We start from the raw sequence: 213463 nt of genomic DNA, 5'->3' as shown, positions 1-213463 counted from the left end.
GGGCCTTCGACGCCGAGGCCAGCGCCCGCAAGTCGTCGGCGTCGAGCCGTTCCACGGAGCCGGCGGGGAGCGCGCCGCGCGGAGGCGGGCCGGGCGGCGCGGCAGCGGCCGGCGGGGGAGGGGGCGATCCCGGAGGGGACCCGGCGAGGACGGCGTCCAGTTGTCGCCGAGCCTGGTCGGCAGCGGTGCGCGCGGCCGGGTCCTTCGTCAGGAGGCCGCGCAGGACCGGCTCGAGAGGGCCCGCCCGGAGCATCGGCGCGGGATGCTCGGAGACGACGGACATCATCGTCGCCATGGCCTCGCCCCGGGCGAACGGCGGCCGTCCCTCGACCGCTGCGTAGAGTGTGGCCCCCAGCGACCACAGGTCGACCTCGGGGCGCGGCTCCTCCCCGTTGACCCGCTCGGGCGCCATGTAGGACGGCGAGCCGATGAGCGCGCCGTTGGTCGTCAGGCTGGAGTCGCCGGTCGTGGTGGCGATCCCGAAGTCGGTGAGGCAGGCGTGGCCGTTCTTGCCCACCAGGACGTTCGCCGGCTTCACGTCGCGATGGACGATGCCGGCGTGGTGTGCCGCCTCCAGGGCGGCGAGGACGTCGAGCCCGATGCGGGCGACGGCGGCGGGTGCGAGGGGCCCCTGCTCCTCGAGGATCTCCTGCAGGCTGCGGGCGGACACGTGCTCCATCACCAGCCAGGGCTTGCCGCCCTCCTCGACCACGTCGTACACCGTGGTGACGCACGGGTGGTCCAGCCGGGCGGCGGCGCGGGCCTCGCGCATCGTCCGCTCGCGGAGGATCGTGCGCTCCTCGTCGGTCACGTCGACGGAGAAGGTGATCTCCTTGAGCGCGACCTCGCGCTCGAGCACGCGGTCGGTCGCGAGCCAGACGGTGCCCATCCCGCCGCGGCCGATGACCTCCGAGAGCGCATAGCGGCCGGCGACGATACGGGTCCGCGGCCCGGTGTCAGCACTCATGATCGGCACCTACCCGCAGGTCGGGGTCAGGATTCGTCCGCAGGGCCCTCGTCCTCGCTCTGGGCCTCCAGTTCGGCCGCCTGCCCGGGAGTCTCCTGCTCGAGGGCGATGTCGCGCGGCTGGGGTGTTTCGGGCTCGGGCGTGGTCATGACCCCGAGCCTGCCGTACCGCGGGGTCATCCGCCGGGCCGGACGACGCCTGTCTCGTAGGCCAGCATCACCGCCTGGGCGCGGTCGCGGAGGTCCAGCTTGGTGAGCACGCCCGTCAGGTGGGTCTTGACGGTCGACTCCCCGAGGTAGAGGCGGGCGGCGATCTCGCTGTTGGACAGCCCGCCGGCCACCAGGACGAGCACCTCGCGCTCGCGAGGCGTCAGCGCCCGTAGACGGTCGTCGGCGCGGGGGACCGGCCGGCGGGCGAACTCCTCGATCAGCCGCCGGGTCACCGAGGGGGCCAGCAGCGCATCACCGGCCGCGACGACGCGCAGGGCATGGACGAGTTCCTCGGGCGGTGCGTCCTTGAGCAGGAATCCGCTCGCCCCGGCCCGCAGGGCATCGAACACGTACTCGTCGAGGTCGAACGTGGTGAGCACGACCACCCGCGTGGCCGGCAGAGCCGCGACCAGCCGGGCGGTGGCGGCGAGCCCGTCGAGACGCGGCATCCGGATGTCCATCAGCACGACGTCCGGGCGGAACCGGTGTGCCGCCTGGAGGGCCTCGAGTCCGTCGGCCGCCTCGGCCACGACGTCGACGTCGGGTTCGGACTCCAGCAGCTTCCGGAAGCCGGCGCGGACCAGCGTCTGGTCGTCGGCCAGCAGCACCCGGAGCGTCACCGGACCACCCCGGCGTAGGGCAGCCGGGCGCGCAGCCGGAACTCCCCGTCCGGCTCCGGGCCGGCCTCCAGCGTCCCGCCGTGCAGGTCGACCCGTTCGCGCAGCCCGACGAGTCCGTGCCCGGGGGTGTCCGGCGCGCCGTGGTCGCGTGCGGGGTTGACCACCTCCACCACGAGCGCATCCGGGCAGTAGGAGAGCCGGAGTTCGGCCGGGCCCGGGCTGCCGTGCTTGCGGACGTTGGTCAGCGCCTCCTGGACGATCCGGTAGACGGACAGGTCCAGGGCCGCGGGCAGCGCGGCGGGCCGGCCCCGGACCTCCAGCCGTACGTCGAGCCCGCCGCTGCGGGCGGCGCCGAGCAGCCCGTCGAGCTCGCGCAGCGACGGCTGTGGGGAGCGGTCGCCGGCGCCGTCCTCCTTGCGCAGGACGCCGAGCATCCGGCGCAGTTCGACCAGCGCCTCCCGCCCGGTGGTCTCGATGTCGTGCAGCACGCCTCGGGTGGCGCTGCCCGAGGGAAGGGTGCGCGCCTCGGCCGCGGCCTGGACCACCATCACGGTCACCGCATGGGTGACGACGTCGTGCAGCTCGCGGGCGATGCGGGTCCGCTCGGTGACGGCTGCCCGCCGGGCCTCCTCCTCGCGCCCGGCCTCGGACCGGGCCGCCCGCTCCGCGGCCGCCGCGGCCTGCTGCTGCCGCAGACCGACCACCCGGCCGACGGCGAACGTCAGCGCGAACACGACCCAGGACGGGAGGACGTTGCTCCACGGTCGCCCGTCCAGCAGGGCCGGGACGTCGGTGGAGACGAGGAAGGCCGCGAGCCCGGCGCCGACCCCCCACGCCGTCCGGCTCCTCGGGACGGCGGCGGCGCTGAACGTGGACAACCACAGGGCGACCGCCGGGACGAACGGCGGCTGGGGCTGGTCGCCGTAGAGGAGGAGCAGCCACAGCCAGGTGCTCCCCAGGACGACGGCGAACACCGCCACCGGGCGGCGCGTCCGCCAGGCGACGGGCACGCAGACCGGCACGAGGAACAGCGCGTCCACCCATGGCGGGGCGACGAAGCCGGACTCGGCCGACGGCAGTGCCCACACCGCGTACTGCCCCGCCCCGAGGAGAGCGGCGGCGAGCAGCGGGTCGACGATGCGTCGCACCTGCGGCCAGGTGGCCATGCGGGCACCGTAGGGCGAAGTGGGCGCGCAGACCTCCCCCTCGGGTACGAGCCGGACCGGCCCGATCCCGTCCTGCAGGGGGAGGAGGACCAGCGCGCAGGGGGAAGTGCCCGCCTGCGACCCCGACCTAGCGTTCCGCCGTCTCCGCGGCCCCGGACGTCGCGGGCGGATCAGGGAGTCGCCATGACCGGTTCAAGGATCGCCGCGCCACTGCTCGGCGGCGGCGGTGTCGTGCTGTTGGTGGTGGGCAACGAGCTGACGAAGGTCGGCGGGGACTCGCCGTCGCTGCATGCACCGGCGGCGGAGTACGCGACCGCCATCGGATCGTCGGGCCTCGTCGTCGTCGGGGTGTACGGGGTCGTCGCCGCGTGGCTGGCACTGGGTGCGTTCTTCTCCGTCGTCGGGGAGCGGCTGCGCGAGCGGCCGGACGGCGGCCGGCCGGCGCGGCTGGTCGCCGCCGGCGGTGCGCTCGCGGCCGCGGTCGGCATCTCCGGGGCGGCGCCGCTGCTGGCGGCGACGGTGATGGTCGGCGACGGCGGCCTGTCACCGGAGACGGCGAAGTCGCTGCTGCTGCTCAACGGCGCCGTCTTCGTGCTGGGGTGGCTGGTCGTCTCCGTGCCGCTCGGGGTCGCGGCGGCGGCGGGCCGGCGGCTGGGCGTCCTCGGCCGGGGCACGGGGCGGGTGGGGACCGTCGTCGCCGTCGCTCTGGCGGCCGGTTCCCTCGCCGTGTGGTTCGCCGAAGGAGCGCTGCTCGTCTGGCTGGTCGCCCTGATCTGGATCGTCGTCGCGAGCGTCTCGGTGTCCCGCCGCGCGGGGCGGCCGGCGATCCTGACCACCGTCGGATGTCTGTGACCGGTGTGACTCGCGACCCGGTACGGACAGGCCGGCCCGGCCTGTCCGTACCGATGTCTCGTCGAGGCCGACCTAACCTGCCCGGGTGCGCCACGCCTTCCAGGTCGACCTGCGCGGCATCATCGACCTGCTCTCCTCACATCTGTACAGCTCACCCGACGTCTACATCAGGGAGCTGATCCAGAACTCGGTCGACGCCCTCACCGCCCGGGGCAGCGTGGCGGAGGTCGGGGCGGTCGTGGTGGAGTGCCACGACTCGCAGGGCCGCCCGATCCTGTCGGTGGACGACGACGGGGTCGGACTGACCGTCGACGAGGTCCACGAACTCCTGGCGACCATCGGGTCCTCGTCCAAGCGGGACACCCTGCTGGAGCCACGCGCCGACTACCTCGGCCGCTTCGGGATCGGGCTCCTGTCCTGCTTCCTGGTCAGCGACGAGATCCGCGTGGTCACCCGGTCCGCCCGCGGTGGCCCGGGCGTCTCGTGGCGGGGTCGCAGCGACGGCACGTACGAACTGCGCGAGCTCGCCGACGGCGAGGGCCGCGACCGGCCCGGGACGACGGTGTGGCTCGACGCGCGCGCCGGCTTCGAGGACCACCTGGCGCCGGACACCGTTCGCGCGCTCATCCACCGCTACGCGGGACGGCTCGCGCAACCGATCGTGCTCCGCTCCGGCGGCCGCGACGAGGTCATCGGTGGCGGTCCGCTGCCGTGGGTCGGTCGCGACGCGGCGGACGTCCTCGAGTGGGCTCAGGACGAACTCGGCGAGCAGTTCCTGGACGCCGTCCCGCTGGACCTGCCGGCCGCGGGCCTCACCGGCGTGGCTCTGGTGCTGCCCGACAGCCCCAGCCCGGCGGCTCGGCAGCGGCACCGCGTGTACCTCAAGAGGATGCTGCTGTCGGACACCGTCGACGGCCTGCTGCCGGACTGGGCGTTCTTCGTCCGGGTCGTCGTTGACACCAGCGCTCTGCAACCGCTGGCCTCGCGCGAGGGGCTCTACGAGGACGCGACCCTGGCCGCGGTCCGCGACGGGCTCGGTGCCGCCCTGCGGACCTGGCTGACCGGGCTGGCCGACCGTGATCCGGTGCGGCTGCAGGCGCTGGTCCGGGTGCACGCCCTCGCACTGAAGGCGCTCGCCGTGCACGACGACGAGTTGCTTCGGCTGTTCGCGCCGTGGCTGCCGGTGGAGACCAGCCTCGGCCGGATGACTCTCAGCGAGGTCATCCGCCGGGGTCCGGTCCGGTACGCGGCGACCAAGGAGGACTTCAGTCAGATGGTGCAGGTGGCCACGGCCGAGGGGATGTGCCTGGTCAACGCCGGCTACACCTACGACGAGGAGCTGGTGCACCGGATCGCCGACGTGCTGCCCGGCGTCGACGTCGAACGGGTGGAACCGGAGGACCTGGCGGCGGTGCTGCGTCCCGTGCCGGCCGGGGACGAGGCGACGGTCGCCGCACTGCTCCGCCGGTGCGAGCCGATCCTGTCTCCCTTCGGTTGCACCGTCGAGGTGCGCGACTTCAACCCGTCGTCCCTGCCGTGCCTGTACACCGCCGGGGACGGCGCACGCTTCGCCCGGGAGGTCGGCGAGACGGCCCAGGTCGCCGGATCCTTCTGGGGGCCGGTGCTGAGCCGGGTCGAGGCCGCGTCCCGGGACCGCCGCGAGGCCGCCCTCGTCCTCAACTGGCGGCATCCGGTCGTCAACCGGCTGGCCGGACCCGTGCCGGACAGCGCACTGCGGACCGCGCTCGAGGTCCTGTACCTGCAGGCCCTCCTGCTCGGTCGTCACCCGCTCCGGGGCCGGGAGACGGCCCTGCTCTCCGGCGCCCTCGGGCGTCTCGTCGAAGGGAGCCTCGGTGGCTCGCAGTAGGTCGGTCCAGTCACTGCTGAGCGAAGGCTGGGACATGCCGCCGGGGTTCGCCCGGACGGCGGTGGCCGAGGAGGCCGTGCGCGTCGCGGACGCGGCGAACGATCTCGACGCCGGTTTCGAGGCTCGCTGCACCCTGGCCGAGTTCGCGCAGCACGGCGGTGAGGCACGCAAGGCCCTGGTCGCCGTGACCTGGTGCCTGGCCCAGATCGACGCCCACCCGGGCCGCTTCGAGACGCACCGGCCCTACTGGGCGCTCAAGTGGCTGCCCTGGACGTTGCTCGACATCCCCGACGTCCCGCTCGAGGAGGTCGAGGGGGTCGTGGGCGAGATGCGGCGGCGGTACGAGTCGGAAGGCACCGGGCAGGACGCCGTCGCCAAGATCGACTGGACCCTGGCGCTGTACCTCGGCCGGATCGAGGACGCCGTCGAGGCGCACCGCCGCTGGCGGCTCGTCGCCAGGACGGAGTACGGCGACTGCCGCGCGTGCGACGTCGCCTCGGAGGTGGAGCTGGCGCTTGCTGCGGGGGAGCGGGCGCGCGCCCTGGACATCGCGCGTCCCGTCCTCGCGGGGCGGCTGGTGTGCGCGGAGGAGCCCGCCTACGTCCTCGGCGTGCTGCTGGCTCCGCTGGCCGACCTGGGGGAGACCGAGGAGGCAGAGCGCCTGCACGAGTGGGGCCTGCGCCTGGCCCGGGGCAACCCGTCACTGCTGACGACCCAGGCGCAGCACGTCGTCCACCTCATCCGGCACGGCCGGCTGGATGCTGCGCTCGACCTCGTGACCGAGATCCTGGAGGTCTGCGACCGGGACGCGATCGACCTCGACACCCGCATGTGGGTGGCCGCAGCGGGCGGTGCCGTTGCGGCGGCCCTCGCTGAAGCAGGCGTCGACCGGGTGACGCGGTCACTGGGCTCCCGCCCCTCGGGGACCTCGGCCCTGGCCGACGTCCTGGCAGGGGAGGCACGCGTCGCCGCTGCGGCCTTCGATCGACGGAACGGCACCGACACGATGTCCAGAAGAGTGGAGGAGCGGCTGACGGTGCGCCCACAGGCCGCGCCGGCCGCCGGAACTCCCACGGAGGGCCGGACGGAAGCGGTCTCCACCGTGGCGGTTCCCGCGCCACCTGCGCCGGACGCGGAGGGACCGGAGGACGTCCTGACCCGCGCCCGCAAGGAGAGCGGACTCGCGGAGGAGGCCCGTATCGGGCTGGCCGAGCGAGCCCTGGCCGGCTTCCTCGACGCGGGCGACGCGGCGGGGGCCGCGCGTGCGAGGCGCACCATCGGTGCGGCCCTGCTCCGGCTCGACCGGGACGACGAGGCACGCCCGCTGTTGGAGGCTGCCCTCGGGGAGTTGGAGGGGCAGCTCGAGGAGCAGGTCTACGCAGCGCTGGATCTGGCCCGGCTGGGATTCAGTCGCGCGCAGCGGGTCGACGACCACTGCCGTCACTGGCTCCAGGTCGCGCTCGGCGCCGCCGAGAACGCACCGGACCGAGCGACCCTGCTCGGCTTGTGCCGGATCGTCGAGGCCGAATGGCGGGTCCTGGAGCTCGGCCCCGATCCCACCCCCGCGCAGCTGGCAGCGGCCGTCGGGCTGTTCGCGGAGGCCCGCGCCCAGCTCGCGCCCGATCCCGTGGAGGTCGCGCACAGCTGGGCCGCCGAGGCGAACTGTCGCGCGGCCGTGGGTGACCTCGACGGCGGGTCGGGCGCAGCGTCGACGGCGTGGGAGGTGGCCGAGGACGCCGGGAGTGACGAGGCGCGGGCCGCGGTCGGCGGGCTGCTCAGCAGCCTGCTGGTCGCCACAGGGCATCCGGTCCGGGCCCTGGAGATCCTCGAGGCGACCCAACAGGCAGAGATCGCACTCGGTGCGCGCGGGGAGGCCGCGGAAACCGCCGTGGCACGGGCGGAGGTCCTCCGCGACCTCGGCCGGGAGGAGGAGGCACTCGGCCGGGGCTGGGAGGCCGTCGACCTGTTCGTCGCCGCCGGGGACCGTTCGGGCGCCGCAGGAGCCCGGCTGCTGGTCGCCCGCCTGCTCCGGACCCTCGGCCAGGACATCAACGCCTACGACATCCTCTCCGAGGTCGTCGCGCAGGCAGCCGACGACGGCGATCGCCGGCTCGAGGGTGCGGCCGCGCTCGACCTCGCCGTCCTCAACGGTGACTACGGGGACGTCGACGAGGGCCTGGCCGCCGCGCAACGGGCACTCGCATGCTTCGACGCCGACGACCACCACGCCCGCGGGCGCACCTACCGCGCCCTCACCGACCTGCACTTCGCCCGGGAGGAGGTTACTGACGCCCTGTCCGCAGGAGCGGCTGCCCTCGACGCGCTGGCGGAGGAGGGCGATCTGCTGACCCTGGCCGAGGCGCAGCGGGACCAGGCCGCTCGATTGCTGCTGTCCGGGCGGGCGGCGGAGGCGCTGACGCTCTTCGACCTGGCTCGCGCCGCCTTCGAGGCGGAGGGTCTGCCGGTGGCAGTGGCCGGTGTCGATCTGGGCCGGGCCGACGCGCTCGCCTCCCTCGGCCGCACCTCCGAGGCGGCGGCCCTCGCGGAGACGGCGGCTGTCGTCGCGGTCCGGGAGGACGTGCCGATGCTGGAAGCCGACGCGCTCTGGACCGTCGCCGCCCACAGCACGCCGGAGAAGGCCCTGTACGACCGGGCCATCGACGCCTTCGTCCGCGCGGGGGCGCCGGAGGAACAGGTGGCGAGCCTGCGTTCGGCCCGCGACGAGGCGTTGCGGCCCGCACGGGGGCTGTTCCGCCGGAGCCGCTGACCCGGCCGTGTGCCGACGGGGAACGAGGCGTTCGACTCAACTGGGTTGCCCACGGCCGGTCGGGGCACTGGACGGCGGTGACCTCACTCCCCGTGGACGCGGATCGCCGTCCCGTGCCCGTTCGCACGATCCTGGCCACCATCGGCCTGGTCCTCGCGACCGTCGTACTGCTCTACATCGTCGTCGAGACCAGGCGGGTGCTGACCTGGCTGGTCATCGGCGCGTTCTTCGCCGTCGCGCTCTACCCGCTCGTCGGGTGGGCGCAGAAGCACCTGTTCCGCGGCCGCCGCCGGGCGCTGGCCACGTTCCTGGTGTTCCTCCTGGTCTTCGCCGTCCTCGGGGCGCTCATCACGGCGTTCGTGGTCCCCCTGGCGCGGGAGGGGACGAAGTTCGCCGGCCAGCTGCCGGATCTGATCGACCAGGCCCGCAACGGGCGCGGACCGATCGGCGGTCTGCTGGAGCGGACGAACGCGCTCCAGTACGTGCAGGACAACGAGGCCAAGATCCGGGACTTCGCGACCGGCCTGACCACGCCCGCGGCCGGCGTGCTCGCCGGCGTGGCCACGGGCATCGCCGGCACCGTGACCGTCTTCGTCCTCGCCTACCTCATGGTTCTCGAGGGGCCGAAGATCGTCGACGTCTCGCTGAACGTCTTCAATCCGACACGGGCGGAGCGGATCCGCCGGGTGGGCCACGACTGCGCCAAGTCCGTCACCGGGTACCTGTCGGGCAACCTGTTCATCAGCGTCGTCTGCGGAACCCTGACCTACGTCGTCCTGCTCGTCGCCGGTGTGCCGTTCGCCGGGCTGATCGCCCTCTTCGTGGGGCTCGCCGACCTGGTTCCCCTCGTCGGCGCCACCATCGGCGGCGTGGTGGCGGTCGCCGCGGCCTTCATCCACTCGGTGCCCGCCGGCATCGCGGTGCTCGTCTTCTTCGTGCTCTACCAGCAGCTGGAGAACCACCTGCTGCAGCCGCTGGTCTTCGCCCGTACGGTGAAGCTCAATCCGCTGACGGTGATCGTCGCGATCCTCATCGCGGTCGAACTCGCCGGCATCCTCGGGGCGCTGCTCGCCATCCCGGTCGCCAGCATGATCCAGGTGATCCTCCGCGACGTCTGGGACCACCGCCGGGGACAGCCGAAGGACGAGCCGACCGTGGGCGTGGACCGCGAGCCGGCGCTGACCCCGGAGACGAAGGAGCGGGCCGAGTGACCGTGATCGGCCTCAGCTGCCCTGGCGCACCGTCATGCCCATGCGGGTGAGGACGACGGTCTCCACGATCTGGACGACGTTGTAGAGGACCAACGACACTGCCGTCACCACGACGACCGCCGACCAGACCAGGGAGAACTGGACCTGCGAGTACGCCGTCTGGATGGTCGACCCGATGCCGTCGCCGGTGGCCAGCCACTCGACGAGGAGCGCACCGGTCAGCGCGCCCGGCACGGAGATGCGGACGGCGGCGAAGAACGAGGGCAGCGACGCCGGCAGGGCGACCCTGCGCAGCGCCGTCCAGGAGTTCCCGCCGTAGACGCTGACCACGTCGAGGGTCTCCGGGGTGGCCGAGTGCAGGCCGAACACGATGTTCACCAACGCGGGGAAGAGGACGACGATGCCGGCCACGACCGCGACCGTGGCGACGTCCCGGCCGAAGATGAGGATGATCAGCGGAGCCATCGCGATCAGCGGCACCGAGCGCAGCAGCATCGCGATCGGCATGAGCGCGTGCTCGACGCCCCGGGACAGCCGGAACGCGATCGCGCCGAGCAGGGCCACGACGAGGCCGGCGACGAAGCCGATGAACGCGTGGGTGAGGCTGACGCCGAGGTCGCCCGTCAGCACCGCGCGGTGGTCGGCCGCGTCGTCATCGGTGACCAGGTACGCCCACACGTCGAGCGGTCCCTTGGCCACGTAGGCCGAGATGCCGAACAGCTCGATGACGGCCACCCACAGGGCGATCACGACGACCAGGGTCAGTCCGAAGGTCAGCAGCGACCGTCCCACGGCGCGCAGCACCGAGCGCGAGGCCTCGCGCTGGATCTGCCGGCGGAGGCCCGTCGCCTCCGGTGCCGGACGCGTGACGGTGGCGGTCATGCGCTGCTCCGGCCCCGGGACCACGGCGTCACCAGCCGCCCGAGCATGCCGAAGAAGGCGAACCCGACGATGGCGACCGCACCCGAGGCGAGGGCGATGCCCCAGACCCGCGCGGCGTTGAGCGACTGCTGCGCGCTGGTCATCGCCGGGCCGATGCCGAGGTCGACCTTGCCGAAGTACTCGCCCAGGATGGCGCCGAGAAACGCCGCCGGGACGGCGATCTGCAGGGCCGTGAGGATGCTCGGCAGGGCCGCGATCAGCCGCACCTTGCGCAGCTGGGTGAAGGCGTTGCCCCCGTAGACGGTGACCACGTCGAGGGCGGCCCGGTCGGCGGCCCTGAGGCCCAGCAGCGTGCCGACGACGGTGGTGAAGAAGCAGCTCAGCGCGGCCAGGAAGATCGCGGTCCCCGAGGGGTCACCGGAGTCGGGCGCCCCGGCGATGATCAGCACCAGCGGCCCGATCGCGACGATCGGGATGCAGTAGGTGATCGTCGCGATCTGCGTGATCAGGCCCTCGGTGCGGGGGACGACGAGCACCACGGAGGCGAGCAGTAGTGCGATGGCGTTGCCCCAGAGGAAGCCCTGCGCGGCCTCGACGAGGGTGACGCCGAAGTTGCGCCCGTAGAAGGTCGCCCCGTCGGCGGCCCACTGGCTGACGACCTCGGGCGGGGTCGGGATCGCCCGGCGCGCGCCGGCGCCCACGCCGGAGAACACGGTGAGCGCGCTGATCCACCACAGCGCGACGATGACGAGCGAGCCCGCCACCCCGACGGCCCACGAGGGCAGTCGCACCCGCGTCATGCCAGGGCCCCGTCGCCGCTGAGCGCACCGCCGAACAGCAGTTCCGAGGCGTGGTCGACGTAGGCGTGGAACTCCGGCGTCCGCTGCATCTCCGGGGTGCGGGGCCGCGGCAGGTCGATGTCCATGACCTCCTTGATCCGCCCCGGCCGCGGGCTCATGACGGCCACGTGGTCGGACAGGAAGATCGCCTCGGTGATCCCGTGGGTGACCATCAGCGTGGTCGCCGGCTTCTCCGTCCAGATCCGCAGCAGCTCCAGGTTCAGCTTCTGGCGGGTCATGTCGTCGAGGGCGCCGAACGGCTCGTCGAGCAGCAGGACCGACGGCTTGAGGATCAGCGAGCGGGCGATGGAGACCCGCTGGCGCATGCCGCCGGACAGTTGCGCGGGCTTGGCATTCTCGAAGCCCTCGAGGCCGACGAGGGCGACCATCTCCCGGACGTAGTCGTCGTCCACGCGTACCCCGGCCACCTCGAACGGCAGCCGGATGTTGGACAGCACGCTGCGCCACGGCAGGAGCGCGGAGTCCTGGAAGGCGATGCCGAGCTCGTGGCCCCGCCGGAGCTCCGCCGGTCCCTTGCCGTCGACCTTGACCGAGCCGCCGGTCGGGGTGTCGAGGCCGGCGAGGATGCGCAGGATCGTCGACTTCCCGCAGCCCGACGGCCCGAGCAGCGACAGGAAGCTGCCCTGGTCGCTGTGCAGGTGCACGTGGTCCAGTGCGGGCACCCGCTGGGTGCCCATGGCGAAGACCTTGGTCAGGCCGGAGATCTGCACGCCCGTGCCCAGGGCGGCCTGCTGGCCGCCCTGGGCACCGGTGGTGGTCACGTCGATCACGACACCGCGTCCGATCAGGCGCTGTAGTCCATGAGGTCAGGGTTCTCCTCGTAGACCTCCGCGAGCAGGGACAGGTCGAACAGCTGGTCCACCTCGACGTCGACACCCGCGCCGGCCAGGGACGTCACGGTCTCCTCCTGGAGCTCGTCGGAGATCGTGAACAGGCCGAACTCCCGAGTCTCGTCGGAGGTGATCAGCTCGTCGTTGGCCGTGGTGGCCGAGACGATCTCGTTGGCGCGGTCGAGGCCCAGGTCGGCGCCGTAGGACTCGAGGCACACGTCGACGGCAGCCTCCGGGTCCTTCAGGACGTCGATCCAGCCGCGGATCTCGGCCTCCAGGAACGCCTTGAGCTTGTCGCGGTCCTCGGCAATGGACTGGTCGGTGGCGGTGAACGTCTCGGCGACGAACGGCAGGCCGTTGTCGGCGAAGGGCAGGTTGGTGACCGCGGTGCCGTCGGCGGAGACGGTGATCGACTCGTTGGTCAGGTAGGCCATGAAGCCGTCGACCTCGCCGTTCACCAGCACCGACGGGTCGTACTGCACCGGCACGATGGTGAGCTCGTCGGGGGAGATGTCGTTGGCGGCCAGCAGCCCCTCGAAGAGGCTGGTGTTGGAGTCCTGGACGCCGATCCGCTTGCCGATCATGTCCTCTGGGGTGGCGATGTTCCCGCCCGCTGCCAGCGACAGGATCGTGAAGGGGTTCTTCTGGTAGGTCGTGCCGATGATCTTCACCGGCGCGTCCTCGTTGGCGACGGCCGTGCCGACCGACACCGCATCGCTGAGCGCCACGTCGGCCGCCCCCTGCACGAGCTCGGCGACACCGGTGGAAGGGCCGGCGACCAGGTTCACCGAGTCGAACCCGGCGTCGGAGTAGTAGCCGTTGGTGTCGGCCATGTACTCCCCGAGGAACTCCGCGTTCTTGATCCAGGACAGCTGGACCGACAGCTCACCGAACCCGCCCTCCCCGGAGGAGCTGGAGTCCGACTCGTCGTCACTCCCGCAGGCGGCGAGGGTCAGAGCGAGGCCGACGGCGGTCGCCGCTGCCGCGGTGCGGCGGAGGCCGGCACGGCCAGGAGTTGAGCGGAAGGTCATCGAGGGTCCTCACTCGGCAGGGTTCGGGGCGGGCGGCTCACAAGTTCTCCGATCGACGTTTCCGCCGAGCAGGCGTCGTGTTTCGTCGCCGTAACCAGCTGCTGCGAGGTGCCGTGATCGTCGTCTCCTCCCGCAGGCCCACGTCCAGCGAGACGGGGGAGCGGACCGCAACCGATTGCTTCCCCGGGGTGCGAGGTGGAGGTCGGCGGGCCGGCACGCGACACCCGCTCTGCTGCAGCGGGTGCCGGGAGTTCCGGAAACGGCCATGACTGGGTGGGTCGTTCGCCCGAGTCCCGCGGCGCCCCCGGAGCCACGGTTCGAGCGTGGCGCGGGGGGTTCGAGGGGTTCCCGCACGCTCAAGGGCGACCCGTCCGGCACGGTTATCGGACAGTTACTTGACACCTGTGAGCCCCACCACACAGGATTGGCGCCTCGCGTCGCAAACGATTGCGACAGCTCGGACCCTGAACGGGAGCTTCGATGGCGAAGCAGCACAAGCCAGGACATGTCGCACGCGGGGGATGGTCGAGATCGACCGTCCGGGCGGTTGCGGCCAGCGCCGCGGTTCTCCTCTCCGTAGCGGCGTGCGGAACCAAGCCCAGCGAAGAGGCCGGCTCGGGAAGTGACGACCCCATCGTGATCGGCATCTCGCTGCCGCTCACCGGGGACTTCTCGCAGCCCGGCGGCGAGGCCCGCAAGGGCTACGAGATCTGGGTCGACCAGATCAACGCCGACGGCGGCCTGCTCGGGCGCCAGGTCGAGCTGAAGATCACCGACGACGCCAGCAACCAGGACACCGTCGTCACCGACTACACGAAGCTGATCACCCAGGACAACGTCGACCTGCTGCTCGGCACCTTCTCGACCCTGCTGAACTTCCCGGCCTCCGCCGTCGCGGAGAAGAACGGGATGCTCTACGTCGAGCCCGCCGGCGGCGCGCCGAAGATGTTCGACCGCGGGTTCGACAAGCTGTTCTTCGCCCAGCAGGCCACGGCGGAGCACCAGCCCGACGTGTTCGTCGACTACATCGAGAGCCTGCCGGAGAACGAGCGTCCGAAGACCGCCGCCTACCCGACTCAGGACGACCCGTTCACCACGCCGGTGATCGAGTCGATGCAGAAGCAGCTGGAGGCCCTCGGCGTCGAGACCGTCTACACCACGACGTACCCGGCCGACGCCACGAACTTCCAGACGATCGCCAGCGCGATCGCCGCCGCGAAGCCGGACCTGATCGCCCAGGGTGCCGTCTTCGAGGACGGGGTCGGCCTCGTGCGCTCGCTGCAGCAGCTCAACTACTCGCCGAAGATGCTGTTCCAGACCTCGGCGCCGAGCAACGCGGCCCAGTACAGCGACGGCATCGGTGTGGCGAACACCGAGGGCGTCTTCTACACGGTGAGCTGGAACGAGAAGGCGAACACCCCGAAGAACGAGGAGTTCGTCGCCGAGTACGCCAAGCGCTTCGACGGGGGCATCCCCGCCGAGGACGCCGCGGACGCCTACGCCGCCGCGCAGGTGGTCCAGGCAGCCGTCGAGGCGGTCGGCTCACTCGACCAGGACAGGCTGGCCGACTGGCTGCACGCCAACGAGGTGGAGACCATCCTCGGTCCGCTGGCCTGGGACGAGACGGGTGCCCCGACGTCGGACTTCCTGCTCGCGCAGTGGCAGAACGGCGCGGTGGAGATCGTCGCCCCGGCGGACGCCGCCACCACTGACACGGTCGTCGCCAAGACGCCCTGGCAGTGATCTCCTGCCCGGTGGCCCGCGCACTCGCGCGGGCCACCGGGACGGCCCGCACCCTGAACACCGGAAGAGGAACGAATGACCCAGCTGGTGCAGGCACTGGCGCTCGGGTTGCTGATCGGCGGCGTCTACGCCCTGATGGCGAGCGGGCTGACGCTGATCTTCGGCGTCATGAACATCATCAACGTCGCGCACGGGGCGCTGCTCATCCTCGTCGCGTTCATCACGTGGCGGATCTGGTCGCTGACCGACATCGACCCCATCCTGCTGTCGATCGTGATGACGCCCCTGATGTTCGGATTCGGGTGGCTGCTCTACAAGGGTGTGCTCTCCCGGATCAGCGGTAGCTCGCCCGGGATGTCGGTGCTCCTGACGTTCGGCATCGCGATCACGATCGAGGGCGTCCTGAACGTCACGGCCGGCAACCGGTTCCGGTCGGCGACGCCGTCCTACTTCTCCGAGTCCTACCGCGTCTTCGGCATCTCGCTGCCGAAGGCCCAGGTCTTCGGCTGCCTCGCCGCGGTGCTCGTCCTCGGCCTGCTCTACATCGTGCTCGCCCGCACGTGGACCGGCCGGGCGATCCGGGCGACCGCCCAGAACTCCTCCGGGGCGGCGCTCGTCGGCATCCAGGCCGGATCGGTCGCCGCGCTCGCCTTCGCGATCGGCACCGCGACCACCGGCGTCGGCGGCTCGATCCTGTCGGTGCTCTACCCCTTCTTCCCGGCGTCCCACTACGACTGGATCTCGCGACTGCTCGGGATCATCGTGCTGGGTGGGATGGGCAGTCTGGCCGGCGCGCTGGTCGGCGCGATCATCCTGGGGCTGGCCGAGACGCTGACGGCGACCTACGGCTCGCTGCAGTGGTCCACGCTGATCTTCTACGGCGTGATCATGGTCGTGCTCCTGTTCCGCCCCCAGGGCCTGTTCGGCTCGCGACTCCGCCAGGACGTGATGGCATGACCCTCGTCCAGTCGCTCCGGCAGCGCGTCGAGGGACGCCGCGGCAAGCTGGTCCTGATCGGCCTGTTCGCGGCGCTGTTCCTGTACCCGGTGATCCTGCCGTTCGCCGTCTACGAGCAGGGCGTGCTGCTGCTGGCGTTCCTGCTGGCCCTCATGGCCGTCAGCTGGAACATCATCTCGGGGTTCGCCGGCTACGTGTCCCTCGGGCACAGCGTCTTCCTCGGGCTCGGCGCCTACACCGGCGGGCTGCTGGCCGAGAAGTACCAGGTCAACCCGCTGTGGTTCATGCCGCTGGGCGGGCTGGTGGCGTTCGTGGCGGCGGCCCTCGTCGGCATGGTCGTGCTCCGGGCCCGCGGGCACGCATTCGTGATCATCACGATCGCGTTGCTGCTGTCCATGCAGGTCCTGGTCACCAACTTCTCCACGATCACCAATGGCTCCAACGGTGTGAACGTGCCCCTGCCGTTCTGGTCGTCGGACTACCAGAACATGCCGTTCTACTACCTCTTCCTCGTCCTGCTCCTGGCCACCGTCGCCTTCGCCGCCTGGGTGCGGCGGACCAAGTTCGGCACGGGGCTGCTGGCCATCCGGGAGGACGAGGACAAGGCGGCGGCCATCGGCGTGAACACCACGCGCTACAAGGTGCTCGCCTATGCGGTCAGTGCGCTCCCGATCGGTGTGGCCGGGGTCGTCTACGCGTACTTCCTGTCGTTCATCAACCCGATCGGGGCGTTCGCGCTGCTCACCAGCGTGACGATCGTGCTCTCGGCCCTGGCCGGCGGCCGCGGCACGCTCTGGGGGCCGGTCCTCGGGGGCTTCGTGGTCTCGATCGTGTCCGAGGTGGCCAACGTGTACGGCGGTGGCTCGCAGAGCCGTCTGCTGGTGCTCGGCCTGGCGCTCGTGCTGGTCGTGCTCTTCCTGCCGCAGGGGATCCTGCCCGCGGTCTCCGCCCGGTTGGCCAAGCGGCGGGCCGCCAAGCAGGCGGTCGAGTACACCGACCAGGCCGGGGTAGCGACCGCGCGGACGCCGATCGTCGTCACACCCCGGTCGGCCCCCTCGGCCGGGAAGACGTCGGCACCGCTGCTGGAGATCCGGGGCGCGAAGAAGAGCTTCGGCGGGCTGCGCGCCGTCGACGGCGTCGACCTGACGGTCGAGGCCGGGTCGATCACCGCGCTCATCGGTCCGAACGGCTCGGGCAAGACGACGCTGTTCAACCTCGTCACCGGGGCGATGCCCCTCGGCGAGGGCGAGATCTGGTTCGACGGCACCCGCATCGACCGCCTCCCGCCCTGGGAGCGGGCGCACCTCGGCCTCGGGCGCACCTTCCAGATCACCCGGCTGTTCAAGAGCATGACCGTGCTGGAGAACGTCGTCGCGCCGCTGCCCTCGGCGAGCTGGGGCCTCATGGCCAAGGACGCCGTCAGCGGGCACGAGGCGGAGCGGGCGCGGGAGCTGCTGGACTTCGTCGGCCTCGGCCGCTTCGGCCAGCAGCAGGCCGGAGCCCTCTCCTACGGCCAGCAGAAGCTCGTCGAGCTGGCGCAGGTGCTGATGCTGGAGCCGAAGATGATCCTGCTCGACGAGCCGGCGGGCGGGATCAACCCGACGCTGGTCAACCGGATGGTCGAGATCATTCGCGACCTCAACCGGCAGGGGATCGCCTTCCTCGTCGTCGAGCACAACATCCCGCTGGTCCTCGACCTGTGCGACCCGGTCGCGGTGCTCAGCCGCGGGCAGGTCATCGCGCAGGGGCCGCCGTCCATCGTGCGTGCCGACCCGGCCGTGCTCGAGGCCTACCTCGGCCCGGAGTGGCTTCCCGCCGAGCCCGTTCCCGACGTGGTCCTCGACCAGCCGTCCCTCTCCGGAAAGGGGAGCTGACCGGTGCTGACCATCTCCGGCGTCTTCGCCGGGTACGGCGGTGGCGACGTCCTCCAGGGCCTCGACCTCCACGTGCCGACCGGTGCCATCACGTGCATCGTCGGACCGAACGGCGCCGGCAAGTCGACGGTGCTGCGGGTCGTCAGCGGCTTGCTCAAGCCCCGGCTCGGCACGATCGAGCTCGACGGGACGCGGCTGGACCAGCTCGGCTGCGCCGGGGTGCTGGCCAAGGGCGTCGCCCAGGTGCCGCAGTCGCAGGCGCTGTTCCCCCAGATGTCGATCCGGGAGAACGTCCTGCTCGGTGGCTATACCCTGCGCCGGGACAAGACGCTGCTGAACAAGCGGTACGACCACGTCAGCGAGCTCATCCCGATCGTGGCCGAGCGGTCCAACGACAAGGCCGGGAACCTCTCCGGCGGTCAGCGGCGCATGGTCGAGATCGCCCGCTGTCTGATGGTCGACCCGAGCGTGCTGCTCCTCGACGAGCCCTCGCTGGGGCTGGACCCGAAGAGCCTGACCGGCGTCTCCCAGCTCGTGCGGGACGCCAACGCGGCGGGGACGACGGTGCTCCTGGTCGAGCAGAACGTGCGCCTCGGGCTGAGCATGGCGACCCACGGCGTCGTCCTCGAGGGCGGGCGCGTCCGGCTGGAGGCCCCGGCGGGGGAGCTCATGGCCAACCCCGAGGTCGCGGAGCTCTACCTCGGCGGGCACGCCAGCGAGAGCCGCACCGCCCGCGTGAGCGGAGCCTCGCTCCCCGCCGACACCGGCTCCGGCCGGTGAACCCGGGCGCGCTCCCTCCACGGTTCGACGGCTTCAGCGGGCAGGAGGTGGCGCGCCGCCGGCGGGCGCTCGAGGACGTCATGCAGGCCGAGGGGCTCGAGCACGTCGTCCTCTACGGAGCGAACCGCTCCGGCAGTGCGGTCTCGTGGCTGACGCAGTGGCCGGTCACCCGGGAGGCGCACGTCCTGGTCACCCGGGGCGAGCAGGACGTGCTGCTCGTGAGCTTCTACAACCACGTGCCGGAGGCGCGCCGCCGGGCCACCGACGCCGACGTCCGGTTCGCCGGCGACGACCCGGCGGCCGGGCTGGTGGAGCTGTTGCGGCACCGCGGGGCCGAGGGACGGCCTCTCGGCTTCGTCGGCTCGCTGCCCTGGGACCAGCACGCCACGCTCGCCGAGGGCCGGCGCCTCGTCGACCTGAACCGGGCCCACACCCGCCTGCGCATGAGAAAGTCCGACGAGGAGGTGCGGGCGCTGCGGCACGCGGCGGCGCTCACCGACGCCGCGGCATCGGCCCTGCTCGGCACGCCGATGGTGGGCTGCACCGAGCACGAGCTCACCGCGCGCATCGAGCAGGCCTACGTGTCCCGCGGCGGCATGCACCACATCCACTACGTCGGGGTCACGCCGATGGGGGCACCGGACCGGTCGGTGCCGGCCCAGTGGCCCAGTGCGCGGCAGGTCGCTCGCGGTGACCTGCTCACCTTCGAGCTCAGCGCGGCCGTGGCCCCGGAGTACTCCGGTCAGCTGCTCCGGTCGGTGACCGTCGCCGCGGAGCCGACTGCCCAGGTGCAGCGGCTGCACGAGGTGGCGGAGGCGGCACTCGACGCGGTGGCCGCGCGGCTGCGGCCCGGGGTGCACGCGCGGGAGCTCGTGGAGGCCGCGGGCGTCATCGAGGACGCCGGCTTCACGACCGTGGACGACCTCGTCCACGGATTCGGCGGGGGATACCTGCCACCGGTGATCGGCTCCCGGAGCCGAGCCATCCGGCCGACCCCGGACGTGACGCTGCAGGCAGGCATGACGCTCGTCGTCCAGCCGAACGTCGCGACTCCCGACGGGCGGCTGGGCGTGCAGACCGGCGAGCTCCTGCTGGTGACCGAGGACGGCGCCGAGCGCCTGCACGGCTTCCCGAGAGGACTGATGAGGGCCGCATGAGCGGGAACAGCGCAGACGTCGTCGTCATCGGCGCCGGTCACAACAGCCTGATCGGTGCGGCCTATCTCGCCGCCGCAGGCCTCGAGGTCGTCGTCCTGGAGGAGCAGCCGCACGTCGGCGGCAACACGGTGACCGAGGAGCTGACCCTCCCCGGCTTCCGGCACGACTCCTGCTCCAGCGCGCACGTGCTCATCCAGACCAACCCGGTCATCCGGGACGACGAGCTCGGGCTGTCCAAGCACGGGTTGCGGTACGTCCACACCGACCCGGCGGTGGTCCTGCCGCTGGCCGACGGGGACGCGATCGTCATGTCCCGGGACCGCGCGGCGACGGCCGCGGAGCTGGCCCGCTGGAACCCGGCCGACGGCGACGCGTACCTGCGGCTGCTCGCCGACTGGGAGGGCGGCCTCGCCGGGGCGCACGCCCGCTGGAACGCCGGCCGGCTCGACCCGGCCGCGTCCACCGACGACGCCGCGTACGAGGCCCTGCGCTCGCGCAGCGCCCATGAAGTCATCGCCGAGCGGTTCACCTCCGACCAGGCGCGCGACCTGCTGACCTGGCTGTCCTTCGCCACGATCATCGACGTCCGCCGCGCCGGCACCGGCATCCTGCCCTTCTCGATCACCGCCGGTCGTTCGTCGTTCGGCTGGGCGACCCCGATGGGCGGCTCCGGCGCCCTGCCCGACGCGCTGGTCGCCTCGATCGAGTCCAACGGCGGCCGGGTCCACGTGGGGCGGCCGGTCGAGCGGGTGCTGGTACGGCACGGCCGGGCGGTCGGTGTCGTCACCGCCGACGGGGAGAGCTGGGAGGCGCGCCGGGCCGTGCTGTCCTCGGCGCACATCACCCAGCTGGCCGGGATGCTCGACGGCGCCGAGGCCCCCGCGGAGCTCCGCCGCGCCGCCGACACCTGGCAGACGGGCATCTCGCTGTTCGCCGTCCACCTCGCCACCGACGCCAACCTCACCTACGAGACGCACGACGGACCGGTGGCCTCGGTCGCCGGGGGGATCGGCTCGGCCGCCGGTCTGTACGCCCAGCTGGACGCCTTCGCCCGTGGCGAGACCTACGCGGTCGACCCCTGGGTGCTCGTCGTCTGCCAGACCGTGGTCGATCCCGACCGGGCACCGGACGGTCAGGGCGTGGGCAAGCTGCTGACCTTCGCACCGCGCGACCTCGCCCACGGCGGGGACTGGGCGGTCGAGCGCGACCGCTTCGCCGCCCAGATCGTCGAGCGGACGGCGGAGCGGGTGCCCGGGCTGCGGCCGGAGCACGTGCTCGCGGTGCGCGGCGAGGCGCCGGTCGACCTGGAGGCACGCAACCGGCACAACGTAGGCGGCTCCTGCCACGGTGGGGAGTTCCAGCTGTCGTCCGGGGAGGTGCTCGTCGGGTGGCCCTCGCACCGGCTGCCGGTCGAGGGGCTCTACCAGACCGGCGCGACGGCCCACCCGGGCGGCTCGGTGTCGGGACGGGCCGGGCGGAACGCCGCACGCGTGCTGCTGACCGACCTCGGGATCGACCCGGCGACCGTCATGGGCGCCGGCGCCTGACCGGTCGGCTCAGCCGGCGGCGCGCGCCGGGCGCTTGACGGTCGGTGGGGGAGCGGTCGACCCACGGACGACGAGCCGCACCGGCAGCAGGACGACGCGCGGGGTCACGGTGCGACCGCTCAGCCGGTCCAGCAGCAGGCGGGCCGCCTCGACGCCGAGGTCGTACTGCGGCACCCGGACCGAGGTCAGCGGCGGTTGCAGCCGGTTGATGAACGGCATGTCGTTGAAGCCGACGATGCTGACGTCGTCGGGGCAGGAGAGGCCGGTCTCGGCCAGCGCGTCGTAGCAGCCGAGGGCCAGCAGGTCGTTGCCGGCGACGATCGCGGTCGGGCGGTTGCCGTCGAGCAGTCGGAGGAGTGCGGTGCGCCCCGCCGCCTCCGAGTAGGCCTCGGCCTCGACGACACGGTCGTCGCGCAACCCGTGGCTCTGCATCGCCGCCCGGAACGCGCGCAACCGGACGGCGCCGGTGGAGACCCGGAGCGGCCCGGCGACGTGGGCGATGTCGCGGTGCCCGAGCTCGACCAGGTGGGCGACGGTGCGCTCGATCCCGGTGGCGTCGTCGGCGGAGACGGCCGAGACGTCCAGGTGCTCGGTGAGCCGGTTCACCAGGACCATCGGCACGCCGCGCTCGGCGGCGTCGTGCATGAGGGGGTCGTCGAGCAGGGCGGTCGCGACGATGAAACCGTCGACCTGGCGGGCCTGCATGGCGGCGAAGTTGGAGGACGTCCGCGCCGGATCGTTGTCGGTGTTCGCCGTCAGCACGGTGTAGCCGCTGTCGGCCAGCGCGTCCTCGATGCCGCGGACGATCGGGGGGAACAGCGGGTTGGTCAGATCGGGGACGAGCACGCCCACGGTCTCCGATCGGCTGGTCTTCAGGCTCCGGGCGATCGGGTTGACCTGGTAGCCGAGTGCGGCGGCCACCTCGCGCACGCGGGCGACGGTGGCGGGGCGGACGAGGCTGCGGGTCGCCTCGTTCAGCGCGCGCGAGGCCGTGGCCGGGTGGACCCCCGCCTGCGTCGCGACGTCACGGAGGGTCGGGCGCGGAGCCACGCTGGGAAGGCTAGCGGCGGAGACGTACCCGTAGCCGGCCGGGGGGCGAGCGGTCATCAGCGTCCCCTTCGGGTGCGGAGGTAGATGCGGCGGGTCGCGGCAGACGCGATCGTCAGGGGCACGAACAGGGCGGCCGACACGGTGAAGAGCAGGCCGTAGTGCCCGTTGCCCGCCAGGAGCCCGCCGAGGGCCGCGCCGGTCGAGCCCCCGAGGAAGAGGCTGGCCGCGAACAGCGGCACCACCTGCGCCCGCTTCAGCGGCGCGACCGAGGTCGCCCACGTCTGCAGGGTGGAGTGCATGAAGGCCCAGGCCGCGCCGAGCAGCACGCAGGCCACGACGCCGGCGACCACGCCCTGCTGCACGGCGAGCACGGTGAACCCCAGCCCGCCGCTGGCGCCGCCGATCAGCAGCAGCGTCGGCGTGCTCACCCGGGCCGAGAGCGGGCGGACGACCCGGCTGAACGCCAGGACCGAGACGCCGTACGCCGCGACAACCGTCCCCGCGATGCCGGCCCCGGCGGCGGCGGCGTGCTCGACGCTCGGCGCCACGAACGTGAAGGTGCCGGTGATCGCCGCGCCCTCGACGAACCCCAGCACGAGCACCAGGAGCACCCACCGGTCGGCGGCGGCCCGGGCCAGGGCACGCACCGGGCGCCGTTCCCGCTCGGCGCGCGGGGGCTCCGGGAGGCGGCGGATGAGGAGCGCGAGCACGGCCGCCGCGGTGGCGGTCACCCCGAACATGACGCGCCAGCTGACGAGCTCGGCCGCCCAGCCGGCGGCGACCGTGGCGGCGGCCATGCCCACCGCGACACCGGCCATCAGGTCGGTGAGGGGCTGCTGCCGCCGCTCGATCGGCACGGTGGCGCCGACGTACACCAGCGTCGCCGGGATGGCGCCGCCGAAGAACCCGCCGGCGATGCCGCGCAGGACGACGAGCACCACCACGCCGGGCGCGAGCGCGGACAGCAGGCCGGCCGCGGCCGCACCGACGAGGGCGACCTGCAGCGTGCGGATCGTGCCGAGCCGGGCCAGGACCACGCCCCACACCGGCTGCAGGAGGCCGTACGTGAGGAAGTAGACGCTCGCGGCGATGGTCACGGTGCCGACCGACGTGTGCAGGCTCGCCGCCATCACGAGCAGCATCGGCGCGATCGCCGACCGGTCGAGGGAGCTGACGGTGTTGACCGCCTGCAGCGCGCGCAGGTGTCCCCGCGAGAGGTCGGTCGCCACGACCTGGGTGTCGGTCATGTCAGGGCCGCAGCAGGCCGCCGCCGGGGCGGGACAGCGCCGCGAGGTCGTGGACCTGCTCGAAGCCGCCCTGTTCCGCGCGCAGCCGCAGGACCGCCTCGAACGCGGCCGGCTCCACCTCCCCGCCGGCGCAGATGCCGTGCAGCGGGTCGAGCAGCGTCTCGTACATCTGCTCGGCGATCTCCGGGTCGGTGTCCGGCTGCTTCTCGAGGAGGGCCAGCACGTCGTCCCGCCGGTCGGGTGCGAGCACCGCGCGCTCGGCGTCGTCCCAGGCGGCGAGCAGGGCGCGGACGGCGGGGGTGTCTACGTCGGCGCGGGTGGCAAGCACCGAGCCGAGGTAGGGGCGGACGACGTCGCTGACCACGCCCAGGACGTGCGCCCCGGCCCGGACCGCCCGCGCCTCGTGACCGGCGTTGAGCAGCGTGGCCTCGAACGCGCCGTCGGCCAGCAGCTGCCGCCGTCGGGGAGTGGCGCCGGCGGTCACGACCTCGTAGTCGCGCCCGGCCTCGAGTCCGGCCGCGCGGAGCAGGGCGAACCCGACGTAGGCGAAGCCTGAGGTCGGGACGTCGACGGCGAACCGGCGGCCACCGAGATCTGCCGCGCGCTCGATGCCCGGGGCGCCCACCAGGCTGAGCCGGCTGCCGCGGTCGACCGCGCGCAGGATCTGCAGGTCCAGCCGCCGGCCGAGGGGGTTGTGCTCGTTCAGCACGTAGGTGGCCACGTTGTCCGGCGAGGTGAGGACGGCGTCGTACTCGCCGTCGGTCAGGGACGCGAACTGGGCGGGCGAGGACGCGACCGGAAGCTGCTCGACGACCAGTCCGTGCTGGGCGAAGACGCCGTGTTCCTGCGCCCAGCTGGCCACCACGTTGGCGCTGAAGATGCCGAGCCGGAGGGTCTGCATCGCACCTGTCCTCGTGTGGGCCGTCTGCCGCCGGCCGTGCTGCGGCCGGCCCCGAGGAGCTGCCCGTCGTCATTGACAACCAGTTGCATGCTGCCCGAGCATGCAGTCGTTTGCAAGGACGCTCAGCCGGGAGGGTGCATGGACGAGAGAGTTGCGAGTGCGGTGTCGAACTGGGCACCGCGCTTCACTACGAACGGCGTGGCGGTGGCCGACTTCCAGCGGGTCACGGCGAGTGTCGAGCGCTGGGACGACTGGTGCTCGGCGTGGTCGTCGGCGGCGAAGGTGCACGAGGACCTCGGCCGGGAGGCGATGCGCGAGGGACGGACCCGCTCTGCCGGCGCACACCTGTCGACCGCGGCGGTCTACTACCACTTCGGCAAGTTCCTCTTCGTCGAGCACCCGGACGAGATGCGTGAGGCGCACGGTCGGGCGGTCGCCTGCCTCAACGACGCACTCCCGTACCTGGACCCGGCGGGCGAGCGGATCGAGATCCCGTTCGAGGGCAGCCGGATGGTCGGCGTCCTGCGTCGCCCGAACGGGCCGGGGCCGCACCCGGTGGTGGTCATGGTCCCGGGGCTGGACTCCACCAAGGAGGAGTTCCGCTCGACCGAGGCGCTGTTCCTCGAGCGCGGACTCGCAACGTTCTCGGTGGACGGGCCGGGACAGGGCGAGGCCGAGTACGACCTGCCGATCCGCGGCGACTGGGAGGTCCCCGGCCAGGCCATCGTCGACGCGGTCGCCGCCCAGCCGGGCATCGATCCCGAGCGGATCGGCGTCTGGGGCGTAAGCCTCGGCGGCTACTACGCCCCACGCCTGGCCAGCGGTGTCGAGCAGGTGCGGGCCTGCGTCGCCCTGGCCGGCCCGTACAACTTCGGGGAGTGCTGGGACCAGTTGCCGCCGCTCACCCGGACGGCGTTCACCGCGCGCTCGTTCAGTGGCGACCAGGAGACCGGCCGCAAGCGGGCGCTGGAACTGGACCTGACCCATGCGGCCGGGAAGATCCGGGTCCCGCTGCTCGTCGTCGCCGGCAAACAGGACCGGCTCATCCCGTGGCAGCACGCCGAGCGACTGGTCGCCGAGGCGGGCGGCCCGACCGAGCTGATCATGCTCGAGGACGGCAACCACGGGAACATGAACGTGGCCGCCAAGCACCGCTACAAGACCGCCGACTGGATGGCCGCGCAGCTCGGCGCGTGACCCCGACCTCCGGCGCGGAGAGTCCGGCGGATGCCCGGACTCTCCGCACCGCCGGGCACCGAGCCCGGGGTCTTGACATCGATCTCCGGCGATCGGATCGTCATCGCCAGGCAAACGTTTGCGTGCCCGAGCGGTGCGTCGACGGCCTGTTCCCCACCCGCGCAACGCCGCGCCGGCCACCCGGAGGAAATCGTGCCCAAGCCGCACATCAGCTACGTCCCGCTCGAGGACATGGACGAGCGCATGCAGGAGGAGATGCACCGCTGCGCGCGGGAGGGGACGCCTCGGCCGGAGAGCTCCGCGGTGCGGGCGCACGCACCGAACGCGTTCTGGGCGTTCGCCGACTCCTGGCAGTCGACCTTCCACAGCGGGGTGTGCGACCACGCCATCAAGGATCTCTGCCGGGTGTACATCTCCCGCACCGTGAAGTGCGAGTTCTGCGGAAACCAGCGGTCGGAGAAGGCGATCAAGGCCGGCCTCGAGGAGATGCAGTACGACGACCTGCTGAACTTCGAGAAGAGCGACCGGTACGACGAGCGGCAGAAGGCGGCGCTGTCCTACGCGGAAGCCATCGCCTGGGGGATGCCCGCCGACGAGGAGGGCTTCTGGGCCCGCCTGCACCAGAACTTCTCCGAGCCGGAGCTGGTGGAGCTCGGCTGCGCGATCGCCCTGACCTTCGGCCAGCAGAGCTGGATCCGCCTGCTCGGCATCGATCACCACCAGTACATGCCCGGCACGGACGCCTCGATGGCGCCCGGCTTCCGCACCGCCGAGGAGCTCGCCGAGAGCAAGGCCTCTGCGGACTACTGGGCCACCGGCACCCCCAGCTGACCCGCTCGGAGGGCCTTTGTTGCCACAAAGGCCCTCCGAGCGGTGCCTTGACATGGCCCCTTCCGCAAGTAACCTACAAACGATTGCATCACCGACCCGGATGGGGCACCTCGATGACACGTACGGACCTCCCCGAGCTGACCGTCGGTTGGCTCGGCACCGGGCACATGGGCGCGGCGCTGGCCGCGCGCATCGGCCGGGCGGGCTTGGATCTCACGGTCTGGAACCGCACGCGCAGCAAGGCCGAGCCCCTGGTCGACGCCGGCGCGAAGGTGGCCGACGAGCCGGTCGAGCTGGCCGACCGCGACGTGGTGTTCACGATGGTGACCAGTTCCGCCGACCTCGAGCAGGTGGTCGAGCGCCTGCTGAGCGATCCCGACCGGGCGCCCCGGATCCTGGTCGACTGCTCGACGGTCTCCACCGAGGCATCGGCGCGGGTGCGGGCCGTCGCCGAGGAGCGGGGGATCGCGTTCCTCGCCTCGCCGGTGAGCGGCAACGGCAAGGTCGTGTCCGCCGGCAAGCTGAGCCTGGTCAGCAGCGGCCCGCGTGAGGCCTACGACCAGGTCGAGCCGATCCTCAACCTGCTGGGCCGCCACGTCACCTACGTCGGGGACGGCGAGAAGGCCCGCCTCGTGAAGATCTGCCACAACATCATGCTGGGTGTGGTCGCCCAGAACATGGCCGAGATCGTCGTGCTGGCGGAGAAGGGCGGCGTGCCCCGGGCCGCGATGCTCGACTTCCTCAACAACAGCGTGATGGGCTCGATGTTCACGCAGTACAAGTCGCCGGCGTACGTGAACCTCGACTTCACGCCCACGTTCACCCCGGTGCTGCTGCGCAAGGACCTCGACCTGGGCCTGCGGGCGGCCGACGAGCTCGGCGTCCCGATGCCCGTGACCTCCGCCGCCCGCGAGACCGTCCAGGCGGCGATCGCCCAGGGCCGCACCACCGAGGACTTCGCCGTCCTGCTGGTGCTGCAGGCCCGCAACTCGGGTCTGGAGCTCGTGTCCGAGGACGTCGAGGTCGACGACGGGCTCGCGCCCCTCGGGGAGCACTGAGCATGCCGAGGCCGTTGGCGGCGCCCGGGCACATGGGCGTCGACTACGAGCAACGGGTCGACTTCGCCCGCCTGCGCGACTACCGGCTCGGCCGGGCGAAGGAGTCCCTGGCGGCCAGCGAGTGCGGTGCCTTCCTGCTGTTCGACTTCTACAACATCCGGTACACGACGCAGACGTGGATCGGGGGCGCCCTCGGCGACAAGATGATCCGGTACGCCCTGCTCGCGCGCGGCAAGGACCCCGTGCTGTGGGACTTCGGCTCGGCGGTCAAGCACCACCAGCAGTACTCCCAGTGGGTCCCGACCGAGAACTACCGTGCCGGCTTCCTCGGCTTCCGCGGAGCCGTCGCACCGACGGTCGGTCTGATGGCCGACGCGGTGACGGAGATCAAGGCGCTGCTCGTCGAGGCCGGTGTGGCCGACATGCCCGTGGGCGTCGACATCGTCGAACCGGCGTTCCTCTTCGAGATGCAGCGGCAGGGCCTGACGGTCGTCGACTGCCAGCAGCTCATGCTCGACGCGCGGGTGATCAAGTCGCCCGACGAGATCGTCCTGCTCAACCAGGCGGCGGCCATGGTCGACGGCGTCTACCAGGACATCGTCGAGATGCTGAAGCCCGGGGTGCGCGAGAACGAGATCGTCGCGCACGCCAACAAGCGCCTCTACGAGATGGGCTCCGACCAGGTCGAGGCGGTCAACGCGATCTCCGGTGAACGGTGCAACCCGCACCCGCACAACTTCACCGACCGGCTCATCCGCCCCGGCGACCAGGCGTTCTTCGACATCATCCACTCGTTCAACGGTTACCGGACCTGCTACTACCGCACGTTCGCGGTGGGCAGCTCCACCCCGGCCCAACGCGACGCGTACACCAAGGCTCGCGAGTGGATGGACCGCGGGTTGGCCGGCATCAAGGCCGGCGTCGGCACGGACGAGGTCGCGGCGCTGCTGCCGAAGGCCGAGGAGTTCGGGTTCGGCAGCGAGATGGAGGCCTTCGGGCTGCAGTTCGCCCACGGCCTCGGGCTCGGACTGCACGAGCGGCCGATCATCTCGCGGCTCAACTCGATGAAGGAGCCGGTGGAGCTGCAGGTCGGCATGGTGTTCGCCCTGGAGACCTACTGCCCGGCCAGCGACGGCTTCTCGGCCGCGCGGATCGAGGAGGAGGTCGTCGTCACCGAGGACGGCCCGCGCATCCTTACCCTCTTCCCGGCCCAGGACCTCGTCGTCACCAACCCCTACTGAGTTCGAGAAGGACCTGCTCATGTCGCTGGACAAGCTCAGCAATCCGGACCTGCTCACCGATCTCTGGATCGGCGGCAAGGCGGTCCCCGCCTCCGAGGGTGGCCGGTTCGACGTGCTCGACCCGGCCACCGGTCAGGTGCTGACGACGGTCGCCGACGGCAGCGTCGAGGACGCGCTCGCCGCCGTCGACGCAGCGGACGGCGCCGCGGCGGCCTGGGCCGCGACCTCCCCTCGGGAGCGGGCCGAGATCCTCCGGCGTGCGTGGGAGCTCATGACCGAGCAGGCCGAGGACCTCGCCAAGCTCGTCACGCTCGAGAACGGCAAGGCGCTGGTCGACGCGAAGGGCGAGGTCGCCTACGCGGCCGAGTTCTTCCGCTGGTACTCCGAGGAGGCGGTGCGCGCGGTCGGCCAGCTGATGACGGCGCCGTCCGGAGCCAACAAGATCATGGTGCTGCAGCAGCCGGTCGGCATCTGCGTGCTGGTGACCCCCTGGAACTTCCCCGCCGCGATGGCCACCCGCAAGATCGGTCCGGCCCTCGCCGCGGGCTGCACCGTCGTCCTGAAGCCGGCGAGCGACACCCCGCTGACGGCCCTGGCGATGGCCCGCATCCTCGACGAGGCGGGTGTTCCCGCGGGCGTGGTCAACGTGCTGCCGGCCCGGCGGTCCGGCGCCGTCGTCTCGGCGATGCTGCACGACCCCCGGGTGCGGAAGCTCTCGTTCACCGGCAGCACCGAAGTCGGCCGGGTCCTCCTCAAGGAGGCCGCGGACCAGGTCATCAACTGCTCGATGGAGCTCGGCGGCAACGCCCCGTTCCTCGTCTTCGCCGACGCCGACCTCGACGCCGCGGTCGAGGGCGCGATGGTCGCCAAGATGCGCAACGGCGGCGAGGCCTGCACCGCGGCCAACCGCTTCTACGTCGAGGGTTCGATCGCCGAGGAGTTCGGCCGTCGGCTGGCCGAGCGGATGCAGGCGTTGCACATGGGCCCGGGTCTCGACGACGGTGTCCAGCTCGGACCGCTGGTCAATCCCGACGCCGTCGACAAGGTGGACGAACTGGTGCGCGGGGCCGTCGACGCCGGCGCGGAGGCAGTGGTGGGCGGCCGTCGTCCGGCGGACGAGAAGTACAGCGCCGGCTTCTACTACGAGCCGACCGTGCTGCTCGGCGTAGAGCCGGGCTCGCCGATCTTGGACGAGGAGATCTTCGGTCCGGTCGCGCCGATCGTCACCTTCGACGACGAGGACGTGGCGATCCGGTTGGCCAACGCGAGCGAGTTCGGCCTGGTCTCCTACGTCTACACCGGCGACCTCGCGCGCGGCCTGCGGGTCAGCGAGGCCCTCGACTCGGGCATGGTCGGGCTGAACCGCGGCCTGGTCAGCGACCCGGCGGCGCCGTTCGGGGGCACCAAGCAGAGCGGGATCGGCCGCGAGGGCGGCCACGACGGCATGCTCGACTACCTGGAGAGCAAGTACATCGCCGTCGACTGGTGACGGTGCCGGCGGGACGTGCCCCCGCGGGTGCGGGGAAATCGGGGTCTCAACGGCCGTCCAGACCCCGATTTCCCCGCGTTGATCATGTGACCAACGCGGGACGGGGTCAGGACGGCGGGGCGGCGAAGACCTCGGGGTGCTGCGCCAGCTCGATCCGGGTGCGGCGGATGTGGCCGGACAGGTACCGCTCGCCGTCCACCGGGTCCTTGCGGCGGATCGCGTCGAGCAGCAGCCGGTGCTCGCTGTTGACCACCCAACGACGGTCGGGCCCGCTCAGGAGCATGAACGCCCGGCGGTAGTGCTGCGTGGAGTTCCACAGCCGGCTGATCGTCGTGACCAGCTGCTCCGACGGGCACGCCGTGTAGGACGTCAGGTGGAACTCGCGGTCCAGGACCAGGAACTCGGTCAGCTGGACGTCGGCCTCGATGCGGGCCTGCACGTGCTCCATGTGCTCGATCTGGTCGGCGGTCAGGTGCGGCAGGCTCTCGGTGAGCGCCAGGGGCTCGAGGCGCTCGCGCATCTGGTAGACGACGTCGACCTCGTGCTGGTCGAGCAGCGGCACGCGGGAGCCCTTGTTGGCCTCGTGCTCGGTGAGCCCCTCGGCCTCGAGCATCCTCAGCGCCTCGCGGACGGGCAGCCGGCTGGTGCCGAGCCGGGCCGCGACCTCCTCCTGCCGGATCCACTGCCCGGGCAGCAGGTCGCCGAAGAGGATCGCGTCGCGCAGGTAGGCGGCGATCCGCTCGCTCGCCGCGCCGACGCCGTCCTGGAGCTCGGTCATGCGAACGCCTCCGGATCGCGGAAGTACGCCTTGCCGTCGGGGTAGCTGACCAGCTCGAACTGCATCCCCCACGGCGCGAGGAAGTAGACCCAGCGCTGGCCCTCGTGGGCGCCCCTGCTCGCCGTCGGCTCGCCGAGCACCCGCACGCCCTGCTCGTGAAGGTAGGCCACCGCCGAGTCCAGGTCGTCGACGTACAGGGCCACGTGGTGGCCGCCGACGTCGCTGTTGCGCGGCGGGACCGGATTCTGGTCGGGCGCCTCGTAGTGGAAGACCTCGAAGATCGCCTGCCCGCCGCACCGGAAGAAGGAGTTGCGCCGCATGACCGTGCGGGGATGGCAGTTCAGGTGCTCCGCCATCCAGTCGGAGTCCTCGTGGACGAAGGGCCCCAGGGAGTAGAGGTACTCGCAGCCCAGCACGTCGACGAGGAATGCGCGGGCCTCCTCCAGGTCGGGCACGGTGAACCCGATGTGGTCGACGCCGGTCATTCCGGGCAGTGCCACGTGTCCTCCAGGTGACCGCTGATTGGATCCAGTGAGTGAACACCTTGCCGTAGTGAGGGCGCCAGAGGTCGTCCTTCCTTGTGATTGGATCCAGTCCGTGGGATCGTGTGACGGCCACCACCTCTGTGAAAGGCGTTCCGATGCCGCAGCGCACGCCCCTGGATCCGGCCGTCGAATGGGTCGAGTTCGCAGCGACCGACGCCGACTGGGATGCCGCCGAACCGCACCTGCTGACCAGCATGCTCAGCCAGCTGGTGCTGATCCGGACCTTCGAGGAGTTCGTCCTCGAACTGGCAGGTGAGGGGCTGATCCACGGGCCCGCGCACTCGAGCATCGGCCAGGAGGGTGGCGCGGTCGGCTCGGTCATCGGGCTCACCAGCCAGGACACCGTCAACGGCTCCCACCGCGGCCACCACCAGTTCCTCGCCAAGGTGCTCTCGCACGTCCACCCGGAGGGCATCGACCCCACCAAGCCGTTCTCCGAGGACGTGCGGGCGGTCGTCCTGCGCAGCCTCGCCGAGATCTGCGGGCTCGACCGGGGCTTCAGCCACGGGCGCGGCGGCAGCATGCACCTGCAGTGGAAGGACGCCGGGGCGATAGGCACCAACGCGATCGTTGGCGGGGGCGTACCGCTGGCCGCGGGCTCGGCCTGGGCGCACCGGCAGGCCGGCACCGACGCGGTGGCCGTGACCTACTTCGGTGACGGCGCGACCAACATCGGATCCACTCTCGAGTCGTTCAACCTCGCCGCCGCGTGGAAGCTCCCGCTCTGCTTCTTCATCGAGAACAACCAGTACGCCGTCTCCACCAGCGTGCACGAGGCCACCGGCGAGCCGCGGCTGTCGGCGCGGGGTCCCGGCTTCGGCATCCGCAGCTGGAAGGTCGACGGGATGGACCCGCTCGCCGTCTACCTGGCGATGCAGGAGGCGCTGGCGCACATGCGCGCCGGCAACGGCCCCACGGTCATCGAGGCCGACGTCTACCGCTACTTCCACCAGAACGGCGCGTTCCCCGGCAGCTCCTTCCGCTACCGCACCCGCGAGGAGGAGGCGGCCTGGCGGCAGCGCGACCCGATCGACCAGCTGCGCGCCCACCTCGCCCGCCGCCGCATCCTCAGCAGCGCCGACGTCGACGACACGATCGCCGCGGCCAAGGCACTGATGGCCGACGTCGGCACGGTGCTGCTCGAGCCCAAGCCCGGCGGAAAGCCCAAGGAGCGCCAGATCAAGGCCGCGGAGTGGCCGGACCCGGCCTTCGTCAACGTCGGCGTCCGGGGCGACCTGAGCGAGTTCGACGACGCGCCGCTCGCCGACCGGGACACGTTCGACGGCGAGCTCGCGGAGACGAAGTTCATCGACGCGGTCGCCGCGGTGATGAACCGGCGGATGGGCACCGACGATCGCATCGTCGTCATGGGCGAGGACGTGCACCGCCTCAACGGCGGCACGAACGGCGCCACCCGGGGCCTCAAGGACGCCTATCCGGACCGCATCCTCGGCACCCCGATCAGCGAGAACGCCTTCACCGGGCTGGGCGGCGGGATCGCCCTCGACGGGCGGTTCCGGCCGGTGGTCGAGTTCATGTACGCCGACTTCATGTGGGTCGCGGCCGACCAGCTGTTCAACCAGATCGCCAAGGCCCGCCACATGTTCGGCGGTGACGACGACGTCCCCCTGGTGTTGCGCAGCAAGGTCGCGATGGGCACCGGTTACGGCTCCCAGCACTCGATGGACCCGGCCGGCATCTTCGCGACCGCCCCCGGCTGGCGGATCGTCGCGCCGTCCACGCCGTTCGACTACGTCGGGTTGATGAACAGCGCCCTGCGCTGCAAGGACCCGGTGCTGGTGCTGGAGCACGTCGACCTCTACGGGTCGACCGGCGAGGGCCCGGTCGACGACTTCGACTACTGCCTGCCGGTGGGCAAGGCCGCCGTCCGACGGGCCGGCGGCGAGCTGACGATCCTGACCTACCTCGCGATGACGAAGTACGTGCTCGAGGCCGTCGAGCAGGTCGGCGACGTGGACGCCGAGGTGATCGACCTGCGCTGGCTCGACCGCGCCAGCATCGACTGGGACACCATCGGCGAGAGCATCAAGAAGACCAACAACGTGCTCATCGCCGAGCAGGGCGCCCTGGGGACGTCGTACGGCGGCTGGCTCGCCGACGAGATCGGTCGCCGCTTCTTCGACTGGCTCGACCACCCGGTGCAGCGGGTGACCGGCGGCGAGGCCTCGCCCAGCATCAGCAAGGTGCTGGAGCGGGCCGCCATCGCCAAGAGCGAAGAGGTCGTCGAGGCCCTCCAGACCCGGGTCCGGTACTGACATGCCCGAGCTGCTGCTCATGCCCGAGATCGCCGCCGCCACGACGTCGGCGGTGCTCGCCGGGTGGCCGGTCGCCGTCAATACCCGGTTCGCCGCCTCCGACGTCATCGCCACGGTCGAGACCGACAAGGCCGTCGTCGACGTCGAGGCCGAAGCCGACGGCGTCATCCTCCGCACGCTCGTGGGCGAAGGCGTCGAGGTCGAGGTGGGCACCGCGATCGCCCTGCTGGCCCGGCCCGACGAGACGGTCGAGGACGTCGACGCCGCGCTCGCCGCACTCGGGGTGAGCTCCGGCAACGGCGGGGCGCCCGCCCCGGTGGCCGCTCCCGCCGAGGCCGCTTCCGCCGAGGCCGCTCCGCCGGCCTCCAACGGCGGGTCCCGCCGGTTCGCCAGCCCGCTGGCCCGCCGGCTCGCTGCGGAGTCGGGCCTGCTCGTGACCGACCTGGTCGGCACCGGTCCGGGTGGCCGGATCGTCCGCCGGGACGTCGAGGCGGCGCTCGCCCAGCGGGTGGCGCACGAGGAGGCCGACGTCCACGACGCCAGCCCCGCCCTGCTCGGTGCTCCGGCCCCGGCGCTCGAGGTGCCCACCGCTGTCGCGCCCCCGGAGCCGCGCGCGGCCGTCCCGGTGCCTTCGACGCAGGAGCCGTCCGGGTACACCGACCAGCCGCTGAGCCGGATGCGCAAGGCGGTCGCGGCCCGGCTCACCGAGAGCAAGGCCACCGCCCCGCACTTCTACGTGCGCGGGGTCGCCCGGGTCGATGCCCTGCTGCAGATGCGGGCCGACCTCAACGACGGCGCCGACGTGCGCATCTCGGTCAACGATCTGATCGTCAAGGCCGTCGCCCGGGCGCACCAGCTCGTGCCGGAGATGAACGTCGTCTGGACCGGCGAGGCGATCCGCTCGTTCTCCGGGGTGGACGTGTCCGTCGCCGTGGCCACGGACAAGGGCCTCGTCACCCCGGTGCTGACGTCGGTGGAGAGCCGGACGATCAGCGACGTCGCCCGTGCGACCCAGGACTTCGTGGCCCGCGCGCGGGAGGGCCGACTGCAGCAGTCGGAGCTCGAGGGCGGCAGCGTCACGGTCACGAACCTCGGGATGTACGGGGTCGAGGAGTTCGCCGCGATCATCAATCCGCCGCAGTCGGCGATCCTGGCCGTCGGTGCCGCGAAGCAGGAGGCGGTGGTCACCGACGGCCGCGTCGAGGCCGCGACCGTGCTCCGCGTGACGCTGTCGGTCGACCACCGGCCCGTCGACGGCGCCGTCGCCGCCCGGTGGATGAGCGCGTTCGTGTCGCTGCTCGACCGGCCCGTCCGCATCCTGTCGTGACGGACGCCGGCCCGGTGGAGCTCGTCGTCAACGGCACCCGGCACGAGGTCGCGTGCGATCCGGACACCCCGCTCCTCTACGTGCTGCGCAACGACCTCGGGCTGGTCGGGGCGAAGTTCGGCTGCGGGCTCGGCCTCTGCGGCGCGTGCAACGTGCTGGTCGACGGCCACCCCACGCACTCGTGCGACACCCCCGTCTGGGCGGTGGCCGGCAAGCAGGTGACGACCGTCGAAGGGCTGGGCGGACACCCCCTCCAGGGCACGTTCGTCGAGGAGCAGGCCCTCCAGTGCGGCTACTGCACGTCCGGGATGCTCGTCACGGCCGCGGCACTGCTCGAGCGCGAGCCCGAGGTCGACGACGACGGCGTCCGGCGGGCGCTCGACGGCAACCTGTGCCGCTGCGGGGCGCACAACCGGATCGTCCGGGCGGTGCTCGGCGCGAGGCCGTGCGGGCGATGAGCAGCCCGAGCCTGGAGAACAACCCGCGGCTGGACAGCTGGCTGACGATCGAGCCCGGCGGGCGGGTGCTGGTCCGCTCGGGGAAGGTCGAACTCGGGCAGGGCGTGCTCACCGCGCTGGCCCAGATCGTGGCCGACGAGCTCGACGTCGACCTGGCCCGGGTCGCCATGGTCGCGGCGTCCACGGACGCCAGCCCCGACGAGTCCTACACCGCGGGCAGCCTCTCCGTGCAGCACTCCGGCGGAGCGCTGCGGGCCGTGTGCGCCCAGGTCCGGGCGCTCCACCTGGCCGCGGCGGCCGAGGCGCTCCGGGTCCCGGCGGGGAGCCTGTCCGTCGCCGACGGCGAGTTCGTCGCGCCGGACGGTCGGCGGACCAGCTACTGGGAGCTGACCGTCCCGCTGGATGCGGACGTCGTCCCCGGCTCGACCCCGAAGGGCGCGGGCGACCACGCGGTCGTCGGGCGGTCGGCGCTCCGGCTGGACGTACCGGACAAGGTCGCGGGCCGCCCGCGGTTCATCCACGACCTCCAGCCGGCCGGGCTGCTCCACGGGCGGGTGGTGCGGCCGCCGTCGCGGGGCGCCGTCCTGCTCTCGGTCGACGAGAGCGCCGCACAGCGGGTGCCGGGCGTCGTCGCAGTCGTCCGGGACGGCTCGTTCCTCGGCGTCGTCGCCGAGCGCGAGGAGAACGCCCTGCGGGCGCTCGCGGCGCTGCAGGCCGGGTGCGCCTGGAAGGAACAGGACTCCCTGCCGCCGGAGCATGCTCTCGCCGATTTCCTCGTGTCCGCGCCCACCGAGGAGACGGTGCTCAGCGACACCGACACGGCAGCCGCCTCCGCCGCGCGATCGGTGCGCGCGCGGTTCGCCCGCCCGTACCTGGCGCACGCCTCGATCGCACCGTCGTGCGGTCTCGCCGTCTGGGAGGGCGGGCGGCTGTCGGTGTGGTCGCACTCGCAGGGCATCTACAAGCTGCGGACGGCGATCTGCCGGCTGCTCGAGCTGGCTCCGGAGGACGTCGTCGTCCAGCACGTGGAGGGCGCCGGCTGCTACGGGCACAACGCGGCCGACGACGCCGCCTACGACGCGGTGCTGCTCGCCCCGGCAGTGCCGGGTCGACCGGTGAGGGTCGTGTGGACGCGTGAGGACGAGCTGAGCTGGGGCCCGCTCGGTCCGGCCATGGTCGTGGACATCGCGGTGCACCTGGACGACGCCGGCGCCGTCCAGCGCTGGCAGCAGGACGTGTGGAGCAACGGGCACTCCCACCGGCCCGGGCCGCCCGGGGCGCCGCTGCTGGCAGCCACCCACGTCGAGGCCGCGGTGCCGAACCTGCCCGCCTCGGACCCGCCGCTGCAGAACGGCGGAGGATCCGGGCGCAACGCCGTCCCGCTGTACGACCTGCCCCGACAGCTGGTGCGCACGCACCGTCTGCAGACCATGCCGCTGCGGACCTCGGCGCTGCGGGCCCTCGGCGCGCACCTCAACGTCTACGCGATCGAGTCAGTGGTCGACGAGCTCGCCGTCCTCGCCGGGGAGGACCCGGTCGGGTACCGGCTGGGCATGCTGTCCGACGAGCGGGCACGGGCGGTGCTGACGGCGGCCGCGGAGCGAGCCGGGTGGGGGAGCGACCGGGGTCCGGACGTCGGCCTGGGTGTCGGCCTCGCCCGGTACAAGAACCGCGGCGCCTGGTGCGCCGTCGTCGCGGAGGTCGAGGCGGAGACGTCGGTGCGTGTGCGCCGGCTGACGATCGCGGTCGACGTCGGCCTGGTGGTGAACCCCGACGGGGTGGTCAACCAGATCGAGGGCGGGGCGCTGCAAGCGCTCAGCTGGACGACGAAGGAACAGGTCCGCTTCGACGCGCGCACGGTGACCAGCCGGACGTGGGAGGACTATCCGATCCTCACCTTCAGCGAGGTGCCGCCCGTCGACGTCGTCCTGCTCGACCGGCCGGCCGAGGCCTCGCTGGGCGCGGGCGAGGCCTCCATCGGGCCCACCGCGGCGGCCATCGGCAACGCCCTGTATGCGGCGACGGGTCTTCGCGTCCGCACCCTGCCGCTGACCAGCGCGAACGTCGTCGCGGCGATGGACGCGGGCTGAGGAGCCCTGCCGCTCCCTAGGCTGCCCTGGTGACGCACGAGGCAGCTCCGCCGGGCATCCGCATCCGCGTCCGGATGGGCGAGCGCGCGACCGACGAGCCGCATCGGGTGTCGAGTCCGCTGGAACTGCTGTTCGACCTGACGTTCGTCGTCGCGATCGCGTCGCTGACCGTGCAGCTTGCCCACGGCATCGCCGAGGGGCACGCACTCGGCGATCTGGCGCCGTTCTTCATGGTGTTCTTCGCCATCTGGTGGGCCTGGATGAACTTCACCTGGTTCGCCTCGTCCTACGACACCGACGACGTCCCCTACCGGCTCCTGACCATGGTGCAGATGGCCGGCGTCCTCGTCCTCGCCGCGGGTGTGCCGGCAGCGTTCGAGAACTCCGACTTCCGGGCGGTCACCCTCGGCTATCTCGTCATGCGGATCGGCCTGGTCGCCCAGTGGGTGCGGGCCGGCATGGAGCACCCCGCCGGCCGCGTGACGGCCGTCCGCTACGCGATCGGGATCACCGTCGTCCAGGCCCTGTGGCTGCTACGCCTCGGCCTCACCGAGGCGGGGGTGCTCCCCGCGGCCTCGGTGATCCCGGTCTTCGCCTGCCTGGTGGTCCTCGAGCTCGCGGTGCCGCCGTGGGCGGAGCGGACCAGGTCGACCAGCTGGCACGCGCACCACATCGCGGAGCGGTACGGCCTGTTCACGATCATCCTGCTCGGGGAGAGCGTCTTCGCCGCGTCGACCGGGGTGCAGGCGGCCTTCGAGGCGGGTGGTCTCGGCAGCGCCTTCGTGACGATCGCCGTCGGAGGGCTGGTCCTCCTCTTCGCCCTGTGGTGGCTCTACTTCCTCGAGCCGAGCGCGAGCGGCCTGGCCGACAACCGCGACCGGTCCTACGTCTGGGGCTACGGCCACTACGGCATCTTCGCGGCGCTGGCCGCTGTCGGCGCCGGCCTGGAGGTCGCCGTCGAGCAGACCGCGCACCATCTCGAGGTCGCGGCGATCACCGTCGGCTACGCCGTCGCGGTACCGGTCGGCGGCTTCCTCCTCCTGCTGTGGGCGGTCCACGCCCCGATCGTGGCCCGCCCGGTCATCCGGCCGGTGGTGATCCTCACGGCCGCACTCGTCGTGCTGCTGCTGCCTCTCACGGTGGGTCTCGTGGGGCTCGCCGTGGTCGTCTCGGCGATCGCGGGAACCGTCGCGGTGGTCATCGTGACGACCCTCCTGACGCCCGCCGCGCGACAGCCCGCGGACTGATCCGGATACCAGAGATGCGTCGAAAGTGCAGGTCGGAAGGTCGATCTACGGCCTGCCGGAAGCTCGGCCGAACAGTTTCCTCTCGGCCATGTTCATTACGGAACCGCTCGTTTACGGTGCGTGTGGACCCGGCAGTGCCGGGTCGGGGCCGGCAATGACGCCGCCCCTCCTCACCGGAAGGGTCCGGGGCGCCGGGCCCGAGAAGGGTTGTTCATGCGACCGTCCATCCGCTCGCTGGTGGCAGGCACCGCCATCGGCGTACTCGCTGTCGCGGGGCTGGCCACACCAGCTCTCGCGGACCACTCCGCCGATGCCCCGGCAGATCCCGGGAGCGCCGGTGACCTGATCATCACCGTTCCGATCAACGACTCCGCGGCCGGCGGGACGTACTACCAGCCGTTCCGGCAGGCCTACGCCGGCGCGACGCCGGACGGGACCCCGGTCTACGTCTACGTGCCGACCAACGACGACGGTGCGAACCACAGCATGGACCCGCAGTGGGACCCGAACCCGGACGACGACTTCGTCCCCTGCTCCGAGGGCACCCTCGCCGACTACACCGTCACCCAGGCCCAGATCGACTATCTCGGCGACGAGCTGAGCGACCAGATCGTCGACGTCGACGAGGCGCACTTCGGGCCGATGGACGCCGCGAACCCGGCCGATCCCTCCAGCGACTCCCTCGTCACCCTGGTCTACAACGTCCAGGACGAGAACTACTACGACTGCTCGGTCACGAGCTACACCGCCGGCTACTTCGCCCCCGACTACATCGACAGCGTCGGCATGAACGTCATCGTGCTCGACGCCTTCGACTGGGCCAACCGCGTGGGTCCGGACCCGAGCAGCGCGCCCTGGAGCGACGGCGACGCCGCCAACGACAGTCCCGAGCTGTACGAGGGCGTCATCGCCCACGAGCTCGAGCACCTGCTGATGAACTACTCCGACCCGGGCGAGCTGTCCTGGGTGGACGAGGGCCTGGCCGACACCGCGGCCTTCCTCAACGGCTACGACATGACCGGCAGCCACCTGACCTACCAGCAGGTGTTCCACCGCGAGACGTCGCTGACCCGCTGGGGCGGCGGCCTGGAGAACTACGGCGCCTCGTTCAGCTTCTTCGCCTACCTGTGGGAGCAGGCCGGTGGCAACGGGGACGGCACCCTCGTTCCCGACGAGGAGTACGACGCCGCCGGGGGTGACCTGCTGATCAAGCGGATCTTCGAGGAGCAGGCCGACGGCATGGAGGGCGTGCAGAACGCCATCGACACGTACAACACCCAGAACGGGGCCGCTCCCGACCTGCGCTCGGCGTCGGCGCTGTTCCAGGACTGGGCGGTGACGATGTACCTCGACGACGAGGACTCGGCGCTCTGGGACCTGGAGAACTTCGACCTCGGCCCGGCGTCGGGCGGCTACACCGTCGACATCGCCAACAGCGAGTTCTGGGACGACCGGGGCGACTACAAGGGCTCCCAGCCGGACTCGAAGTGGAACCGTCCGGGCCACCGCCCCGACGGCACCGCACTGCCGTTCGGCGTCTCCTACGAGAAGTTCCGCAACCCCGGCCCGCGGGTCGCGATCGACTTCACCGGCGACGCGATCACCCAGGTCGCGCCGCACACCGGGCCGAACCACTGGTGGGGCGGCTACACCAGCCAGTCGGACACGATCCTCGGACTCGACACACCCGTGGTCCCCGGGCAGACCGTGGCCTTCTGGAACTGGCACTTCATCGAGGAGGGCTGGGACTACGGCTTCGTCGAGGCCTTCGTCGACGGTGAGTGGGTGACCGTTCCGGTGACCGACGTCGCCAGCAACACGGTCGTGTCCTCCGACGACGACCCGCACGGTGGCAACACCGAGGGCAACGGCATCACCGGCACCTCCGGCGGGGAGTACTTCGTCGACGAGCCGGTGTACCGCCAGTACGCCGTCACCGTTCCGGCGGGTGCCACCGACGTCCGGTGGCGCTACTCCACCGACGCGGCCTACCTCGACACCGGCTGGTTCATCGACGACGTCACCGTCGACGGCGCCCCGGCGACCCTGTCCTCGGAGGAGGGCAACTGGATCGAGACCGACGGCGTCCAGGACAACAACTGGACCGTGCAGGTGATCTCGGCGTGCGACCTCACGCCGGGCACCACCAGCGCGGGGGAGATCACCGACGGTGCGGGCAACTTCGTCTACCGGTTCACCGGCGACTCGTTCAGCACGACCACGCTGAACACGAAGTGCGCGAACGGCAACCAGCCGGACTTCGTGGTGTCGGTGTCCAACCTGCCCACCGGTGACATCGCCGTCCTCGATGCCACGTACGACTACTCGGTGGTCAAGCGGAACAAGTAGCGCCAGCGGAACGTCGTGGGGGCCTGATCGAGTCGATCCGGCCCCCACGGTGGTCTCCGGGTCAGCGCGCGCCGGCGTCGGGACTCGGGGCGCGTCACGGCTCCACGGCGACCGGGGTCTCCGTGGCCGGGTCGGTCGGTTCCGCCGGGTCGGGGACGCAGGTCGTGGGCGTGGTCCCGTCCTCGGCGCCGGCGCCTTCCGTCGCGGTCTCCTCGGGCGGGGTGGTGACGGCCGGCGGGGTGGTGCCGTCGGTCGGGGGCGGGGTGCCGTCACCGGACGGCGTCCCCGCCGGTGTGCAGGGGTCGGGCGGGCACGGCGTCACGTCGGGTGCCGCGGGATCGACCGGTGCCGCCGGGTCGGCGGCATCCACGGGCGCAGTCGGATCTTCCGGCGTCGTCGTCCCGTCGGCAGGTGGTGGCGCTTCGGGCTCACAGGTGACCGGCGGGGTCTCCGAGGGAACCGTCGGAGCGGGCTCGGCGGGCGTCGGCGTTAGGACCGCCGGATCGGGAGACTGGTCGGCCGGCGGCGTCGCGGTCGGGGTGCTCGGGGCCGGGGCCGGGGCCACCGCCGGAGCGCTCGGGGCGGGGACCTGAGGGCCGGGGTCCACCGGCCCCGGGTCGGGCGAGGGGAGGACGGGCGCGTCGACCGTGGCCGTGGCCGGGGCCGGAACCACCGCGCCGAGGGACCCGACGACGCTGCTGAGGAGCCGTGACGGAGGCGCCGCCGAGGACAGCGCCAGCCCGGGGCCGGTCGTGTACCAGTCGTCGAAGCCGGGAGCGACGACGCCGATGGCGGGCATCTCCAGCGGTCCGCCGACGAGATCGAAGTCGAGCGCCCCGAGGGGGGAGGACTCCCTCGCGGCCGACAGTGCGCCTCCCGCGTTCGCCGTCCCCACGACGGTGGTCTGCGCGATGGCGAGCAGCGAGGCGAGCGTCAGCGCGGTCGCGCCGGCGCCGAGCACCAAGGCAGCGGAGGAGGAGCGGTGGAGCGCGCTGTATCTGGTCACGAAGCCTCGTGCCTCTTCCGGAACGGGAGTGGCTCCATCCTGCGGGGGCAGGAGACGCGCGTGCCACCGACCCGGCCCTCGGCGGGCAGGTTCGTCGGTCCAGAGAGGCGCCGTGCGGCGCGCACTCCCCGATTCCTGACCAGCCGGTTACTCGCAGTCGTCGCCGGCCCTCGGCCGGCAGGCTGTGCTCAGGGGGGTGAGGTCAGCCCTTCGGGAGTTCGGCCCAGACGCACTTGTGGTCCCCCCGGACGTCGATGCCGTGCGCGACGGCGAGATCGGCCACGACGTAGAGGCCGAAGCCGCCGAGGTCGCCGGGGCGGCCCACGGCCGGCACAGGCAACTCCGCGGTCGCGCCGTCGGTGACGACGATCAGCCACGTCTCGCCGCGATCGAACAACTCTGCGGAGATCGGCGACCGGCCGTGGCGCAATGCGTTGGAGGCGAGCTCGTCCAGCGCCAGGACCGCTCGCTCGATCGCTTCGTCCTGCGCGTCGTTCCACGGGCCCGGACCGACGCTGCTCCCGAGCAGCCCGCGGGCATCCCGGCGCATCGCCGACAGCTGGAGGTGGCCGGAGAGCTGCCAGCGCCGGCCGTCGGCGGTCACCGCCGGCGTGGCCGACGCGGCCCAGCTCAGGGCCCGGGGACGCCCACGGTCCGGGTTCGGGGACGCGGTGGGCGTCATGTCGCTCACCTCCGCGGCCTCCGCGGGAACGGAAGCGGTCGTTCCGCCGACGGCCATCGTCACACAGCAGCACATCGGCCACCCGTCGAGGAGATCAAGGGTGGGGTGGGCGGGGTGGCACGTCCGGCCCGTGCCCCGAGCATCACCAGGAACGCCAGATCCGGGGCGCGTGACGTACTTGCCGAACAGCGTCGGGGCGCGCTGGACAGCCGGATCCTCCTCGAGCAGGCGACGGGCATGCCGATGGTGTGGTGGACCGCCGTTACCGGCCGTCTGGTGCGCCGAATGGCCCCCGGATAGGCTGGTTTCGTCGCTCATGGAGTGGGCGCGTTTCCTCGCCCGGGACCCGGCGAACCACATTCCCAGGACCGATCATGGCTGAGAACCATCCGTCGATGAACGGTGGCCGGCCAGACGCGATGGCGATGATCCGGCCGCGTCAGGAGGTGGCCGAGGTGCACGCGTCGCCGCGCCCCGACCCCGTGGGATCGCCGTTGCCGCAACCCAGGGCCCAGCGGGCGCGGGGCTACGGAGGGGAGGCCCACCACCGGGAGTGCGCCGTCCATGGCGAGCAGCCTCCGCAGTACCTGGAGTTTCCGGTGCCGACAGGCACGCGTCGCTACCGACTCGTGCGTCATCCCCGCACCGGCCTCCCCGCCCGTGACCCCGGCGGGGCCCTGGTGTTCATCCCGGTGCGAGACGGGTCCGGGGCCGAGCCGCCTGATTCCCGATGAGCGGGGGCTGAGGTCACGCCACGGCGTCAGCTGCCGAACGACACGTCCTGGGTGTCCGAGACGCCGGCGGTGCGGCCCGGTGCGGCGTGGTACTGCCAGTAGAGGTTCGTGTGTGCGATGACCTGGCCCGGCGGTGGGGCACCCCACTCGCTCAGGTCCTCCGTGGTGTGCGCGTCGGCGACGAGCGTGACGTCGTAGCCACGGGTGAACGCGCCGTGGATGGTGCTCCGGATGCATGCGTCCGTGGACGCGCCGGTCACGACCAGGCGCCCGACCCCCGCGTCCGCGAGCACGCCCTCCAGGTCGGTGTCCTCGAAGGCGTCGCCGAACGACTTGTGCACCACCGGTTCGGGCTCCTGACGCACCAGCTCCGGCACGTACTGCCAGGCGTCGCTGCCCTTCACCAGGTTCTCCTCGTCGGAGTGCTGGACCCACACGACGGGCACGCCTTCGCTCCGGGCCCGGTCGACGAGCGTGCCGATGTTGGCGACCACCTCGTCGCGCTCGTGCGCCTGGGCGGTGTTGCCGTTCTGCACGTCGATCACCACGAGGGCGGAGTTCGGCCGGTCGGGCAACGTGGTCATGACGATGTCCCCTGCTCGTGGGCTGTTTACTGGAGGACCACGCTAGGGGGAGCCACCGACATTCATCTGCGGGTCCGTGCGGGCTCCTCCTTGTCGGGCCGGCCGAGGAACCAGCCGACGCCGAGCACGACCAGGACGAGGGCGAGCGGCAGCAGCGTGTCGAGCAACTGCTCCCAGATGCTCTGCTCGTTCTCCCTGGCGGTCTGGATCACGATCGCCACCAGAGCCAGGAACGCGACCGCGCCCGCGAGGATCACGCGCCAGCCGAACGGCCGGGCGATGAACCCCTTCTGCCGGAGGGCGGCGGCGCCGGCCGTTGCCAGGATCAGGACGACGCCGGTCAGGGGCACCGCCATCGGCACGCCCGGAACCACCAACGCCAGCGCGACGAGGGCGCCGCCGACCCCCACGACCAGGCTGGTCAGGTTCCGGCCGAGGTGGCTTCTCTCGACGAGGTAGTTCACGAGCACCCAGAGCAGGAGTGCGTAGCCCCGCAGGACCTTGAGCAGGGCGACGGCGGCCCGCGGCTTCTGCACCGAGGAGGCTGCAGCGGAGAGCGTGGCGGTCGCGTGGGTCACCGTCCGGGCGAACGTGTCCGAGCCGCGTTCGGCCTCCGCGGTGATGGTCTGGCTCCCGACCACCTCGGCTCCGGTCAGGAATGCGTCGAGCTCGGCAGGACCGGCCTGCGTTCCGCCGTCCTTGTGACCGAGGAGGCGGGCCTTCACGGGTCCGGCCCACTGGACGGCCAGCGTCACCGGATCGGGTTCGTCGGCGACGACGGTGGCCAGGGACTCGAGCTCCTCCGACAGGAAATCCGTCCGGAGCCGATCGGCGATCAGGCGCGCGGTCACCGGGAACGTGCGGGGGAGCGGGCCGTTCCCCTCCAGGACCCGCAGCTCCGCGGTCAGGCGGGATGCCTGCCCGTCCCAGGCGGCGGCCAGTTCGGTGTGCCGGGTGGTCCCGGTCGGCCCCGCGGCGACGGCGCGCAGGAGCTGTTGCGTCTCGGCCACCGTCCGGCCGAGCTGCCGGAGCCGTTCGGGGGCCAGGAGCATCTGCACGAGCTGCTCGCAGCCGTCGACGCGGCCGCGCAGCCAGTCGTTGGCCCGCCAGGACTCCCGGTAGAACGCCCCGAAGTGGTGCAACTGGACGCCCGTGACCAGGTCGTCCCGGAGCGCGCTCACCTGCACCAGCTCGACGCCCTGCTCGGGCAGGTCGGTCACGCCGGTGAACGCGACGTGCACGACCTCCAGCCGGAGCATGTTGCGCAGGACGTCGTCCGCCATGGTGTCCTCGGAGGGAACGAGGAGGGCGACCAGCGACTGGAGTCGTTTCTGTTCCGTGCCGTCCCGGTCCACGGGCGCGGTCTCGCCGGTGCTGATGCTGCGCAACGAAGCCCCTGCGGTCCGCAGGCAGCCCGCGAGCTCGAGCGCCAGCTCGTAGAGGCGGGTGGCCATGCCCGTCTGCTGACCGGTCCGGCCCCACTCGGTGGTGAGCTTCTGCAGCGTCGCCCGGAGCAGGTCGAGTTCGTCGCGGCTGGCCGTCAGCCGGTCCCTGCGTTCCGGCAGCCGCGCATCCCGCCAGTAGGCGTCGAGCCTGGCCCGCTCCCGCCGAACGGCGCGAATGATCTCGTGAGCACGTTCCCGGTGGCCGACGATCCTCGCCCGGTCGTCGTCGGTGAGCGGGGCCAGCCAGACCGCGCGCTTCAGGACGTCGAGGACGACGTCACCGAGCCGCCGGACGGTCGCCTGACCCCACCTCCATTCCTGCGGTCCGGCGTCCAGCGCCGCGGCCAGGTTCCGCTGCGGGATGAACGGGAAGTCGTCGTCCTCGGCGGCGTTGTCGCCGGCGAGGTCGCGCAGCTCCGAGGCGACCTCCCGGTGGCTCCACGGGTACTCCTGGGGAGCGGCGAGCAGCCGTCGCGCCACCGACTGCGCGGTGTCGGCGCGCCGGACCTCCAGGTACCCGGGATAGGCCGACTGCACCAGGTCGACCGCGCCGGGGGACAGCGGAGCGGCCGCGGCCTCGACCAGGGTCTGGGCGAGCCGGTCGCGGGCGCGCCGTCGGTGGGCCGTCAGCTGGTTGCGCTGCTCGATCTCACCCAGTTCCTCCGCGACCGAGTCGGTGGACCGCAGGCGGGTCATCACGCCGAGCAGGACACCGGCCGCGTCCGGGAGCTCGGTCACCCTGGTCTCTCCCGGACCGGTCGCGGCTTCCCCGGGATCCGGGACGACGTAGGCGAGGATCCGCCGCACCTGCTGGTCCGCCGGCTGTTTGTAGACGGCGTCGATCGCCGGCCGGATCGGTTTGTTGCGCAGGATGCCGCCGTCGATGACGTACTGCGAGCGCTGGAAGTTGGCCCGCCCTGCCGCGGAGTTCCACCGGCCGTCGACCACCTGGAGGGGGTCATCCACCGTGACCATGAACGGCTCGAATGCCGCGGGGAAGGACGCAGTGCACCGCGAGGCCACCGCCAGCTGCTCGGTCACGCCCTCGCTGCGCAGGTCACCGCGGCCGGAACCGGGTGCGGCGCCGTCGAACGTCTCGGCATCGGAGGTGAAGTGGAAGGTGGCGTCGTAGTCGATCTCGGTGATGCGCCGCCCCATGTCGTCGGCGAAGAAGCTCTGCCGGCCTTCCCACAGCGTGCCGGTGAGGAACAGGTCGACGTCCTCGTCCGGAGCGGCCGCGATCCCCGGTCGTTTCGGCCAGACCTCGGCGTAGGCCTTCTTCAGCGACTCGTGGAAGTACGTCCCGCGCAGCAGCGACGGCTGGTCCTTCTGCCGGGGGTGGCGCAGCAGCGTGCTCAGCGACCCCGCGTCCTGCCAGAGCGTGCGGAGCTCGGTGAGGTCGCAGCCGTGCACGAGGCCGAGCGCCAGGAAGCCGCCGTTGATGCCCCCGGCGCTGGTGCCGGCGATGACGTCGATGCGGGCGTCGGCCTCCAGCACGCCGAGCAGGTCGGCGTAGGCGTCCGGCGGCGCGCCGGGCGTGCCGCGGCGCCGGCTCGCCTGCACCAGGCGGTTCAGCTCGTGCGTCACGCCGCTGATCCAGACGGCGAGGCTCACGCCGCCGTTGAGGACGACGGCGAGGCGGATCTCCTGGGTCGCGGGCGCCTTCTGCTGTCCACCGACAGGGGTCTCCAGCCAGCCGACCAGGCCTGTCACGGCGGCACCGTCCCCGCGCGTTCGACGTCCGATGTGCGGCACGAACGAGACATGGGTCCCCCGTGACATGCGCCGAAGAGGTGGCGCACGTTAGCGCCGTCGACACCTCCCGCGGTAGGTCCGCCGCGATGGGCCACGGTTCGCCCCACAGCCGACACAACAACATGCGCGGTGGGGCGGGTGGGGCTCGAACCCACGACCCAGGGATTATGAGGGCGCTCAGGCGGCTGGCGGCGCACGCCGCTTGCCTGGGGATTCGGCCCTTCACCTGCGGAAACGGCATCGGCTCGATGCTCACCAGGGAGCCCCTGATCACCCCTGATCGCGGGGGCTCAGTTGGGTCAAACGTTGGGTTAGAAGCGGTGGCGGACACCTACTCCGTGGGTTGCGGACGAGGACCGGCTGACGCCCGATAGGCGGCACGCGCTGCGCTGATCGTCTCGTACAGCGGATGCGCCTTGTTGTCCCGCTGGTTGAGTGGCGGCCCGAGTGCCTTGATAACCGCGCTCTCCACCGTCTGTGGCTCCGGATGCGGAGCCCACGTCACCCGCAGGTGCTCGCGCATCCATTCGGACAACCGCGCCTCGTCCGCGTCGACCGGGACGACACGGGTCCGGGTCCATCGGGTGGTGTAGCTCTCGGAGGTCATCAGCAGCGCCACCAAGGCGCGGCGCAACGTGGACGAGCCGGTTGGACCTCGGAAGTGGTTGCCGACCACCCTGGCGCGCAAGTTCTGAGCCAAGCCGATGTAGAGCAGTTCCAGTCCGTCGGCGCTCGGATGTGCGGGGCCGGACACTCGCGGTAGCAGCCCAGGGGGAGCCCACCAGGCGTAGAGACCGGATTCACGCGGTGCCTGTTCAACCGCTTCCTCGGCGGTCGCCGGCGACCCGCACAGGTTCTTCGCGACCGTCGGTGCCTCCGTCACGCCGAGTAGCTTCGCAGATAGAAGGGTGCCCCTGGGATGAGCCGCCAGGTCTCTCCCCAGGGGCACCTGGCTTGTGTCGACCTAGCTGACCCGCTGAGTGGGCGGCGGCTTGGTCTTCCGGGGGCCGTTCGCTCCGATGTACGGGCGCTCGCCCCCGTGGTCCTGCGCTGGCAGCCCCAGTCGGCCGGCGATGCGCTCCCGAGTGCTTAGCCCGCCCCACATGCCCCAGGGCTCGTCGTAGACCAGGGCGTGGGCGAGGCAGGCTGCGCGGACGGGGCAGGCCGCACAGACGGCCCTAGCGGCAGCGGTCGGCAGACCGGGTCGGCCGTCCATCCAGTCCTCGGGGTCGTGGCCCTTACAGGCGGCGCGGGCGGACCAGGGCATCCGAGGAATCCACGGCTGCGGTCGCCGACGCAGGCGTTGCAGCTCTTTGGTGACAGCCTTCACGAGAGCAGGTGAGGGAACGGCTCGCGGCGGGGTCGGGGTCGATAGTCATCGGCGTTGTAGCGATGCGGGAAGAGTTCGAGGTTGCGCCGATGGATCGCGTCGACCTCCGCTTGCTGTTCGGGGGTCAGCGGTGTCGGGGTGGTCGCCCGCTGCACCGCCAGCGCGTAGCGGCGTCGTTCGTCCAAGGTGGGCGCGCCAGGAGTGGCGAAGGTGACCGGCTGCCCGTTCTCGTCGGTGAGCTGCGACCTGATCAGGTGCGTAGTTGCCCGGCGCCGTCGCATGCGCCAACCCCCTTCCGTGGTCGGTACTGACCACGGTGCAGAGCCCAGCCGGGTGTCTGTGCAGAATCTGTCTCACGCACTCGGTAGCTTCGACACGTGGACCGACTCTTCTACGGGGACAACCTCGAAGTTCTGCGGCAGCGCATCCCTGCGGAGAGCGTCGACTTGGTCTACCTGGACCCGCCGTTCAACTCGAATCGCAGCTTCAACGTCATCTTCGCGCGCCATGAGACGGCGGCCAACGATGAGCGCGCACAGATTCAGGCGTTCGATGACACCTGGCGATGGACACCAGTAACGGATCAGCAGTATTCGGACTACGTGACGGGCGAACTTCCGCAGCCCGTCGCAGACGCGCTGACAGCCTTCCGCACATTGCTCGGCGAGAACGATGCAATGGCCTACCTCGTCAACATGGCCCCGCGCTTGGTGGAGCTGCATCGCGTCCTCAAGGACACCGGGTCGCTCTACCTGCACTGCGACCCGACGATGAGCCACTACTTGAAGATCTTGCTCGACGCGATCTTCGGCGCAACTAGCTTTCGGAACGAGATTACGTGGCGTCGCACACCCTTCAAGGGCAGCAGCAAATCGCGGGCACAGCAGCTCCCTAAGAGCCACGATGTCATCCTCTTCTACAGCAAAGGCGAGACCTGGACTTGGCATTCGCCGTCGACTGCCTACTCGAACGAGTACCTGGCTCGCTTCAAGTGGGATGACAACGACGGGCGAGGCCCATATCGAAAGACGAGCCTCAAGACCTACAGCCAAGAGACCCTAGAGCGATTGCGGGACGACAACCGACTGATCGAGCCCAAGAGGGCTGGTGCCGGGTACAGCTACAAGCAATACCTAGCCGAGAGCCCCGGTACCTCGCAGATCGATGATGTCTGGACGGACATCAACATGCTGAACCCTGTGGCCAAGGAGCGTCTCGGGTACCCCACGCAGAAGCCGGTCGCGCTGCTGGAGCGCATCCTTGCTGCAAGCAGCAACGAAGGTGACGTCGTTCTCGACCCGTTTTGCGGGTGCGGTACGACGATCGACGCGGCTATCAAGCTGAAGCGCCGATGGATCGGCGTCGACATTACGTATCTGGCCGTGGATCTCATCGAAAAACGCCTAGAGCACACTTACACCCCGTCGATCAAGCAGACATACGACGTTCTCGGTATCCCGCGAGACAAGGCCGCTGCGCTCGCGCTGTTCTCCCATTCTCCGTTCGACTTCGAGCGTTGGGCCGTCTCTCTAATCAGCGGTCAGCCGAATCAGAAGCAGGTCGGAGACAAGGGCATCGACGGAGTGGCGCGCTTCCCTCTCGGGCGCGCCAACTTCGGCAGGGTGCTGATCTCCGTCAAGGGCGGCAAGCAGCTCAACCCGTCGATGGTTCGAGATCTAGGCGGCACGGTGACCACGCAGAAGGCCGAGATGGGCGTTCTCATCACCAATGCACCGCCCACGCGCGGCATGGTCGATGAGGCAAATCATGCCGGTGTGTACCACCACCCGAACTACCCGCAGGCGTTTCCGAGGATTCAGATCATCACCGTCGACGAGCTTCTCGCGGGTAAGCGCCCGATGATGCCGCCGACGATGCTGCCGTACATCCAGGCTCAGCGGAAGCACATCTCCGAACATCAGGGAGCGCTGTTCGACGCCTGAGGACGGAGCCGAATCCAGGGCATTGACTCCGCTGGTCTAACTGCGCTCCGTGGACGTATCCGTGGGAGGCAAGGACCTACGACCCCGCATGGCGTCCGCGAGGGCTGCGGCATGGCCAAGCGCGGCGGGGTCACCGGTCTCTCGGACCAGCCAACGGCCGAAGCGCAATACGGCGAGCCAGCGGATGAGGGCGCATACGGGGAGCACTGCAGGAACTAGCAGCAGCCAATGGCTCATCTCGAAACCCCGCGCCCCCTCAGCACATCAATCCTCGGTTGTGTCCTCGAATGCCAGCGTCCGAACGAAGGCGGCGATACGACCCGCTTCTGCCGCAGAGAGGTCTTCGGGGAGCATCAGCCGTGCGCGTAGCCCAGGCCGTAGCGGGAAGGGGTACTCGATCAGGCCCACGATGGGCGTCGTCGAGCGCGGGGCTTCAGCCGGCTCTACGGCGGGCGCCACCGGAGGCGTCGCTGAGGGTTTCGTGGGGCGCCGCTGCGCCGTGCCGTTCCCGTTTCCGCTTGCGGTTGGCCGCAGACGCGCGGGTCGCCAATCTCCGCCGTCCAGCCAGGTCAAGTACATGGCCACCGACTGGCGGAATCGCTGGCGGTAGACCTCCTGGCTCTTGTCCTTGAACTGGCCGCGCGTCTTGTTCGTGAAGCGCAGAAGGAAGTTCTCCATCGCTCCTTCATCGAGGGAGCGGAGGTCAACCCCGTCGGCATCGTCCTCTACGGACAGCACGTTCCTGACGCCTGTCTTCAGGGCTGACGCCGTCGCCTTGTTCAGCTCGTTCTTCTCGATGGTCCAGTCCAGGAAAGCGAGCAGTCCAGCTCCCGTTCCGCTACCGATGGCCTCGCTCACTGGCGTCTCCACTCGTCGAAGTGTTGCGACGGGTCGAGAATGCACTACGTACTACGTGCTGTCAAACACGACGTGACTACGCATCCACGTAGCAGGGGTCGCGTGCAGCTACAGTCCTCGCGCTAGCCGCGTACGTTCGATGGCGGCGGTGTAGTCCGGCTCCTTGGCGACGTGGCCGTAGACGTCGGCGGTGAAGGCGACGCTGCTGTGCCCGAGCCAGCGAGACACCGAGAACATCTCGTGTCCGTCCGCGAGCCACTGGCTGCCGCAGGTGTGTCGCAGATCGTGGAAGCGGACCCCGGTGTGCGGGTCGGCGGGCAACCCCACGGCGGCCACGGCCGGGCGGTAGACGTTGCGGTAGAACGCCTGCTGATTCCACAGGTGGTCGGCACCCGTCTGGCCATAGTCCGGCCCGGTGCGGCCCCGCCCCGGCCAGAAGGGCGCATCCAGTTCGTCGCGCCGTGGGTGGCCTGCCAGGTAGAGACCCAGGTCGTGCAGCAGCTCGTCATCGAGGATGGGCACCCGTCGCCGGCTCTTCTTAGACTTCGGTTCCTCGAAGACCCAGCCGGTACCGGGCACGTTCTTCGCAGTTCGCTCGACGTGCACCTCTCGGCGAGCCAGTCGCAGGTCCCGCACCCGCAGCCCAGCGATTTCGCTCGCCCGCAGCCCTACGCCCCCAGCGAATCGGACGAGGAGCCCGTCGACCGGATCTGTCTCGGCGCACTTGCTCGCCAGGGCGGCGACTTGCGTCAGGCTGAGGAAGTGCCCTTCGACCTCTTCCCGGCCGGTGGGCAACGCCTTGGGCACCTTCACGGTCTGGCCCTCGCACGGGTTGATCGCGATGACGTTGTGCTGCCGGGCGTAGCGGAAGGTCGCTTGCAGCGGAAAGTACGCCCGTCGAACGGTCGCAGGCATCAGCGGTTGGCCGTGGGTGGTGCGCAGTCCGCGAAGCCACAGCTCGACGTCCCGGCTCGTGATGCTGTCGAGCCGGCGACGGCCGAACGCGGGTAGCGCGTAGTTCGCGAGGTTCCGTCGGTACTTCTCTAGCGTCTGCGGTCGAATGTCGCTGGTCGATGCGGTGGCGAGCCACTGGTCCGCGACGTCCGCGAAGGTGACCTTCCCGGCCTGCGGGTCGACGTAGGTCCCGGTCGCCTGGGTGTGCTCCACTCTCGCCCGGTACTGCCGGGCGGCGGTCTCGCTCAGGAAGGTCTTGTCGCGGACGCGGGCCTTGCCGGTCGTCGGGTCAACCTCGCGCCAGCGGGCCACGTAGACAGTGCCCTTGCCCCGGTGGATCTTGTAGACGCCGGGCGTGCGGGTGGGGATGCGGGTGCTCATGCGACGGCCTCCGATGCCGAAAGGGTGGGTTCGACGGGGTCCAGGGCGGCGCTGGTGAGATAGCCGCCGATGCTGCCGGGGTTCCACCGCGCGCGGCCGGTGGGCGTGGGGACGCGCTCAGCCGTGAGAGCGGCGGCGATGCAGCGGTGGCTCGACCCGGCCGCGTGCATGGCGACGATGCGAGTCAGCAGCGCCGGGTCGATTTGGCGTGGGCGACCCAGGCGGGTGCCTCGCGCCTTGGCAGCTCCGAGAGCGGCCTTCGTCCGGGCGCTGATCATCTCGCGTTCCAGCTCGGCGAAGACCGCGAGCATCTGCGCCATCGCCTTGCCGTGCGGGGTGGTCAGGTCCATGCCCAGGTCGAGGACGATGAGGTCCCACTTCTGGCGGCGGGCCGTCTCGAGCACGTCGCTGGCTTGGATGACGCTGCGGCCGAGGCGGTCCATCTTCGCCACGACGAGCGCCTGCGCCTCGCCGGCTCTCAGCCATCCCAGGGCGCGGTCGAGTGCGGGGCGGTTGCGCAGCTTGCCGCTGACCCCTTCGTCGACCTCCCACACGACCGACCAGCCGCGCCGAGCGGCCTCCTGCTCGACGGCCGCCCGCTGCGCTTCCAGACCGAGCCCGCTCTGCACCTGTTCGTCGGTGCTGACCCGCAGGTACGCGACGACGTTCATCGGTCGTACTCCCCCTCCCACAGCTCGACCTCGCACGGGTGCCACTGCGTGGAGGCGTCGTCCTCGCCGTCCTCCACTGGCAGCCAACCCACGTTCTCCGGGTCGCTGAGTGCGGTCAGCGGGTAGACGTCGACCGCCTGCCGCGCACCGCAGCGCGGGCACTCGACGGTCGTGGGTGGCTCGGCGGGGCCGGGGGACACCTGCACCACTTCGACGCGGTGACCGCAGGCCAGCAGGGCGCGCCACGGTCGGCGCTGTGCGTCAGCCCGAAGGCCGGTGCCCTCCTGGGCACCGGCCGGGCCGTTCTGGTCGGTCTGGGTCGGGATGGTGGCGGGCACGTCGGCACCGGGTGGGCCGGGTGGCGTGGGCTCACACACGCTTGTCACCGGGCTGGTAGCCCTCGGGCATCTCGCCTTCGATGTCCCATGCCTTGGCGTACCGCAGCGGCTCGATGACCTCCCACGCGCGGGCTTCGGTGCAGTCGGCCCACACCTCCACGTCCCGCTCGCCACTGCCGACGCTCGTTCCGGCGCCCTCTTGCGTGGCAGAGATGCCAGCCGCAGCGAACGCGGCCAACAACTCCTCCACCGGCTTGCCGGTTGGCGTCTCCGTGAGGCTGTACAGCCCAACGATCTCGATCATGGTGGCCTCCTGGGGCTCGTAGCCGGGTCTGTCAGGCGGTCTTGGCAGGGTTCGCCTTGGCGGCGGCGGCCTTCTTCGGCGCGGGCTTCGCGGCCGGAGCCTTGGCAGCCGGGGCCTTCTTCTCGACCGGGGCGGGCTCGGGAGCCTTGGCAGCCACCTTCTCCGCATCGGCCTTGGCCTTGGCCGCCGCAGCGGCTGCCGCCTTCTCCTCCGCCTTGCGCTGGCGGTCGGCGGCCCGCTCCTGCGCCCGCTGCTCCTTGGCGGCCAGGTCGGCGGCCTTGGCCTGCTCCTGTGCGGCCTTCACCTCGACCCGGTACGTGTCGGTGCTGCGGAACGCCTTGCGCTTGCTGGTCACGAGGAACACCTGCTCGGCGGTGATGCCGTTTGCGCCGTGCTGACCGTTCAGGAAGTCGGCGAACGCCTGGTGCATGGGGCCGACGCGAGTGGCCGACTCCTCGGTGTCGACGGTGGCCGGGGTGGTGGTGGTCTTGGTGCTGGTCACGGGGTGCCTCCTGGGCGGTGACTCGTGTGGTGCGGACCCACTCAGCTCACAGAACCCGGCCCCGAAAGTTCAGGACTTTCTGACCTCCACTCTCTGTGGACCCGGCCGCGACGCCGATACGTCCCGTTCGGCGTCGCCGGCGACCGCTGGCGGCCCGCCAGGCGGCGTCCTTGGGGAGGGTGTGCCAGCACCCGACCGGCACCAGTCCATCGGCGCACGTCGGCGCCCAGGGCGCTGGCGTCGGCGTCAGCGGCGGCGCCCGGCGATGCGGCCCTTGCTGGGCTGTCGTGGGGTGGGCCGGTAGGTCCGGGGCACGGCCCAGTAGTCAGGGTCGTCCGGCTCGATGCGGCGCCGTTCCGGCAGCGGGTGCTCGGGCGGCGGTCGGTCGGCTCCGTTCCTCATAGGCGTCGCCGGCTCCTGCACCGGGGCGGGCCGGGGCGGTTCGGAGCCGTAGGCGAAGGCGTCCGACCAGTCGGCGTCGTGGGGCTCGGCCTGGTAGCGGGCCAGTTCGCGCTCCGCTTCGACACGTTCCGCCGCGACCACCAGCGGGTCCGGGGCGCCCTGCGCTTCCGCGAACGGGCGCATCTGCACGCCGGGCTCGACGCTTGCAACCACCCCTTCGAGGATCTGCTGCCACGCGGGCACCTCGATCTCAACGGTCGTCTTGCCGGAGACCTGCGCTCGGTCGAGAAGATCCTTCGCGGCCGCGAGTCGAACGTTGTGCGGAACGCTCTCGTCATTCATGAAGGCGATCAGCTTCGCGGCGGCTGGATCACTGGCCAGGGCGATGCGCTCAGCCGCCCGACGACGCACCTGGGCGGCGGCCCCACCGTGCATCCGGCAGACGTTCCCGCCTTGCATGGGTGGGTTCTTGCATGGATTGCCCGTCCGCGACGAGTGCGCGATGCACTTCACCGGGTCGTCAGTTCGAACCCGCCTCTTCTTCTTGCTCATCCTGTGTTCCTCCTTCTCTTGCATTGAGTGGTTCCAGGCCGCCTAGTGGGAGTGGTGGTAGCTGGTCACCGGTTCCCGGCCACCCCGTAGGGGGGCCGGAACTGGTACCAGTACCGCCCACCGCGCACCGGTACCGGTACTGGTCCGGTACCACCGGTACCACTGCCCTTCTGCGCGTCAAGCCAGCGAGTGGAACTGTGCTTTTCCGGCTCCCTGTTCTCGAATGACGACTCCCTCCTCCGTCAGCAAATCGAGCATGAAGAGCACTTCGCTCCGATTACCGCCGATGCCAGCGGCCACCGTGTTCTTCGAGGCGCGAGGGTGCTCGCGCAAATAGGAGAGAACCCTGCGCCGAAGCTGGTCATTGCCCGCCCGCTTCTGCTCCACCTTCTTCTCCGCGGCCTTCTCGACGGCCTTCGACTTCTGCTCGGCCGCGAACTCTCGGGCGCTCACGACGCCCTGCCATTCGAGAACGACGGACGGCCCCGTGCGAACCATGTCCAGCTCGATGGCCTGCCTTTCCTCGAACCGGTTCTTGTCCTGAACCAGGCCGCGACCGGTGCCGCCTTCATCCGTTTCACTGAGCCGCATGAACAGTCCGGCGCCCATCCGGAGGAAGGCCGCACCGCGCTCTCGGCTCTCGTTGGCGTTGGTGTGGTGCCCGACCACCACGGCGCAGTCGAGAATTTGTGCCAGCGCCCGTAGCCCTCGGGCGGCGAGCAACATCCCTTCGCCGTTCTCTTCGCCGGTCATGAACTCCACCAGCGGGTCGATAATCACCATGCCCACCGGTTCGCCGGTGTCGGCTTCGAGCTTCTGCACCGTGCGGATGACAGCCGCTACGCCACTCTCGGTGGTGACGTCGAAGGTCTTGTCCCGATAGCGGACCGGGGCCATGTGCCGGTCGCTGGGGTAACGCAGCTTCCAGGCGTCGACGTGGTCCTTGACCTTCCGCAAGCCCTCGCCTTGGTAGAAGAGAACGCCGGTCTGCGTCGTGTTGCGGGCGCCGTTCTGCCAGCGTGTGCCGCGACGCACCGCCAGGCCCATACCGGTCAGCGCGATGGTCTTCCCGGCGCCGGGCGGCCCGTACAGAACCGAGTACGCCCCACGGGGAACCCAGCCGTCGATGACCCACTCGACCGGCGGCAGGCTGGCGAGCTGGTCGTCGTCCATCAGCCCGTCGAGATGGTCGGACTCATCAGCCTGGTTGGAGAGGAAGGTGGCCCGGACCAGGGCCAGCACGTCGTCGACGTCTTCGTCGTCGCCTGGCTTCCTCTTCGCCGCGCTGACGAGGCGCACCGGTTCGGCCTTGCCCGCGTTCAGCCCGCTGCGGATCGTGGCGCGGGCCTCCGCTTCCGGCAGGTCGATGTCCAGCGCGGCGCCCAACAGCGCGTCGAAGACCTCGGCCTCGTCGGCCTGGCCGCTGCCGACGTAGTGCCCGAGAGCGCAGGCGCTTCGATTCAGCTGGTCGTTGCGTCCGCCGGCTCGGGTAGTCGCCAGCGTCTCTACCTCGGCGGCGACGGCACCAGCCACGTAGTCGGCCACCGGCACCCCAACAGACCGGGTGGTGGCCGTTGCCCCGCCGTTGGGGCTCGCCAGGGCAGCCAGCAGCCACTCAGGGGCGGTGGTCACCGACGCGCACTCGTCCACGGCGTCGTAGGTGCTGCCACTGGCATGCACCGAACCAGCCGCGACGACGAGACCGCCTTCGCCGCGAACATCCAGCCCCGTCCGCACGGCTGCCCGGTTGCGCAACCCCTCGACGGCGCGGAAGTAGATGTGCTCGCCCCGGCCACTGCGCACCCGGTACGTCTTCGGAATTCGGCCGTGCTGGCGTTCCAGGCTCGCCAGACTGGCGCGCCCTTCATCGCCGTCCACGTCGAGGACGAACACGCCCGAGCGAACCCCCGTCACGACACCGACGTTGGCGCCGGGATGCTTCCGCCAGAGCGCTCGAACGCGGGCCGGGTCCGTGGTGGCCGCGTCCTGCCACTTCACGAGGGGATGCTTGCCGTCGAGCGGGAACACCGGCCAGCCCTTGCGGGCCCACCCCTGGGCAGCGACCGCCTTCGGATCGGCGAGCCCGCCTCCGTTGTGTCGGAATGTCGTCACCGACGACCCCGGCTGCTGCGGCGGACGAGCCGCACCACGTCGTCGCTCACGGCGTCCGCGAGGTCTTGGTCGGCAAGCCGCTGCCACGCGCACTCAGTTCGGAAGTCCGGCGCCTCGCCGTACAGGGCCAGCCGCAGTTCTCTGCGGAGAACGTCAATCGGCATTGTCGGATCGTGACTTATTTCGAGCCACCGCTCAACCAGATCACTAACGGTCGACGGCGTTCCATTCGGCGCTAGAGCGACCTCGTGTGATCCACGGAGCATCAAAATTTCTCGACCACTCAGCGGGGAACCGGATGACCGCAGGGTGCGTGCCTGGGTTAGTGTGGTAGTGCCCATTCGGGCCTCCTTGGTGGATGTGTTGGCCGAAAGAGCCGGGGTAGCAGAAGCCGTGTCGAGCAACTGCTGCCGCCCCGGCTCTTTCGACTATCTGGGTCAGATCGGGAACTGCGGCCGGGGAAGTGCCGGATACCGCTCGTAGAGAACGTTGAGCACGTCCTCCGGGTGGTCACGCACATAGACCTCGCGCTCGTGCGCAGCCGTGATGGAGTCCAGAAGCTGGCTGAGCTTCATCTCCTCGCGACGGATGCGGTCGCGCTCCTTGCGGGCGTCCTTCGCAGTGATCTCGCGGCGCTTGATCCGGCGGCGCAGAGCTTCCAGCGCCTCGTCGTGTTCGGCAGCCGCCTGGATCAGCTCGGCTGCTTCCTCGTTCATCGCGGCGAGGCTGTCCTGAGCGCCCTGCACGACAGGGCCGGTCAACTCCCCGATGCGGCGTTCCACTTCCTTCTTGACCTGCTCGAACACGACCGGGTTCGGAGCGTTCAGCTCCTGAAGTGCGGCCCGCGCCTGAGCTGGGGTGCGGGACACGCCCACGTCCAAGACGCCCACGTCAGTTCGCCTCCAATCCGTACTGCGCGGCCAGGTCGCCGTCGTCTTCGGCTTCCATGGCGGCCAGGCGCTTCTCGCGGTCCCGCAGCACCAACACGTCGTCGTCGACGGCGGTCAGTCCTTCGCGCAAGTGGCCGATAGCCGTCTCCAGTGCTCGAAGGTTCGGCGTGTAACTCATCGGACAATCTCCCTGTTCTCTTCGCGGATGGTCTTCAGCACCATTCGAAAGAATTCGGAGTAGCTGACGTTCATGACGCGACTCATCGACTCGACGTATCGACGGTCACTGTCGGTGAGCCGTACACGCAGTTCGCTGCCCGCGATGGTCGGCCTACCTCGTGGTCGAAACAAGATTGCCTCCGGTGGTCGGTGGTGGCGGCTTTATGCGGCCGCAACAACCACTAAACAGCGGCTGGACGGAGCCGCGTGGGAATCTTTCAGCCCGCTAGTCGACGGGAAGTGGAACTTGCGTTCAGAAATACCGCTGTTGAGTTGGCAAAGAGCATCCGGGCAGTACGGAACAGCCCATCCGCGCGGGTCACCCCACGCCACTCCTCAAGACGAGAAGGGGCGTGGCGTGGGGTGACAGAGGGGCGGGTCAGCCGAACTGAACTACGCCGAGAACTCGTCCACCCAGACCACTTCGGGGTCCTCAGTGGAGGTGCTGTCCGCGAACCGCAGGAACACGGCGACTCTCGTGCCGCACAGCCGGAAGCCCTGCTCGGGCAGCACCTCGGCCAACGGGGGTAGAGAGCCGAACTGGTCGATCATCGGGTCCCACAGACCGTCGATGTCGTCAAGGTCAACTTCCCGCTCCTGCGCTGTCCACATGGCGCGAACCTGAGTAGCCGCTGCGAGAACCTGCGCGATGTCCGCGTTGACGGCCGGTCGCAGACTGACGTCCTGCGTCTCTCGCTCGGCTCGCAGCTCTTCCGCCTGTTGCCTCATGGCGCGCTCCGCAACCTGAAGCGGGATCCATTGGCGATCCAGCACCCGGATGACCACGGCGCGGGTCATGCCGCACCGTCGTTGGTCTGGGGCGCCCCGTAGGCGAGCACAGCGCTACGCGGGATGCGCACGGCGGCGCCGACCTTGCGGTACGGCAGTACGCCTCGGTAGCGGAGCCGGCGAACGGTCACACAGGAGACGCCGAGGAAGGCGGCGGCCTCCTTGTCGGACCACATCTGGTCCGATGGGCTGAGCTTGGTGGTGGGCATGGTGGGTCGTCCTCCAGAAGAAGTGGAGGGTTCCGCCCGAGAACGAAAAGAAGCCGGACCGAACCCAGAGGGGGTGTCATCTGAGTTCGCCCGACTTGCGCGCCAGTCCGTGCAGCGCGGGTCCACGGTTTGCTCGCCCGCTCGATGGCGGGGCAGGGGCTCCGTGTGGGCCTTTAGCGACCCCGCTCGATGCGGGGTGACGTTTACGAGGTACTGCGCCAGTTGCCCGGCCACCGTACACGGACATACAGATCGGCCAAGGGAGCGCGGGGGATTGGACGAGCTGTGCTGCGCACAGTTATCCACAGCTAGTTGGGTCAACCGGTGGGGCAACGGTGGAACTACCAACGTCCGAGCCGGGCCAGCAAGCCGCTGACCAGGCGATTCATGGTGGGGCGGGTGGGGCTCGAACCCACGACCCAGGGATTATGAGTCCCATGCTCTGACCAGCTGAGCTACCGCCCCGGAGTGCCGCCAGCCTGCCAGATGCTCCTCGCTCGACCGGAGCCTGCCGCTCCCACGTTCACAGCCGGCGCACAGCCGGTACACCGGCTGGGCGGAGGTCGAGCCCTCACCGTCGTCACTGACGACCTGAGGAGCCCGCCATGCAGAACGACCCCTTCACGGCCCGCCGTACCGGAGTCCACCGGCTCCGCGTCACGACCGCCGCCCTGGGTGCCGCCGCCGTCGTCGGCACCGGCGGACTCGCCTGGTACGTGGCCGCTGACACCGCCTCGGCCGCGACGACCGACGAGGCTTCGTCCGACGACTCGGGCACGACCACCGGCACGGATCAGTTCACCGCGCCCTCGCAGTCGCTGGGGACCACCGGTTCCAGCGGCTCGCACGCCTCGAGCGGTGGATCGTGATCGCCGCCGCCGACTGGACGGCGTGGACCTGTCGCGTCCGCGTCGCCGTCACCGACCCCGCCGCGCTGGACGACGCCCGCGAGCTGGTGACCGACCTGCTGGCCGACGTCGACCTCGCCGCCAGCCGCTTCCGCGAGGACTCCGAGCTCGCCGCGGTCGACACGGCCCACGGCGAATGGACGACGATCAGCCCGCTGTTCACCGAACTGATCGCCGTCGCCCTCCGCGCCGCCCGGCTCACCGACGGGGACGTCGACCCGACCGTCGGCGCCGCCCTCTCCGGGCTCGGCTACGACCGCGACGTCTCCGAGATCTCCGCGGACGGGATCGTCGTCGCCACCCCCGCACCCGGCTGGCGCACCATCGAGCTCGACGAGGACGCCGGCCGCGTCCGCGTCGCCCCCGGCGTCCGGCTGGACCTCGGCGCCACTGCCAAGGCGTGGACCGCCGACACCGCGGCCGGTGCCGTCACCGCAGCGACCGGCAGCGGCTGCCTGGTCTCGATCGGCGGCGACATCGCCGTCGCCGGCCCGGCTCCCGAGGGTGGCTGGCGGATCCGGGTCGAGGACGTCACCGGCAATCCGGACGCCGAGCCGGCCGGGCCCGCCGCAGTCGTCACCCTCCACGACGGTGGCCTGGCCACCTCGTCGGTCCGCGCGCGTCGCTGGCAGCGCGACGGGCTGTGGCTCAACCACCTCATCGACCCCCGCACCGGTTTGCCGCCGGTGCCGGCCTGGCGGACCGTCTCCGCGGCCGCGGGCACCTGCGTCGACGCGAACGTGCTGAGCACCGCAGCCGTCGTCCGTGGTCACCGGATCTGGTCGCTGCTTCGTGCGGCGCACCTGCCCGTCCGCCTCGTGACTCCCGACGGTCAGGTGCTCACCGCCGGCGGCTGGCCCGTGGAGCAGGCCGCGTGACCGGCGAGGTGCTCTGGTACCTCAACCGGGCCACGGGCATCGTCACGCTGGTGCTGATGACGGTCACCGTCGTCCTGGGCACGGTCGTCCGCCGGCACGGACGGGTGCCAGGGCTGCCGCGCTTCGCCGTCACCGGCCTGCACCGCAACGTCGGGCTCCTCACGGCGCTGCTGCTCGTCACCCACGTGCTCACCGCCGTCGTCGACTCCTACGTCGACATCGGGACCGCCGACGTCCTCGTCCCGTTCACCGCCGGGTACCGGCCGCTCGCGATCGGCCTCGGCACCCTCGCGGCGGACCTGCTCCTGCTGGTGGTCGTCACCAGCCTGCTGCGCGAGCGGCTGCCGCAGCGGGTCTGGAAGGCCGTGCACCTGACGACATATGTGCTCTGGCCGCTGGCCTTCGTGCACGGCCTCACCGCCGGCACCGACCTCGGCGGGGGGTGGCTGCTCGCCGTCGTCCTGGCCTGCGCGGTCGCCACGACCTGGGCCTCGGCCGCCGCTCTGCGGGCCCGGCGCACAACGCCACCCCCCTTCGAACGGGCAGCCGCCGCCCTTGCCAGCACCTCCGCCGCCCTGTCGACCGGACGCCCGGTGGGCGTCTTCCGGAACGGATGACCGCCATGACCGCACCTCTCCTGATCCGCGGCCCGCTCGACGTGCCGGGCCCTGAGATGGCCGACCACCTGGGCGCGCACGGCGCGCTGCCCGTGGTCGACCTGCACGGGCTCGTCGAGCGGGCCGCCCTGACCGGTCGGGGTGGCGCCGGGTTCCCTACGGCAGCGAAGCTGCGGAGCGTGGCCGCGGCTGCCGCCGCGACCGGGCGGGCGCCGGTCGTCGTCGCCAACGGCTCCGAGGGGGAGCCGGCCGCGGCCAAGGACGCCGTCCTGCTCGTCCGCGCGCCGCACCTCGTGTTCGACGGCCTCGCGCTCGCGGCCGCCGCAGTGGGGGCGACGAGCGCCTACCTGGCGGCCGATCCGGCGCTGCTCCCAGGCCTGGCCCGCCTCCTCGGCGATCGCGGGGATCGGCTGGGGGTCCGCCTGCGCCCGGTGGCGGGCACGTTCCTGGCGGGGGAGGAGTCCGCGCTCTGCGCCGCCTTGGACGGGAAGGCCCCGCTGCCGCGCAGCAAGTTCCCCCCTGTCCGGGAGAGAGGCGTCGACGGCCGCCCGACGCTCGTCCTGAACGTCGAGACCCTCGCGCGGCTGGCCCTGGTCGCCCGCGGGAACGATGCCGCCGCATCCTCCCTGCTGGTCACGCGGCGGATGGAGATAGCCGGCACCTCCTGGGTGGACGTCGTCGACGTCGCCCTCAGCTCGCGGCTGGGCGACGTCCTGCGCCTGGGCGACGGAGTGCAGGCGGTGCTGATCGGCGGGTACGCGGGAACCTGGGTCGAGGCCGGTCGCGCCGCGCACCTGACCCTCGACCCGGTCGGCCTCGCGCAGGCGGACGCCGCCCTGGGGGCGGGCGTGCTCGCTGCCCTCCCCGCCGACCGCTGCGGCCTGCGGGAGACGGCGCGCGTGGTCGGCTACCTCGCCGCGCAGTCCGCCGGGCAGTGCGGGCCGTGTCTCAACGGGCTGCCGCGCATCGCCGCCGCGCTGGATGTGCTGGCCCGCCCGACGCCTCCGCCGTCCGGGCTGCTCGCCGACGTGCACCGCTGGTCGGGGCTCCTGCCCGGGCGCGGTGCCTGCTCCCATCCCGACTCGAGCGTGCGGCTCGTCGCCAGCGCGCTGCGGGTCTTCGAACCCGAACTGGCCCTCCACCGGACCGGCCGCTGCACCGCCCGCACCGCACAGCCGTTCCTCCCGGTGCCCGGGAGCACGCGGTGACCCGGCTCGGGGTGGACCCGATCCGGTGCACGGGCCACGGCCTGTGCGCCGAACTGCTGCCCGAGGGCATTCGCCTCGACGAGTGGGGCTATCCGTTGCTCGTCCGCGGCGAGCTGCCTCCGGACCTGGTCCGGACCGCGAGACGGGTGGCCGCCGCCTGCCCGACCCGGGCCCTGCAGCTCCGGGACGGGGGCGGCTAGCCCCTGCCGAACAGCCGGCCGAGCATGCCGCCGGCGCCGCCGACGGTCTTGGCAGCCAGCTGCAGGATCGGCCCGCCCGGGATGCCCGGGACCGCCTGGACGATCGGCGCCAGCTTCAGCAGGCCGCCGACCTCGTGCACCTTCAGCCGGCGGCGGGCCACGGCGGGGACCGGGTTGATCCGGCCGGACGCCGCCTCGAGCAGCAGGTCGGCCGGCGCCTCGACGGCAGGGCCCTCGTGCTCGCCGGCGGCGACCCGGTGCACCGTCCAGCCGTGCGGGTCGGCAGCGAAGGCCCACCCGCCGTCCGGCGTCGCCAGCGTCACCCCGCCGGTGATGTCCAGCGACGCGGCCAGGGCGCCCGTCACGTCGACCAGGGCGGCGAGACCCGACTGCAGCACCGCCGGGGGCGGGGGAGCGGCACCGCAGGACACCAGGTCCAGCCCGTGGACGGCGAGCTCGTAGGCCTGCCCCAGGACGACGCTGAGCAGCGGGATCCGGCCGACCACCGAGACGGTGGGCGCGGTGTCGAGCTCGACCGGCTCCTCGGCCAGGTAGCGGGCGGTCGCCTCGCGGTTGCGGCGCAGGGCGGCGAGCACCTCCTCTCGGGAGGCGTCCCGGTGCGCGGCGGTGACCCGCGCGTTGACCGCGTCGACGTCAGGGGGTGTGCCGGTGCCGTCCGCCCGCGCGGAGGCGATCAGGTCGGCCATCGCCGTGTGGTCGTCCCAGCAGCCCAGGTGCACGCAGATCTCCTGCGCACGCCATCCGTCGAGTCGGGACCGGCGGGTCAGGTCGACCGTCTCCGCCTGCTCGAGAAAGGCGTCCCACGCGCCCAGCACCATGCTGCCGACCTGTTCGCGGCCGGCGTCCGCCATTCCCTGGGAAATGCCCACGGATGCGCCCTACCCCTCCCGGGCCCGGGCAGGCATCGATCCCGCGTTCAGGGACGTGGCACGCGCCACGCCCCGGCGGCAACTGCTCTCCCCCCGTGGGGTGAGGGGACGGTCAAGGAGTGCCCCGGGCCGGTCGATCGCTGGACCGTGGACGAGATTCCGGCCGGCGACCGCCGTGCCACCAGTGCGCCCCTGCGCGCCTCGGCCCGAGCGGGCTTCCTCCGCCGGCTGGGTGCGGCGCTGCGCGCTGGGCTGTACCGGCCCTTGGCCGGCGACGACGACCGGGTCGCCTACTGGATCCGCCACGTACGCAACGGCGTGCTGCTCAGCGAGGTCGCTGCCTGGTCGGTCGTCGGATACGTGCTGATCACCGACAGCCCCGGGCGGCACAACCGCCTGCTCCTCGCCCTCACCGGGCTGGTCATCGTCGGCGTCCCGTTCCTGCTCCTCCTGCCGCTGCAGGCCATGATGCGCGACAGCCGTGGTCCGACGATGTTCTACGCGTGGACGCTCGGGACGAGCGCCCTGGTCATCCTCGGCACCCACCTCGACGGGGGAGCGTCCAGCCCGCTGGACGCCCTGCTGTTCCTGACGCTCACCTACATGGCGGTGGCGTACTCCCCCTACGGGGTGGTCGCCATGGGCGCCACCATGACCGTCGCCTACTTCCTCATCATCGAGCTGCCGCACGTGACGACGTCCGGGCTGTTCTTCCTGGCGGTCATGGTGTCCTTCACGATGATCTGCGCGATGGCCTCGGCCAACTCGTGGGCGGCCTACGACCGCCAGGTGATGCTGATCCGCACCCAGGAGACGCTGGCTGCGACCGACCCGCTCACCGGCATCCCGAACCGGCGTGCCTACCTCGAGCGCGTCGCCTCCGCCGTCGACGCCGCAGCCTGGGGCCACCAGACCGTGGTGTGCCTGGTCGACCTCGACCGGTTCAAGGCCGTCAACGACGCCGGCGGTCACGCGGCCGGTGACTACATGCTGCGGTCGGTGGCGACGGCGCTGGGCGGCGCGGTCCGGGAGACCGACACCGTCGCGCGCCTCGGCGGGGACGAGTTCGCCGTCCTGGCCGACGTCTCGGTGACCTTCTCCGGCGAGATGCTCGCCGAGCGGCTCCGTCAGGCCGTCGCGGCGGTCGGCGCCGCCTCCGGGGTGACCGCCAGCGTCGGTGTCGCCGAGGTCGAGCCCGGCGACGACGTCCAGGACCTCATGCACCGCGCGGACGCCGCCATGTACCGCTCGAAGAGCGTGGGCGGCAACTGCGTCACGATGCTCGCCCCCTGAGCGACGTCCCTACCGCTTGATCCGGCGTGCCGGAGCGGTCAGCCTGACGGGCATGACCCGTTCCGGCACGACCCTCGGCACCGTCATCCGCTGGGACGACGCACGTGGGGGAGCGGTCATCGAGGCCACCGAGACCCCCGGCGGCTGTTGGGCCGACGCATCGGTCATCGAGCACAGCCACTCCGGCGGGGTGCTCCGGGCCGGCCAGGTGGTGGAGCTGGACTGGACCGACGTCCCCGCGCAGGACCTGGCGTTCTCCGCCGTCCGGGTCGTGCCGCGCAGCGACCTGCAGGCGACCGTCGGAGGGTGAGGACGTCGCCACGCACCGCGCGCCTCCACCGGCGTCGATCGGGCGACTATCACTCTCCGTGATCGGGGAGCCCCACCTCGGCATGTTCTCGAACACGCTCCTGAGCAGCCCTTCCGGTGCTTCGTGGAGAGTCCACGGAGACGCGCCAGATCCGGTGGACGCGGTGCCGTACTCCATGGTAGTGCGTTTGACCAGCAGTAAGACGCACCAGCAGTGACCTTCTGTCACATTCGTCCCAACTGTCGCAGCCGGGCTGGCGCGATGCGGCCCTCATCGTGCACACTGTCTGCAGGAGCCCTGCTCCGTCACTGCCGAATACAGCGCGTCACCGAATCGATGGTCCGTAGGGGAAGACGAGACCAATCGAGTCGATGGAGGTGCCCCGTGCAGCGACGGTCTACCCAGGGTGTCGTCTTCGTGCACGCGTGCCCGAAGGCGCTCTGCCAGCACGTCGAATGGGCGCTCGAACGCGTCGTCGGCGCGCCGGTTTCCCTGTCGTGGGCCGAACAGCCCGCGGCACATGGTTCCTACCGGTCCGAGGTGGCCTGGACCGGTTCGCCCGGTACCGGCGCCAAGCTGGTGGCTGCGCTGCGCGCGTGGCCGATGCTGCGCTTCGAGGTGACCGAGGAAGCCAGCCACGGCAACGACGGCGAGCGCATGTCGTACGTGCCGGGCCAGGGCGTCTTCCGCGCCCCGACCAGCGCCAACGGCGACATCATGATCAGCGAGCAGCAGTTGCGGCACCTCGCGGCCACGACGTCCTCCATCGAGGCGTTCCGGCACGGCGTGGACGAGCTCCTCGGTGCGGCCTGGGACGCCGACCTGGAGGTTTACCGGCATGCCGGCGACGGCAGCCCCGTCACCTGGCTGCACCAGGTCGTCTGAGGCCGTCGTCCCAGATAACAGATCCACTACGCACTCCCGCCAGACCCGCGGAGTCGTCGTAATCTGAGGCCGGTCGTTCGGGCGCCGTCGGGGAAGCGGCGTCCGAACGACCTACTTCATGGCTCGCATGATGATCAGGTGACCTGATCGTCAGGGGTCCTGGCTCAGCATCGACCGTGAGCCAGGACCCTTAATGATCAGGTCACCTGATCATCGAGGGTCACAGCGGGATGTTGCCGTGCGCCCCGCGTCCGGGAGGTGCGGCCGCCAGCGCCTCGACCAGCCGGCGCTTGGTCTGGCTCGGCTCCACGACCTCGTCCACGACGCCGATCTCCAGGGCCCGGTTCACCCCGCCGGCGATCCGCTCGTGCTCCTCGGCGAGCTGCGCGTGCAGGGCCTCGCGCTCGTGCGGCGGGACCGCGGCGAGCTTCTTCCGGTGCAGGATGCCGACGGCGGCCTTCGCGCCCATGACGGCGACCTCGGCCCCCGGCCAGGCGAACACGGTGGTGGCCCCGAGGGACCGCGCGTTCATCGCGATGTAGGCGCCGCCATAGGACTTGCGGGTCACCAGCGTCACCCGCGGCACCACGGCCTCGGCGAAGGCGTGCAGCAGCTTCGCCCCGCGCCGGACCACGCCGTCCCACTCCTGCCCGACGCCGGGCAGGTACCCCGGGACGTCGACCAGGACGACCAGCGGCACCCCGAACGCGTCGCACATGCGCACGAACCGGGCCGCCTTCTCCGCCGAGGCCGAGTCCAGGCAGCCGCCGAGCCGCAGCGGGTTGTTCGCGATCACCCCGACGGTTCGGCCGGCCAGGCGGCCCAGCGTCGTGACGACGTTCGGCGCGAACCGCGGGTGCAGCTCGAGGCCTGGGCTGTCGAGCAGGGCAGCGACCACCGGCTTGACGTCGTAGGCGCGGTTGCGCTGCTCGGGCAGCATCGCCCCGAGGTCGACGTCGTGCTCCCCCTCGGCCGGGGCGAACGTGCCCTGGGCGGCCAGCAGGTCGACCGCCATCCGCGCGGTCTCGAGCGCCGCGGGCTCGGAGTCGGTCACGACGTGGACGACGCCGCTGCGCCGGCCGTGGGTGTCGGGGCCACCGAGGCTCTCCATGTCGACGTCCTCACCGGTCACCGACCGGACGACGTCCGGCCCGGTGACGAAGACGCGCCCCGCCGGTCCCATGATCACCAGGTCGGTGAGCGCGGGTCCGTAGGCGGCGCCACCCGCGGCGGGGCCGAGCACCACGGAGATCTGCGGGATGCGGCCGGAGGACCGGACCATGGCCGCGAAGACCTCGCCGACCGCGTGCAGGGCCGTGACGCCCTCGGCCAGCCGGGCGCCGCCGGAGTGCCAGATGCCGACGACCGGCACCCGCTCCCGCAGCGCCGTGTCGATCGCATCGACGATGTGCTTGCACCCGTCGATGCCCATCGCGCCGCCCATGACGGTGGCGTCGGTGCAGAAGGCGATCACCGGGCTGCCCTCGACGCTGCCCCGGGCAGCCAGCACCCCGGACGTGTCGCGCGCGGCCAATGGGCGCATGGACCCGGCGTCGAAGAACCGCTGCAGGCGGTCCTCCGGGTCGCGGGGGTCCGGCGCGGGGACGAGTGGAGCGGCTTGAACGGTCGTCAACTCAGGACCTCCAGGCCCTCGGAGAGGCGGATTCGGTCGCTCAGGCCGTGGTGAAGACCAGCGCGATGTTGTGGCCGCCGAAGCCGAAGGAGTCGTTGACGGCGGCCGTGAGGGACGTGCGGCGAGGTTCGTTGCGCACGATGTCGAGCGCCTGGACGGCCGCGTCGTCGTCCGGGTCCTCGAGGTTGGCCGTGGCGGGCACGATCTGCTCGCGGAGGGCGAGGATCGTGAACACCGACTCCAGGGCGCCGGCGGCGCCGAGCAGGTGGCCGGTCTGGCTCTTGGTGGCGCTCACCAGCACGTGCTCGCCGAGGGAGGAGCGGATCGCCGCGGCCTCCGCCGTGTCGCCCACCGGGGTCGAGGTGGCGTGGGCGTTGACGTGCTGGATGTCGGAGGGGCTGAGCCCGGCGTCGCGGAGCGCCGCGGTGATGGCGCGGGCAGCGCCTTCGCCCTCGGGGTGCGGCGCGACCAGGTCGTAGCCGTCGGCGGTGCCGGCGGCACCGGCCAGCCGGGCGTGGATGCGGGCGCCGCGCGCCCGGGCGGCATCGCCGCGCTCGAGCACGATGCACGCCGCGCCCTCACCCAGCACGAAACCGTCCCGGCCCTTGTCGAACGGGCGGGAGGCCCGCTCGGGCTCGTCGTTGCGGGTGCTCATCGCGCGCATGGCGGCGAAGCCGGCCATCGGCAGCGGGTGCACGCAGGCCTCGGTGCCACCGACGAGGACGACGTCGGCGCGGTCGAAGCGGATCAGGTCCAGGCCCCACCGGATCGCCTCGGCGCCGGAGGCGCAGGCGCTGACGGGTGCGTGCACGCCGCCCTTCGCGCCGATCGCGAGGCCGACGGCGGCGGCCGGGCCGTTGGGCATGAGCATCGGGATGGTGAAGGGGGAGACCCGCTTGGGCCCCTTCTCCTCGAGGACGTCGTCCTGACCGAGGAGGGTGAGCGCGCCGCCGATGCCGGTGCCGATGACGACGGCGATGCGCAGCGGGTCGACGCCGGCGTCGCCGGCGCCGGAGTGACGCCAGGCCTCCTCGGCCGCGATGACCGCCACCTGCTGGCTGCGGTCCAGGCGCCGGGCCCGGACGCGGTCGATCTGGTCCGCGGGCTCCTGGGCGAGGCGGGCGACGAGCTGTGCCGGGAACTCCTTGATCCAGTCCTCGGTGATCCGGGAGACCCCCGAACGCCCGGCCAGCAGCGCCTCCCAGGTGCTGGTGACGTCGCCACCCAGGGGTGTGGTGGCGCCGAGCCCGGTGACGACGACGTCGGTGGACGTGCTCATGGACTTCCTCCTGGAATGGTGGCCGGGCGGCCGGGGTGAGGCCCCCCTGCAAGGTCCCGCCGCGAGCGGTGGGGGGCAGGGGGGTCCTTGGTCAGCCCTGGTTCTTCTCGATGAAGCTGATCGCGTCGCCGACGGTCTTGATGTTGGCGAGCTCGTCGTCGGGGATGGCGACGCCGAACTTGTCCTCGACGGCGGTGGCGATCTCGACCATCGACAGCGAGTCGACGTCGAGGTCGTCGGTGAACGACTTCTCGGGGGTGGCGTCGGCGGGCGTGACGCCGGCGACCTCCTCCAGGATCTCGGCCAGACCGGTCTGGATGTCCTCGCGGCTCACTTCAGCTCCTCGCTGGCGCTCGTTGCCGTTCGCCGGGCTGCTGTGTTCCTCGGTTCGCTCGCAAGCTCGCTCACGAAGGGTCCTCTCTCTCGAAGGGGGCTCTGCGACGAGCGGGGAATGCCGCCGTCGGCCGGGACGGAATGTCCCGGGGATCTGGGGTGGAGCTGCTCACTGCGCTCATGGCAGGACGAGCACCTGGCCGGCGAAGGTCAGCCCGGCGCCGTAGCCGAGCACGAGGGCGAGATCGCCGGACTTCGCCTCGCCCGACTCCATCAGCGCGGTGAGCGCCAAGGGGATGGAGGCGGCGGAGGTGTTGCCCGACTGGACGATGTCGCGGGCGACGACGACGTCCTCGCCGAAGCCGAGCCGCTTGGTCATGGACTCGACGATGCGCAGGTTGGCCTGGTGCGGCGCGAACACGTCGATGTCGGCGGGGGTGACGCCGGCCCGCTCCATGGCCGCCACGAGCGTCTCGGTGAGCTTGGTCGTCGCCCACCGGTAGACCGCCTGGCCCGCCATGGTCATCGTCGAGCTGCCGGCGGCGATCTCGATGGCGTTGAACTGGTCGCCGTCGCTGCCCCAGACTGCGGGTCCGATGCCCGGTTCCTCGGAGGCGCCGACCAGGGCCGCACCCGCACCGTCGGCGAAGATGACCGCCGTCGTCCGGTCCTCGAGGTTGGTGACGTCGGTGAGCCGCTCCACGCCGACGACGAGGGCGTTGCGCGACGAACCGGCGCGGATGCTGTCGGACGCCACGCCGAGCGCGTAGCAGAAGCCCGCGCAGCCGGCATTGAGGTCGAACGAGCCCGGGCGGGGGATGCCCAGCCGGTGGCCGACCTGCGGGCCGATGCCCGGGATCGGCACCCGGAGGCTCGCGCTGGCCACGATGACGAGGTCGATCTGGTCGGGCGCCAGACCGCTGGCCGCGATCGCCTTGCCGCCGGCTGCGACGGCCATCTCGACGAGGGTCTCGTCCTCGCTCGCCCAGCGGCGCTCGGCGATGCCGACCCGGCTCTGGATCCACTCGTCGTTGGTGTCCATCATCTGGGCGAGGTCGTCGTTGGTGACCCGGCGACGGGGACGGTAGGCGCCCAGCCCGAGGATGCGGGCCCCCGGGGCGACGGCCGGCAGCTGGATGTCTGTCACGCGCTGACCTCCGGGTAGAGACGGGCGATCGGGTCTCCTGCATCGACGAGGTCGCCGTCGTGGACGAGCCACTCGGCCAGTACCCCGTCGTAGGCGGCTGAGACGTTGACCTCCTCGCGGCGGCTGCGGATGCAGCCGAGCGGGGAGCCGGCGGGGACGCGGGTGCCCTCGGCGACCTCGGCTGGGCTGACCGTGCCGCGGACGGGGGAAACGACCACCCGCCAGTCGGGGAGGTGCTCGGCCTCGGCCCGTCCGCGCTCGGCGTCGATCAGCGCGCGGGCGCGGTCGAGGTCGCCGGGGCTGTTGATCGCCAGGATGTCGATGCCCGCGCCCTTCCACTCCCGCTTGGCGAGGCCGGCCAGCGCCCCGGCGGGCGGCAGCTCGAGGACGGCGGTGACGCCGAGCTCGCGCATGGTGGCGAGACATGCGTCGAAGCGCACCGGGCTGGTGACCTGGCTGACCAGCCGGGACACCGTCTCGGCGCCGGAGTCGACGGCGTGGCCGTCGGCGTTGGAGAGCAGCAGGCGGCTGGGCTGGGCGGGGCGGAGCCCGCCGATCAGGCCCTGCAGTTCCGCGCGGGCCGAGGCCATGTAGTCGGTGTGGAAGGCGCCGGCCACCGACAGCGGCATGATCCTGGCCTTGGCCGGCGGGTCGGCCTTCAGCGCGTCCAGGCCGTCCAGCGACCCGGCGGCGACGATCTGCCCGGCGCCGTTCATGTTGGCCGGGGTCAGGCCGTGCTTCGCGATCGCGGCGAGCACCTCGTCGGGATCGCCCCCCAGGACGGCGGACATGCCGGTCGGCGTCTGTGCGCAGGCGGCGGCCATGGCCCGACCGCGGACGGCGGTGAGCGCGATCGCCGCCTCCACCGAGAGGACCCCGGCCAGTGCGGCGGCGGTGAGCTCCCCGACGCTGTGCCCGGCGATGACGACGTCCCGGCCGGCGTGCGGCGTGTGGCTGACCGGGCCGGGCAGCCCGCCGAGCTCGCGGGCGATGAACAGGCTCATGGCGACGACGAGCGGCTGGGTGACCGCGGTGTCCTTGATCGCCTCGGCGTCGCCGGTGGTGCCGAGCGTCAGGAGGTCCGCGTCGGCGATCGCGCCGGCCCAGCGGAAGAAGGATTCGGCTCCGGGCAGATCGAGCCAATCGGTGAGCATTCCGGGCTTCTGCGCGCCCTGTCCGGGGGCGAGGACGGCGAGCACCCGTTCACCGTGCCAGTGATCTTCGGTGCGTGGGGACGCAGAGCGGCACGAAAGCACACCGCTGATCTTTGTGGGAACCCTCCAAAAAGGGTGCCCTGGAAGGCCGGTTCAGGCACGTCCGGTGGTGGGGAACACACGTCTGCTGGGGGAGCTCAGTGCCAGAGAGAGCGATCCTGGTCCAGCTGGGCGAGGGCCAGGGCGACCTGCAACGTCCAGCTGCCACGGGCGTCGGTGGCCGACAGCCCGGTCAGGTCGGCGGCCCGCTTGAGGCGGTACCGGATGGTGTTGGGGTGGACGAAGATCGCCCGCGCACTGGCCTCCAGGTTGCCGCCGCTGTTGAGCACGGCGCGCACCGTCTCCAGCACCTCCCCGCCCGCCGCCTGCAGCGGCGCGGCCACCTGGTCGTGCAGTCGGGTGCGGGCCAGCGGATCGCCGTCCAGGGCGCGCTCGGCGAGCAGGGCGTCGGCGGCCACCGGCCGGGGCGCGTCCGGCCAGGCGGGCGCGGCGCGCAGGCCCGCGAGGGCCGCGGCTGCGGACTCACCCGCGTGGCCGAGGCCGTCGACGATCGGCCCGGTGACGACCGGGCCCTTCCCGAAGTGGTCGCTGACCCGCTCGGCGACGTCCTCCAGGCCCCCGTCCCGGCCGAGGACGACGACGAGCTGGTCGGCGTGCACACCCACGAGCACCTCGCTGCGCATCGAGCGGGCCGTCCGGCGGACCGCCGCGTGCGGGTCCTCGACGTCCTCCGGGGTGGCACCGACCAGGACGACGACCGGCGTGCTCGTCGCCCAGCCCAGAGCCGCCGCCCGCCCCGACAGCTCGTCGGACCGCTCGCCGCGCACCAGGGCGTCGACGACGAGCGCCTCCAGCCGCGCGTCCCACGCCCCGCGGTTCTCGGCGAAGCTCGCGTAGACGTGGGCCGTGGCGAAGGCGACCTCGCGGCTGAACTGGAGGACGGCGACGTGCAGCGCGTCCTCGTCGCCCGGCTCCGCGACGGAGGGGACGTGGTCCTCCAGGACGTCCACGACGATCTTGATGAGGTCGACGGTCTGCTTGAGGGCCACCACCCGGACCAGTTCCCGGGGAGCCGCGCCGAACACGTCGCCGGTCAGCCGCGGTGGCCGTCCCGGGTCGCGGCACCACTCCACGAGCGAGGCGATGCCGTTCTGCGCGACGAGGGTGACCCAGGACCGCCGGTCGGCCGGCATGTCGCGGAACCAGGGGAGCTCGTCGTCCATCCGGGCCACGGCCCGGGTGGCCAGGGCACCGGACGAGCGCTCCAGCCGCCGGAGCGTCGCTTCGCTCGGCGGGCGGTTGCTCACCCGGCTGCCCACCTCGCCAGCGTGTCACGCGGATCGCGGTCGGGGAGAGTGGAGCGGTGAACGTTCCCCCGGACGGCAATGCCGCGCTCACCCGTACGCGTGCGGTGCGGGCGGTCCCCGCCGCCGTCGTCAGCACCGCCGTCTGCCTGGTGGTGCTGGCACTGCTCGGCGCGGGGGTGCGCGCGGACTTCGGCCCGCAGCTGCGCCTGGACGCCGCCGTCAGTGAGGCGCTGTACGTGGGCGACGACAGCGCGGCGGCCCTGCACGTCCTGCTGGAGGTCCTCACGGCTCCCGGGACGTCGTGGTTCCGCGCCGTCGTCTTCCTCCCGGTGCTCGTCCTGCTCCTGCGCCGGCGGCTCTGGTGGACGTCGGCATGGCTGGCCACGGCGGTGGTCCTCGTCGGCCCGGTGACGTCGCTGCTGAAGGAGTACTTCGGGCGCGTGCGTCCCGACTTCTCCGAGGGCGGCGCGCGGCTGGACTCCCTGAGCTACCCGAGTGGCCACGCGTCGGGCATCGCCACGCTCGTGACCGTGGGCCTGATCCTCGCGTGGCCGCTGCTCGCGGCCCGCCCGCGGCGGTGGGCGCTCGCCGGGGGCATCGCACTGGTCCTGCTGGTCGGCCTGACGCGCATGTGGCTCGGCGTCCACTTCCTGTCCGACGTCGTCGGCGGCTGGGCGTTCGGCGTCGGCTGGTCGCTGCTGACCGCCCTGGTCTTCGGTGCCCTCGCCGAGGGCCGGGCCTCGCTGCGGCCGACGTCGTGAGTGGGCTCGAGCAGCGCATCGTGCTGGCGCCCACCGACGGCTCGCTCGGCCCCCTGCTGCGCATCGCCGACGACCGGCTGGCGCCGGGCACCGGGTACGGCCGGCACGAGCACCGCGACGTCGACGTCGTGGCGGTGGTCCTCGCCGGCTCGCTGCATCACGGCTGGGGCGACGGCGTCGACCTCGCCGCGGGCGACGTCGGTGTCCTGCGGGCGGGCTCGGGGCTGACCCACGACGAGGTGGCCGGGGACGACGGCGCGCGGGCGCTGCAGTGCTACCTGCGCAGCGCCGACCCCGGGGCGCCGCCGTCGTATGGGGTCCATCGCGTCGAGGACGGCTGGGTCGACCTGCGCCGTCCGGACGCACGGCTGTGGCGGTCGCGCGTCACGCCGGGTGACGCCGTACCGGCCGGCCTGCTCCTGCTGCGCGGCGCCGACGGCGTGCTCGTCGAGCAGCAGGACGGTCGGCAGGTCGAGGAGGCGGGCATGGCGCTGGTGTGGCAGCTGGACGTCGCGCGTCCTGCCTGGGCACGCGACTGACTGACCCGTGGGCCAGAGTGGAGGCATGCCGACCAGCGCTGCCGATCTGCTCTCCGCCGCCTACAGCGACGCCGACCGGACGATCGACCTGCGCCGGCGCCTGCACCGGCACCCGGAGATCGGGCTCCACCTGCCGCACACCCAGGAGCTGGTCCTGGAGGCCTTCGCCGAGCTGCCCGTCGAGGTGACGACGGGGACGTCGACCAGCTCGGTGGTCGGGGTCCTGCGCGGCGCCCGGCCCGGCCCCACCTACCTGCTGCGCGGCGACATGGACGCGCTGCCGGTGCACGAGGACACCGGCCTGCCGTTCGCCTCGGAGGTGCCCGGCGCCATGCACGCCTGCGGGCACGACACCCACGTGGCGATGCTGCTCGGTGCGGCCCGGCTCTTGGCCGAGCGCCGCGACGAGCTCGCCGGGCAGGTCGTCTTCATGGCGCAGCCGGGGGAGGAGGGCTTCCACGGCGCCCGGTACATGCTCGAGGAGGGGCTGCTGGACGTCGTCCCGGAGGCGCCGGTCAGCGGTGCCTTCGCGCTGCACAGCATCGCGAACATGGCCAGCGGCACCATCAACGTCCGGCCCGGGCCGCTGATGGCAGCGGCGGACCAGTGGCGCATGACGGTCCACGGCCGGGGTGGGCACGCCTCCATGCCGCACACCGCCGCCGACCCCATCCCGGTGGCCGCCGAGATCGTCCTGGCGCTCCAGTCGATGGTGACCCGCAGGGTCGACGTGTTCGACCCGGCGGTCGTGACCGTCGCGCACATCGAGGCAGGCTCGACGAACAACGTCATCCCCGACTCGGTGCTCATGGAGGGGACGATCCGCACGCTCTCGGCCGGACGCCGCGCCGACGTCGTGGCGTCGGTGGAGCGCGTCGCCACCCACATCGCCGCGGCCCACGGGCTCGAGGTCGACTTCGTGCACGAGGAGGGCTACCCGGTCACGGTGAACGACGCCGGGGTCGCGGCGTGCGTACTGGAGACGGCCGCCGTCATGCTGGGCGAGCCGGCCAGCGTGCCGATGCGGGCGCCGCTGATGGGCGCCGAGGACTTCTCCTACGTCCTGCAGCGGGTGCCCGGCGCGATGGCGTTCCTCGGGGCGTGCCCGCCCGGCCTCGAGCCGGGGACCGCGCCCGGCAACCACTCGAACCTGGTGGTCTTCGACGAGGAGCCGCTGCCGGCCGGGGTCGCGCTCTACGCCTTGATGGCGCTGCAGGCGCTGGCCGCCTGACGGAGCCATTCACAGGGTCGTCCCAGGAAGCCGTGCGTCACTGTCCGGCGACCGCGCCACTGCCAGCCGGAGGAACCCGTGCCCGAGACCGTCTTCGGACTGCCCACCCACGCGATCGTCGTCCACGCGACCGTGGTCCTGCTCCCATTGGCCGCGCTCCTGGTGCTGCTGCACGCGTTCTGGCCGACCGCCCGCCGCCGCCTCGGGATCGTGACGCCGCTCCTGGCCGGCGTCGCGCTGGTGCTGGTCCCGCTGTCCACCCAGAGCGGGGAGAGCCTGGAGCACTCGGTCGGGCGGAGCGCGCTCGTCGAGCGGCACGCCGAGCTGGCCGACGGGATGCTGCCGTGGGCCATCGGGCTGTTCGCCGTCGCCGTGGGGCTGTGGCTCCTCGACCGGCCGTCCGGTGGCGGGCGCCCGCGCTGGCTGCCGATCGTGGCGGGCGTCCTCGCGGTCGTCGCCGTCGTCGGCACCGTCCAGCAGGTGGTCCGGGTCGGGCACGCCGGGGCCAAGGCGACCTGGCAAGGCGTCGTCCAGACCGCGACCGACCGCTAGCCGGCTCCGGCCAGCGCGACGACGTCCCGTGCGCAGCCCCACGAGAGCGTGACCCCGGCGCCGCCGTGCCCGTAGCAGGCGATCACCGGCCGGCCGTCCACCAGCGTGCGGTCCAGGCGCACGGTGGGCCGGCCGGGCCGCAGCCCGACCGCCCGCGACAGCACCCGCGCGCCGCGCAGCGCGGGCACCAGCGCCCACGCCCGCTCCAGCAGCGCGGCCTCGACGACGGGGTCGGGCTGGGTGCCGGTCGCGCCCTCGACCGCGGTGCCGCCCACCACGACGTCGTCCCCGCGGGGCACCACGTAGGTCAGCCCGGCCGGGTTGTCCTCGTCCAGCAGCCAGCCGGTCAGGCCCGGATCGGCCAGCCGGACGACCTGCCCCTGCACCGGGACGCCGGTGTCGTCGTCGAGCAGCGGCCCCGACCGCAGGCCGGCGGCGACCACGAGGAGGCCCCCGGGCACGTCGGCGAGCCGGTCGACCACGCCCGGCACGACGGTCACGCCGGTCGCGCGGCAGGTGTCGAGCAGGAACGGCAGGTACCGGCCCATGTCCACCACGGGCAGCGTGCACCGAGTGCCCGCGGTCGCTCCGGGCGGAAGCTCCCCGGCCGTCGCCGGCCGGTGTCCGGGGACGGCCGGGGACCACCAGAGGTCGGGCTCGGGCGAGCGGTGCACCACGGTTCCCGGGCGCAGGGCGACCCCGCTCGCCGGGTCCTCCGCGAGGGCGGCGAAGACCTCCAGCGAGGTCGCCGCCCAGCGGAGGACGGCGTCCACCGGCGCCGCCCGGTAGGGGAACCACAGCGCCGCCGCCACCGCGGACGTCGTGTCCCCGACCGGGTCGGCGGTGTGCACCTCGACCGGATGCCCGGCCCGCGAGAGCTCCAGCGCGCAGGTCAGCCCGACGACCCCGCCGCCGACGACAGTGACCCGCAGGCCCGGGTCACCGTCGCGCGGGTCCCTTGTCAGGTGGCGGGGCTCTCGTCGGACCGCTCCTCCGCGGGTGCGGCCTGCACGTCGCGGATCTGGTACTTCTCCACCGCCTGACGGACGACCTCGCGGTCGAGCTGGTTCCAGTCGGCGAGCGAGGCCAGCGTGCGGACGACGATCGACTCGGCGTCCACGTGGAAGTGCCGCCGCAGCGCCGGCCGGGTGTCGGACAGACCGAACCCGTCGGTGCCGAGCGACTGCATCCCGTGCGGTGCGTACGGGGCGATGAGGTCGGGGACCGCGCGCATCCAGTCCGAGACCGCGATCACGGGGCCGTGCGCGTCCTGCAGCCGCGAGGTCACGTAGGGAACCTGTGCCTCCTCCTCCGGGTGCAGCAGGTTGTGCTCGGTCACCTCGTCGGCCTGCCGGCGCAATTGGCCCCACGAGGTCACCGACCACACGTCGGCCGAGACGTTCCAGTCGTTCGCCAGCAGCTCCTGGGCACGCATGGCCCACGGCAGGGCGACGCCCGAGGCGAGCACCTGCGCCTTGATGCCCCCACCCGCCCCGCCGTCCGGACCGTCCAGCTGCGGCCCCTCGGCGTACCGGTACATGCCGGCGAGCAGGCCCTGGACGTCGAGGTCCTCCGGTTCGGCCGGCTGGCTGATCGGCTCGTTGTAGACGGTCAGGTAGTACATGACGTCGGCCGAGCGGCTCCCGCCCAGCGGGCCGCCCGGGTCCTCGCCGTACATTCGGAGCAGCGCGTCCTTGGTGATGTGGGCGACCTCGTAGGAGAACGCCGGGTCGTAGGACACCACCGCGGGGTTGGTGTGCGCGAGGAGCAGCGAATGGCCGTCCTCGTGCTGGAGGCCCTCGCCGTTCAGCGTCGTCCGACCGGCAGTGGCGCCGAGGACGAAGCCGCGGGCCATCTGGTCTGCGGCGGCCCAGAAGCCGTCGCCGGTCCGCTGGAACCCGAACATCGAGTAGAAGATGTAGATCGGGATCATCGGCTCGCCGTGCGTGGCGTAGGAGCTGCCGACGGCGGTGAACGACGCCGTGGAGCCGGCCTCGTTGATGCCCTCGTGCAGGATCACGCCCGACTCGGATTCCTTGTACGCCAGCATCAGTTCGCGGTCGACCGAGGTGTACCGCTGCCCCGCCGGGTTGTAGATCTTGTGCGAGGAGAACAGGGCGTCCAGGCCGAACGTGCGCGCCTCGTCGGGGATGATCGGCACGAAGCGCGGACCGAGCTCCTTGTCCTTCAGCAGCTCCTTCAGCAGGCGGACGAACGCCATCGTCGTCGCCACCTCCTGCTTGCCCGACCCCTTCTTGAGGATGTCGAGCGCCTTCTCCTCCGGCGCCTTGAGCTGCTTGAACTCCGACCGCCGGCGCGGGACGGCGCCACCGAGCTGCCGGCGCCGCTCGAGCATGTACTCGAGCTCGTCGGAGCCGGGCTCCGGCTTGTAGTAGGGCGGCAGCGTCTTGTCGAGCGCCTCGTCGGGGATGTCCAGGTAAAGCCGGTCGCGGAACCCGGCGAGGTCCTCGGCGGTCAGCTTCTTCATCTGGTGCGTGGAGTTGCGGCCCTCGAAGTGGCTGCCCAGCGTCCAGCCCTTGATGGTCTTGGCGAGGATGACCGTGGGCTGGCCCTTGTGCTCCATCGCTGCTTTGTAGGCCGCGTACATCTTCCGGTAGTCGTGGCCGCCGCGGGAGAGGTTCCAGATCTCCTTGTCGCTCATGCCCTCGACGAGCTTGCGGGTGCGCGGGTCACGGCCGAAGAAGTGCTCGCGGACGAAGGCGCCGTCCTCGGCCTTGTAGGTCTGGTAGTCACCGTCCGGCGTCTGGTTCATCAGGTTGACCAGGGCGCCGTCGCGGTCGGCGGCCAGCAGCGCGTCCCACTCGCGGCCCCAGATCACCTTGATGACGTTCCAGCCGGCGCCGCGGAAGAAGGACTCCAGCTCCTGGATGATCTTGCCGTTGCCGCGTACCGGGCCGTCGAGGCGCTGCAGGTTGCAGTTGACGACGAACGTGAGGTTGTCCAGTTCCTCCCGGGCGGCCAGGCCGATGGCGCCGAGCGACTCCGGCTCGTCCATCTCGCCGTCGCCGAGGAAGGCCCACACGTGCTGGTCGGAGGTGTCCTTGATGCCGCGGCCGTGCAGGTAGCGGTTGAACCGCGCCTGGTAGATCGCGTTGAGGGGACCCAGGCCCATCGAGACGGTCGGGAACTCCCAGAACTCCGGCATCAGCCGCGGGTGGGGGTAGGACGACAGGCCGCCGCCGGGGTGGCTGACCTCCTGGCGGAAGCCGTCGAGCTGGTTCTCGGTCAGCCGGCCCTCGAGGTAGGCGCGCGCGTAGATGCCGGGGGAGGCGTGGCCCTGGAACCAGATCTGGTCGCCGCCGCCGGGGTGGTCCTTGCCGCGGAAGAAGTGGTTGAAGCCGACCTCGTAGAGGGAAGCCGAGCTCGCGTAGGAGGAGATGTGCCCGCCGACGGCGATCCCGGGCCGCTGGGCGCGGTGGACCATGATCGCGGCGTTCCAGCGGATGTAGGCGCGGATGCGGCGCTCGACGTCCTCGTTGCCGGGGAACCACGGCTCGCGCTGGGGCGGGATGGTGTTGATGTAGTCGGTGCTGCGCAGCGACGGCACGCCGACCTGCTGCTCACGGCTGCGCTCGAGCAGCCGGAGCATCAGATAGCGGGCACGGTCACGGCCCGCGTGCCCGACGACCGCGTCGAGCGAGTCGAGCCACTCCTGGGTCTCGTCCGGATCGATGTCGGGGAGCTGGCTGGGCAGCCCGTCGGTGATGACCGCGCGGGGGGCGCCGGACTCCTGGACGGGATCGCCGTCCTTCTGCTGCGGTGCGCTCATGCCCCCATCGTCTCCCCTCCGGGTAACCGACGTCACGTGGGCCTGCCGTGTTGTGCGGGGAGTCATTGGTCTCGCGCGGGGCTCGCCGGCCGAATGCCCTGCTCCTGCGCGCTTGCGTCACGCGCGCCATGCCCTACGCTTCCGCCAGCGGTGGCTCGGTGTGACGGGTTCCGTACCGGGACGGCCGCCGCTGGGCGGCGGTCGCAGCGAGGCGAGAGGGGTGACATGACCGGGGTGCGGGTCTCCCTCCCGCTGGTCGTGTCCGTCATCAGCAGCCGATGCAGTCCACCCGTCCCAGGCCACGTCAGCGGACGTCCGTGACGCCTCCGCGCGCGTCGGACGCCCGGACAAGGCAGCATCCACCCCACTATCAGTCAGCACAGTCACCCATGGAGGAGCAGCAGGGATGAGCGTCGACAGCGCCGGCATGGCGGCCCGGCTGGGCATCAAGCCGGGCATGGTCGTGCAGGAGCTCGGCTGGGACGAGGATGCCGACGAGGACCTGCGCGACGCCATCATCGATCTCTCGGGTGGCGAGATGGTCGACGAGGACACCGATGAGGTCGCCGACGTCGTCATCCTCTGGTGGCGTGAGGACGACGGCGATCTGGTCGACGCCCTCGTGGACGCCATCGCGTCGCTGGCCGACGAGGGTGTCGTCTGGCTGCTGGTGCCCAAGTCGGGGCGCCCGGGCCACGTCGAGCCCGGCGACGTCACCGAGGCCGCTCCCACCGCGGGGCTCTCGCAGACCAGCAGCATCTCGGCGGCCAAGGACTGGTCGGGCATCCGCCTGGTGACCCCCAAGGCGGCGCGCACCCGCCGCTGAGGCACGATCGGGGACATGACGCTCTCCGTCGGCGACGCCGCTCCCGACTTCTCGCTCTCCGACCAGGACAAGCAGGTCGTGTCCCTCGCCGACCTGCGGGGCACCCCCGTGCTGCTGGTCTTCTACCCCTTCGCCTTCTCCGGTCTGTGCACCGGCGAGCTGTGCCAGCTCCGCGACGAGCTGTCGGTCTACACCGACGCCGGGGTGACCGTGCTCGCCGTCAGCACCGACCCGACGTTCAGCCTCAAGGCCTTCCGCGAGAAGGAGGGCTTCGACTTCCCGCTGCTCTCGGACTTCTGGCCGCACGGGGTGACCGCCCAGGCCTACGGCGCCTTCAACGAGAAGGCCGGCATGGCCCTGCGCGCCACGTTCCTCGTCGACGCCGAGGGGAAGGTCGCGTTCGCCGAGGTCAACTCGCCCGGCGACGTGCGCGAGCAGTCCGGATGGAAGCAGGCAGTCGAGAACCTGACCGACGAGGCAGCCGCGTAACCAGGCTGGATCCGCCGCCCGGGGCACCTACCCTGGGCGCGCCGGGCGCGTAGCTCAGCGGTAGAGCTCTCGCCTTACAAGCGAGCGGTCGCAGGTTCGAACCCTGCCGCGCCCACCGTGGTCGTCGTCCTCGAGTGTCGGCCGGTCGTCGTCTCAGTGGTCCCGAGGGGACGACGACCCGACAGTCAGCGGGGGCGGCCGGCGAGCACTCCCCGCGCCTCGAGGACGACCTGGACGGCGAAGAACTGATGCTGCTTCGACGCCGGCCGGCCGGCCAACCACGGTGGCGGTCCGGAGGCCAGTCGGCGACAGACCTCGGCGGTGAGCGCCTCAGCGGCCGTTGTCGTGGGGGTCAGCGCCACCAGCCATCCGTAGATGCTCTCCCAGCCGTCCGGGAGCGGTCCCGGCGTGGCCGACCTCGCCGGGTCCGAAGGCTCGGGGCGCTCCGGTGCGCTCATGGCAACCTCCCGGACGCGCGTGACCTGACGACGTCACCGGGGTCCGGGGCAACTGAGGCCTACGACACTAGATCGACTGCAACGATCCGGCATGCCGGAACCGTTGCACCCTCGGCCGACCGGGATCCGACGGGCCGCGCGAGTTCAGGCGGCAGAGGTCTCGGCGGCGAGCGGGCCGGCCGGGGCCGGGTGTGCGGGCTTCGGGAACGCCGGCCGCAGGAACAGCGGAGCCTTGAACGGCTTCCACGTGCCCTCGGGCTGGGCCAGCCGGTCGGCGACCGCCCAGATCGAGGCCGGGTGGTGGCCCAGGCCCAGGTGGCTGGCCATGACGGCGATGTTCTCGCAGCGCTCGCCGGGCGTGTCCAGGCAGGTCTGCCAGTGCACGATCCCGTCGTAGTGCGAGTAGATCGACGTCGCCGGCACCGTCAGCGGGATGTTCTCCGACTCCAGCGGCAGGGTGCGGTGCTCCACGTGCAGGTGGGAGAACCGGTCGAACACCTTGGTGGCCCGGCTCTGGCTGTTGCGCGCCAGGCGGAACGGGCTGCCCAGGGTGACCACCTGGCGTACGGACTCGGGGACGCTGCGCGCCAGGTCGCGGGCGAAGATCCCGCCCAGGCTCCAGCCGATCACCGTGACGGGGCGTCCGGAGTCCTCGTAGAGACGGGCGAGTAGATCGCGGGTGCCGTTCACACAGGCGGCGGTCGGGCCGATGTTGCGGCCCAGACCCCAGCCGTGGACGTCGTAACCCAGCTTGCGCAGGACGGCCCGGAGAGCGCGGGTGGAGACGTCGTCGGCGAGCAGGCCCGGGAGGACGAGGACGGAGTGGCCGTCGCCGCGCGGAAGGCGCGACATCAGGGGGCGGGCGGCCAGGTAGAGGCCGTAGTCGCCGACTGCGCGGCCGGGCTCGGTGAGGTACAGCGGGAGTGCGGGACCGTCGTCCTGCTGTCGTGCCACATCGTCCTCCACGTGCCGACCGCCTTTGGTACGGACCTGTACCAAGATGGGGGTTGACTCACACGCCGTCGAGACCATTCGCGGGCAGATGTTGCCCAAATGTGTTCTGGGTCATATCAGCCGTTCACGTTCCGCGGGTATGCGCCTCGGCAGATGAACCCCGGACGGCGATCCGGTGGCGGACGTGTCACCGTACGGAGGCCGGAACGGGTGTGGAGAGAGGCGTGGACGTGACCAACGCGGAGCGGGCGACCAACGGGGAGAGCCGGGTCGTCGACCTGGACGGGCCGGTGCACTACGTCGATTTCGGCGGCCCGCAAGACGGTCCGGCCATCGTGCTGGTGCACGGTCTCGGCGGCTCGCACCTGAACTGGGACCTGCTCGCGCCCCTGCTCAACGACCACGCGCGGCTCTGGGCGCTCGACCTGCCCGGCTTCGGGCGCAGCGAGCCCGGGGCGCGGAAGGCGAGCGTGTCGGCGAATGCCGCCGCCCTGCACCGATTCCTCACCGAGGTGGTCGGTGAGCCCGCCGTCCTCATCGGCAACTCCATGGGCGGGATGCTCTCGATCCTGGCGACCGGCGAGCACCCCGAGGCGGTCACCGGTCTGGTGCTCATCGACCCCGCCGTCCCCGGCCCGCGGCGGGCCCTCGACCCGCTGGTCGCCCTGATGTTCGCGATCTACGCCGTCCCGCTGGTGGGGGAGCGGTTCATGCGGATGCGGCGCACCCGGCAGTCGGAACTGGCCCGCGTGCGGGAGATGCTCACCCTGGTCGGGGTCGACCCGGACTCCGTCCCGCCGCAGGTGATCGACCGCTCGGTCACCCTGCTGCAGGAGCGGGAGGACGTCGACGGCATGGACCGGGCGTTCCTGGCCGCGGCGCGGTCGCTGCTGCGCCTGCTCGTCGACCCGCGGCGCTACCGCAAGGCGATGGCATCGATCACGGCCCCGGTCCTCCTCGTGCACGGTGATCGCGACCGGCTGGTCCCGGTCGCGGCCGCCCGCGACATCTCCCGCCGTCATCCCGGGTGGGGCTACCTCGAGCTGCCCGACGTCGGGCACGTGCCCCAGCTGCAGGTGCCGGAGAAGGTGGCGGCCGAGGTGCTCGGCTGGCTGGACGCCACCAAGAAGGTCCGCGCCGCGCGTTAGAGCTCCTCGCGCAGCGTGTCGCGGAGGGCCTCCAGGCCGGTGTACCGCGGTCGCCAGCCCAGCCGCTCGCGCGCCCGGCTGGTGTCCATGATCACCGGGCGGCTGGCCGCCTCGATCCACTCCGCCGCCGGCGGCAGGAACGGCAGGCGGGACACCGCGCGTGCCGCGGCCTGGCCCGGGCCCGCCGGCACGGGGATGACCAGCGCGCCGAACTCCCGCGCGACGTCGACCGCGGTGACGATCCCGTCGCCGGCGATGTTGTAGGCGCCCGGCGGGCCGGCGGCCACCACGCAGAGCAGCAGCGCGCTGCCGACGTCGTCCTCGTGGATGAACTGCATCGGGTGCTGCGGCGCGACCACCGGCACCGGGAACGGCAGCCGTCGCGGCTTGCCGAACAGCCGTCGCCCGAGCGGCGCGAGGGGGCCGGGCAGGACGTCCTTCGCACCGATGACGTTGGGGCCGAGCACGATCGGCGGCCGCAGCAGGTAGAGCGCGAGCTCGGGGTGCTGATCCGACTCCTCCTGGAGCAGGCCCTCCAGCTCGGCCTTCTCCTGCGCGTAGAACAGCTTCGCCGCCGGCCGGGTCGGCCAGTCCTCGTCGATCGTCTCGGGGGTGTCGGTGTGGAAACCGTAGGCCGCCACCGAGGAGGCGTAGACGAACCGCTGCGCGCCGACTGCCGCCGCGGCGCGGAACGCGTTGAGCGTGCCGTCGACGTTGATCGCCCGAGTGGTCTCCCGCGAGGCGTTGCCGGTGATCAGGAACGCCAGGTGCACCACGACGTCGGCGCCCTCGAAGGCCTCCCGGAGCGCTGCGGGGTTGCGGACGTCGCCCTGCCGGTACTCCATCTTCGTCCAGCCGCGCTCGGCCGGGTCGAACGGGCGCCGGGCGATCCCGATGATCCGGGCGATCCGGTCGTCGTCCTGGAGCTGGGGGATCAGTCCCGCCCCGAAGGTGCCGGTCGGCCCGGTGACGGCGACGGTCAGCCCCGGGGTGTCCTCGGTCTCCAGTCCCCGGGGGCCCTCGCCGAGCGCCCCCGCACCGCGTCGTCGGGCCGGGCTCACCGGGCGGCTGCTGACTTCTTCTTCGGGGGCGCGGTCTTCCGCGGGGCGCTCGTCGCGGCCGCGCTCTTCTGCGGCGCGGTCTTCGGGGGTGGGCTCTGCTTCGGTGCGCTCTCGGGTGCCGCGCTCTCCTTCGCCGCGCTGTGCTGCTTGGCCAGCGTCAGCAGCTCGTCCAGGCCGGCGCGGATGCCGCCGGAGAGGACGTCGACGTCGGGGTAGCCGTCGAAGTCGGCGTTGAGCCCGAAGGTCATCGTGTTCAGGTAGGAGAAGATCCCGATGGAGCAACGCACGCCGCCGGCGATGGGCACGTAGGCGTACGCCGACTCCATCCGCTTGCCGAGCACGTAGAGCGGGAACCGCGGCCCGGGCACGTTCGTCGTGACCGCCTGGCACCAGAACTGGCCGGCCGAGAGTGCGGCACGGACGCCGAGCGCGAGCAGCGTCGGCGCGACGTAGTTGCCCATGTCGATGATCGAGTTGGCGTCGACCGCCGACATCGTCTTCTTGTACTCGTCCATCTGGCCGCGGATCGAGGTCAGCCGCGCCACCGGGTCGGGCAGCCCCACCGGGAGGTCGACGAAGACGGCCGAGACCTGGTTGTTCAGCGACCCCTTCTGGTCGGCCTTCCGCACCGAGACCGGCACCATCGAACGGACGACGAGCTTCTCCGAGGAGAGCTCACCGCGACCCAGCAGGAGGTCGCGGAAACCGCCGGTGATCGCGGCGAGGACGACGTCGTTGACCGTTCCCCCGAAGGCGGTGCGGACGGCCTTGAACTCCTCGAACTTGCCCTCGGTCCAGGCCCACCGGCGGTGCGGGCCGATCGGGCCGTTCAGCGAGCGGGCGGTCGGGGTGACCGCCTGCTTGGCGAGGGAGGGCACGGTCTGGGCGACGGTCTTGCCCTGCTCGGCCAGCGCCTTCGCCCCGCGCACCGCGGTGCTGACACTGGGCAGCGACGAGAGCCCGCGCAGCGGGTGGGCGACCGTCTCGGAGACGGCCTCGGTGACCAGCGACAGGCTCGACGGCGTCCGCCGCGGCGTCCAGTCCTTCGGGGCCTCGTGCTTCGCGTCCGGTTCGAGGTCGAACATCAGCTGCATGAGGTCGGTGCCGGCGACGCCGTCGACCATGCAGTGGTGGACCTTGGAGATGATCGCCCAGCGGTTGTCCGCGAGGCCCTCGACCAGCCACAGCTCCCACAGCGGCTTGGCCATGTCCAGGCGCTGGCCGAGCACGCGGCCGGCCAGGTTGCGCAGCTGCTCCTCGCTGCCCGGGCCGGGCACCGCGGTGTGCCGCACGTGGTACAGGATCTGGAAGTGCGGGTCGTCGACCCACACCGGCCGGCCCAGTTGCATCGGCACCTCGCGCACCCGCTGGCGGTAGCGCGGCACGAGCGGCAGCTTGCTCAGCAGCAGCCGCACCACGTCGCCGTAGGTGGGCGCCGGCCCCTCGAAGACGGCCACCGACCCCACGTGCATCGGGGTGTTCTCGCTCTCGGCGAAGAAGAAGCCCGAGTCGAGGGCGCTCATCCGGTCCATGTCCTGCTCCTCGCCGCCCAGGTCGCACTGTTCGGACCGGGCCGTCACACGTCGTCGGGTGGCCGCCGAAGTTAGGGGTGTCGGCGGGTTACTGCAACATGAACTGAGTGGTCGTCGTCACAGTGCGATGCCCGACCGTACCCCCGCTCAACCCGCTTTTCGCAGGCGCTCCTCCACGCGGTCGAGCAGAGCGGCGAACGCGGTGTCGACGACGTCGGCCCTGGTCAGGTTGACGCTGTGGCCGGCCCCGGGGACGACGACGAGCTCGGCGCCGTCCCCGATCTGCGCGGCGATGTGCCGCCCGTGCGCGGCGGGGGTCAACCGGTCGTGGGTGGCCGCGATCACCGTCACCGGCACCCGGCGCAGCACCTCGAGCGCCGCCGTCTCGTCGTGGTCGAGGAAGGTCGCGTAGTAGGCCATCGCGACCGGCAGCGGTGTCTCCTCCAGCAGGTCCTGCACCAGGCGGACGTTGCCCAGGTCGGCGTCGTCGACACCGAACAGCAGCCGCCGGGTGACCCGCCGGCCGAGGCGCGTCCCACGCCGGCGGAACCGCTCCAGGAGCGGCGCGATCAGTTGCAGGAAACGGAGGTACAGCGAGAGCAACCGCAGCTTCCGGATCACCTTGATCGCCAGGCCCACGACGCCGGTCTGCACCAGGCCCCCGGCCGAGGTGGCGAGCAGGAAGACGCCGACGACGCGGTCGCCGAACAGCTCCGGGCGCTGCCGGGCCAGCGCGAGCACGCTCATCCCGCCCATGGAGTGCCCGGCCAGCACCACCGGCCCGGTCGGGGTGGTGGAGTCCAGGACCTCTCCGAGGTCGCGCCCGGTGCGGTCGATGGTGGCCGCGGTGAGCTTCGTCCAGCCGGAGCGGCCGTGCCCGCGCTGGTCCCACAGCACCAGCCGGGCCCGGTTCCGCAGCGCGGCGCGCTGGAGGTCCCACTCCGCCAGCCGGGCGGTGAACCCGTGCGACAGGACGACGGTGAGCGGCGCGTCCGGATCGCCGTCCACCTCGACGTGCAGGGGGACGCCGTCGTCGGTGGTGACCGTCCGGGAGCCGGGGGGAGGCGGGCCGGTGGGCGCGGGCAGGGACGAGGGCGGCTGGTCGGTCGGCACGTACCCGATCCCAGGGTGACCTGGCGTCACACGCAACTCAGCTGCCGGAACGCCGACCGGGTGCGGTCTCCCGGACGAGCCGGCGGGCGGCGTCCACTTCGCGGGCGACGGGCGCGAGCACCCCCTCGGCGTAGATCTCGGCGTCGTCCTCCTCCTGCGGGGTCCCGTGCGTGCGGACGTCGTCCTCCAGCTGCCGGATCGCCCGGCGCAGGACCGAGACCTGGGCCAGGTCCGGCGCGGGCTCTCCGGCCCGGGTCGCGATCACTGCCTCCGTGACGGCGTCGGAGGTCCGTTCCAGCTGCACGATCACCGGCCACCACGCCGCCGCCCGGGTGCTGATCGGCGGCGGCTCGGCGAGGCGGCGCTGGAGCTGGGTCTGGAGCTCCGTGAGCGCCCGGTAGTTCCGGCGGCGGGCCCGGCGGCGCTCGGCGGCGTCACCGGTGAAGGCGGCCTCCACGAACGCGTCGAGCGCCAGGGCGGCGTCGCGCAGCGCCTCGTCGAGCGGCGCCCGCCAGGTCTGGGGCCAGAGCAGGTAGCCGAAGACGAGCACGATCCCGCAGCCGATCAGCGTGTCCACGAGCCGCGCCCCGACCAGCCCGGGACCTCCGGGGAAGACGAGGTCGAGCAGCAGGATGATCAGCGGCGTCTGGAAGACCGAGAAGAGCCCGAAGTTGGCGTTGCGGGCCCAGGGCAGGATGCCGGCGAACACGGCCATCGCTACCAGCAGCCAGGGGCTGCGCGGCAGGAACGCCAGCAGCGCCGAGCCGAGCAGCACGCCGAGCAGCGTGCCGACGGCCCGCTGGACGGCGCGGGTGAACACCGACCCGAAGTCGGGCTTGAGCACGATCGCGACGGTGAGCAGCACCCAGTAGGGCCGCTGCGTCGGCACGGTCTGCCGGGCGATCTCCGCGACGGTCATGCACAGCGCCAGGCGGACGGCGAAGGACCGGCTCTCGGCGCTGGCCAGCGTGCGGTCGGCCAGTTCGCGCAGTCGCGCGCGCCGGTCCTCCTGCGGCCGCAACGCCGCGGCGCCGGCGCGCTCCTCGGGATCCCCGACGACGTTCCAGACCAGCCGGACGCCGTGGCGGACCGCCCGCGCGGCGGCGTGGCCGTCCTCCCGCGGGGGAGGACGGTCACCGGGAAGGTCCCGCGCAGCCCGCAGCGCGTCGGCGACCGCCCGGATCGCCGCCAGGTCCTCCGGCTCGGCGGGCAGCCCCGCGCGGGCGGCCGCCACCGCGCCCTCGACCAGCGGCGCGGCCGCGTTCAGGACGCCGGCCAGCTCCGACAGCTCGCGGGTGCGCCCCGCGGAACGGCCCCGACTGCGGATCACCCGGTCGTAGGCCGCGTTGAGCGAGCCGGTCAGGTCCCGGCGGGCGTCCTCGGCCCGCGGTGTGCCGGCCGCCGTCAGCAGGTCGGCGAGGCGGGTGAACACGGCGGCGACCGCGGCCCGATCGGGATCCAGCGGCTCGGTCCCGTACTGCACGAGTGCGGTGAGCGTCGCCCACGCCGCGCCGGCGAGGAAGAAGCTCAGCTCGGCCCACTGGGGTAGCGGCGACACCAGGCCGGAGGCCAGCGCGGCGTAGATGAGCAGTTGCAGGGCGCCGAGCGAGAGCGCGGCGTTGATCGCGCTGACCAGCGCCGCCACCACCGAGAGCGCCGCGATCACCAGCACCGGTATCCATCCGCCGCCGGTCGCGTACTGGCCGGCCACGAGACCGACGAGCCCGAACCCGGTGGCTGCGCCGATGCGCCGGAGCCGGTCGCGCAGGGGTCCCGGCTGGGGCGCCAGTGCCGCGGCCAGCGCGCCCATGGTGGCGAAGACACCCGCGCCCAGGGCCGTCCCCGGCTGCACCCCGCCGCCCACCACGACGGCGACGGTCAGGGGCGCGGGGATGGTGACGGCGAAGCGGACGACGTCGCCCCACGGCACCGGTGGCGGCGTGGTGCGGACCAGCTCCTCGAGCCAGGCGGGTGCCCGCAGGCCCCGACCCCGAAGCCCGCTGTCCGCCACGTGCGGAAGCTTGTCATCGCGGCCACGGGGCCGGCCGCACCGCCTGACCTACAGTCCCGACCGTGTCCGTGCCCCTGCGCGAGGTGCTCGCCGCGCTCGACGCCCGCTACGACCCCGCACTCGCCGAGAGCTGGGACGCCGTCGGGCTCGTGTGCGGTGACCCAGACGAGCCCGTGCGCCGCGTGCTGTTCGCCGTCGACCCCACCACCGCCGTCGTCGACGAGGTGCTCGAGACGGGTGCCGACCTGCTGGTCACCCACCATCCGCTGCTGCTCACCCCCGTCCACGGTGTCCCCGCCGACGACCCGAAGGGCCGTCTGGTCCACCGGCTGATCCGCGGCAACGCGGCGCTGTTCGTCGCGCACACGAACGCCGACCGCGCGCCCGATTCCGGCGTCAACGACGCGCTGGCCGCCGTCCTCGGGCTCCACGACGCCGTCCCGCTGGAGCCCGCCGGCACCGACCCGCGGCCCGGGCTCGGCCGGATCGGGGAGCTGGAGCGAGCGATGACCCTGCGGGAGTTCGCGGCGCTGGCGGCCGCGGTCCTCCCGGCCACGGTCGGCGGGGTGCGGGCGGCGGGCGAGCCGCACCGGGTGGTGCGGCGGGTCGCTGTCTGCGGCGGCAGCGGGGGGTCGCTGACCAGTGCCGCGGCTGCCGCGGGCGCCGATGTGTTCCTCACCAGCGATCTCAAGCACCACCCGGTCTCGGAAATAATGGAGTCGGGTGGACCGGCGCTGTGCGACGTAGGACACTTCGCGACCGAATGGCCCTGGCTGCCGGTCGCGGCGGACGTGCTCCACCGCGACCTGTCCGGGCGGGTGGAGGTGGCCGTCTCGCGACGGCGGACCGACCCGTGGACGTGGCACGAGGGGTCGCACGGGGTTCCGGCCGGGCAATCGGCCGGCTGAGACCCGAGGGCGCGCCCTCGGGGGAGGGGGCAGTGATGTCCACCGCAACGACGCCACCGGGCGGTCCGGCCACCGAGGGGGTGGCCCCACAGCGCAGCGACCGCAGTCCGTGGAACTGGCTGCTGCTGGTCCCGATCGTGGTGGTCCTGCTCGTGCCGCTCTACAACCGGGTCGAGCCGACGCTCTTCGGCTGGCCGTTCTTCTACTGGCTGCAGCTGGCCTTCGTGGCTCTGGGCGTGGCGACGACGTCGCTCGTCTACCGCATGACGCGGCGGAGCCGGGCCGACCAGCAGCTCGCCCGCGACGCCATCACCCGCGACTCCGACACCAAGAACCGGGAGCGCTGAGCCGTGGACGGCATCAATGTCGTGGAGATGACGATCGTCGTCGTCCTCTTCCTGCTGGTCACCGTGCTGGGTTTCCTGGCGTCACGCTGGCGGCGGGCCGACGACCTCATGCACCTGGACGAGTGGGGGCTGGGCGGGCGGAGCTTCGGCTCGTGGATCACCTGGTTCCTGCTGGGCGGTGACCTCTACACGGCGTACACGTTCGTCGCGGTGCCGGCGCTGATGTTCGGTGCGGGCGCGGCGGGGTTCTTCGCCGTCCCGTACACGATCATCATCTATCCGCTGGTGTTCCTGGTCGTGATCCGGCTCTGGTCGGTCAGTCACGTGCGCGGATTCGTGACCCCGGCGGACTTCGTCCGGTCCCGGTTCGACTCCCCGACGCTCGCGCTCCTGGTCGCGATCACCGGGATCGTCGCGACGATGCCCTACATCGCCCTCCAGCTGGTCGGCATCGAGGCGATCCTCAAGGCGATGGGTGTCGAGGGTGAGCTGCCGCTGATCGTGGCGTTCATCATCCTGGCGATCTACACGTACAACTCGGGCCTGCGGGCGCCGGCGCTGATCGCCGTCGTCAAGGACACCCTGATCTACCTGACGATCATCGTCGCGGTCATCGTGATCCCGTCGAAGCTCGGCGGCTGGGACGCGATCTTCGGGGCGGCGGAGGAGAAGTTCTCGGCCGGGTCCGGCGTGATCCTCCCGGCGACCGGTCAGCTCGGCTACGCGACCCTCGCCCTGGGCTCGGCGCTGGCGCTGTTCCTCTATCCGCACTCGATCACCGGTGTGCTGGCTGCCAGCAACCGCGACGCGCTCAAGCGGAACATGAGCGCGCTGCCGATCTACAGCCTCGCGCTCGGCCTGATCGCGCTGCTCGGGTTCATGGCGATCGCGGCCGGGGTCGAGCCGATCGGCACCGACGGCAACACGATCGTCCCGGTGCTCTTCCAGGAGATGTTCCCGAGCTGGTTCGCGGGCATCGCGTTCGCCGCGATCGGCATCGGTGCCCTCGTGCCGGCCGCGATCATGTCGATCGCCGCGGCCAACCTGTTCACCCGCAACATCTACAAGGAGTACCTGAAGAAGGACGCCACCCCGCGGCAGGAGGCGAGGGTCGCCAAGATCGCCTCGCTGGTGGTCAAGCTCGGCGCGGTCCTGGCCATCCTGTTCCTCAACCCGCAGTTCTCCATCGACCTGCAGCTGATCGGCGGCGTGATCATCCTGCAGACGATGCCGTCGGTGGCGCTGGGCCTCTACACGCGGTGGCTGCACCGCGGTGGTCTGGTCGCCGGCTGGGTCACGGGCATGGCCGCGGGACTGCTCATGGTGTACAACATCCCGAAGCTCAACCCCGACGGCACCGTGGCGCGCGAGCACTTCGGCGGGTCGGCATTCGGGCTCTCGAAGTTGGGCTTCGACAGCAAGGCGACGGTCTACGCCGGGCTGCTGGCACTCGCGGTCAACCTGATCGTGGCCGTCGTGGTGACGCTGATCCTGCGGGCCATGAAGGTGGACGAGGGCGTCGACGGGACGGCGGAGAGCGACTACACCGCCGAGCGGGAGGACCCCACCGTCCGCGACCTCCCCGACCCCCTGGCCTCCACGCCGCCCGGGGTGAAGGGGCGGGTGCAGGGCCAGACGTAGTGGCTTCGGACGCTCGGGTTCTGCCCACCCCGACCGGGCAGGCCCGAGCGTCCGGAGCGGCAAGCGCGCGCAGGTAGGTTGACCGGGTGAAGGCCGACCATTTCGAGCAGCAGAAGCTCCTGGAACTCGCCGCCGAGGACGTCGCTCTCACCCAGCTGGCGCACCGCGGTCGCACCCTCCCCGAGGTCGCGGCGGTGGAAGCTGCCGAGGAGGCCGAGCGCACGTTCTCGGCCGACGTCATACGGGCCGAGACCGAGGCGCGCGACCTCGGCCGCGAGGTCAAGCGGCTGGAGTCCGACGTCGAGACGGTCCGGGCGCGCGAGACCAAGGACCAGCGCCTGCTGGACTCCGGCAGCGTCTCGCCCAAGGAGATGACCAACCTCCAGCACGAGCTCGAGTCGCTGAAGCGGCGGCAGTCGGACCTCGAGGACCAGGAACTGGAACTCATGGAGCGGGCCGAGGTCGCCGAGACGGCGCTGGCCGCGGCCCGGTCGGGGCTGGCGAAGGCGCAGGCGGACCGGGAGCGGGCCGCGCAGCTCCGCGACGACGCCCTGGCCGACATCGCCGACTCCACCAAGCGGCACGAGGCCGCCCGGGCGGAGGTGGCCGCGGGGATCTCCCCGCCGCTGCTCACCCTCTACGACCGGATCCGCACCCAGACCGGCAGCACCGGGGCGGCGATGCTCCAGGCCCGCGCGTGCCAGGGCTGTCGGCTCGAGCTGTACGGCAACGAGCTGTCCGCCGTGCGCAACGCCGATCCGCACGAGGTGGTGCGGTGCGAGAACTGCGGCCGGATCCTGGTGCGCACCGCCGAGTCAGGACTGTGACTCGGCGGCTCATCGTCGAGGCCGACGGCGGGTCGCGGGGCAACCCGGGCCCGGCCGGCTACGGCGCTCTCGTGCGGGATGCCGAGACCGGGCGGGTGCTCGCCGAGCGGGCGGCGTCGGTCGGCCGGGCCACGAACAACGTCGCGGAGTACGGCGGCCTCGTCGCCGGTCTCCAGGCGGTGCTGGACCTCGACCCGACCGCCGACGTCGAGGTGCGGATGGACTCCAAGCTGGTCGTCGAGCAGATGTCGGGCCGCTGGCAGATCAAGCACCCCGACATGCGCCAGCTCGCGCTGCAGGCACAGAAGATCGCGCGGCAGCTGGGCCAGGTCCGGTACACGTGGGTGCCGCGGGCGCAGAACGGCGCCGCCGACGCGCTGGCCAACAGCGCCATGGACGGCAAGCCGGTGCACCGTGACCCGGCCGCCGAGGCCGTCGTCCTGGAGGACGAGCTGCAGCCAACGGCGGAAGCCCTTGCCTCCCCACCCAGCAGCCCCGGCCAACTCGTCACCACGGTCACCCACCTGCTGCGGCACGGCCAGACCGAGCACACCCCGGAGCGCCGGTTCAGCGGGCGCAATGAGCTGCCGCTGTCCCTCACCGGGCGGGCCGAGGCCGAGGCGGCCGCGGCGCGTGCTGCGGACCTCGGTGTCGAGGTGGTCATCGCGTCCCCGCTGCGCCGGACGCGGGAGACCGCCGAGATCGTCGCCGCCGCCCTCGGGCTGCCGGTGACGTTCGACCCGGACCTGGTCGAGCTGGACTTCGGCGACGTCGAGGGGCTGACCTTCGACGAGGCCCGGGAGAAGCACCCGCTGGCCGCCCGGCGGTTCATGAGCGACATCAGCGTGGCCGCGCCCGGTGGGGAGTCGATCTCCGACGTCGGTACCCGGGTGGCGCGGGCGCGGCGGCGGATCCTCTCCGATCACGCAGGCCGGACCGTGCTGATCGTCAGTCACGTCACGCCGATCAAGCTGTTCCTCGCCGCCGGCCTCGGTGTCGGCGACGACGTCGTGCACCGGGTGTTCCTCGAGGCCGCCTCGCTGAGCACGGTCACGTGGTCGTCGGACGGGCGCAGCTCGGTGCGGCTGGTCAACGACACTGCCCACCTGCGCTAGAGCTGCAGCGCCGCCCAGAGCGCGGTGGTCGCGGCCACCAGGGTGAGCGGCACGGTCGCGAGACCGACCGCGCAGTGGTGGGCAGAGGACGGCGCCTGCGCGCCGAGCACCCGCCGCCAGAGCAGGTTCGCCAGCGACCCGACGTAGGTCAGGTTCGGGCCGACGTTGACCCCGATCAGCATCGCGAGCACCGGGCCCGGGCCACCGACGGCGGCCACCGGGAGCAGCGCGAGGGTCGCCGGCAGGTTGTTCAGCAGGTTGGCCAGCACCGCCGAGATGCCGGCGACGGCCAGCAGGGGCAGCAGTGCGTCGCCGTCCGGGAGCACGGTCTGGAGGAAGTCCTCCAGGCCACTGCGGAGCACGGCGAGGACCACGACCGCCAGCGCGAGGACGAACAACGCGAACGGCAGGTCCGCGGCCCGGACCAGGTCGGCGACCCGGGTCGTGCGGCGGATGAGCTGCCGCGCTCCCAGGACAAGCACGCCGGCGACCGCAGGCCAAACGGGCGAGAGCCCGGCGAGCGAGGCGGCCCCGAACCCGACGACGACCAGCCCCACGACGACGATCGCGACGGCGGGCGCGGGCGGGACCACCGTCACCGGCTCGCCCGCCAGTGTCGCCAGCTGGGCACGGAACAGCCACCGGAGGACGGCGAACTCGACGGCCACCGCCACCAGCCACGGCGCGAGCATCAGGCCGGTGAAGTGCAGGAACGACAGGCCGGTCGCTGCGAAGGCGAGCAGGTTGGTCAGGTTCGACACCGGAAGCAGCAGGGACGCCGAGTTCGCCAGGTGCCCGGTCGCATAGGCATGCGGCAGGGGCGGCACCCGCAGGTGGGCGGCCGTCGCGACCACCACCGGGGTCAGCAGCACGACGGTGGCGTCGAGGCTGAGCACCGCCGTCACCACGGCCGACAGGACGACGATGCGCGCGAGCAGCGCTCGGGCGGACCTGCCCGAGCGCCGTGCCGTCATGGCCGCCGCCCAGGTGAACAGCCCCTCCCCGTCGGCCAGATGCGACAGCAGCAGCAGGACGACGAGGAAGGCCACGGGAGGGGCGATCTCGCGGACGGCAGCTTCCGCCTCCGGTGCGCCGATCGCGCCGACCAGTACGAGGAAGGCGGCTCCCGGGAGCGCGACGGAGACCGGCGGCACTCGCTGGTGGGCTGCGGTCGCGGCGATCAGCGTCGCGAGCAGGACGATCGCGGAGACGCCCAGCGCCAGGAGGTCGACCACGCCGATCAGCTGCGGGAGAACAGGTAGATCGACACGGCGACCCCGAACACCACGATGAAGATCCTCAGCGGGGTGGAGGGGATCCGGGTGGCGATGCGGGCGCCCACGAAGCCGCCGACCAGGCTGGCGGGCGCGGCGACGGCGACCACGAGCCAGTCGATGGGACCGAACAGCCCGAAGACGACGAGCGTCACCGTTGCAGTGACCGCCGACAGGGCGGACTTCAGGGCGTTGGCGAGCTTGAGGCGGTGCAGGCCGATGCCGAGCACGCCGACCAGGATCACGCCCAGCGCCCCGCCGAAGTAGCCGCCGTAGACCGTCGCCAGGAAGAGCGCGACGTACAGCCAGGCCGGGTCGGGGCGCGTGCCGCGGTCGCCCTCCTCGCCTCGAAGGCGTCGGGTCAGCAGGGGCTGCACCGCGAGCAGCAGGCTGGCGAGCAGGACCAGGACCGGGACGACGACGTCGAACGCCTCGGACGGCGTCGTCAGGAGCAAGACGCTGCCGGTCGTCCCGCCCAGGACGGCGACGATGCCGAAGCGGATCAGCCGGCCGCGCTGGCCGGCGTACTCGGCGCGGAACCCCGCGACCCCACCGAGGTACCCCGGCCACTGGGCCACGGAGTTGGTGACGTTCGCAGCGACCGTGGGCAGGCCGAGTGCGACGAGGGTGGGGAAGAGGATCAGCGAACCGCCGCCGGCGATCGAGTTGATGACCCCGGCCACCAGGGCAACCCCCGCGACGATGAGCAGGTCGACAGCGGACACGAGCGGCCAGCCTACGGTGGGCGCATGCGGAAGCCGGGCAGGGCGATGGTGCTGGGAGCCCTCCTGGGTGGATCGGGCGTGCTGCACCTGGTGCGGCCGAAGACCTACGAGTGGCTGGTGCCGCCGGAGCTCGGGTCCGCGCGCTCGTGGGTGACCTCGACCGGGGTGGCCGAGCTGGGCACGGCGGCGCTGCTGGCCGCCCCGGCGACGCGGCGGGCCGGGGGATGGGCGGCCGCCGGTCTGCTGCTGGCCTTCACCCCGGCGCACCTGCACACGTTCCGGGTGATCCCGAGGAAGCCCGTGCCGATGGCGGTCGCGCTGGTCCGGCTGCCGCTGCAGGTGCCCCTGGTGCTGGCTGCCCTGCGGGTGGCCCGGCCGCGCTGAGGTCGACGAAGCGCCTTGTCGACACGTCGACATGGCGACCGGGGGGATGACCGACATCTCCCTGGGTGATCGGTTGCATCGTGCACCGGAAGGGCATGGCGGATCCGTGCGCAAATGGCTCCCGCTGGTCGCGATCTGCACTGGCACCTTCATGCTCCTGGTCGACGTCACGATCGTGAACGTCGCGCTGCCCGACGTCGCCACCGACCTGGGCACCACGTTCGGGCAGCTCCAGTGGGTGGTCGACATCTACGCCCTCGCCCTGGCCGCCCTCGTGCTGGGCGCCGGCTCCCTGGCCGACCTCTACGGACGGCGCAAGCTCTACTTGATCGGGCTCGTGCTGTTCGCGCTGGCGTCCCTGGCCTCGGGGCTGGCGCCGAACGCCGGGGCGTTGATCGCCGCCCGCGGCCTGCAGGGGATCGGCGGGGCGATCATGTTCGCCACGACGATCGCGCTGATCAACACCAGCTACGAGGGCCGCGACCGCGGCACCGCGTTCGGCGTCTGGGGAGCCGTCGTCGGCGCGTCGGCGGCGCTGGGCCCGATCCTCGGCGGCGCGCTCACCGAGCTCTCGTGGCGCTGGATCTTCTTCGTCAACCTGCCGGTCTGCGTCCTGGCCGTGGTGCTGACCCTGACCGCGGTCGAGGAGGCGCGGCAGCCGAATGCGGCGCGCCCCGACCTGCTCGGCATCGCGCTGTTCACCGTCGGCGCCGGCTCGCTGGTCTTCGGTCTGGTCCGTGCCGCGGCCGACGGCTGGAGCAGGCCGGAGGCCTGGGCGCCGATCGCCGGAGGCCTGGTCGTGCTCGGGATCTGGGTGGTCGTCGAGCTGCGCCTGCGGGCCCCGATGCTCGACGTCCGGCTGTTCCGGTCGCGCTCGTTCACCGGGATCATGCTGGGGGCGCTGCTGCTTAACGCTGCAGCCTTCGCGGCGCTGATCTACACCTCGCTGTGGCTGCAGTCGATCGGCGGCCTCTCGCCGCTGCAGGCCGGCTGCGTGTTCATCCCGCTGTCCGCGCTGAGCTTCGTGGTGGCCGGCGCGGGTGGGCGGTTCCTGCAGACCCTGCCGCCGAGGTGGGTGCTCGGCGGCGGGCTGCTGCTGATCGGCGCCGGCAGCCTGCTGATGGCACTGGTCGACGCGGACTCGACGTGGCGAGTGCTGGTCGCGGGGCTCGCGGTGCTGGGTGCCGGCGTCGGCCTGGCGAACCCGACCCTGGCGTCGGCGGCACTGGCCGCCGTCCCGCGGGAACGCAGCGGGATGGCCTCGGGCGCGGTCAACACCGCGCGGCAGCTCGGGTTCGCCGTCGGGGTGGCGGTCCTCGGCACCGTGTTCACGACCGGTGCGGCCGCCGCGCTCCGTGACGCCAGCGCCTCCGACCCGTCCGGGCTGGCCTCGGCGCTGTCGGCGGGCCAGGCACCGACGATCCTCGCCGCGGCCGATCCCGGGGCGCGCGGACAGCTGGCCGACGTCCTGGCCTCGGGTTACGCCGAGGGTCTCCGCGATGTCTTCCTCGCCTGCGGCGCCGGCGGGATCGTCGGCGGACTCCTGGTGCTGTGGCTCGTCCGTGCGGCAGCGCCGACCGCGTCCGCGCGGCCTCCGGTCGAGGATGCGGCGCCCGAACCCGCAGCGCGCTGACCCCGGCGGCGGCAGACTGCCGGTCATGCCGACGAAGCCCTTGCCCGACGACTGGCAGCGCGCCCTGGTCGTGGCGGCCCACCCGGACGACATCGAGTACGGGACGGCGGCCGCCGTCGCCGTCTGGACCGCGGCCGGCAAGGAGGTCCACTACCTGCTGGCCACGCGCGGTGAGGCCGGGATGGCCGGAGTGCCGCCCGAGGAGGCAGGCCCGCTGCGGGAGGATGAGGAGCGACGGTCGGCGGCCGTCGTCGGCGTGACCGAGGTGGAGTTCCTCGACCACCGCGACGGCACCCTCGTCGAAGGGCCGGAGCTGCGACGTGACCTGGCCGCGGCGATCCGCCGGCACCGGCCGCACCTCGTCGTCACCGGGTACTTCGGTGCCACCTGGACGCCACCGGGGGTGTCACCGGCCTACGTGAACTCTGCTGACCACCGCGCCCTCGGGCAGTCGGTCATCGACGCGGTCGCCGACGCGGGCAACGAGTGGATCTTCCCCGACCTTCCCGAGCCGCGGTGGTCGGGCGTGCAGTACATCGCCGTCCAGGACATGTCCGATCCGCCCCACGAGGTCGACGTGAGTTCGACCGTGGACAAGGCGGTCGCGTCGCTGGTCGAGCATCGCCGGTACCTGGAGATCCTCTCCGACGTCCCCGTCGAGGAGCAGGCCCAGCAGGTCATCGACATGTCGACGATGACCGAGGACGGTCGGCGCCGGGTCGGTTTCCGGCTGTTCTGGGGCTGATCGGGGCTCAGGCCTTCCGCGAGTTGATCATCGCCTCGGTGCACGGCCGCAAGGCACGTCGGTCTCCGTCGGCCCGTGTCGCTTGCACGCAGGCGATGATCAACTGCGCCCTCGTCGGACGTCGTAGACCAGGTGGGTGACCTGCTTGCCCTGCACGATGCGGGGATCCTCGAAGAGCACCGGGTCGGCCATGGCGCCCGTGCCGAAGAAGGGCACTCCCGAGCCGAGGACGGCGGGAACGAGGTTCAGCACGACCTGGTCGATCAGGCCCTCCCGGATCGCCTGCCCGCCGATCTGCCCTGCGCTGACCGAGACGTCGCGGTCGCCGGCGAGGGCCTTCGCCTGCTCGACGGCGCTGCGGACCCCGTCGGTGACGAAGGTGTAGGGCGCGGTGTCGAGATAGGGCCACTCGGCCGGCACCTCGTGGGTGACGACGAAGACGTGCTCCCCGTTGGCGGGCACACCGTTCCAGCCGTTGGTGAGGTCGAACAGTCGTCGTCCGATGACGCCGGCGGCGATGCCGGGCGCGAACTCCTGGAGGAAGTCCGCGGTGGCCTGCGTGGTGCGGAAGACCCGGTCCTTGTCGCTGAAGGTGCCGGCGACGTCGCCGTTGGAGTACCAGTCGAAGAGCGGGCCCACCGTGTCGTCGTCCGCGGCGATGAAGCCGTCCAGCGAGACCGCGGCGAAGATGCTGGTCCGTGCCATGGCGCTACCTCCCGGTCGTCGTGCGCTCTCCGCTATGACCGCTGCGGCTCGTTCAACTCATCGGTTGAACAACGAGGATGACGGTGTTTCGGGAGTCGTGTCCGTAGACTGCCGGGTACGACGGACGAGTCGGCTGGGCGGTCGCGTCGGCGGGGGAGACCCCGTCGCCGAGGAACGTCCGGGCTCCACAGGGCAGGGTGGTCGTTAACAGCGACCCGGGGTGACCCGCGGGACAGTGCCACAGAGAACAGACCGCCAGTGCTCGCACTGGTAAGGGTGAAACGGCGGTGTAAGAGACCACCGCACACCGGGTGACCGGTGTGGCTCGGTAAACCCCACCCGGAGCAAGGTCATAAGGGACGGCGGTCCGCCGCCGTCCTGCGCAGGCGTTCGAGGGCTGCCCGCCCGATGCCTGCGGGTAGACCGCTGGAGCCTGCCGGCAACGGCAGGCCTAGATGGATGACCGCCCATCGGGAGGCCGCAAGGCGCCCGTGGACAGAACCCGGCGTACAGGCCGACTCGTCCGTCGCCTGTCATGCGCGTGCCTTCGTGAGCATCGGGTGCATCGACACCCTGCAGCCCTCCTGACACGATGCTTTTCCGGAGCCCACCGTCGCGTCCCCGGCACCGAGGCGTGGGGAGGTGCTCGTGGCAGGACCTCTTCTCCAGACCAAGTTCCACGTCCCCAGGCGGCGCCGGGCACTGGTGTCTCGTCCGAGACTGAGCGATCGCCTGACCCGTGGGACGGAGTCGGCGCTGACGCTCGTGTCGGCCCCGGCCGGTTTCGGCAAGACGACCCTGTTGACCGAGTGGCTGGCCGACTGGCTGGCGGCCGCTCCGGCCGCGGAACGGTCCGCGGCCTGGCTGTCGCTCGACGAACGCGACAACGATCCCGCGCTGTTCTGGCGGTACCTCGTCGCCGCGCTCGATTCGGTGGCACCCGGGGTCGGTGCGAGCGCGCTCGCGCTGCTGCAGTCGACGCAGCCGGCCGCCGAAGCGGTCCTCGCCACCCTGCTCAACGACCTCGGCGCCGTCCCGAACGACGTCGTCCTGGTGCTGGACGACTTCCACGTCATCGAGGCGGGCGAGGTGCAGGACGGGATGGCCTTCCTGCTGGAGCACCTGCCGCCGCAGATCCGCCTCGTCATCGCCGGCCGGGCCGACCCGGCGCTCCCCCTGGCGCGACTCCGGGGGCGTGGCGAGCTGGTGGAGGTCCGCGCCGCCGACCTGCGCTTCTCACCGGACGAGGCCGCGGCCTACCTCAACGGCGTGATGAACCTGGCCCTGACGCCCCAGGACGTCGAAGCGCTGGAGGGACGCACCGAGGGGTGGATCGCCGCGCTCCAGCTGGCGGCGCTGTCGATTCAGGGCCGGGACGACGTCGCCGGGTTCATAGCGGGCTTCGCCGGGGACGACCGCTACATCGTCGACTACCTCGCCCAGGAGGTCCTGCAGCGCCAACCCGGCTCCGTCCGCGACTTCCTGCTGCAGACCTCGATCCTCGGCCGGCTGAACGGGCCGCTCTGTGATGCCGTCACCGGCCAGGGCGGGGGCAGAGCCACGCTCGAGGCTCTCGACCGGGGCAACCTGTTCCTCGTCCCGCTCGACGACCAGCGCCAGTGGTATCGCTACCACCACCTGTTCGCCGATGTCCTGCAGGCGCACCTGATGGAGGAGCAGCCCGACCGGATCCGGGAGCTGCACCGCCGGGCGAGCGACTGGTACGAGCAGCGCGGCGAGCGGTCCGAGGCGGTGCACCACGCGCTGGCCGGCGAGGACTTCGAGCGCGCGGCAGATCTGGTCGAACCGACGATCCCCGAGCTGCGCCGCAACCGGCAGGAGGCCACGCTGCGGAGCTGGCTCGAGGCGCTGCCCGACGAGCTGTTCCGGGTCCGGCCGGTGCTGACCGTGGGCCTGGTCAGCTCGCTCATGGTCCGAGGCGACTTCGACGGCGTGGAGGCGCGGCTGCGGCAGGCCGAGAAGTGGCTCGACCCGACGGCCGACCGGACGGGGATGGCCGTCGTCGACGAGGACGCGTTCCGCACGCTGCCGACCGCGATCGCGATGTACCGCGCCGGAACGGCCCTGGTCCGGGGTGATGTCGCGGGCACGATGACCCACGCGCGGCGTGCCCTCGACCTTGCAGACGAGGACGACCATCTCGCGCGCGGAGCGCCCGCCGCCCTCCTGGGTCTCGCGTACTGGACGAGCGGGGACCTGGACGAGTCGAGCCGGCTGTATGTCGACGCCATGGTCAGTCTGACGCGGGCCGGATACCACTCCGACGTGCTGGGCGGATCGATCGCGCTGGCCGACATGCGTCTCGCGCAGGGCCGCCTCCGCGAGGCGATGGGCATCTTCGAGCGGGGACTTCAGCGCGCCGAGCGGTCCCAGCCAGTGCTTCGGGGAGCGGCGGACATGCACGTCGGCCTGAGCCACGTGCTTCGCGAGCGCGGCGACCTGGACGCCGCCCGGATGCACCTGCAGGCGAGCAGCGAGCTGGGCGAGCACGTCGGCCTGCCGCAGAACCGCTATCGCTGGCGGGTGGCGATGGCCCGGATCCGCGAAGCCGGGGGAGACCTGGTCGGCGCCCTCGATCTGCTCGACGAGGCCGAGCGCGTCTACGTCGGCGACTTCTCGCCGGACGTCCGGCCGGTCCCCGCGTTGCGAGCGCGGGTGCTCGTCGCGCAGGGAAGGTGGGCCGAAGCACTCGACTGGGCGCAGGAGCGCGGCCTGTCCGTCGACGACCAGCTCAGCTATCTGCGCGAGTTCGAGCACGTCACCCTCGCCCGGGCGCTCAGCGCCCGGTACACGGCCGAGCGGGACGAGTGGTCGATCCGCGAGGCGGCCGCGCTCCTCGAGCGCCTCCGATCGGCCGCCGAGGACGGCGGGCGAACGGGCAGCCTGCTCGACGTCCTGGTGGTGCAGTCGCTCGCCTCGCAGGCGCAGGGCGACCTGCCCGCCGCGCTCATCTCGCTCCGGCGCGCGCTGACCCTCGCCGAGCCGGAGGGCTACGTCCGGATCTTCGTCGACGAGGGGGCGCCGATGGCCTCCCTGCTGAGAGTCGTGGCGAAGGAGGGCGACCCCGGGAGTTACGTCCGTCGGCTGCTGGCCGCGTTCGACGGGACCAAGGTCAGGAAGCCTGTCTCCCCGGAGGTGATCGACCCGTTGAGCCCTCGCGAGATCGACGTCCTCCGGCTGCTCGGCACCGACCTGGACGGGCCGGACATCGCCCGGCGGCTCTTCGTGTCCCTGAACACCGTCAGGACCCACACCAAGAACATCTACGCCAAGCTCGGCGTGAACAACCGCCGTTCGGCGGTCCGCCGGGCCGAGGATCTCGGCCTGATGGTGCGACCCAGGTAGCGACTCACCACCAGCGGATCACCACACATGGTGATCCGCACTCATCACATCGCTCCCTAGCTTCGCCGCATGACGACCGACGACGACGCGGGACGCTACGAGATCCGGGTCGAGGGACATCTCGCGTCCCGCTGGGCCGTCTGGTTCGACGGAATGAGCCTCACGAGCGAGAGCGACGGCACCACCAGCATCCGCGGCCAGGTGATCGATCAGGCCGCGTTGCACGGCCTGCTCCAGCGACTGCGCGACACCGGCCTGCCACTGATCTCGGTCACCCAGCTCGACCCATCCATCACGGAATCCACGCCGACCCCGAGAAGGAACGCGACATGACCACGACCATGCCCACGCCCGGTGCGATGCGAGCGCCGATCGACCCGATGCGCCGGACCTCCCGGGCCGCCGGGATCCTGTACCTGATCACCTTCGTGTCGATCCCCACCCTCTTCCTCTACAACCCGGTGCGGGACGACGCCGACTTCGTCCTGGGCGCCGGCAGCGACACCGGGGTGCTCTGGGGCGCCCTCTCCGAGGTCGTCGTCGCGCTGGCCGGCGTCGGTACGGCCGTGGTGCTGTTCCGGGTGGTGCGGCGGCAGAGCGAGACGGCCGCCCTGGGGTTCGTCGCCGCCCGGGTCCTGGAGGCCGCGGGCATCCTCGTCGGTGTCGTCAGCCTGCTCTCGCTCGTCAGCCTGCGAGACGTCGCGGGCACCGCCGGCGCGGACCCGACCGCGCTGGTCACGACCGGCCACAGCCTCCTCGCGACCTACGACGGCGCGTTCCTGCTCTCGCAGAGCCTCATGCCCGTCTTCAACGCGCTGTGCCTGGGCTACGTGATGTACCGGTCCGGCCTCGTGCCCCGCATCCTGCCCATCATGGGACTCGTCGGCGCCCCTCTCCTGCTCGCCTCCGACATCCTGATCTTCCTCGGCGTCATCGACCGGGTGTCCCCGTTCGCCGCTGTCGCCTTCATCCCCATCGCCGTGTGGGAGCTCTCGCTCGGCATCTACCTGACTGTGAAGGGCTTCAGGCCCTCAGCCGTCGCTGCCCTGACGTCGGCTCGGACGACGGAGCAGCAGCGATGAAGGCGATCGTCCAGCCCCGATTCGGCTCCCCGGACGTCCTGCAGTTCGTGGACACCGACCAGCCCGCCATCGGTCCCGACGACGTCCTGGTCCGCGTGTACGCGGCCGCGCTCAACCCCTACGACTGGCACATCATGCGCGGCGACCCGTACGTCGCCCGGCTCATGGGCGCGGTGGGACTGACCAGGCCGAAGCCCCGGATCGCCGGGGTCGACGGCGCGGGGGTGGTGGAGGCGGTCGGCGCGAAGGTCCGCGAACTCCGGCCGGGGGAGGAGGTGCTCGGCCGGTTCGAGGGGGCCTTCGCCGAGTACGCCCGCGCCGAGGCGAACCTGGTGGTGCGCAAGCCGGGAAGGCTGACCTTCGAGCAGGCCGCCGGCGTTCCGATGGCGGGGCAGACCGCACTCCGGGCCATCCGGGACGCGGGCCAGGTGCGGGCCGGTCAGCGGGTGCTGGTCAACGGAGCCGCGGGTGGCGTCGGGAGCTTCGCCGTGCAGATCGCCGCGGCGCTCGGCGCGGAGGTCACCGGCGTGTGCAGCACCGGCAACGTCGAGACCGTCCGGTCGATCGGCGCCGCGCACGTCGTCGACTACACGAAGGACGACTTCACCGACGGCCACGTGCGCTACGACGTCGTCCAGGACAACGTGGGCAACCAGCCGTTGCGCCGCCTGCGCCGGGCACTGACCCCCACCGGGACCCTCGTCAGCAACGCCGGCGGCTCACCCGATGGGCGCGTGTTCGGCCCGATCGGGGCGATCATCCGTGTGCTCGCCGTCAACGGATTCGTCAAGCAGCGACTGCGCCCGCTCCCGGACACCTGGACGCGGGAACACCTACTCGCCGTCGTCGACCTCGTCGAGGCCGGGCAGGTCACCCCGGTCGTCGGCCGGAGCTACCCGCTGGCCGACACGGCTGCGGGCATGCGCTACCTGGAGCAGGGCCACGCGCGCGGCAAGGTCGTCGTCACCGTGAGGTGAGGCCAGCTTTCAGGGTGCTCGGCCGGTGAAGGCGAGGAACTGGCTCTGCTCGTCACTGTTCGCCGGGATCTGGGTGGGAGGGGCCATATTTCCGGAACGGCGCAACAGTCCCTCGTCGGCCGCCCGCATGTTGGCGTATGCGATCCGCACGGCTTCCGGGTCGAGTCCCTCCGACCGACCGGTCGCCCGGGCAAGGTCCCAGGTGTGCACTGTCAGCTCACCGATCATGAAGCGGGCCGCGGCCTGCTCGAAGGTGAACTCACCCAGGGGCGTCGAGTGGACCGCGGCTCGTTGCTCCGGATCGGCCAGCCGATCCGCCCACCACCGGACCCGCTCATGCCAACGGCCGACGAGGTCCGTCCCTTCAGGCAGTGGCTCGGGAGTCGGCCCGCCGACCGTCGCAGCCACGCGCTCGTCGCGTTCGACGACGTGCCGGACGAGGTCGCGCACCGTCCAGCCCTCGCAGGGCGTGGATGCTGCCCAGTCCTCCGGCTCGAGGCCCTCGATCAGCTCGGTGAAGCGGGCGATCACCCGCTGGTACACCTCGGTCGTCGACACTTCTCGATCCAACCTGGCGCCGCTACCCACGGCAAGCAGCGGGCGTCCCCACTCATGCCTGCGGCGGCAGCGTCGGACCCGGGGGCAGCGGTGGGCCCGACGTCAGCACGGGCGTCCGCCGACGCGCCAGGCGAACCAGCACCAGCACGGCTGCGGCCACCAGTGCCGCGATCCCCAGCCACGGCAGGAGGACGCCGAAGACGATGGCGGCGCCGCTCAGAGCCGAGACCAGGGCGCGCCATCCGGTGCCGAGCCCGTCGAGGAAGCCGTCCGGCCCACCGGCCGGCGCCACCCCGAACGGTTCCAGGTGCACGCTGAGCGTCGAGAGCTCCACCTGGTCGGCCAGGAGCGCCCGCTGGGACTGCAGCGACTCGAGCGTTTCCTGCCGGTCGGCGAGTGCTTCCTCGGCCGCCAACAGCGCCTCGGTGGTGGCCGCGCCGTCCATCAAGGTCGTCAGCCGCGCCACCGACGTCCGCAGCGCCGAGATCCGTGCGTCCAGGTCGACCGCGCTGGCGGTCACGTCGGAGCGGGACACCGACACGCTCTCGACGTCGCCGAGCTCCTCCAGGTCGGCCAGGAGGCCGGTGAGCTCGGCCGCCGGCACCCGCACCACGAGGTCGGCGACGGCGCCCTCGGTCCCGTCCTCCCCGGACGCCGCCTGCTCGGTGCGCTCGTCGACCCGTCCACCGGCGGACTCGACCAGCTCGCTGACCCGTTGGGCGCTGTCTGCCGGGTCCTCGACGGCGAGGGAGGCGGTGGCAGTCGCGATGACCTGCCGGTCGGTGTCGGCCGGAGCGCCTTCGGGATCCCCCGGGGCCGCGGGCTGGGGAACGGACGCACCCCCGCCGGAGTCCGTGCCGGCGGGGCTCGAGCAGCCGACGAGTACCGCCATGAACAGGGCTGCGACTGCCGTGCCCAGGGAGCGCGTCACGGTGCAGACGCTAGGCCCGTGATCAGGCCGCCGACCAGCGACGATGCCCAATCGTGACGCGGGACTGCGGGAGAACCGGAAGCGCGAACTCTCCTACGGGGCGTCCTGCCGGCGAACCATCTCGGTGATCCAGATGGGCGCGAACGGAGACGTGCAGTTCGGGGGAGTCGGGTAGTCCTCGAGCACGTGGAGGCGCTCGCCGATGTCGATGGCCCGGGGGCGGTGCTCGGGGTGCTCGATCCCGATCTGAGCCAGGCAGTTGTTCATCGCCCACTGGAGGCGATCCGGGGCGTCCTTCATCTCCGCCTCGATGACGTCGAGCAGTCCTGCGAGGTCGAGCCCCTCGGGCTTCTTCGCCACGCGCTCGGTCGTCAGCGCCCAGCCGGCACTCGCGACGACCGGATCCAGGTCGGCGAACCATGCGATGCGGAGCTCTTCGGAGTGCGGGTTCTTCTTGACCACGTAGTTCACGAGCCAGTCGTGCACCTTGGGGGTGCGCGCCTCGCGCAGCATGACGTCGAGTTCGTCCCGCTCGAAGGCCTTGGGACGGCAGATCAGGAGTGCCAGCAGTCGCGCCGCGGTGTCGTCGGTCTCCCAGAGCTGGCGCGCCAGGTCCTGCTGCGCCTTCAGCCGCTTGGCGATCGCGCGCAGTTGGCCGAGGTTCACGCCGTGGTCGTCGCCGTGTCGCTCGTTCACCGCGCGCGCCTTCGGGTCCTCGAGCGCGACCAGCTCGGCCATCACCTCGGCCACCGTCGTCCCGGCCACCGTCGTCCCGGCCACCGTCGTCCCAGCCACCGTCGTCCCAGCCACCGCCGTCCCAGCCACCTCGGCCTCCCGTCCATCTCGTGTCAGCCAGCCTGCAGGCAGCTGCGGTCAACGAGGTGATCCTGCACCGCCGTGCTTCCTCGCACTGTTACCTCTTAGTGATTGTCCAGCGGGCATAGGGCAGCCTAAGTTAGGCGAGCTCACTTAACCGGTTTCGCGTCATGCGGCCGTTGGCCCCCGGCTGCGCCGACAGCGCAGCACGACGATGCGAACGACAACATCCAGCTGATCGACACACCCGGTCAGAGGTCGAGGGCCAGGTCGGCTCGCATGACGTCGTCGGGCGGGAGCGGCGCCGGCAGCTGACAGTGGTCGCGGAAGACCTGGCCGATCGGCGCGAAGTCGCCCCGCTCGGGCCACTGCTCCGGCTGCCACAGGCCCGACCGCATGAGCGACTTGGCGCCCTGGAAGTACGCGCGCTGCACCTGGAGGACGAGCACCGATCGCGGCGGCCTCCCGAACTCGGTCAGGTCCACCTCGAGGTCGGCAGGATCGACGATGGACGCCGTCCCGAAGACCCGCAGCGTCTCCTCGATGCCCGGTACCAGGAACATCAGCGCGACGCGGGGGTTGACCGCCACGTTGCGCAGGCTGTCGATGCGGTTGTTGCCCGGACGGTCGGGCAGGGCGAGCCGGTGGTCGTCGAGGACCGTCACGAATCCGGTCTCGCCGCCGCGGGGGGAGACGTCGGGGAAGCCGTCGGCATCGGCGGTGGCGAGCGTGGCCCAGGGGGAGAGCCGGATGAACGCGCGGCAGTGCCGGTCGATCCGGTCGATCTCCTTGTCGCGGACCAACTGCGACGGGGAGCGGTAGCCGGGCAGCGTGTCGGGCGTGCTCATGCCGCCGACGGTTTCGGGGGCGACCGACGCTCTCGGCAGTGCGACCCGCTGTCGAGGCCGGCCACCGCGGGCGGCCGGCCCCGACAGCCGGTTCAGCGCAGGTCGAACCGGTCGAGGTTCATGACCCGGTCCCATGCGGACACGAAGTCACGCACGAACTTCTCCTGTGCGTCGCTCTGCGCGTAGACCTCCGAGATGGCGCGGAGCTGGGAGTGCGAGCCGAAGACGAGGTCGACGGCGGTCGCCGTCCACTTCACGTCGCCGGTGGCGCGGTCCCGGCCCTCGTACACGTTCTCCTCCGCGCCCTGCTTCCACTCGGTGGAGATGTCGAGCAGGTTCACGAAGAAGTCGTTGGTCAGCGATCCCGGCCGGTCGGTGAAGACGCCGTGCCGGGTCTGCCCCGCGTTGGCCTCCAGGACCCGGAGCCCGCCGACCAGGACGGCCGCCTCGGGAGCGGTCAGGTTCAGCATGTAGGAACGGTCCAGCCAGCGGACCTCCAACGGCAGTTTCTCGCCGGGCTCCGAGTAGTTGCGGAACCCGTCGGCGGTCGGCTCGAGCACGTCGAACGTCTCGACGTCCGTCTGCTCCTGGGAGGCGTCCGTGCGCCCAGGAGCGAACGGGACCGTGATGTCGTGACCGGCGTTGCGTGCTGCCTGCTCGACCGCCGCGCAGCCGCCCAGGACGATCAGGTCCGCCAGCGAGACCGTCTTGCCCGACTGGGAGAGGTTGAACGCCCGCTGGATCTCCTCGAGCGTCCCCAGCACGGTGGCCAGCTCCGCCGGCTCGTTGACCGCCCAGTTCCGCTGCGGCTCCAGGCGGATCCGCGCCCCGTTGGCCCCGCCCCGGTAGTCGGTGCTGCGGAAGCTGGACGCCGAGGCCCACGCGACCGACACCAGCTGGGAGGTGGAGAGGCCGGAGTCGAGGATCGTGGCCTTGAGTGCGGCGATCTCCGCGTCACCGATCAGCTCGGTGTCGACCTCCGGGACCGGGTCCTGCCACAGCTGAGGCTCGGGCACCCAGGGCCCGAGGTAGCGGGAGAGCGGGCCCATGTCGCGGTGCAGCAGCTTGTACCAAGCCCGCGCGAAGGCGTCGGCGAACTGGTCGGGGTGCTCCAGGAACCGGCGCGAGATCTCCTCGTAGATCGGGTCGACGCGGAGCGCGAGGTCGGTAGTCAGCATCCGCGGGGGACGGTTCAGCTCGCCGGTCTCCGGGTCCGGGACCGTGTTGGCGCCTGCCCCGCCCTTCGGCTCCCACTGCTTGGCCCCGGCGGGGCTCTCCGTCAGCTCCCACTCGAACTGAAACAGGTTCTGGAAGAAGCCGTTGCCCCAGCGGGTCGGCGTCGACGTCCACGTCACCTCGAGGCCGCTGGTGATCGCGTCCCGGCCCTTGCCCGTGCCGTAGCGGTTCTTCCATCCCAGGCCCTGCTCCTCGAGCGGGGCCCCTTCCGGCTCGGGGCCGACGTACTCCTCGGCGCCGGCCGCACCGTGGGTCTTGCCGAAGGTGTGGCCGCCGGCGATGAGCGCGACGGTCTCCTCGTCGTTCATGGCCATCCGGCCGAAGGTCTCCCGGATGTCCCGTGCGGCGGCGAGCGCGTCCGGGTTGCCGTTCGGTCCCTCCGGGTTGACGTAGATCAGGCCCATCTGGACGGCGCCGAACGGACCGGTGAGCTGCCGCTCCTCGCCGCTGTAGCGCTCATCGCCGAGCCAGGTGTCCTCCGGGCCCCAGAAGATCTCCTCGGGCTCCCAGACGTCCTCCCGCCCGAAACCGAAGCCGAAGGTCTCGAACCCCATCGACTCCAGGGCGCAGTTACCCGCGAAGACCAGGAGGTCGGCCCAGGAGATCTGCTGGCCGTACTTCTGCTTGACCGGCCACAGCAGCCGGCGGGCCTTGTCCAGGTTGGCGTTGTCGGGCCAGCTGTTGAGCGGGGCGAAGCGCTGGGCGCCCTGACCGCCGCCACCCCGGCCGTCCGCGATGCGGTACGTGCCGGCGGCGTGCCAGCTCAGCCGGATGAACAGTCCGCCGTAGTGGCCGTGGTCGGCGGGCCACCAGTCCTGCGAGGTCGTCATCACCTCGATGACGTCGCGCTTGAGGGCTTCGACGTCGAGGCCCTGGAACGCCTGCTTGTAGTCGAACCGGCCGTCCAGCGGGTTGGACCGGGACGAGTGCTGGTGGAGCACCGACAGGTCGAGCTGGTTCGGCCACCAGTCCTTGTTCGTCCGCGGCCGGTGTGACGCCGGTTCCGGGGAAGGCATCCCCGGGTTCTCGCTCTCGCTGACACTGTGGGTGTTCGGGTCGGTCACGACTGGCCTCTCCTGATCTCGGTGTCCTTCTTGCGGGCTTGTGGTTGGCGGCGTCGGTCGATGCTCGGGTCCGGTGCCCCGACCGGGGAGGAGCTCAGGCACTGGGCGCAACGGCCCCAGTAGATGACCTCGGCCTCGTCGATCGCGTAGCCCGCGTCGTCGGAGGCCGTCAGGCAGGGCGCGGGGCCGACGGCGCAGTCGACGTCGGAGATGGCGCCGCACGACCGGCAGACGACGTGGTGGTGGTTGTCGCCGACGCGCGCCTCGTAGCGCGCCAGCGAGCCCGTGGGCTGGAAGCGCCGCACCAGCCCCGTGTCGGTGAGGGCCCGCAGCACGTCGTAGACGGCCTGGTGGGACACGTCTCCGTAGTCCTGGCGCACGAAGCCGAGAATCGAGTCGGTGTCGGCGTGCGGATGCTCGTAGACGGCGGACAGCACCGCCGTCCGGGGCCGCGTCACGCGGAGCCCGACCTGGCGCAGCATGCGCTCGAGATCCGGAGGCGTCGGCACGATCTGCAGTCTTGCCGACTTTCTGGAATCGATCAACAACAGGAGAGGGGGATTCCGTCCGGATGCACACCGGACCGCTGATCCGGTACCCGTTCGTCTTGACACCCCGGGGGCCGGTCTCCAGCCTGGGCCCATGACGGTGATACCGCTTCCGCGTCACGGGCAGTGGGCCTGGGATCTCCGTGGCCAGGGCCGTGGTGTCCGCGTCTCGACGCACGCCGACGAAGGCCTGCTCAACGTGAGCCTGTGGCGCGAGGGCACCTGCGTCGGGACGGCGCAGTTGCTCCCGGCCGACGTGGCCAAGCTGGTCAGCGGGCTGACGGAGGGGCTCGCCGAGATCGCTGCCCCTCCTCGAGTCCCCGCAGCGGACGACGGAACGCGGCTGCACGAGCTGGAGCAGCGCCTCGCCGAGGTCGAGTCCCGCCTCGGTTCTCCCGCCCGTCCCAGCGGAGTGGAGCGTGCCGGGGCGGTCGCGCGGTCCGCCCGCACAGCGATCGCCGAGCGCCGGCGCAGCCTGTTCGGCGACCGACGCACGACCTAGTACCGCGAACGGCAACCCTTGCCCCGGTTCGGTCGGCGGGATGATCGCCTTGTCCCGGTGACTCTTGCGGTGTTGCCCCTGCTCTCGCGGCGGTGCAACGCCGCAAGAGCAAGGGGGATACCGCAAGAGCGGGTGGCGAGACACCGATCGCAGCCTCGAGGTGCTGCGAGTGCTGTCGGCATCTCGTGTGGCCAGGGCTGACCCGAAGGGGCGAAGGTCGGCGGCCGGCGCAGGACGGAGCCGAGCTAGGGCCCGTCGGCTCCCTCGGCGGGGGCCGCAGCCGAGCGGGCCCGCAGCGTCGCGACCGTCGCCCAGATCGCCGCCACCACCAGGATGCCGACGTCGATGAGCAGCAGGTTCCGGCCGTAGTCGCGGGGCAGGAACGACGGGTTCGCCGGGTCCTCCCCGACGCCCAGCACGAACGGCAGCGCGATCAGCGCGAGCAGCCCCGCCACGGCGGCACCCACGACGATCGCCGGACGAGCCGCCGCCGGCAGCACCTTGGCCGCGAGCCAGCCCAGGCCGATCCAGATCGGTGCGATCACCAGGTCGTGCAGCAGTGCGCTGCCCACGAACCAGGTCAGCCACGACCCCAGCGGCACCCGGCTACCCGCGGTGAGCAGGCCGTAGACGCCGTACAGGACCGCGCCGAGCCCCGGCAGCACGAACAGCCAGCGCCACCAGGGGCCCCGGGCGGAGGTGGCCGGCCGCGACGGGTCGGAGGCATACGGGTCGCCCGGCACGAGTCCGGCGGCACGGTCGTCGAGCCCGCGGGCTGCTTCGGCGGAGAGGCTCATACCGGCGTCACCTTCGTCACCCATTTCGTCTGCATGACCCCTGGCCGGTTGGGCGCGATCAGCCGGACCGGGTAGCCGTGGTCGGGCTCCAGGGGGGAACCGTTCAGGCCGGTCGCGAGCAGCGTCCGCGGGCTCGACGCATGCGGCGGCGCGACGGTCGACTGCCGGTACAGACCCTTCTCCTGCAGCGACTCGACGACGACCTCGGTGTCGCGGGGGAGGCCCGCCTCCGCCAGCAGGTCACTGAGCCGGACGCCGGTCCAGGTGGCGTTGGCGCTCCAGCCCTCGACGCACGTGATGGGGAGGCGTTCGGTGCGCTGCGGGAACGCGGCCAGGTCGTCGAGGGAGAGCTCGAGGCGGTTGGGTCCCTCGATGACCAGGCGGTAGTCCGGGCCGACGTCGGTGACCTTCGCGCGTTCGGCGGTCTGGCGTACCGGCAGACCCTGCGGGCCGACGCCGGGGATGCGGGGCGAGAGCACCGAGACCGCTCCCAGCGGGGACACGCTCTGGCCGACGGTGGTCAGGGTGACCGCCCCGACGCCCAGTCCCGCGGCGACGACGAAGGCCCGCCGGGACACGCTCTGGGTCTCGGCCTCGGTGTCGACCGCCGCGCGCTCGGCCGCCTGCTCCCCGGTCAGCCCGGCCGCCGCTCCTGCCGTTCCCCGACGAGCGAGGCCGCGCCGGATCTCCGGCGCCTTGGCCCCGACGTGCACGGCGACGGCGCCGATCGCGAGCCAGCCGGTCCAGTAGTGCGTCGTCGTGAAGAAGAAGCCCCACGGGTACCAGGAGGCGATGTTCATCAGGCCGGTGAGCAGCTGCATCGCACCGGCGCCGACCAGCACCAGGATCGACAGCCGGCTGACCACGCGCGACACCGAACCGGCCGGAGGCCACTCGAAGAGCTTCGGGTAGACGGTCCACAGCTTGATGAGGAACAGCGGGATCGCCGCCAGGCCGGTGGCCACGTGCAGACCCTGGGTGAACCGGTAGAGCCAGGTCGGCGACGCCGGCCACGAGAACCAGCCGGGCGGGTTCTGGATCAGGTGGCTGATCAGCCCGGTGACGAAGCAGACCAGGAACGCGAGCCCCAGCCACAGGCCCGTGCGGGCAGCGCGCCGTTCGGAGTGCAGGGGGCTGGTAAAGCTCCCCTCGCGCAGTGGGCCCTGCCGCAACGCGTCGGGCGGGCCGGGCAGCCGCGCGCCCAGCAGCCGGTCCAGGCCGCTGGTCATGCCAGGCCCAGTGCGGTCGCCACGGAGGCCACGACCCGCGAGGTGCGGCTGGACGGCGGGCACTCGGCCGCCACCGACATCGCGTCGGGGAAGTGGTCGATGTCGGTGAGCTGGGGAAGGTCCACCACCCTCAGTCCGGATGCCTGCAGTGCGGCGCGGGTGAGCACGGCGGTGTCCTCTCGTGACATGGGAACGGTCGCCAGCACCGCCGCGGGGGCGGCGCTGTGCAGCCCGAGGGCCCACCAGCCGCCGTCCGGCGCCGTCCCGAGGACCGCCGTCCCGGGACCGGCCGACTCCAGCAGCGATGCGCAACGGGTCAGCAGCTCGGCCGTCACCTGCGGGGTGTCCATGCCGATGAGCAGGGTCGGCACGGAGCCGTCGGGCATGGCGTCGGCGAAGGCCGCCGCCAGCCGGGTCCCGAGATCGCCCTCCACCTGCGGGACGACGGTGAAGCCGTCGAGCTCGAGATCGCCCGGGGGGCCGTCCAGGGCGACGACCCGGTTGGCCACGGGCGCGGCACGCACCGCGTCGAGGGTGTCGCCCACCGCGGCCGCGGCGATCCCGGCGGCCTGCTCGGGCGTGCACGGGGGGGTCAGCCGGGTCTTGCTGCGGCCGGGCACCGGCGCCTTCGTGATCACCAGCACCTGGGTGGCGCTCATCGGGCCAGCACCCCGCGCATGTCGCGGATGGTGCGCACCGTGCCGCGCACCGTGCCCGTCACCTTGGACTTGCTGCCCTCGGTCCGGAGGCCGTAGTCGACGTCGACCTCGTGCACCCGCCAGCCCTCGTCCGAGGCGCGGGTCACCATCTCCAGCGGGTAGCCGAAGCGCCGGTCGGTGAGCCCCAGCCCCAGCAGCGCCTGCCGCCGGGCGGCCCGCATGGGGCCGAGGTCGTGCAGCCGGAGCCCGGTGCGGGCGCGCATCATGCGGGCGAGCGCGATGTTGGCGACGCGGGCGTGCGGAGGCCACGCGCCGCGGGTAGGGCGGCGCCGGCCGAGGACGAGGTCGTACGTCCCGTCGCGGACCGGGTCGAGCACACGGGGCAGCTGGGCGGGGTCCATCGAGCCATCCGCGTCGCAGAAGCAGACGAAGTCAGCCGTCGCCGCCTCGAGCCCTGCGTGGGCGGCGGCCCCGAAGCCGCGCTGGGGCACGGAGACGACGGTGGCGCCGTGCTCGGCGGCGATCCGGGCGGAGTCGTCGGTCGACCCGTTGTCCGCCACGATCGCCCGGTAGCCCGCCGGCAGCCGCGACAGCACCCACGGAAGGGAGGTGGCCTCGTCGAGGCAGGGGAGGACGACGTCGGCGAGCGCGGAGTCGGGAGATGTCGCCATGACGGGTATTCGCACGCGAGCCCGGATCGGTTCGCCCGCCGGAGCAGACGGGCGCGCGCCCGTCGGGCCACATACTCTGCGGCTGATGACCGCCGCCGTTGACGACGTCGAGCAGGAGCGGGTCCCGAGATCGGGCGGCATCGCGCGGGCAGCGCTCGTCGTCCTTGTCGCCGCGGGTGTCCTGGTCGTCTGGCTGGTCGGCCGCGCGCTCACCCGGGACGGCGCCGACCTGCACCTGCGCGACGGCTACATCCTGGTCGGCGGCTTCGATCCCGTCCTGAGCGCCCGGGTTCTCCTGCCGCTCGCGGTCGCGGCCGCCGGCGTGCTGTGGGGACCGTCGCTCGCCCGCCGGCTCCGCTGGCCGCACCTGCTCGCCGGCGGTGCGGCCGGTGCGGCCGCATGGGCGGTGGCGCTCGCGGTCACCAGCGGCTGGGAGCGGCTGGCCGAACCGATGGCCAGCAAGCACGAGTACGTCGCCGACGTGGATCGCGTGCGGGGCATCGGGACGTTCCTGTCCACGTTCGTCGACTCGGTCCCGGTCGACTCCGCCGACCCCTGGGTCACGCACGTCTCCGGCCATCCGCCGGGCGCACTGCTCTCCTTCGCGCTGCTCGACCGCGTCGGGCTCGGCGGACCGGAATGGGCCGCCGTCCTGTGCATCGTCGGGGGAGCGCTCGCCGTGCCTGCGGTGCTCGTCACCGTGCGCGCGGTCGCCGACGAGACCGCGGCGCGGGCGGTGGCGCCGTTCGCCGTCCTGTTCCCGGGGGCGGTGTGGATCGCGACGAGCGCGGACGCGTTCTTCGCCGGGGTCTGCGCGTGGGGGATCGCGCTGCTGGTCCTCGCCGCATCGAAGCGGCGGGGTCACCTGCAGGCCCTCGCGGGCGGCCTGCTGCTCGGCTTCAGCCTCTTCCTGTCCTTCGGCCTCGCGTCGGCCGGGCTACTCGCGCTCGCCGTCGTCCTCGTGCAGGGGAGGCGGCTGGGCTGGACCGGCGTCGTCCGGGTCCTGGCGGTCGCCGCCGTCGGGGTCCTGCTGGTCTTCGCCGCGTTCACCCTCGGCGGCTACTGGTGGTTCGAGGGGATCACCGTGGACGCCGAGCGGGTGCGCGAGGGCGCGGCGTTCGAGGACCGGTTCGCCCACGTCCACTACTTCTACGCATCGAACGTGGCCGCCGGGGCCATCGCCGCCGGCCCGGCGGTCGTCGCCGGACTGGCCGGGCTGCGCGGCCGGCTGCTCTGGCTGCCCCTGGCCGCGCTCGGCGGCATGGCGGTCAGTGACCTGTCGGGGCTGGTTCTCGGGGAGACCGAACGGATCTGGCTACCGTTCCTCGTCTGGTTGCTCCCGGCGACGGCGTCCCTGCCGCCCCGGTCGCAGCGCTTCTGGCTCGGCCTCTCCGCGCTCGTGGCGATCACCGTCGAGGTCGTCGTCCGCAGCCCGTGGTGATCAGGGAGCAGCGCGGAGGGGATCGGTGGCGAAGGCGCGCATCCCGTCCTCGAACTCCACGCGTGCCCTGAACCCGAGTTCCTTCTCGGCCAGCAGGGGGCTGGCGACGACGTGCCGCACGTCGCCGATCCGGTACTCGCCGGTGACCTGCGGGTCCGGCCCGCCGAATGCGTCGGCCAGCGCCCGCGCCATGTCGCCGACGGTGTGCGGCTGCCCGGAGGCGACGTTGTAGGCGCGCAGCGCCGAGTCCGGGGGATCGGCCAGGAGCGAGCGGAGGTTCGCGTCGGCCACGTCGGTGACATGCACGAAGTCGCGCTGCTGGCCGCCGTCCTCGAAGACGCGCGGCGCGCGGCCGGCCTCCAGGGCGCTGCGGAAGATCGCCGCGACCCCGGCGTACGGGGTGTCGCGCGGCATGGAGGGGCCGTAGACGTTGTGGTAGCGCAGCGCGATCGCGCCGCCGCCCGTCGAGGACGCCCAGGCCGACGCGAGGTGCTCCTGACCGAGCTTGGTGGCCGCGTACGTGTTGCGCGGATCGAGTCCGGTCTCCTCCGTCACCGTCCCCCAGGCCAGCTGGCGGCCGCACAGCGGACAGGGCGGCTCGAAGCGGCCCTCGTCCAGGTCCGCGCGCCGCCGCGGAGCAGCCGGGACGACGCCGTCGACCGGACATTCGTAGCGGCCCTCGCCGTAGACGACCATCGAGCTGGCCAGGACCAGCCGGCCGACCTCGGCGCGGGCCATGCCGGCGAGCAGCACGGCGGTGCCGAACTCGTTGATCGAGGCGTACTCGGGCATGTCCTGGACGTCGACGCCCAGTCCGACCTTCGCGGCCTGGTGGCACACCGCGTCGACCCCGTCGAGAGCCCGGTCGACGACGCCTGCCTCGCGGACGTCACCGACCAGCAGGTCGACGCCGTCCGGGAGGGTCGGCACGACGCCGGCCCGGTGGACGGTGGGCAGCAGCGCATCGAGCACGCGCACCTCGTGGCCGGCGTCGCGGCAGGCGCTGACGACGTGCGAGCCGATGAAACCGGCACCACCGGTGACCAGGACGCGCATCAGGACACCAGCCCGAGGTGTCGCACCGGCATCGGCACGAGTGCGGCGAACGAACGGCCGGCCCGCTCCCAGGTCTCGTCGACGCGCAGCCCCGCCTGCGCGGCGGGCTCGTCGACCGCGTCGGCCCCCACGTGCGCCCAGTCGAACCAGCTGCCCCGCTGGCTGCCGTGCTCGAGGCGCACACGGTCGGCGCGCAGCCCCGTCCCCGGGGGATCCAGCTCGACGAGGACCCGGCCGGCGGGGCCGATCAGCTCGCGGCAGCGGGACAGCAGCGCGGCCGGGTCGCCACCGATGCCGACATTGCCGTCGGCCAGCAGCACCGAGTCCCACCGGCCCTCGCCGGGCACGGGATCGAAGATCGACCGGCAGATCGCGGTGGCTCCGGCACTCCGGGCGAGCCGTACCGCGACGCGCGAGGTGTCCACCCCGGCGGACTCGCGTCCCTGGCGGGCCAGTTCGATGACGAGCCTTCCCGGCCCGCAGCCCAGGTCGAGCACGGTGCCGGGTGCGCGGGCGAGCAGGTCGGCATCCGTGGAGTCGGCCGTGCCGCACCACCGGCGCAGCGCCTCGCCCAGAGAGCGGCGGGGACCGCCCTCGTAGCGGGCGTACCAGTGCCGCTGACCGCCCGGTTCGTTCATCGAGCGCAGGGCGGTGCCGTAGAGGTCCGTCGTCGTGACACCCGTGATCGCGAGGCTCATCGGGGGAGCCGCCCGCTCGCGTGCAGCGGGGGGTGGGCGTCAGGGCTTCGGTGGCGGGTCACCTCAGACGTTCGGAGCAGGCGGTCGGATCGGTTCGGGAAAAGAGCGGCTCCAAAAAGTTTGGTTGCGTGCAATCCGTCTCGGCGTCTCGGCCCGAATGCCCCCTGCATCGACCGATCGACTACTAGGAGCACCATGACCAGCACCAAGCTCTCCGCCAAGAAGCTGCTCGTTGCCGGCGTCGCCCTGAGCGCGGCTCTCGGTCTCGGCGCCTGCAGCAGCGACGACTCCTCGACCGCGAGCGACTCGTCGTCCTCGAGCTCGAGCACGCAGATCGCCCGTCCCGAGCCCATCGCGTCCCTGCCGGCCATCCCCGCCGGCGGCACCACCGCCGTCGCCCTCGACGCCGACTTCGTCGCCGCCCTGGGCACCCTGGGCCTCACCCCGGCCACGGTCGGTGGCGCCACCCTGGCCGACGGTTCGATCAGCTTCCCGATCACCGGCGGCACCGTGACCGTGTTCGACAAGGCTTCCGGATACAAGCCCTACGTGCAGGGCACCCTGCTCCACGAGGGCAGCGGCCTGAGCCTGACCGCCGCCGGCACCACGGTCGAGCTGACCAACTTCACCGTCGACCCGGGCACGCCCGCGCGGCTCTTCGGTGACGTCTCCGTCAACGGCGAGCTGGCCGTGCCCAGCGCACCGCTGTTCGACCTGAACGGGTCCACGCTGGAGCCGATCACCGTCGACTCCTCGGGCAACGCCATCCTGCAGGGCACCACGGTCGAGCTCAGCCCCGAGGCGGCCGAGCTGCTCAACACGACCTTCGGCACGGACGCCCTGGCCGGCGGCCTGGTGATCGGCATCGCCACCATCACGGTTCCGACCAGCTGATACATCCGCACGCGTTCGGGGCCGGTCGGCAGAGATGCCGACCGGCCCCGCTGCATGTGCGGCGGCGTTCGAAGCGCCTACGAACCGAGCCGAGGACGCACTGCCCGCTGGAGGCCCCCGGTTCCCGGGCTGCGGCCCGGTGCTGTGTCAGGGTGGCCGCCGTGCCCGCCGCCCTGACCGCGCTCGTTGCCGTCGGCGCCGGGGGACTGGGGATGCTCGTGGGCGTGCTGCTGAGCCGCCTGGTCGCGCGGTTCCCAGACCGGGAGCGTGGGCGCTCCGTGCGGCCGCCGTGGATCGAGGCCTGGACGGCGGCACTGTTCGTCCTCGTCGCACTGAGGTTCGGCGCCGCCTGGGAGCTCCCGGCGTATCTCTGGTTCGCGGGGGCCGCGGTGCTGCTCGCCGTCATCGACCTCCAGCACAAGCTGCTGCCCGACCGCATCACGCTGCCCTCGATCGGGATCGGCGCGGCACTGCTCGCCGCGGTGGCGGTCGCCACGGGCGACGGCGCGCCGCTGGTCCGGGCTCTGCTGGGCGCGCTGGTTCTGTACGTCGTGTTCGTCGTCCTCGTGCTGATCTCGCCGCGCAGCATCGGCATGGGCGACGCGAAACTTGCCGCGCTGCTGGGCCTGTACCTGGGCTGGCTCGGCTGGGACGTGCTGCTGCTCGGCGCCGCCGCGGGCTTCGTCGTCCAGGCCGTGCTGGCATTGGTCCTGCTCGCCACCCGGCGGATCGGACTGCGCGGTGAACTGCCGTTCGGGCCCGCCATGCTGATCGGCGCCGCCGTTGCGATCGGGTGGAGCGACAGCCTTCTCGGCTGACCCCTCAAAGGTGGTCACCCACAGTCACGTCACGGTGCGCAGGGTAACCCGTACGCGTGGCCGTTGTCCGGCAGTCGGGTGAACAGCGCTCAAGTCGGCCGCTGTTCGGCTCGACAAGCTCCTCACAGCCGCGAGGCCCGGGTCGTCCGACCCGGGTCCGGACGGTCGTCCCCCCAAGGAGCACGAATGTTCAACAGCTACGCCACGATCGTCAGCCTCCTCGCCCTCGCCAAGGACCGCATGCGTGAGGAGAAGGGCGCCACCGCCGTCGAGTACGGCCTGCTGGTGGGCCTCATCGCCGTCGCGATCATCGTGACCGTCGGCATCCTCGGTGGTCAGCTGAACGGCCTGTTCACGACGATCACCGACGCCCTGCCCGGCAACTGACCCCGACGCCAGTCCAGTTGCGGCTGTCCGGCGCAGCGGTCCCCGATCCGGGGGCCGCTGCGCCGTTGCACACCAGGGAGGCGGTGACCAGCAATGACGACGATCCGACTGCGCGGAGAACGCGGGGCCACAGCGGTGGAGTTCGCCTTCATCGTGCCGCTGCTCCTCGTCCTCGTCCTCGGCATCGCCGAGTTCGGGCGGGCCTTCCAGGTGTCCGGCACGCTCTCGGCCGCCGCACGCGAGGGCGTCCGCGTCATGGCCCTCCAGAACGACCCGGCCGCCGCACGGACAGCCGTCCGCAACGCCGCGGCGTCTCTCGACCCGGCCGTCACCAACGCCCAGATCACGATCACGCCCGCGGTGTGCCCCAGCACGGGCAACACCGACGTGCGCCTGACCGTCACCTACCCCATGCCGTTCCTCACCGACTTCTTCGGGAGCGGCGTCGACCTCACCGGAACAGGAGTCATGCGATGCAACGGCTGACCGACCTGTTCCGCGGGCGTCTGTCCGGCGAGCGCGGCGCCAGCGCGGTGTTGTTCGCGCTGCTCCTCGTCCCGATCCTCGGCTTCGCGGCCATCGCCGTCGACGTCGGCGCGCTCTACGCCGAGCGGGCCCGCCTGCAGGTGGCCGCCGACGCCGCGGCGCTCGCCGTCGCCCGGGACTGCGCCCGGGGCGCCTGCGGCGACATGCAGGCCACCGCCCAGGCTCTCGTGACGGCGAACGCCGGCGACGCCGACGCGGCGCCCCCGGTGCTCACCCAGAACCCGACCACCGTCACGGTCAACGGAAGCACCCCGAAGCAGCACTGGTTCGCGCCGGTCATCGGTCACGACTCGACCACGGTGTCGGCGTCAGCCACCGTCGCGTGGGGCGCACCGGGCGGAGGCACGGCGGCACTGCCGCTCGTCTTCTCCTGGTGCGAGTGGTCCGCCCAGACGGGCGGGGCGCTCCCGTCCACTACTGCCGAGCGGACGATCATGCTGCCGAAGACGTCGGGCACCGGCTGCACCGGCCCCGGGCACAAGTTCCTCTCCGGCGGGTTCGGCTGGCTGACCACCGACGGCGCCAGCACGTGCGAGGCGACCAGCCGGGTGGGCAGCTGGTTCACCTCCGAGACGGGGAACAACCCGTCGAAGGGCTGTGAGCCCGTTGACATCGACGCGCTGCTCGGTCAGACCGTCCTGCTGCCGGTGTTCGACGAGACGCGCGGCGGTGGGAGCGGCGGCGAGTACCACGTCTTCGGTTACGTCGCCTTCAAGCTCACCGGCTACTACTTCTCCGGCGGCTACAAGGGCACCAGGGCCTGCAGCGGCAGCGACCGCTGCATCCGGGGCTACTTCACCCAGTTCGTCGAGGCGTCCGACGCCTTCTTCTACGACTCCACGTCGCCGTCCTTGGGCGCGTGGATCCTCCGACTGATCCGATAGGGGCGCCGAGTCATGGCACGTCGACTTCTCGCCGCCTTCGCGGCACTTCTCCTGCTCGTCGTCGGCACGGCGGTCCTCGTGGCCTACGTGCGCGGCGCCGACAGCCGCGCCCTGGCAGGCGTCCGCACCGTCGACGTCCTGGTGGCCGACGAGCTCATCCCCGAGGGAACCTCCGGGGCGCAGCTCGCGGGCATGGTGCGCACCGAGACCGTGCCGGCGAAGACCGCCGTCGACGGCAGGGTCACCGACCTCGCGTCGCTCTCCGGCCGGATCGCGACCGTCGACCTCCTGCCGGGGGAGCAGCTGCTGGCCGGCCGGTTCGCCCGACCCGGTGACCTCCAGGCGCCGGGCACGGTCGAGGTGCCGGCCGGCAAGCAGGAGCTCAGCGTCCTGCTCGAGCCCCAGCGCGCCGTGGGTGGCCGGCTCGTCGCCGGCGACTCCGTCGGCGTCGTGGTCTCGCTGACGTTCGCGGACGGGACGTCGGCGACCCACGCCGTCCTGCACGACGTGCTGGTCACGCAGGTGCAGGGCGCTCCCCCACCCGTGGACTCCACCGACGAGCAGGAGACCGCGTCCTCCGGCACGCCCGCGCCGTCAGCGAGCCTCATGGTCACCGTCGCGGTCAGTGCCGCTCAGGCCGAGGCCCTCGTCTTCGGCGTCGAGCACGGCACCCTCTGGCTCTCCCTCGAGCCCGAGGGCGCCGACACCAGCGGGACCGACGTCATCACCCAGGGCAACATCTACGGAAAGGCCTTCGCATGAGCCGCGTCGTGCTCGCCGCAGCCGATGAGGAGCTCATCCTGCGGGTCAAGCAGGCCTGTGACGGCGACGTCCACGTCCTGCCTGCCGGCCGCCTGCCCGCCGATCCCGCCCGGCTGTTCGAGCAGCTGCTCGACGACGAGCTGCCCGATGTCCTGGTGATCGGGCCGGGTGCCTCGCCGGACGCCGTGCTGACCCTGGCCGCGCGCCTGGACATGCAGACGCCGGGCATCACCGTCGTCCTCATCACCGAGGCCTCCCAGCAGATGTGGCAGGCAGCGATGCGGTCGGGCATCCGCGACCTGCTGCCGCCCACGGCCAACGTCCCGGAGATCCGGGACGCGCTCGACCGGGCCTCGCTGGCCGCCACCGGGCGCCGCCGCGTGCTGCGGCCGGCCACCGAGACCGAGCGCTACACGGGCCGGGTCATCACGATCGCCTCGCCCAAGGGCGGCGTCGGCAAGACGACCGTGTCGACCAACCTGGCGATCGGGCTGACCGCCGCGGCTCCGCAGTCGACGGTGCTGGTCGACCTCGACGTGCAGTTCGGTGACGTCGCGTCGGCGCTGAGCCTGGTGCCCGAGTACACGCTGCCCGACGTCGTCCGCGGCCCGGCCAGCGAGGACACGATGGTCCTCAAGACCTTCCTGACCCAGCACCCCAGTGGTCTCTACGCCGTCTGCGGCGCGGAGTCCCCGGCCGCCGGCGACACCGTCCGCGGCGAGGACGTGACCCGGCTGCTGGCGATGCTCGCCCGCGAATTCCGCTACGTCGTGGTCGACACCGCTCCCGGGTTGTCCGAGCAGACGCTGGCCGCCCTCGACCGCGCGACCGACGTGGTCATGCTGACCAGCATGGACGTCCCCGGCGTCCGCGGGCTGCGCAAGGAACTCGACGTGCTGCGGGAGCTGTGCATGATCCCGGCCGGCCGGCACGTGGTCATGAACTTCGCCGACCCCAAGGGCGGATTGTCGGTGCGCGACGTCGAGACGACGATCGGCGCCGGTGTGGACGTCGTCCTCCCGCGGGCGGCGGGCGTCCCGGCGTCGACCAACCTGGGTGTCCCGTTGCTGCAGAGCGGCAGCAAGCGTGACCCCATGGTCAAGGAGCTGAAGCGGCTGGTGTCCCGCTTCGCGGCCACCCCGCTGATGAAGCCGGGCCGGTACCGCGCCAAGCACCGTGCGGCGTCCTGATGAACCTCGCCGACCGCCTCGCGGCGGCCTCCGGCCGGCCGTCGCCCTCGGCGGACACCGCCACGACGTCCGCCCTCCTGGCGTCTCGTCCGTCCGTCGTCGCCACCGTCCCCCCGCCGCCCGTCGACGCCCTGGCCCGCCTGAAGGACCGCGTGGGCAAGGCCCTGTTCGAGCGCATGGGCGCCCGGATGAACGATCCGAGCCTGAGCGAGGACCAGCTGCGCACCATCGTGCTCGGCGAGCTCGACGAGGTCGTCGAGGAGGAGAACGTCCCGCTCAGCTCCGAGGAGCGTGCCCGGCTCACCGCCGAACTGGCCGACGACGTGCTCGGCTACGGCCCGCTGCAGCGCCTGCTCGACGACGACGCGGTCACCGAGATCATGGTCAACGGCCCGGAGAGCATCTACGTCGAGCAGGGCGGCCGGCTCACCCGCACCGGCGTCTGCTTCACGTCCGAGGAGCACCTGCGGCGGGTCATCGACCGCATCGTCTCCCGGGTGGGACGGCGGATCGACGAGTCCTCGCCGCTGGTCGACGCCCGCCTGGCCGACGGCTCCCGCGTCAACGCGATCATCCCGCCGCTGGCCTTCAGCGGGTCGACCCTCACGATCCGCAAGTTCGCCAAGGACCCGTTCACCGTCGACGACCTGATCGGCTTCGGCACCCTCTCCCCGGAGATGGCCGAGCTGCTCGACGCCTGTGTGCAGGCGCGGCTCAACGTGATCGTGTCCGGTGGCACCGGCACCGGGAAGACGACGCTGCTCAACGTGCTGTCCTCGTTCATCCCGGACGGCGAACGCATCGTCACCATCGAGGACGCCGTGGAGCTGCAGCTGCAGCAGGACCACGTCGTCCGGCTGGAGTCCCGGCCGCCCAACATCGAGGGCAAGGGCGCGATCACCATCCGCGACCTGGTCCGGAACTCCCTCCGCATGCGGCCCGACCGGATCGTCGTCGGCGAATGTCGTGGTGGCGAGAGCCTCGACATGCTCCAGGCCATGAACACCGGCCACGACGGCTCCCTGTCGACCGTCCACGCCAACTCGCCCCGCGACGCGATCGCCCGGCTGGAGACGCTCGTGCTCATGGCGGGCATGGACTTGCCGTTGCGCGCGATCCGCGAGCAGATCGCCTCCGCCGTCGACGTCGTCGTGCAGCTGAGCCGGCTGCGCGACGGCACCCGGCGGGTCACCCACGTGACCGAGGTGCAGGGCATGGAGGGGGAGACGGTCACCCTCCAGGACGCGTTCCTCTTCGACTACTCCGCCGGCGTCGACACCGCCGGGAAGTTCCTCGGCAAGCCGGTGCCCACCGGTGTCCGGCCGCGCTTCACCGACCGGTTCGAGGAGCTCGGCATTCCGCTCTCGCCCCGGGTCTTCGGCGCCGATCCGGCCGCCGCGAGGAGCTGGGGATGACGCCGACGGTGCTGCTCGTGGCCGGCGTGGCCGCGTTCGCCGCGGGGCTGCTCGTCCTCGCCCTCGTCGTGGTCCCCGCGGGGCCCTCGCGCGTGCCGCTGAGCCGGCTGGACCCCACGGTCGTGCCGGAGACGTCGGCACTGGCCGGAGCCGGCGCAGCCGCCGAAGCCGCGGTGGAGAAGGTGCTGGTCAGGCGTGGGCGGCTGGCCGCCGGAGTCGCGGCCCTGGAGCAGGCCGGCATGTCGACGACGCTGCCCAACTTCGTGCTGGCCGTGGGTCTGTGGACGGTCGTGGCCGCAGCGGGCGGCGTGCTGGTGGGCGGTCCGCTGCTCGGGCTGCTGATGCTCGTCGTCGTCCCCGTCGGCGCGCGGCTGCTCGTGACGTTCAAGGCCGGACGCCGGCAGTCGGCGTTCGCCGACCAGCTCGACGACTCGCTGCAACTGATGGCGAGCAGCCTGCGGGCCGGGCACAGCCTGCTGCGCGCGGTGGACGCGGTCTCCCAGGACGCCGTGTCACCGACCGCGGAGGAGTTCTCCCGGATCGTGAACGAGACGCGGGTCGGCCGGGACCTCGGTGACTCCCTGGACGAGGTCGCCGAGCGGATGCGCAGCGACGACTTCACCTGGGTCGCCCAGGCGATCGCGATCCACCGCGAGGTGGGCGGAAACCTGGCCGAGGTGCTGGACGCCGTCGGTCACACGATCCGCGAGCGCAACCAGATCCGGCGCCAGGTCAAGGCGCTGTCGGCCGAGGGCAAGCTGTCGGCGATCGTGCTGGGTGCGCTGCCGTTCGCGATCGTCGGCTTCATCTCGATGACCAACCCCGCCTACCTCGCCAAGTTCACCGAGAGCGTGGCCGGCTACGGGATGCTCGCCGCCGTCGTCGTCCTGATGCTCATGGGCGGGTTCTGGCTCAAGAAGACCGTGGCGATCAGGTTCTGATGACGACCCTCCTTCCGCTCCCGGTGCTGGCGGCCGCCGTGGCCGTCGTCTCCGCCGTGCCCCTGGTCGCCTGGGCCCTCCTCGCGCGCCCGCAGACCCTCGCCGGCCAGGCCCGCGACAACCTCACCCGGGGCATCGAGCTCCCGACCGGCAGCACCGCCGGGCGCACCGGCCCCGGCCTCGCCGTCCGGCTGGTGAACGGGCTGACGCCCCACGGCACGGTGACCCGGCTCGACCGGCTCGCCAGCCGGGCCGGGCGACCGGCCGAGTGGCCGGTGCCGAAGCTGGTGGCGGCCAAGCTGGTGCTCCTGGCCGTCGCGGGCGGGCTCGGCCTCCTGGTGATCTCCGCGAAGGGGACGACGCTCAACGTCCTGCTCGTCGGCGCGGTGACCCTGGTCGCGTACTTCGTGCCCGAGCTGCTGCTCTACAGCCGCGGGCAGGAGCGCCAGGAGGCCATCAGCCTGGAGCTGGCCGACACGCTCGACCAGATGACAATCGCGGTGGAGGCGGGCCTCGGCTTCGAGTCGGCCATGTCACGGGCCGGCAAGAACGGCACGGGGCCGCTGGCCGAGGAACTGGTGCGCACGCTGCAGGACATCGCCGTCGGGCAGCCGCGGCGGGAGGCCTACCTGGCCCTGGCCGAGCGCACCGGTGTGCCCGACCTGCGCCGCTTCATCGGGGCCGTCGTCCAGGCCGATGCCTATGGCGTCTCCATCGCCGACGTGCTGCGCACCCAGGCCCAGGAGATGCGGCTCAAGCGCCGTCAGCGCGCGGAGGAGAAGGCCATGCAGATCCCGGTCAAGGTGATCTTCCCGCTGATCCTCTGCATCCTGCCGACGCTGTTCATCGTCCTGCTCGGCCCCGCCGTCATGGACATGATCGCCGCGTTCAGCGGGCCGTGAACGCCGTGCCCCACGTCTGAGGCATCACGCGTCCGAGGGGCGAACCGCTACGTCCAGCCGCTCCTTCAGCGCCTCCGCGGTGGCCTGGTGGCCGGGGCCGGGGAACTCTGTGCCCGGAGCGACGTAGGGGGCGCCGTACGCCGGGGTGTCGGGCTGGTAGCGCCAGCCCTCCGACAGCGGGCCGACGTCGACGGCGTCGTACCCGATCGAGTCGAGGAACTCCACCACGGACCTCTTGGCTGCGTCGTCGTTCCCCGCGACCGCGATCGCGGAACGGTCCGAACTCCCTGCCGGGCGCTGCAGGCTGCCGAGGTGGCCGTACTGGATGTTGTTGAACGCCTTCACGACGCGGGAGTCCGGCAGGTGCGCCTGGAGCAGCTCGCTGCTCGTCGTCGACCCGTCGTCCAGCTCGGCGATGTGCCCGTCGCGCTGGGAGTAGTAGTTGTTGGTGTCGATGACGACCGTGCCGCGCAGCGGCTCGACGGGTACCTCGCGGTAGGCCTTCAGCGGGATGGTCACCACGACGATGTCGCCGGCTGCCGCGGCGTCGGCCGGTGTGGCGGCTCGTGCGTGCGGTCCGAGCCGCTGCACGAGCTCGGCGAGCGTCTCGGGGCCACGGCTGTTGCTGAGCACGACGTCGTGGCCGGCGTCGACCGCCAGCCGCGCCAGCGTGCCGCCGATGTGTCCGCTGCCGATGAATCCGATGGTCGTCATCTACCCGGAAAGCCCCGCGCCGGAGAAGCCATTCCCGGCGGGATGACTGCTCAGGCCCTCATCTGGGCTGGGCCGGATTCGTGGGGTCCCCGTGGGCGGGCGGGTTCACGGGCGGGCCGCTGGTGGCCTCGGACGCCTTGGACCCACCAGCCGGCTCGGGGGCTGCCTCGGGCGCCGGTGCGCCGGGATCACCGCCCGACGGCTGTGCCCCCGCCCGCAGGCCGGAGAGCCTGCTCTGCATCACCGTGACCACCTGGATGCGGTTGGCGTGCGCCCGCTCGTAGGACAGGAGGGTGTTCAACGCCTCGGCGTCGAGCGTGCGGATCCGGGAGGTCAGCGACCCGACGGGCAGATGGTCGTAGTCGGGCAGCGGCAGGTCTCGCTCTGCGGGCACGGCTGGTCCTCTCTCCAGGATCCAGGATCTCGGTCCCGACCGCCTACCCGTGGCCGGGGGGATCACACACCGGGTGTGAGGACACGGTCGATGGGTAGGCGGCGACGGAGAGAGCGTCGGGCGCCGACCGATCGACGGAGGAGTTCCCCTACATGGACGTGTCCTTCCTGAAGCCGGTGTTCGCCGCCAGCGGACCCTTCGCCACCGTCTGCGCCGACGTCACGCACACCACCGCGACCGCCGACGCCGAGCTCGACCTGCGCGTCCGGGCGATCACCGCACGGCTGACCGAGCAGGGCGCCCCCGAACCGGTCGTGGAGGCCGTGCGGAGCCGGCTGCTGGAGGGGAACGAGGGCGGTGAGGCCGGCACGCTGAAGGGCCGGGCCCTCGTCGTGGCCGCCGACGCGACCGTCGTCCTGGATCAAGCGCTCGTCGACGCGCCCACGCGTGAGGTCGCCGACTGGTCAGCGCATCCGGACCTGCTGCCGGTGCTGCGCCAATTGCCGGGTCGGGTCCCGCACATCGTCGTCCTGACCGACCGCACGGGAGCGGACATCACCTTCATGGGCGGGCCCGGCCAGGCGCACGAGGAGGAGACCGTCAACGGGGACACGTTCCAGATCCACAAGTTCCCCGGCGGCGGGTGGTCCCAGCACCGCTACCAGCACAACGTCGAGAACAACTGGATCGCCAACGCCGACGACGTCGCCGCGCGGATCGCCTCGATGGCCCGGCGGCTCTCACCGGTGTTCGTGCTGGTGGCGGGTGACGTCCGCGCCCGCCAGATCCTCACCGACCGCGCGAGCGGCGAATGGGCCGACCTGATCGTGTCCATGGACGAGGGCGGCCGCGCGGCCGGCGCCGACCGGGAGCCCGTCGACCGGCGGATGAACGAACTCGTCGCCGAGCACGAGGCACGCGAGAGCGCCCAGGTGCTCGAACAGCTCGATGCCGCGGGTGCCCACGGTCTGGCGGTGCGGGGCAGCGGGCCCGTCGTCGAGGCGCTGCGCAAGGGGCAGGTGGAGACGCTCGTCCTCAGCGATGAGCCCGCGGACGCGACGCTCCTGGTCGGCCGGACGCCGATCGAGCTCGGCGCCGACCAGCGCGACATGGACGCGCTCGGCACCCACGGCGAGGTCGTACCGGCCGACCGGGCACTGCTCGCGGCCGCCGCCGCCACCGATGCCGGCGTCGTCGTCGCGCCGGCGTCGGCCCTGCCGGCCGACGTCCCCGTCGCCGCGGTCCTCCGCTACGCCGACGCCACCACCGACCAGTGACCCCCGTACCGACCGAAGGAGACAGAACCCCGTGAGCGACCCGCACCAGCCCGCCACTCCGACCGGCACCGACCCGGCCGACATCGAGCGTCGATCGGCCCTTGCCGAGGTCCTCGGAAAGGAGGTGTGGCCGGCCGATCGCGACCGGTTGATCGCCAAGGCGCAGGAGGCGACCGCGCCGGACGCCGTCATGGCGCAGCTGCGCCGCCTGCCCGCCGGGCAGCAGTTCGCCAACGTCCAGGACGTCGCCCAGGCCCTGGGTCTGGGCACCGAGCAGGAGCGGTTCTGAGATGCCGTCGATGAAGGAGCCCTCGCCCGAGGCGCTGGCCAACGTCACCGAGCACAACATCGAGACCCGCTCGCGGCTGCTGCCGGAGGAACAGGCCGTCGAGGGACACCCCGACCCGGCGCAGGGGGATCTCGACCCGAAGGTGCAGGCCGCAGCGATCCTCGCCGAGTCCGAGGAGCGCACGATCAACGCCGATCCCGATGACGCCCAGGGAGGTCACCGGCAGTCCGAGGACACCGTCTGACAAGGTCAGCCGGTGCGACACGAGCATTCCGTCCAGCTGCGCTGGTCCGATCCCGACTCCCTCGGCCACGTCAACCACGCGCGGGCCCTGAGCCTGCTCGAGGACGCCCGCACCGCGATGCTGGGCGACCCCGAGGGGCAGTTCCCGCTGATCCTCGCCCGGTTGGAGGCCGACTACCTGCGCCAGCTGTACTACCGGGTGGGGGAGCGGCTGGCCGTGTTCACCGGCGTCGTCCGGCTGGGCGGGAAGTCGTTCACCGTCCGGCAGGAGCTGGTCCAGGACGGCGAGGTGGCGATCCGGGCCGACATCGTCATGGTCACCTACGACTTCGCCGCCGACACCTCCCGGCCGATCAGCGACGCGGAACGCGAACGGTGGGGCCGCTACCTCGAGCCGTGATGCTCAGGCGCGGATCTCCAGCGTGCAGCATTTCACGCTGCCTCCTGCCTTGAGCAGCTCGCCGAGGTCCACGCCGACCGGCTCGTAGCCGCGCTCCCGCAGCTGGACAGCCAGGCCGAGCGCCGCGGACGGCAGGACGACGTGGCGGCCGTCGGACACCGCGTTCAGCCCGAGCACCACGGCGTCGGCCTCCGTGGCCAGGACGGCGTCCGGGAAGAGCCGCTGCAGAACGGCGCGGCTGCCCCGGCTGAACGCCTCCGGGTAGTAGGCGACGGTGCTGTCGTCGAGCACGGCCAGCGCCGTGTCCAGGTGGTAGAAGTGCGGGTCGACCAATTGCAGTGAGATCACCGGGATGCCGAACAGCTCCTGGACCTCAGTGTGGGCGCCGGGATCGGTGCGGAAACCGGTGCCGGCCAGGACCAGGTCACCGACGACCAGGAAGTCACCCTCGCCCTCGTTGACGTGCACCGGCTCGGCGACGTCCTTCAGCCCGGCGCGGGCGAGCCAGGTCAGGTAGGCCGGGCCCTCGGCCCGACGCTCGGCGTGGGTGAACCGGGCGCCCAGTGCGCGGCCCTCGATGACCAGGCCACCGTTGGCGGCGAACACCATGTCCGGCAGACCCGGCTCGGGGGTGATGACGTCCACCTGGTGCCCGAGGTCGAGGTACGTCCGACGCAGCGCGTCCCACTGCCGGAGGGCGAGCTCTCGGTCGACCCCACGGGCGACGTCCATCCACGGGTTGATCGCGTAGCTGACGTCGAAGTGTTCCGGGCGGCACATGAGGTAGCGGCGGGGTGACGCGACGCGCTCCAGCGGGGACTTCGAGCGTGGCTGGGGCAGGACAGCGGTCACCAGGAACTCCTCGGGGAAGACGAGGGCGCCGGCGGCGCCTGCTGACGACGCTATGCGGCGGGGGATTCACAAACAATCGCCTTCTGTTGCGTTGTTGGAGCCGGTATGTTGCATCAGCGACGTGTCAGCGTTGATTTATTGCGTAGGGGGAATGATGGACGTCGTCGATGGCCGGGTGATCGGCTGCCTGCTGCGCAACGCACGGGCGACCCTGGCCGAGATCGGCGCGGAGGTCCGCCTCTCGGCGCCCGCGGTCAAGCGGCGGATCGACCGGCTCGTGGCCAGCGGCGCGATCCGGGGCTTCACGGCCCAGATCGACCCCGACGTCCTCGGCTGGCAGACCGAGGCCTATGTCGAGCTCTACTGCAAGGGGACCGTGGCGCCGGAGGACCTCCGCCGGAGCCTCGAGCAGGTGCCCGAGGTCGTCGGGGCCGCGACCGTGTCGGGGCAGGCGGATGCCCTGGTGCACATGCTTGCCTCGGACGTGAAGCAGCTGGAGCGGGCGCTCGAGCGCATCCGCGACGAGCCGAACGTCGACCACACCCGCAGCGTCATCGTGCTGTCCCGGCTGATCGACCGGCCGCGCACCTGAGCAGGATGACCGCGTGACGTTCTTCGCGGGCTTCGAGGAATCGCGGGTCGACGTCGGGGGCGGCGTGGTCCTCAGAGTTCGCTCCGGCGGCGAGGGGCCGCCCGTTGTCCTGCTGCACGGCCATCCCCGCACCCACACGACGTGGCACCGCGTCGCGCCGCTGCTGGTCGCCGCCGGCCACACCGTGGTCTGCCCCGATCTGCGCGGCTACGGCCGGTCGTCCAAGCCCGAGCCCGCGCCCGACCATTCGCCGCACTCCAAGCGGGCCATGGCCGCAGACGTCGCCGCGCTGATGCAGCGCCTCGGGCACCCGTCGTTCGCCGTGGTCGGCCACGACCGGGGCAGCTACGTCGCGATGCGGACGGCGATGGACCATCCCGGCGTCGTCACCCACCTCGCCGTCCTCGACAGCATCCCGGTCGCCGAGGCGCTGGCCCGGACCGACGCCCGGTTCGCCGCTGCGTGGTGGCACTGGTTCTTCTTCGCCCAGCCCGACAAGCCGGAGCGGGCGATCCTCGCCGACCCGGCCGCCTGGTACGGCGCCCACGCGCCCGGCAAGGTCGAGGCGCTGGGGGCGGAGAACCACGCCGACTACGTCGCCGCCATCTCCGACCCGGACACCGTCCGGGCGATGCTCGAGGATTACCGGGCCGGCCTCGGCGTCGACCGCGCGGCCGACGAGGCGGACCGGGCCGCCGGACGCCGGATCGGCTGCCCGACGCTCGTGCTGTGGTCCAGCCGGGACGACCTCGAGGAGCTGTTCGGCGATCCGCTGGCCATCTGGGCGGACTGGACGACGGACCTGCGCGGTGGCGGACCGATCGACAGCGGCCACCACATGGCCGAGGACGCGCCGGAGGAACTGGCGGCCGAGCTGGGCAGATTCCTCGCGATGTGATCATTTCGGCTTCCGTGGGTAGGTGGCGCGGCAACTTTCGAGAGGGAGAGGCCATGCCCAAGACGACGAAGACCGGCAAGCCCAAGCAGGACGAGCTGCCGAGCACGCTCCAGCGCTCGGCGAAGAAGGCGCAGCGGACGTTCGCGAAGGCCTACGACGCCGCTGCCGACCAGTACGGGTCGGCCAAGCGGGCCAACCAGGTCGCCTGGTCGGCGGTCAAGCACGCCTACGAGAAGGTCGGCGACCACTGGGAGAAGAAGGACTCGATGGGGCCCAGCGACAAGCGGGCCGAACAGGGGCGCAACAGCCCGGCCAAGCCCAAGGGCGGGGTCGACGCCAACGCCACCAAGGTCCATCTGCTCAAGGTCGCCAAGAGGCTCGACATCTCCGGCCGGTCGGCCATGAAGAAGAAGCAGCTGGTCGAGGCGATCCAGAAGGCCAACAACAGGAAGACGGCGGCCGCCCGGAAGAAGTGACTCCGGCGCGCGACGCCGTCAGCGGGCCGGGACCAGGATGAGCTCGGTCTGCCGGCCGTCCAGGTAGTCCACGCCGTCACCAGTCACGGCGATGCCCTCCTCGACGGCCATCCGCACGCACTGCCCGTCCCACTCCGGCACCGGCCTGCGCACCGCGAGCTCCAGGGCGTAGACGGTGTCGGGGTGGACGGGATAGTCACCGGCCCCCGGGACGCGGTCCTGCTCGTCCCACTGGCCGATGGCGGGGCCGGCTCCGTGGCCGTGGAAGCCCACCGGGTGGGAGTAGATGTCGCCGTCGATGCCCTCGTCCGCCGCGGCCGCGCGGGCGGCGGCGAGCACGTCGTTGCCGGTGCGGCCGACGGTGAGTGCGGCCGTGGTGAGGTCCTGCATCCGGTTGGCGGTGCGCAGCGCCTCCCGCAGACCGGCCGGGGCGTCGGTCTCCCCGGGCCGGAGGACGTAGGCGTTGCGCTGGGTGTCGGTGCGCAGGCCGAGGCTGCTCAGGCCCACGTCGCAGTGCACGAGGTCGCCCGGGTCGATCACCGCGTCGTAGCCGACCGCCGGCAGCCGGGTGCCGCGCTCCGGGCTCAGGGGCACCCCTGCCCGCTGCAGCGCCACGCTCGGCTGGAACCACGGCTCGACGCCGAGGTCGTGGAAGCGCTGGCGGAGCCACCAGGCCACGTCCAGCGCCGTCGTCGTCCCGACGTCGATGACGGCGGGGGAGAAGGCCTCGTCGATCACCTCGTGGACCAGCCGGTTGAGGCCGCGGAGGGCGGCGATCTCCTCCGGCAGCCGGGTCTCCAGCCAGCCGACCACCAGGTCCTCGGCCGGCACCAGGCGCTCGGCCCAGGGGCCCAGGGCCTCGGTGAGCAGTCGGTGCTCGGTGTGCGAGAGCCCGTCGGCGAGTGCGAAGGAGGCCGAGACGTCGACACCGATCCGGGTCGGGGCGGCCTGCTCGACGATGCGGCGCACCTCGGCCCACTGCGAGGCCTCCGCGGGGAGGTCCGGTGCGTCCTCGGGTGACCACGCGGGCACGAACTGGCCGACCGGGTAGCGGGAGACCGCGGCCGCGGTGACGCCGTCGTCGCTGCGGTGCAGGACGAGGATCGTGCGACGCCGCGCCGACAGCCAGGTCGCCGGCAGGAGGGTCGGCAGCACCGGGTCCTCGTTGTACTCGCGGCCGATGACCAGCCACAGGTCGATGCCGGCGCGGTCCATGATGCCGGGGAGGACGTCGAGCAGGCGCTGGGTGAGCCAGCGGTCGCGGACGGCCGCCTGCTCGCGCAGTGGCAGCGGAACGGCCCGAGTCGGGTCGGGCGCGACCAGCGTCATGCACCCAGCGAAGCAGATAAAGGACCTCCCCGCCCCCCGTCACTCACAAGCTCGCGACGGGACCCTGCGGGGAGGCCGACTTCAGGCCACGTCGGTGGCCGCCGGCCCCTGTCGCGTCGTGTTCTCCTGCGGCAGCGGCGCGCGGGCGCGCGGAAGCCAGAGGGAGGCAACCCGGTCGCGGCCCTGCTGCTTGGCCTCGTACATCGCGGCGTCGGCCCGGTCGACCAGTCGCCACAGCGCCTCGGCCGCGTCCTCGCCCTCGACCGGCCGGGTGAGTGCGATGCCGATCGATGCGGTCACCGCGTGCCCGTCGGCCGTGCGGCTGTCGGCGACGGCGGTCCGCAGGCGCTCGGCGAGATGTGCCGCCTCGTCCGGGTCGGCCACGAGCCCGAGGACGACGATCTCCTCCCCGCCGGTGCGGGCCAGCACGTCGGTGGGGCGGACGGTGGCCGTCAGGGACGCTGCGACCGCCCGGAGGACGGCGTCCCCGGCGGCGTGGCCGTGCGCGTCGTTGAGCCTCTTGAAGTGGTCGAGGTCGAGCATCATCGCCGCGACCCGGGTGCCGTCACGGCGGGCCTGGCGCCACATCCGCGGAGCCTGCCCGACCAGGAAGCGGCGGTTGAACAGCCCGGTCAGCGGGTCCAGGTGGCTCAGCGCCTGCGTCGCGACCAGCAGCCGCTGCACGCGCCGCCGCAGCACGAAGACTCCCAGGGCGCCCGCGTTGAGCATTCCGGCGCTGACCCCGACCTGGACGCCGAGCGCGACGGGATCGTCGTAACTGGGCCACAGGGCGACGAGGCAGACGAGCGTCGTCACCACCATGTTGACGGCGAGCTCCCAGCGGCCGAGGAACCAGGCGGCCACGAACGCGGGGAACAGGAGCATCAGGGGTGTGGCGTAGCGGACGGGATCGTCGATGCAGAAGACGACGACGAGATAGATCAGGTCGCCGAGCAGCACGAGGCCGAACATCTGCCACCGGCCGACGCGTTGACGGACCACCAGCGGGACGGCGGCCAGGACGCAGGCGGCCATCGTCGCGCCGTAGATCCAGCGCTGGGGACCCGCCCGGAGGACGTCGTCGACGAACAGGTTGATCGTGCCCATCAGTCCGCCGACCACCAGAAGCAGGGCGAGCGTCAGAGCGGCCACCCGGTGCTCCGGACCACGGCTCGGGATCGTGGCCCCCGGCACGCCGGGTCCACCGTCCGAGTCTGGCTCTGACCTGGCGATCACCGCCAAAGGATGCCGCACAACCGGCTCTTTGGGACCAGAGGGACGAAGAGTTACCCGACCGATGCGCTCCGGGTGCTGCAGATCACCCGGCGGCGGTGGCGGTTCCCGCGGTCGGACGCAGCTGCCAGGGTGGCCCGCATGTCGCACCCGGACCCCTCGCTGTTCGACGTCCGCACCGTTGCCGATCACCCGCTGATCAGCAATGGGCCGACCAGTTCACTCCGGCTGGTCGTCCCCGGTTCGGCGACCGCCGGCCGGTACGGCCTGTTCGAGTACCGGGTGGCCCCGCACAGCCCCGGCGCGGCGCCGCACGTCCACTCCACGTTCTCGGAGTCCTTCTACGTGCTCTCCGGGCGCCTCACCGTCTACCACGGCGGGGACTGGCAGCCCTACGTCCCGGGCGACTACGCGCTCGTGCACGAGGGTGGCGCGCACGGCTTCCGCAACGACGGCGACGAGGAGGCGGCCTTCCTCATCCTCTTCGCGCCCGGCATCGCCCGGGAGCAGTTCTTCTTCGAGATGGCCGAACTGCGCCGCAGCGGGCGCACGCTGTCCCCGGAGGAGATGACCGCGTTCTACGCCCGGCACGACCAGGTGATGGTCGACGGCTGAGCGTCGCACGGCGCGTCACTGCAGGAAGTCCCGCAGCGTCCGCACGAACCACTCCGGGTCGTCGAGCCACGGGGAGTGCCCGCCGCCCGGTTGCACGGCGAGCTGGGCATGAGGGAACAGCTCGGCGTACTCGGCGGCGCGGGCCGGGGGGAGCGCGACGTCGTACTCGCCCGTCAGCAGCAGGACCGGCGCCCCGAAGGTCGCGAGCGCGGTCCGCGTGGTCTCCGGTGCCGGAAAGCCGGGCGCGTAGAAGAGGGCCCGCGCAGCCTCGTTGAACTGGTTCCCCTCCTGCGCGATGTGCTCCCGGCGGGCGGAGTCCCACCGGCCGTGCAGGAACGGGTCGATCGCCGTCCAGTCGGCGTCCGTCGCGTCGCCCGACCAGATCCGCTCGAACGCGGCGTACGCAGCCGGGAACCACGGCTCGCCCCGGCGCAGTTCGGCGACCTCCCGCCGGTCGGCGTCGCGGACTTCCACGCCCACCCCGAGGGGGCTGGGATCGATCAGCGCCAACCGGCCGATGCGGTCGGGATAGCGGGCCGCGTAGAGCAACGCGAGGGTGGCGCCGGCCGAGTGCCCCAGCACGTCGACCCGCTCCAGCCCGAGGTGCACGCGCAGCGCCTCGACGTCGTCGACCTGCCGGTCGCACCGGTAGCTGGCCGGGTCCGCCGGCTCGGCCGAGTCCCCGGTCCCGCGCAGGTCGAGCAGCGCCAGGGAACGCACGGCCGACAGCCCGCCCAGGTCACCGAGATACACCGAGGCACGCATCGGTCCACCGGGCAGGCAGACCAGCGGTGGACCGTCACCGGTCCGGTGGCAGGCCAGCCGCGTGCCGTCCGGTCCGGCGAAGGTGTCCATGCGGCGACCTTATGGGGCCCGCACAGCGCTTTTCCGGTGCCGGATCCTGCGCGGCCCGAGGGCGACGGCACGGCCGGTTCGGCGACGAACGCGGTGATCAGCCACGGGTAGCCTCCCCGTCGAGGACAACAACGCGGATGGAGTCTGACGATGGCCGAGGGTCCCTGGTTCTTCTGTCTCAAGCACCACACCGTGGAGACCCGCGACGGCTGCGCGGAGCGCCATCGCCTCGGGCCCTACGCCACGCGCGAGGAGGCCGAGCACGCCGTGGAGTCCGTCGCCGCTCGCGAGCAGGCGCTCACCGCGGAGGACCGCGCCTGGGAGGGCGACTGATCATCCCCGCCCAGCTGCCGGGCCGTCGCCGGCGCCAGGCATGATCGGCGGGGTGGCCCGGGCTGTCCGGAGCCGGTGAAGGAGAACACGTGGCCGAGCGCGCGGTCGAGGATCTGGTCGTCGGAGTGCTGGGCGGCACCGGTCCGCAGGGTCGGGGTCTGGCCGTCCGGCTGGCCGCCGCGGGCCAGCGCATCCTGCTCGGCTCCCGGGAGGCCGAGCGCGCCTCCGAGGTGGCCGCCGAGGTCGCCGGTCGCGCGGCTGCAGCCGCCGGTGGTGTCGAGGTCTCGGTCCAGGGCGGCTCCAACGTCGACGTTGCCGGCGCCGCGGACCTGGTGATCATCGCCGTCCCGTTCGCCGGGCACGCCGCCACGCTGGCCGACCTGGCCACCCCGCTCGCCGGCAAGGTCGTCATCGACTGCGTCGTCCCGATGGGCTTCGACGAACTCGGCGCCTACGTCCTCGACGTCGAGGAGGGGAGCGTCACGCAGCAGGCGGCGGCGCTGCTGCCCGACAGCCACGTCGTCGGGGCGTTCCACCACCTGTCCGCCGTCCTGCTGGAGGATCTCTCCCGGCCCACCCTCGACGGCGACGTCATGGTCGTCGGCGACGTGCGGGAGGCGACCGACCTGGCCCAGGCCCTCGCGGGGCGGCTGCCCGGCATGCGCGGCGTCTACGCCGGCCGGCTGCGCAACGCCCGCCAGGTCGAGGCGCTGACCATCAACCTCGTGTCGGTCAACCGCCGGTACAAGGTGCACGCCGGCGTCCGGGTCACCGACGTCTGAGCACTTGCTCCCTGGTCACGTGGACGACCGCGGGACGGCGTACTCCGGTGCGCCGCCCCGAACGGTCGTCAGCCTCGTCCCGTCGCTGACCGAGGCGATCGCCGCCACGGACGCCGGTCTGCTGGTCGGCGCCACCGACTGGTGCACGCACCCGGCGGGGCTCGACGTCGCCCGCGTCGGCGGCACCAAGTGGCCCGACCTGGACCGCGTCCGCGACCTGGCCCCCGACCTCGTGGTGGCCAACGCGGAGGAGAACCGGGACGAGGACGTCGCCGCGCTCCGGGCCGCCGGTATCCCGGTGTGGGTCACTGCCCCGGCCACCGTCGACCAGGCGCTGACCTCCCTCGACCGGCTGTGCGCCGTGCTGGACCGGCCACACCCGACCTGGCTGGTCGACGTCCACGAGGTGTGGGCGGATCCGCCGCGGATCCCGCCAGCCACCGCCGTGATCCCGATCTGGCGGCGTCCGTGGATGGTGCTCGGCCGGGACACGTTCGCCGGCGACGTCCTGACCCGGCTCGGCGTCCGGAACGTGTTCGCCGACTCCGCCGACCGCTACCCGCGGCTGGCGAAGGACGATCCGGCCGCCGTGGCAGCCGACCTGGTGATCTTCCCGGACGAGCCCTACGCGTTCACCCCCGACGACGGCCCCGAGGCCTGGCCGCAGTGCCGGCCGGCCTTCGTCAGCGGCCGGCACCTCACCTGGTACGGCCCCTCGCTGGCCGAGGCGCCGGCGGTCCTGATCGCGCAGCTCGCCGGCTGACCGCCGGACGGATCACACTTCGTGCGTGCTCCTCGCCGGTGCGGTCGCGGTGGTCCACGGGGCCGCCGTCCTGTTCATGCTGACCGGCTCGCTGCTCGCGCTGCGGTGGCCGCGGGTGCTGTGGCTGCACGTCCCGGTGAGCCTGGCGATCCTCGGGCTGTACCTCACCGGCTCCGACTGCCCGCTGACGACGTGGGAGCTGGCCCTGCGCGAGCAGGCCGGCGGGCCCGGCTACGACGGCGGTTTCATCGGCCACTACCTGACCGAGCCGCTGGGCTTCCCGATCGAGGCGACGTCCACCCAGGTGGGCATCTACCTGGTTGCCTTCCTGCCGAACCTGATCGGCTACGGGCTGCTCGCCATCCGGGCTACTCGAACGAGTGCTCGGGACCCGGGAACACCCCGCCACGGACGTCGTCGGCGTACTCCTTCGCCGCCCGCAGCAGCTCGCCGCGCAGGTCGGCGTACTTCTTCACGAACTTCGGCACCCGACCGCCGTTGAGCCCGGCCATGTCCGGCCACACGAGCACCTGGGCGTCGCAGTCGACGCCTGCGCCGATGCCGATCGTGGGGATCGACAGCTCCTTGGTCACCTGACCGGCGATCTCCGCCGGGACCATCTCCAGGACGACGGCGAAAGCACCGGCCTCCTGGACGGCGTGCGCGTCGGCGAGCAGCTGATCGGCGCCGGCGCCGCGGCCCTGCACCCGGAAGCCGCCCAGGGCGTGCTCGCTCTGCGGCGTGAAGCCGACGTGCGCCATGACCGGGATGCCGGAGTCGTTCAGCAGCTTGATCTGGGGGGCGACCCGCTCACCGCCCTCGAGCTTGACCGCCTGCGCGCCCCCCTCCTTCATGAACCGGACGGCGGTCTCGAACGCCTGCTGCGGCCCGGACTCGTAGCTGCCGAACGGCAGGTCGGCGACGATCAGCGACCGCTTCGTCGAGCGGGTGACCGCCTTGGTCATGAGCAGGAGGTCGTCGACCGTCACCGGCACGGTGCTGCTGTAGCCGAGGACGACGTTGCCGGAGGAGTCGCCGACCAGCATCACCGGGATGCCGGCCTCCTCGAAGATGGCGGCGCTGTAGGTGTCGTAGGCGGTGAGCATCGCCCACTTCTCGCCGCGCTCCTTGGCCTGCTGCAGGTGGTGCACCCGCACGCGGGCGGAGGACTGCCCGCCGTAGAGAACCGACTCGGTCATGAGTGCTCTGCTCCTTCGCGGACCGTGGGCGGGGTCTCCCGCCACCGGTTGGTGATCGGCAGCCGCCGATCCCGGCCGAACGCCTTCAGGCTGATCTTCGTTCCGGGCGCGGACTGCCGGCGCTTGAACTCCGCCGTGTCCACCAACCGCAGCACCTTCGCGACCACCGCAGCGTCGTGGCCGCGTTCCAGGAGCTGGGCCAGGCCCAGGTCGCGGTCGACGTAGTCGGCGATGACGGCGTCCAGGACCTCGTAGGGAGGCAGCGAGTCGCTGTCCACCTGACCGGGCGCGAGCTCGGCCGACGGCGGCTTGTCGATGCAGTTCTGCGGGATGGGCGGGGTCTCACCGCGGTTGACGGCGGAGAGGTTCCGCCACCGCGCCAGCTCCCAGACCAGGGTCTTCAGCACGTCCTTGATCGGCGCGAAGCCGCCCGCCGAGTCGCCGTAGAGGGTGGAGTAGCCGACGGCGACCTCGCTCTTGTTGCCGGTCGTGAGCAGCAGGTGCCCGTGCTGGTTGGACAGCCCCATGAGGAGCGTGCCCCGCACCCGGGCCTGCAGGTTCTCCGCGGCCACGCCGCTGAGCTCCACGCACGAGTGGTAGGCGTCGACCATCGGCGCGATCGGCACCACCTGGTAGTGGACGCCGAGCCGCTCCGCGAGGTCCTCGGCATCGGTCAGCGAGTGGTCGCTGGACCACTTCGACGGGAGCCCGACGCCGTACACCCGGTCGGACCCGAGCGCGTCCACCGCGAGCGTGGCCACGATCGCCGAGTCGATGCCGCCGGACAGGCCGAGGACCACCGACGGCAGGCCGTTCTTGTCGATGAAGTCGCGCAGGCCCAGGACGAGGGCCCGCCAGACCTCCTCGTGGTCGCTCAGCGGCTTCACGATCGTCGACGGCCTGCGCTCGAAGGCGGCCACCGGCTCCTCCGACACGACGTGCCGCGAGACCGTCATCGGACCGATCCGGCCCTCCCGCCGCTCGGGCACGGACCCGGGGCGGATGTCGAGGTCGACCGTCAGCAGGTGCTCGACGAACTGCGGCGCGCGGGCCAGCAGCTCGCCGTCCCCGGCGACCACGAGCGAGTCGCCGTCGAAGACCAGCTCGTCCTGCCCGCCGATCTGGTTGCAGTACACGATCGGGGCGTGGGCCTCGGCGGCGCGGCGGCGGACCAGCGGCAGCCGCAGGTCGTCCTTCGCCCGCTCGTACGGGGAGGCGTTGGGGGAGACCACCAGGTCCACCCCGGCCTGGCCCGCGACGCCGCACGGGCCGCCCTCGACCCAGAGGTCCTCGCAGATCGTCAGCGCGACGTCCACGCCGTGCAGCCGCACGATCGGCAGCTCGGTGCCCGGCACGAAGTAGCGGGCCTCGTCGAAGACGCCGTAGTTCGGCAGGTGCCGCTTGTAGTAGCGGGCCACGACCTCGCCGCCGTGGAGGAGCGCGGCGGCGTTGCGCGGGGCCCCGCGCCGGGGGTTGGCGTCGCCCGGCTGGTCGTCGTCCGTCGGCGGCTCGTCGACCGGTGCCGGGCCGCTGCCCTCGGTGTGCGCCAGGTAGCCGACGACGACGGCGGTCCCGCCCAGGCCGTCGTCGGCCAGCTGGGTCGCGAGGTCGACGAGGGCCTGCTCGCTGGCGTGCGCGAAGGACTCCCGCAGGACCAGGTCCTCGGCCGGGTATCCGGTGAGGGTCATCTCCGGGAAGACGACGAGGTGGACGCCGTCCCCGGCGGCCTTCGCCGTCCACGAGCGCACCAGGTCGGCATTGCCGGCCAGGTCACCGACCCGCGTGTCGACCTGGGCCAGGCCCACCCGCAACTGCACCGACTGCTGATCGTTCACGGGTCCATCCTCGTCTCGGTCCCGCGGTGACGGCGAGGTGGGGAGCGTAGACGGCGCACCCCCACCGGCCTACCGTGACGCCATGCCCGAGTGGCTGACCGTCGAGGTCTTCGACGGCGACGCCCCCGCGTCGGGGTGGCGCCTGGCGCACGAGAACGCCCTCATCGAGGCGGCGATCACCCACGGCGCGTCCTTCTGGGACTGGCACTCCACCCGGTGGGGCGTCGTCCTGGAGCTGGCCTTCGACAGCGACGAGCGGCTGGAGCGCTACCGCTCGCTGCCCGTCGTCCGCGCCGCGCTCGACGCCGTGCCCGACCGGGCGCACGGCCTGCTGGTCTACCGCGGCCGGGGCGGCGGTTCCGGCGCACTGGTGCCGAGCAGGCCACGGCCGCGCCCGGTCGCGGGAGCCGCGGCCCTGCCCGAGCCGCCACCCGACGAGTACGTCCGCCTGACCAGCGACCGGGACAGCCTCACCTGCCGTTGATCGGCGTCGGGCCGGCCGGCATCCCCGTCCGGACACGGGTCTCCGGGATCTCGGGTGCCGACGGCGGGACCTCGGGAGGTGTGGCCCGTTCGAGGAAGCGCAGGAGCTCCACCGGGAAGGGCAGGACCAGCGTCGAGTTCTTCTCCGCGGCCACCTCGACGACGGTCTGGAGCAGCCGGAGCTGGAGCGCCGCGGGATGGGCCGCCATGACCTCCGCAGCCTGGGCCAGCTTCTCCGACGCCTGCAGCTCGCCTTCGGCGGTGATCACCCGCGACCGGCGCTCCCGCTCGGCCTCGGCCTGCCGCGACATCGACCGTTTCATCGTCTCGGGCAGCGCGACGTCCTTGATGTCCACGCGATCGATGTGCACGCCCCAGTCGACGGCCGGGCTGTCGAGCATCAGCTCCAGGCCCTGGTTGAGCCGTTCCCGGTTGGAGAGCAGGTCGTCGAGGTCGCTCTTGCCGATGATCGAGCGCAGCGAGGCCTGGGCGACCTGCGCGATCGCGGCCTCGTAGTTCTGCACGTCGACGACCACGCGGACCGGGTCGAAGACCTTGTAGTAGACGACCGCGTCCACCTTCACCGTGACGTTGTCGCGGGTGATGCCCTCCTGGGCGGGCACCGGCATGGTGACGACCTGCATGCTCACCTTGTGCAGCCGGTCGGCGACCGGCGCGATCATGGTGAGGCCGGGACCGCGGAGGTCGCCACGCAACTGCCCGAAGCGCAGGACGACGCCCCGCTCGAACTGCTTCACCACCCGGACGCTCGCCCCCGCGAGCACGAGGATGCCGAGGACCACGACCGCGAGCACCACGAGAATGGTGTCCATCTCGCCCCTCCGATGTCGCCCGGCGCCGGGTCGCGGCGCGCCTGGGACGACGCATCCAGGGTAGTCCGGCCACGCATGCGCAGGCCTCGATCACGGCGCGCCGAGCGACGTCGGCCGGACCTTCTGCAGATCCCGTTGAACCGCCGCGTCTCCGGAGCCGTGTCCGAGGGCGGGGATCTGCGAATCTCGTCGTGCCGTTCTCCGCCCCTTCGCCGAATGCGAGGTCGACCGGGATGACCGCTGAGGAACCGTTCGTGATCGTCGGTGGGGGACTGGCCGGCGCGAAGGCCGCCGAGACGCTGCGCGCCGAGGGGTTCGACGGGCCCGTCGTCCTCGTGGCGGGGGAGGCCGAGCTGCCCTACGAGCGGCCGCCCCTGTCCAAGGACTACCTGCTCGGCAAGGCCGACCGGGAGAGCCCGCGGGTGCACCCCGCTGACTGGTACGGCGAGCACGACGTGGAGCTGCGCACCGGCGTCCGGGCCACCCACCTGGATCCGGCCACGCACCGGCTGACGCTGGAGGACGGCGCGGAGCTGCCCTACGCGAAGCTGCTGCTGGCCACCGGTTCCTCGGCCCGGCGGCTGCCCGTGCCCGGAGGGGACCTGGACGGCGTCCGGTACCTGCGCACCCTCGCCGACTCCGACCGGCTCCTGGCCGACCTCTCCGGCGGCGGACGGCGGGTGGTGATCATCGGCGCCGGCTGGATCGGCCTCGAGGTCGCGGCGGCGGCCCGGCACCACGGAAACGAGGTGACCGTCGTCGAGCCGCAGCCGACACCGCTGCACGCCGTCCTCGGAGCGGAGATGGGCAACGTCTTCGCCCGGCTCCACCGCGAGCACGGCGTCGACCTGTTTCCCGACACGGTCGTACGGGAGTTCCGCGGCGCCGACGGCACGGTGCGGTCGGTGGCCACCGACCGGCACGCCGGGCTCGACGCCGACCTGGTCGTCGTGGGGATCGGGGCGACACCCAACGTCGACCTCGCCGCCTCGGCCGGGCTGGAGGTGGACAACGGCGTCGTCACCGACGATGCCCTGCGGACGTCGGCGCCGGACGTGTTCGCGGCCGGCGACGTCGCGTCGTCCTTCCATCCGCTCTACGGCCGGTACGTGCGCGTCGAGCACTGGGCCAACGCGCTCAACGGCGGTCCCGCCGCGGCGAGGTCGATGCTGGGCCAGGAGGTCAGCTACGACCGGGTGCCCTACTTCTTCACCGACCAGTACGACCTGGGCATGGAGTACTCGGGCCTGGGCGGTCCGGGCGACAGCGTGGTCACCCGAGGCGACCCCGACGACGGCGCGTTCATCGCGTTCTGGCTGCAGGACGGTCGCGTGAGCGCCGGGATGAATGTCAACGTCTGGGACGTGACGGAGCCGATCCAGGAGCTGATCCGCACCCGGCGGCAGGTGCCGGTCGCCTCGCTCACCGACCCGGACACGCCCCTGGAGCGGCTGGCCGCCTGACCCGTTCTCGGAGTTGATCATCGTCTCGGTGGCCGGGACACGACCGGACGCGTTCGGACACGCCGACGGGCCGTGCATGCAGACGATGAACGACAACCGGCGACACGACGGCTGAACCGGGCCTCGGTCGTGTGCGATTCGCCCGGAAGAGGCAGGCTTGGGGGGACGTCACACCCCGGAAACGAGCGGACGCGATCATGGCGAGCATGGACCGACAGCAGGAGTTCGTCCTGCGGACCCTCGAAGAGCGCGACATCCGATTCGTCCGGCTGTGGTTCACCGACGTCTCCGGCTACCTGAAGGCCGTCGCGGTGGCCCCGGCCGAGATCGAGGCCGCCTTCGCCGAGGGCATCGGCTTCGACGGCTCGGCGATCGAGGGCTTCGCCCGCGTCTACGAGTCCGACATGCTCGCCAAGCCCGACCCCGGCACGTTCCAGGTGATGCCGTCGGCCAAGGGACAGCCCAGCGACACCGCGCGGATGTTCTGCGACATCACGCTGCCCGACGGCTCGCCGGCCTGGGCCGACCCGCGGCACGTGCTCCGGCGGGCGCTGGCCAAGGCCGCCGACATGGGCTTCACCTTCTACACGCACCCCGAGATCGAGTTCTTCCTGCTCAAGGACCTCCCGACCGACGGCAGTCCGCCCCAGCCGGCCGACGCCGGCGGGTACTTCGACCTGTCGACGCACAACGTGGCGCACGACTTCCGCCGCGAGGCGGTCTTCGCGCTGGAGGCGATGGGCATCTCGGTGGAGTTCAGCCACCACGAGGTCGCGCCCGGCCAGCAGGAGATCGACCTGCGCTACGCCGACGCGTTGTCGATGGCGGACAACATCATGACCCTGCGGCACGTCGTCCGTGAGGTCGCGCTCGCCCAGGGCGTGCACGCCACCTTCATGCCCAAGCCGTTCACCGATCTGGCCGGCTCCGCGATGCACACCCACTTGTCGCTGTTCGAAGGCGACCGCAACGCCTTCCACGACGCCGCCGACCCGATGCGGCTGTCGACGACCGGCAAGCAGTTCATCGCCGGTCTGCTCACCCACGCCCGCGAGGTCACCGCCGTCACCAACCAGACGGTGAACTCCTACCGCCGGTTGCTGGCCGGCACGGAGGCGCCGACCGCGGCGACCTGGGGGCGGGCCAACCGCTCGGCGCTCGTGCGGCTGCCCTCGTACAAGCCCGGCAAGGCCCAGTCGGCCCGGGTCGAGGTGCGCTCACCGGACTCCGCGTGCAACCCCTATCTGACCTTCGCCGTCCTGCTCGCCGCCGGCCTGCGCGGCATCGAGAAGGGCTACGAGCTCCCGCCCGAGGCCGAGGACGACGTCTGGTCGCTGACCGACACCGAGCGGCGCGCGGCGGGATACGAGGACCTGCCGGTCTCCCTCGGCGAGGCGCTGACCGCGATGCAGGGCAGCGAGCTCGTCGCCGAGACGCTGGGCGAGCACGTCTTCGAGTTCTTCCTCCGCAACAAGTGGGAGGAGTTCAACTCCTACCGGCAGAACGTGACCCCCTTCGAGCTCCGCCGGTACCTCCCCGGTCTCTAGAGGGGATGGAACGGCCTCGTCGCAGGGGCCCGTGCCGAGCCTGCGAGGCGCGGGGGGCGACGAGGCCCTTCAACTAACCTCGACGCCGTGACCCGCCTGCTCGTCGTCGTCGTCCACGAGACCGATCCGGTCGCCCGCCTGGGCGGGTGGCTCCGCGACGCCGGGGCGGAGCTCGACGAGCGCCACATCACCACCGGCGACGAGCTGCCCAGCGCGCTGGACGGGTTCGACGGGATGGTCGTCCTCGGCGGTCCGCAGTCGGCCATGGACGACGAGGCGACCAGCCCCGAGCTGGTCGGCGTCCGGGACCTGCTGCGCCAGGCGCTGGCCGCCGATTTCCCGACTCTCGCGATCTGCCTCGGCGCCCAGCTGCTGGCCCAGGTCGGCGGCGGCAAGGTACGGGAGGGCATCGACGGCCCGGAGGTCGGCGCGCTGCTCGTCGCCAAGCGCGACGCCGCCTACGCCGACCCGGTCTTCGGGCCGCTGCCGCTCACACCCGATGTGCTCCAGTTCCACCACGACGAGATCTCGGAGCTGCCCACCGGGGCGGTCCTGCTGGCGAGCAGCCCGATGTACGTCAATCAGGCGTACCGGGTCGGGCAGCACGTCTACGGGCTCCAGTTCCACATCGAGACGGCGCCGGAGATCGTCCACGAGTGGGCCGAGCGCGACGTCGTCGGCGTCGCCGCGAGCCCGCACGACCGCGAGACCATCTGCCGGCTCTCCGACGAGGCCCACCCCCACGTCGAGGCAGCGTGGGCGCCGTTCGCCGCGCGCTTCACCGACCTCGTCAGCGCCCGCGCCCGCCAGGCTGCCTGAGGGCATGAGCAGCACAGACGCGGACATCCCGCGCCGGGCGATCGTGCGCCTGGCCCGGTTCGGATTCGAGGACGGCGAGCGCGCGGCGACACTGCTGTCCGATCCGGCGCTCGGACTGTGGGACCTCGAGCGCAACGAGCCCGCCGACCCCGAGGCCGGCCCAGTCGTGGCCGCTCTCGCGCGGTCCGGAGACCCCGACCTGGCGCTGCGCTCGCTGCACCGGCTGGTCGAGGCCCTCGACCGCCGGGACTCCTCCGGCGGGCAGGCGGCGGCGCTGCTGGCGCACTTGCGCGGGTCGGGCCCGCTGCGCGGGCGGCTGCTGGCCGTGCTCGGTGCCAGCTCCGGGCTGGCCGACCACCTGGCCGCGCACCCGAGCGACTGGGACGTGCTCGAGGAGGACGACGGGAGCTCCCGCGGATCGAGCGGCCCGTCGGCGTCGCAGCTGCAGCGGCAGATGCTGGCGGCCGTAGGCGCCGACCCCGACGACCCGCCGTGGGGCGTGCGGCTGGGCAAGGGCGCCCCCGATGCCTCCCCGAAGCGGATCGCCGCGCTCCGGCTGGCCTACCGCCGGGCGATCCTCTCCCTCGCCGGCCGCGACCTGGGTGAGGGGCTCCCGGCAGAAGAGGCCGCCTCGGAGCTCGCCGACATCGCCGCCGCGGTCCTCACCGCCGGGATGGCGCTCGCCGTCGCCGAGCAGCCGCCGTCGGCCGCCGCCTGCCGGCTCGCGGTCATCGCGTTGGGCAAGACCGGCGGCCGGGAGCTCAACTACGTCAGCGACGTGGACGTCGTCTTCGTGGCCGAGCCGGTGGACCCCAGCGACTCCGAGAGCGCGGCGCTGACCAGCGCCACCCGCGTCGCCGCGGCGCTCATGCGGATCTGCCGCGAGGCCGCGTGGGAGGTCGACGCCGCGCTGCGCCCGGAGGGCAAGGCCGGCGCCCTCGTGCGCACCCTCGCCGGGCACGAGGCCTACTACGAGAAGTGGGCCAGCACCTGGGAGTTCCAGGCGCTGCTGAAGATGCGTCCGGTGGCCGGCGACCCCGACCTCGGCCGGGGCTACGTCGACGCGCTGTGGCCGCTGGTCTGGAAGGCCGGCGACCGTCCCGGGTTCGTCGCCGAGGTGCAGGCCATGCGCCGCCGCGTCGAGGCCAACATCCCGCCCACGCAGGCCGAGCGGGAGCTCAAGCTCGGCCGCGGCGGGCTGCGGGACGTCGAGTTCGCCGTCCAGTTGCTGCAGATGGTGCACGGCCGGGTCGACGCGTCGCTGCGGCTGGGCGGCACGCTGCCGGCCCTGACGGCGCTGTCGGCCGGCGGGTACGTCGGGCGGGAGGACGCCGCCACGCTGATCGCCTCCTACCGGTTCCTCCGCACCGTCGAGCACCGCCTCCAGCTGCTCCGGCTGCGCCGCACCCACCTGCTGCCCACCGACGACCAGCAGCTGCGCTGGCTCGCGCGGTCGCTGGGGTACAAGCCCGACCACCGCGGCCAGGCGACCGACGTGCTGCAGGCCGAGCTCGCGCTGCACACCCGTGAGGTGCGCCGGCTGCACGAGAAGCTCTTCTACCGGCCGCTGCTGTCCGCGGTCGCCCGGGTGCCCGGCGAGCAGCTGCAGCTGGGGTCGAAGGCGGCGGGGGACTGGCTGCGCGCTCTCGGGTTCGCCGACCCCGAGGCGGCGCTGCGCCATCTCGCCGCGCTCACCGGCGGGGTGTCCCGCTCGGCCTCGATGCAGAGGTACCTGCTGCCGGTGCTGCTGCAGACCTTCGCCTCGTGCCCGAACCCCGACGCCGGGTTGCTGGCCTACCGCCAGGTCAGCGAGGCGCTCGGCGGCAACCAGTGGTTCCTCCGGCTCCTGCGGGACGAGGGCCAGGTGGCCGAGCGGCTCGCGCACCTGCTCGGGTCCAGCCAGTACATCGCCTCGCTGCTGACCCGCACGCCCGAGGCGCTGCGGCTGCTGGCCGACGACGCCCAGCTCGAGCCGCGGACCGCGGAGGCCCTCGCCGGTGCATGGCGGCAGTCGGCCGGGCGGGCCGCGGACGCGCAGGAGGGCATCCGGGTGCTGCGCGGGCTGCGCCGTCAGGAGCTGCTGCGGGTGGCCTCGGCGGACCTGCTGGGCCGGCTGGACGTCGTCCGTCTCGGCACGGCCCTCACCGACATCGCCGTGGCCACCCTCCAGGCCGGGCTGGACGTGGCGATCCGGGCGTACGCCCTCGAGAGCGGCACGGACGTCGCCGACGTGCCGATGGACCTCGCGATCATCGGCATGGGCCGCCTGGGGGGCGGGGAGATGGGCTTCGGCTCCGACGCCGACGTCCTGTTCGTCCACCGGGCACGGGACGGCGCGGACGAGGGCAAGGCGACCGCGGCGGCCAACGCCGTCGCGCACACGCTGCGCCGGCTGCTCGGCGAGCCCGCACCCGACCCCGCGTTCGAGGTCGACGCCGACCTCCGGCCGGAGGGCCGGCAGGGCGCCCTGGTGCGCAGCCTCTCGGCGTTCCGCGAGTACTACGAGCGCTGGGTCTCGGTGTGGGAGGTGCAGGCGCTGCTCCGCGCCGTGCCGGTGGCGGGGGACGAGGAGCTCGGCGAGGACTTCGTGGCCCTCATCGACCCGATCCGCTACCCCGCGGACGGCGTGACGAGCGAGCAGGTCGCCGAGATCCGCCGGATCAAGGCGCGGGTGGAGCGCGAGCGGCTGCCCCGCGGCGCCGACCCGGCGACACACACGAAGCTCGGCCGCGGCGGACTGGCCGACGTGGAGTGGACCGTCCAGCTGCTCCAGCTGCAGCACGCCGCCGGGACGCCGGAGCTCCAGGTGCCCTCCACGGTCGAGGGGCTGGCCGCGCTGGGGGAGGCGAAGCTGCTGGACGCCGACCAGCTCGAGGCCCTCCGGTCGGCGTGGGAGCTGGCCACCCGGGCCCGCAACGCGATCTTCCTGGTGAAGGGGCGGCCCAGCGACCAGCTGCCCCGCCCGGGGCTGGAGCTGGCCGGTGTCGCGCGTGCCTGCGGGTACGGGGCGGACATGGACCCCGGCCAGTTCCTCGACGACTACCGCCGGACCTCCCGCCATGCCCGGTCGGTCGTCGAGCACGTCTTCTACGGCCAGGCCACTACCAACTGAGAGCTTTCGGTACCGAAAGTCCCTGGCGCCGCCGTGCGGTGGCGGCAACGGTGGAGGAGCTCCTGTCCCGGCTCGCCGGAGGTCCCATGTCGCCCACCCTCGGTCGCTCCCTCGTCGCGGAGTTCCTCGGCACGGCGCTGCTGGTCTTCCTGGCGGTCGGCTCCGCGGTCGGTGGCATCGAGGCGATCGGCCCGCTCGGCGTGGCCTTCGCCTTCGGTCTGGTGCTGCTCGCCCTCGCGTACGCCATCGGCCCGATCTCCGGGTGCCACATCAACCCCGCGGTCACCCTGGGGGTGCTGCTCGCGAAGGGCATGACCGCGACCGAGGCCGTCTACTACTGGGTGGTCCAGCTGGCGGGCGGCATCGCCGGCGCGGCCCTGCTGAAGCTCATGACCAGCGGTTTCGGCGACGTCACCGACCAGACCGGCACGCTGGGGTCCAACGACTGGGGAGCGAACATCAGCGCGGGTGGTGCCTTCGTCCTGGAGGTCCTGCTCACCTTCGTCCTCGTCGCCGTGGTGCTGCTCGTGACCGGGCGGTCGGCGACACCGGGGTTCGCGGGACTCGCCATCGGCCTGACGCTGACCGCCGTCCACCTGATCGGGATCCCGCTGGACGGGACGTCGGTCAACCCCGCCCGTTCCCTCGGCCCGGCCCTGTTCGCCGGCGGGGACCCGCTGGCGCACGTGTGGCTGTTCCTGATCGCACCCCTGGTGGGAGCCGTGCTGGCCTACGGGGTCGTCCGTGGCCTGAGCACGCCGCTGGTCACCGAGGAGGCGGCCCGGGAGGCCGAAGCCGCGGCGCCCGGAGGCCCACTGGACCAGACCGGCGCCCAGCTGCCCCCGGAGGAGCACGTGGTGCAGATCCCCCCGCCCGCGAGGGCGCGCGTCGACCACCGGAGGACGTCGCGCTGACCGTCGGCTGCCCCGGACGGGTGGTCGCGGGTGTGCCGGGCTTGCGGGCGGGGCAGTGTGGGGACGTGTCGCGCTCACTGTCCGCCGAACCGGACCTGCCCGAGGACGCCGACGAGCCCCCCGTGCAGGGCGCCGGCGCCACGATCACGCCCTACCGTGACGGACCGCTGATCGTCCGCGGTGACTTCCGGCTGGTGGACCAGGACGGCGCCGAGATCGATCCGGGCCGGAACACGATCGCGCTCTGCCGGTGCGGGAAATCCGGCATCAAGCCCTTCTGCGACGGCACGCACAAGCGCTCGGGGTTCTCCGCGCCGAGTGCCTCCAGCCGACCGCGCCCCGCACAGATCATCCGGGAAGCGGGGCGGCCGGAGGCCTGAGCGGCCGCGTCAGCGACCCGCGTCGAACGCCTTCGCCATCTCCACCTGCTCCTCGAGCACCTCACCGATCCGGGCCTGGACGACGTCCAGCTCCCCGATGACCTCGCTGGTCGCGTGGATACCCGCCGACACCGACTTGCTGCTCGTCTGGATCTCGGCGATCTGCTGGGAGACCCGGTGGGTGGCGCCGGCGGTCTCGCGGGCCAGGTCCTTCACCTCGCTGGCGACGACGGCGAAGCCCCGGCCGAGCTCGCCCGCACGCGCCGCCTCGATGGTCGCGTTGAGCGCGAGCAGGTTGGTCTGGTCGGCGATCGCCCCGATGATCCGGATGACGTCGTCCACGGCGGCGGAGGCCGTACCGAGAGCTTCCACCTCGGCGGTCATCGACGAGGCCTGCGCCACGGCCTTCTCGGCCACCCGGCCGGCGTCGTCGGCCGCCTGCCGCAGCCGGGACACCGTCTCGAGCAGGGCCCGCGAGTTCTGGGCGTCGGCCTCGGCCCGGCGGATGATGTCCAGCCGCTGCGACACCAGCTGCGCCACGTTGCGCAGGGCCGAACCACGGGAATCGGAGAGCTCGATCGTCTCCGTGGCGAAGAAGTCCATGGTGCCGATGACGCGTCCACCGGCGGTGATCGGGAAGCAGACCCCGGACCGGACGCCCGCCCGCTGTGCCGCGGGGGCGCGGACGCAGTCGGTGACCTCGGCGAGGTCGCGGACGAAGACCAGGTCGCGCTGCTTCCAGGCCCGGCCGGAGAGGCCGACGCCCTCGGCGAAGCTGGCAGCCAGCGTCACCTCGCGGAACTCCTGGCCGGCCGAGCCGGACTCCACGTCGAACCGCAGCACGTGCGCGGCGTCGTCCAGGGCCCAGAACGAGCCGTAGGCCCAGCCGAACGCCGTCCGCACCGTCTCGAGCGCGATCCGCAGCGCGGTGGCCTCGTCCGTCGCCTCGCCCACCCTGCTGACCACGGTCGTCACCGCGTTTCGGTCGTCGAGGTTCTCCCGCAGCTGCGCCACGGCGAGGGCGCTGCGGCGGGCGTGCGCCACGAGCCGCCCGATGGTCTTCCACTGTTCGGCGCGACCGCCGAAGAACGGCAGCTCGCTGCGGGTGTAGTACTCCAGGACGGCGGTGACCCGGTTGCCCTCCACGACGGGCAGGAAGCAGCCCTGGCGCGCACCGGCCGCGGCCGCGGTTGCCCAGCGGGGGCAGGTCGCGGTCCCGGAGGAGGCGTCCATCAGGACCGGGCGGTGCGAGCGCAGGGCCTCCCCGCCGTACCCGGCGCCGTCGACCATCGCCTGGCCCGGTTGCCAGGCCGCCGCCATCGTCGGGGCGAGGTCGCCCTCGGTCACCCGCAGCACGAATCCGTCCTCAGCGGGCAGCCAGGCGGCGCCGTAGACCAGGCCGAGGGAGTCCACGAGCGACCGCATGATGCGCTCGTGCGCGTCCACCTCGTCGCTCACGTCGGCGTCGAGTGACTCGATGACCCGCTCCAGGGCCTCGATGTCCTGGGCGAACGTCCCAGGCTGCGTCGCAGCCGCTGACGTGCCGCTCTTCCACCACATGTGCACTCCCACCGATCACCGCCGCCGACTGTTCGGGGTTGTGTTCGGCACCGGGCGCCGCGAGTTCAGCCGGGCGAGTCGACCGTGTTCCGATATTGACCCGTAGCGGATCTTGACCGGTCAGGCGGCGAGGGTGCGCTCCCCGCGGAGGGCAGAGCGGCCGGCCTCCCAGGCGCTGAGAAGGTGCCCGGCGGTGACGCCGTCCATGGCCAACGAGCAGGCGGCGCCGAAGAGGACGTCGGCAAGCAGGTCCGGCTCCTCGGCCACGAGCGAGCCGCACATGTCGACCGAGGCGATCTGCTCGTGAACGGCGTCGGCCTCCACGTGCTCGTCGTAGAAGACGGTCACCCGCTCGTCGAAGCCGAGCCGGCGCAGGCCCGCGGAGTAGCGACGGCTCGGCTCGGACGACGTCATCTCCACGGCCGTCATGTGCCCGAGGGCGGCCCCGCGCCAGCGGCGGTGCAGGCCGAACAGCGACATCGTGTTGACCGACGCGAAGGCCGCGGCCGGCGCCTCGTTCCAGAGGGCGCCGTAGGTCGCGTCCAGGTCGAGGTCGCGCATCAGGCCGGCGAACAGCTCGCTGTGCATCCGCTCCGGGGTGCCGCCGCCGTACTCGTCGGCCTGGATCTCCACCATCGCCGCCTTGGCCCGGCCGGAGAGGCGCGGGATCGCGAACGTGTGCGGGTCGCCCTCCTTGAGGTGGTACACCGACCGCAGCGTCAGGTACTCACGCCACTGCGCGAGCGTGCCCTGCTTGGCCATGAACGACGACAGCGACGGTCCGTCGTCGGCGGTGATCAGGGCGGTCAGCTGACGATCGACCGACTCGTCGCTGGTCGCGAGCGGGCCCACCAGCTCCTGCAGCGCAGCCAGGTGCCGGCGCTCGAGGCCGGTACGCAGCCGGATCAGCGCCGGGTCCCACTCCCAGTCCTCGGACACGCCCTCGAACCCGCGGTAGTGCAGTTCGTAACAGACGGCCAGGCTGATCTGGAGGTCCTCGTCGGACAGCGCGCCGGCGCCACCGTCCGCGAGCCGGTCGGCCTGCTCGACGGTGGACGCGGACAGCTCGGTGCGGCTGACGAGGTCACGGAACAGGGCCTCGCTGAGAGGGCCCCGGGGCTCGGGCAGACGCATGGTCCTCAGCATGCCCAGCGCCGCGGCGTTCGATGCGCCCGCAGATGTGATGTCCCCCGTGCGAAGGACCTGGCCTCCCCGTCCCCCCGTTCGGGGACAGCCGCGAACGGATCTGCCCAGAGACGGTTGATCCGCGCAACCACTGGGCAGAGGGGACCGGCACTTCAGCCAGCCAGCCCATCCCGGAGGCGCTCAATGACGACCACGCACGAGGCATCGGCACCCGCACCAGGGATCATCCGCAGCCTCATCCCCGCCCGGATCGACCGGCTGCCGTGGTCGCCCTTCCATACGCGGATGGTCATCGCCCTCGGTGTGGCCTGGATCCTGGACGGGCTGGAGATCACGGTCGCGAGCGCCGTCGTCGCGACGCTCACCAAGGCGGAGACCCTCGCCCTGTCGTCGACCGAGGCCGGGCTGATCGCCACGGTCTACCTGGCCGGCGAGGTCGTCGGTGCGCTCTTCTTCGGGCGGCTGTCGGACAAGCTCGGCCGCCGCAAGCTGTTCATCATCACGCTGGCCGTCTACCTGATCGGCAGCGGTCTGACGGCGCTCACGCTCAGCGGCGGGACCGGCTGGCTGATCTTCCTGTACGCGACGCGGTTCATCAGCGGGATGGGCATCGGCGGCGAGTACGCCGCGATCAACTCCGCGATCGACGAGCTGATCCCCGCCCGGTTCCGGGGGCGCGTCGACATCATGGTCAACGGCACCTACTGGGCCGGCGCGATCATCGGAACGCTGGGCACCTACATCTTCCTCAACCAGCTCGACCCGGGCATCGCCTGGCGGGTCGCCTTCCTCCTCGGCCCGGTCCTCGGCCTCGTGATCATCGTCGTCCGCCGGCACCTGCCGGAGAGCCCGCGCTGGCAGGTCATGCACGGCCACGAGGCCGAGGCCGAGAAGACGATCGACTACATCGAGCACGAGGTGGAGGCCGGCGGCCGCGAGCTGCCGAGGGTTCCGGAGGACAAGGCGGTCGAGATCAAGCCGGCGGAGGACATCGGCTACTTCGCGCTCGCCCGGGTGCTGTTCAAGGAGTACCCGCAGCGGGCGATCTACGGCGCCACGCTGATGATCACGCAGTCGTTCCTCTACAACGCGATCTTCTTCACCTACACGCTCGTCCTGACCAACTTCTTCGACGTGGACGAGAAGAAGGCGCCGCTGTTCCTCATCGCGTTTGCGGTGGGCAACCTGTCCGGGCCGTTCCTGCTCGGGCACCTCTTCGACACCGTCGGCCGCAAGAAGATGATCTCCGGCACCTACATCCTGTCCGGCGTCCTGCTGGCGATCACCGCGTTCCTGTTCAAGGCGGACGCCCTGACCGCCACCACGCAGACGGTCGCCTGGTGCCTGATCTTCTTCTTCGCCTCGGCGGGAGCCAGTTCGGCGTACCTCACGGTGAGTGAGATCTTCCCGCAGGAGGTCCGGGCGAAGGCGATCGCCGTCTTCTTCGCCATCGCCCAGTGCTTCGGTGCTCTGGGCCCGGTGATCTACGGCGCGCTCATCGGCGAGGGCGAGGACCGGGGCCCGCTCTTCGGCGGCTACCTGCTCGGCGCCGGGGTCATGATCGTCGGCGGGCTGGTCGCGGCGGTCCTCGGCGTCTCGGCCGAGGGCAAGTCGCTCGAGGACGTCGCCACGCCGCTCGCGCTGCGCCGTCCGGGCACCCGCGCGGAGGGAGCCGCGCGGTCCGGCATTTAGGTACGCCTGCGTCGGAGCCGCGGTCCACCTCGAGGGAGGTGGCCCGCGGCTTCCACGTTTCCGGACCGTCACGAACCGGTGCCGGACGCCGTGCCGCCCTTGCCAGCCCCTTCCGCGGCCTGTTGTCTTTCAAGAACATCTACGGGGGACAGCGAGGAGCGCCGATGGACTTCCTGCAACCGTCGTCGTGGCAGGAGGCTCTCGACATCCGGGCCGAGCGCCCCGACGCCGTCCCTATTGCCGGCGGTACCGACGTCATGGTCGACATCAACTTCGACCGGCGACGGCCGGGTGCGCTGCTCGACCTCGGCCGGGTGGCGGAGCTGCGGGAGTGGGGGACCGAGGCCGGTGTGGTCCGGCTGGGAGCAGGAGTGCCGTACACGCGCATCGTCGAGGACCTCGCCGACCGGCTGCCGGGCCTGGCAATGGCCTCGCGGACGGTCGGCTCCCCACAGATCCGCATCCGCGGCACGGTCGGCGGCAACCTCGGCTCGGCCTCCCCGGCCGGTGACGCGCACCCGCCGTTGCTGGCCGCCGGGGCCGTGGTCGAGGTTGCATCGGCGGCCCGGGGTGCCCGGCAGATCCCGGCCGCGGAGTTCTACACCGGCGTGAAGCGCAACGCCCTGGAGGCCGACGAGCTCATCGCCGCGGTGCTGATCCCGTCAGCGGCCGGTCCGCAGCAGTTCTGCAAGATCGGCACCCGCAACGCCATGGTCATCGCGGTCTCGGCGTTCGCCTGCGCACTGCACCCCGACCGGCGGGCCGTCGGCACCGGGATCGGGTCGGCCGCGCCCACCCCACGCCGGGCCGTCGACGCGGAGGATTTCCTGGCCGGCGAGCTGGAGGGCTCGGGGCTCTGGGAGTCCCGGGGCGAGCTGCCGGAGACCCTCGCCCGCGCCTTCGGCGAACGCGTCGCGGCGGCGGCGTCCCCCATCGACGACGTCCGTGGCAGTGCGGCCTACCGGCTGCACTCGCTGTCGGTGATGGCGCGGCGCGCCGTTACCTGGGCATGGAACGACCTGCGGAAGGCGGCCTGAGCATGCGCATCACCACCAGGGTCAACGGCACCGAGCAGGAGGTCGACGACGTCTGGGCGGGGGAGAGCCTGCTGTACGTGCTGCGCGAGCGGATGGGCCTGCCCGGCTCGAAGAACGCCTGCGAGCAGGGCGAGTGCGGCTCCTGCACCGTCTACCTCGACGGCGAGCCGGTCTGCTCCTGCCTCGTCGCCGCCGGCCAGGCGATCGGCCGGGAAGTGACCACCGTCGAGGGGCTCGCCGACGGCGAGCGGCTCCACCCCGTGCAGGAGGCCTTCGTCGAGTGCGGCGCCGTCCAGTGCGGCTTCTGCACGCCCGGCCTCGTCGTCGCCGCCCACGACCTGCTCGCGCGGGTGCCCAGCCCGTCGGACCCGGAGATCCGGGAGGCCCTGGCCGGCAACCTGTGCCGCTGCACCGGCTACGAGAAGATCCTGGACGCGGTCCGGCTGGCCGCCGAGCGGCAGGCACAGGCATGAGCACCGACACGGGCACGGCCACCACGACCACCACCACGACGACGGTGCCGCCGGGCCGGATCGGGGACAGCCCGCTGCGCCCCGACGGGACGCTGAAGGTCACCGGCGAGTTCGCCTACGCCAGCGACCTGTGGCACGACGAGATGGCCTGGGGCGTCACGCTGCGCAGCCCGCATCCGCACGCCCGCATTCGCGGCATCGACATCACCGAGGCACTGACCGTGCCGGGGGTCTGGGCGGTCCTCACCGCGGACGACGTCCCGGGGGAGAACGCGTTCGGACTCGAGCACGCCGACCAGCCGGTGCTGGCCTCGGAGTTCGTCCGGTACGAGGGCGAACCGGTGGCGCTGGTCGCCGCGGACCACCCGGAGACCGCCCGCCGCGCAGCCAAGCGGATCCGGGTCGACTACGAGGTGCTGCCCGCCGTCACCGACGCCCGCCGGGCGATGGATCCCGACGCCCCCGCCGTCCACCGGCCCGGCAACCTCGTGCGGCACCTGAGGTTGCGCCGCGGCGAGGAGAACCCCACCGCGCCGGTCGTGGTCTCGCTCGACTTCGAGGTCGGCATGCAGGACCAGGCCTTCCTCGGGCCGGAGTCCGGGCTCGCCGTCCCGGCCGAGGACGGCGGCATCGACCTCTACGTCGCCACCCAGTGGCTGCACGTCGACCAGCGGCAGATCTGCCTCGCGCTCGGCATGCCGGCGGAGAAGGTGCGGCTGACCCTGTCCGGCGTCGGCGGCGCGTTCGGCGGCCGCGAGGACCTGTCGGTGCACGTGCACGCCTGCCTGCTCGCCCTGCGCACCGGCAAGCCGGTCAAGATGAGCTACGGCCGGGAGGAGTCCTTCTACGGCCACGTGCACCGGCACCCGGCGACGATGACGTACGAGTTCGGGGCCGAGCGCGACGGCACCCTCGTCTACGCGAAGGCCTACGTGCTGCTGGACGGCGGCGCCTACGCCTCGTCGACGAACGCCGTGGTCGGCAACGCCGGCACCCTGGGCCTCGGGCCCTACCGGTTCCCGTCGGTGGCCGTCGACGCGTACGGGGTGTTCACCAACAACCCGCCGTGCGGGGCCATGCGCGGGTTCGGCTGCGTGCAGGCGGCGTTCGCCCACGAGGCGCTGATGGACGAGCTGGCCGACACCGTCGGCGTGGACCGGGTGGCGATCCGGCAGCTCAACGGCATGCGCGAGGGCGACCTCAACATCACCGGGCAGGTCATCGACTCCGCCGCACCCGTCGGCGAGCTGCTCCAGATCGTGGCCGACTTCCCGCTGCCGCCCGAGCGCGGTGAGGGCGCGGATCCGCGGTCGCTCCCCGGGGCAGTGAACAACACGACCCACGGCGAGGGCGTCGTCCGGGGGATCGGCTACGCCGTCACCTACAAGAACGTCGGCTTCTCCGAGGGCTTCGACGACTACTCGACCGCGCGGGTGCGCCTGGAGATGACCGGCGGCGAGGCCGTCGCGACCGTGCACACCGCGGCCGCCGAGGTCGGCCAGGGGCTGATCACCGTCGAGCAGCAGATCTGCCGGACCGAGCTCGGCGTCGAGCGGGTCGTCGTCCACCCGAAGGACACCGCCGTCGGGTCCGGCGGCTCGACGTCGGCGTCCCGGCAGACCTACGTGACCGGGGGAGCGGTGAAGGCGGCGTGCGAGGCCGTGCGCGCCGCCGTCCTGGAGCGGGCTGCCCTGGCCCTGGCCCGGCCCGCCGCTGACCTGCGGCTGGACGGTGAGAAGATCGTCGGCTCCTCGGGCGAGGTGCTCACCGGGCTCGCCGAGGTGCTCGGGGACGACGCCGTCGAGGAGACCGTGGAGTACCGCCACCGGCCCACCCACGCCATCGATCCGGAGACCGGCCAGGGCGACGCGCACGTGCAGTTCGCGTTCTCCGCGCACCGGGCGGTGGTCGACGTCGACGTCGAGCTGGGCCTGGTCAAGGTGGTCGCACTGGACACCGCGCAGGACGTCGGCAAGGCGATCAACCCCGACGCGGTGGTGGGTCAGATCCAGGGCGGCAGCGCCCAGGGGATGGGCCTGGCGCTGATGGAGGAGATCGTGGTGACCGACGGCCACGTGCGGAACCCCTCGTTCACCGACTACCTGATCCCGACCATCCTCGACATGCCGCCGATGCGGATCGAGGTGCTCGAGTACGCCGACCCGCACGCGCCCTACGGCGTGCGCGGGGTGGGGGAGCCGCCGACGATCTCGTCCGGGCCGGCCGTCGCCGCCGCCGTCCGGGCCGCGGTCGGCAAGCCGCTGCGCCGGGTGCCGATCCGCCCGGAGCACATCACCGGCACCTGACGCTCGACTAGCCTGCGCTCGTGTTCCACCGGCTGGCCGCGCGACGGGTGCGGCACGTCTTCGACCGGCTGAGCGCCGGTGACTACGAGGTGGCCCTCGCTGGCCTCGCGCCGGACGTGCACCACCGCTTCGCCGGCGATCACCCGCTCGGCGGGGAACGGCACGACGCGGCCGCCGTCCGCCGCTGGTTCGAGCGCCTGTACCGGCTCTTCCCGGAGTTGGGGTTCACGGTCACCGACGTCGCCGTGTCCGGGTGGCCGTGGAACTTGACCGTGACCGTGCAGTGGCAGGCGGACGTCGTCCCGCGGACCGGCCCGACGTACGTGAACGTCGGTGCCCACGTGCTGCGGGTGACGCGCGGGCGGATCGCGTGCCTGCACGCCTACGAGGACAGCCAGGCGGTCGCCGAGGCGTGTACCCGCATGGCCGCGCACGGCATCGAGGAGGCAGCGGCCGCCCCCATCACGACCTGAGCCGGGCGAACGACGCGCGGACCTCGTCCGGATCGCGGTGGATACTCAGCAGCGCAGCAAGCAGGATGCGCGCCTGCGACGGCCGCAGCAGCCCGCTCGGGACGGCGCCGGCAGCCAGGAGGTCGACGCCGCCGCCGTCGCCGTAGATTGCCGCGATCGGTCCGGCGGGCACCCGGGTCGAGGTCACGACGACGACACCGGCCGCGGTGAGCTCCCGCACCGCGGCGCAGATCGCGGGATTGGCGTTCCCCGCCCCGGTGGCCTCGAGGACGATCCCGCGGGCGCCGGCGGCGGCGAACGCCTGCAGCGCGGTCGCGTCCGCGTCCGGATAGCAGGCCACGACGTCGACCCGCACCCCGGTCGGGTCGAAGGCGGCGAGCTCGAGGGCCGGTTGCCGGCGCGGCGTCGTCACCACCTCGACGTGCCCGCCGTAGACCCAACCCAGCGCACCGCCGTAGGGATTGGTGAAGGTGTCGGCGGCCAGGGTGTGGCTCTTGCGGGTGCCCCGGGCCGGGAACAGCCGACCGCCGAACCCGACGAGGACGCCGAGTCCCCGCGCGGCGTCGTCGGCAGCCACCGTGACGGCGTCGAGCAGGTTGCGGGGGCCGTCGCTGTCCGGTGCGTCGGCGGCCCGCTGGGCACCGGTGACGACGACCGGACGGGCGTCGTCGTGGAAGAGGTCGAGGAAGAACGCGGTCTCCTCGGTGGTGTCCGTCCCGTGGGTCACGACCACGCCGGTGACCTCGGGGTCCCGCAGTTCGGCAGCGACCGCCGAGGCCACCGTGTGGACCCGGTCGACCGTCATGCGGAACCCGCCGACGCGCAGCACGTCCCGCACCTGCACGCGGACGCCGGCGGGCAGTGGCAGTCCGGCCACGAGGTCGGCGCCGGTGTCCTGTGCGGTCGCCGCGCCGTCGGGGGCCGAGCGGCTCGCGATCGTCCCGCCGGTCGCCAGCACGGTCACGAGCGGCATCCGTCCACCTCTCCCTCGGTCCGGTGGCGGGACCGTACCCACTCGTGGCCGGGTCGGCCCGGCTCCGAGAGGCGGTCCACCCCGGCTCAACGCAGAGTGAGCCGTGCCGTTCGAACCCGGAAGCCTCGTCGTCCGCAGGATCGACGCGAGCAGGTGGGCCACCGTCGACCCCCTCGTCTACCGGGGACGGCGGGACCGGTTCGTCGTCCCGGCCGGTTTCCGCACCGACTTTGCCAGCGTGCCTCGCGTGGTCACCTGGCTCGTCCCGCGCTTCGGTGCCTACACGCTGGCGGCGATCCTCCACGACTGGCTGTGCACGGAGGGCCTCCGAACCGGCGCGGTCACCTCACGCCAGGCCGACGGCCTCTTCCGCCGGGTCATGCGGGAGAGCGGGGTGCCGGTGCTCCGCCGTTGGCTGATGTGGGCCGGTGTGCGATGGGGAGCGCTGGTGGACGAACGGCGCCGCCGCGGCTGGGGAATCAGCGCGCCGGGGGTTCTGGCCGTCTCGGTCCTGGCCGCCCCGCTGGTCGTGCCGCCCGCGGTCGTCATCGCGCCGGGGCTGCTCGTCTTCGCCCTCGCCGAGTGGTTGGTCGCGCGGGTGGCGCCGACGCGGACCGACGAGATGGTGCTGAGGACGTGACGAGCGGCTGCGCATGCTGCCGGTCTGGGCCAAGCTGCAGGACATGACCGATTCCTCCGGCCCGCCGTTCCGTGCCGACCACGTCGGCAGCCTGCTCCGCCCCAAGAACCTGCTCGACGCCCGAGCCCGTCATGCCGCCGGTGACATCGACGACGCCGAGCTGCGCGGCATCGAGGACGAGGCGATCGCCGACGTCGTCCGCATGCAGAACGACGTCGGCCTGCGGACGGCGACGGACGGGGAGTTCCGGCGCGCGTCGTGGCACATGGACTTCATCTACGCGATCGACGGCATCACGAAGGTGACCGATCAGAACCTCGTCGTGCACTTCAAGAACGCCGACGGGAGCCTGGACTACACGCCGGCCGGGCTGCACGTGGACGGTCCGCTGTCGATCGACGAGCCGATCTTCGGGCCCGACTTCGCGCACCTGCAGTCGGTGGTGGCCGACGGGCAGACGCCGAAGCTGACGATTCCGTCGCCCTCGATGGTCCATTACCGCGGCGGAGCGGCGGCGATCGATCCGAAGGTCTATCCCGACGAGGACTCGTTCTGGGACGCGCTGTCGGCGGCCTACTCCCAGCAGGTGCACGGGATCGCGGCGATGGGCGGCACCTACCTGCAGTTCGACGACACCAGCCTGGCCTATCTCAACGACCCGCAGCAGCGGGCCGAGCTGGCCGCACAGGGCCGCGACGCCGAGCACCTGCACGAGCGCTACATCCGGCAGATCAACGCCGCGCTCGCCGGCCGCCCGGACACCCTGACCGTCACGACGCACATGTGCCGGGGCAACTTCCGCTCCTCGTGGGTTGCCGAGGGCGGCTACGACTTCGTCGCCGAGGCGCTGTTCGGTGGCCTGGAGGTCGACGGCTTCTTCCTCGAGTACGACGACGACCGGTCCGGTGGCTTCGAGCCGCTGCGGTTCGTCCCGCCGGGCAAGCGCGTCGTCCTGGGCCTGGTGACGACGAAGCGACCGGAGCTCGAGCGCAAGGACGACCTCAAGCGGCGGATCGAGGAGGCCTCGACATTCGTGCCGCTCGAGCAGCTGGCGCTCTCGGGGCAGTGCGGGTTCTCCTCGACCGTTGAGGGCAACTCGCTCACCCGTGACGAGCAGATCGCCAAGCTGGCGCTGATCGTGGAGACGGCCGAGGAGGTCTGGGGATGATCCGCCTCGGGCGCCCGACCTAGGATCCGCGCGTGCGGCCCTTCCTCCTGTTGTCCTCCCGCGCCGAGGACGTGGCCGCCGACGACGAGTACGAGGCGTTCCTCCGGGTGACCGGTCTGGCGCCCGCCGAGCTGCAGCGCGTCCGCATGGAGGCCGCCCCGCTGCCGGCGTTCGAGCTGGACGACTACGCCGGGATCTTCGCCGGCGGGGGACCGTTCAACTCCAGCGACGCCCCGCTGGAGAAGTCGGCGGTCCAGCACCGGGTCGAGCGAGAGCTGGGTCGGCTGCTGGACGAGGTCGTCGCGCGTGACTTCCCCTTCTTCGGGGCCTGCTACGGCGTCGGGACGCTCGGCGTGCACCAGGGCGGGGTGATCGACGGCACCTACGCCGAGCCGATCTCCGCCGTCCGGGTGCGGCTGACCGAGGAGGGGGCGGCCGATCCGGTCCTGGCCGGGATGGCCGAGGAGTTCGAGGCCTTCGTGGGACACAAGGAGGCGTGCAGCGTGCTGCCGCCGAACGGCGTCCTGCTGGCCTCGTCGGAGGCGTGCCCGGTGCAGATGTTCCGGGTCAAGGACAACCTGTACGCGACCCAGTTCCACCCGGAGCTGGACCTGCCCGGGCTGCTCACCCGGGTCCGGATCTACCAGCACGCGGGGTACTTCCCGCCGGCCGAGCTGGACGAGGTCCTCGCCCGGCTCGAGCCGGCGGTGGTGACCGAGCCGGGGCGGATGCTGGCGAACTTCGTCGCGCGGTACGCCTGACCCGGTCGCCCGTTCGTCCTATGTGTCGGTGGGCGAGCGGTAGGGCGACCCGGGGTTGAAGACCTCGAGCGTGTAGCGGTCGAACCGGTCCAGCGACCGGCGGGTGAACCGCCCCATGCGGGTCAGCCCCGTGGGCGCCTGGCCGGGCGGCCTGCCGCCACGGGTGCTGTCGGGGCTGCGTCGTCCGGCGGTCCGCCGCTCGCGGGTCAGGTCGTGGTCGGAGAGGTCGACGGCCGGGTCCTCGGCGAAGGTCGTCGTCGCCAGCTCGTGTGCAAGGTCCTCGCGGTCGGCCTGGACGGCGGAGTTGATCTTCTGCGCGTACGCGGCGTGCATGCGCACCAGCCGCTCCTCCGCGCCGGCGGGGCGGGAGGGCGCCGAGGTGGCCTCGGTCGGGAGGGCGCCGGGGAAGCGGTCGCCGTGGTCGTCGTTCATCGGTGTCGGTCGTCCTGTGGTCACTGTGGAGCATCCGTCTCGTGAGTTCGGGCGACCGGGGTCGCCGCTGGTGGAGCGAGACAGCTGTGTCTGCGCAGGTTCGTGGGAATCGCTTCGTCGCGATGTCGGCAGCGCTGCCGAGGAGGGACTCCTGCCGCGACGCTCGTCATCGGCGTCGTGCGGCTCATCGGGCCCATCCGCCCTCTCGGGCTCCCCTCCAGTATGGGAGGAGATGGGTTGCCATCGCGTGTCAACGCACAGAACGGACGGTGACATTCCCCGCGCCGACAGGCGCACCGCCGGGAGTGGGTACGTTTTGGCCGAGCAGGAGCGCGGAGGTGAACCGGTGAGCGACCCATCCCGCCGACGGCCCGGGACCTCGCCGGGGTCCGGAGCGCCTCCTCGTCGCCCGGCCCGGTGGGCGACGGTCGGGGTGCCGGTGGCGCTCGCCGCCCTGATCGTCCTCGCGGTCGCCGTCTACCTCGTCGTCGACCGGGAAAGTGTCGACGCGCAGCCGGGCGTCACCGTGCCGACGGGAGGCCCGGTGCCGTCGTCCGAACTCGCGGGGGAGTGGTCGGGCGAAGGATCGCTGACCGACTGCGCCGGGCTCGACGACGTGGACTGTCCCGCGGGCCGGCAGGTCGTGCTCGCGATCGAGTGCTCCGAGCGGCCCTGCGTCGTGACCCCGTTCGAGCGCGGCTACGGGCAGCCGCCGCTGGAGTTCCAGGACGGCCGGTACCGCGCCGCCGGCCCCGTGCCGGCGAAGAGTGCGCCCACCTGCGGCGGCGCGCCCACGGCCAGCGCGCTGTGGCGGCTCGAGATCGTCGCCGCGGACGGGCGGCTCGCTGGCACCTACGCCGAGTCCACGGTGCAGGGATTCGACTGTGGTGCCACCTGGCTGCGCTGGCAGATCACCTTCGAGCGCGGATGAGCGACGCCCGCGGGGCGGATCCGGCGCTCCTGTAGCTTCGGCCTGTGCCGCGCTATCGAATGCCGGTGACCCACCGCCCGAACCGGGACGGCTCCGCGGTCACCTCCCGGCACGTGCCGTACTACCTGGCCCTCGAGGTCGCTTCGGACGCGTGGGCGCGGCTGCTCGACGAGCTCGGCGACGGCCTGCTGTCGACCGCTGACGTCGCGGTCGTGCACACGGAGTTCGACTTCCGGCGCGAGCTGTTCACCGGCGAACTCGACGTGGACGTCGAGGTGACCCGGGTGGGCCGCAGCTCCGTCGCCTTCGCCGTCGCGCTGTACCAGCGGGACCTGCTCGCGGGCACCGGGGAAACGGTCGTGGCCCAGACGGACGAGGCACGGCTGGTGTCCGTGCCCCTCTCACCTGTGCAGCGGGCGATGCTCGAGTCCCTCGTCGCCGCCTGAGCAGATTTCGGGTCAGGGGCCGTAGGCGGAGGCGGGTGACGCTCCTCCGGCGTAGAACATGTCCATGCTCCGTGTTCACCGGGAAGTCGAGAAGAAGTACGTCGCCGACGACGGCTTCGAGCTGCCGCCGCTGATGGAACTGGTCGCCGGGGCGGACGCCCTCTCCGCAGCAGCGGTCACCCCGGTCGCGGAGGGCGACAGGGTGGAGCAGCAGCTGGTTGCGACGTACTTCGACACGGCCGATCTCCGCCTGGCGGCGGCTGGGCTGACGCTGCGGAGGCGGACCGGGGGCGACGACGCCGGCTGGCATCTGAAGGTCCCCGCGGGCGCCGACGCCCGCTCCGAGGTGCGCCTGCCGTTGGGGCGAGGCGCGCGAACGGTGCCGGCAGCACTGCGGCAGATGGTGTGGGCGCACAGCCTAGGGGCCGAGCTCCGGCCGGTGGCCGAGATCCTCACCGACCGGACGGTGCGACGCCTGGTGGACGTGACCGGGCACGCGGTGGCGGAGGTGGCAGACGACCGCGTGACGGCCCGCAGGCTCCTGCCGACCGACGGTCCGGGCGATGCCGCGGGTGCCCCGACGTCCTGGCGGGAGATCGAGGTCGAGCTCGACGACGCCACCTCCGACCTCCTCGCTGCTGTCGACATCAGGCTCCGCGAGCGGGGACTGCAGGTGGCGCCGACCGCCTCGAAGCTGGCGCACGTGCTGGACCTCCAATCGAAGGTGCGCGACGGGTCGGGCAAGGCGAAGAAGCTGAAGGTCTCCTCACCCGGCGGAGAGGTCGTCCTCGCGCACATTCGCGAGCAGGTGCAGCAGATCGTGGCCCAGGACCTGCCGGTGCGCTTGGACGCCCCCGACAGCATCCACAAGATGCGCGTGGCCACCCGTCGGCTGCGCAGCGCGCTCACGACGTTCAAGCCGCTCTTCGCTGCTGACGTGGTGCGCCCGCTGCGCGACGAGCTCAAGTGGTTGGCCGGCGAGCTCGGCGCCGCACGTGACGCCGAGGTGATGCGGGACCGGGTCCGCGCGGCCGTCGAGGAGCAGGGCGATGCCGCCGAGCTGGGCGCGGTGGCGGAGATCGCGCACGCGGAGCTGGACCAGGCGTACGCGTCGGCCCACGACCGGGTGATCGCCGAGCTCGACGGTCAGCGCTACCACGATCTGCTCATGACCCTCGACCGCCTCGTCACGTCCCCACCCGTGACGGGCAAGGCCGCCGCTGCTGCCGGCAGGGTCCTTCCCCGACAGGTCGCCCGTAGCTACGAGGGGGTGCGTCGCATCATCGAGGACGCCGACAGCAAGCCGGCGGGTCCCGAACGCGAGGAACTTCTGCACGACGCCCGGAAGTCCGCCAAGCGCTCCCGCTACGCCGGTGAGTCGGTCAGTCGGGTGTTCGGCGAGGACGCCATCGTCTTCGCGAAGGCGATGGAGGACGTGCAGGAGGCATTGGGGGAGCACCAGGACTCGGTTCTCACCCGCGAGCGGCTGGCCGACCTGGCCGCGCACACGTCGAGCACCGGCGCGGCCTTCCTGTACGGCCGGCTGCACGCCCTGGAGGAGATCCGGTCGGCGAAGTCGCAGCAGCACTTCGACGCAGCGTGGAAGGCGGCCGGCCGCACGTCCGTTCATCGCTGGCTGCACTGACGGACGTGGGGCCGGCCGGCGGGACGGCGCGTCCCGGCCCGCCGACCGCCGATCACACCGCCGCGGTCAGGCTTCGGACGCTGGAGCTGACGGTCAGCGCGACCCGACGGCTGACCCGGAGTGCCTGGTCGGCCAGGGTGTAGGCAGCCTCGATCAGGTCCTCCGGTCGCACCAGTGCGGTCGGCACGATCGTGCGGACGATCGTGGTGACGCTGCGGACGACGCCCGCGGCCGCGTCCTCACTGCTCCGCGTCGCCTGGACCAGCTCCCGGCGGGCCTCCTCCTGCTCTTGTTCCCGCAGCTGCTGGACCAGCTCCGCCCGGGCGACGGTGAGCGTGCGGCCGGCGCGCTCGCGGTCGTCGCCGTCGTCCGTCCCCTCGTCGATCGCCCGTCGGGCCACGAGTCGGCGGATCTCCTGGGTGAGCTCTTCCTGGGAGCGGGCGAGCTCGACGAGCGACGCCTGAGCACGCGTCGGCGCACTGCCGGTTGCGGCAGTGGATCGCTCGTTGTCGTCCGTCGGCTTCGGGGTCGAGGCGTTGTTCTTGGTGGGGGCGGTCATGGTGTCCTCCTGGAGTCGGGACGATCTGGACCGCCTCAGCCTCTGTGGGGTACATGAACCGCGGTCGGGCATCCGGTGCCCAGCAGGAGGAGGGCCGCCGAACACGGGGCCGGCGGACGGGCCGCCTGTGATCACCAGGAGCAGAGCGGAGATGCGCGGGCCGTGACGAGGAGTGGCGGTCCGCCCTCGGCCCCCGGAATCGCTCCTGCCGTGTGACACGCCGTCGGCGCAGTCAGTGTTCACCGGCGCGACACACGACCGGTGCGGCTGCTTCCTAGGTTCGGCGCATCTGGTTCCGTGGGGATGCCCGCGGAACGCGCCACCGTCGCGAGGAGCCGCCGTGAGCGGGAACATCGTCCGTCTGCAGGCCATCAAGGACGTCGAGGCCTACGTTCCCCCGGCCGTCAGCTTCACCGCGGGTGAGACGCCCGGTGAGATCTTCGGCGCCAATGTCTTCAGCAAGGTCGAGATGCAGAAGCGGCTGCCCAAGTCGGTCTACAAGTCGGTCCTGGCCACCATCGACCATGCCGCACGGCTGGACCCCCTGATCGCCGACGCCGTTGCCGCCGCGATGAAGGACTGGGCGATGGAGAAGGGTGCGACGCACTACGCGCACGTCTTCTACCCCCTCACCGGACTCACCGCGGAGAAGCACGACAGCTTCCTGGAGCCGGCCGGAGACGGATCGGCGTTGGCCGAGTTCGCCGGCAAGACGCTGACCCAGGGCGAACCGGACGCCTCGAGCTTCCCGAGCGGCGGGCTGCGCAACACCTTCGAGGCGCGCGGGTACACCGGCTGGGACGTGACCAGCCCGGCCTACGTGCTGGAGAGCCCGAACGGCAACACCCTCTGCATCCCGACGGTCTTCGTCTCGATGAACGGGGATGCCCTCGACCACAAGACCCCGCTGCTGCGCTCCCAGCAGTCGATGGCCAAGCACGCCGAGCGGGTGCTGCGGCTGTTCGGGCACGCCAAGCCGGATGCTGTGGTGTCCTACTGCGGGCCCGAGCAGGAGTACTTCCTGGTGGACCGGCACTTCTTCCTCGCCCGGCCTGACCTGCTCAACGCCGGCCGGACCCTGTTCGGCGCAAAGCCGCCCAAGGGCCAGGAGTTCGACGACCACTATTTCGGGGCCATCCCGGAGCGCGTGCTGGGCTTCATGATGGACACCGAGCGGGAGCTGTTCAAGCTCGGCATCCCGGCCAAGACCCGGCACAACGAGGTCGCGCCCGGGCAGTTCGAGATCGCCCCGATGTTCGAGCGCGGAAACGTGGCCGCCGACCACCAGCAGCTACTGATGACGACGTTCAAGCGGCTGGCCCAGAAGCACGGCATGGAGTGCCTGTTCCACGAGAAGCCGTTCGAGGGCATCAACGGCTCAGGCAAGCACGTCAACTTCTCGCTGGGTAACACCACCGAGGGCAATCTCCTGCTGCCCGGTGACACCCCGCACGAGAATGCTCAGTTCCTGGTGTTCTGCGCTGCGGTGATTCGCGCGGTGCACAAGTACAGCGGTCTGCTCCGGGCCTCGGTCGCCTCGGCGAGCAACGATCACCGGCTCGGCGCCAACGAGGCACCCCCGGCGATCATCTCGATCTTCCTGGGGGATCAGCTGACCGACGTCTTCGACCAGGTGGCGAAGGGCGGTGCGACGTCGTCGAAGGAGAAGGGGACGCTGATCATCGGTGTCGACACCCTGCCGGTCCTGCCGACCGACCCCGGCGACCGGAACCGGACCAGCCCGTTCGCGTTCACCGGTAACCGCTTCGAGTTCCGGGCCCCGGGCTCCCAGCAGACCGTGGCGGGCCCGATGGTCACGATCAACACGATCATGGCCGAGGCGCTGGACCACATCGCCACCCGGCTGGAGACCGCCGTCGCCGCGGGCACCGAGTTCAACGTCGCGGTGCAGAAGCTGCTCGAGGAGATCATCACCGACCACGGCGCGGTCGTGTTCAACGGCGACGGCTACTCCGACGACTGGCAGGTGGAGGCGGCGGCCCGCGGGCTGCCGAACCTGCGGACGACGTTGGATGCGCTTCCGGAGCTGGTCTCGGAGTTGGCGACGGAGCTCTTCAGCACCTACGGGGTGTTCAGCGAGCGCGAGATGCACAGCCGCTACGAGATCGGGCTCGAGCACTACACGCTGACCGTGGGCGTGGAGGCGCGGCTGACCCTGGAGGTCGGGACGACGGCCGTGCTGCCTGCGGCCGTGCGCCACCAGACCGAGGTCGCGCAGAACATCGGAGCGCTCCGCGCGGCCGGCGTGGACGCCGACCCGTCAGCTCTGGACGAGATCACCGGCCCGCTGACCGAGCTGCGGTCGGCTCTCGCACGACTGCGCTCGGCGCTGGGCGAGCACCCTGGCGCGGCAGCGATGGACGAGGCCCGGCACGCGCAGGACGCCTTACTGCCGGCGATGGCGGCGGTCCGGGCTGCGTCCGATCTGCTCGAAGGTGTGGTGGCCGACGACCTGTGGCCGCTGCCGACCTACCAGGAGATGCTCTACATCCTCTGACCGGCCGCACCTGCGGAAGGTGGACGTGTCCGGCGTTAAGGGCACGTCCATCTGCGGCGCGGCCGACAGAAATCGACGGCGCTGCGGCCGTGGATCCGGTTACAGTCCTGATGCCCGTGATCAGCAGCCGGGCGGCATCGCCGCCGCAGGTTCTGCGTGTCGGTGACGGGCATTGCCAGGTGGGCAAGCGTCTCAGGAACGCGCGGGTTCGATCCCCGATGCCGTTCGGCGCGCGGTCATCCCGGTGCCGGCGGTCTGCAGCGCTGCGTGCGCTCCCCACCGGTACCCGACCGCGCGCCGGACGGTCCGCGCGCACTGAACGGTGAGAGGAGGGCAGGAACGTGCAGATCATCGTCCAGGAGTGGGAACGGGTCCTGCTCTACCGGGACGGCCGGTTCGAGGAGACTCTCGGAGCGGGCCGTCACCGTCGGCTGCGCTGGCGGCGCCGTCGGGTCCGGGTCCAGATCCGGTCCCGCCTGCTGGTCGTGCCGAGCCAGGAGGTCCTGACCGCCGACGGACTGTCGGTCAAGGTCAGCCTTACCGGCGCCGTCAGGACGGCGGACGCGCGCCGCTGGCACGAGGCGGTCGAGGACGCCGACTCCTTCGTCTACGCCGCACTGCAGATCGCGCTGCGCGAGGCAGTGGCGGCTCGGACGCTGGACGAGCTGCTCGGCGCCCGAGGGTCGCTCCCCGACGAGCTGGGGCAGCGGGTCCAGGCGGCTGCAGAGGCCGTCGGTGTCGCGATCGACAGCCTTTCGCTGCGCGACGTGATGGTCCCCGCGGAACTCCGCCGGGCGGCGGCCGAGGTGGCGACCGCACGCGCCCAGGGCCTGGCCGCCCTCGAGCGGGCGCGCTCGGAGGTCGCGGCCACGAGGGCGCTGGCCAACGCGGCGCGCCTGGTGGCCGAGCAGCCGGCGTTGCTGCAACTGCGGACGCTCCAGGCCGTCGAGGCCGGCGGCGCAACGGTCGTGCTGACCATGGGTTCGGCCACCGTCGAGCCGACGTCGGTTGTCCGCCGCGACGGCTGACCCGACCTTCGGCGCACGCACTGCGGCCCCTGTCCTCGGCCGAGGGGCGGGGGCCGCAGTGACGCTACGACTCAGATGTCGTAGTACATCGCGAACCCGCGCGGGTGCGGTCGCTAGGTGGCTGACCCGGGCGTCGGCCGGGTTATGCGCGCGGGTCAGAGTGATGTCGACGGGAGCGGGTCCACCCCGGTTTGTGCCGATCGGGCCCTGACGGCGATCACGGCGACGTCGTCATCGGGGCTGGCCGGCACCATGCGGGCCAGCAGCTCGTCGCACATCTCCTCGAGGTCCCAGCCGGCGAGGTCGGCCAGCGTTCGCCGGAGCCGGTCGAGCCCGTGGTCGAGGTCCTGGTCACGGCGTTCGACCAGCCCGTCGGTGTAGAGCAGCAGCACCGCATCCGGGTCCAGGGTCACGAGCGACTCCCGCCGCGGCGCGTCGGGGTCGACCCCGAGCAGCAGGTCGGTGCGCTCGGCGGTGAGCAACCGCACACGACCGTCGGCAGTGACTGTCGCCGGCGGCGGGTGGCCGGCGTTCGACCAGCGGAGCTGCGTAAGTCCTTCGGATTCCCCGTCGCCGGTCTGCTCCAGGCGGGCGACGACGGAGGTGGCCACGATGCCGGCCTGAAGGGTGTCCAGGACCCGGTCGACCCGCCGGAGCAGGTCGGCGGGGCCGTCGTTGCTCTCCGCACCGATGGTGCGCACGGTGCTGCGGATCTGCCCCATCGCCGCCGCCGCCTGGGTGTCGTGGCCCACGACGTCGCCGATGACCAGCGCCATCGCACCGTTGGGTTGGAGGAAGGCGTCGTACCAGTCGCCACCGACCTCGGCTGCCTGAGCGGCCGGCACGTACCGCGCGACGATCTGCACGACGTCGGACTGGGGCGGGGGTGTCAGCAGCGAGCGCTGGAACCCTTCCGCCAGACCCCGCTGCTGGCGATAGAGCCGGGCGTTGGCCAGCACGAGCCCGGCGCGCGCAGCCACGTGGCCGGCCGTGGCCAACTCCTCGGAGGTGAGCGGGCCTCGGGATGCGCTGTTGGCGAGGGTGAGCATCCCGACCGGGCCGCTGGGCCCCGGGAGGGGAAGGACGGCGAGCGACTCCGGCGCCAGCAGGGTGATGAGGCCGCGCAGCGGCCCCGGACCGAGCAGCGCCAGGGTCTCCTCGGTGGCGTTGTTGGGCACCATCTGCGTCTGTCCCGTGCGGAGTGCACGGATGAAGAGCGCGTCGTCGTTGGGCGCGCTCAGCTGCGCCTGGCCGTAGGCGTCCGCTGTCGCGCGCCGGGCCGGGTCTGCGTGCCAGGACGCGACCGTGCGCAGGCCACGCCGGGAGCCGGCGGCCTGTCGTCATCGATCAGGGTGACGATGCACCAGTCTGCGACCTCGGGCACGACCAACTGGGAAAGGCGCCTGACGGCCTCACCTGCATGCTGGGTGCTGCCCAGCCGCTCGCTGATCCGGCTCAGCAGTCGCTCCCGCGGACCAGTGAGCTCGGACTGCGTCCGCACGCCGTGGCTGACGCTGTCCCAAGCCGCGCCCACTACACGGACGGTGGTGCCTCGCTCGTCGGACAGCGCCTGCCCCCGGGATGCCAGCCATCGGTGGCCTCCTTCGGGCCGCAGCACGCGGTACTCGTCCTGAAAGCTCCCCCTGGTGGCGATCGCCTCCTGCAGAAGGGCGCCGACGCGGGGAACGTCGTCGGGATGGAGGCGGGCGTTGAAGGCCTCGATGGACTGGTCGAACGCCGACGGGACGTAGCCGAACAGCTCGATGAGGCGCTCGTCCCAGAACATCGTGCCGGTGAGCAGATCCCAGTCGAAAGTGCCGATCCCCGAGGCTGCGACGGCCAGGTCCCGGAAGGCGTGCCGGGCGTACGCCGGCGGGCCGACCAGTCCTTGCGGGTTCGCTGCTCGCTCGACGCCGTGATCGTTCATCGGACCTCGGTCTCTGGTCGCTGTGGTCCGTGCCGGCGCCCGTGACGCAATGTGTTCGGAGCCCCGCCCAGTGTGTACGACCGGGCTGTCTTCAGGGGCTTCACCGACCAGAAGATTGCGGTGTCCGCCTCAACCGGTCGGCGCAGCGCCCAGCCGTGATCGGCGTCGCGCCATCGCCCGCCGACGCCCTGCGGCACGGCCGCGGACGCGTGCGCGTGGCTGTCACGGCTTTCGGCACGTCGTGGCTGCTCGACGTCAGCGACGCTGCCGGCGACCAGCCGCCGACACCAGCGGTGGCCCGACTCCCTGCCGACGGCGGCCTCGGCCTGAACCTGGTCGCCAGTATCTGTGTGCCGGTGGGGTCCTCGGCCTCGGGATGAGTCCGTAGACATCGGCAGTCGCGGGGCTCTCGCCGCACCCGGCGCACGACGAAGCACAGCCCTCGCCAGGGGATGTTCGTGAACCCGTGGCGAGGGCTGTGTGGATCTGCCGGTCAGGACCTAGCAGGCCCCAGACGACTCAGATGTCGTAGTACATCGCGAACTCGTGCGGGTGCGGGCGCAGCCGGATCGGGTCGATCTCGAACTCCCGCTTGTACTCGATCCACGTCTCGATGAGGTCGGGGGTGAACACGCCACCCTCGATCAGGTAGTCGTGGTCGACCTCGAGCCGGTCGAGGACGGCGTCCAGCGACGCGGGCACCTTCTCGATGCCCAGGGCCTCCTCGGGCGGCAGCTCGTAGAGATCCTTGTCGACCGGCGCCGGCGGCTCGATCTTGTTCTTCACACCGTCGAGGCCGGCCATCAGCATCGCCGAGAAGGCGAGGTAGGGGTTGGCCGACGGGTCGGGCACGCGGAACTCGATGCGCTTGGCCTTCGGGCTGTCGCCGGAGATCGGGATCCGGAGGCAGGCCGAGCGGTTACGGGCGGAGTAGACGAGGTTGATCGGCGCCTCGTAACCCGGCACCAGACGGTGGTAGCTGTTGACCGTCGGGTTGGTGAAGGCCAGCAGGGACGGGGCGTGCGCCAGGAGCCCACCGATGTAGTGGCGGGCCATGTCGGACAGGCCCGCGTACCCGGTCTCGGCGTGGAAGAGCGGCTCGCCGTCCTTCCAGAGGCTCTGGTGGCAGTGCATGCCGGAGCCGTTGTCACCGAACAGCGGCTTGGGCATGAACGTCGCCGTCTTGCCGTAGGCCCAGGCGGTGTTCTTGATGATGTACTTGAACAGCATCAGGCTGTCGGCCGACCGCAGCAGCGTGTCGAACTTGTAGTTGATCTCGGCCTGGCCGCCGGTGCCGACCTCGTGGTGACCGCGCTCGAGCTCGAGGCCCGCGTTGGTCAGGTTGGTCATCATCGTCGAGCGCAGGTCGCTGTAGTGGTCGTAGGGCTCGACCGGGAAGTAGCCGCCCTTGGCCCGGGTCTTGTAGCCCAGGTTCGGGCCGCCGTTCTCGCCGGTCAGCGCACCCGAGTTCCAGGAACCCTCGACCGAGTCGATGTGGTAATAGCCCTCGTTGATGCCCGTCGAGTGCCGGATCGAGTCGAAGATGTAGAACTCGGCCTCGGGGCCGAAGTAGGCCGTGTCGGCGATGCCGCTCGACGCCAGGTACGCCTCGGCCTTCTTCGCGACGTTGCGGGGGTCGCGGCTGTAGGCCTCACGTGTGATCGGGTCGTGGATGAAGAAGTTGACGTTCAGCGTCTTGTGACGACGGAACGGGTCGAGGAACGCGCTGTTGGCGTCGGGTAGCAGGAGCATGTCCGACTCGTTGATCGCCTGGAACCCGCGGATCGACGAGCCGTCGAAGCCGAGGCCGTCGGAGAACGTGTCGGGGCCGAAGGCCGTCGCCGGAATGGTGAAGTGCTGCATGACGCCGGGCAGATCGCAGAAGCGGACGTCGACGTACTCGACGTCGTTGTCGCTGATGTACTTGGCGACCTCGTCGGGACTCTTGAACATCGATCCTCCGGGAGTGAGCGGACAGCCGAACCGCAAGTTACGAGCGGGGGGTTGCCCCCGGGTGTCCCGAGTGTTTCGGAGCGGTAACAAGGCCTCCGGCGTGTCGCCGGTGGCTGCTGTGCTCGGGCTCGGGTGTTGCTGCGGTCAGGTCCTACGCTGGCGGACATGGTCAGGGACGTGGAACCACCCTCTCAGCAGCGGGTGCGCGGCGCCTCTCTGGGGTTGCCCGCGGAAGGCCGGGGGTCCCTGGCGAGCTTCGGGAGCCGGCTCGGCGCCTTCTGCGTGGACGCGATCGCCTCCGCCCTGGTCGCCGGCCTGTTCACCGCGCCACGGCTGCCGGGAAACTGGGCGCTGGCCGCCTTCGCCGCCGTCACCGTGCTCACGCTCGTCGCCTTCGGGCAGACCCCGGGCATGCGGCTGCTCGGCCTGCGCCTGGCCCACCCACGGCCGGGGCAGCGGCTGGCGCCCTGGCGGGCCGTCGTCCGGACGGCGCTGTTGTGCCTGCTCGTGCCGGCGCTGCTGGTCGACGCCGACGGTCGCGGACTGCACGACCGGCTGACCGACACCGCCGTCGTCCGGGACTGATGAAGGACCACCGTGCCCCCCACCACTCGCAAGCTCGCGTCGGGTCCCTGCACGATGGCCATCCGCCGCGAGCGACCGGCCGACCACGACGCTGTCCGGGCGCTGCACCAGGCGGCGTTCGCACTCCCGAGCGGGGGAGCGGTCGTCCAGGCGCGGCTGCTCGACGAGCTCAGGGAGGACGCCGGCTTCCTGCCGCACCTGTCCCTCGTGGCCGTCGACGGGGACCGGATCGCCGGCCACGTGATCGCCACCCGTGGATGGCTCGAGCCGTTCGGGACGGCGGTGCTCGGGCTCGGGCCGCTCGGAGTCGAGCCCGACCTGCAGCGTCGCGGCGTCGGGACCGCCCTCGTGCACGCCGTGCTGGCGGTGGCGGAGGCGTGCGACGAGCGGCTGGTCGCGCTGCTCGGGGACCCCGGCTACTACCGCCGCTTCGACTTCCGGCGCTCTACGGACCTCGGCGTCGCCGCGCCCGATCCGGCCTGGGGCGAGCACTTCCAGGCCCGCCTGCTGACCGGGCGGCCGGTCGGGGGCGCGTTCCGGTACGCGCAGCCCTTCGACCGGCTCTGAGCGTCAGCCCCGGCGGCGGACCTGGCGCTGGCTCACCGACATCTGCTTGCCGCCGGGCAGCGGGCCGCCGGGCACCGGCATGCGGCCCGCGCCCATGGCGCTCATTCGCCGGCCGAGAGCGTTGACCTCCGCGGCGGACAGGTTGCGGGGCAGCTTCATCACGTGGTTGCTGAGCTTGCGCAGCGGCACCTGACCCTCGTCGTCACCGACGACGATGTCGTAGATCGGGGTGTCCCCGACGATGCGGGCGACCTTCTTCTTCTCCTGGGCGAGCAGGTTGCGGACCCGGCTGGGCACGCCTTCGGCGACCAGGATCACCCCGGGCCGGCCGAGCACCCGGTGGACGGCGTCGAGCTGGGTGGTGCCGGCGACCCCGGAGCTGACCCGCCAGTCGCCGCGCATGCCCTCCAGCACCCAGGCAGCCGCGCCCGGCTGGCCCTCGACCTGCCGATAGGCCGAGCCCTGCGCGCGGCGGCCGAACAGGATCAGCGCGACGAGACCACCGGTGATGAGGGCCAGCGGCAGGAAGAGGAACGGCGACCCGAGCAGGATGCCGATGAGCTCCACGACGCCGGCGACCGCCACGAAGGCGATCAGCATGATCCAGGGGAGCTTCGGGTCGTTCTTCCGCGTCAGCGAGTAGGCCTGCTTGATCATGCGGGCCTGGCCGGCGACCTTCTTCAGCCGGCCCACCTTCGGCTGGCCCTTCTTGTCCAGCTTCGGTGCCTTGGCGGAGGCAGCGGTCGAGCCCGAGGAACGGCCGCGGCCGGCGTCCTTCGGGCCACGGCCGGCCTTGCCGCTGGGAGCGGTCGCGTCTGAGGGCTTGCTGCGTGCCATGCCCCCAGGATAGGGGCGCGGCGCGTTCGCCCCGACGACCGGCGCGAGGTCAGGCCTGGTGCGTGAGTCCCCGGGCCTCGACGGCCTGCTGGTACAGCCGGCCGGCACGGTAGGAACTGCGCACCAGCGGCCCGGCCAGCACGCCGGGAAAACCGATCCGCTCGGCCTCGGCCTGGAAGCCCACGAACTCGTCGGGCTTGACCCAGCGGACCACGGGGTGGTGCCGCGGGGAGGGGCGCAGGTACTGGGTGATGGTCAGCAGGTCGCAGCCGGCGTCGTGCAGGGCCTGCATGGCCTCGACGACCTCGTGCGGCTCCTCGCCCATGCCCAGGATCAGGTTGGACTTGGTGACCAGGCCGGCCTCGCGGGCGGCCGTGATCACCGAGAGGGAGCGCTCGAAGCGGAAGCCCGGGCGGATCCGCTTGAAGATCCGCGGCACGGTCTCGACGTTGTGCGCGAGCACCTCGGGCCGGGAGGAGAAGACCTCGGCGAGCTGGTCGGGGTCGGCGTTGAAGTCGGGGATGAGCAGCTCGACGCCGCAGCCCGGAAGCTGGGCGTGGATCTGGCGCACCGTCTCGGCGTAGAGCCACGCCCCGCCGTCGGGCAGGTCGTCGCGGGCGACGCCGGTGATCGTGGCGTACTTCAGGCCCATCGTGGCGACGCTCTCGGCGACCCGGCGGGGCTCGTCGGCGTCGAAGTCGGCGGGCTTGCCGGTGTCGATCTGGCAGAAGTCGCAGCGCCGGGTGCACTGGTCGCCACCGATGAGGAACGTGGCCTCGCGGTCTTCCCAGCACTCGTAGATGTTGGGGCAGCCCGCCTCCTCGCAGACGGTGTGCAACCCCTCGCGCCGGACCAGTGACTTCAGCTCGGTGTACTCCGGGCCGGTCTTCAGGCGCGTCTTGATCCACTCGGGCTTGCGCTCGATGGGCACCTGGCTGTTGCGGACCTCGAGGCGGAGCAGTTTGCGGCCGGCCGGCTCGAGCGGGGATCCCGAGGAATGCGCCGGTGCCGCCGTCTCGCTCATGATCTCCACGGTACCCGCCGGACGCACGCCGCCCCCGCTGCGACGAGCACAGCGGGGGCGGGCGTGATCGGTGCGGTGCGGGTCAGGCCTTGTCGCCGTCGATGCCGGGGCCCTGCACGTCCTTGCGGGTGGTCTCGTCCTCGTCGCCCTCGGCCATCTGGGCGGTCTGCTCGCCCAGGTCGGTGTCGGGAGGGGTGGCGTCGCCGGCCGCGAACTCCGCGTCGGAGACGGTCTTGCCGGAATTGCTCGGAGAGCTCGGCACGGGGTCCTCTCGGTAGCTGGGCACGGGACCGTCACCGGCCGGGGCCGGGGTCCAGGAGTCGTCCTTCTTGCGGCGGAGCAGGGAGAACACGACCGCGCCGACGGCCATGGCGAGAAGCAGCCACGGCCAGCGGCGCGACTTCGGCTCCTTGCCGACCTTGCGCTTGACCTGCTTGGCGGTGGCAGTCGCCTTCTTCTCGAACTCCCGGCGCTTCTTTCCGGCCGTCTTTCGCGCCTTCTTCGCCGACTTGCGTGCCTTCCGCGTCGACTTCTCCGCGGAGGCGACGAGCTCGGCCCGGCGCGCCTCGAGCTCGCTGCGCGCACTGTCGACGCCGGCGACCAGGGTCTCCCGGGCGCTCTCGAGTGCCGGGGCGACGGCTACCCGCGCGGCCGCCACGCGCGGGACGGCGTAGGCGACGGCCGCCTTCTCGGCAGCCTCCAGACGGGGGACGACGTCGTCCTTGAGCGCCTTCTGGGCCGCCTTCTGCGCTGCCTCGACCCGGGGGCCGAGATCGGCCGCGGCCCGGCTGGCCGCATCCTGGGCGGCAGCCACCGCCGAGGCCACGCGCGGCGCCGCGGCCTCACGGGCGGCCTCGACGCGGGGGCCGATCGCCTCGCGGGCGGCCTCCACCCGGGGACCGATGGTGTCGCGTGCCGAGGCAACCGCCGGGGCGGCAGCCGCCATGGCAGCCGCCACCTTGGGGGCGACTGCCTTCTGGGCGGCGTCGAGCGTGGGGCCGGCAGCCTCACGGGCTGCCGCGACCCGGGGACCGAGTTGCTCGGCCGCGAGGCGGCCGGCCTCGGAGGCCGCCACCCCGATGTGGGCGAAGCCCTCCTGGAGCTCGGCGCCGATGACCTGACCGCGCGTCTTCTTGCGGAACACGAGCTGCACCTCCATAGATCGTCTCGGCGATCATCCTGCCCGGTCCGGCCGGTGAGCACACCCCGAGGGGTCCCGCCGGGCGACGGAGCGGGGGCCTGGTTAGCGTCGGGGCGTGGAACTGCGGATCTTCACCGAACCCCAGATGGGCGCCACCTACGACGACCTGCTGGCCGTCGCCCGGCGCACCGAGGAGACCGGCTTCGACGCCTTCTTCCGGTCCGACCACTACCTGACGATGGGCGGGGACGGCCTGCCGGGGCCGACCGACGCGTGGGTGACCCTCGGCGGACTGGCCCGCGAGACCAGCCGGATCCGGCTCGGCACCCTGATGACGGCCGCCACGTTCCGGCTGCCCGGCCCGCTGGCGGTCTCGGTCGCCCAGGTGGACCAGATGAGCGGTGGCCGGGTGGAACTCGGCATCGGCGCGGGCTGGTTCGAGGCCGAGCACACCGCGTACGGGATCCCGTTCCCGTCGGTCGGCGAGCGCTTCGACCGCTACGAGGAGCAGCTCGCCGTCATCACCGGGCTGTGGAACACCCGGCCGGGGGAGACCTTCGACTTCGCCGGCGAGCACTACCAGCTCTCCGGTTCACCGGCGCTGCCCAAGCCGGTCCAGGACGGCGGTGTCCCCGTGATCGTGGGTGGCTCGGGCAAGAAGCGGACGCCTCGCCTGGCGGCCCGGTACGCCGCCGAGTTCAACGTGCCGTTCAGCTCGGCGGAGGACAACGCACGCCTGTTCACCGGCGTCCGCGAGGCCTGCGCGGACGCCGGCCGCGATCCGTCGTCCCTGGTCTACAGCTCGGCGCTCGTGCTGTGCGTGGGCAAGGACGAGGCCGAGCTCGCCCGCCGGGCGGCGGCCATCGGGCGCGAGGTCGACGAGCTGCGCGAGCACGGCGTCGCCGGCACCCCGGCCGAGGCGGTCGACATCCTGGGTCGGTACGTCGAGGCCGGAGCAGAGCGGTTCTACCTGCAGGTGCTCGACCTGGCCGACCTCGACCACCTCGACCTGGTGGCGAGCGAGGTCGCTCCTCAGCTGGCCTGACCCGCCTCAGACGAACGGCCGGACGGCGTCGTCGCGCCGGAGCCAGGCCTCGAACTCGTCAGCCGGCAGCGGACCAGAACCGGCATGGAGTACCTCGCAGCCCAGGCGGGTCAACGTCGCATCGACGTGCACGTCCACCGAGTCCGCGTGCACGGTGCTGCCGAGTACGCGGGTGAGTGCCACCGTGTGTCCCACGACGAGGGCGGCCGTGGGGTCGGCGACCACCTCAGCGGCCACGGCCGGGTGCAGCGCGATCCGGTCGACCGGCAGGTCGCGGAGCCGCGCGAGCACCACGGCTCCGCTGCCGTACGCCTCGACGGCGGTCGGAATGCCGCGCGACCGCAGCGGGGGGACCGCGTGCGGGGCGTCGGTCAGCGGCGCGCGGTCAGGGCCGAGGGCCGGCACAGGTCGGGTCGTCGTGCCGGGTGAAGGCCACGGCGGCGACGACGCGCCCGTCCCCGGCACCGTCCCCCGATCAGGCGGGACGGCGTCCCCAGGTGAGCGCGTGCATCGGCGTGAGCTGCACCGAGCCGAGGTCGACGAACCCGTGGCGCGAGAGCAGGTCGTCGTAGGCCGCACGCGGCAGCAGTTGGTCGTCGATCTGGGCCTCGAAGAACTGGATGCCGGTCATGATCCGGCCGGGCACGCTGCGCAGCCCCTCATCGGTGTCCGGGAACGGGAAGTCGGAGATGACGAACCAGCCGCCCGGCTCCAGCGCCGCCATCACGTTCTCGGCGACCCGGTCGATGTCCCGGCACTCGTGCATCGAGATGTTGTTGATCACCACGGTGGCCGGCCGGTCGACGGTGAAGTCCTCGAGGGCGCTGTGCAGCACCTCGACCCGGTCGCTGAGCCCGGCGGCAGCCACCCGCTCCCGAGCCTGCTCGACCGAGTGCAGGTCGCCGTCGACCCCGACGACGACGCTGCGCGGGTACGCGGTGGCCAGCCGGACGGCGCCCAGCCCGGCGCCGCACGCGGTGTCGACGACCCGGACGCCGGCCTCGAGTCGCTCGGTCAGGCCGGGCACCTTCGCGAGCCCGCCGGGGACCAGTCGCGTGTAGAACGGCGTGCCCGTGCCGGCGACGGCGGCGATCCACTCGGGGCTGGTGTCGTCCCACCACATCCGCTCGCCGGTGGCGAAGTGCGCCTCGAACCGGCCGAACATCTCCGGAGCCTCGGTGACGGCGAACACGCCCCCGACCCAGGCCGGTGAGGCGGTGTCGAGCAACAGCGTCGCGATGTGGTCGCCGAGGCGGTAGCCGCTGCCCGCTCGGTCGAGCACCCCGGCGGCCAGGCCGCCACGGCACCAGACGCCGACGTAGAAGGGATCGAGGTCGAGGGCCTCGGCCAGATCGTCGGGCGTGCTGCCCGGGCCGTCGGCCAGCTGCCGGATCAGGCCCTGGCGCAGCCCGATGGACACGGTCCGGTGACCGACGTAGCCCGCGATGAGCGCGAGCACCTTCGGAGCGGTGTCGGCCAGGGTGGGCTCGCCGGTCGGGGCCGGCGTCGCGGGGGAGGGAGCGGTGAGGGTCATGGCGACTTCCAGGGAGGAGACGGGAGGAGGACGCCGTCCAGAGTTCTGCCGCCCCGCGCCCGCCCCCAGTGCTGGATCTGTATCCCGCCAGTACAGCTTCTGTACTACCGCCGGAAGGGGTGCGCCCCTAGCGTTCCCTACCTCGGAGCCACCAGTCGACGGGAGAGGGACCGATGCCCTCGCACTACGGCCAGTTCTGTCCGGTGGCCAAGGCCATGGAGCTGCTCGACGAGCGGTGGACGCTGCTCGTCGTCCGCGAGCTGATGATGGGCAGCCAGCACTTCAACGCGCTGCGCCGCGGCGTCCCCAGGATGTCGCCGGCCCTGCTGTCCAAGCGGCTGCAGACGCTGGTCCGAGCCGGGGTCGTCGAGCGCTGGGAGGACGGCAACCGAGTGACCTACCGGCTCAGCGAGTCCGGCAAGGAGCTCGAACCGATCGTGGAGGCGCTGGGCCGCTGGGGAACCCGCTGGATCCCCGAGCTCGGCGACGACGACCTCGATCCGCACCTGCTGCTCTGGGACATCCATCGCAACGTCGACACCGAGGCCGTGCCCGACGGCCGGACGGTCGTGGGCTTCGACTTCCCGGACGTGCGCCGGGCGACCCGGCACTGGTGGATCGTGATCACCGGGGATGGGGTCGACGTCTGCGACAACGATCCGGGATTCCCCGTGCGCGTCACGGTGGAGGCGACGCTGCGGACGCTGACCCTCATCTGGCGCGGCGACCTGGACTGGGCGTCCGCGCTGCGCTCCGGTGAGCTGGTCCTCCACGGCGAGCCGCAGGCCCGCCGGGCCCTGCCGCGCTGGCTGAAGCTGTCCAGCCTGGCGTCGACGCCCCGGCCCGGGCCGCGCCCGGTGGCCGCCGTGCCCGCGGTCAGGCCCGGGTCTGCTCGAGCAGCAGCGGCCGGGGAGTGACCAGCCACCGGAGGAAGTCCTCGACCGGCATCGGGCGGGCGATCGCGTAGCCCTGGGCGATGTCGCAGCCCAGCCGCGCGAGCGCCGCACCGGTGGCGGCGTCCTCGACCCCTTCGGCGACGAGCCGCAGCCCGAGGTCGTGGGCCAGGGCGACGGTGTGCTTCACGATCGCCGCGGCCCGCCGGTCGTCGTCCACGTCGGCGGTCAGGCTGCGGTCGAGCTTGAGCTCGTCGGCGGGCAGGTGCCGGAGGTAGGCCAGCGAGCTGTAGCCCGTGCCGTAGTCGTCGATGGACGTCCGGACGCCGAGCAGCCGCAGCTCCCCGAGCACCGTGCGGCCACGTTCCGGGTCGGCCATCAGCGTGTCCTCGACGAGCTCGAGGGTGAGCGCCTCCGGCGGGAGCCCGTGCCGCGCGAGGCCGGCCGAGACCTTGCCCGGCAGGTCGAGGTCGTTGACGTTCGCCGCGGACAGGTTCACCGACACCGGGACGGGCTGGTCGGACCACCACAGTGCAGCGGCCGCCATGGCGAGCTCGAGCACGGTGTCGGTCAGCGGCCTGAGCAGGCCTGCCTGCTCGGCGGCCGGCAGCAGCTCCGCGGGGGAGAGGAGGCCACGGGTCGGGTGGTTCCACCGGACCAGCGCCTCGACGCCGACCACCCGCTCGTCGTCGAGGGCGACCTGCGGCTGCAGGTGGACGACGAGCTGATCGTCGTCCAGGGCCGTCCGCAGCTCCTCCATCGTGCGCAGCCGGTCGCCGGACCCGCCGTCCGGGGCGGGCAGGTAGACGTGCACGCCCTCGCGGCCGGACTTGGCCGCGTACATGGCGACGTCGGCGCAGCGCAGCAGCTCCTGCACGGTGGCGGCCGGCACCGGGGCGGTGGAGACGCCGATGCTCACGCCCACGTGCAGCCGGATGCCCTCGATCGTGAACGGCTCGAGGATGAGGTCCCGGAGCCGCTCGGCCAGTTCCTGCGCCTCGTCGAGGCCGGCGTCGTGGAGCAGGACGGCGAACTCGTCGCCGCCGAGCCGGCCGAGGAGCTGACCCGGGCCGAGGGCGGGCCGCAGGCGTGGGCCGACCTGCCGGAGCAACTGATCGCCGGCGTGGTGGCCGAGGCTGTCGTTGACCTCCTTGAAGCCGTCGAGGTCCAGGAGCAGCAGCGCCGCGGGACGGCGGGCCGTCGCCGTGGCGAGCGCCGTGGAGGCCTCCGCGAGGAGCTGACGGCGGTTGGGGAGGCCGGTCAGCTCGTCCGTGCGGGCCTGCTCACGCACCTCGTTGAACGCCCGCACCTCCCGGAACGTGATCGCGGTGCGGCAGAGGGCAGTGAGCACGCAGCCGACGGCGAGCCACGCCGCGGCCGGGTTCAGCCGGTCGCCATAGCCGGCGCCAAGGACGAGGAGGCTGGCGACATTGCAGGACAGGGGAACCGCGAGGACCCGCCAGCCGACCCGGGCGGACGTCGTCCTGACGGGGGCGGGTGAATCGGGTTTGCTGACGTGCGCGGCAACCGCCATCAGCGCCGCACCGGCCAGCCAGGCCAGGTCGAGCGCGCCGCCTTCGACGTAGATGTCCTGCGTTGCCAGGTCGAGGAAGACGATGTCGCCGACCAGGTTGGCGACGATGGCGGCGGCCAGCAGGAGCAGCGTCCGGTCGCGGCGGACGCCCAGGATCGCGCCGACCGCGCCCAGCAGCGCCAGCAGGACGACGTCGGCGATCGGGTAGGCCAGGCCCGTGGCGACCACGGCAGGATCGCCCTCCGTCATCTCCAGGGCCGGGCCCAGCAGGACGGCCACCGCGACTGCGCCGGCACCCAGAGCGCCGACGATGCCGTCCAGCCACATGCTGGCGTGGAAGCGGATGACGCGCGTCTTGATCAGCGCGAGGAGGGCGACGTACAGCGGCAGGTAGTAGACCAGGTAGAACAGGTCGGCTATCGAGGGAAAGGGCTCGTTCTCCATCCGCGCGATGACGACGGTGTAGATCACGTTGCCGATGACGCTGAGCGCGAGCGCGACCGCGAGCGACCACCACGCCAGCCGATCGACCCGGGCGGACAGCGCCGCCGCCACGCAGGCGATCGCGCCGAATGCGAAGACCGCGTTGTACAGCAGCAGGTCGTAGACGATAGGCCAGATCTCGCCGTCGGGACGGGGGCCGACCCCGGTGGCGAAGAGTGTCAGGCTCGCGAGCGTCAGGATCAGCGGCAGGCGGGAGGACGACGCGTCCTCGTCACCCACCACTGAACGGCGTTCGCGTTGCACACAATGTGAATCGGCCGCTGCGCCGACATCTGGAGCCGGGGCAGCGGCTAGTTGGTCACGACAGCGGAAGCAGGGCCGCATCAGGCCGGGGAAGGGTGCCGCCCGGGTACCAGCCCTCGCGGTAGGCTGGGCGGCGTGACCGGGCGGCTCCTTCTTTCCAGGCCGTGCTGACCTGAGACGTTCAGACAGCACGGCGACCCCTCCTGCGTGAGGGGTTTTTTGATGTCCGCCGCCGGTACGCGAACTTGGGAGCACGCGCGATGAGCCAGACTGCCGACCAGCAGGGTGCCGAACTGACGTCCGGTGACGTCCCGCCGCACCGTTACACGCCGGCCCTGGCCCAGCAGATCGAGCTCGCCTGGCAGGACCGCTGGGAGCGCGAGGGCACCTTCCACACGCCCAACCCGACCGGCCGGCTGAGCGCGGGCTTCGAGAAGGTTGCCGACCGCCCGAAGTTCTTCCTGATGGACATGTTCCCGTACCCGTCGGGCACCGGGCTGCACGTCGGGCACCCGCTGGGCTACCTGGGTACCGACGTCACCAGCCGCTTCCGCCGGATGGACGGCGACAACGTGCTGCACCCGATGGGCTACGACGCCTTCGGCCTGCCCGCCGAGCAGTACGCCGTCCAGACCGGGCAGCACCCGCGGGTCACCACCGAGGCCAACATCGAGGCGATCCGGGCGCAGCTGCGCCGCCTGGGCGTCGACCACGACGACCGCCGCAGCTTCGCCACCATCGACCCGGGCTACTACAAGTGGACCCAGTGGATCTTCCTGCAGCTGTTCGGCTCCTGGTTCGACGAGCGCGTCGGCAGGGCGCGCCGGATCGAGGACCTGATCGCCGAGCTGGACGCCGGCACGCGCGAGCCGGCCTCGGGTACGAACCCGCTGGGGCGGCCGTGGGCCGAGCTGGACGAGGTGGGACGACGGCTGGTCGTCGACGCGCACCGGCTGGCCTACCTGCACCAGGCCCCGGTGAACTGGTGCCCCGGACTGGGCACCGTGCTGTCCAACGAGGAGGTCACCGCCGACGGACGCTCCGAGCGCGGCAACTTCCCGGTGTTCCGGCGTCCGCTGACCCAGTGGATGATGCGGATCACCGCCTACGCCGACCGGTTGATCGACGACCTGGACCGGCTGGACTGGACCGACTCGCTCAAGCAGATGCAGCGCAACTGGATCGGCCGCTCGGCCGGGGCGCGCATCGGGTTCTCGGTCGGCGACGAGACCGTGGAGGTCTTCACGACGCGACCGGACACGCTGTTCGGCGCGACGTACATGGTGCTGGCGCCGGAGCACCCGCTGGTCGCGGCGCTGACCGCGGCGGCGTGGCCCGACGGCACCGACCCGCGCTGGACCGGCGGCGCGGCTACCCCGGCCGAGGCGGTCACCGCCTACCAGCGGCAGGCCTCCCGCCGTTCGGAGCTGGACCGCCAGACCGAGGGCCGCGACAAGACCGGCGTCTGGCTCGGCGTCACCGCCGCCAACCCGGTCAACGGCAACGCGCTGCCGGTGTTCATCGCCGACTACGTCCTGACCGGCTACGGCACCGGCGCGATCATGGCCGTTCCCGGTGAGGACACCCGCGACTGGGAGTTCGCCGAGGCCTTCGGGCTGCCCGTCGTCCGCACGGTGCAGCCGCCGGCCGACTTCGACGGCGGCGCGTACACCGGCCCGGGGCCGATGATCAACTCGTCGAACGACGAGATCTCGCTGGACGGGCTGGACAAGGCGACCGCCATCGCGACGATCACCGACTGGCTGGTCGAGCACGGCCACGGCGAGGCCACCACCACCTACAAGCTGCGTGACTGGCTGTTCAGCCGGCAGCGCTACTGGGGCGAGCCGTTCCCGATCCTCTACGACGAGAACGACCTGCCGGTCGCCGTCCCGGAGTCGATGCTGCCGGTGCTGCTGCCCGAGGTGGAGGACTACTCACCGAAGACGTTCGCCGACGACGACGCCGACTCCGCCCCCGAGCCGCCGCTGTCGCGCGCGACGGAGTGGACGACGGTCGAGCTGGACCTGGGCGACGGGCCGAAGAAGTACCGCCGCGAGACCAACACGATGCCCAACTGGGCCGGTTCGTGCTGGTACTACCTGCGCTACCTGGACCCCGGCGACGACGAGCAGATGGTCGACCCCGAGCTGGAGAAGTACTGGCTGGGCCCGCGGGAGCCCGGTGACGTCGGCGGGGTGGACCTGTACGTCGGCGGTGTCGAGCACGCCGTGCTGCACCTGCTCTACGCCCGCTTCTGGCACAAGGTCCTGCACGACCTGGGCTACGTCTCCAGCGAGGAGCCGTTCCGCCGGCTGGTCAACCAGGGCTACATCTCCGCCTTCGCCTACACCGACGAGCGGGGCTTCTACGTGCCCGCTGCCGACGTCGTGGAGAAGGGCGGCCAGTTCTTCTACGAGGGCAACCCGGTCAACCGTGAGTACGGGAAGATCGGGAAGAGCCTGAAGAACATGGTCACGCCCGACGAGATGATCGGCGCCTACGGCGCCGACACCTTCCGGGTCTACGAGATGTCGACCGGGCCGTTGGAGCAGTCGCGTCCCTGGGAGACCAAGGCCGTCGTCGGATCCCAGCGGCTGCTGCAGCGGATCTGGCGGGTCGTCGTCGACGAGCAGACCGGGGCCGTGCGGGCCGCGGACGTCGAGCCGTCCGAGGACACGCTGCGTGCGCTGCACCGGGGGATCGACGGCGTCCGCGACGGGTTCACCACCCTGCGGTTCAACATCGCCATCGCGCGGATCACCGAGCTGACCAACCACCTGACGTCGGTCTACGGCGCGGACAAGCCCGTGCCGCGATCGGTGGCCGAGCCGCTGGTGCTGCTGGTGGCCCCGCTGGCCCCGCACGTCGCCGAGGAGTTGTGGGCACGGCTGGGCCACGACGAGTCCTCTGCGTGGCACCCGTTCCCGGTCGCCGACGAGCGCTGGCTGATCGACGACACGGTGCAGGTCGCCGTCCAGGTCAACGGCAAGGTCCGGTCGCAGGTCAGCGTGCCGGCCGATGCCGACGCCGCGGCCCTGGAGGCAGCCGCACGGGCCGACGAGAAGATCGCGGGCTACCTCGACGGCGCGACCGTGCGCCGCGTCGTCGCCGTCCCGGGCCGGCTGGTCAACTTCGTCCTCGGCTGAGAATTCTCAGGCTGCCGGGCGGATGCGGATGATCTCGTTGCGGTCGGTGTCGCGGCGGCACAACCGCCGCACTACTCGCGACGTGACGTAGCACAGCCGGAACTGCAGGCCGTAGGCCCGGCGCAGGGCGGCGAGCGCGCCGGGCCACTCCGCATGCGCGACGAATCCGGCGACACCCTCGACGTCCGGACCCTCGACCCGGCTCAGGCCTCCTGCAGGGGCCCGACGCGAGCCTGCGAGCGGTGGGGGGCAGGGGGTCCTTCTATTTTCCGGTGTCGGTGCGCGTCCACACGAGGAGCGTGTCGCCGTCCGGCGCCGCCCAGACGGGGGTGCTGACCGGGACGCCGGTGCGGCGGAACGTCGTCAGGCTGACGTAGGTGCTGGAGGGGAGCGGGGTCATCCAGCGGTCGCGGGCTCGAAGGCCAGCACCCGTCGCATCGCGTCCTCGACCGGGCCGGTCGCGTCGGCCACCGTGATGTCGCGGCCGAGCTCCGCCGACAGCGACGTCACCCCGGCATCGGGGATCCCGCACGGGATCATGTTGGCGAACGCGGTCATGTCCGGATCGCAGTTCAACGCGAAGCCGTGCATCGTCACGCCGCGGGCCACCCGTACGCCGATCGCCGCGACCTTGCGCTCCGGCCCGGAGCCGTCGGCAGCCACCCAGACGCCGCTGCGGCCCTCGACCCGGCCGGTGGACAGGCCCAAGCCGGCGCACACCTCGATGAGTGCGTCCTCGAGCCGGCGCACGTAGGCGACCACGTCGATCGGGTCGGGCAGCGCGACGATCGGGTAGCCGACCAGCTGACCGGGGCCGTGCCAGGTGATCTTGCCGCCGCGGTCGACGTCGATGACCGGCGTCCCGTCGAAGGGCCGTTCGTGGGCCTCGGTGCGCTTGCCGGCCGTGTAGACCGAGGGGTGCTCCAGGAGCAGCAGGGTGTCGGGACCTTCGCCGGCGACGCGCTGGGCGTGCAGCTCCCGCTGCTGCGCCCAGGCCTCCTCGTAGGGAACCAGCCCCGCCCGCACGATCCGCAGCTCCGTCACGGTCATCAGCGTAGGCGGCGCGGCTCGACGCGCGTCTCGACCGCTGTGCCGTCCGGTCCGCGCTCCACGCGGTAGGCCGCCTTGTCCGGCCGATCGGCCACGGCCTCGACGAGGTCCGTCCCGCGGTAGACCAGGCCCACGCCGTCGTCGGTGGCATGCCCCGCGGGCAGCGTGCCCTCGGCGACCAGCCGGTGGTAGAGCGGCCGGCGCTGCTCCTCGGAGTCGTAGTGGACGCCGTTGGACGTCGGGATCAGCGCGAGGCCGTCGGTGACGGGGCGCAGGTCGGGGCCGTAGGAGTCCGTGGTGCCGCCGACGTGCCAGCACAGCGACCCCGCCGACACCCCGCCGAGGACGACGCCGGCCCGCCAGCACTCGGCGAACACGTCGTCGAGGCCGTGCACCCGCCAGACGGCCAGCAGGTTGGCCACGCTGCCGCCGCCGACCCAGATCACGTCCTGCTCGAGGAGGTGGGCACGGGCGTCGGCGACCGTCGGCATCGTGAACAGGCTCAGGTGGCTGACCTGCACAGCGCTGCCGGCGAAGGCGCCGTAGACGCCGGCCACGCGTGCCGGGTCGTCCCCGGTGGCGGTGCCCAGATAGCAGAGCCGCGGTCGCTCCGGCGCTCCGGCGAGCTCGGTCATCAGGTCGAAGACGGGGCCGGGACTCCAGTCGTAGGGGCCCCGGCCCCGGGAGGCGAACCCCATGCTGGTCGCGACGATCGTCGGTGCGGAGGCGGGCATGGCTCCGAACCTAAGTGCCGCGGGGGGATGTCGAGCCGCGGGGGTCTGCGCCCGCCGGGCGGCTGTGCGTCAGCGCAGGACGTCGGTCGCGACGTCGGCGACGATCGCGGCGAACGTGCGGGTGTCGACCTCGTCGTCGACGGTGACGCGGACGATGTCGGCGACCTGCTGCTTGCTGACCGGGCGCACGGCGGTCACCCGGGCAGCGGCCACGAGGTGCAGGTACCGGACGCGGTCGGGCTCGCAGACGACCGGTGACGCGGGGACCGGAAGTGTTCGGTGCGGGTGCATCGGTCGACGGTAAGCAGCCTTCGGGCGCCTCCGGGGCGACCACGCCGCGGAGGCCCGATCTCTCGTCCCGGGTGACACAGGACACCCAGCCGTCCCGTCGGTTCGGCTGTGGACAGCCCGAGCGGGGCGGACGCGGATCGGCCTAGCGTCCCGGTCCATGTCCTCCGCCGTAGCTGCTGGCGTGGCCGAAGCGCCGCTCGTTCCCGGATACGTCCTGGAGTCGCGGTTGGGCCGGGGTGGCTCCGGTGAGGTCTGGCGGGCCGTGCCCCGGCGGGGTGGCCCGCCGGTCGCCGTCAAGGTGCTGGTGGTGGGGGACCCGGAGCGCCAGGCCCGGGAGGCGGCGCTGCTGGGCGAGCTCGACCATCCGCACCTCGTCCGCCTGCTCGAGGTGGTGCACCAGCCGCAGCGCGGCGCGGCGCCGCGCGTGGCGTTGGTCCTGGAACTCCTGGCCGGCGGCAGCCTGGCTGCGCTGCTGGCCCGTCGCGGGCGGCTGCGCCCCGGCGAGGTGGTCACCGCGATCGCCCCGGTGGCCGCCGCCCTCGCCCATGCGCACGGGAACGGCGTCGTCCACGGCGATCTCTCCCCGGGCAACATCGTCTTCACCGGTGAGGGGCGTCCGGTGCTCACCGACCTGGGCGTGGCCCGGGTGCTCGGCGAGACGGCCGCCGGCGAGGTCACCCCCGCCTATGTCGACCCCACCGTGGCCCGCGGCGGGGCACCCGGGCCGGCATCGGACGTCTTCGGCGTCGCCGCCGCCGCGTTCCATGCACTGACCGGGATCGCACCCTGGAACGCGGCGACCCCCGCCGACACGCTCACCGTCGCCGCGGAGGGCCTGCTGCCGGACCTGGCCGAACTCGCCCCGGACGCGCCGCAGGCGCTGATCGAGGTGATCGGCCGCGGCCTCGCCGCCGACCCCCACGACCGCGGATCGGCGGCGGCGTTCGCGCTGGACCTGCGGCACGCCTGCCGACCCGAGCCGGTGCGGCTGCCGGTGGACGGCGTCCCGGACGCGGAACTCGGGATGACCGGCCGCGGTCCGCGGACGGAGCTCACCCACGAGGCGCCCGGCCGCAGTCCGCGTCCGGCCCCCGTCATCATCGAGCCGGCCGGCCGTCGGGACATCTGGCGTGCGGCGGTCCGCGGTGGGGTGGCGGCACTGTTCACCCGACGGCTCGCGGTGGTCGTCCTCGTCGTGGCGGCGCTGGCGGGGGCCGGCTGGGGCCTCCTCGGGGCGACCGGCGCCGCCCCCGAGGACGTTCCTGGGGGAGCGGCCGTCGATGCGGCCCCGTCGGAGGCGGCCGGTCCTGCGCCGCTGGAGGGGGAGCAGCGGATCGAGCCCGGAAGCGTCGACGAGTGGCGCGGGGTGGTCGCGGAGCTGTACGGCCGCCGGGCGGAGGCGTTCGCGACCGCGTCACCCGCACTGCTCGACGACGTCCACGTGCCCGGCAGCGCGTTGCTGGCGGCCGACACCCAGCTCGCACAGGAGCTGGCGCAGGCGGGCGAGGTGCTCCGCGGGTTCGAGCCTGCGGTCGAGCAGGTGACCGCCGCGGAGCTGGTGGGGGACCGGGTGCGCCTCGACCTGGTCGACAGCTGGCCGGCCTACGAGGTCGTGTCCGCGGCCCGGCCCGACGGCGAGGCAGTGCGGTCGGGGGCAGGGCGTCCGGCGACGGGCGTCCGGCTCGTTCTGGCCCGCTCCGGTGACGGGTGGCTGATCGAGAGCGCCGAACGTCAGACCTGACCAGCTCTCACCTCTTGGCGAGCGCCGCCCGCAGGGCCGAGGGCAGGTCCGTGTGGGTGAACTCGTACCCGGACTCCTGCAGCCGGGCCGGGAGGGCCCGCTGGCCGCCGACGACACTGGAGCGGCCGAACTCACCGAGCGCCAGCTTCAGGGCGAAGGCCGGCACCGGGAGCACGGTGGGCCGGTGTACCTGGCGGCCCAGCTCCGTCGTGAACTCGGCATTCGTCGCCGGGGCGGGTCCGGTGAGGTTGACCGGGCCGGCCACGTCGGCGGTCAGCAGGTGCCGGATCGCTCCGATCTCGTCGGACAGGCTGATCCACGGCCAGTACTGGCGCCCGTCGCCCATGCGGCCACCCAGGCCGAGCCGGAACACGGTGCCGAGGACCTTCACCAGCATCGCTGACCGGTCGAGCACCAGCCCGGTCCGCAGGTGCACGACACGGACGCCGGCCGCGTCCGCGGGGGCGGTGGCCGCCTCCCACTGGACGCACACCTGGGCCAGGAAGTCGGTGCCGGCGGGATCGGACTCCGTGACCGTGCGGGAGCCCGTGTCGCCGTAGTACCCGACGGCGGACCCGGACAGCAGGACGCGCCGGCGGCCCGGGTCTGCGGCCGCGGCCGCCGCCAGGGCGTCGCTGATCGTCGTCGTCGCGTCCAGGCGGCTCTGGATCAGGCGCTGCTTGTAGCCACTGGTGAAGGGGCGCGGACGGATGGGCGCTCCGGCGAAGTTGACCACCGCGTCCACACCGGCGAGCACGGACGGGTCGATGCGGTGGTGCTGGGGGTCCCAGCGGTGCTCGTCGACGGTCCGCGGGGTGCGCCGCACGAGCTGGATCACCTCGTGACCGTCGGCCCGCAGGGCGGGGAGCAACGCGCCGCCGATGAGTCCGGACGCGCCGGTGACCGCGATCTTCATTCCGTGGTGCTCCTTCTCCAGATCCCCCGGGGACGCGATCGGGGCCCCGGCAGAGTGCCGGGGCCCCGATCCACGACGCTCAAGCGAGGCCGAGCTCGCCTTCGAACTGTCCCGCTTCCAGCCGTTCCCGCACGGTGGTCAGGAAGCGCGCCGCGTCGGCGCCGTCGACGATCCGGTGGTCGTAGGTGAGGGCCAGGTAGACCATCGAGCGGATGGCGATGACCTCGCCCAGCTCCGCGTCCTGGACCACCACCGGGCGCTTCACCACCGAACCGACACCGAGGATCGCCACCTGCGGCTGGTTGATGATCGGGGTGTCGAACAGTGCGCCCCGGCTGCCGGTGTTGGTCAGCGTGAAGGTGCCCCCGCCCAGCTCGTCCGGCGTGATCTTGTTCGTGCGGGTCCGCTCCGCCAGGTCGGCGATCTTCCGGGCGATGCCGCCCAGGCTGAGGTCGCCGGCCTCGTGGATGACGGGCACGAGCAGTCCGCGCTCGGTGTCCACGGCGATGCCGAGGTTCTCGGTGTCGTGGTAGGTGACCGTGCCGGCTTCCTGGTCGATCGACGAGTTCACCGACGGGTGCGCCTTGAGCGCCTCGATGGAGGCCTTGGCGAAGAAGGGCAGGAAGGAGAGCTTCACACCCTCGCGGGACTCGAAGTCCCCCTTGGCCTGCTGCCGCAGGCGCGCGATCTTCGTGACGTCGGCCTCGACGACCGTGGTCAGCTGTGCGCTCACCTGCAGCGACTCGACCATGCGCCGGGCGATGACCGCGCGCAGGCGCGACAGCTTCTCGGTCCGGCCGCGCACCGACGTGTCGGGCATGGCCGCCGGCGACGGCGTGCGGGCGGCGGGAGCCTGCGCAGCGGCCGGGGCCGGTGCCGGTGCGGCGGGCGTCTCGGCCGCGGCCAGCACGTCCTGCTTGCGGATCCGGCCGCCGACGCCGGTGCCGGACACGGTGCTCAAGTCGACGCCACGGTCGGCGGCCAGGCGGCGGACCAGCGGGGTCACGTAGTTGCCGCCGCCGTCCCCGGACGGTGCCTCCTGCGCGGCCGGCGCCTGGGGTGCCGGAGCCTTCGCGGCGGGAGCCGCCTGCTCCTGCTTCGGGGCGTCCTGCTGGGGAGCTTCCTGCGTCGGCTCCTCCTGCTGCGGCTCCTCCTGCTTCGGCTCCTCCTGCTTCGGCTCCTCCTGCTTCGGCTGCGCCGGGGCGGACGCCGCCGCGGGCGCGCTGCCACCGGTGCCGATGACGGCCAGCTCGGCGCCGACGTCGACCGTCTCGTCCTCGTTGACCGAGATGGAGAGCAGGGTGCCGCTCACCGGCGAGGGGATCTCGGTGTCGACCTTGTCGGTGGACACCTCGAGCAGCGGCTCGTCCGCGGTCACCTCGTCGCCGACGGACTTGAGCCAGCGGGTCACCGTGCCCTCGGTGACGCTCTCACCCAGCGCCGGCATGGTCACCGAGGTGCCCTCGCCGCCGCCCGAGTCGCCCGAGCTGTCGGCAGGGGGTGCCGGCTGCTCCTCCTCCTGCTCCGGGGCGGGCGCCTCCTCCTGCGCGGGCTCCGGCTCCGGCTCGGGCTCAGCCTCGGCGGGCTCCGGCTCGGCCTCGGCCTCGGCGGGCTCCGCCTCCGCCGCCGGCTCGGGAGCGCTGCCGCCGTCGCCGCCACCGATGACGGCCAGTTCCGCGCCGACCTCCACCGTCTCGTCCTCGGCCACCAGAATCTTGGTCAGCACACCGGCCGCGGGCGACGGGATCTCCGTGTCGACCTTGTCGGTCGAGACCTCGAGGAGGGGCTCGTCGACCTCGACCTGCTCACCCTCCTGCTTGAGCCAGCGAGTGACCGTGCCCTCGGTGACGCTCTCGCCCAGGGCGGGCATGGTGACGGACGTCGGCATCGGGGCAGTGCTCCTTCTGGGGTGGGACGGGGGAGGAGAGCGGAACGGTCAGCCGTGCACGTGCAGGGGCTTGCCGGCGAGGGCCAGGTGGGCCTCGCCCAGCGCCTCGCTCTGCGTCGGGTGCGGGTGGATGAGGCTGGCGACGTCGTCGGCCTCGGCCTCCCAGTTGTAGATCAACTGGGCCTCGGCGATGAGCTCGCCCACGCGGCTGCCCACCATGTGGATGCCGACCACGGGGCCGTCGACGGCCTGGATGAGCTTCACCGCACCGGCGGTCTTCAGGATCTGGCTGCGGCCGTTGCCCGCCAGGTCGTAGGTCAGCGTCTTGATCTCGCCGTACTTCTCCTTGGCCTGGGCCTCGGTGAGACCGACGGAGGCGACCTCCGGGTCGGAGTACGTGATGCGCGGGACGCCGGCGTAGTCGATCGGGGCGGGGCTCAGCCCGGCCACCCGCTCGGCGACGAGGATGCCTTCGCCGAAGCCGACGTGGGCCAGCTGGAGGGTGGGGATGAGGTCACCGACGGCAGAGACGGTCGGCACGTTGGTCCGGCAGAGCTCGTCGACGAGCACGTAGCCGCGGTCGACGTTCAGGCCGGCCTCCTCGTACCCGAGGCCCTGGCTGACCGGCCCGCGGCCGACGGCGACCAGCACGAGCTCCGCCTCGAGCTCCTTGCCGTTCTCCAGCGAGACCTTCACGCCGTTCTCGGTGGTCTCCACGCCCGAGACGCGGCTGCCGAGCTCGAACCCGATCTTGCGACGGCGGAAGGCACGCTCCAGCAGCTTGGAGGAGGACTCGTCCTCCAGCGGCACCAGGTGCGGCAGGGCCTCGACGATCGTCACGTCGACGCCGAAGGACTTCCACGCGCTGGCGAACTCGCAGCCGATGACCCCGCCGCCGAGGACGATCGCCGACGCCGGTACGCGGTCGAGGTTGAGCGCGTGGTCGCTGGTGATGACCTTTGTGCCGTCGATCTCGATGCCGGGCAGCGTCCGGGCGTAGGAGCCGGTGGCCAGCAGGATGTGCTTGCCCTCGTAGGACTGGCCGTTCACCTCGACCGTGGTGGGGGACGTCAGCCGGCCCTCACCTTCGACGTAGGTGATCTTGCGCGCCTTCACCAGGCCCTGCAGCCCCTTGTAGAGCTTGGAGATGACGCCGTCCTTGTAGGCGTTGACGCCGTCCATGTCGATCCCGGCCAGCGACGTCTTGACGCCGAACTGCTCGCCCTCGCGGGCCAGGTCGGCGATCTCGCCGCTGTGCAGCAGCGCCTTGGTGGGGATGCAGCCGCGGTGCAGGCAGGTGCCGCCGACCTTGTCCTTCTCGATCAGGACGACGTTCAGGCCGAGCTCTGATGCGCGGAACGCGGCGGCATATCCACCGGAGCCACCACCGAGGATGACCAGATCGGCGGGGGAGGTGGGTGCGCTCACGGGTGCTCCTCGATGCAGTCGTCGGCGTCCCGCTCGCAGGCGGGGGCTTGCCCCTCATCCTGCCACTCCGGGAACGGGCCGGCCCGGAGCGCCGTTGCTTCACCGAGCGTCGCGATGATCACGATGAGGACACCGCGGCGGGACCGGACGACGGGAGGGACGCCATGGGCCTGTTCGACCGGCTGCGCGGCGGTGGCCGTGGCGGCTCGGGGCGCGGTCGCGGCGGTGGTCGGGGAACGCTGGACCGCGGCTCGCACAAGGGCGACCTGAGTCATCTGGAGCAGTTCGTGGCCACCCGCCGCGGCGTCGAGGGGTACGTGGAGCCGCGCACCGCCGTCACCGAGACGACGATCGTGCTGGTCGCGGCAGACGGCGAGTGGACCCGCCGGCGCATCGACGGCCTGGACATCGCGCGCCGTCTCTCCCGCGATCTGGCGATCCCTGTCTACGACGCACAGGTGACGGGCTACCCCCAGCGCATGCGGGACTGGAGCGCCCGCCAGAAGGACAGCCTCGACTGACGGGTCGGCGCCGTCCTAGCTCACCGTTGGGGGTCCTGGCTCACCATCGACGGTGAGCTAGGACCCCTGATGATCAGGAGACCTGATCATCAGGGAGCTCGCTCAGTCGGCGATGAGGGCTTCGATCGTGGCGAGCAGGGTGCGGACGGGGACGCCGGTGCCGCCCTTGGGGTTGTAGCCCCAGGGCGAGCCGGTGTTGTAGCTCGGGCCGGCGATGTCGATGTGCGCCCACGGCAGCCCGTCGGGCACGAACTCCGACAGGAAGTGCCCGCCGACGAGCATGCCGCCCATCCGGTCGGTGGTGGCGTTGACGAAGTCGGCGATGGGGGAGTCCAGACCGCGCCGCAGCTCGATCGGCAGCGGCATCGGCCACATGCCCTCGCCGCTGCGGGCTCCGGCGGCGACGACCGCGTCGCGGAGCTCCTCGGTGCCCATCACGCCCGAGGTGCGGTTGCCGAGAGCCACCTGCTGCGCGCCGGTCAGCGTCGAGGTCTCCAGCAGGACGTCGGGACGGTCCTCGGCGGCGCGCGCGATCGCGTCGGCGAGCACCACCCGGCCTTCGGCGTCGGTGTTGGTGATCTCCGCCTTCTTGCCGTTGCGGAAGGTGATGATGTCGGCCGGCCGGTAGGCGGTGCCGCTCGGCAGGTTCTCGGCGATGGGCACCGTTGCGGTGACCTCGACCGGGAGGCGCAGCTGGGCGACGAGGCACACGGTGGCGATCACGGCCGCGGCACCGGCCATGTCGCTCTTCATGTTCTCCATGTTGGCGGCGGGCTTGATCGAGATGCCGCCGCTGTCGAACGTGATGCCCTTGCCGACCAGCGCGATCTTCTTGCGGGCGCCTGGGCCGGCGTAGGTCAGGCGCAGCAGTCGGGGCTTGCGGACCGAGCCGGCGCCGACGGCCAGGATGCCGCCGTAGCCACCGGCGGCCAGCGCGTCCTCGTCGAGGATCTCCGCGGCGAGGCCCAGCTTCTCGCCGGCGGCGGCACCGCGGGCGGCGAGCTCGGCCGGGTAGAGGTCGTTCGGCGGGGTGTTCACCAGGTCGCGGACCAGGGCGACGGCGTCGGCGACGGCCCGGGTCCGGCGCAGCGCCGCCTCGGCCTCGGCGGCGACCGGAACGACGATCGTGAAGTCGCTCGGGGGCGCCTTGCGGTCGGCCGGCAGATCGGACTTGTAGGCGGTGAACTCGTAGGCGCCGAGCAGCGCTCCCTCGGCCACGGCGTGCAGGCGCTCGGCGTCCGGCGGGCCGCCGACCGCGGCCAGGAGGCTGACCACCGAGCGACGTCCCGCGAGGGCGCGGCTCGCGGCGCCGGAGGCGCGGCGCACGGCCTCCGCGGTGTAGGCGCCGAGGGCGTCGGGCGCTCCGAGACCGGCGACCGCGACGACGGGGAACGGGCCCTGCCCGAAGGACGGCAGCCGGGTGACCTCGTCCTCGGCGCCGCGCGCACCCAGGTCGGCCAGAGCCGGGAGCAGGCGCCCGCCCAGCAGGCGGTCGACCGCCTCGGCACCTGGCGTGGGCAGCAGCCCGTCGGGCCCCTTCCCGACGGCGACGACGACGGCGTCGCCGGTCAGCTTCTCGAGCGGGTGGTCGGTGGCGGAGATCGTCGGCGGCACCGCTCGATCGTAGTCAAAGGGCCCCGCTGCCCCCCGCACCCCGCAAGCTCGCCGCGGGGCCCTGCAGCGGGGCCGCGTTAGCGTGGCGTCCGTGAGCCTGCTGACCTCGCCCCTCCACGACCGGCACGTGGCCGCCGGTGCCAAGCTCGCCGACTTCAGCGGGTGGTCGATGCCGATCGAGTACGCCGGTGGCGGCGTGCTCGCCGAGCACACCGCCGTCCGCGAGGCCGTCGGCCTCTTCGACGTCTCCCACCTGGGGACGGCGACGGTGCGCGGACCCGGCGCGGCGGCGTTCGTCGACACCTGCCTGAGCAACGACCTCTCCCGCATCGGCCCAGGTCAGGCGCAGTACACGCTGTGCTGCGACGAGAGCGGCGGCGTCGTCGACGACCTGATCGTCTACCTGCACGGCCCCGACCACGTGCTGCTCGTGCCGAACGCCGCCAACGCGCCGGAGGTGCTGCGCCGCCTGGCGGAGGCCGCGCCGGAGGCGATCACCATCACCGACCGGCACGCCGAGGTCGCCGTCCTCGCCGTGCAGGGGCCGCACGCGCTGCAGGTGCTGGAGCTGCTCGGGCTGCCGGGGGAGCTCTCGTACATGTCGTTCGTGACCGGCACCGGCGCGCACGGCGCCGCGGAGGTGACCGTCTGCCGCACCGGCTACACCGGTGAGCACGGCTACGAGCTGCTGGTCGACGCCGACCGCGCGGCTGAGCTGTGGGACACCGTCCTCGAATGCGGGCAGGACCTCGGCATCCGTCCCTGCGGGCTGGGGGCCCGCGACACCCTCCGCACCGAGATGGGCTACCCGCTGCACGGCCACGAGCTGTCGCTGGAGATCACGCCCAACCAGGCGCGCAGCGGCTGGGCCGTGGGCTGGAAGAAGCCCGCCTTCTGGGGTCGGGACGCGCTGCTGGCCGAGAAGGAGGCCGGTCCTGCCCGGCTGCTGTGGGGACTGCGGGCGACCGGCAGGGGGATTCCCCGGCCGGGCATGTCGGTGCTCGACGCCGGCGGCGCCCGGATCGGCGAGGTCACCAGCGGGACGTTCTCACCGAGCCTGCGCACCGGCATCGGACTGGCCCTGATCGACGCCGCGGCCGGCATCGAGGCGGGCTCGGAGGTGACCGTCGACGTCCGGGGGCGGCCCCAGGCCGTGGAGGTCGTGCGGCCGCCGTTCGTCCCGTCGCACGTGCGCTGAGCGCTACCGCTTCCGTGTCGGGTCGCTGTCACCCGTCTTCGGCTCGGGTGAGTCGGGCAGCGTGTCGGCCATCTTCGCGTCCCGGGCGCCCATCGGCTGCGGCTCGCCGGTGGTCGTGTCGTGCGCCGTCTGGTGCTCGGCCTCGGAGTTGATCTCCGCCCCGAGCAGGACCAGGTAGCAGGTCAGGTACAGCCACAGCATCAGCACGATGACGCCGGCGATCGTGCCGTAGGTCTTGTCGTAGGACCCGAAGTTGTTCACGTAGAGCGCGAAGCCCACGCTGACCAGCGCCCAGATGACGGTGACGATCACCGCGCCCAGGCTGACCCAACGCAGGCGGGGAGCGTCGCGGTCGGGTGCGACGCGGTAGAGGACTGCCAGCGAACCCGCGAAGACGCCGAGCAGCACCACCCACCGCGCGACCTGGGCGAGGATCGTGCCGACGATGCCCAGCGGCAGGGCCTCCAGGATCGCGGGGACGACGGCGACCAGCCCGAACGTCACCAGCACGAAGATGATCGAGCCGAGGGTGAGTGCGAGCGACGTCAGCTTCAGCTTGACGAAGTTGCGGGTCTCCACCTCGTCGTAGGCCAGGTTGACCGCGGTGATCAGGTTGCCCATGCCGCCCGATGCGCTCCACAGGGCCGCGAGGATCGAGACGACCAGGCTCAGGGTCAGGGCGCTGCCGCTGTTGTTGACGATGGCCGTGAGCTGCTCGCCGATGAGTTCCGCGGCGCTGTCGGGCAGCTGGGCGGACAGCTCCTCGACCTGCTGGGCGACCGTCTCGGGGGAGGCGACCAGCCCGTACAGGGAGACCAGGGCGATCAGCGCCGGGAAGACCGCCAGGAAGCCGAAGAACGCCACACCGCCAGCGATGATCGGCATGTTGTCGGCCTTGTTCTCGGCCCACGCCCGCTTGAGGATCTGCTTCCAGCCCCGCCACGGGATCTCGGTGGGCTTCTCCGCGTGGATGCCCGGGAGCTCCTCCGGGGTCGGCGACCCGGCCGGCGGCGTGTCCGGATCCTGCGCGGGCCGCTCGGCGGCGGCCCGCGCAGCCTCCGCGCGCCGGGCGGCCTTCTCCTCGACCCGTTCCCGGATGCGGTCGACGGCGCTGTCGCGCTGTCTGGTGCTTGACATCGCGTTCCCCCTGCTGACGGACGGCCGAGTGCAGTGAAGCGGGCCGGGCCCGCGGGCGATCAGTCGCCCGGCCACGCACCGGTGAGCTGCTTGAATCCGCGTGCGCCGGCCCGGTCGATCGCGGCCTTCGTCGCGGCGAAGATCGCGCCCTGGATGGCCGCGGCGATCACGACCTCCTTCATCGAGTACTCGCTCTGCAGCGCCGTCGGCGCGTCGTCCTCGTCGGCGACCTGCTTCCAGATCTGCTTGAAGACGATCCCGGACAGGGTTCCCGCCAGGATGCCGCCGATGAGGCCGATCGGCCGGTAGGCGAGCTTTGCTCCCTTGCTCAACGCTTCCTCCTTCTCGTCGCACGCTTCCGGCGCACGATCACCAGACCGACCACCAGTCCCACCAGGGCTACGGCCCCGCCGATCACCAGTGGCGGGCTCTCGCGGTAGGTCTCGACCGCGGTGTCCTTCGCGCGGGCCGCACTCTCCTTGGCGCGGGCCGGGACGTCCAGCCGGGCGCTGAGCTCGTCGACGGTCCGGGCGAGCTGCTCGCGGGTGGCGTCGATCTCGGCCTTGATCTGGTCGGGGTCGTTCGTATCGGGTGTGGTCACCGGGAGACCGCCTGCTTCACGGTGTCGATGTCGGCCTGCACGCTCGCGATCGTCTCGGTCGGCAGCGGCGGCTTCGCCTTGTCGACGTCCTTCTTCCCGATCAGCGCCAGCACCCCGGCGACGGCGAACAGGACGACGGCCACGAGAACCGCTGCCAGCCACCCGGGCAGCACATTGGCAAGGCCGAGGATGGCGGCGGTCACCAGTGCTCCCACGCCCAGCAGGGCGACCACACCGGCGCCGCCGAAGAACCCGAGGCCGATCCCCAGACGCCTGGCCTTCTGCGTGACCTCGGCCTGGGCGAGCCGGACCTCGTCGCGGACCAGCCGGCTGACCTGCTCGCTCAGCTGGCCGACCAGCTCACCGGTCGAGGCCTGGGACGGATCGGGCGGCGGCACGGCGGCGCGGGTGGCGCCGTCCGTGCTGCGGGGCTTGGGTGCTGACACAAGGTTCTCCGCTCGGACGCAGTCGAGCGTGGATCATGCCCGCGCCCGGCAGGGCGTAATCCGCTGTCCGGTCACAGCACGGGCACGACGGATCACTAGCCTGCGTCCATGACCTGGCACTGGCGCCTCGAGGACCCGACCGGCTCGGCCATCGACCCCGCCACCCTCGGGGTGGAGATGCTCGAGACCGACAACCAGGGGGACGCCGAGTCCTGGCTCGGGGAGAACTGGCGGGAACTGCTCGACCGGGGCGTGGCCACGGTCACCCTGTTCGACGGGGACGACGAGGTCTACGGACCGATGGGCCTCGCCGCCCCCTGACCCTCAGCCCCGGGCCGTCTGGGCGGGATCCCGGACGACGACGTCGCCCAGGGCCTCGTCGATCCGTCGCAGGACGTCGTCGTCGAGGCGCACCCCGGCCGCCTTGACGTTGTCCTGCACCTGCTCCGGGCGGGTGGCCCCGATGATCGCGGCGGCGACGTTGGGGTTCTGCAGCACCCAGGCGAGGGCCAGCTGGGCCATCGAGAGGCCGAGGTCGTCGGCGATGGGCCGCAGATCCTGGACCCGGGCGAGGATGTCGTCGGTGAGCATCCGCTGCATTGTCGTCCCGGCCTCGGCGTGGCCGCCACGGCTGTCGGCGGGGGGCGCCTGACCCGGGAGGTACTTCCCGGTGAGCACGCCCTGGGCGAGCGGAGACCAGACGATCTGGGAGAGCCCCTCCTTCTCCGAGGTCGGCACGACCTCGTCCTCGATGACCCGCCAGAGCATCGAGTACTGCGGCTGGTTGCTGATGAGCTGGACGCCGAGGTCCCGGGCGAGGGTGGCACCGGCCGCGATCTCCTCGGCGCGCCATTCGCTGACCCCGATGTAGAGCACCTTGCCGGCGCGCACGAGGTCGGCGAAGGCGGTCATCGTCTCCTCGAGCGGCACCGTCGCGTCGTAGCGGTGGGCCTGGTAGAGGTCGAGGTAGTCCGTCTGGAGCCGTTCGAGCGAGGCGTGACAGCTCTCGATGACGTGCTTGCGGGAGAGCCCGCGGTCGTTACGTCCGCGACCGGTCGGCCAGTAGACCTTGGTGAACAGCTCGTAGGACGAGCGGCGCTGTCCCTCGAGGGCCCGGCCCAGGACCGACTCTGCCCGGGTGCCCGCGTAGACGTCAGCGGTGTCGAAGGTGGTGATGCCGGCGTCGAGGGCCGCGCGCACGCAGGCCAGCGCGGCGTCCTCCTCGACCTGGCCACCATGGGTGAGCCAGTTGCCGTATGCGATCTCGGAGATGTTCAGGCCGGAGCGGCCGAGGCGTCTGAATTCCACACCCCGACGCTAACCCCGTGCCCTGACGGGTCACACGTCGGCGCCCAGCGCCACCTCGGGCTTGGGGAAGCGCCAGCGGCGGATCATCGTCGAGCGGCTGACGCCGTACCAGACGAGACCCCTGGTGCGCTTGGCCTGCGGATCGTCGGGCAGGCGCTCGGCGACCTTCCGCTTGATCTTCCGGCTGAGGACCACCGAGTCGACGATCATCAGCAGGAAGAAGCCGAAGAGCAGGAAGCTCGCGTAGTTGCGCACCACCACACTCGGCACGATCGTGCCGATCAGGGCGACGGCGGCAATGGCCAGGAAGAAGCTGCCGACGTTGCGCCGGGAGTCGACGACGTCACGCACGAGCTTGCGGACCGGGCCGCGGTCACGCGCGGGCAGGTAGGAGTCGTCGCCGCGCGCAGCTCCCAGCCGGGACTCGGTCCGCCGGGAGGCCTGCTGCTCGCGCATGCGCTTGTAGGCCTCCTTCCGCGTGGTGGGGGGCGGCGGGGGCGGTCCGGCGCGGCGGCCCTGGGCCTCGTTGCGCTTCGGTGTGGGGCGGCCCTTGCCGGCAGCACGGACGAGCTGCTCGCTGAGGTCGGTGGAGGCGTCCGCGCCGGAGGCGATGGTCGTCTTGGCGGGGTCACGGCGGCCGGGCAGGCGGAGCTTCACGAGCCAGAAGTCTACGTGTGTGACGAAGCAGAGCCGGGAACTCGCCTTCGGCGCCGTACAGTGGACCCGGCAGGGAAGGATCACCGTCTCGACGGTGTTGCCTCGCTGCAGAAGTGCCGCAGCGGGCACCCTCAGATCTGGGAGGACACAAACATGTCGGTGCAGGACAGCACGACCCTCGACAGCAGCACGCCCGTCACCACCGGCGTCCTGCTCAGCGACCCCGCGGCCTCGAAGGTCAAGGCGCTGCTGGACCAGGAGGGCCGCGACGACCTGCGGCTGCGCATCGCCGTGCAGCCTGGTGGCTGCTCCGGCCTGCGTTACCAGCTCTTCTTCGACGAGCGCTTCCTCGACGGCGACCAGACGTACGAGTTCGGTGGGGTCGAGGTCATCGTCGACCGCATGAGCGGCCCGTACCTGGGCGGCGCGACCATCGACTTCGTCGACACCATCGAGAAGCAGGGCTTCACGATCGACAACCCGAACGCCGGCGGCTCCTGCGCCTGCGGCGACTCGTTCCACTGAGAAAGGACCCCGTTCTCCTCACCACTCGCAAGCTCGTGGCGAGCCTCTGAACGGGGCCGACCACTGAGGCCCGGAATCACATCGATTCCGGGCCTCAGTGGTTCAACGCTCAGAGGCGGACGGGGTAGACCGTCTCGGGGATCTCGGGCTTGATCCGCTCCTCCACGAAGATGCCGTGCCAGATCATGAACACCAGCACCGTCCACACCTGACGCGCGGTGCGCTTGGCGGCGACGGTCGTGGGGTCCGCACCCGGGAGCTTGGCGAGCAGGCCGCGGAGCACATCCCGGTCCAGCCACTCGTCGGTCTGGCTGTCGGTGATGATCTGCTGCGCCCACTCGTGCAGCTGACCACCGAGGAACTCCGCGGTCGGTACCGGGAACCCGAGCTTGCGGCGGTTCATGATCTTCGGGGGCACGATCTGGGCCATGGCGCGACGCAGCGCGTACTTGGTGGCGTCGCTGCCGCGAGGGACCCGCATCTCCAGCGGCAGCGTGCTGGCCAGCGCGAACACCTCGGTGTCGAGGAACGGCACCCGCAGCTCGAGCGAGTTGGCCATCGTCATCTTGTCGGCCTTGACCAGGATGTCCCCGCGCAGCCAGGTGAACAGGTCGACGTACTGCATCGCGGTCACGTCGTCGTAGCCGGCCTCGCGGGTGCGGCGGTACAGGTCCTCGGTGACCTGCACGTGGGACAGGTCCGGATCGTGCGCGGGCAGCAGGGCGGCCAGTTCGGCGTCCCCCATGTTGCGGGAGTTGCCGTAGTAGCGCTGCTCCAACGGGGTGGACGCGCGGCGCAGCAGGTCCCGTCCGCGCACCCCCTCGGGCACGAGCCGGGACAGCGCACCGAGGGCGCGGCGTCCCTGCGGGGGGAGCTTCGTCGCCCACGCCAGGCTGATCGGCTCCCGGTAGACCGTGTACCCGCCGAAGAGCTCGTCGGCTCCCTCGCCGGAGAGCACCACCTTGACGTGCTTGCGCGCCTCACGGGCGACGAAGTAGAGCGGTACCAGCGCCGGATCGGCGACCGGGTCGTCGAGGTACCAGACCACGAGGGGAATGGCGTCGGCGAACTCCTGGGCGGTCACCTCGACCGGCACGTGCCGCACTCCGAGGATCGCGGCGGACTCGGCGGCAATCTCGATCTCCGACTGCGCCTGCCGCTCGAATCCGACCGTGAAGGTCATCAGGTCGGTGTTGTAGCGGTGCGCGAGCGAGGCGATGGCGGTCGAGTCGATGCCACTGGACAGGAACGAGCCGACCGTGACGTCGGCGCGCATGTGCATGCGCACCGACTCGTCGAGGACGCCGGCGATCCGGTCGTACAGGGCCTGCTCCTCGTCCTTCGCGACCGGCCGGATCGGGAACGTCGGGTGGAAGTAGCGCTTCGTCCGCAGCTCGCCGTCCACGACCGTGAAGCTCGTGCCGCTCTCGATCCGGCGGATCCCCCGGTGCAGGGTCGCGGGCTCGGGGACGTACTGGAGCGTCAGGTAGTGCTGCAGTGACGCCGGATCGACCTCGCCCGCTGCCTTACTGCCGCCGAGCAGTTCGAGCAGCGCCTTCTTCTCCGAGCCGAAGACGATCCCGCCGTCGGCCAGTCGCGTGGTGAACAGCGGCTTGATCCCGAAGGGGTCACGGGCGCCGAACACCGTGTGGTCCTGGGTGTCCCAGATGACGAACGCGAACATGCCGCGCAGCCTGGGGACGACGTCCTCGCCCCAGAAGTGGTAGCCGGCGACGATCGCCTCGGTGTCGCCCTCGGTCGCGAAGGTGGCACCCGCGGCGGCGAGCTCGGCCCGCAGCTCCAGGTAGTTGTAGATCTCGCCGTTGAAGACGATCCGGTACCGGCCGTCCGCGTACGGCATCGGCTGGTGGCTGTGCTCGATGTCGATGAAGGACAGCCGGTTGAACCCGAACACCGCCCGGTCGTCCGACCAGGCCTCGTTCTCGTCCGGGCCGCGGTGACGCATGCAGTGCTGGGCTTCCCGCACCCCCGAGACCGTGGCGTCGTCGACCCGGTCGGCGTCGGTGGAGAAATAGGCGAGCAGGCCACACATCAGGCGCAGGTCCTCGGGGTGGGGGAGGTCAGACGGGCTCGCCGGCGCGGGTCTTCCGCGTGGCGTTGCGCTCGGCGTAGAAGGACAGGAAGGGCACGGTGCCGGCCAGGATGGTGAGCGCCGCTCCCCTCAGGCTCCACTTCGCCCGCAGCGCCAGGTCGACGGCGGACAGGAAGAAGAGGGCGTACAGCCAGCCGTGGGCCGTGCCGAGGACGACGACCGGCTCGCGGATGTCGGCCAGGTACTTCATCGGGACGGCGACGCAGATCAGCAGGATCAACAGGACGCCGACGACGTTGGCCATCACGCGGTAGCGCTGGAGTGCCGCCGCGATCGCCTGCTCGGAATCACGCGCGGACGTCGTCCGGTCAGCGGCCATGGGGGCTGCTCCGCTGGCCGAGCGCGCGCTCGTTGAGTTCGGCGAGGTAGGCGTTGTACGCGGCCAGCTCGGGGTCTCCTGTCGTGTCGATGCGCGGGCGCTGGTAGAGGACGACGTCCCGTCCCGGTGCGCCGTCGTCCGGATCCCGGTGCAGTTCGATCCGGACCATGCGCAGGTAGAACCACAGCCCCATGAAGCCGTACAGCGGCCACTGCAGCGCGTAGCTCCAGTTGACGGCGCCGCCGCCGGCCTCGGCCTTGGTCAGCTGCCAGTAGCCCAGGAAGAAGGTCGCCACGAAGAGGGCCGCCACGAGTACGTGCAACAGCAGCCACTTCGGGGTCAGCAGCCGGGAGAACACGCACTGGACTCTAACCGCCGGACGACGGCGCCCGGCCGCGTGTGGGGCCCGCGTCCGGGCGGTCCGGCCGCCGCGAGGCCTGGGCCTGCACGCGACCCGCCGGTGCGGCGTCTCCGGTGGTCAGCCGCCGAGCGGAGTCGGCTAGTCTCGCCCCACACTGGAATCGGCGGGAATGCCGTCCGCCGGGGACCGGTGGACGACCCGCTGGGAGGACCGTCCGGAGCTCCGGACGGAGGACGAGGAGGCAGCGAGCAGTGGCTCGAGGCAGCAGGCTCGCGCGGCTGGCCGCGCTCGGTCTCCTGGGGGTTCTGACCCTCACCGGATGCGACATGCCGAACAACGAATTCTGGCGGTTCGGCTGGCCGGACGGCATCACCGAGCAGTCCCAGGACATGCGCGAGCTGTGGACCGGATCGGTCATCGCCGCGCTCATCGTCGGTGTCGGCGTCTGGGGTCTGATCCTCTGGTCGGTGGTCCGCCACCGGAAGCGCTCGGACGAGCTGCCCAAGCAGACGGCGTACAACCTGCCGCTCGAGATCGTCTACACGATCGTGCCGTTCCTGATCATCGCCGGCCTGTTCTTCTTCACCGTCGTGGTCCAGGACCGGGTGCAGAAGCTCAGCGACGAGCCCGACGAGACGATCGCGGTCAACGCCTTCAAGTGGAACTGGCAGTTCGTCTACCCGGAGACCACCGGTGAGGACGGCGAGCCGGTCAGCACCATCGGCAACAGCTCCGAGATCCCGATCCTGGTCCTGCCCACCGACCGGACGATCCGGTTCGAGGTCGCCTCCGCCGACGTCATCCACTCGTTCTGGGTGCCGGAGTTCCTCTTCAAGCTCGACGTCATCCCGGGCAACGAGAACGGCCGCAACAACGTGTTCGAGGTGACCGTCCAGGAGGAGGGCGCCTACGTCGGCCGCTGCGCCGAGCTGTGCGGCACCTACCACGCGTTCATGAACTTCGAGGTCCGCGCGGTGTCCGGCGACGACTACGACGCCTACCTGGACGCCCGCCAGTCGGGGATGTCCACGTCCGAGGCGCTCGAGGAGATCGGCCAGCCCGGGCAGTCGACGGCGACCACGCCGTTCGAGTCGCTGCAGAACGGCAACGTCGACCAGCAGTCCAGCGGTGGCTGAGCTGCGCACCGTCCAGTACCTGATCGTTCCGACGTACGAGGAGGCGCGACCGTGAAGGTCGAGTCGCTCATTTTCGGCATCATCGCGGTCTTCTGCGTTGCGGCCGCCGTTGTCTACGGCCTGTGGGCCCGCGAGCCCGTCGGGACGACGGCCCTGGTGCTCTCCGCCGGCCTCACCGGCCTGATCGGCGGCTTCTTCTGGTTCGTCTCCCGGCGCATCGACGCGCGCCCCGAGGACCGGAAGGACGCCGAGATCGCCGACGGCGCCGGCGAGCTGGGCTTCTTCAGCCCCGGCAGCTACTGGCCCTTCGCCCTGGCGCTCTCCGCCGCGATGATGGGCCTCGCGCTCGCGTTCTGGTACTCGTGGTTCATCGTCATCGCCGGTGTCGCGCTGCTCATCACGATCGGCGGCCTGCTCTTCGAGTACTACGTGGGGCAGAACGCCACCCAGAGCTGAGCTCCTCACCTCGGTCCAGAGGGCCCCGTCCGCCAACGCGGACGGGGCCCTCTGGCGTTGGGTGGGGGTCCCGGCCGTTCGGCCCGTACGAGGCTCCTGGGGTGTTCCTCGTCGCTGGTGGACTCCGGCAGGACCCCGGGAGCGCGTCCGACACGCCCCGGTAGCGCGGCCAGGAGCGGGTGGCCGACTGTGCGGACTGTGCGGACCACCGGCAGGGGGGCACCCCCGACGTGCAGCAGGGCCCCGGTGGAATCCACCGGGGCCCTGCTGCCGTGCTGTCGTGCTCGGTCAGTCGCGCGGCTCCTGCGGCCGGCCACCGTCGACCGGACGTCCGGACGACGTGAGCTCGCGGTCGCTCTCGCCGGGCGCCAGACCACGGCCCTCGCCGCGCTGCTCGATCTCGACCTGCGAGGGCTCCTCGACCGGCTTGAAGAACCCGCGGATGGCCCGACGGGCACCGCCGATGTGGTTCATCCGCTTGGGCACCGGCGCACCGCCGTAGGCGAGCGTGCCATGACCGTGCGAGTCGACCGGGCCCAGGGGCTGGTGGACCTCGATGAACTCACCGCTCGGGAGCCGCCGGATGACGCCGGTCTCGATGCCGTGCTCGAGCACCTCGCGGTCGTGCTGCTGCAGACCCAGGCAGATGCGGTAGGTGAGCAGGTACACGACCGGCGGCACCACGACGATGCCGATGCGGCCCACCCACGTCATCGCGTTCAGGCTGATGTCGAACTTGTCGGCGATGACGTCGTTGCCGCCCGACATCCACAGCCACACGTAGAACGCCAGGGCCATCGCACCGAGCGACGTCCGGACCGGGACGTCCCGGGGACGCTGCAGCAGGTGGTGCGAGGCGGTGTCGCCGGTGAGCTTGCGCTCGATGATCGGGTAGAGCGCCAGGACCGTGAACATGGCGCCGGCGATGACGACCGTCGGCCAGAAGAGCGCCGGGATCGTGTAGTCGCCGGGCAGGTTGATGTCCCACGGCGGGAACAGACGGGTCGAGCCGTCGAGGAACCCGATGTACCAGTCCGGCTGGGACGCCGAGGACACCTGCGCCGGGTTGTACGGACCCCACAGCCAGATCGGGTTGATCTGCACGAGGCCACCGAGCAGCGCACACACCCCGAAGACCACGAAGACCAGGCCCGTGGCCTTGGCAGCGAAGGTCGGGAAGAGCCGGTTGCCGACGACGTTGTGCTCGGTGCGGCCGGCGCCCGGGAACTGGGTGTGCTTCTGCTTCACCAGGATCAGCAGGTGCAGCCCGATCAGCGCCAGCAGGATCGCCGGGATCAGCAGGACGTGGACGATGTAGAAGCGCCCGATGATCTGCTCGCCGACGAAGTCACCGTTGAAGACGGCGAAGTGCGCCCACGTCCCGATCACCGGGACCGACAGCAGGATCGCGCTGATGATGCGCAGGCCCGTGCCCGACAGCAGGTCGTCCGGCAGCGAGTAGCCGGTGACGCCCATGAGCAGGGCGAGGACCAGCATGACGACGCCGATGATCCAGTTGGTCTCCCGCGGGCGGCGGAAGGCGCCGGTGAAGAAGATGCGCAGCAGGTGCACGACGATCGACGCGACGAACAGCAGCGCGGCCCAGTGGTGCAGCTGCCGCATGAAGAGGCCGCCGCGGACGTCGAAGGACAGCGCCAGCGCCGAGTCGTACGCGGCCGACATCTCGACCCCGCGCAGCGGTGCGTACGAGCCGTTGTAGACGACCTCGCGCATCGACGCGTCGAAGAAGAAGGTCAGGTAGGTGCCCGACAGCAGCAGGATGATGAACGAGTAGAGCGCGATCTCCCCGAGCAGGAACGACCAGTGGTCGGGGTAGACCTTGTTCAGCGTCCGGCGGAGCCACGGAGCGACGATGATCCGGTCGTCGAGCTCGTAGGCGGTCTTGCCCAGCTTGGTGGTCGGGGTTCCCGGTGCGGTGGCGGTCCGAGCGGCCATCAGATGCGCTCCCGGTTCCAATAGGTAGGGCCTACGGCCTCAATGTAGTCACTGCTGGCGACGAAGTAGCCCTCGTCGTCGAGTTCGAGAGGCAGCTGCGGGAGCGGCCGTGTGGCCGGGCCGAAGACCGGCTTGGCGCCCTGTGTGACGTCGAACTGCGACTGGTGGCAGGGGCACAGGATGCGGCTGGTCTCCTGCTCGTACAGCGACACCGGGCAGCCGGCGTGGGTGCAGATCTTGGAGTAGGCCACGTACTCGCCGAACGCGAAGTCGGCCTGGCCCTGACGCGGCGTCAGCGACTCGACTTGCTCCGGGCGCAGCCGGATGAGCATCGTGGCGGCGTCGGCCTGCCGGTTGCCGCCGGGGACCGCCGGGAAGACGGTCTCCAGCGAGCCGGGCTGCTGGTCACCGGGGCGGATCGGGGTGCCGTCGTTGCGGACGAGGCGCACGCCCTTGGCCCATTCGGTCGTGCCCAGCGGGTTGCCCTTGTTCGGGTTCTTGATCAGGCCACCGAGCGGCATGATCAGCATCAGCCCGAGCCCGGCGGCCATGAAGCCGAGGGACCGGGTGATCAGCTTGCGGCGGGCCAGCCCACTGTTGTGGAAGCCGCCGACCAGCGTCGCGCCGGCCGTGACCCGGTCGAAGTGCGAGCCGTCGTGCTTGTCCTGCACCGCGGTCTCGTGGGGCAGCAGCTTCTTCGTGAAGAGCACCAGCCCGATACCGACCAGGCCCATCGCGAGACCCATGGTCAGACCCAGCAGCGGGGTGAAGAGGGCACTCCACCCGTTCTCGGTGATCTGCCAGTGCCAGTCGGGGAGGAACCAGCCCGAGCCGACGTAGACGACCACGAAGAGGAACGCGAAGACGCCGGCGAGGGCGAAGACGAGGCCGACCTGGCGGACCGCCCGCTTCTCCATCGTCGAGCCAGGAGCGGGGCCCGGGTCGACGTGCAGGATCTCCACGCCGTCGTAGTGGGCACCCAGCCGGTCGAGGTCCTCGCGGCTCATCGCCGCCAGCTGCTCGGGGGTGTAGTCGTCGTCCGGGCCGCCGTAGAGCGGACCGGGGACGTCCGCGCCGCCGGTCGAGCCAGGGCGGGTGTCGCGCGTACTCACGCTTCCTCCTCGCTGGCGCTCGTCGTCAGCGTGCGCACAACTGCTGTGTCCTCTCGTGAACTCGCAAGCTCGCTCACGCCTTGCTCCCCATCCAGAAGATGCCGAACAGCAGGGCGCCGATGCCGACGACCCAGATGACCAGACCCTCGCTCACCGGGCCGATGCGGCCGATCCCGGCACCGCCCGGGTCCGCCTGCTGCTTGATGGTCTGGACGTAGTTGATGATCGCGCGCTTCTCGTCGGTGGTGAGCTGGTTGTCACCGAAGACCGGCATGTTCTCCGGGCCCGTGAGCATCGCGGTGTAGATCTCGAGGTCGTTGGCGTCCTGCAGGCTCGGTGCGGCCTTGCCGGAGCTCAGCGCGCCGCCCTCGCCGACGAAGTTGTGGCAGGACGCGCAGTTGAGGCGGAACAGCTCGCCGCCCTCGGCCAGGTCGCCGTCCCGCAGGTC

At 72.0% G+C, this 213463-nt stretch carries 212 protein-coding genes, 2 tRNA genes, 1 other RNA gene and 1 pseudogene (1 of these 216 only partly in view); 108 read left to right on the top strand and 108 right to left on the bottom strand.

The features are described 5' to 3' along the window. The 4 genes from E4P38_RS07720 to E4P38_RS07710 form a co-directional block, all read right to left on the bottom strand. On the bottom strand, positions 1 to 967 hold a 967-nt coding region (locus E4P38_RS07720; protein ID WP_135131171.1), incomplete at its 3' end, for a serine/threonine-protein kinase. A gap of 26 nt (positions 968 to 993) precedes the next feature. Next, on the bottom strand, positions 994 to 1116 hold the full coding sequence (locus E4P38_RS23830) for a hypothetical protein (RefSeq protein WP_280791062.1): 123 nt from the start codon (positions 1114 to 1116) through the stop codon (positions 994 to 996). A gap of 26 nt (positions 1117 to 1142) precedes the next feature. After that, positions 1143 to 1796, bottom strand: coding sequence for a response regulator transcription factor (locus E4P38_RS07715; protein WP_135131170.1), 654 nt, complete (start codon positions 1794 to 1796; stop codon positions 1143 to 1145). Continuing rightward, positions 1793 to 2962: a histidine kinase gene (locus E4P38_RS07710; RefSeq protein ID WP_135131169.1), complete on the bottom strand. Its 1170-nt coding sequence runs from the start codon at positions 2960 to 2962 to the stop codon at positions 1793 to 1795. Before E4P38_RS07710 ends, E4P38_RS07715 begins: the two co-directional genes overlap by 4 nt. A 183-nt stretch (positions 2963 to 3145) precedes the next feature. Between E4P38_RS07710 and E4P38_RS07705 the strand changes: the two genes are divergently transcribed. The 4 genes from E4P38_RS07705 (at position 3146) to E4P38_RS07690 (ending at position 9659) form a co-directional block, all read left to right on the top strand. After that, complete coding sequence (locus tag E4P38_RS07705) at positions 3146 to 3814, top strand: hypothetical protein (protein ID WP_135131168.1); 669 nt, start codon at positions 3146 to 3148, stop codon at positions 3812 to 3814. An 85-nt stretch (positions 3815 to 3899) separates the two neighbouring features. After that, entirely contained in the window at positions 3900 to 5681 is a 1782-nt protein-coding gene (locus tag E4P38_RS07700; RefSeq protein WP_135131167.1) for an HSP90 family protein, read from the top strand. Beyond that, positions 5668 to 8448, top strand: a complete 2781-nt coding sequence (locus tag E4P38_RS07695; protein ID WP_135131166.1) for a hypothetical protein — start codon at positions 5668 to 5670, stop codon at positions 8446 to 8448. The genes E4P38_RS07700 and E4P38_RS07695 overlap by 14 nt, the downstream gene beginning before the upstream one ends. A 113-nt stretch (positions 8449 to 8561) precedes the next feature. Then, positions 8562 to 9659 carry an AI-2E family transporter gene (locus E4P38_RS07690; protein WP_245160868.1) on the top strand — a complete coding sequence of 366 codons (1098 nt, stop codon included), beginning with the start codon at positions 8562 to 8564 and terminating at the stop codon, positions 9657 to 9659. 12 nt (positions 9660 to 9671) lie between these two features. Here the strand turns inward: E4P38_RS07690 and E4P38_RS07685 are convergent, their stop codons facing one another. Genes E4P38_RS07685 through E4P38_RS07670 form a run of 4 tightly spaced genes read right to left on the bottom strand, consistent with a single transcriptional unit; the run spans position 9672 to position 13262 of the window. Further along, positions 9672 to 10541, bottom strand: a complete 870-nt coding sequence (locus tag E4P38_RS07685) for an ABC transporter permease subunit (RefSeq protein WP_135131164.1) — start codon at positions 10539 to 10541, stop codon at positions 9672 to 9674. After that, positions 10538 to 11341, bottom strand: coding sequence for an ABC transporter permease subunit (locus E4P38_RS07680; RefSeq protein WP_135131163.1), 804 nt, complete (start codon positions 11339 to 11341; stop codon positions 10538 to 10540). The genes E4P38_RS07685 and E4P38_RS07680 overlap by 4 nt, the downstream gene beginning before the upstream one ends. Next, on the bottom strand, positions 11338 to 12162 hold the full coding sequence (locus E4P38_RS07675; RefSeq protein WP_209308991.1) for an ABC transporter ATP-binding protein: 825 nt from the start codon (positions 12160 to 12162) through the stop codon (positions 11338 to 11340). Before E4P38_RS07675 ends, E4P38_RS07680 begins: the two co-directional genes overlap by 4 nt. Positions 12163 to 12185: 23 nt before the next feature. Next, positions 12186 to 13262 (bottom strand): ABC transporter substrate-binding protein, encoded by a 1077-nt coding sequence (locus E4P38_RS07670; protein ID WP_135131162.1) that lies wholly within the window; start codon positions 13260 to 13262, stop codon positions 12186 to 12188. A gap of 636 nt (positions 13263 to 13898) precedes the next feature. Between E4P38_RS07670 and E4P38_RS07665 the strand changes: the two genes are divergently transcribed. The 6 genes from E4P38_RS07665 to E4P38_RS07640 all read left to right on the top strand — a co-directional run bounded on the left by E4P38_RS07665 (position 13899) and on the right by E4P38_RS07640 (position 21320). Then, a complete protein-coding gene (locus tag E4P38_RS07665; protein WP_209308990.1) occupies positions 13899 to 15005 on the top strand; it encodes an amino acid ABC transporter substrate-binding protein in 1107 nt (368 codons plus the stop codon). 75 nt (positions 15006 to 15080) lie between these two features. After that, on the top strand, positions 15081 to 15962 hold the full coding sequence (locus tag E4P38_RS07660) for a branched-chain amino acid ABC transporter permease (protein WP_135131160.1): 882 nt from the start codon (positions 15081 to 15083) through the stop codon (positions 15960 to 15962). After that, positions 15959 to 17836 carry a branched-chain amino acid ABC transporter ATP-binding protein/permease gene (locus E4P38_RS07655; RefSeq protein WP_135131159.1) on the top strand — a complete coding sequence of 626 codons (1878 nt, stop codon included), beginning with the start codon at positions 15959 to 15961 and terminating at the stop codon, positions 17834 to 17836. Before E4P38_RS07660 ends, E4P38_RS07655 begins: the two co-directional genes overlap by 4 nt. A 3-nt stretch (positions 17837 to 17839) precedes the next feature. Continuing rightward, positions 17840 to 18616 carry an ABC transporter ATP-binding protein gene (locus tag E4P38_RS07650; RefSeq protein ID WP_135131158.1) on the top strand — a complete coding sequence of 259 codons (777 nt, stop codon included), beginning with the start codon at positions 17840 to 17842 and terminating at the stop codon, positions 18614 to 18616. Then, the gene (locus tag E4P38_RS07645) at positions 18613 to 19773 is read left to right on the top strand and encodes a M24 family metallopeptidase (protein ID WP_135131157.1); all 1161 of its coding nucleotides are present in this window, start codon (positions 18613 to 18615) and stop codon (positions 19771 to 19773) included. Before E4P38_RS07650 ends, E4P38_RS07645 begins: the two co-directional genes overlap by 4 nt. Further along, a complete protein-coding gene (locus E4P38_RS07640) occupies positions 19770 to 21320 on the top strand; it encodes an NAD(P)/FAD-dependent oxidoreductase (RefSeq protein WP_135131156.1) in 1551 nt (516 codons plus the stop codon). Before E4P38_RS07645 ends, E4P38_RS07640 begins: the two co-directional genes overlap by 4 nt. A 9-nt stretch (positions 21321 to 21329) precedes the next feature. Here E4P38_RS07640 and E4P38_RS07635 read toward each other — a convergent pair whose 3' ends face one another. The 3 genes from E4P38_RS07635 to E4P38_RS07625 are packed head-to-tail and all read right to left on the bottom strand — an operon-like array spanning position 21330 to position 24518. Then, positions 21330 to 22427, bottom strand: a complete 1098-nt coding sequence (locus E4P38_RS07635; RefSeq protein WP_135131155.1) for a LacI family DNA-binding transcriptional regulator — start codon at positions 22425 to 22427, stop codon at positions 21330 to 21332. Continuing rightward, positions 22427 to 23617 carry an MFS transporter gene (locus tag E4P38_RS07630; RefSeq protein WP_135131154.1) on the bottom strand — a complete coding sequence of 397 codons (1191 nt, stop codon included), beginning with the start codon at positions 23615 to 23617 and terminating at the stop codon, positions 22427 to 22429. Before E4P38_RS07630 ends, E4P38_RS07635 begins: the two co-directional genes overlap by 1 nt. Before the next feature lies 1 nt (position 23618). Beyond that, positions 23619 to 24518 carry an ABC transporter substrate-binding protein gene (locus E4P38_RS07625; protein ID WP_135131153.1) on the bottom strand — a complete coding sequence of 300 codons (900 nt, stop codon included), beginning with the start codon at positions 24516 to 24518 and terminating at the stop codon, positions 23619 to 23621. A 138-nt stretch (positions 24519 to 24656) separates the two neighbouring features. On the opposite strand from E4P38_RS07625, the gene E4P38_RS07620 reads away from it, so the two are divergent. The 5 genes from E4P38_RS07620 to E4P38_RS07600 all read left to right on the top strand — a co-directional run bounded on the left by E4P38_RS07620 (position 24657) and on the right by E4P38_RS07600 (position 30334). Then, the gene (locus E4P38_RS07620) at positions 24657 to 25715 is read left to right on the top strand and encodes an alpha/beta fold hydrolase (RefSeq protein WP_209308989.1); all 1059 of its coding nucleotides are present in this window, start codon (positions 24657 to 24659) and stop codon (positions 25713 to 25715) included. Between the two features lie 192 nt (positions 25716 to 25907). Then, positions 25908 to 26546, top strand: coding sequence for a carboxymuconolactone decarboxylase family protein (locus E4P38_RS07615; RefSeq protein WP_209308988.1), 639 nt, complete (start codon positions 25908 to 25910; stop codon positions 26544 to 26546). A 113-nt stretch (positions 26547 to 26659) separates the two neighbouring features. Next, positions 26660 to 27604, top strand: a complete 945-nt coding sequence (locus tag E4P38_RS07610) for an NAD(P)-dependent oxidoreductase (protein WP_135131151.1) — start codon at positions 26660 to 26662, stop codon at positions 27602 to 27604. 2 nt (positions 27605 to 27606) lie between these two features. Next, positions 27607 to 28845, top strand: coding sequence for a Xaa-Pro peptidase family protein (locus E4P38_RS07605; protein WP_135131150.1), 1239 nt, complete (start codon positions 27607 to 27609; stop codon positions 28843 to 28845). 19 nt (positions 28846 to 28864) lie between these two features. After that, positions 28865 to 30334: an NAD-dependent succinate-semialdehyde dehydrogenase gene (locus E4P38_RS07600; RefSeq protein ID WP_135131149.1), complete on the top strand. Its 1470-nt coding sequence runs from the start codon at positions 28865 to 28867 to the stop codon at positions 30332 to 30334. Positions 30335 to 30440: 106 nt separating this feature from the next. On the opposite strand, the gene E4P38_RS07595 is transcribed toward E4P38_RS07600, so the two are convergent. Further along, entirely contained in the window at positions 30441 to 31112 is a 672-nt protein-coding gene (locus E4P38_RS07595) for a GntR family transcriptional regulator (protein WP_135131148.1), read from the bottom strand. After that, on the bottom strand, positions 31109 to 31612 hold the full coding sequence (locus tag E4P38_RS07590; protein WP_135131147.1) for a VOC family protein: 504 nt from the start codon (positions 31610 to 31612) through the stop codon (positions 31109 to 31111). The genes E4P38_RS07595 and E4P38_RS07590 overlap by 4 nt, the downstream gene beginning before the upstream one ends. A gap of 140 nt (positions 31613 to 31752) precedes the next feature. Between E4P38_RS07590 and E4P38_RS07585 the strand changes: the two genes are divergently transcribed. From E4P38_RS07585 to E4P38_RS07560, 6 genes are all read left to right on the top strand, one after another. After that, entirely contained in the window at positions 31753 to 33933 is a 2181-nt protein-coding gene (locus E4P38_RS07585; RefSeq protein ID WP_135131146.1) for an alpha-ketoacid dehydrogenase subunit alpha/beta, read from the top strand. 1 nt (position 33934) lies between these two features. Continuing rightward, complete coding sequence (locus E4P38_RS07580; RefSeq protein WP_135131145.1) at positions 33935 to 35260, top strand: dihydrolipoamide acetyltransferase family protein; 1326 nt, start codon at positions 33935 to 33937, stop codon at positions 35258 to 35260. Then, a complete protein-coding gene (locus tag E4P38_RS07575) occupies positions 35257 to 35718 on the top strand; it encodes a (2Fe-2S)-binding protein (RefSeq protein ID WP_209308987.1) in 462 nt (153 codons plus the stop codon). The genes E4P38_RS07580 and E4P38_RS07575 overlap by 4 nt, the downstream gene beginning before the upstream one ends. After that, on the top strand, positions 35715 to 37808 hold the full coding sequence (locus tag E4P38_RS07570) for a molybdopterin cofactor-binding domain-containing protein (protein WP_135131144.1): 2094 nt from the start codon (positions 35715 to 35717) through the stop codon (positions 37806 to 37808). Before E4P38_RS07575 ends, E4P38_RS07570 begins: the two co-directional genes overlap by 4 nt. A gap of 29 nt (positions 37809 to 37837) precedes the next feature. Next, positions 37838 to 39055, top strand: a complete 1218-nt coding sequence (locus E4P38_RS07565) for a low temperature requirement protein A (protein ID WP_209308986.1) — start codon at positions 37838 to 37840, stop codon at positions 39053 to 39055. Between the two features lie 213 nt (positions 39056 to 39268). Next, entirely contained in the window at positions 39269 to 41404 is a 2136-nt protein-coding gene (locus E4P38_RS07560; protein WP_135131143.1) for a hypothetical protein, read from the top strand. A 94-nt stretch (positions 41405 to 41498) separates the two neighbouring features. Here E4P38_RS07560 and E4P38_RS07555 read toward each other — a convergent pair whose 3' ends face one another. The 7 genes from E4P38_RS07555 to E4P38_RS07525 all read right to left on the bottom strand — a co-directional run bounded on the left by E4P38_RS07555 (position 41499) and on the right by E4P38_RS07525 (position 49221). After that, on the bottom strand, positions 41499 to 42410 hold the full coding sequence (locus E4P38_RS07555) for a hypothetical protein (protein WP_135131142.1): 912 nt from the start codon (positions 42408 to 42410) through the stop codon (positions 41499 to 41501). A 202-nt stretch (positions 42411 to 42612) separates the two neighbouring features. Continuing rightward, positions 42613 to 43092 (bottom strand): ATP-binding protein, encoded by a 480-nt coding sequence (locus E4P38_RS07550; RefSeq protein ID WP_135131141.1) that lies wholly within the window; start codon positions 43090 to 43092, stop codon positions 42613 to 42615. A gap of 760 nt (positions 43093 to 43852) precedes the next feature. Continuing rightward, a complete protein-coding gene (locus tag E4P38_RS07545; protein WP_135131140.1) occupies positions 43853 to 44410 on the bottom strand; it encodes a cysteine hydrolase family protein in 558 nt (185 codons plus the stop codon). Between the two features lie 62 nt (positions 44411 to 44472). Beyond that, positions 44473 to 47568 (bottom strand): patatin-like protein, encoded by a 3096-nt coding sequence (locus tag E4P38_RS07540; protein ID WP_167760483.1) that lies wholly within the window; start codon positions 47566 to 47568, stop codon positions 44473 to 44475. Between the two features lie 373 nt (positions 47569 to 47941). Continuing rightward, positions 47942 to 48493 (bottom strand): GIY-YIG nuclease family protein, encoded by a 552-nt coding sequence (locus tag E4P38_RS07535; RefSeq protein WP_135131138.1) that lies wholly within the window; start codon positions 48491 to 48493, stop codon positions 47942 to 47944. 81 nt (positions 48494 to 48574) lie between these two features. After that, positions 48575 to 48877, bottom strand: a complete 303-nt coding sequence (locus E4P38_RS07530) for a WhiB family transcriptional regulator (protein WP_135131201.1) — start codon at positions 48875 to 48877, stop codon at positions 48575 to 48577. Positions 48878 to 48936: 59 nt separating this feature from the next. Next, a complete protein-coding gene (locus tag E4P38_RS07525; protein WP_135131137.1) occupies positions 48937 to 49221 on the bottom strand; it encodes a hypothetical protein in 285 nt (94 codons plus the stop codon). A 96-nt stretch (positions 49222 to 49317) separates the two neighbouring features. Here E4P38_RS07525 and E4P38_RS07520 point away from each other — a divergent pair, with 96 nt between their 5' ends. Beyond that, the gene (locus tag E4P38_RS07520) at positions 49318 to 50883 is read left to right on the top strand and encodes a DNA methyltransferase (RefSeq protein ID WP_135131136.1); all 1566 of its coding nucleotides are present in this window, start codon (positions 49318 to 49320) and stop codon (positions 50881 to 50883) included. 264 nt (positions 50884 to 51147) lie between these two features. On the opposite strand, the gene E4P38_RS07515 is transcribed toward E4P38_RS07520, so the two are convergent. The 14 genes from E4P38_RS07515 to E4P38_RS07460 form a co-directional block, all read right to left on the bottom strand. Beyond that, a complete protein-coding gene (locus E4P38_RS07515) occupies positions 51148 to 51741 on the bottom strand; it encodes a hypothetical protein (RefSeq protein WP_135131135.1) in 594 nt (197 codons plus the stop codon). Between the two features lie 108 nt (positions 51742 to 51849). Further along, complete coding sequence (locus tag E4P38_RS07510) at positions 51850 to 53076, bottom strand: site-specific integrase (protein ID WP_135131134.1); 1227 nt, start codon at positions 53074 to 53076, stop codon at positions 51850 to 51852. After that, a complete protein-coding gene (locus tag E4P38_RS07505; RefSeq protein ID WP_135131133.1) occupies positions 53073 to 53747 on the bottom strand; it encodes a recombinase family protein in 675 nt (224 codons plus the stop codon). The genes E4P38_RS07510 and E4P38_RS07505 overlap by 4 nt, the downstream gene beginning before the upstream one ends. Then, positions 53744 to 54085, bottom strand: coding sequence for a zinc ribbon domain-containing protein (locus tag E4P38_RS07500; protein ID WP_135131132.1), 342 nt, complete (start codon positions 54083 to 54085; stop codon positions 53744 to 53746). The genes E4P38_RS07505 and E4P38_RS07500 overlap by 4 nt, the downstream gene beginning before the upstream one ends. A 31-nt stretch (positions 54086 to 54116) precedes the next feature. Beyond that, positions 54117 to 54389 (bottom strand): hypothetical protein, encoded by a 273-nt coding sequence (locus tag E4P38_RS07495; protein ID WP_135131131.1) that lies wholly within the window; start codon positions 54387 to 54389, stop codon positions 54117 to 54119. A gap of 31 nt (positions 54390 to 54420) precedes the next feature. Beyond that, positions 54421 to 54891, bottom strand: a complete 471-nt coding sequence (locus E4P38_RS07490) for a hypothetical protein (protein WP_135131130.1) — start codon at positions 54889 to 54891, stop codon at positions 54421 to 54423. Between the two features lie 246 nt (positions 54892 to 55137). Next, a complete protein-coding gene (locus tag E4P38_RS07485; RefSeq protein WP_135131129.1) occupies positions 55138 to 55845 on the bottom strand; it encodes an HGGxSTG domain-containing protein in 708 nt (235 codons plus the stop codon). Positions 55846 to 56022: 177 nt separating this feature from the next. Further along, a complete protein-coding gene (locus E4P38_RS07480) occupies positions 56023 to 57957 on the bottom strand; it encodes a bifunctional DNA primase/polymerase (RefSeq protein WP_167760482.1) in 1935 nt (644 codons plus the stop codon). After that, positions 57954 to 58121, bottom strand: coding sequence for a hypothetical protein (locus E4P38_RS22850; protein ID WP_167760481.1), 168 nt, complete (start codon positions 58119 to 58121; stop codon positions 57954 to 57956). The genes E4P38_RS07480 and E4P38_RS22850 overlap by 4 nt, the downstream gene beginning before the upstream one ends. A 273-nt stretch (positions 58122 to 58394) precedes the next feature. After that, positions 58395 to 58847 carry a hypothetical protein gene (locus E4P38_RS07475; RefSeq protein ID WP_135131127.1) on the bottom strand — a complete coding sequence of 151 codons (453 nt, stop codon included), beginning with the start codon at positions 58845 to 58847 and terminating at the stop codon, positions 58395 to 58397. Between the two features lies 1 nt (position 58848). Further along, entirely contained in the window at positions 58849 to 59025 is a 177-nt protein-coding gene (locus tag E4P38_RS22845) for a hypothetical protein (RefSeq protein ID WP_167760480.1), read from the bottom strand. Between the two features lie 434 nt (positions 59026 to 59459). Continuing rightward, on the bottom strand, positions 59460 to 59864 hold the full coding sequence (locus tag E4P38_RS07470; RefSeq protein ID WP_135131126.1) for a hypothetical protein: 405 nt from the start codon (positions 59862 to 59864) through the stop codon (positions 59460 to 59462). Continuing rightward, complete coding sequence (locus tag E4P38_RS07465) at positions 59861 to 60064, bottom strand: helix-turn-helix domain-containing protein (RefSeq protein ID WP_135131125.1); 204 nt, start codon at positions 60062 to 60064, stop codon at positions 59861 to 59863. The genes E4P38_RS07470 and E4P38_RS07465 overlap by 4 nt, the downstream gene beginning before the upstream one ends. A gap of 388 nt (positions 60065 to 60452) precedes the next feature. Beyond that, a tRNA-Ile gene (locus E4P38_RS07460) sits at positions 60453 to 60529 on the bottom strand. A gap of 140 nt (positions 60530 to 60669) precedes the next feature. Between E4P38_RS07460 and E4P38_RS07455 the strand changes: the two genes are divergently transcribed. Genes E4P38_RS07455 through E4P38_RS07435 form a run of 5 tightly spaced genes read left to right on the top strand, consistent with a single transcriptional unit; the run spans position 60670 to position 63875 of the window. Beyond that, positions 60670 to 60933 carry a hypothetical protein gene (locus E4P38_RS07455; protein WP_135131124.1) on the top strand — a complete coding sequence of 88 codons (264 nt, stop codon included), beginning with the start codon at positions 60670 to 60672 and terminating at the stop codon, positions 60931 to 60933. Then, on the top strand, positions 60930 to 61850 hold the full coding sequence (locus tag E4P38_RS07450; protein ID WP_209308985.1) for an FAD:protein FMN transferase: 921 nt from the start codon (positions 60930 to 60932) through the stop codon (positions 61848 to 61850). The genes E4P38_RS07455 and E4P38_RS07450 overlap by 4 nt, the downstream gene beginning before the upstream one ends. Further along, positions 61847 to 62467, top strand: a complete 621-nt coding sequence (locus E4P38_RS07445; protein ID WP_135131122.1) for a ferric reductase-like transmembrane domain-containing protein — start codon at positions 61847 to 61849, stop codon at positions 62465 to 62467. The genes E4P38_RS07450 and E4P38_RS07445 overlap by 4 nt, the downstream gene beginning before the upstream one ends. Positions 62468 to 62472: 5 nt before the next feature. Then, positions 62473 to 63675 carry an NADH-ubiquinone oxidoreductase-F iron-sulfur binding region domain-containing protein gene (locus E4P38_RS07440; RefSeq protein WP_167760479.1) on the top strand — a complete coding sequence of 401 codons (1203 nt, stop codon included), beginning with the start codon at positions 62473 to 62475 and terminating at the stop codon, positions 63673 to 63675. Beyond that, on the top strand, positions 63672 to 63875 hold the full coding sequence (locus tag E4P38_RS07435) for a ferredoxin (RefSeq protein WP_135131120.1): 204 nt from the start codon (positions 63672 to 63674) through the stop codon (positions 63873 to 63875). The genes E4P38_RS07440 and E4P38_RS07435 overlap by 4 nt, the downstream gene beginning before the upstream one ends. On the opposite strand, the gene E4P38_RS07430 is transcribed toward E4P38_RS07435, so the two are convergent. Continuing rightward, positions 63872 to 64765 carry a maleylpyruvate isomerase N-terminal domain-containing protein gene (locus E4P38_RS07430; RefSeq protein WP_245160866.1) on the bottom strand — a complete coding sequence of 298 codons (894 nt, stop codon included), beginning with the start codon at positions 64763 to 64765 and terminating at the stop codon, positions 63872 to 63874. The two genes, E4P38_RS07435 and E4P38_RS07430, sit on opposite strands and share 4 nt — an antisense overlap. A gap of 147 nt (positions 64766 to 64912) precedes the next feature. Here E4P38_RS07430 and E4P38_RS07425 point away from each other — a divergent pair, with 147 nt between their 5' ends. The 3 genes from E4P38_RS07425 (at position 64913) to E4P38_RS07415 (ending at position 67253) form a co-directional block, all read left to right on the top strand. Then, the gene (locus E4P38_RS07425; protein WP_135131119.1) at positions 64913 to 66058 is read left to right on the top strand and encodes a GGDEF domain-containing protein; all 1146 of its coding nucleotides are present in this window, start codon (positions 64913 to 64915) and stop codon (positions 66056 to 66058) included. 52 nt (positions 66059 to 66110) lie between these two features. Then, positions 66111 to 66368 (top strand): hypothetical protein, encoded by a 258-nt coding sequence (locus tag E4P38_RS07420; RefSeq protein ID WP_135131118.1) that lies wholly within the window; start codon positions 66111 to 66113, stop codon positions 66366 to 66368. A gap of 384 nt (positions 66369 to 66752) precedes the next feature. After that, positions 66753 to 67253 carry a DUF3145 domain-containing protein gene (locus tag E4P38_RS07415; protein WP_135131117.1) on the top strand — a complete coding sequence of 167 codons (501 nt, stop codon included), beginning with the start codon at positions 66753 to 66755 and terminating at the stop codon, positions 67251 to 67253. Between the two features lie 220 nt (positions 67254 to 67473). Here the strand turns inward: E4P38_RS07415 and E4P38_RS07410 are convergent, their stop codons facing one another. From E4P38_RS07410 to E4P38_RS07385, 6 genes are all read right to left on the bottom strand, one after another. Further along, positions 67474 to 68886, bottom strand: coding sequence for a carboxyl transferase domain-containing protein (locus E4P38_RS07410; protein ID WP_135131116.1), 1413 nt, complete (start codon positions 68884 to 68886; stop codon positions 67474 to 67476). A 40-nt stretch (positions 68887 to 68926) separates the two neighbouring features. Beyond that, positions 68927 to 70165 (bottom strand): beta-ketoacyl-[acyl-carrier-protein] synthase family protein, encoded by a 1239-nt coding sequence (locus tag E4P38_RS07405; protein WP_135131115.1) that lies wholly within the window; start codon positions 70163 to 70165, stop codon positions 68927 to 68929. A gap of 91 nt (positions 70166 to 70256) precedes the next feature. Next, positions 70257 to 70499 (bottom strand): acyl carrier protein, encoded by a 243-nt coding sequence (locus E4P38_RS07400; protein ID WP_135131114.1) that lies wholly within the window; start codon positions 70497 to 70499, stop codon positions 70257 to 70259. 177 nt (positions 70500 to 70676) lie between these two features. Beyond that, entirely contained in the window at positions 70677 to 71645 is a 969-nt protein-coding gene (locus tag E4P38_RS07395; RefSeq protein WP_135131113.1) for a beta-ketoacyl-ACP synthase III, read from the bottom strand. Further along, complete coding sequence (locus E4P38_RS07390) at positions 71642 to 72844, bottom strand: acyltransferase domain-containing protein (protein WP_135131112.1); 1203 nt, start codon at positions 72842 to 72844, stop codon at positions 71642 to 71644. The genes E4P38_RS07395 and E4P38_RS07390 overlap by 4 nt, the downstream gene beginning before the upstream one ends. A 152-nt stretch (positions 72845 to 72996) precedes the next feature. After that, the gene (locus tag E4P38_RS07385) at positions 72997 to 74166 is read right to left on the bottom strand and encodes a helix-turn-helix domain-containing protein (protein ID WP_245160865.1); all 1170 of its coding nucleotides are present in this window, start codon (positions 74164 to 74166) and stop codon (positions 72997 to 72999) included. A 56-nt stretch (positions 74167 to 74222) separates the two neighbouring features. Here E4P38_RS07385 and E4P38_RS23170 point away from each other — a divergent pair, with 56 nt between their 5' ends. From E4P38_RS23170 to E4P38_RS07365, 4 genes are all read left to right on the top strand, one after another. Further along, on the top strand, positions 74223 to 74927 hold the full coding sequence (locus E4P38_RS23170; RefSeq protein ID WP_245160864.1) for a phosphatase PAP2 family protein: 705 nt from the start codon (positions 74223 to 74225) through the stop codon (positions 74925 to 74927). Further along, on the top strand, positions 74924 to 75466 hold the full coding sequence (locus E4P38_RS23165) for a pirin family protein (protein WP_135131110.1): 543 nt from the start codon (positions 74924 to 74926) through the stop codon (positions 75464 to 75466). Before E4P38_RS23170 ends, E4P38_RS23165 begins: the two co-directional genes overlap by 4 nt. A 25-nt stretch (positions 75467 to 75491) precedes the next feature. Then, a complete protein-coding gene (locus tag E4P38_RS07370; RefSeq protein ID WP_135131109.1) occupies positions 75492 to 76697 on the top strand; it encodes a M20 family metallopeptidase in 1206 nt (401 codons plus the stop codon). A gap of 78 nt (positions 76698 to 76775) precedes the next feature. Beyond that, positions 76776 to 77249: a DUF2231 domain-containing protein gene (locus tag E4P38_RS07365; protein WP_135131108.1), complete on the top strand. Its 474-nt coding sequence runs from the start codon at positions 76776 to 76778 to the stop codon at positions 77247 to 77249. Here the strand turns inward: E4P38_RS07365 and E4P38_RS07360 are convergent. After that, on the bottom strand, positions 77246 to 78181 hold the full coding sequence (locus E4P38_RS07360) for an FAD-dependent oxidoreductase (RefSeq protein ID WP_135131198.1): 936 nt from the start codon (positions 78179 to 78181) through the stop codon (positions 77246 to 77248). The two genes, E4P38_RS07365 and E4P38_RS07360, sit on opposite strands and share 4 nt — an antisense overlap. Positions 78182 to 78210: 29 nt before the next feature. Continuing rightward, entirely contained in the window at positions 78211 to 81039 is a 2829-nt protein-coding gene (gene aceE / locus E4P38_RS07355) for a pyruvate dehydrogenase (acetyl-transferring), homodimeric type (RefSeq protein ID WP_135131107.1), read from the bottom strand. A gap of 406 nt (positions 81040 to 81445) precedes the next feature. On the opposite strand from aceE, the gene E4P38_RS07350 reads away from it, so the two are divergent. The 3 genes from E4P38_RS07350 (at position 81446) to E4P38_RS07340 (ending at position 82469) form a co-directional block, all read left to right on the top strand. Further along, complete coding sequence (locus tag E4P38_RS07350; RefSeq protein WP_135131106.1) at positions 81446 to 81865, top strand: DUF3052 domain-containing protein; 420 nt, start codon at positions 81446 to 81448, stop codon at positions 81863 to 81865. Positions 81866 to 81880: 15 nt separating this feature from the next. Further along, on the top strand, positions 81881 to 82354 hold the full coding sequence (locus E4P38_RS07345) for a peroxiredoxin (protein ID WP_135131105.1): 474 nt from the start codon (positions 81881 to 81883) through the stop codon (positions 82352 to 82354). Positions 82355 to 82397: 43 nt separating this feature from the next. Beyond that, a tRNA-Val gene (locus E4P38_RS07340) sits at positions 82398 to 82469 on the top strand. 70 nt (positions 82470 to 82539) lie between these two features. Here E4P38_RS07340 and E4P38_RS07335 read toward each other — a convergent pair. Both E4P38_RS07335 and E4P38_RS07330 read right to left on the bottom strand, forming a co-directional pair. Continuing rightward, positions 82540 to 82812, bottom strand: coding sequence for a hypothetical protein (locus E4P38_RS07335; protein ID WP_135131104.1), 273 nt, complete (start codon positions 82810 to 82812; stop codon positions 82540 to 82542). A 144-nt stretch (positions 82813 to 82956) separates the two neighbouring features. Further along, a complete protein-coding gene (locus E4P38_RS07330) occupies positions 82957 to 83766 on the bottom strand; it encodes an alpha/beta hydrolase (protein WP_135131103.1) in 810 nt (269 codons plus the stop codon). Between the two features lie 224 nt (positions 83767 to 83990). On the opposite strand from E4P38_RS07330, the gene E4P38_RS07325 reads away from it, so the two are divergent. Beyond that, positions 83991 to 84914, top strand: coding sequence for an alpha/beta hydrolase (locus E4P38_RS07325; RefSeq protein ID WP_245160863.1), 924 nt, complete (start codon positions 83991 to 83993; stop codon positions 84912 to 84914). Here the strand turns inward: E4P38_RS07325 and E4P38_RS07320 are convergent. From E4P38_RS07320 to E4P38_RS07305, 4 genes are all read right to left on the bottom strand, one after another. After that, the gene (locus tag E4P38_RS07320) at positions 84911 to 85975 is read right to left on the bottom strand and encodes an NAD-dependent epimerase/dehydratase family protein (protein ID WP_245160862.1); all 1065 of its coding nucleotides are present in this window, start codon (positions 85973 to 85975) and stop codon (positions 84911 to 84913) included. The genes E4P38_RS07325 and E4P38_RS07320 overlap by 4 nt on opposite strands. Continuing rightward, the gene (locus E4P38_RS07315) at positions 85972 to 87507 is read right to left on the bottom strand and encodes a wax ester/triacylglycerol synthase family O-acyltransferase (protein ID WP_135131102.1); all 1536 of its coding nucleotides are present in this window, start codon (positions 87505 to 87507) and stop codon (positions 85972 to 85974) included. Before E4P38_RS07315 ends, E4P38_RS07320 begins: the two co-directional genes overlap by 4 nt. Before the next feature lie 147 nt (positions 87508 to 87654). Continuing rightward, on the bottom strand, positions 87655 to 88620 hold the full coding sequence (locus E4P38_RS07310; protein WP_245160861.1) for an alpha/beta hydrolase: 966 nt from the start codon (positions 88618 to 88620) through the stop codon (positions 87655 to 87657). 37 nt (positions 88621 to 88657) lie between these two features. Beyond that, the gene (locus E4P38_RS07305; protein ID WP_135131101.1) at positions 88658 to 90631 is read right to left on the bottom strand and encodes an FUSC family protein; all 1974 of its coding nucleotides are present in this window, start codon (positions 90629 to 90631) and stop codon (positions 88658 to 88660) included. Between the two features lie 62 nt (positions 90632 to 90693). Between E4P38_RS07305 and E4P38_RS07300 the strand changes: the two genes are divergently transcribed. From E4P38_RS07300 to E4P38_RS07280, 5 genes are all read left to right on the top strand, one after another. Further along, entirely contained in the window at positions 90694 to 91539 is an 846-nt protein-coding gene (locus E4P38_RS07300; RefSeq protein ID WP_135131100.1) for a Nif3-like dinuclear metal center hexameric protein, read from the top strand. 35 nt (positions 91540 to 91574) lie between these two features. Continuing rightward, positions 91575 to 91886, top strand: a complete 312-nt coding sequence (locus E4P38_RS07295; protein ID WP_135131099.1) for a DUF3311 domain-containing protein — start codon at positions 91575 to 91577, stop codon at positions 91884 to 91886. A 3-nt stretch (positions 91887 to 91889) separates the two neighbouring features. Continuing rightward, complete coding sequence (locus tag E4P38_RS07290; RefSeq protein ID WP_245160860.1) at positions 91890 to 93527, top strand: sodium:solute symporter; 1638 nt, start codon at positions 91890 to 91892, stop codon at positions 93525 to 93527. 86 nt (positions 93528 to 93613) lie between these two features. After that, positions 93614 to 94354, top strand: coding sequence for a C4-type zinc ribbon domain-containing protein (locus E4P38_RS07285; RefSeq protein WP_135131098.1), 741 nt, complete (start codon positions 93614 to 93616; stop codon positions 94352 to 94354). Beyond that, positions 94351 to 95469, top strand: a complete 1119-nt coding sequence (locus E4P38_RS07280; protein ID WP_135131097.1) for a bifunctional RNase H/acid phosphatase — start codon at positions 94351 to 94353, stop codon at positions 95467 to 95469. The genes E4P38_RS07285 and E4P38_RS07280 overlap by 4 nt, the downstream gene beginning before the upstream one ends. On the opposite strand, the gene E4P38_RS07275 is transcribed toward E4P38_RS07280, so the two are convergent. After that, positions 95466 to 96704 (bottom strand): SLC13 family permease, encoded by a 1239-nt coding sequence (locus E4P38_RS07275; protein ID WP_135131096.1) that lies wholly within the window; start codon positions 96702 to 96704, stop codon positions 95466 to 95468. The genes E4P38_RS07280 and E4P38_RS07275 overlap by 4 nt on opposite strands. Before the next feature lie 5 nt (positions 96705 to 96709). Continuing rightward, the gene (locus tag E4P38_RS07270) at positions 96710 to 97468 is read right to left on the bottom strand and encodes a sulfite exporter TauE/SafE family protein (protein WP_135131095.1); all 759 of its coding nucleotides are present in this window, start codon (positions 97466 to 97468) and stop codon (positions 96710 to 96712) included. A gap of 24 nt (positions 97469 to 97492) precedes the next feature. Between E4P38_RS07270 and E4P38_RS07265 the strand changes: the two genes are divergently transcribed. The 3 genes from E4P38_RS07265 (at position 97493) to E4P38_RS07255 (ending at position 100230) form a co-directional block, all read left to right on the top strand. Next, the gene (locus E4P38_RS07265) at positions 97493 to 97852 is read left to right on the top strand and encodes a DoxX family protein (RefSeq protein WP_135131094.1); all 360 of its coding nucleotides are present in this window, start codon (positions 97493 to 97495) and stop codon (positions 97850 to 97852) included. Between the two features lie 106 nt (positions 97853 to 97958). Further along, positions 97959 to 99485, top strand: coding sequence for an MFS transporter (locus E4P38_RS07260; RefSeq protein ID WP_135131093.1), 1527 nt, complete (start codon positions 97959 to 97961; stop codon positions 99483 to 99485). Positions 99486 to 99510: 25 nt separating this feature from the next. After that, entirely contained in the window at positions 99511 to 100230 is a 720-nt protein-coding gene (locus E4P38_RS07255) for a PIG-L deacetylase family protein (RefSeq protein WP_135131092.1), read from the top strand. A gap of 99 nt (positions 100231 to 100329) precedes the next feature. On the opposite strand, the gene E4P38_RS07250 is transcribed toward E4P38_RS07255, so the two are convergent. Continuing rightward, the gene (locus E4P38_RS07250) at positions 100330 to 100935 is read right to left on the bottom strand and encodes a dihydrofolate reductase family protein (protein ID WP_135131091.1); all 606 of its coding nucleotides are present in this window, start codon (positions 100933 to 100935) and stop codon (positions 100330 to 100332) included. Between the two features lie 125 nt (positions 100936 to 101060). Here E4P38_RS07250 and rnpB point away from each other — a divergent pair. From rnpB to E4P38_RS07225, 5 genes are all read left to right on the top strand, one after another. Continuing rightward, an RNA gene (gene rnpB, locus E4P38_RS07245) (RNase P RNA component class A) lies at positions 101061 to 101461 on the top strand. A gap of 122 nt (positions 101462 to 101583) precedes the next feature. Further along, positions 101584 to 104301, top strand: coding sequence for a LuxR C-terminal-related transcriptional regulator (locus E4P38_RS07240; RefSeq protein WP_135131090.1), 2718 nt, complete (start codon positions 101584 to 101586; stop codon positions 104299 to 104301). 69 nt (positions 104302 to 104370) lie between these two features. Beyond that, positions 104371 to 104634 carry a hypothetical protein gene (locus E4P38_RS07235; RefSeq protein ID WP_135131089.1) on the top strand — a complete coding sequence of 88 codons (264 nt, stop codon included), beginning with the start codon at positions 104371 to 104373 and terminating at the stop codon, positions 104632 to 104634. Then, positions 104631 to 105383: a DUF4386 domain-containing protein gene (locus E4P38_RS07230; protein WP_135131088.1), complete on the top strand. Its 753-nt coding sequence runs from the start codon at positions 104631 to 104633 to the stop codon at positions 105381 to 105383. Before E4P38_RS07235 ends, E4P38_RS07230 begins: the two co-directional genes overlap by 4 nt. Next, positions 105380 to 106360 carry an NAD(P)-dependent alcohol dehydrogenase gene (locus E4P38_RS07225; RefSeq protein WP_135131087.1) on the top strand — a complete coding sequence of 327 codons (981 nt, stop codon included), beginning with the start codon at positions 105380 to 105382 and terminating at the stop codon, positions 106358 to 106360. The genes E4P38_RS07230 and E4P38_RS07225 overlap by 4 nt, the downstream gene beginning before the upstream one ends. Before the next feature lie 9 nt (positions 106361 to 106369). Here the strand turns inward: E4P38_RS07225 and E4P38_RS07220 are convergent, their stop codons facing one another. From E4P38_RS07220 to E4P38_RS07195, 6 genes are all read right to left on the bottom strand, one after another. Beyond that, complete coding sequence (locus tag E4P38_RS07220; protein ID WP_167760477.1) at positions 106370 to 106918, bottom strand: TIGR03086 family metal-binding protein; 549 nt, start codon at positions 106916 to 106918, stop codon at positions 106370 to 106372. A 52-nt stretch (positions 106919 to 106970) separates the two neighbouring features. Then, on the bottom strand, positions 106971 to 107849 hold the full coding sequence (locus tag E4P38_RS07215) for a DUF4349 domain-containing protein (protein WP_135131085.1): 879 nt from the start codon (positions 107847 to 107849) through the stop codon (positions 106971 to 106973). 93 nt (positions 107850 to 107942) lie between these two features. Continuing rightward, positions 107943 to 108674, bottom strand: coding sequence for a DNA alkylation repair protein (locus E4P38_RS07210; protein WP_245160859.1), 732 nt, complete (start codon positions 108672 to 108674; stop codon positions 107943 to 107945). 242 nt (positions 108675 to 108916) lie between these two features. Continuing rightward, complete coding sequence (locus E4P38_RS07205; RefSeq protein ID WP_135131084.1) at positions 108917 to 109513, bottom strand: MSMEG_1061 family FMN-dependent PPOX-type flavoprotein; 597 nt, start codon at positions 109511 to 109513, stop codon at positions 108917 to 108919. A gap of 92 nt (positions 109514 to 109605) precedes the next feature. Beyond that, the gene (gene katG, locus E4P38_RS07200; RefSeq protein WP_245160858.1) at positions 109606 to 111813 is read right to left on the bottom strand and encodes a catalase/peroxidase HPI; all 2208 of its coding nucleotides are present in this window, start codon (positions 111811 to 111813) and stop codon (positions 109606 to 109608) included. Next, a complete protein-coding gene (locus tag E4P38_RS07195; RefSeq protein ID WP_135131083.1) occupies positions 111810 to 112322 on the bottom strand; it encodes a Fur family transcriptional regulator in 513 nt (170 codons plus the stop codon). The genes katG and E4P38_RS07195 overlap by 4 nt, the downstream gene beginning before the upstream one ends. A gap of 133 nt (positions 112323 to 112455) precedes the next feature. Here E4P38_RS07195 and E4P38_RS07190 point away from each other — a divergent pair, with 133 nt between their 5' ends. Next, positions 112456 to 112863, top strand: a complete 408-nt coding sequence (locus tag E4P38_RS07190) for a hypothetical protein (protein ID WP_135131082.1) — start codon at positions 112456 to 112458, stop codon at positions 112861 to 112863. A 245-nt stretch (positions 112864 to 113108) separates the two neighbouring features. On the opposite strand, the gene E4P38_RS07185 is transcribed toward E4P38_RS07190, so the two are convergent. From E4P38_RS07185 to E4P38_RS07170, 4 genes are read right to left on the bottom strand one after another with little or no spacing between them, the layout of a single operon-like run. Further along, on the bottom strand, positions 113109 to 113660 hold the full coding sequence (locus tag E4P38_RS07185) for a hypothetical protein (RefSeq protein WP_135131081.1): 552 nt from the start codon (positions 113658 to 113660) through the stop codon (positions 113109 to 113111). After that, on the bottom strand, positions 113657 to 114889 hold the full coding sequence (locus E4P38_RS07180; protein WP_135131080.1) for a molybdopterin-dependent oxidoreductase: 1233 nt from the start codon (positions 114887 to 114889) through the stop codon (positions 113657 to 113659). The genes E4P38_RS07185 and E4P38_RS07180 overlap by 4 nt, the downstream gene beginning before the upstream one ends. Then, complete coding sequence (locus tag E4P38_RS07175; RefSeq protein ID WP_135131079.1) at positions 114886 to 115548, bottom strand: DUF2064 domain-containing protein; 663 nt, start codon at positions 115546 to 115548, stop codon at positions 114886 to 114888. Before E4P38_RS07175 ends, E4P38_RS07180 begins: the two co-directional genes overlap by 4 nt. Continuing rightward, positions 115545 to 116219 carry a glycosyltransferase family 2 protein gene (locus E4P38_RS07170; protein WP_135131078.1) on the bottom strand — a complete coding sequence of 225 codons (675 nt, stop codon included), beginning with the start codon at positions 116217 to 116219 and terminating at the stop codon, positions 115545 to 115547. Before E4P38_RS07170 ends, E4P38_RS07175 begins: the two co-directional genes overlap by 4 nt. A gap of 85 nt (positions 116220 to 116304) precedes the next feature. On the opposite strand from E4P38_RS07170, the gene E4P38_RS07165 reads away from it, so the two are divergent. Beyond that, positions 116305 to 117660: a hypothetical protein gene (locus tag E4P38_RS07165; protein ID WP_135131077.1), complete on the top strand. Its 1356-nt coding sequence runs from the start codon at positions 116305 to 116307 to the stop codon at positions 117658 to 117660. On the opposite strand, the gene E4P38_RS07160 is transcribed toward E4P38_RS07165, so the two are convergent. Further along, entirely contained in the window at positions 117661 to 118716 is a 1056-nt protein-coding gene (locus E4P38_RS07160) for an NAD-dependent epimerase/dehydratase family protein (RefSeq protein WP_135131076.1), read from the bottom strand. Next, on the bottom strand, positions 118716 to 119414 hold the full coding sequence (locus tag E4P38_RS07155; RefSeq protein ID WP_245160857.1) for a methyltransferase domain-containing protein: 699 nt from the start codon (positions 119412 to 119414) through the stop codon (positions 118716 to 118718). The genes E4P38_RS07160 and E4P38_RS07155 overlap by 1 nt, the downstream gene beginning before the upstream one ends. Before the next feature lie 195 nt (positions 119415 to 119609). Between E4P38_RS07155 and E4P38_RS07150 the strand changes: the two genes are divergently transcribed. The 10 genes from E4P38_RS07150 to E4P38_RS07105 all read left to right on the top strand — a co-directional run bounded on the left by E4P38_RS07150 (position 119610) and on the right by E4P38_RS07105 (position 128153). Then, positions 119610 to 120308, top strand: coding sequence for a hypothetical protein (locus E4P38_RS07150; RefSeq protein WP_209308984.1), 699 nt, complete (start codon positions 119610 to 119612; stop codon positions 120306 to 120308). 161 nt (positions 120309 to 120469) lie between these two features. Beyond that, the gene (locus tag E4P38_RS07145) at positions 120470 to 121126 is read left to right on the top strand and encodes an A24 family peptidase (protein WP_245160856.1); all 657 of its coding nucleotides are present in this window, start codon (positions 120470 to 120472) and stop codon (positions 121124 to 121126) included. Positions 121127 to 121312: 186 nt separating this feature from the next. Beyond that, positions 121313 to 121513, top strand: a complete 201-nt coding sequence (locus E4P38_RS07140; RefSeq protein WP_135131075.1) for a Flp family type IVb pilin — start codon at positions 121313 to 121315, stop codon at positions 121511 to 121513. Between the two features lie 93 nt (positions 121514 to 121606). Next, positions 121607 to 121999: a TadE/TadG family type IV pilus assembly protein gene (locus E4P38_RS07135; RefSeq protein WP_135131074.1), complete on the top strand. Its 393-nt coding sequence runs from the start codon at positions 121607 to 121609 to the stop codon at positions 121997 to 121999. After that, positions 121987 to 122943 (top strand): pilus assembly protein TadG-related protein, encoded by a 957-nt coding sequence (locus tag E4P38_RS07130; RefSeq protein ID WP_245160855.1) that lies wholly within the window; start codon positions 121987 to 121989, stop codon positions 122941 to 122943. The genes E4P38_RS07135 and E4P38_RS07130 overlap by 13 nt, the downstream gene beginning before the upstream one ends. Positions 122944 to 122955: 12 nt before the next feature. After that, entirely contained in the window at positions 122956 to 123705 is a 750-nt protein-coding gene (locus E4P38_RS07125; protein ID WP_135131073.1) for an RcpC/CpaB family pilus assembly protein, read from the top strand. Continuing rightward, positions 123702 to 124895: an AAA family ATPase gene (locus tag E4P38_RS07120; RefSeq protein WP_135131072.1), complete on the top strand. Its 1194-nt coding sequence runs from the start codon at positions 123702 to 123704 to the stop codon at positions 124893 to 124895. Before E4P38_RS07125 ends, E4P38_RS07120 begins: the two co-directional genes overlap by 4 nt. Next, positions 124895 to 126310: a CpaF family protein gene (locus tag E4P38_RS07115; RefSeq protein ID WP_135131071.1), complete on the top strand. Its 1416-nt coding sequence runs from the start codon at positions 124895 to 124897 to the stop codon at positions 126308 to 126310. The genes E4P38_RS07120 and E4P38_RS07115 overlap by 1 nt, the downstream gene beginning before the upstream one ends. Further along, positions 126307 to 127251 carry a type II secretion system F family protein gene (locus E4P38_RS07110; protein WP_167760476.1) on the top strand — a complete coding sequence of 315 codons (945 nt, stop codon included), beginning with the start codon at positions 126307 to 126309 and terminating at the stop codon, positions 127249 to 127251. The genes E4P38_RS07115 and E4P38_RS07110 overlap by 4 nt, the downstream gene beginning before the upstream one ends. Then, complete coding sequence (locus tag E4P38_RS07105; RefSeq protein WP_135131070.1) at positions 127251 to 128153, top strand: type II secretion system F family protein; 903 nt, start codon at positions 127251 to 127253, stop codon at positions 128151 to 128153. The genes E4P38_RS07110 and E4P38_RS07105 overlap by 1 nt, the downstream gene beginning before the upstream one ends. Positions 128154 to 128177: 24 nt before the next feature. Here E4P38_RS07105 and E4P38_RS07100 read toward each other — a convergent pair whose 3' ends face one another. After that, on the bottom strand, positions 128178 to 128867 hold the full coding sequence (locus E4P38_RS07100) for an NADPH-dependent F420 reductase (RefSeq protein WP_135131069.1): 690 nt from the start codon (positions 128865 to 128867) through the stop codon (positions 128178 to 128180). A 58-nt stretch (positions 128868 to 128925) separates the two neighbouring features. After that, positions 128926 to 129261 (bottom strand): hypothetical protein, encoded by a 336-nt coding sequence (locus E4P38_RS07095; RefSeq protein ID WP_135131068.1) that lies wholly within the window; start codon positions 129259 to 129261, stop codon positions 128926 to 128928. Positions 129262 to 129413: 152 nt separating this feature from the next. On the opposite strand from E4P38_RS07095, the gene E4P38_RS07090 reads away from it, so the two are divergent. Genes E4P38_RS07090 through E4P38_RS07075 form a run of 4 tightly spaced genes read left to right on the top strand, consistent with a single transcriptional unit; the run spans position 129414 to position 131470 of the window. After that, positions 129414 to 130538 carry a Vms1/Ankzf1 family peptidyl-tRNA hydrolase gene (locus E4P38_RS07090; RefSeq protein WP_135131067.1) on the top strand — a complete coding sequence of 375 codons (1125 nt, stop codon included), beginning with the start codon at positions 129414 to 129416 and terminating at the stop codon, positions 130536 to 130538. A 31-nt stretch (positions 130539 to 130569) separates the two neighbouring features. After that, the gene (locus E4P38_RS07085; protein WP_135131066.1) at positions 130570 to 130827 is read left to right on the top strand and encodes a DUF2795 domain-containing protein; all 258 of its coding nucleotides are present in this window, start codon (positions 130570 to 130572) and stop codon (positions 130825 to 130827) included. A gap of 10 nt (positions 130828 to 130837) precedes the next feature. Then, positions 130838 to 131071, top strand: coding sequence for a hypothetical protein (locus tag E4P38_RS07080; protein WP_245160854.1), 234 nt, complete (start codon positions 130838 to 130840; stop codon positions 131069 to 131071). A 12-nt stretch (positions 131072 to 131083) separates the two neighbouring features. After that, positions 131084 to 131470, top strand: a complete 387-nt coding sequence (locus E4P38_RS07075; protein ID WP_135131064.1) for a thioesterase family protein — start codon at positions 131084 to 131086, stop codon at positions 131468 to 131470. A gap of 3 nt (positions 131471 to 131473) precedes the next feature. On the opposite strand, the gene ddaH is transcribed toward E4P38_RS07075, so the two are convergent. Next, entirely contained in the window at positions 131474 to 132322 is an 849-nt protein-coding gene (gene ddaH / locus E4P38_RS07070; protein WP_245160853.1) for a dimethylargininase, read from the bottom strand. A gap of 154 nt (positions 132323 to 132476) precedes the next feature. Here ddaH and E4P38_RS07065 point away from each other — a divergent pair, with 154 nt between their 5' ends. From E4P38_RS07065 to E4P38_RS07055, 3 genes are read left to right on the top strand one after another with little or no spacing between them, the layout of a single operon-like run. Continuing rightward, on the top strand, positions 132477 to 132914 hold the full coding sequence (locus E4P38_RS07065) for an Lrp/AsnC family transcriptional regulator (protein ID WP_135131063.1): 438 nt from the start codon (positions 132477 to 132479) through the stop codon (positions 132912 to 132914). A gap of 13 nt (positions 132915 to 132927) precedes the next feature. Further along, on the top strand, positions 132928 to 133812 hold the full coding sequence (locus tag E4P38_RS07060; protein WP_135131062.1) for an alpha/beta hydrolase: 885 nt from the start codon (positions 132928 to 132930) through the stop codon (positions 133810 to 133812). A gap of 53 nt (positions 133813 to 133865) precedes the next feature. Then, positions 133866 to 134288: a ChaB family protein gene (locus E4P38_RS07055; protein WP_135131061.1), complete on the top strand. Its 423-nt coding sequence runs from the start codon at positions 133866 to 133868 to the stop codon at positions 134286 to 134288. 18 nt (positions 134289 to 134306) lie between these two features. On the opposite strand, the gene E4P38_RS07050 is transcribed toward E4P38_RS07055, so the two are convergent. Both E4P38_RS07050 and E4P38_RS07045 read right to left on the bottom strand, forming a co-directional pair. Then, positions 134307 to 135617: a M24 family metallopeptidase gene (locus tag E4P38_RS07050; protein ID WP_135131060.1), complete on the bottom strand. Its 1311-nt coding sequence runs from the start codon at positions 135615 to 135617 to the stop codon at positions 134307 to 134309. An 81-nt stretch (positions 135618 to 135698) separates the two neighbouring features. Beyond that, positions 135699 to 136769 carry a GGDEF domain-containing protein gene (locus E4P38_RS07045; protein WP_245160852.1) on the bottom strand — a complete coding sequence of 357 codons (1071 nt, stop codon included), beginning with the start codon at positions 136767 to 136769 and terminating at the stop codon, positions 135699 to 135701. Between the two features lie 222 nt (positions 136770 to 136991). Here E4P38_RS07045 and E4P38_RS07040 point away from each other — a divergent pair, with 222 nt between their 5' ends. Next, a complete protein-coding gene (locus E4P38_RS07040) occupies positions 136992 to 137465 on the top strand; it encodes a cupin domain-containing protein (protein WP_135131059.1) in 474 nt (157 codons plus the stop codon). A 15-nt stretch (positions 137466 to 137480) separates the two neighbouring features. Here E4P38_RS07040 and E4P38_RS07035 read toward each other — a convergent pair whose 3' ends face one another. Then, complete coding sequence (locus tag E4P38_RS07035; protein WP_135131058.1) at positions 137481 to 138320, bottom strand: alpha/beta hydrolase; 840 nt, start codon at positions 138318 to 138320, stop codon at positions 137481 to 137483. 150 nt (positions 138321 to 138470) lie between these two features. On the opposite strand from E4P38_RS07035, the gene E4P38_RS07030 reads away from it, so the two are divergent. The 4 genes and pseudogenes from E4P38_RS07030 to E4P38_RS23465 form a co-directional block, all read left to right on the top strand. Further along, positions 138471 to 138653, top strand: coding sequence for a hypothetical protein (locus E4P38_RS07030; RefSeq protein WP_135131057.1), 183 nt, complete (start codon positions 138471 to 138473; stop codon positions 138651 to 138653). Between the two features lie 89 nt (positions 138654 to 138742). Next, on the top strand, positions 138743 to 139435 hold the full coding sequence (npdG, locus tag E4P38_RS07025; protein WP_135131056.1) for an NADPH-dependent F420 reductase: 693 nt from the start codon (positions 138743 to 138745) through the stop codon (positions 139433 to 139435). Positions 139436 to 139454: 19 nt separating this feature from the next. Continuing rightward, entirely contained in the window at positions 139455 to 140198 is a 744-nt protein-coding gene (locus tag E4P38_RS07020) for a helical backbone metal receptor (protein ID WP_135131055.1), read from the top strand. A gap of 25 nt (positions 140199 to 140223) precedes the next feature. Further along, a pseudogene (locus E4P38_RS23465) lies at positions 140224 to 140526 on the top strand (DUF2784 domain-containing protein); the annotation flags it as partial. Positions 140527 to 140566: 40 nt separating this feature from the next. On the opposite strand, the gene panB reads toward E4P38_RS23465, so the two are convergent. Together panB and E4P38_RS07005 are read right to left on the bottom strand one after the other, a co-directional pair. Continuing rightward, positions 140567 to 141397, bottom strand: a complete 831-nt coding sequence (panB, locus tag E4P38_RS07010) for a 3-methyl-2-oxobutanoate hydroxymethyltransferase (RefSeq protein ID WP_135131054.1) — start codon at positions 141395 to 141397, stop codon at positions 140567 to 140569. Beyond that, a complete protein-coding gene (locus E4P38_RS07005) occupies positions 141394 to 143232 on the bottom strand; it encodes an NAD+ synthase (protein WP_209308983.1) in 1839 nt (612 codons plus the stop codon). Before E4P38_RS07005 ends, panB begins: the two co-directional genes overlap by 4 nt. An 82-nt stretch (positions 143233 to 143314) precedes the next feature. Between E4P38_RS07005 and E4P38_RS07000 the strand changes: the two genes are divergently transcribed. Further along, a complete protein-coding gene (locus tag E4P38_RS07000; RefSeq protein ID WP_135131053.1) occupies positions 143315 to 143716 on the top strand; it encodes a hypothetical protein in 402 nt (133 codons plus the stop codon). On the opposite strand, the gene E4P38_RS06995 is transcribed toward E4P38_RS07000, so the two are convergent. Beyond that, on the bottom strand, positions 143703 to 144548 hold the full coding sequence (locus tag E4P38_RS06995; RefSeq protein ID WP_135131052.1) for a slipin family protein: 846 nt from the start codon (positions 144546 to 144548) through the stop codon (positions 143703 to 143705). The genes E4P38_RS07000 and E4P38_RS06995 overlap by 14 nt on opposite strands. 233 nt (positions 144549 to 144781) lie before the next feature. On the opposite strand from E4P38_RS06995, the gene E4P38_RS06990 reads away from it, so the two are divergent. From E4P38_RS06990 to E4P38_RS06965, 6 genes are all read left to right on the top strand, one after another. After that, positions 144782 to 146011: an FAD-dependent oxidoreductase gene (locus E4P38_RS06990; protein WP_135131051.1), complete on the top strand. Its 1230-nt coding sequence runs from the start codon at positions 144782 to 144784 to the stop codon at positions 146009 to 146011. Between the two features lie 206 nt (positions 146012 to 146217). After that, positions 146218 to 147558 carry a glutamine synthetase family protein gene (locus tag E4P38_RS06985; RefSeq protein ID WP_135131050.1) on the top strand — a complete coding sequence of 447 codons (1341 nt, stop codon included), beginning with the start codon at positions 146218 to 146220 and terminating at the stop codon, positions 147556 to 147558. A gap of 87 nt (positions 147559 to 147645) precedes the next feature. Continuing rightward, on the top strand, positions 147646 to 148377 hold the full coding sequence (locus E4P38_RS06980; protein WP_135131049.1) for a type 1 glutamine amidotransferase: 732 nt from the start codon (positions 147646 to 147648) through the stop codon (positions 148375 to 148377). 4 nt (positions 148378 to 148381) lie between these two features. Next, a complete protein-coding gene (locus tag E4P38_RS06975) occupies positions 148382 to 151489 on the top strand; it encodes a bifunctional [glutamine synthetase] adenylyltransferase/[glutamine synthetase]-adenylyl-L-tyrosine phosphorylase (protein WP_135131048.1) in 3108 nt (1035 codons plus the stop codon). An 86-nt stretch (positions 151490 to 151575) separates the two neighbouring features. Further along, positions 151576 to 152403 (top strand): aquaporin, encoded by an 828-nt coding sequence (locus E4P38_RS06970; RefSeq protein ID WP_135131047.1) that lies wholly within the window; start codon positions 151576 to 151578, stop codon positions 152401 to 152403. Positions 152404 to 152468: 65 nt separating this feature from the next. Continuing rightward, a complete protein-coding gene (locus tag E4P38_RS06965; RefSeq protein ID WP_209308982.1) occupies positions 152469 to 152783 on the top strand; it encodes a CDGSH iron-sulfur domain-containing protein in 315 nt (104 codons plus the stop codon). A 9-nt stretch (positions 152784 to 152792) separates the two neighbouring features. Here the strand turns inward: E4P38_RS06965 and E4P38_RS23825 are convergent, their stop codons facing one another. Both E4P38_RS23825 and E4P38_RS06955 read right to left on the bottom strand, forming a co-directional pair. Then, the gene (locus tag E4P38_RS23825) at positions 152793 to 154343 is read right to left on the bottom strand and encodes a methyl-accepting chemotaxis protein (RefSeq protein WP_135131046.1); all 1551 of its coding nucleotides are present in this window, start codon (positions 154341 to 154343) and stop codon (positions 152793 to 152795) included. A 120-nt stretch (positions 154344 to 154463) separates the two neighbouring features. After that, a complete protein-coding gene (locus tag E4P38_RS06955) occupies positions 154464 to 155477 on the bottom strand; it encodes an iron-containing redox enzyme family protein (protein WP_135131045.1) in 1014 nt (337 codons plus the stop codon). A 195-nt stretch (positions 155478 to 155672) separates the two neighbouring features. Here E4P38_RS06955 and E4P38_RS06950 point away from each other — a divergent pair, with 195 nt between their 5' ends. From E4P38_RS06950 to E4P38_RS06930, 5 genes are all read left to right on the top strand, one after another. Then, the gene (locus E4P38_RS06950) at positions 155673 to 157181 is read left to right on the top strand and encodes an MFS transporter (protein WP_135131044.1); all 1509 of its coding nucleotides are present in this window, start codon (positions 155673 to 155675) and stop codon (positions 157179 to 157181) included. A gap of 164 nt (positions 157182 to 157345) precedes the next feature. Beyond that, the gene (locus E4P38_RS06945; RefSeq protein WP_135131043.1) at positions 157346 to 158218 is read left to right on the top strand and encodes an FAD binding domain-containing protein; all 873 of its coding nucleotides are present in this window, start codon (positions 157346 to 157348) and stop codon (positions 158216 to 158218) included. A 2-nt stretch (positions 158219 to 158220) separates the two neighbouring features. Next, entirely contained in the window at positions 158221 to 158691 is a 471-nt protein-coding gene (locus tag E4P38_RS06940; protein ID WP_135131042.1) for a (2Fe-2S)-binding protein, read from the top strand. Beyond that, a complete protein-coding gene (gene pucD / locus E4P38_RS06935; RefSeq protein WP_135131041.1) occupies positions 158688 to 160997 on the top strand; it encodes a xanthine dehydrogenase subunit D in 2310 nt (769 codons plus the stop codon). Before E4P38_RS06940 ends, pucD begins: the two co-directional genes overlap by 4 nt. A gap of 20 nt (positions 160998 to 161017) precedes the next feature. After that, positions 161018 to 161470: a nuclear transport factor 2 family protein gene (locus E4P38_RS06930; RefSeq protein ID WP_135131040.1), complete on the top strand. Its 453-nt coding sequence runs from the start codon at positions 161018 to 161020 to the stop codon at positions 161468 to 161470. Here the strand turns inward: E4P38_RS06930 and E4P38_RS06925 are convergent. Then, the gene (locus E4P38_RS06925) at positions 161460 to 162443 is read right to left on the bottom strand and encodes an asparaginase (protein ID WP_135131039.1); all 984 of its coding nucleotides are present in this window, start codon (positions 162441 to 162443) and stop codon (positions 161460 to 161462) included. The two genes, E4P38_RS06930 and E4P38_RS06925, sit on opposite strands and share 11 nt — an antisense overlap. Before the next feature lie 103 nt (positions 162444 to 162546). Between E4P38_RS06925 and E4P38_RS06920 the strand changes: the two genes are divergently transcribed. From E4P38_RS06920 to E4P38_RS06910, 3 genes are read left to right on the top strand one after another with little or no spacing between them, the layout of a single operon-like run. Continuing rightward, complete coding sequence (locus tag E4P38_RS06920) at positions 162547 to 163083, top strand: DUF1353 domain-containing protein (protein ID WP_135131038.1); 537 nt, start codon at positions 162547 to 162549, stop codon at positions 163081 to 163083. Between the two features lie 13 nt (positions 163084 to 163096). Next, positions 163097 to 164251, top strand: a complete 1155-nt coding sequence (locus tag E4P38_RS06915) for a 5-methyltetrahydropteroyltriglutamate--homocysteine S-methyltransferase (RefSeq protein ID WP_245160851.1) — start codon at positions 163097 to 163099, stop codon at positions 164249 to 164251. Between the two features lie 32 nt (positions 164252 to 164283). Further along, entirely contained in the window at positions 164284 to 165012 is a 729-nt protein-coding gene (locus E4P38_RS06910) for a glutamine amidotransferase (protein WP_135131037.1), read from the top strand. A gap of 18 nt (positions 165013 to 165030) precedes the next feature. Here E4P38_RS06910 and E4P38_RS06905 read toward each other — a convergent pair whose 3' ends face one another. Further along, positions 165031 to 165444, bottom strand: a complete 414-nt coding sequence (locus E4P38_RS06905) for a hypothetical protein (RefSeq protein WP_135131036.1) — start codon at positions 165442 to 165444, stop codon at positions 165031 to 165033. A 346-nt stretch (positions 165445 to 165790) separates the two neighbouring features. Between E4P38_RS06905 and E4P38_RS06900 the strand changes: the two genes are divergently transcribed. From E4P38_RS06900 to E4P38_RS06890, 3 genes are all read left to right on the top strand, one after another. Then, positions 165791 to 166375, top strand: a complete 585-nt coding sequence (locus E4P38_RS06900) for a hypothetical protein (protein WP_135131035.1) — start codon at positions 165791 to 165793, stop codon at positions 166373 to 166375. A 44-nt stretch (positions 166376 to 166419) separates the two neighbouring features. Next, entirely contained in the window at positions 166420 to 166821 is a 402-nt protein-coding gene (locus E4P38_RS06895) for a hotdog domain-containing protein (RefSeq protein ID WP_135131034.1), read from the top strand. A gap of 64 nt (positions 166822 to 166885) precedes the next feature. After that, on the top strand, positions 166886 to 168466 hold the full coding sequence (locus tag E4P38_RS06890) for a CYTH and CHAD domain-containing protein (protein ID WP_167760474.1): 1581 nt from the start codon (positions 166886 to 166888) through the stop codon (positions 168464 to 168466). A 52-nt stretch (positions 168467 to 168518) separates the two neighbouring features. On the opposite strand, the gene E4P38_RS06885 is transcribed toward E4P38_RS06890, so the two are convergent. Then, positions 168519 to 169025: a hypothetical protein gene (locus E4P38_RS06885; RefSeq protein WP_135131032.1), complete on the bottom strand. Its 507-nt coding sequence runs from the start codon at positions 169023 to 169025 to the stop codon at positions 168519 to 168521. A gap of 340 nt (positions 169026 to 169365) precedes the next feature. Between E4P38_RS06885 and E4P38_RS06880 the strand changes: the two genes are divergently transcribed. Both E4P38_RS06880 and E4P38_RS06875 read left to right on the top strand, forming a co-directional pair. Then, positions 169366 to 171543: a glutamine synthetase III gene (locus E4P38_RS06880; protein WP_135131031.1), complete on the top strand. Its 2178-nt coding sequence runs from the start codon at positions 169366 to 169368 to the stop codon at positions 171541 to 171543. A 341-nt stretch (positions 171544 to 171884) separates the two neighbouring features. Then, positions 171885 to 172571: an SPFH domain-containing protein gene (locus tag E4P38_RS06875; protein ID WP_135131030.1), complete on the top strand. Its 687-nt coding sequence runs from the start codon at positions 171885 to 171887 to the stop codon at positions 172569 to 172571. A gap of 155 nt (positions 172572 to 172726) precedes the next feature. Here E4P38_RS06875 and E4P38_RS06870 read toward each other — a convergent pair whose 3' ends face one another. Both E4P38_RS06870 and E4P38_RS06865 read right to left on the bottom strand, forming a co-directional pair. Beyond that, the gene (locus tag E4P38_RS06870; RefSeq protein ID WP_135131029.1) at positions 172727 to 173752 is read right to left on the bottom strand and encodes a GAF domain-containing SpoIIE family protein phosphatase; all 1026 of its coding nucleotides are present in this window, start codon (positions 173750 to 173752) and stop codon (positions 172727 to 172729) included. Positions 173753 to 173808: 56 nt separating this feature from the next. Beyond that, positions 173809 to 174498 carry a PAS domain-containing protein gene (locus tag E4P38_RS06865; protein WP_135131028.1) on the bottom strand — a complete coding sequence of 230 codons (690 nt, stop codon included), beginning with the start codon at positions 174496 to 174498 and terminating at the stop codon, positions 173809 to 173811. Between the two features lie 155 nt (positions 174499 to 174653). Between E4P38_RS06865 and E4P38_RS06860 the strand changes: the two genes are divergently transcribed. Further along, positions 174654 to 174878, top strand: a complete 225-nt coding sequence (locus tag E4P38_RS06860) for a hypothetical protein (protein WP_135131027.1) — start codon at positions 174654 to 174656, stop codon at positions 174876 to 174878. Positions 174879 to 175017: 139 nt separating this feature from the next. On the opposite strand, the gene glnA is transcribed toward E4P38_RS06860, so the two are convergent. Next, entirely contained in the window at positions 175018 to 176451 is a 1434-nt protein-coding gene (glnA, locus tag E4P38_RS06855) for a type I glutamate--ammonia ligase (protein ID WP_135131026.1), read from the bottom strand. A gap of 177 nt (positions 176452 to 176628) precedes the next feature. Between glnA and E4P38_RS06850 the strand changes: the two genes are divergently transcribed. Both E4P38_RS06850 and E4P38_RS06845 read left to right on the top strand, forming a co-directional pair. After that, on the top strand, positions 176629 to 177036 hold the full coding sequence (locus tag E4P38_RS06850) for an RDD family protein (protein WP_245160850.1): 408 nt from the start codon (positions 176629 to 176631) through the stop codon (positions 177034 to 177036). A gap of 12 nt (positions 177037 to 177048) precedes the next feature. Further along, positions 177049 to 177603, top strand: coding sequence for an N-acetyltransferase (locus E4P38_RS06845; RefSeq protein WP_209308981.1), 555 nt, complete (start codon positions 177049 to 177051; stop codon positions 177601 to 177603). Positions 177604 to 177606: 3 nt separating this feature from the next. Here the strand turns inward: E4P38_RS06845 and E4P38_RS06840 are convergent, their stop codons facing one another. The 3 genes from E4P38_RS06840 to E4P38_RS06830 all read right to left on the bottom strand — a co-directional run bounded on the left by E4P38_RS06840 (position 177607) and on the right by E4P38_RS06830 (position 180617). After that, a complete protein-coding gene (locus tag E4P38_RS06840; RefSeq protein ID WP_135131024.1) occupies positions 177607 to 178440 on the bottom strand; it encodes a DUF4191 domain-containing protein in 834 nt (277 codons plus the stop codon). Positions 178441 to 178489: 49 nt separating this feature from the next. Next, positions 178490 to 179464: a lipoyl synthase gene (gene lipA / locus E4P38_RS06835; RefSeq protein ID WP_135131023.1), complete on the bottom strand. Its 975-nt coding sequence runs from the start codon at positions 179462 to 179464 to the stop codon at positions 178490 to 178492. Positions 179465 to 179546: 82 nt separating this feature from the next. Beyond that, entirely contained in the window at positions 179547 to 180617 is a 1071-nt protein-coding gene (locus E4P38_RS06830; protein WP_135131022.1) for a hypothetical protein, read from the bottom strand. Positions 180618 to 180720: 103 nt separating this feature from the next. Here E4P38_RS06830 and E4P38_RS06825 point away from each other — a divergent pair, with 103 nt between their 5' ends. Beyond that, positions 180721 to 181650, top strand: a complete 930-nt coding sequence (locus E4P38_RS06825) for an LLM class F420-dependent oxidoreductase (protein ID WP_135131021.1) — start codon at positions 180721 to 180723, stop codon at positions 181648 to 181650. A gap of 6 nt (positions 181651 to 181656) precedes the next feature. Here E4P38_RS06825 and E4P38_RS06820 read toward each other — a convergent pair whose 3' ends face one another. Both E4P38_RS06820 and E4P38_RS06815 read right to left on the bottom strand, forming a co-directional pair. Next, on the bottom strand, positions 181657 to 182055 hold the full coding sequence (locus E4P38_RS06820) for an EAL domain-containing protein (protein ID WP_167760473.1): 399 nt from the start codon (positions 182053 to 182055) through the stop codon (positions 181657 to 181659). A gap of 70 nt (positions 182056 to 182125) precedes the next feature. Next, positions 182126 to 183184 (bottom strand): class I SAM-dependent methyltransferase, encoded by a 1059-nt coding sequence (locus E4P38_RS06815; RefSeq protein ID WP_135131019.1) that lies wholly within the window; start codon positions 183182 to 183184, stop codon positions 182126 to 182128. Positions 183185 to 183357: 173 nt separating this feature from the next. On the opposite strand from E4P38_RS06815, the gene E4P38_RS06810 reads away from it, so the two are divergent. After that, entirely contained in the window at positions 183358 to 184101 is a 744-nt protein-coding gene (locus tag E4P38_RS06810) for a helix-turn-helix domain-containing protein (protein ID WP_135131018.1), read from the top strand. Here the strand turns inward: E4P38_RS06810 and E4P38_RS06805 are convergent. Further along, a complete protein-coding gene (locus E4P38_RS06805; RefSeq protein WP_245160849.1) occupies positions 184061 to 186334 on the bottom strand; it encodes an EAL domain-containing protein in 2274 nt (757 codons plus the stop codon). The genes E4P38_RS06810 and E4P38_RS06805 overlap by 41 nt on opposite strands. A 284-nt stretch (positions 186335 to 186618) precedes the next feature. On the opposite strand from E4P38_RS06805, the gene leuS reads away from it, so the two are divergent. Beyond that, positions 186619 to 189507: a leucine--tRNA ligase gene (gene leuS / locus E4P38_RS06800; protein ID WP_135131016.1), complete on the top strand. Its 2889-nt coding sequence runs from the start codon at positions 186619 to 186621 to the stop codon at positions 189505 to 189507. 262 nt (positions 189508 to 189769) lie between these two features. On the opposite strand, the gene E4P38_RS06795 is transcribed toward leuS, so the two are convergent. The 4 genes from E4P38_RS06795 to E4P38_RS06780 all read right to left on the bottom strand — a co-directional run bounded on the left by E4P38_RS06795 (position 189770) and on the right by E4P38_RS06780 (position 191582). Further along, positions 189770 to 189907 carry a pyridoxamine 5'-phosphate oxidase family protein gene (locus E4P38_RS06795; protein WP_209308980.1) on the bottom strand — a complete coding sequence of 46 codons (138 nt, stop codon included), beginning with the start codon at positions 189905 to 189907 and terminating at the stop codon, positions 189770 to 189772. Beyond that, complete coding sequence (lipB, locus tag E4P38_RS06790; protein WP_245160848.1) at positions 189904 to 190551, bottom strand: lipoyl(octanoyl) transferase LipB; 648 nt, start codon at positions 190549 to 190551, stop codon at positions 189904 to 189906. Before lipB ends, E4P38_RS06795 begins: the two co-directional genes overlap by 4 nt. Positions 190552 to 190556: 5 nt before the next feature. Further along, on the bottom strand, positions 190557 to 191291 hold the full coding sequence (locus E4P38_RS06785; RefSeq protein ID WP_135131014.1) for a peptidase E: 735 nt from the start codon (positions 191289 to 191291) through the stop codon (positions 190557 to 190559). A gap of 69 nt (positions 191292 to 191360) precedes the next feature. Next, complete coding sequence (locus E4P38_RS06780) at positions 191361 to 191582, bottom strand: hypothetical protein (RefSeq protein ID WP_135131013.1); 222 nt, start codon at positions 191580 to 191582, stop codon at positions 191361 to 191363. Positions 191583 to 191739: 157 nt separating this feature from the next. Here E4P38_RS06780 and E4P38_RS23820 point away from each other — a divergent pair, with 157 nt between their 5' ends. Further along, the gene (locus E4P38_RS23820; RefSeq protein WP_135131012.1) at positions 191740 to 193323 is read left to right on the top strand and encodes a serine/threonine-protein kinase; all 1584 of its coding nucleotides are present in this window, start codon (positions 191740 to 191742) and stop codon (positions 193321 to 193323) included. A 7-nt stretch (positions 193324 to 193330) separates the two neighbouring features. On the opposite strand, the gene E4P38_RS06770 is transcribed toward E4P38_RS23820, so the two are convergent. The 4 genes from E4P38_RS06770 to E4P38_RS23815 form a co-directional block, all read right to left on the bottom strand. After that, positions 193331 to 194239, bottom strand: a complete 909-nt coding sequence (locus tag E4P38_RS06770; protein WP_135131011.1) for a TIGR01777 family oxidoreductase — start codon at positions 194237 to 194239, stop codon at positions 193331 to 193333. A 79-nt stretch (positions 194240 to 194318) separates the two neighbouring features. After that, positions 194319 to 196127: a 2-oxoglutarate dehydrogenase, E2 component, dihydrolipoamide succinyltransferase gene (gene sucB / locus E4P38_RS06765; RefSeq protein ID WP_135131010.1), complete on the bottom strand. Its 1809-nt coding sequence runs from the start codon at positions 196125 to 196127 to the stop codon at positions 194319 to 194321. A gap of 48 nt (positions 196128 to 196175) precedes the next feature. After that, positions 196176 to 197555 (bottom strand): dihydrolipoyl dehydrogenase, encoded by a 1380-nt coding sequence (lpdA, locus tag E4P38_RS06760; protein WP_135131009.1) that lies wholly within the window; start codon positions 197553 to 197555, stop codon positions 196176 to 196178. After that, a complete protein-coding gene (locus tag E4P38_RS23815; protein ID WP_280791055.1) occupies positions 197552 to 197677 on the bottom strand; it encodes a hypothetical protein in 126 nt (41 codons plus the stop codon). The genes lpdA and E4P38_RS23815 overlap by 4 nt, the downstream gene beginning before the upstream one ends. A gap of 42 nt (positions 197678 to 197719) precedes the next feature. On the opposite strand from E4P38_RS23815, the gene E4P38_RS06755 reads away from it, so the two are divergent. Further along, on the top strand, positions 197720 to 198076 hold the full coding sequence (locus E4P38_RS06755; protein WP_209308979.1) for an oxidoreductase: 357 nt from the start codon (positions 197720 to 197722) through the stop codon (positions 198074 to 198076). A 102-nt stretch (positions 198077 to 198178) separates the two neighbouring features. Here the strand turns inward: E4P38_RS06755 and E4P38_RS06750 are convergent, their stop codons facing one another. Further along, positions 198179 to 199690, bottom strand: a complete 1512-nt coding sequence (locus tag E4P38_RS06750) for a leucyl aminopeptidase (RefSeq protein ID WP_135131008.1) — start codon at positions 199688 to 199690, stop codon at positions 198179 to 198181. A gap of 91 nt (positions 199691 to 199781) precedes the next feature. Between E4P38_RS06750 and gcvT the strand changes: the two genes are divergently transcribed. Further along, entirely contained in the window at positions 199782 to 200888 is a 1107-nt protein-coding gene (gcvT, locus tag E4P38_RS06745) for a glycine cleavage system aminomethyltransferase GcvT (RefSeq protein WP_135131007.1), read from the top strand. Positions 200889 to 200891: 3 nt separating this feature from the next. Here gcvT and E4P38_RS06740 read toward each other — a convergent pair whose 3' ends face one another. The 4 genes from E4P38_RS06740 to E4P38_RS06725 are packed head-to-tail and all read right to left on the bottom strand — an operon-like array spanning position 200892 to position 203072. Continuing rightward, on the bottom strand, positions 200892 to 202025 hold the full coding sequence (locus tag E4P38_RS06740; protein WP_135131006.1) for a YihY/virulence factor BrkB family protein: 1134 nt from the start codon (positions 202023 to 202025) through the stop codon (positions 200892 to 200894). Between the two features lie 59 nt (positions 202026 to 202084). Then, positions 202085 to 202357, bottom strand: coding sequence for a DUF4235 domain-containing protein (locus E4P38_RS06735; RefSeq protein ID WP_135131005.1), 273 nt, complete (start codon positions 202355 to 202357; stop codon positions 202085 to 202087). Continuing rightward, positions 202354 to 202626 carry a DUF3618 domain-containing protein gene (locus tag E4P38_RS06730; protein WP_135131004.1) on the bottom strand — a complete coding sequence of 91 codons (273 nt, stop codon included), beginning with the start codon at positions 202624 to 202626 and terminating at the stop codon, positions 202354 to 202356. Before E4P38_RS06730 ends, E4P38_RS06735 begins: the two co-directional genes overlap by 4 nt. Beyond that, a complete protein-coding gene (locus E4P38_RS06725; RefSeq protein WP_135131003.1) occupies positions 202623 to 203072 on the bottom strand; it encodes a phage holin family protein in 450 nt (149 codons plus the stop codon). The genes E4P38_RS06730 and E4P38_RS06725 overlap by 4 nt, the downstream gene beginning before the upstream one ends. A gap of 108 nt (positions 203073 to 203180) precedes the next feature. Here E4P38_RS06725 and E4P38_RS06720 point away from each other — a divergent pair, with 108 nt between their 5' ends. Next, entirely contained in the window at positions 203181 to 203393 is a 213-nt protein-coding gene (locus tag E4P38_RS06720) for a hypothetical protein (RefSeq protein ID WP_135131002.1), read from the top strand. A 3-nt stretch (positions 203394 to 203396) separates the two neighbouring features. Here the strand turns inward: E4P38_RS06720 and E4P38_RS06715 are convergent, their stop codons facing one another. Further along, the gene (locus E4P38_RS06715) at positions 203397 to 204380 is read right to left on the bottom strand and encodes an aldo/keto reductase family protein (RefSeq protein WP_135131001.1); all 984 of its coding nucleotides are present in this window, start codon (positions 204378 to 204380) and stop codon (positions 203397 to 203399) included. Positions 204381 to 204410: 30 nt separating this feature from the next. Then, a complete protein-coding gene (locus tag E4P38_RS06710) occupies positions 204411 to 205037 on the bottom strand; it encodes a DUF3043 domain-containing protein (RefSeq protein ID WP_135131000.1) in 627 nt (208 codons plus the stop codon). A gap of 153 nt (positions 205038 to 205190) precedes the next feature. On the opposite strand from E4P38_RS06710, the gene E4P38_RS06705 reads away from it, so the two are divergent. Continuing rightward, positions 205191 to 205562: an iron-sulfur cluster assembly accessory protein gene (locus tag E4P38_RS06705; RefSeq protein ID WP_135130999.1), complete on the top strand. Its 372-nt coding sequence runs from the start codon at positions 205191 to 205193 to the stop codon at positions 205560 to 205562. Positions 205563 to 205671: 109 nt separating this feature from the next. Here the strand turns inward: E4P38_RS06705 and asnB are convergent, their stop codons facing one another. From asnB to E4P38_RS06690, 3 genes are read right to left on the bottom strand one after another with little or no spacing between them, the layout of a single operon-like run. Further along, a complete protein-coding gene (asnB, locus tag E4P38_RS06700; RefSeq protein WP_135130998.1) occupies positions 205672 to 207615 on the bottom strand; it encodes an asparagine synthase (glutamine-hydrolyzing) in 1944 nt (647 codons plus the stop codon). 28 nt (positions 207616 to 207643) lie between these two features. Continuing rightward, a complete protein-coding gene (locus E4P38_RS06695) occupies positions 207644 to 207994 on the bottom strand; it encodes a DUF3817 domain-containing protein (RefSeq protein ID WP_135130997.1) in 351 nt (116 codons plus the stop codon). Beyond that, positions 207984 to 208352 (bottom strand): metalloprotease, encoded by a 369-nt coding sequence (locus E4P38_RS06690; protein ID WP_135130996.1) that lies wholly within the window; start codon positions 208350 to 208352, stop codon positions 207984 to 207986. The genes E4P38_RS06695 and E4P38_RS06690 overlap by 11 nt, the downstream gene beginning before the upstream one ends. A 329-nt stretch (positions 208353 to 208681) precedes the next feature. Between E4P38_RS06690 and coxB the strand changes: the two genes are divergently transcribed. After that, on the top strand, positions 208682 to 209491 hold the full coding sequence (gene coxB / locus E4P38_RS06685) for a cytochrome c oxidase subunit II (RefSeq protein ID WP_245160847.1): 810 nt from the start codon (positions 208682 to 208684) through the stop codon (positions 209489 to 209491). Positions 209492 to 209542: 51 nt separating this feature from the next. After that, on the top strand, positions 209543 to 209947 hold the full coding sequence (locus E4P38_RS06680) for a cytochrome c oxidase subunit 4 (protein WP_135130994.1): 405 nt from the start codon (positions 209543 to 209545) through the stop codon (positions 209945 to 209947). Positions 209948 to 210235: 288 nt separating this feature from the next. On the opposite strand, the gene E4P38_RS06675 is transcribed toward E4P38_RS06680, so the two are convergent. The 3 genes from E4P38_RS06675 to E4P38_RS23810 form a co-directional block, all read right to left on the bottom strand. After that, entirely contained in the window at positions 210236 to 211903 is a 1668-nt protein-coding gene (locus E4P38_RS06675) for a ubiquinol-cytochrome c reductase cytochrome b subunit (RefSeq protein WP_135130993.1), read from the bottom strand. Next, positions 211903 to 213015, bottom strand: coding sequence for a Rieske 2Fe-2S domain-containing protein (locus tag E4P38_RS06670; protein WP_135130992.1), 1113 nt, complete (start codon positions 213013 to 213015; stop codon positions 211903 to 211905). Before E4P38_RS06670 ends, E4P38_RS06675 begins: the two co-directional genes overlap by 1 nt. 73 nt (positions 213016 to 213088) lie before the next feature. Beyond that, positions 213089 to 213463: the end of a cytochrome c gene (locus E4P38_RS23810; protein WP_135130991.1), read on the bottom strand. Its footprint extends 477 nt past the window's final position; 375 of the gene's 852 nt are visible here — the last part of the coding sequence; its start codon lies off the right edge, out of view; its stop codon occupies positions 213089 to 213091.

The organism is Blastococcus sp. CT_GayMR16 (genome assembly GCF_004570875.1).
In the GTDB taxonomy this organism is placed as follows: domain Bacteria; phylum Actinomycetota; class Actinomycetes; order Mycobacteriales; family Geodermatophilaceae; genus Blastococcus_B.
This window is presented reverse-complemented; position numbering and strand designations above follow the sequence as displayed.

What these genes read in the sequence shown, in the direction of transcription:
- E4P38_RS06840 (WP_135131024.1), bottom strand. Translation starts at nt 178,440, where the DNA reads ATGGCACGCAGCAAGCCCTCAGACGCGACCGCTCCCAGCGGCAAGGCC.
- panB (WP_135131054.1), bottom strand. Translation starts at nt 141,397, where the DNA reads ATGACCGAGTCGGTTCTCTACGGCGGGCAGTCCTCCGCCCGCGTGCGG.
- E4P38_RS07710 (WP_135131169.1), bottom strand. Translation starts at nt 2,962, where the DNA reads ATGGCCACCTGGCCGCAGGTGCGACGCATCGTCGACCCGCTGCTCGCC.
- E4P38_RS06815 (WP_135131019.1), bottom strand. Translation starts at nt 183,184, where the DNA reads ATGACCCTCACCGCTCCCTCCCCCGCGACGCCGGCCCCGACCGGCGAG.
- asnB (WP_135130998.1), bottom strand. Translation starts at nt 207,615, where the DNA reads ATGTGTGGCCTGCTCGCCTATTTCTCCACCGACGCCGACCGGGTCGAC.
- E4P38_RS07175 (WP_135131079.1), bottom strand. Translation starts at nt 115,548, where the DNA reads ATGAGCGCCACCCAGGTGCTGGTGATCACGAAGGCGCCGGTGCCCGGC.
- E4P38_RS07560 (WP_135131143.1), top strand. Translation starts at nt 39,269, where the DNA reads ATGCGACCGTCCATCCGCTCGCTGGTGGCAGGCACCGCCATCGGCGTA.
- E4P38_RS06995 (WP_135131052.1), bottom strand. Translation starts at nt 144,548, where the DNA reads ATGGACACCATTCTCGTGGTGCTCGCGGTCGTGGTCCTCGGCATCCTC.
- E4P38_RS07115 (WP_135131071.1), top strand. Translation starts at nt 124,895, where the DNA reads ATGAACCTCGCCGACCGCCTCGCGGCGGCCTCCGGCCGGCCGTCGCCC.
- E4P38_RS07530 (WP_135131201.1), bottom strand. Translation starts at nt 48,877, where the DNA reads ATGCCCTGGTCCGCCCGCGCCGCCTGTAAGGGCCACGACCCCGAGGAC.
- E4P38_RS07510 (WP_135131134.1), bottom strand. Translation starts at nt 53,076, where the DNA reads ATGAGCACCCGCATCCCCACCCGCACGCCCGGCGTCTACAAGATCCAC.
- E4P38_RS06990 (WP_135131051.1), top strand. Translation starts at nt 144,782, where the DNA reads ATGACCGCTGAGGAACCGTTCGTGATCGTCGGTGGGGGACTGGCCGGC.
- E4P38_RS07625 (WP_135131153.1), bottom strand. Translation starts at nt 24,518, where the DNA reads ATGCAGACCCTCCGGCTCGGCATCTTCAGCGCCAACGTGGTGGCCAGC.
- E4P38_RS07580 (WP_135131145.1), top strand. Translation starts at nt 33,935, where the DNA reads ATGCCCGAGCTGCTGCTCATGCCCGAGATCGCCGCCGCCACGACGTCG.
- E4P38_RS07250 (WP_135131091.1), bottom strand. Translation starts at nt 100,935, where the DNA reads ATGGCACGGACCAGCATCTTCGCCGCGGTCTCGCTGGACGGCTTCATC.
- E4P38_RS07505 (WP_135131133.1), bottom strand. Translation starts at nt 53,747, where the DNA reads ATGAACGTCGTCGCGTACCTGCGGGTCAGCACCGACGAACAGGTGCAG.
- E4P38_RS07620 (WP_209308989.1), top strand. Translation starts at nt 24,657, where the DNA reads ATGGACGAGAGAGTTGCGAGTGCGGTGTCGAACTGGGCACCGCGCTTC.
- E4P38_RS06985 (WP_135131050.1), top strand. Translation starts at nt 146,218, where the DNA reads ATGGACCGACAGCAGGAGTTCGTCCTGCGGACCCTCGAAGAGCGCGAC.
- E4P38_RS07635 (WP_135131155.1), bottom strand. Translation starts at nt 22,427, where the DNA reads ATGACCGCTCGCCCCCCGGCCGGCTACGGGTACGTCTCCGCCGCTAGC.
- pucD (WP_135131041.1), top strand. Translation starts at nt 158,688, where the DNA reads ATGAGCACCGACACGGGCACGGCCACCACGACCACCACCACGACGACG.
- E4P38_RS07105 (WP_135131070.1), top strand. Translation starts at nt 127,251, where the DNA reads ATGACGACCCTCCTTCCGCTCCCGGTGCTGGCGGCCGCCGTGGCCGTC.
- glnA (WP_135131026.1), bottom strand. Translation starts at nt 176,451, where the DNA reads ATGTTCAAGAGTCCCGACGAGGTCGCCAAGTACATCAGCGACAACGAC.
- E4P38_RS06915 (WP_245160851.1), top strand. Translation starts at nt 163,097, where the DNA reads ATGCTGCCGGTCTGGGCCAAGCTGCAGGACATGACCGATTCCTCCGGC.
- E4P38_RS06675 (WP_135130993.1), bottom strand. Translation starts at nt 211,903, where the DNA reads ATGGCCGCTCGGACCGCCACCGCACCGGGAACCCCGACCACCAAGCTG.
- E4P38_RS07405 (WP_135131115.1), bottom strand. Translation starts at nt 70,165, where the DNA reads ATGAGCACGTCCACCGACGTCGTCGTCACCGGGCTCGGCGCCACCACA.
- E4P38_RS06970 (WP_135131047.1), top strand. Translation starts at nt 151,576, where the DNA reads ATGTCGCCCACCCTCGGTCGCTCCCTCGTCGCGGAGTTCCTCGGCACG.
- E4P38_RS07055 (WP_135131061.1), top strand. Translation starts at nt 133,866, where the DNA reads ATGCCCAAGACGACGAAGACCGGCAAGCCCAAGCAGGACGAGCTGCCG.
- E4P38_RS07065 (WP_135131063.1), top strand. Translation starts at nt 132,477, where the DNA reads ATGGACGTCGTCGATGGCCGGGTGATCGGCTGCCTGCTGCGCAACGCA.
- E4P38_RS06795 (WP_209308980.1), bottom strand. Translation starts at nt 189,907, where the DNA reads ATGACCCCGCTCCCCTCCAGCACCTACGTCAGCCTGACGACGTTCCGC.
- E4P38_RS07465 (WP_135131125.1), bottom strand. Translation starts at nt 60,064, where the DNA reads ATGCCCACCACCAAGCTCAGCCCATCGGACCAGATGTGGTCCGACAAG.
- E4P38_RS07640 (WP_135131156.1), top strand. Translation starts at nt 19,770, where the DNA reads ATGAGCGGGAACAGCGCAGACGTCGTCGTCATCGGCGCCGGTCACAAC.
- E4P38_RS06770 (WP_135131011.1), bottom strand. Translation starts at nt 194,239, where the DNA reads ATGAAGATCGCGGTCACCGGCGCGTCCGGACTCATCGGCGGCGCGTTG.
- E4P38_RS07335 (WP_135131104.1), bottom strand. Translation starts at nt 82,812, where the DNA reads ATGAGCGCACCGGAGCGCCCCGAGCCTTCGGACCCGGCGAGGTCGGCC.
- E4P38_RS07600 (WP_135131149.1), top strand. Translation starts at nt 28,865, where the DNA reads ATGTCGCTGGACAAGCTCAGCAATCCGGACCTGCTCACCGATCTCTGG.
- E4P38_RS06940 (WP_135131042.1), top strand. Translation starts at nt 158,221, where the DNA reads ATGCGCATCACCACCAGGGTCAACGGCACCGAGCAGGAGGTCGACGAC.
- E4P38_RS06945 (WP_135131043.1), top strand. Translation starts at nt 157,346, where the DNA reads ATGGACTTCCTGCAACCGTCGTCGTGGCAGGAGGCTCTCGACATCCGG.
- E4P38_RS07455 (WP_135131124.1), top strand. Translation starts at nt 60,670, where the DNA reads ATGCAGAACGACCCCTTCACGGCCCGCCGTACCGGAGTCCACCGGCTC.
- E4P38_RS06720 (WP_135131002.1), top strand. Translation starts at nt 203,181, where the DNA reads ATGACCTGGCACTGGCGCCTCGAGGACCCGACCGGCTCGGCCATCGAC.
- E4P38_RS07705 (WP_135131168.1), top strand. Translation starts at nt 3,146, where the DNA reads ATGACCGGTTCAAGGATCGCCGCGCCACTGCTCGGCGGCGGCGGTGTC.
- E4P38_RS23830 (WP_280791062.1), bottom strand. Translation starts at nt 1,116, where the DNA reads ATGACCACGCCCGAGCCCGAAACACCCCAGCCGCGCGACATCGCCCTC.
- E4P38_RS07350 (WP_135131106.1), top strand. Translation starts at nt 81,446, where the DNA reads ATGAGCGTCGACAGCGCCGGCATGGCGGCCCGGCTGGGCATCAAGCCG.
- E4P38_RS07170 (WP_135131078.1), bottom strand. Translation starts at nt 116,219, where the DNA reads ATGGCGACATCTCCCGACTCCGCGCTCGCCGACGTCGTCCTCCCCTGC.
- E4P38_RS06865 (WP_135131028.1), bottom strand. Translation starts at nt 174,498, where the DNA reads ATGAACGATCACGGCGTCGAGCGAGCAGCGAACCCGCAAGGACTGGTC.
- E4P38_RS07000 (WP_135131053.1), top strand. Translation starts at nt 143,315, where the DNA reads ATGCCCGAGTGGCTGACCGTCGAGGTCTTCGACGGCGACGCCCCCGCG.
- E4P38_RS07610 (WP_135131151.1), top strand. Translation starts at nt 26,660, where the DNA reads ATGACACGTACGGACCTCCCCGAGCTGACCGTCGGTTGGCTCGGCACC.
- E4P38_RS06890 (WP_167760474.1), top strand. Translation starts at nt 166,886, where the DNA reads ATGCTCCGTGTTCACCGGGAAGTCGAGAAGAAGTACGTCGCCGACGAC.
- E4P38_RS07090 (WP_135131067.1), top strand. Translation starts at nt 129,414, where the DNA reads ATGGACGTGTCCTTCCTGAAGCCGGTGTTCGCCGCCAGCGGACCCTTC.
- E4P38_RS06925 (WP_135131039.1), bottom strand. Translation starts at nt 162,443, where the DNA reads ATGCCGCTCGTGACCGTGCTGGCGACCGGCGGGACGATCGCGAGCCGC.
- E4P38_RS07265 (WP_135131094.1), top strand. Translation starts at nt 97,493, where the DNA reads ATGCGGAAGCCGGGCAGGGCGATGGTGCTGGGAGCCCTCCTGGGTGGA.
- E4P38_RS07100 (WP_135131069.1), bottom strand. Translation starts at nt 128,867, where the DNA reads ATGACGACCATCGGATTCATCGGCAGCGGACACATCGGCGGCACGCTG.
- E4P38_RS07160 (WP_135131076.1), bottom strand. Translation starts at nt 118,716, where the DNA reads ATGCGCGTCCTGGTCACCGGTGGTGCCGGTTTCATCGGCTCGCACGTC.
- E4P38_RS07420 (WP_135131118.1), top strand. Translation starts at nt 66,111, where the DNA reads ATGACCCGTTCCGGCACGACCCTCGGCACCGTCATCCGCTGGGACGAC.
- E4P38_RS07570 (WP_135131144.1), top strand. Translation starts at nt 35,715, where the DNA reads ATGAGCAGCCCGAGCCTGGAGAACAACCCGCGGCTGGACAGCTGGCTG.
- E4P38_RS06955 (WP_135131045.1), bottom strand. Translation starts at nt 155,477, where the DNA reads ATGCGTCTGCCCGAGCCCCGGGGCCCTCTCAGCGAGGCCCTGTTCCGT.
- E4P38_RS07345 (WP_135131105.1), top strand. Translation starts at nt 81,881, where the DNA reads ATGACGCTCTCCGTCGGCGACGCCGCTCCCGACTTCTCGCTCTCCGAC.
- E4P38_RS06950 (WP_135131044.1), top strand. Translation starts at nt 155,673, where the DNA reads ATGACGACCACGCACGAGGCATCGGCACCCGCACCAGGGATCATCCGC.
- E4P38_RS07165 (WP_135131077.1), top strand. Translation starts at nt 116,305, where the DNA reads ATGACCGCCGCCGTTGACGACGTCGAGCAGGAGCGGGTCCCGAGATCG.
- E4P38_RS06975 (WP_135131048.1), top strand. Translation starts at nt 148,382, where the DNA reads ATGAGCAGCACAGACGCGGACATCCCGCGCCGGGCGATCGTGCGCCTG.
- E4P38_RS07595 (WP_135131148.1), bottom strand. Translation starts at nt 31,112, where the DNA reads ATGACCGAGCTCCAGGACGGCGTCGGCGCGGCGAGCGAGCGGATCGCC.
- E4P38_RS07190 (WP_135131082.1), top strand. Translation starts at nt 112,456, where the DNA reads ATGACGGTGATACCGCTTCCGCGTCACGGGCAGTGGGCCTGGGATCTC.
- E4P38_RS22845 (WP_167760480.1), bottom strand. Translation starts at nt 59,025, where the DNA reads ATGAGTTACACGCCGAACCTTCGAGCACTGGAGACGGCTATCGGCCAC.
- E4P38_RS06705 (WP_135130999.1), top strand. Translation starts at nt 205,191, where the DNA reads ATGTCGGTGCAGGACAGCACGACCCTCGACAGCAGCACGCCCGTCACC.
- leuS (WP_135131016.1), top strand. Translation starts at nt 186,619, where the DNA reads ATGAGCCAGACTGCCGACCAGCAGGGTGCCGAACTGACGTCCGGTGAC.
- E4P38_RS07235 (WP_135131089.1), top strand. Translation starts at nt 104,371, where the DNA reads ATGACGACCGACGACGACGCGGGACGCTACGAGATCCGGGTCGAGGGA.
- E4P38_RS07685 (WP_135131164.1), bottom strand. Translation starts at nt 10,541, where the DNA reads ATGACCGCCACCGTCACGCGTCCGGCACCGGAGGCGACGGGCCTCCGC.
- E4P38_RS07040 (WP_135131059.1), top strand. Translation starts at nt 136,992, where the DNA reads ATGTCGCACCCGGACCCCTCGCTGTTCGACGTCCGCACCGTTGCCGAT.
- E4P38_RS07670 (WP_135131162.1), bottom strand. Translation starts at nt 13,262, where the DNA reads ATGACCTTCCGCTCAACTCCTGGCCGTGCCGGCCTCCGCCGCACCGCG.
- E4P38_RS07680 (WP_135131163.1), bottom strand. Translation starts at nt 11,341, where the DNA reads ATGACGCGGGTGCGACTGCCCTCGTGGGCCGTCGGGGTGGCGGGCTCG.
- E4P38_RS07130 (WP_245160855.1), top strand. Translation starts at nt 121,987, where the DNA reads ATGCAACGGCTGACCGACCTGTTCCGCGGGCGTCTGTCCGGCGAGCGC.
- E4P38_RS07185 (WP_135131081.1), bottom strand. Translation starts at nt 113,660, where the DNA reads ATGAGCCTCTCCGCCGAAGCAGCCCGCGGGCTCGACGACCGTGCCGCC.
- E4P38_RS07120 (WP_135131072.1), top strand. Translation starts at nt 123,702, where the DNA reads ATGAGCCGCGTCGTGCTCGCCGCAGCCGATGAGGAGCTCATCCTGCGG.
- E4P38_RS23825 (WP_135131046.1), bottom strand. Translation starts at nt 154,343, where the DNA reads ATGTGGTGGAAGAGCGGCACGTCAGCGGCTGCGACGCAGCCTGGGACG.
- E4P38_RS06870 (WP_135131029.1), bottom strand. Translation starts at nt 173,752, where the DNA reads ATGGTGCCCAACAACGCCACCGAGGAGACCCTGGCGCTGCTCGGTCCG.
- sucB (WP_135131010.1), bottom strand. Translation starts at nt 196,127, where the DNA reads ATGCCGACGTCCGTCACCATGCCCGCCCTGGGCGAGAGCGTCACCGAG.
- E4P38_RS07440 (WP_167760479.1), top strand. Translation starts at nt 62,473, where the DNA reads ATGACCGCACCTCTCCTGATCCGCGGCCCGCTCGACGTGCCGGGCCCT.
- E4P38_RS07155 (WP_245160857.1), bottom strand. Translation starts at nt 119,414, where the DNA reads ATGAGCCTCGCGATCACGGGTGTCACGACGACGGACCTCTACGGCACC.
- E4P38_RS06695 (WP_135130997.1), bottom strand. Translation starts at nt 207,994, where the DNA reads ATGGCCGCTGACCGGACGACGTCCGCGCGTGATTCCGAGCAGGCGATC.
- E4P38_RS22850 (WP_167760481.1), bottom strand. Translation starts at nt 58,121, where the DNA reads ATGCCGATTGACGTTCTCCGCAGAGAACTGCGGCTGGCCCTGTACGGC.
- E4P38_RS07470 (WP_135131126.1), bottom strand. Translation starts at nt 59,864, where the DNA reads ATGACCCGCGCCGTGGTCATCCGGGTGCTGGATCGCCAATGGATCCCG.
- E4P38_RS06740 (WP_135131006.1), bottom strand. Translation starts at nt 202,025, where the DNA reads ATGTCAAGCACCAGACAGCGCGACAGCGCCGTCGACCGCATCCGGGAA.
- E4P38_RS07605 (WP_135131150.1), top strand. Translation starts at nt 27,607, where the DNA reads ATGCCGAGGCCGTTGGCGGCGCCCGGGCACATGGGCGTCGACTACGAG.
- E4P38_RS07585 (WP_135131146.1), top strand. Translation starts at nt 31,753, where the DNA reads ATGCCGCAGCGCACGCCCCTGGATCCGGCCGTCGAATGGGTCGAGTTC.
- E4P38_RS07225 (WP_135131087.1), top strand. Translation starts at nt 105,380, where the DNA reads ATGAAGGCGATCGTCCAGCCCCGATTCGGCTCCCCGGACGTCCTGCAG.
- E4P38_RS07135 (WP_135131074.1), top strand. Translation starts at nt 121,607, where the DNA reads ATGACGACGATCCGACTGCGCGGAGAACGCGGGGCCACAGCGGTGGAG.
- E4P38_RS07080 (WP_245160854.1), top strand. Translation starts at nt 130,838, where the DNA reads ATGAAGGAGCCCTCGCCCGAGGCGCTGGCCAACGTCACCGAGCACAAC.
- E4P38_RS07180 (WP_135131080.1), bottom strand. Translation starts at nt 114,889, where the DNA reads ATGACCAGCGGCCTGGACCGGCTGCTGGGCGCGCGGCTGCCCGGCCCG.
- E4P38_RS07525 (WP_135131137.1), bottom strand. Translation starts at nt 49,221, where the DNA reads ATGCGACGGCGCCGGGCAACTACGCACCTGATCAGGTCGCAGCTCACC.
- E4P38_RS23820 (WP_135131012.1), top strand. Translation starts at nt 191,740, where the DNA reads ATGTCCTCCGCCGTAGCTGCTGGCGTGGCCGAAGCGCCGCTCGTTCCC.
- E4P38_RS07125 (WP_135131073.1), top strand. Translation starts at nt 122,956, where the DNA reads ATGGCACGTCGACTTCTCGCCGCCTTCGCGGCACTTCTCCTGCTCGTC.
- E4P38_RS07230 (WP_135131088.1), top strand. Translation starts at nt 104,631, where the DNA reads ATGACCACGACCATGCCCACGCCCGGTGCGATGCGAGCGCCGATCGAC.
- E4P38_RS07140 (WP_135131075.1), top strand. Translation starts at nt 121,313, where the DNA reads ATGTTCAACAGCTACGCCACGATCGTCAGCCTCCTCGCCCTCGCCAAG.
- E4P38_RS07630 (WP_135131154.1), bottom strand. Translation starts at nt 23,617, where the DNA reads ATGACCGACACCCAGGTCGTGGCGACCGACCTCTCGCGGGGACACCTG.
- E4P38_RS07110 (WP_167760476.1), top strand. Translation starts at nt 126,307, where the DNA reads ATGACGCCGACGGTGCTGCTCGTGGCCGGCGTGGCCGCGTTCGCCGCG.
- E4P38_RS07550 (WP_135131141.1), bottom strand. Translation starts at nt 43,092, where the DNA reads ATGACGCCCACCGCGTCCCCGAACCCGGACCGTGGGCGTCCCCGGGCC.
- E4P38_RS07660 (WP_135131160.1), top strand. Translation starts at nt 15,081, where the DNA reads ATGACCCAGCTGGTGCAGGCACTGGCGCTCGGGTTGCTGATCGGCGGC.
- E4P38_RS06810 (WP_135131018.1), top strand. Translation starts at nt 183,358, where the DNA reads ATGCCCTCGCACTACGGCCAGTTCTGTCCGGTGGCCAAGGCCATGGAG.
- E4P38_RS07495 (WP_135131131.1), bottom strand. Translation starts at nt 54,389, where the DNA reads ATGATCGAGATCGTTGGGCTGTACAGCCTCACGGAGACGCCAACCGGC.
- E4P38_RS07485 (WP_135131129.1), bottom strand. Translation starts at nt 55,845, where the DNA reads ATGAGCAAGAAGAAGAGGCGGGTTCGAACTGACGACCCGGTGAAGTGC.
- aceE (WP_135131107.1), bottom strand. Translation starts at nt 81,039, where the DNA reads ATGAGCGCACCGCAGCAGAAGGACGGCGATCCCGTCCAGGAGTCCGGC.
- E4P38_RS06780 (WP_135131013.1), bottom strand. Translation starts at nt 191,582, where the DNA reads ATGCACCCGCACCGAACACTTCCGGTCCCCGCGTCACCGGTCGTCTGC.
- E4P38_RS07255 (WP_135131092.1), top strand. Translation starts at nt 99,511, where the DNA reads ATGCCGACGAAGCCCTTGCCCGACGACTGGCAGCGCGCCCTGGTCGTG.
- lipA (WP_135131023.1), bottom strand. Translation starts at nt 179,464, where the DNA reads ATGAGCGAGACGGCGGCACCGGCGCATTCCTCGGGATCCCCGCTCGAG.
- E4P38_RS07050 (WP_135131060.1), bottom strand. Translation starts at nt 135,617, where the DNA reads ATGACGCTGGTCGCGCCCGACCCGACTCGGGCCGTTCCGCTGCCACTG.
- coxB (WP_245160847.1), top strand. Translation starts at nt 208,682, where the DNA reads ATGCCGAACAACGAATTCTGGCGGTTCGGCTGGCCGGACGGCATCACC.
- E4P38_RS07030 (WP_135131057.1), top strand. Translation starts at nt 138,471, where the DNA reads ATGGCCGAGGGTCCCTGGTTCTTCTGTCTCAAGCACCACACCGTGGAG.
- E4P38_RS07545 (WP_135131140.1), bottom strand. Translation starts at nt 44,410, where the DNA reads ATGACCACGTTGCCCGACCGGCCGAACTCCGCCCTCGTGGTGATCGAC.
- E4P38_RS07295 (WP_135131099.1), top strand. Translation starts at nt 91,575, where the DNA reads ATGTCCACCGCAACGACGCCACCGGGCGGTCCGGCCACCGAGGGGGTG.
- E4P38_RS06755 (WP_209308979.1), top strand. Translation starts at nt 197,720, where the DNA reads ATGGGCCTGTTCGACCGGCTGCGCGGCGGTGGCCGTGGCGGCTCGGGG.
- E4P38_RS06885 (WP_135131032.1), bottom strand. Translation starts at nt 169,025, where the DNA reads ATGACCGCCCCCACCAAGAACAACGCCTCGACCCCGAAGCCGACGGAC.
- E4P38_RS06785 (WP_135131014.1), bottom strand. Translation starts at nt 191,291, where the DNA reads ATGCCCGCCTCCGCACCGACGATCGTCGCGACCAGCATGGGGTTCGCC.
- E4P38_RS07205 (WP_135131084.1), bottom strand. Translation starts at nt 109,513, where the DNA reads ATGAGCACGCCCGACACGCTGCCCGGCTACCGCTCCCCGTCGCAGTTG.
- E4P38_RS07315 (WP_135131102.1), bottom strand. Translation starts at nt 87,507, where the DNA reads ATGGACCGGATGAGCGCCCTCGACTCGGGCTTCTTCTTCGCCGAGAGC.
- E4P38_RS07655 (WP_135131159.1), top strand. Translation starts at nt 15,959, where the DNA reads ATGACCCTCGTCCAGTCGCTCCGGCAGCGCGTCGAGGGACGCCGCGGC.
- E4P38_RS06905 (WP_135131036.1), bottom strand. Translation starts at nt 165,444, where the DNA reads ATGAACGACGACCACGGCGACCGCTTCCCCGGCGCCCTCCCGACCGAG.
- E4P38_RS07150 (WP_209308984.1), top strand. Translation starts at nt 119,610, where the DNA reads ATGACCAGCACCAAGCTCTCCGCCAAGAAGCTGCTCGTTGCCGGCGTC.
- E4P38_RS07035 (WP_135131058.1), bottom strand. Translation starts at nt 138,320, where the DNA reads ATGGACACCTTCGCCGGACCGGACGGCACGCGGCTGGCCTGCCACCGG.
- E4P38_RS07370 (WP_135131109.1), top strand. Translation starts at nt 75,492, where the DNA reads ATGCCGACCAGCGCTGCCGATCTGCTCTCCGCCGCCTACAGCGACGCC.